This is a genomic window from Paenarthrobacter sp. TE3676 (genome assembly GCF_056279165.1).
Genome location: NZ_JBWBQU010000007.1, coordinates 1 through 223,296, shown reverse-complemented (window position 1 = coordinate 223,296; position 223,296 = coordinate 1). Strand labels below are relative to the sequence as shown.

At 61.8% G+C, this 223,296-nt stretch carries 222 protein-coding genes, 4 tRNA genes and 1 riboswitch (1 of these 227 only partly in view); of the genes, 134 read left to right on the top strand and 92 right to left on the bottom strand.

Features of this window, described 5'->3' with window-relative positions:
• On the bottom strand, window positions 1-434 hold the 5' portion of the coding sequence (locus tag ACZ881_RS17580; RefSeq protein WP_476117347.1) for a LamB/YcsF family protein. The gene continues 325 nt to the left of window position 1, outside the view; only the first 434 of its 759 coding nucleotides appear in the window; its start codon is at window positions 432-434; its stop codon lies off the left edge, out of view.
• A 109-nt stretch (window positions 435-543) separates the two neighbouring features.
• On the opposite strand from ACZ881_RS17580, the gene ACZ881_RS17575 reads away from it, so the two are divergent.
• A complete protein-coding gene (locus ACZ881_RS17575; protein ID WP_476117345.1) occupies window positions 544-1,242 on the top strand; it encodes a GntR family transcriptional regulator in 699 nt (232 codons plus the stop codon).
• Here ACZ881_RS17575 and ACZ881_RS17570 read toward each other — a convergent pair whose 3' ends face one another.
• Complete coding sequence (locus tag ACZ881_RS17570) at window positions 1,243-1,968, bottom strand: LysR family substrate-binding domain-containing protein (protein WP_179018038.1); 726 nt, start codon at window positions 1,966-1,968, stop codon at window positions 1,243-1,245. It abuts the gene before it with no gap.
• A 33-nt stretch (window positions 1,969-2,001) separates the two neighbouring features.
• Here ACZ881_RS17570 and ACZ881_RS17565 point away from each other — a divergent pair, with 33 nt between their 5' ends.
• Complete coding sequence (locus ACZ881_RS17565; protein WP_062072297.1) at window positions 2,002-2,451, top strand: DUF5997 family protein; 450 nt, start codon at window positions 2,002-2,004, stop codon at window positions 2,449-2,451.
• A gap of 68 nt (window positions 2,452-2,519) precedes the next feature.
• On the opposite strand, the gene ACZ881_RS17560 is transcribed toward ACZ881_RS17565, so the two are convergent.
• A complete protein-coding gene (locus ACZ881_RS17560) occupies window positions 2,520-2,903 on the bottom strand; it encodes a VOC family protein (RefSeq protein ID WP_026005658.1) in 384 nt (127 codons plus the stop codon).
• Window positions 2,904-3,070: 167 nt separating this feature from the next.
• On the opposite strand from ACZ881_RS17560, the gene ACZ881_RS17555 reads away from it, so the two are divergent.
• Window positions 3,071-3,634, top strand: coding sequence for a hypothetical protein (locus tag ACZ881_RS17555; RefSeq protein ID WP_476117342.1), 564 nt, complete (start codon window positions 3,071-3,073; stop codon window positions 3,632-3,634).
• Between the two features lie 69 nt (window positions 3,635-3,703).
• Here the strand turns inward: ACZ881_RS17555 and ACZ881_RS17550 are convergent, their stop codons facing one another.
• The 3 genes from ACZ881_RS17550 to ACZ881_RS17540 all read right to left on the bottom strand — a co-directional run bounded on the left by ACZ881_RS17550 (window position 3,704) and on the right by ACZ881_RS17540 (window position 7,605).
• A complete protein-coding gene (locus ACZ881_RS17550) occupies window positions 3,704-5,209 on the bottom strand; it encodes an APC family permease (protein WP_091464338.1) in 1,506 nt (501 codons plus the stop codon).
• 23 nt (window positions 5,210-5,232) lie between these two features.
• A complete protein-coding gene (locus ACZ881_RS17545; protein ID WP_476117340.1) occupies window positions 5,233-6,093 on the bottom strand; it encodes a universal stress protein in 861 nt (286 codons plus the stop codon).
• Window positions 6,094-6,177: 84 nt separating this feature from the next.
• Window positions 6,178-7,605 carry a flavin monoamine oxidase family protein gene (locus ACZ881_RS17540; protein ID WP_476117338.1) on the bottom strand — a complete coding sequence of 476 codons (1,428 nt, stop codon included), beginning with the start codon at window positions 7,603-7,605 and terminating at the stop codon, window positions 6,178-6,180.
• Window positions 7,606-7,660: 55 nt separating this feature from the next.
• Between ACZ881_RS17540 and ACZ881_RS17535 the strand changes: the two genes are divergently transcribed.
• Entirely contained in the window at window positions 7,661-8,389 is a 729-nt protein-coding gene (locus tag ACZ881_RS17535; protein WP_476117336.1) for a TetR/AcrR family transcriptional regulator, read from the top strand.
• A gap of 11 nt (window positions 8,390-8,400) precedes the next feature.
• Here the strand turns inward: ACZ881_RS17535 and ACZ881_RS17530 are convergent, their stop codons facing one another.
• Window positions 8,401-9,111: a hypothetical protein gene (locus ACZ881_RS17530; protein WP_476117334.1), complete on the bottom strand. Its 711-nt coding sequence runs from the start codon at window positions 9,109-9,111 to the stop codon at window positions 8,401-8,403.
• A 157-nt stretch (window positions 9,112-9,268) separates the two neighbouring features.
• Here ACZ881_RS17530 and ACZ881_RS17525 point away from each other — a divergent pair, with 157 nt between their 5' ends.
• Window positions 9,269-10,396, top strand: coding sequence for an L-talarate/galactarate dehydratase (locus ACZ881_RS17525; protein WP_476117332.1), 1,128 nt, complete (start codon window positions 9,269-9,271; stop codon window positions 10,394-10,396).
• A 10-nt stretch (window positions 10,397-10,406) separates the two neighbouring features.
• Entirely contained in the window at window positions 10,407-11,105 is a 699-nt protein-coding gene (locus ACZ881_RS17520; RefSeq protein WP_178994686.1) for a FadR/GntR family transcriptional regulator, read from the top strand.
• A 152-nt stretch (window positions 11,106-11,257) separates the two neighbouring features.
• On the opposite strand, the gene ACZ881_RS17515 is transcribed toward ACZ881_RS17520, so the two are convergent.
• Window positions 11,258-11,340 (bottom strand) — tRNA-Leu (locus ACZ881_RS17515).
• A 375-nt stretch (window positions 11,341-11,715) separates the two neighbouring features.
• On the opposite strand from ACZ881_RS17515, the gene ACZ881_RS17510 reads away from it, so the two are divergent.
• Genes ACZ881_RS17510 through pknB form a run of 7 tightly spaced genes read left to right on the top strand, consistent with a single transcriptional unit; the run spans window position 11,716 to window position 21,284 of the window.
• A complete protein-coding gene (locus ACZ881_RS17510) occupies window positions 11,716-12,465 on the top strand; it encodes an FhaA domain-containing protein (RefSeq protein ID WP_091464318.1) in 750 nt (249 codons plus the stop codon).
• A 5-nt stretch (window positions 12,466-12,470) separates the two neighbouring features.
• Window positions 12,471-12,950 carry an FHA domain-containing protein FhaB/FipA gene (locus ACZ881_RS17505; protein WP_024818875.1) on the top strand — a complete coding sequence of 160 codons (480 nt, stop codon included), beginning with the start codon at window positions 12,471-12,473 and terminating at the stop codon, window positions 12,948-12,950.
• A gap of 3 nt (window positions 12,951-12,953) precedes the next feature.
• Window positions 12,954-14,648 (top strand): PP2C family protein-serine/threonine phosphatase, encoded by a 1,695-nt coding sequence (locus tag ACZ881_RS17500; RefSeq protein ID WP_091464315.1) that lies wholly within the window; start codon window positions 12,954-12,956, stop codon window positions 14,646-14,648.
• The gene (locus ACZ881_RS17495) at window positions 14,645-16,075 is read left to right on the top strand and encodes an FtsW/RodA/SpoVE family cell cycle protein (protein WP_178994682.1); all 1,431 of its coding nucleotides are present in this window, start codon (window positions 14,645-14,647) and stop codon (window positions 16,073-16,075) included. Before ACZ881_RS17500 ends, ACZ881_RS17495 begins: the two co-directional genes overlap by 4 nt.
• On the top strand, window positions 16,072-17,529 hold the full coding sequence (locus ACZ881_RS17490; protein ID WP_091464309.1) for a penicillin-binding transpeptidase domain-containing protein: 1,458 nt from the start codon (window positions 16,072-16,074) through the stop codon (window positions 17,527-17,529). Before ACZ881_RS17495 ends, ACZ881_RS17490 begins: the two co-directional genes overlap by 4 nt.
• Window positions 17,526-19,367 carry a protein kinase domain-containing protein gene (locus ACZ881_RS17485; protein WP_476117328.1) on the top strand — a complete coding sequence of 614 codons (1,842 nt, stop codon included), beginning with the start codon at window positions 17,526-17,528 and terminating at the stop codon, window positions 19,365-19,367. The genes ACZ881_RS17490 and ACZ881_RS17485 overlap by 4 nt, the downstream gene beginning before the upstream one ends.
• A 9-nt stretch (window positions 19,368-19,376) precedes the next feature.
• Window positions 19,377-21,284, top strand: coding sequence for a Stk1 family PASTA domain-containing Ser/Thr kinase (pknB, locus tag ACZ881_RS17480; RefSeq protein ID WP_476117327.1), 1,908 nt, complete (start codon window positions 19,377-19,379; stop codon window positions 21,282-21,284).
• 106 nt (window positions 21,285-21,390) lie between these two features.
• Here pknB and ACZ881_RS17475 read toward each other — a convergent pair whose 3' ends face one another.
• From ACZ881_RS17475 to ACZ881_RS17465, 3 genes are read right to left on the bottom strand one after another with little or no spacing between them, the layout of a single operon-like run.
• Window positions 21,391-22,032 (bottom strand): aminodeoxychorismate/anthranilate synthase component II, encoded by a 642-nt coding sequence (locus ACZ881_RS17475; RefSeq protein ID WP_054808446.1) that lies wholly within the window; start codon window positions 22,030-22,032, stop codon window positions 21,391-21,393.
• Window positions 22,029-22,199: a hypothetical protein gene (locus ACZ881_RS17470; protein ID WP_178994679.1), complete on the bottom strand. Its 171-nt coding sequence runs from the start codon at window positions 22,197-22,199 to the stop codon at window positions 22,029-22,031. Before ACZ881_RS17470 ends, ACZ881_RS17475 begins: the two co-directional genes overlap by 4 nt.
• A 3-nt stretch (window positions 22,200-22,202) precedes the next feature.
• Window positions 22,203-23,030 carry a class E sortase gene (locus tag ACZ881_RS17465; RefSeq protein ID WP_091464303.1) on the bottom strand — a complete coding sequence of 276 codons (828 nt, stop codon included), beginning with the start codon at window positions 23,028-23,030 and terminating at the stop codon, window positions 22,203-22,205.
• 155 nt (window positions 23,031-23,185) lie between these two features.
• On the opposite strand from ACZ881_RS17465, the gene ACZ881_RS17460 reads away from it, so the two are divergent.
• From ACZ881_RS17460 to ACZ881_RS17430, 7 genes are all read left to right on the top strand, one after another.
• Window positions 23,186-23,440 (top strand): cell division protein CrgA, encoded by a 255-nt coding sequence (locus ACZ881_RS17460; protein ID WP_017199768.1) that lies wholly within the window; start codon window positions 23,186-23,188, stop codon window positions 23,438-23,440.
• A 45-nt stretch (window positions 23,441-23,485) separates the two neighbouring features.
• Window positions 23,486-23,995 (top strand): methylated-DNA--[protein]-cysteine S-methyltransferase, encoded by a 510-nt coding sequence (locus ACZ881_RS17455; protein ID WP_476117323.1) that lies wholly within the window; start codon window positions 23,486-23,488, stop codon window positions 23,993-23,995.
• Entirely contained in the window at window positions 23,995-24,522 is a 528-nt protein-coding gene (locus tag ACZ881_RS17450; protein WP_091464299.1) for an RNA polymerase sigma factor, read from the top strand. Before ACZ881_RS17455 ends, ACZ881_RS17450 begins: the two co-directional genes overlap by 1 nt.
• Entirely contained in the window at window positions 24,522-25,151 is a 630-nt protein-coding gene (locus tag ACZ881_RS17445) for a methylated-DNA--[protein]-cysteine S-methyltransferase (protein ID WP_476117321.1), read from the top strand. Before ACZ881_RS17450 ends, ACZ881_RS17445 begins: the two co-directional genes overlap by 1 nt.
• Window positions 25,148-25,864, top strand: a complete 717-nt coding sequence (locus ACZ881_RS17440; protein ID WP_476117319.1) for an alpha-ketoglutarate-dependent dioxygenase AlkB family protein — start codon at window positions 25,148-25,150, stop codon at window positions 25,862-25,864. The genes ACZ881_RS17445 and ACZ881_RS17440 overlap by 4 nt, the downstream gene beginning before the upstream one ends.
• Window positions 25,865-25,967: 103 nt before the next feature.
• Window positions 25,968-26,567 carry a DNA-3-methyladenine glycosylase I gene (locus ACZ881_RS17435; RefSeq protein ID WP_476117317.1) on the top strand — a complete coding sequence of 200 codons (600 nt, stop codon included), beginning with the start codon at window positions 25,968-25,970 and terminating at the stop codon, window positions 26,565-26,567.
• Between the two features lie 732 nt (window positions 26,568-27,299).
• A complete protein-coding gene (locus tag ACZ881_RS17430; RefSeq protein ID WP_476117315.1) occupies window positions 27,300-27,911 on the top strand; it encodes a GyrI-like domain-containing protein in 612 nt (203 codons plus the stop codon).
• A gap of 14 nt (window positions 27,912-27,925) precedes the next feature.
• Here the strand turns inward: ACZ881_RS17430 and ACZ881_RS17425 are convergent, their stop codons facing one another.
• Window positions 27,926-28,780 carry a rhomboid family intramembrane serine protease gene (locus ACZ881_RS17425; protein WP_476117313.1) on the bottom strand — a complete coding sequence of 285 codons (855 nt, stop codon included), beginning with the start codon at window positions 28,778-28,780 and terminating at the stop codon, window positions 27,926-27,928.
• A 21-nt stretch (window positions 28,781-28,801) separates the two neighbouring features.
• Window positions 28,802-29,344 (bottom strand): peptidylprolyl isomerase, encoded by a 543-nt coding sequence (locus tag ACZ881_RS17420; RefSeq protein WP_017199760.1) that lies wholly within the window; start codon window positions 29,342-29,344, stop codon window positions 28,802-28,804.
• Window positions 29,345-29,498: 154 nt separating this feature from the next.
• Here ACZ881_RS17420 and ACZ881_RS17415 point away from each other — a divergent pair, with 154 nt between their 5' ends.
• Window positions 29,499-30,473, top strand: a complete 975-nt coding sequence (locus ACZ881_RS17415; protein ID WP_476117310.1) for a hypothetical protein — start codon at window positions 29,499-29,501, stop codon at window positions 30,471-30,473.
• A 143-nt stretch (window positions 30,474-30,616) separates the two neighbouring features.
• Entirely contained in the window at window positions 30,617-31,492 is an 876-nt protein-coding gene (locus ACZ881_RS17410; protein WP_091464282.1) for a glycosyltransferase family 2 protein, read from the top strand.
• Between the two features lie 18 nt (window positions 31,493-31,510).
• Here ACZ881_RS17410 and ACZ881_RS17405 read toward each other — a convergent pair whose 3' ends face one another.
• The 12 genes from ACZ881_RS17405 to dnaA form a co-directional block, all read right to left on the bottom strand.
• A complete protein-coding gene (locus ACZ881_RS17405; protein WP_091464279.1) occupies window positions 31,511-32,419 on the bottom strand; it encodes a DMT family transporter in 909 nt (302 codons plus the stop codon).
• Window positions 32,420-32,553: 134 nt separating this feature from the next.
• Window positions 32,554-32,629: transfer RNA gene (locus ACZ881_RS17400), tRNA-Ala, on the bottom strand.
• A gap of 70 nt (window positions 32,630-32,699) precedes the next feature.
• Window positions 32,700-32,819: a DLW-39 family protein gene (locus ACZ881_RS17395; protein WP_217639245.1), complete on the bottom strand. Its 120-nt coding sequence runs from the start codon at window positions 32,817-32,819 to the stop codon at window positions 32,700-32,702.
• 47 nt (window positions 32,820-32,866) lie between these two features.
• Window positions 32,867-32,940 (bottom strand) — tRNA-Ile (locus ACZ881_RS17390).
• Window positions 32,941-33,053: 113 nt separating this feature from the next.
• Window positions 33,054-33,746: a DUF3566 domain-containing protein gene (locus ACZ881_RS17385; protein ID WP_179018021.1), complete on the bottom strand. Its 693-nt coding sequence runs from the start codon at window positions 33,744-33,746 to the stop codon at window positions 33,054-33,056.
• Window positions 33,743-36,412, bottom strand: a complete 2,670-nt coding sequence (gene gyrA / locus ACZ881_RS17380; protein ID WP_139025118.1) for a DNA gyrase subunit A — start codon at window positions 36,410-36,412, stop codon at window positions 33,743-33,745. The genes ACZ881_RS17385 and gyrA overlap by 4 nt, the downstream gene beginning before the upstream one ends.
• 63 nt (window positions 36,413-36,475) lie before the next feature.
• Window positions 36,476-38,554, bottom strand: coding sequence for a DNA topoisomerase (ATP-hydrolyzing) subunit B (gene gyrB, locus ACZ881_RS17375; protein WP_091464274.1), 2,079 nt, complete (start codon window positions 38,552-38,554; stop codon window positions 36,476-36,478).
• 336 nt (window positions 38,555-38,890) lie between these two features.
• Window positions 38,891-39,445 carry a DciA family protein gene (locus ACZ881_RS17370; RefSeq protein ID WP_054808852.1) on the bottom strand — a complete coding sequence of 185 codons (555 nt, stop codon included), beginning with the start codon at window positions 39,443-39,445 and terminating at the stop codon, window positions 38,891-38,893.
• Window positions 39,432-40,625 carry a DNA replication/repair protein RecF gene (recF, locus tag ACZ881_RS17365; protein ID WP_091464272.1) on the bottom strand — a complete coding sequence of 398 codons (1,194 nt, stop codon included), beginning with the start codon at window positions 40,623-40,625 and terminating at the stop codon, window positions 39,432-39,434. Before recF ends, ACZ881_RS17370 begins: the two co-directional genes overlap by 14 nt.
• Before the next feature lie 23 nt (window positions 40,626-40,648).
• Complete coding sequence (gene gnd / locus ACZ881_RS17360; RefSeq protein WP_091464270.1) at window positions 40,649-41,533, bottom strand: phosphogluconate dehydrogenase (NAD(+)-dependent, decarboxylating); 885 nt, start codon at window positions 41,531-41,533, stop codon at window positions 40,649-40,651.
• 65 nt (window positions 41,534-41,598) lie between these two features.
• Window positions 41,599-42,723 (bottom strand): DNA polymerase III subunit beta, encoded by a 1,125-nt coding sequence (gene dnaN, locus ACZ881_RS17355; protein WP_011772783.1) that lies wholly within the window; start codon window positions 42,721-42,723, stop codon window positions 41,599-41,601.
• Window positions 42,724-43,297: 574 nt separating this feature from the next.
• On the bottom strand, window positions 43,298-44,716 hold the full coding sequence (dnaA, locus tag ACZ881_RS17350; RefSeq protein WP_476117305.1) for a chromosomal replication initiator protein DnaA: 1,419 nt from the start codon (window positions 44,714-44,716) through the stop codon (window positions 43,298-43,300).
• Window positions 44,717-45,181: 465 nt separating this feature from the next.
• Here dnaA and rpmH point away from each other — a divergent pair, with 465 nt between their 5' ends.
• The 8 genes from rpmH to ACZ881_RS17310 all read left to right on the top strand — a co-directional run bounded on the left by rpmH (window position 45,182) and on the right by ACZ881_RS17310 (window position 50,822).
• Entirely contained in the window at window positions 45,182-45,319 is a 138-nt protein-coding gene (gene rpmH, locus ACZ881_RS17345; RefSeq protein ID WP_011776797.1) for a 50S ribosomal protein L34, read from the top strand.
• 41 nt (window positions 45,320-45,360) lie between these two features.
• A complete protein-coding gene (gene rnpA, locus ACZ881_RS17340; protein ID WP_091464267.1) occupies window positions 45,361-45,771 on the top strand; it encodes a ribonuclease P protein component in 411 nt (136 codons plus the stop codon).
• Entirely contained in the window at window positions 45,701-46,186 is a 486-nt protein-coding gene (yidD, locus tag ACZ881_RS17335; protein WP_091464264.1) for a membrane protein insertion efficiency factor YidD, read from the top strand. Before rnpA ends, yidD begins: the two co-directional genes overlap by 71 nt.
• A gap of 16 nt (window positions 46,187-46,202) precedes the next feature.
• Complete coding sequence (gene yidC, locus ACZ881_RS17330) at window positions 46,203-47,192, top strand: membrane protein insertase YidC (RefSeq protein WP_091464261.1); 990 nt, start codon at window positions 46,203-46,205, stop codon at window positions 47,190-47,192.
• On the top strand, window positions 47,192-47,743 hold the full coding sequence (locus ACZ881_RS17325) for a Jag family protein (protein ID WP_476117300.1): 552 nt from the start codon (window positions 47,192-47,194) through the stop codon (window positions 47,741-47,743). The genes yidC and ACZ881_RS17325 overlap by 1 nt, the downstream gene beginning before the upstream one ends.
• 6 nt (window positions 47,744-47,749) lie before the next feature.
• Entirely contained in the window at window positions 47,750-48,400 is a 651-nt protein-coding gene (gene rsmG / locus ACZ881_RS17320; RefSeq protein ID WP_090822133.1) for a 16S rRNA (guanine(527)-N(7))-methyltransferase RsmG, read from the top strand.
• A gap of 87 nt (window positions 48,401-48,487) precedes the next feature.
• Entirely contained in the window at window positions 48,488-49,543 is a 1,056-nt protein-coding gene (locus ACZ881_RS17315) for a ParA family protein (RefSeq protein ID WP_370628910.1), read from the top strand.
• Window positions 49,544-49,610: 67 nt separating this feature from the next.
• Complete coding sequence (locus tag ACZ881_RS17310; RefSeq protein ID WP_476117298.1) at window positions 49,611-50,822, top strand: ParB/RepB/Spo0J family partition protein; 1,212 nt, start codon at window positions 49,611-49,613, stop codon at window positions 50,820-50,822.
• Window positions 50,823-56,800: 5,978 nt separating this feature from the next.
• On the opposite strand, the gene trxA is transcribed toward ACZ881_RS17310, so the two are convergent.
• The 5 genes from trxA to ACZ881_RS17285 all read right to left on the bottom strand — a co-directional run bounded on the left by trxA (window position 56,801) and on the right by ACZ881_RS17285 (window position 62,732).
• On the bottom strand, window positions 56,801-57,127 hold the full coding sequence (gene trxA / locus ACZ881_RS17305; RefSeq protein WP_014923339.1) for a thioredoxin: 327 nt from the start codon (window positions 57,125-57,127) through the stop codon (window positions 56,801-56,803).
• 34 nt (window positions 57,128-57,161) lie between these two features.
• A complete protein-coding gene (trxB, locus tag ACZ881_RS17300; RefSeq protein WP_476117295.1) occupies window positions 57,162-58,118 on the bottom strand; it encodes a thioredoxin-disulfide reductase in 957 nt (318 codons plus the stop codon).
• Between the two features lie 228 nt (window positions 58,119-58,346).
• Window positions 58,347-60,044, bottom strand: coding sequence for an ABC transporter substrate-binding protein (locus ACZ881_RS17295; RefSeq protein WP_178994660.1), 1,698 nt, complete (start codon window positions 60,042-60,044; stop codon window positions 58,347-58,349).
• A gap of 139 nt (window positions 60,045-60,183) precedes the next feature.
• The gene (murJ, locus tag ACZ881_RS17290; protein WP_476117293.1) at window positions 60,184-62,202 is read right to left on the bottom strand and encodes a murein biosynthesis integral membrane protein MurJ; all 2,019 of its coding nucleotides are present in this window, start codon (window positions 62,200-62,202) and stop codon (window positions 60,184-60,186) included.
• A gap of 26 nt (window positions 62,203-62,228) precedes the next feature.
• Window positions 62,229-62,732, bottom strand: coding sequence for an NUDIX hydrolase (locus tag ACZ881_RS17285; protein WP_026005276.1), 504 nt, complete (start codon window positions 62,730-62,732; stop codon window positions 62,229-62,231).
• A gap of 196 nt (window positions 62,733-62,928) precedes the next feature.
• Between ACZ881_RS17285 and ACZ881_RS17280 the strand changes: the two genes are divergently transcribed.
• From ACZ881_RS17280 to ACZ881_RS17260, 5 genes are all read left to right on the top strand, one after another.
• On the top strand, window positions 62,929-64,398 hold the full coding sequence (locus ACZ881_RS17280) for a CCA tRNA nucleotidyltransferase (RefSeq protein ID WP_178994656.1): 1,470 nt from the start codon (window positions 62,929-62,931) through the stop codon (window positions 64,396-64,398).
• Window positions 64,395-64,976, top strand: a complete 582-nt coding sequence (locus tag ACZ881_RS17275) for a histidine phosphatase family protein (protein WP_091464242.1) — start codon at window positions 64,395-64,397, stop codon at window positions 64,974-64,976. Before ACZ881_RS17280 ends, ACZ881_RS17275 begins: the two co-directional genes overlap by 4 nt.
• A gap of 603 nt (window positions 64,977-65,579) precedes the next feature.
• Window positions 65,580-65,720 (top strand): hypothetical protein, encoded by a 141-nt coding sequence (locus tag ACZ881_RS17270; protein WP_017197242.1) that lies wholly within the window; start codon window positions 65,580-65,582, stop codon window positions 65,718-65,720.
• A gap of 146 nt (window positions 65,721-65,866) precedes the next feature.
• Window positions 65,867-67,384 carry a glycosyltransferase family 87 protein gene (locus ACZ881_RS17265; protein WP_476117290.1) on the top strand — a complete coding sequence of 506 codons (1,518 nt, stop codon included), beginning with the start codon at window positions 65,867-65,869 and terminating at the stop codon, window positions 67,382-67,384.
• Complete coding sequence (locus ACZ881_RS17260; protein WP_476117288.1) at window positions 67,377-68,822, top strand: phytoene desaturase family protein; 1,446 nt, start codon at window positions 67,377-67,379, stop codon at window positions 68,820-68,822. The genes ACZ881_RS17265 and ACZ881_RS17260 overlap by 8 nt, the downstream gene beginning before the upstream one ends.
• 7 nt (window positions 68,823-68,829) lie before the next feature.
• On the opposite strand, the gene ACZ881_RS17255 is transcribed toward ACZ881_RS17260, so the two are convergent.
• A complete protein-coding gene (locus tag ACZ881_RS17255; protein WP_091464236.1) occupies window positions 68,830-69,435 on the bottom strand; it encodes an NAD(P)-dependent oxidoreductase in 606 nt (201 codons plus the stop codon).
• Window positions 69,436-69,519: 84 nt separating this feature from the next.
• Here ACZ881_RS17255 and ACZ881_RS17250 point away from each other — a divergent pair, with 84 nt between their 5' ends.
• Complete coding sequence (locus ACZ881_RS17250; RefSeq protein WP_364308589.1) at window positions 69,520-69,918, top strand: winged helix-turn-helix transcriptional regulator; 399 nt, start codon at window positions 69,520-69,522, stop codon at window positions 69,916-69,918.
• A 48-nt stretch (window positions 69,919-69,966) separates the two neighbouring features.
• Here the strand turns inward: ACZ881_RS17250 and ACZ881_RS17245 are convergent, their stop codons facing one another.
• Window positions 69,967-70,668, bottom strand: a complete 702-nt coding sequence (locus tag ACZ881_RS17245) for an ABC transporter ATP-binding protein (protein ID WP_476117286.1) — start codon at window positions 70,666-70,668, stop codon at window positions 69,967-69,969.
• A gap of 24 nt (window positions 70,669-70,692) precedes the next feature.
• The gene (locus ACZ881_RS17240; RefSeq protein WP_476117285.1) at window positions 70,693-71,772 is read right to left on the bottom strand and encodes an ABC transporter permease; all 1,080 of its coding nucleotides are present in this window, start codon (window positions 71,770-71,772) and stop codon (window positions 70,693-70,695) included.
• A gap of 195 nt (window positions 71,773-71,967) precedes the next feature.
• On the opposite strand from ACZ881_RS17240, the gene ACZ881_RS17235 reads away from it, so the two are divergent.
• From ACZ881_RS17235 to ACZ881_RS17225, 3 genes are all read left to right on the top strand, one after another.
• Window positions 71,968-73,248 carry a sensor histidine kinase gene (locus tag ACZ881_RS17235; RefSeq protein ID WP_476117283.1) on the top strand — a complete coding sequence of 427 codons (1,281 nt, stop codon included), beginning with the start codon at window positions 71,968-71,970 and terminating at the stop codon, window positions 73,246-73,248.
• Complete coding sequence (locus ACZ881_RS17230) at window positions 73,245-73,901, top strand: response regulator (RefSeq protein WP_476117281.1); 657 nt, start codon at window positions 73,245-73,247, stop codon at window positions 73,899-73,901. Before ACZ881_RS17235 ends, ACZ881_RS17230 begins: the two co-directional genes overlap by 4 nt.
• A 166-nt stretch (window positions 73,902-74,067) precedes the next feature.
• Window positions 74,068-76,065 carry a penicillin-binding transpeptidase domain-containing protein gene (locus ACZ881_RS17225; protein WP_476117279.1) on the top strand — a complete coding sequence of 666 codons (1,998 nt, stop codon included), beginning with the start codon at window positions 74,068-74,070 and terminating at the stop codon, window positions 76,063-76,065.
• Here ACZ881_RS17225 and ACZ881_RS17220 read toward each other — a convergent pair.
• Complete coding sequence (locus tag ACZ881_RS17220; protein ID WP_476117277.1) at window positions 76,049-77,638, bottom strand: serine hydrolase domain-containing protein; 1,590 nt, start codon at window positions 77,636-77,638, stop codon at window positions 76,049-76,051. The genes ACZ881_RS17225 and ACZ881_RS17220 overlap by 17 nt on opposite strands.
• Window positions 77,639-77,800: 162 nt before the next feature.
• Here ACZ881_RS17220 and ACZ881_RS17215 point away from each other — a divergent pair, with 162 nt between their 5' ends.
• From ACZ881_RS17215 to ACZ881_RS17205, 3 genes are all read left to right on the top strand, one after another.
• Entirely contained in the window at window positions 77,801-79,483 is a 1,683-nt protein-coding gene (locus ACZ881_RS17215; protein ID WP_476117275.1) for an ABC-F family ATP-binding cassette domain-containing protein, read from the top strand.
• Between the two features lie 156 nt (window positions 79,484-79,639).
• A complete protein-coding gene (locus tag ACZ881_RS17210; protein WP_476117273.1) occupies window positions 79,640-80,407 on the top strand; it encodes a DeoR/GlpR family DNA-binding transcription regulator in 768 nt (255 codons plus the stop codon).
• Window positions 80,404-81,591 (top strand): MFS transporter, encoded by a 1,188-nt coding sequence (locus tag ACZ881_RS17205; RefSeq protein WP_476117271.1) that lies wholly within the window; start codon window positions 80,404-80,406, stop codon window positions 81,589-81,591. The genes ACZ881_RS17210 and ACZ881_RS17205 overlap by 4 nt, the downstream gene beginning before the upstream one ends.
• Here the strand turns inward: ACZ881_RS17205 and ACZ881_RS17200 are convergent.
• Window positions 81,536-82,240 carry a phosphatase PAP2 family protein gene (locus tag ACZ881_RS17200; RefSeq protein ID WP_476117269.1) on the bottom strand — a complete coding sequence of 235 codons (705 nt, stop codon included), beginning with the start codon at window positions 82,238-82,240 and terminating at the stop codon, window positions 81,536-81,538. The genes ACZ881_RS17205 and ACZ881_RS17200 overlap by 56 nt on opposite strands.
• A gap of 55 nt (window positions 82,241-82,295) precedes the next feature.
• Between ACZ881_RS17200 and ACZ881_RS17195 the strand changes: the two genes are divergently transcribed.
• From ACZ881_RS17195 to ACZ881_RS17155, 9 genes are all read left to right on the top strand, one after another.
• Complete coding sequence (locus tag ACZ881_RS17195) at window positions 82,296-83,798, top strand: phosphatase PAP2 family protein (RefSeq protein WP_476117267.1); 1,503 nt, start codon at window positions 82,296-82,298, stop codon at window positions 83,796-83,798.
• Between the two features lie 164 nt (window positions 83,799-83,962).
• Window positions 83,963-84,907, top strand: coding sequence for an ABC transporter ATP-binding protein (locus tag ACZ881_RS17190; protein ID WP_091464204.1), 945 nt, complete (start codon window positions 83,963-83,965; stop codon window positions 84,905-84,907).
• A 2-nt stretch (window positions 84,908-84,909) separates the two neighbouring features.
• Window positions 84,910-85,761, top strand: a complete 852-nt coding sequence (locus tag ACZ881_RS17185) for an ABC transporter permease (protein WP_476117265.1) — start codon at window positions 84,910-84,912, stop codon at window positions 85,759-85,761.
• Between the two features lie 26 nt (window positions 85,762-85,787).
• Window positions 85,788-87,077 (top strand): sensor histidine kinase, encoded by a 1,290-nt coding sequence (locus ACZ881_RS17180; RefSeq protein ID WP_476117263.1) that lies wholly within the window; start codon window positions 85,788-85,790, stop codon window positions 87,075-87,077.
• On the top strand, window positions 87,074-87,766 hold the full coding sequence (locus ACZ881_RS17175) for a response regulator (RefSeq protein ID WP_091464196.1): 693 nt from the start codon (window positions 87,074-87,076) through the stop codon (window positions 87,764-87,766). Before ACZ881_RS17180 ends, ACZ881_RS17175 begins: the two co-directional genes overlap by 4 nt.
• A gap of 97 nt (window positions 87,767-87,863) precedes the next feature.
• On the top strand, window positions 87,864-88,625 hold the full coding sequence (locus tag ACZ881_RS17170) for a hypothetical protein (protein WP_476117261.1): 762 nt from the start codon (window positions 87,864-87,866) through the stop codon (window positions 88,623-88,625).
• Window positions 88,622-89,161 (top strand): RNA polymerase sigma factor, encoded by a 540-nt coding sequence (locus ACZ881_RS17165; protein ID WP_179018003.1) that lies wholly within the window; start codon window positions 88,622-88,624, stop codon window positions 89,159-89,161. The genes ACZ881_RS17170 and ACZ881_RS17165 overlap by 4 nt, the downstream gene beginning before the upstream one ends.
• A gap of 164 nt (window positions 89,162-89,325) precedes the next feature.
• Entirely contained in the window at window positions 89,326-90,768 is a 1,443-nt protein-coding gene (locus ACZ881_RS17160; RefSeq protein WP_476117259.1) for an amino acid permease, read from the top strand.
• Window positions 90,769-90,906: 138 nt separating this feature from the next.
• Window positions 90,907-91,683, top strand: coding sequence for an IclR family transcriptional regulator (locus ACZ881_RS17155; RefSeq protein ID WP_476117257.1), 777 nt, complete (start codon window positions 90,907-90,909; stop codon window positions 91,681-91,683).
• On the opposite strand, the gene ACZ881_RS17150 is transcribed toward ACZ881_RS17155, so the two are convergent.
• The 3 genes from ACZ881_RS17150 to ACZ881_RS17140 are packed head-to-tail and all read right to left on the bottom strand — an operon-like array spanning window position 91,674 to window position 93,684.
• A complete protein-coding gene (locus ACZ881_RS17150; protein ID WP_476117255.1) occupies window positions 91,674-92,453 on the bottom strand; it encodes an IclR family transcriptional regulator in 780 nt (259 codons plus the stop codon). The genes ACZ881_RS17155 and ACZ881_RS17150 overlap by 10 nt on opposite strands.
• A gap of 50 nt (window positions 92,454-92,503) precedes the next feature.
• A complete protein-coding gene (locus ACZ881_RS17145) occupies window positions 92,504-93,244 on the bottom strand; it encodes a cyclase family protein (protein WP_476117253.1) in 741 nt (246 codons plus the stop codon).
• Complete coding sequence (locus ACZ881_RS17140) at window positions 93,241-93,684, bottom strand: hypothetical protein (RefSeq protein ID WP_364308573.1); 444 nt, start codon at window positions 93,682-93,684, stop codon at window positions 93,241-93,243. The genes ACZ881_RS17145 and ACZ881_RS17140 overlap by 4 nt, the downstream gene beginning before the upstream one ends.
• 163 nt (window positions 93,685-93,847) lie before the next feature.
• Between ACZ881_RS17140 and ACZ881_RS17135 the strand changes: the two genes are divergently transcribed.
• From ACZ881_RS17135 to ACZ881_RS17125, 3 genes are all read left to right on the top strand, one after another.
• Window positions 93,848-94,729, top strand: a complete 882-nt coding sequence (locus ACZ881_RS17135) for an intradiol ring-cleavage dioxygenase (RefSeq protein ID WP_476117250.1) — start codon at window positions 93,848-93,850, stop codon at window positions 94,727-94,729.
• A 37-nt stretch (window positions 94,730-94,766) separates the two neighbouring features.
• Window positions 94,767-96,074, top strand: coding sequence for a M18 family aminopeptidase (locus ACZ881_RS17130; protein WP_476117248.1), 1,308 nt, complete (start codon window positions 94,767-94,769; stop codon window positions 96,072-96,074).
• A 224-nt stretch (window positions 96,075-96,298) separates the two neighbouring features.
• On the top strand, window positions 96,299-97,705 hold the full coding sequence (locus tag ACZ881_RS17125; protein WP_017197270.1) for an amino acid permease: 1,407 nt from the start codon (window positions 96,299-96,301) through the stop codon (window positions 97,703-97,705).
• A 67-nt stretch (window positions 97,706-97,772) separates the two neighbouring features.
• Here ACZ881_RS17125 and ACZ881_RS17120 read toward each other — a convergent pair whose 3' ends face one another.
• On the bottom strand, window positions 97,773-97,919 hold the full coding sequence (locus ACZ881_RS17120) for a hypothetical protein (protein WP_476117246.1): 147 nt from the start codon (window positions 97,917-97,919) through the stop codon (window positions 97,773-97,775).
• Between the two features lie 117 nt (window positions 97,920-98,036).
• On the opposite strand from ACZ881_RS17120, the gene ACZ881_RS17115 reads away from it, so the two are divergent.
• Window positions 98,037-98,119, top strand: a tRNA-Leu gene (locus ACZ881_RS17115).
• Between the two features lie 63 nt (window positions 98,120-98,182).
• On the opposite strand, the gene ACZ881_RS17110 is transcribed toward ACZ881_RS17115, so the two are convergent.
• Window positions 98,183-98,521 carry a YnfA family protein gene (locus ACZ881_RS17110; protein WP_476117244.1) on the bottom strand — a complete coding sequence of 113 codons (339 nt, stop codon included), beginning with the start codon at window positions 98,519-98,521 and terminating at the stop codon, window positions 98,183-98,185.
• 233 nt (window positions 98,522-98,754) lie between these two features.
• Between ACZ881_RS17110 and rpsF the strand changes: the two genes are divergently transcribed.
• The 4 genes from rpsF (at window position 98,755) to rplI (ending at window position 100,531) form a co-directional block, all read left to right on the top strand.
• Window positions 98,755-99,060, top strand: a complete 306-nt coding sequence (gene rpsF, locus ACZ881_RS17105; RefSeq protein WP_011776755.1) for a 30S ribosomal protein S6 — start codon at window positions 98,755-98,757, stop codon at window positions 99,058-99,060.
• A gap of 50 nt (window positions 99,061-99,110) precedes the next feature.
• Window positions 99,111-99,692: a single-stranded DNA-binding protein gene (locus ACZ881_RS17100; RefSeq protein WP_011776754.1), complete on the top strand. Its 582-nt coding sequence runs from the start codon at window positions 99,111-99,113 to the stop codon at window positions 99,690-99,692.
• Window positions 99,693-99,820: 128 nt separating this feature from the next.
• Window positions 99,821-100,060 carry a 30S ribosomal protein S18 gene (gene rpsR, locus ACZ881_RS17095; RefSeq protein WP_003800144.1) on the top strand — a complete coding sequence of 80 codons (240 nt, stop codon included), beginning with the start codon at window positions 99,821-99,823 and terminating at the stop codon, window positions 100,058-100,060.
• Window positions 100,061-100,078: 18 nt separating this feature from the next.
• Complete coding sequence (gene rplI, locus ACZ881_RS17090) at window positions 100,079-100,531, top strand: 50S ribosomal protein L9 (protein WP_024818808.1); 453 nt, start codon at window positions 100,079-100,081, stop codon at window positions 100,529-100,531.
• 130 nt (window positions 100,532-100,661) lie between these two features.
• On the opposite strand, the gene ACZ881_RS17085 is transcribed toward rplI, so the two are convergent.
• From ACZ881_RS17085 to ACZ881_RS17075, 3 genes are all read right to left on the bottom strand, one after another.
• Window positions 100,662-101,084 carry a DUF1801 domain-containing protein gene (locus ACZ881_RS17085; protein WP_476117240.1) on the bottom strand — a complete coding sequence of 141 codons (423 nt, stop codon included), beginning with the start codon at window positions 101,082-101,084 and terminating at the stop codon, window positions 100,662-100,664.
• 170 nt (window positions 101,085-101,254) lie between these two features.
• Window positions 101,255-102,787 (bottom strand): DUF6297 family protein, encoded by a 1,533-nt coding sequence (locus ACZ881_RS17080; protein ID WP_476117238.1) that lies wholly within the window; start codon window positions 102,785-102,787, stop codon window positions 101,255-101,257.
• A gap of 1 nt (window position 102,788) precedes the next feature.
• The gene (locus tag ACZ881_RS17075) at window positions 102,789-103,466 is read right to left on the bottom strand and encodes an ABC transporter ATP-binding protein (protein ID WP_476117236.1); all 678 of its coding nucleotides are present in this window, start codon (window positions 103,464-103,466) and stop codon (window positions 102,789-102,791) included.
• Between the two features lie 58 nt (window positions 103,467-103,524).
• Between ACZ881_RS17075 and ACZ881_RS17070 the strand changes: the two genes are divergently transcribed.
• From ACZ881_RS17070 to ACZ881_RS17055, 4 genes are read left to right on the top strand one after another with little or no spacing between them, the layout of a single operon-like run.
• Complete coding sequence (locus ACZ881_RS17070) at window positions 103,525-104,316, top strand: IclR family transcriptional regulator (protein ID WP_476117234.1); 792 nt, start codon at window positions 103,525-103,527, stop codon at window positions 104,314-104,316.
• A gap of 26 nt (window positions 104,317-104,342) precedes the next feature.
• A complete protein-coding gene (locus ACZ881_RS17065) occupies window positions 104,343-104,702 on the top strand; it encodes an iron chaperone (RefSeq protein ID WP_476117232.1) in 360 nt (119 codons plus the stop codon).
• Complete coding sequence (locus ACZ881_RS17060) at window positions 104,702-105,457, top strand: class I SAM-dependent methyltransferase (protein ID WP_476117230.1); 756 nt, start codon at window positions 104,702-104,704, stop codon at window positions 105,455-105,457. The genes ACZ881_RS17065 and ACZ881_RS17060 overlap by 1 nt, the downstream gene beginning before the upstream one ends.
• A gap of 32 nt (window positions 105,458-105,489) precedes the next feature.
• On the top strand, window positions 105,490-106,389 hold the full coding sequence (locus ACZ881_RS17055; protein ID WP_364308563.1) for a diacylglycerol/lipid kinase family protein: 900 nt from the start codon (window positions 105,490-105,492) through the stop codon (window positions 106,387-106,389).
• 5 nt (window positions 106,390-106,394) lie between these two features.
• Here ACZ881_RS17055 and ACZ881_RS17050 read toward each other — a convergent pair whose 3' ends face one another.
• Window positions 106,395-107,276, bottom strand: a complete 882-nt coding sequence (locus ACZ881_RS17050; RefSeq protein ID WP_476117228.1) for a hypothetical protein — start codon at window positions 107,274-107,276, stop codon at window positions 106,395-106,397.
• Between the two features lie 152 nt (window positions 107,277-107,428).
• Between ACZ881_RS17050 and ACZ881_RS17045 the strand changes: the two genes are divergently transcribed.
• From ACZ881_RS17045 to ACZ881_RS17030, 4 genes are all read left to right on the top strand, one after another.
• On the top strand, window positions 107,429-107,986 hold the full coding sequence (locus ACZ881_RS17045) for a hypothetical protein (protein ID WP_476117226.1): 558 nt from the start codon (window positions 107,429-107,431) through the stop codon (window positions 107,984-107,986).
• The gene (locus tag ACZ881_RS17040; protein WP_476117224.1) at window positions 107,983-108,573 is read left to right on the top strand and encodes a hypothetical protein; all 591 of its coding nucleotides are present in this window, start codon (window positions 107,983-107,985) and stop codon (window positions 108,571-108,573) included. The genes ACZ881_RS17045 and ACZ881_RS17040 overlap by 4 nt, the downstream gene beginning before the upstream one ends.
• A complete protein-coding gene (locus tag ACZ881_RS17035) occupies window positions 108,573-108,866 on the top strand; it encodes a DUF4287 domain-containing protein (protein WP_054809004.1) in 294 nt (97 codons plus the stop codon). Before ACZ881_RS17040 ends, ACZ881_RS17035 begins: the two co-directional genes overlap by 1 nt.
• Window positions 108,867-108,945: 79 nt before the next feature.
• Entirely contained in the window at window positions 108,946-109,395 is a 450-nt protein-coding gene (locus tag ACZ881_RS17030; protein ID WP_178994601.1) for an SRPBCC family protein, read from the top strand.
• A gap of 105 nt (window positions 109,396-109,500) precedes the next feature.
• On the opposite strand, the gene ACZ881_RS17025 is transcribed toward ACZ881_RS17030, so the two are convergent.
• The 3 genes from ACZ881_RS17025 to ACZ881_RS17015 are packed head-to-tail and all read right to left on the bottom strand — an operon-like array spanning window position 109,501 to window position 113,214.
• On the bottom strand, window positions 109,501-110,484 hold the full coding sequence (locus tag ACZ881_RS17025) for a beta/alpha barrel domain-containing protein (RefSeq protein ID WP_476117221.1): 984 nt from the start codon (window positions 110,482-110,484) through the stop codon (window positions 109,501-109,503).
• A complete protein-coding gene (locus ACZ881_RS17020) occupies window positions 110,481-111,731 on the bottom strand; it encodes a CaiB/BaiF CoA transferase family protein (protein WP_178994595.1) in 1,251 nt (416 codons plus the stop codon). Before ACZ881_RS17020 ends, ACZ881_RS17025 begins: the two co-directional genes overlap by 4 nt.
• Before the next feature lie 43 nt (window positions 111,732-111,774).
• Complete coding sequence (locus ACZ881_RS17015) at window positions 111,775-113,214, bottom strand: GntP family permease (RefSeq protein ID WP_178994593.1); 1,440 nt, start codon at window positions 113,212-113,214, stop codon at window positions 111,775-111,777.
• A gap of 138 nt (window positions 113,215-113,352) precedes the next feature.
• On the opposite strand from ACZ881_RS17015, the gene ACZ881_RS17010 reads away from it, so the two are divergent.
• From ACZ881_RS17010 to ACZ881_RS16990, 5 genes are all read left to right on the top strand, one after another.
• Complete coding sequence (locus tag ACZ881_RS17010) at window positions 113,353-113,865, top strand: N-acetyltransferase family protein (RefSeq protein WP_476117219.1); 513 nt, start codon at window positions 113,353-113,355, stop codon at window positions 113,863-113,865.
• 188 nt (window positions 113,866-114,053) lie between these two features.
• A complete protein-coding gene (locus ACZ881_RS17005) occupies window positions 114,054-115,004 on the top strand; it encodes an alpha/beta hydrolase (RefSeq protein ID WP_476117217.1) in 951 nt (316 codons plus the stop codon).
• Window positions 115,005-115,158: 154 nt separating this feature from the next.
• Complete coding sequence (locus tag ACZ881_RS17000) at window positions 115,159-115,569, top strand: alpha/beta hydrolase (RefSeq protein WP_476117214.1); 411 nt, start codon at window positions 115,159-115,161, stop codon at window positions 115,567-115,569.
• Between the two features lie 100 nt (window positions 115,570-115,669).
• The gene (locus ACZ881_RS16995; protein WP_476117486.1) at window positions 115,670-116,296 is read left to right on the top strand and encodes an FMN reductase; all 627 of its coding nucleotides are present in this window, start codon (window positions 115,670-115,672) and stop codon (window positions 116,294-116,296) included.
• A 49-nt stretch (window positions 116,297-116,345) separates the two neighbouring features.
• On the top strand, window positions 116,346-116,702 hold the full coding sequence (locus ACZ881_RS16990; RefSeq protein WP_476117212.1) for a TFIIB-type zinc ribbon-containing protein: 357 nt from the start codon (window positions 116,346-116,348) through the stop codon (window positions 116,700-116,702).
• Between the two features lie 3 nt (window positions 116,703-116,705).
• Here the strand turns inward: ACZ881_RS16990 and ACZ881_RS16985 are convergent, their stop codons facing one another.
• Together ACZ881_RS16985 and ACZ881_RS16980 are read right to left on the bottom strand one after the other, a co-directional pair.
• Window positions 116,706-117,281: a hypothetical protein gene (locus ACZ881_RS16985; protein WP_091464140.1), complete on the bottom strand. Its 576-nt coding sequence runs from the start codon at window positions 117,279-117,281 to the stop codon at window positions 116,706-116,708.
• Window positions 117,282-117,288: 7 nt separating this feature from the next.
• Window positions 117,289-117,756 (bottom strand): hypothetical protein, encoded by a 468-nt coding sequence (locus ACZ881_RS16980; protein ID WP_476117484.1) that lies wholly within the window; start codon window positions 117,754-117,756, stop codon window positions 117,289-117,291.
• Between the two features lie 588 nt (window positions 117,757-118,344).
• Here ACZ881_RS16980 and dnaB point away from each other — a divergent pair.
• Entirely contained in the window at window positions 118,345-119,733 is a 1,389-nt protein-coding gene (dnaB, locus tag ACZ881_RS16975) for a replicative DNA helicase (protein ID WP_017197290.1), read from the top strand.
• A gap of 95 nt (window positions 119,734-119,828) precedes the next feature.
• The gene (locus ACZ881_RS16970) at window positions 119,829-120,548 is read left to right on the top strand and encodes a hypothetical protein (RefSeq protein ID WP_476117210.1); all 720 of its coding nucleotides are present in this window, start codon (window positions 119,829-119,831) and stop codon (window positions 120,546-120,548) included.
• Between the two features lie 61 nt (window positions 120,549-120,609).
• Here the strand turns inward: ACZ881_RS16970 and ACZ881_RS16965 are convergent, their stop codons facing one another.
• Both ACZ881_RS16965 and ACZ881_RS16960 read right to left on the bottom strand, forming a co-directional pair.
• Complete coding sequence (locus ACZ881_RS16965; RefSeq protein WP_476117208.1) at window positions 120,610-121,167, bottom strand: P-loop nucleotide/nucleoside kinase family protein; 558 nt, start codon at window positions 121,165-121,167, stop codon at window positions 120,610-120,612.
• 106 nt (window positions 121,168-121,273) lie between these two features.
• Window positions 121,274-121,732, bottom strand: a complete 459-nt coding sequence (locus ACZ881_RS16960) for a DUF1304 family protein (protein WP_476117206.1) — start codon at window positions 121,730-121,732, stop codon at window positions 121,274-121,276.
• 49 nt (window positions 121,733-121,781) lie between these two features.
• On the opposite strand from ACZ881_RS16960, the gene ACZ881_RS16955 reads away from it, so the two are divergent.
• Window positions 121,782-122,519 (top strand): VOC family protein, encoded by a 738-nt coding sequence (locus ACZ881_RS16955; protein ID WP_476117204.1) that lies wholly within the window; start codon window positions 121,782-121,784, stop codon window positions 122,517-122,519.
• A 37-nt stretch (window positions 122,520-122,556) separates the two neighbouring features.
• Here the strand turns inward: ACZ881_RS16955 and ACZ881_RS16950 are convergent, their stop codons facing one another.
• The 5 genes from ACZ881_RS16950 to ACZ881_RS16930 all read right to left on the bottom strand — a co-directional run bounded on the left by ACZ881_RS16950 (window position 122,557) and on the right by ACZ881_RS16930 (window position 125,765).
• The gene (locus tag ACZ881_RS16950) at window positions 122,557-123,531 is read right to left on the bottom strand and encodes an acyl-CoA thioesterase (protein ID WP_091464110.1); all 975 of its coding nucleotides are present in this window, start codon (window positions 123,529-123,531) and stop codon (window positions 122,557-122,559) included.
• Between the two features lie 48 nt (window positions 123,532-123,579).
• Window positions 123,580-124,143 carry a hypothetical protein gene (locus ACZ881_RS16945; RefSeq protein ID WP_476117202.1) on the bottom strand — a complete coding sequence of 188 codons (564 nt, stop codon included), beginning with the start codon at window positions 124,141-124,143 and terminating at the stop codon, window positions 123,580-123,582.
• A complete protein-coding gene (locus ACZ881_RS16940; RefSeq protein ID WP_476117200.1) occupies window positions 124,140-124,472 on the bottom strand; it encodes a PEP-utilizing enzyme in 333 nt (110 codons plus the stop codon). The genes ACZ881_RS16945 and ACZ881_RS16940 overlap by 4 nt, the downstream gene beginning before the upstream one ends.
• Before the next feature lie 202 nt (window positions 124,473-124,674).
• Entirely contained in the window at window positions 124,675-125,109 is a 435-nt protein-coding gene (locus ACZ881_RS16935) for a DoxX family protein (protein WP_178994563.1), read from the bottom strand.
• Window positions 125,110-125,186: 77 nt separating this feature from the next.
• Complete coding sequence (locus ACZ881_RS16930; protein ID WP_364308541.1) at window positions 125,187-125,765, bottom strand: antibiotic biosynthesis monooxygenase; 579 nt, start codon at window positions 125,763-125,765, stop codon at window positions 125,187-125,189.
• Window positions 125,766-125,806: 41 nt separating this feature from the next.
• On the opposite strand from ACZ881_RS16930, the gene ACZ881_RS16925 reads away from it, so the two are divergent.
• The 3 genes from ACZ881_RS16925 to ACZ881_RS16915 all read left to right on the top strand — a co-directional run bounded on the left by ACZ881_RS16925 (window position 125,807) and on the right by ACZ881_RS16915 (window position 128,154).
• Window positions 125,807-127,147: an MATE family efflux transporter gene (locus tag ACZ881_RS16925; RefSeq protein WP_476117198.1), complete on the top strand. Its 1,341-nt coding sequence runs from the start codon at window positions 125,807-125,809 to the stop codon at window positions 127,145-127,147.
• 9 nt (window positions 127,148-127,156) lie between these two features.
• On the top strand, window positions 127,157-127,741 hold the full coding sequence (locus ACZ881_RS16920; RefSeq protein ID WP_476117196.1) for a DUF308 domain-containing protein: 585 nt from the start codon (window positions 127,157-127,159) through the stop codon (window positions 127,739-127,741).
• 68 nt (window positions 127,742-127,809) lie between these two features.
• Window positions 127,810-128,154, top strand: coding sequence for a hypothetical protein (locus tag ACZ881_RS16915; protein ID WP_091464094.1), 345 nt, complete (start codon window positions 127,810-127,812; stop codon window positions 128,152-128,154).
• A gap of 57 nt (window positions 128,155-128,211) precedes the next feature.
• On the opposite strand, the gene ACZ881_RS16910 is transcribed toward ACZ881_RS16915, so the two are convergent.
• Window positions 128,212-129,717 carry a SpaH/EbpB family LPXTG-anchored major pilin gene (locus tag ACZ881_RS16910; protein ID WP_476117194.1) on the bottom strand — a complete coding sequence of 502 codons (1,506 nt, stop codon included), beginning with the start codon at window positions 129,715-129,717 and terminating at the stop codon, window positions 128,212-128,214.
• Between the two features lie 178 nt (window positions 129,718-129,895).
• Complete coding sequence (locus tag ACZ881_RS16905) at window positions 129,896-130,444, bottom strand: CGNR zinc finger domain-containing protein (RefSeq protein ID WP_476117192.1); 549 nt, start codon at window positions 130,442-130,444, stop codon at window positions 129,896-129,898.
• A 71-nt stretch (window positions 130,445-130,515) separates the two neighbouring features.
• Here ACZ881_RS16905 and ACZ881_RS16900 point away from each other — a divergent pair, with 71 nt between their 5' ends.
• Window positions 130,516-131,556 carry an EamA family transporter gene (locus ACZ881_RS16900; protein WP_476117190.1) on the top strand — a complete coding sequence of 347 codons (1,041 nt, stop codon included), beginning with the start codon at window positions 130,516-130,518 and terminating at the stop codon, window positions 131,554-131,556.
• Between the two features lie 128 nt (window positions 131,557-131,684).
• On the opposite strand, the gene ACZ881_RS16895 is transcribed toward ACZ881_RS16900, so the two are convergent.
• The gene (locus ACZ881_RS16895; RefSeq protein ID WP_011776688.1) at window positions 131,685-131,948 is read right to left on the bottom strand and encodes a WXG100 family type VII secretion target; all 264 of its coding nucleotides are present in this window, start codon (window positions 131,946-131,948) and stop codon (window positions 131,685-131,687) included.
• Window positions 131,949-132,105: 157 nt separating this feature from the next.
• On the opposite strand from ACZ881_RS16895, the gene ACZ881_RS16890 reads away from it, so the two are divergent.
• Complete coding sequence (locus ACZ881_RS16890) at window positions 132,106-132,378, top strand: DUF2277 domain-containing protein (protein ID WP_011776687.1); 273 nt, start codon at window positions 132,106-132,108, stop codon at window positions 132,376-132,378.
• A 29-nt stretch (window positions 132,379-132,407) separates the two neighbouring features.
• On the opposite strand, the gene ACZ881_RS16885 is transcribed toward ACZ881_RS16890, so the two are convergent.
• Genes ACZ881_RS16885 through ACZ881_RS16875 form a run of 3 tightly spaced genes read right to left on the bottom strand, consistent with a single transcriptional unit; the run spans window position 132,408 to window position 135,638 of the window.
• Window positions 132,408-134,981: a heavy metal translocating P-type ATPase gene (locus ACZ881_RS16885; protein ID WP_476117187.1), complete on the bottom strand. Its 2,574-nt coding sequence runs from the start codon at window positions 134,979-134,981 to the stop codon at window positions 132,408-132,410.
• 8 nt (window positions 134,982-134,989) lie between these two features.
• Entirely contained in the window at window positions 134,990-135,223 is a 234-nt protein-coding gene (locus tag ACZ881_RS16880) for a heavy-metal-associated domain-containing protein (RefSeq protein ID WP_043471595.1), read from the bottom strand.
• Between the two features lie 49 nt (window positions 135,224-135,272).
• A complete protein-coding gene (locus ACZ881_RS16875) occupies window positions 135,273-135,638 on the bottom strand; it encodes a metal-sensitive transcriptional regulator (RefSeq protein ID WP_014923270.1) in 366 nt (121 codons plus the stop codon).
• A gap of 166 nt (window positions 135,639-135,804) precedes the next feature.
• Between ACZ881_RS16875 and ACZ881_RS16870 the strand changes: the two genes are divergently transcribed.
• Window positions 135,805-136,470 (top strand): alpha/beta fold hydrolase, encoded by a 666-nt coding sequence (locus tag ACZ881_RS16870; RefSeq protein ID WP_476117184.1) that lies wholly within the window; start codon window positions 135,805-135,807, stop codon window positions 136,468-136,470.
• On the opposite strand, the gene ACZ881_RS16865 is transcribed toward ACZ881_RS16870, so the two are convergent.
• Together ACZ881_RS16865 and ACZ881_RS16860 are read right to left on the bottom strand one after the other, a co-directional pair.
• On the bottom strand, window positions 136,467-137,129 hold the full coding sequence (locus tag ACZ881_RS16865) for a hypothetical protein (protein WP_476117183.1): 663 nt from the start codon (window positions 137,127-137,129) through the stop codon (window positions 136,467-136,469). The genes ACZ881_RS16870 and ACZ881_RS16865 overlap by 4 nt on opposite strands.
• 199 nt (window positions 137,130-137,328) lie before the next feature.
• Window positions 137,329-139,371 carry a beta-galactosidase gene (locus tag ACZ881_RS16860; protein ID WP_476117181.1) on the bottom strand — a complete coding sequence of 681 codons (2,043 nt, stop codon included), beginning with the start codon at window positions 139,369-139,371 and terminating at the stop codon, window positions 137,329-137,331.
• 194 nt (window positions 139,372-139,565) lie between these two features.
• Between ACZ881_RS16860 and ACZ881_RS16855 the strand changes: the two genes are divergently transcribed.
• The 5 genes from ACZ881_RS16855 to ACZ881_RS16835 all read left to right on the top strand — a co-directional run bounded on the left by ACZ881_RS16855 (window position 139,566) and on the right by ACZ881_RS16835 (window position 144,980).
• Window positions 139,566-140,891 (top strand): ABC transporter substrate-binding protein, encoded by a 1,326-nt coding sequence (locus tag ACZ881_RS16855; protein WP_454812390.1) that lies wholly within the window; start codon window positions 139,566-139,568, stop codon window positions 140,889-140,891.
• A gap of 111 nt (window positions 140,892-141,002) precedes the next feature.
• Window positions 141,003-141,968, top strand: a complete 966-nt coding sequence (locus ACZ881_RS16850) for a carbohydrate ABC transporter permease (protein WP_476117482.1) — start codon at window positions 141,003-141,005, stop codon at window positions 141,966-141,968.
• 2 nt (window positions 141,969-141,970) lie between these two features.
• Window positions 141,971-142,888, top strand: coding sequence for a carbohydrate ABC transporter permease (locus tag ACZ881_RS16845; protein WP_179017974.1), 918 nt, complete (start codon window positions 141,971-141,973; stop codon window positions 142,886-142,888).
• A gap of 19 nt (window positions 142,889-142,907) precedes the next feature.
• On the top strand, window positions 142,908-143,924 hold the full coding sequence (locus ACZ881_RS16840; protein WP_476117178.1) for a LacI family DNA-binding transcriptional regulator: 1,017 nt from the start codon (window positions 142,908-142,910) through the stop codon (window positions 143,922-143,924).
• A gap of 45 nt (window positions 143,925-143,969) precedes the next feature.
• Window positions 143,970-144,980, top strand: a complete 1,011-nt coding sequence (locus ACZ881_RS16835) for a YdcF family protein (RefSeq protein WP_476117176.1) — start codon at window positions 143,970-143,972, stop codon at window positions 144,978-144,980.
• Window positions 144,981-144,986: 6 nt separating this feature from the next.
• On the opposite strand, the gene ACZ881_RS16830 is transcribed toward ACZ881_RS16835, so the two are convergent.
• Together ACZ881_RS16830 and ACZ881_RS16825 are read right to left on the bottom strand one after the other, a co-directional pair.
• Complete coding sequence (locus ACZ881_RS16830; protein ID WP_476117174.1) at window positions 144,987-147,029, bottom strand: glycoside hydrolase family 3 protein; 2,043 nt, start codon at window positions 147,027-147,029, stop codon at window positions 144,987-144,989.
• A gap of 54 nt (window positions 147,030-147,083) precedes the next feature.
• Window positions 147,084-148,376, bottom strand: coding sequence for an exo-beta-N-acetylmuramidase NamZ family protein (locus ACZ881_RS16825; RefSeq protein ID WP_476117173.1), 1,293 nt, complete (start codon window positions 148,374-148,376; stop codon window positions 147,084-147,086).
• Window positions 148,377-148,565: 189 nt separating this feature from the next.
• On the opposite strand from ACZ881_RS16825, the gene ACZ881_RS16820 reads away from it, so the two are divergent.
• Window positions 148,566-149,468, top strand: coding sequence for a MurR/RpiR family transcriptional regulator (locus ACZ881_RS16820; protein WP_476117171.1), 903 nt, complete (start codon window positions 148,566-148,568; stop codon window positions 149,466-149,468).
• A gap of 32 nt (window positions 149,469-149,500) precedes the next feature.
• On the opposite strand, the gene ACZ881_RS16815 is transcribed toward ACZ881_RS16820, so the two are convergent.
• The 4 genes from ACZ881_RS16815 to ACZ881_RS16800 form a co-directional block, all read right to left on the bottom strand.
• Window positions 149,501-150,724 (bottom strand): MFS transporter, encoded by a 1,224-nt coding sequence (locus tag ACZ881_RS16815; RefSeq protein WP_476117170.1) that lies wholly within the window; start codon window positions 150,722-150,724, stop codon window positions 149,501-149,503.
• Between the two features lies 1 nt (window position 150,725).
• Window positions 150,726-151,346, bottom strand: coding sequence for a hypothetical protein (locus ACZ881_RS16810; RefSeq protein ID WP_476117168.1), 621 nt, complete (start codon window positions 151,344-151,346; stop codon window positions 150,726-150,728).
• A gap of 190 nt (window positions 151,347-151,536) precedes the next feature.
• Complete coding sequence (locus ACZ881_RS16805; protein WP_476117167.1) at window positions 151,537-152,025, bottom strand: hypothetical protein; 489 nt, start codon at window positions 152,023-152,025, stop codon at window positions 151,537-151,539.
• Window positions 152,000-153,037: a TOMM precursor leader peptide-binding protein gene (locus ACZ881_RS16800; RefSeq protein WP_476117165.1), complete on the bottom strand. Its 1,038-nt coding sequence runs from the start codon at window positions 153,035-153,037 to the stop codon at window positions 152,000-152,002. The genes ACZ881_RS16805 and ACZ881_RS16800 overlap by 26 nt, the downstream gene beginning before the upstream one ends.
• Window positions 153,038-153,304: 267 nt before the next feature.
• Between ACZ881_RS16800 and ACZ881_RS16795 the strand changes: the two genes are divergently transcribed.
• The 4 genes from ACZ881_RS16795 to ppk2 all read left to right on the top strand — a co-directional run bounded on the left by ACZ881_RS16795 (window position 153,305) and on the right by ppk2 (window position 156,073).
• Window positions 153,305-153,862 carry a GNAT family N-acetyltransferase gene (locus ACZ881_RS16795; RefSeq protein ID WP_476117163.1) on the top strand — a complete coding sequence of 186 codons (558 nt, stop codon included), beginning with the start codon at window positions 153,305-153,307 and terminating at the stop codon, window positions 153,860-153,862.
• A 53-nt stretch (window positions 153,863-153,915) separates the two neighbouring features.
• On the top strand, window positions 153,916-154,374 hold the full coding sequence (locus ACZ881_RS16790) for a hypothetical protein (protein ID WP_476117161.1): 459 nt from the start codon (window positions 153,916-153,918) through the stop codon (window positions 154,372-154,374).
• A complete protein-coding gene (locus ACZ881_RS16785; RefSeq protein WP_476117159.1) occupies window positions 154,371-155,048 on the top strand; it encodes a hypothetical protein in 678 nt (225 codons plus the stop codon). The genes ACZ881_RS16790 and ACZ881_RS16785 overlap by 4 nt, the downstream gene beginning before the upstream one ends.
• 80 nt (window positions 155,049-155,128) lie before the next feature.
• On the top strand, window positions 155,129-156,073 hold the full coding sequence (ppk2, locus tag ACZ881_RS16780; protein WP_476117157.1) for a polyphosphate kinase 2: 945 nt from the start codon (window positions 155,129-155,131) through the stop codon (window positions 156,071-156,073).
• A gap of 147 nt (window positions 156,074-156,220) precedes the next feature.
• On the opposite strand, the gene treS is transcribed toward ppk2, so the two are convergent.
• Window positions 156,221-158,512, bottom strand: a complete 2,292-nt coding sequence (gene treS / locus ACZ881_RS16775; RefSeq protein ID WP_476117155.1) for a maltose alpha-D-glucosyltransferase — start codon at window positions 158,510-158,512, stop codon at window positions 156,221-156,223.
• A 259-nt stretch (window positions 158,513-158,771) separates the two neighbouring features.
• A complete protein-coding gene (locus ACZ881_RS16770; RefSeq protein WP_476117153.1) occupies window positions 158,772-159,017 on the bottom strand; it encodes a hypothetical protein in 246 nt (81 codons plus the stop codon).
• Window positions 159,018-159,128: 111 nt separating this feature from the next.
• Between ACZ881_RS16770 and ACZ881_RS16765 the strand changes: the two genes are divergently transcribed.
• The 3 genes from ACZ881_RS16765 (at window position 159,129) to ACZ881_RS16755 (ending at window position 162,539) form a co-directional block, all read left to right on the top strand.
• The gene (locus ACZ881_RS16765; protein WP_476117151.1) at window positions 159,129-160,097 is read left to right on the top strand and encodes an NAD-dependent epimerase/dehydratase family protein; all 969 of its coding nucleotides are present in this window, start codon (window positions 159,129-159,131) and stop codon (window positions 160,095-160,097) included.
• A 178-nt stretch (window positions 160,098-160,275) separates the two neighbouring features.
• Window positions 160,276-161,589 carry an LssY C-terminal domain-containing protein gene (locus tag ACZ881_RS16760; protein ID WP_476117149.1) on the top strand — a complete coding sequence of 438 codons (1,314 nt, stop codon included), beginning with the start codon at window positions 160,276-160,278 and terminating at the stop codon, window positions 161,587-161,589.
• Window positions 161,590-161,843: 254 nt separating this feature from the next.
• Complete coding sequence (locus ACZ881_RS16755) at window positions 161,844-162,539, top strand: polyprenol monophosphomannose synthase (RefSeq protein ID WP_476117147.1); 696 nt, start codon at window positions 161,844-161,846, stop codon at window positions 162,537-162,539.
• 364 nt (window positions 162,540-162,903) lie between these two features.
• On the opposite strand, the gene ACZ881_RS16750 is transcribed toward ACZ881_RS16755, so the two are convergent.
• Window positions 162,904-163,410 carry a universal stress protein gene (locus tag ACZ881_RS16750; protein ID WP_091464025.1) on the bottom strand — a complete coding sequence of 169 codons (507 nt, stop codon included), beginning with the start codon at window positions 163,408-163,410 and terminating at the stop codon, window positions 162,904-162,906.
• Window positions 163,411-163,538: 128 nt separating this feature from the next.
• On the opposite strand from ACZ881_RS16750, the gene ACZ881_RS16745 reads away from it, so the two are divergent.
• Window positions 163,539-163,739, top strand: a complete 201-nt coding sequence (locus ACZ881_RS16745; protein ID WP_011776649.1) for a hypothetical protein — start codon at window positions 163,539-163,541, stop codon at window positions 163,737-163,739.
• A gap of 42 nt (window positions 163,740-163,781) precedes the next feature.
• Here ACZ881_RS16745 and ACZ881_RS16740 read toward each other — a convergent pair whose 3' ends face one another.
• Window positions 163,782-164,126: a CBU_0592 family membrane protein gene (locus ACZ881_RS16740; RefSeq protein WP_476117145.1), complete on the bottom strand. Its 345-nt coding sequence runs from the start codon at window positions 164,124-164,126 to the stop codon at window positions 163,782-163,784.
• A gap of 181 nt (window positions 164,127-164,307) precedes the next feature.
• On the opposite strand from ACZ881_RS16740, the gene ACZ881_RS16735 reads away from it, so the two are divergent.
• The gene (locus ACZ881_RS16735; RefSeq protein WP_476117143.1) at window positions 164,308-165,231 is read left to right on the top strand and encodes a LysR family transcriptional regulator; all 924 of its coding nucleotides are present in this window, start codon (window positions 164,308-164,310) and stop codon (window positions 165,229-165,231) included.
• 38 nt (window positions 165,232-165,269) lie between these two features.
• Here the strand turns inward: ACZ881_RS16735 and ACZ881_RS16730 are convergent, their stop codons facing one another.
• The 3 genes from ACZ881_RS16730 to ACZ881_RS16720 form a co-directional block, all read right to left on the bottom strand.
• Complete coding sequence (locus ACZ881_RS16730; RefSeq protein WP_476117142.1) at window positions 165,270-166,049, bottom strand: isocitrate lyase/PEP mutase family protein; 780 nt, start codon at window positions 166,047-166,049, stop codon at window positions 165,270-165,272.
• Window positions 166,050-166,168: 119 nt separating this feature from the next.
• Window positions 166,169-166,351 (bottom strand): hypothetical protein, encoded by a 183-nt coding sequence (locus ACZ881_RS16725; RefSeq protein WP_476117493.1) that lies wholly within the window; start codon window positions 166,349-166,351, stop codon window positions 166,169-166,171.
• Between the two features lie 50 nt (window positions 166,352-166,401).
• On the bottom strand, window positions 166,402-167,607 hold the full coding sequence (locus ACZ881_RS16720; protein WP_476117140.1) for a GGDEF domain-containing protein: 1,206 nt from the start codon (window positions 167,605-167,607) through the stop codon (window positions 166,402-166,404).
• Window positions 167,608-167,913: 306 nt separating this feature from the next.
• Between ACZ881_RS16720 and ACZ881_RS16715 the strand changes: the two genes are divergently transcribed.
• On the top strand, window positions 167,914-169,062 hold the full coding sequence (locus ACZ881_RS16715) for a WD40/YVTN/BNR-like repeat-containing protein (protein WP_476117480.1): 1,149 nt from the start codon (window positions 167,914-167,916) through the stop codon (window positions 169,060-169,062).
• Window positions 169,063-169,069: 7 nt separating this feature from the next.
• Window positions 169,070-169,357, top strand: a complete 288-nt coding sequence (locus ACZ881_RS16710) for a MoaD/ThiS family protein (protein ID WP_476117138.1) — start codon at window positions 169,070-169,072, stop codon at window positions 169,355-169,357.
• 23 nt (window positions 169,358-169,380) lie between these two features.
• Here ACZ881_RS16710 and ACZ881_RS16705 read toward each other — a convergent pair whose 3' ends face one another.
• Complete coding sequence (locus tag ACZ881_RS16705; protein ID WP_017197342.1) at window positions 169,381-169,617, bottom strand: hypothetical protein; 237 nt, start codon at window positions 169,615-169,617, stop codon at window positions 169,381-169,383.
• Window positions 169,618-169,844: 227 nt separating this feature from the next.
• Between ACZ881_RS16705 and ACZ881_RS16700 the strand changes: the two genes are divergently transcribed.
• The 3 genes from ACZ881_RS16700 (at window position 169,845) to ACZ881_RS16690 (ending at window position 174,578) form a co-directional block, all read left to right on the top strand.
• Window positions 169,845-172,565 (top strand): FG-GAP-like repeat-containing protein, encoded by a 2,721-nt coding sequence (locus ACZ881_RS16700; RefSeq protein WP_476117136.1) that lies wholly within the window; start codon window positions 169,845-169,847, stop codon window positions 172,563-172,565.
• A 113-nt stretch (window positions 172,566-172,678) separates the two neighbouring features.
• The gene (locus ACZ881_RS16695; RefSeq protein WP_476117134.1) at window positions 172,679-174,160 is read left to right on the top strand and encodes a carboxypeptidase regulatory-like domain-containing protein; all 1,482 of its coding nucleotides are present in this window, start codon (window positions 172,679-172,681) and stop codon (window positions 174,158-174,160) included.
• A 4-nt stretch (window positions 174,161-174,164) separates the two neighbouring features.
• Entirely contained in the window at window positions 174,165-174,578 is a 414-nt protein-coding gene (locus ACZ881_RS16690) for an S-layer homology domain-containing protein (RefSeq protein WP_476117131.1), read from the top strand.
• Window positions 174,579-174,666: 88 nt separating this feature from the next.
• Here the strand turns inward: ACZ881_RS16690 and ACZ881_RS16685 are convergent, their stop codons facing one another.
• On the bottom strand, window positions 174,667-176,001 hold the full coding sequence (locus ACZ881_RS16685; protein ID WP_178994512.1) for an MFS transporter: 1,335 nt from the start codon (window positions 175,999-176,001) through the stop codon (window positions 174,667-174,669).
• Window positions 176,002-176,206: 205 nt separating this feature from the next.
• Between ACZ881_RS16685 and ACZ881_RS16680 the strand changes: the two genes are divergently transcribed.
• The 12 genes from ACZ881_RS16680 (at window position 176,207) to ACZ881_RS16625 (ending at window position 187,959) form a co-directional block, all read left to right on the top strand.
• Window positions 176,207-176,977, top strand: coding sequence for an IclR family transcriptional regulator (locus ACZ881_RS16680; protein ID WP_476117129.1), 771 nt, complete (start codon window positions 176,207-176,209; stop codon window positions 176,975-176,977).
• Between the two features lie 215 nt (window positions 176,978-177,192).
• On the top strand, window positions 177,193-178,107 hold the full coding sequence (locus tag ACZ881_RS16675) for a shikimate dehydrogenase (protein WP_476117127.1): 915 nt from the start codon (window positions 177,193-177,195) through the stop codon (window positions 178,105-178,107).
• The gene (locus tag ACZ881_RS16670) at window positions 178,107-179,984 is read left to right on the top strand and encodes a bifunctional sugar phosphate isomerase/epimerase/4-hydroxyphenylpyruvate dioxygenase family protein (protein WP_476117125.1); all 1,878 of its coding nucleotides are present in this window, start codon (window positions 178,107-178,109) and stop codon (window positions 179,982-179,984) included. The genes ACZ881_RS16675 and ACZ881_RS16670 overlap by 1 nt, the downstream gene beginning before the upstream one ends.
• Before the next feature lie 50 nt (window positions 179,985-180,034).
• Window positions 180,035-180,922: a protocatechuate 3,4-dioxygenase subunit beta gene (gene pcaH, locus ACZ881_RS16665; protein WP_476117123.1), complete on the top strand. Its 888-nt coding sequence runs from the start codon at window positions 180,035-180,037 to the stop codon at window positions 180,920-180,922.
• A gap of 4 nt (window positions 180,923-180,926) precedes the next feature.
• On the top strand, window positions 180,927-181,541 hold the full coding sequence (pcaG, locus tag ACZ881_RS16660) for a protocatechuate 3,4-dioxygenase subunit alpha (protein ID WP_476117121.1): 615 nt from the start codon (window positions 180,927-180,929) through the stop codon (window positions 181,539-181,541).
• Window positions 181,538-182,977 (top strand): lyase family protein, encoded by a 1,440-nt coding sequence (locus ACZ881_RS16655; protein ID WP_476117119.1) that lies wholly within the window; start codon window positions 181,538-181,540, stop codon window positions 182,975-182,977. The genes pcaG and ACZ881_RS16655 overlap by 4 nt, the downstream gene beginning before the upstream one ends.
• Window positions 182,970-183,773, top strand: a complete 804-nt coding sequence (locus tag ACZ881_RS16650; RefSeq protein WP_476117117.1) for an alpha/beta fold hydrolase — start codon at window positions 182,970-182,972, stop codon at window positions 183,771-183,773. Before ACZ881_RS16655 ends, ACZ881_RS16650 begins: the two co-directional genes overlap by 8 nt.
• Window positions 183,770-184,219, top strand: coding sequence for a 4-carboxymuconolactone decarboxylase (gene pcaC, locus ACZ881_RS16645; protein ID WP_476117115.1), 450 nt, complete (start codon window positions 183,770-183,772; stop codon window positions 184,217-184,219). The genes ACZ881_RS16650 and pcaC overlap by 4 nt, the downstream gene beginning before the upstream one ends.
• Before the next feature lie 100 nt (window positions 184,220-184,319).
• Window positions 184,320-185,543 (top strand): thiolase family protein, encoded by a 1,224-nt coding sequence (locus ACZ881_RS16640; RefSeq protein WP_476117113.1) that lies wholly within the window; start codon window positions 184,320-184,322, stop codon window positions 185,541-185,543.
• A 5-nt stretch (window positions 185,544-185,548) separates the two neighbouring features.
• Window positions 185,549-186,232: a 3-oxoacid CoA-transferase subunit A gene (locus tag ACZ881_RS16635; protein WP_476117111.1), complete on the top strand. Its 684-nt coding sequence runs from the start codon at window positions 185,549-185,551 to the stop codon at window positions 186,230-186,232.
• Window positions 186,233-186,234: 2 nt separating this feature from the next.
• A complete protein-coding gene (locus ACZ881_RS16630) occupies window positions 186,235-186,903 on the top strand; it encodes a 3-oxoacid CoA-transferase subunit B (protein ID WP_476117110.1) in 669 nt (222 codons plus the stop codon).
• A 252-nt stretch (window positions 186,904-187,155) separates the two neighbouring features.
• Window positions 187,156-187,959: an IclR family transcriptional regulator domain-containing protein gene (locus tag ACZ881_RS16625; RefSeq protein ID WP_476117108.1), complete on the top strand. Its 804-nt coding sequence runs from the start codon at window positions 187,156-187,158 to the stop codon at window positions 187,957-187,959.
• Window positions 187,960-188,040: 81 nt separating this feature from the next.
• Here the strand turns inward: ACZ881_RS16625 and ACZ881_RS16620 are convergent, their stop codons facing one another.
• Entirely contained in the window at window positions 188,041-188,385 is a 345-nt protein-coding gene (locus ACZ881_RS16620; RefSeq protein ID WP_476117106.1) for an iron chaperone, read from the bottom strand.
• A 40-nt stretch (window positions 188,386-188,425) separates the two neighbouring features.
• The gene (locus tag ACZ881_RS16615) at window positions 188,426-188,824 is read right to left on the bottom strand and encodes a RidA family protein (RefSeq protein WP_017197358.1); all 399 of its coding nucleotides are present in this window, start codon (window positions 188,822-188,824) and stop codon (window positions 188,426-188,428) included.
• Window positions 188,825-188,961: 137 nt separating this feature from the next.
• On the opposite strand from ACZ881_RS16615, the gene ACZ881_RS16610 reads away from it, so the two are divergent.
• The 7 genes from ACZ881_RS16610 to ACZ881_RS16580 are packed head-to-tail and all read left to right on the top strand — an operon-like array spanning window position 188,962 to window position 197,133.
• Window positions 188,962-189,825 (top strand): fumarylacetoacetate hydrolase family protein, encoded by an 864-nt coding sequence (locus ACZ881_RS16610; protein WP_476117104.1) that lies wholly within the window; start codon window positions 188,962-188,964, stop codon window positions 189,823-189,825.
• A 30-nt stretch (window positions 189,826-189,855) separates the two neighbouring features.
• A complete protein-coding gene (locus ACZ881_RS16605; RefSeq protein ID WP_476117102.1) occupies window positions 189,856-190,338 on the top strand; it encodes a cupin domain-containing protein in 483 nt (160 codons plus the stop codon).
• 3 nt (window positions 190,339-190,341) lie between these two features.
• Window positions 190,342-191,214, top strand: a complete 873-nt coding sequence (locus ACZ881_RS16600; RefSeq protein ID WP_476117100.1) for an acyl-CoA thioesterase — start codon at window positions 190,342-190,344, stop codon at window positions 191,212-191,214.
• Window positions 191,215-191,271: 57 nt separating this feature from the next.
• A complete protein-coding gene (locus ACZ881_RS16595; protein ID WP_476117098.1) occupies window positions 191,272-192,951 on the top strand; it encodes an AMP-binding protein in 1,680 nt (559 codons plus the stop codon).
• Between the two features lie 15 nt (window positions 192,952-192,966).
• Window positions 192,967-195,357 (top strand): bifunctional salicylyl-CoA 5-hydroxylase/oxidoreductase, encoded by a 2,391-nt coding sequence (locus ACZ881_RS16590; RefSeq protein WP_476117097.1) that lies wholly within the window; start codon window positions 192,967-192,969, stop codon window positions 195,355-195,357.
• A gap of 2 nt (window positions 195,358-195,359) precedes the next feature.
• Window positions 195,360-196,718, top strand: a complete 1,359-nt coding sequence (locus ACZ881_RS16585) for an MFS transporter (protein WP_476117095.1) — start codon at window positions 195,360-195,362, stop codon at window positions 196,716-196,718.
• 7 nt (window positions 196,719-196,725) lie between these two features.
• Window positions 196,726-197,133 carry an acyl-CoA thioesterase gene (locus ACZ881_RS16580; protein ID WP_476117093.1) on the top strand — a complete coding sequence of 136 codons (408 nt, stop codon included), beginning with the start codon at window positions 196,726-196,728 and terminating at the stop codon, window positions 197,131-197,133.
• A gap of 76 nt (window positions 197,134-197,209) precedes the next feature.
• Here ACZ881_RS16580 and ACZ881_RS16575 read toward each other — a convergent pair whose 3' ends face one another.
• A complete protein-coding gene (locus tag ACZ881_RS16575) occupies window positions 197,210-197,743 on the bottom strand; it encodes an ABC transporter permease family protein (RefSeq protein WP_091463952.1) in 534 nt (177 codons plus the stop codon).
• A gap of 136 nt (window positions 197,744-197,879) precedes the next feature.
• On the opposite strand from ACZ881_RS16575, the gene ACZ881_RS16570 reads away from it, so the two are divergent.
• Together ACZ881_RS16570 and ACZ881_RS16565 are read left to right on the top strand one after the other, a co-directional pair.
• On the top strand, window positions 197,880-198,260 hold the full coding sequence (locus ACZ881_RS16570; protein WP_476117090.1) for a hypothetical protein: 381 nt from the start codon (window positions 197,880-197,882) through the stop codon (window positions 198,258-198,260).
• 156 nt (window positions 198,261-198,416) lie between these two features.
• Window positions 198,417-199,301, top strand: coding sequence for a PaaX family transcriptional regulator (locus ACZ881_RS16565; RefSeq protein ID WP_476117088.1), 885 nt, complete (start codon window positions 198,417-198,419; stop codon window positions 199,299-199,301).
• A 46-nt stretch (window positions 199,302-199,347) separates the two neighbouring features.
• Here ACZ881_RS16565 and ACZ881_RS16560 read toward each other — a convergent pair whose 3' ends face one another.
• Window positions 199,348-200,130, bottom strand: a complete 783-nt coding sequence (locus tag ACZ881_RS16560; protein ID WP_476117086.1) for a VOC family protein — start codon at window positions 200,128-200,130, stop codon at window positions 199,348-199,350.
• A 225-nt stretch (window positions 200,131-200,355) separates the two neighbouring features.
• Window positions 200,356-200,997, bottom strand: coding sequence for an NADPH-dependent F420 reductase (locus ACZ881_RS16555; protein ID WP_178994464.1), 642 nt, complete (start codon window positions 200,995-200,997; stop codon window positions 200,356-200,358).
• An 82-nt stretch (window positions 200,998-201,079) separates the two neighbouring features.
• Between ACZ881_RS16555 and ACZ881_RS16550 the strand changes: the two genes are divergently transcribed.
• Window positions 201,080-201,403 carry a hypothetical protein gene (locus tag ACZ881_RS16550; RefSeq protein ID WP_256871494.1) on the top strand — a complete coding sequence of 108 codons (324 nt, stop codon included), beginning with the start codon at window positions 201,080-201,082 and terminating at the stop codon, window positions 201,401-201,403.
• On the top strand, window positions 201,393-202,097 hold the full coding sequence (locus tag ACZ881_RS16545) for an HAD family hydrolase (RefSeq protein ID WP_476117083.1): 705 nt from the start codon (window positions 201,393-201,395) through the stop codon (window positions 202,095-202,097). The genes ACZ881_RS16550 and ACZ881_RS16545 overlap by 11 nt, the downstream gene beginning before the upstream one ends.
• Before the next feature lie 18 nt (window positions 202,098-202,115).
• On the opposite strand, the gene ACZ881_RS16540 is transcribed toward ACZ881_RS16545, so the two are convergent.
• Both ACZ881_RS16540 and ACZ881_RS16535 read right to left on the bottom strand, forming a co-directional pair.
• Window positions 202,116-202,481 carry a hypothetical protein gene (locus ACZ881_RS16540; RefSeq protein WP_476117081.1) on the bottom strand — a complete coding sequence of 122 codons (366 nt, stop codon included), beginning with the start codon at window positions 202,479-202,481 and terminating at the stop codon, window positions 202,116-202,118.
• Between the two features lie 138 nt (window positions 202,482-202,619).
• Window positions 202,620-203,231: an NADPH-dependent FMN reductase gene (locus ACZ881_RS16535; RefSeq protein WP_091463944.1), complete on the bottom strand. Its 612-nt coding sequence runs from the start codon at window positions 203,229-203,231 to the stop codon at window positions 202,620-202,622.
• Window positions 203,232-203,417: 186 nt separating this feature from the next.
• On the opposite strand from ACZ881_RS16535, the gene ACZ881_RS16530 reads away from it, so the two are divergent.
• From ACZ881_RS16530 to ACZ881_RS16515, 4 genes are all read left to right on the top strand, one after another.
• Entirely contained in the window at window positions 203,418-204,638 is a 1,221-nt protein-coding gene (locus ACZ881_RS16530; protein WP_476117078.1) for a Re/Si-specific NAD(P)(+) transhydrogenase subunit alpha, read from the top strand.
• Window positions 204,638-205,012, top strand: a complete 375-nt coding sequence (locus ACZ881_RS16525) for an NAD(P) transhydrogenase subunit alpha part 2 (RefSeq protein WP_476117077.1) — start codon at window positions 204,638-204,640, stop codon at window positions 205,010-205,012. The genes ACZ881_RS16530 and ACZ881_RS16525 overlap by 1 nt, the downstream gene beginning before the upstream one ends.
• On the top strand, window positions 205,009-206,382 hold the full coding sequence (locus ACZ881_RS16520) for an NAD(P)(+) transhydrogenase (Re/Si-specific) subunit beta (RefSeq protein ID WP_476117075.1): 1,374 nt from the start codon (window positions 205,009-205,011) through the stop codon (window positions 206,380-206,382). Before ACZ881_RS16525 ends, ACZ881_RS16520 begins: the two co-directional genes overlap by 4 nt.
• Before the next feature lie 125 nt (window positions 206,383-206,507).
• Window positions 206,508-206,855: a hypothetical protein gene (locus ACZ881_RS16515; protein ID WP_178994456.1), complete on the top strand. Its 348-nt coding sequence runs from the start codon at window positions 206,508-206,510 to the stop codon at window positions 206,853-206,855.
• 130 nt (window positions 206,856-206,985) lie between these two features.
• Here the strand turns inward: ACZ881_RS16515 and ACZ881_RS16510 are convergent, their stop codons facing one another.
• From ACZ881_RS16510 to speB, 6 genes are all read right to left on the bottom strand, one after another.
• Window positions 206,986-207,876: an amino acid-binding protein gene (locus ACZ881_RS16510; protein ID WP_476117072.1), complete on the bottom strand. Its 891-nt coding sequence runs from the start codon at window positions 207,874-207,876 to the stop codon at window positions 206,986-206,988.
• A gap of 174 nt (window positions 207,877-208,050) precedes the next feature.
• A complete protein-coding gene (gene mscL, locus ACZ881_RS16505) occupies window positions 208,051-208,515 on the bottom strand; it encodes a large conductance mechanosensitive channel protein MscL (RefSeq protein WP_476117070.1) in 465 nt (154 codons plus the stop codon).
• 207 nt (window positions 208,516-208,722) lie between these two features.
• Complete coding sequence (locus ACZ881_RS16500) at window positions 208,723-210,015, bottom strand: D-arabinono-1,4-lactone oxidase (RefSeq protein ID WP_476117068.1); 1,293 nt, start codon at window positions 210,013-210,015, stop codon at window positions 208,723-208,725.
• 29 nt (window positions 210,016-210,044) lie between these two features.
• Complete coding sequence (locus tag ACZ881_RS16495) at window positions 210,045-211,547, bottom strand: aldehyde dehydrogenase family protein (RefSeq protein WP_476117066.1); 1,503 nt, start codon at window positions 211,545-211,547, stop codon at window positions 210,045-210,047.
• A 27-nt stretch (window positions 211,548-211,574) separates the two neighbouring features.
• Window positions 211,575-213,011 carry a purine-cytosine permease family protein gene (locus tag ACZ881_RS16490; RefSeq protein ID WP_476117064.1) on the bottom strand — a complete coding sequence of 479 codons (1,437 nt, stop codon included), beginning with the start codon at window positions 213,009-213,011 and terminating at the stop codon, window positions 211,575-211,577.
• Window positions 213,008-214,012 carry an agmatinase gene (gene speB / locus ACZ881_RS16485; RefSeq protein ID WP_476117062.1) on the bottom strand — a complete coding sequence of 335 codons (1,005 nt, stop codon included), beginning with the start codon at window positions 214,010-214,012 and terminating at the stop codon, window positions 213,008-213,010. Before speB ends, ACZ881_RS16490 begins: the two co-directional genes overlap by 4 nt.
• A gap of 187 nt (window positions 214,013-214,199) precedes the next feature.
• On the opposite strand from speB, the gene ACZ881_RS16480 reads away from it, so the two are divergent.
• From ACZ881_RS16480 to ACZ881_RS16455, 6 genes are all read left to right on the top strand, one after another.
• The gene (locus ACZ881_RS16480) at window positions 214,200-215,714 is read left to right on the top strand and encodes a PucR family transcriptional regulator (protein ID WP_476117060.1); all 1,515 of its coding nucleotides are present in this window, start codon (window positions 214,200-214,202) and stop codon (window positions 215,712-215,714) included.
• 74 nt (window positions 215,715-215,788) lie between these two features.
• A riboswitch (glycine riboswitch) is annotated at window positions 215,789-215,887 on the top strand.
• A gap of 137 nt (window positions 215,888-216,024) precedes the next feature.
• On the top strand, window positions 216,025-218,910 hold the full coding sequence (gene gcvP, locus ACZ881_RS16475; protein WP_476117058.1) for an aminomethyl-transferring glycine dehydrogenase: 2,886 nt from the start codon (window positions 216,025-216,027) through the stop codon (window positions 218,908-218,910).
• An 11-nt stretch (window positions 218,911-218,921) separates the two neighbouring features.
• The gene (gcvT, locus tag ACZ881_RS16470; protein ID WP_476117056.1) at window positions 218,922-220,058 is read left to right on the top strand and encodes a glycine cleavage system aminomethyltransferase GcvT; all 1,137 of its coding nucleotides are present in this window, start codon (window positions 218,922-218,924) and stop codon (window positions 220,056-220,058) included.
• A 390-nt stretch (window positions 220,059-220,448) separates the two neighbouring features.
• The gene (gene gcvH, locus ACZ881_RS16465; RefSeq protein ID WP_017197389.1) at window positions 220,449-220,832 is read left to right on the top strand and encodes a glycine cleavage system protein GcvH; all 384 of its coding nucleotides are present in this window, start codon (window positions 220,449-220,451) and stop codon (window positions 220,830-220,832) included.
• Window positions 220,829-222,148 carry a serine hydroxymethyltransferase gene (glyA, locus tag ACZ881_RS16460; protein WP_476117053.1) on the top strand — a complete coding sequence of 440 codons (1,320 nt, stop codon included), beginning with the start codon at window positions 220,829-220,831 and terminating at the stop codon, window positions 222,146-222,148. The genes gcvH and glyA overlap by 4 nt, the downstream gene beginning before the upstream one ends.
• A gap of 402 nt (window positions 222,149-222,550) precedes the next feature.
• Window positions 222,551-223,296 (top strand): serine dehydratase beta chain (locus ACZ881_RS16455; RefSeq protein ID WP_476117051.1); only part of this gene is annotated, 746 nt, incomplete at its 3' end.

Below are 223,296 nucleotides of genomic sequence, written 5' to 3'. Positions count from 1 at the left end.
AGGCCAAGAATCGGAAGGTTGGGGTCAACCGATTTCACGGCCTCCACCACAGCGCGGGCCTGGGCAGTGTGCTTGACGATCGCGTTGTAGAGGCCGCCATGCGGTTTCACGTACTGAACGCTGGCTCCCCTGGTGGCCGCCAACGCCTGCAGCGCGCCAATCTGATAAACCACGTCATCAGCCAGTTCCATGGGGTCGATGTCCATGAAGCGGCGGCCGAATCCCGCGAGGTCGCGGTAGCCGACATGGGCGCCAATAACGACGCCGGCCTTGGCCGCCTTTTCGCAGGTGCTGCGGATGACGCTGGGGTCGCCAGCATGGAATCCACACGCAACGTTGGCACTGGAGACTGACTCGAACATGGCTTCGTCATCGCCGAGTGTCCAGCGCCCGAAGGACTCGCCGACGTCGCTGTTCAAATCGATGATTGCCATGATGTGATCCCTGCCTCGTGATGTGCGTTACATCCAGCATGCACCATTTCGCCGGATTGTTCAACGATCCAGCGATCCTGGTTTTGGGCGATCGTGTATTTTTGGTGTCATGGCCAGTGCAGATCAGGGAAGAAACGAACATGTTGGCCTTGATAGCGCGCGGGCCCGGGTACGGATGAAAGTTCCGTCCGTTGCCGAGAGGGTCGCCGAGGAACTGCGCTACCAGCTGGCCGAAGGTTTTCTTGTCCCGGGCGCCAAGCTGACCGAAGCCACCATTGCTGAGGACCTGGGCGTCTCCCGGAACACGGTCCGCGAAGCATTCGCCGAGCTGGCCGGGGAGCGGTTACTTCTCCGCCAGCCCAATAAGGGCGTTTTTGTAGCCACCCTCGAAGCAGGCGACATCCACGACGTTTACACGGTTCGCCGCGCCATAGAGGTCAGTTCTATCCGAGCGGGTGGGTCCCCGGAGCGCATTGGCGCCGTCAGGTCCGCCGTCGAAGAAGGTAAGCGCGCGGCTGCAGCCAACGACAACGAGGGCCTGGGCAGCGCCAACCAGCATTTCCACGGGGCCATCGTCGCCTTGGCCGAGAGCAACCGGTTGAACACAATCATGGCGCAGATCCTGGCCGAAATGCGGCTCTACTTCCACAAGGCCACCATGAACGCCCACTTCTACAGCGATTGGCTGAAGGAAAATGAGCAGATCTGCTCAGCATTGGAAGCGGGCGAGCTGGAGCGTGCCGGGGACCTTCTCCTGGCCTACCTCAACCGTTCAGAGCAGCAACAAAGCGCCATCCACGGCGAGTAGTCAGCGTTTGCCCTTCTTGCGTGAACCCTTGCCGCGACCTTTGTCCGGGTTCGGGGCGTAGCGCTGCGCAACCGCGGGCTTTTTGGGGCCACCGCCACGACGATCAGGCTTGGGCTCCTTCTTGGGCTTTTCCTGCTGAGCCGAGGGTTGGCGCGAACTCTGGGCTGTCCGCCCGCGCACTATTCCTATGAACTCTTCGATCACCGGGCTGTCGGTTCCAACCAGCCAGGCCAGGCCGATCTGCGTCCCCGGAGCCCCTGTCAGACGACGCATGACCGTGTCCTTCACGTTCAGGTGCCGCGCAACGGACATCGGCAGGATCGCCAACCCGGCGCCGGATGCGACCACCTGGAGGGCCATGTCCGGCCCGCCCATTTCGTCAATATCCAGGAAGTTCTCCTCGGCGAGGTCGTCCAGTGCAACTTCCTCAAACACCGAAATCTCGTGTCCTTTGGGAGCGACCACCACGGGCTGCTCTTCATACAAAGGGATAACGTTCAGGCCTTCGCGGTCCACGGGCAACCGAACGAAGCTGAGGTCAGCGGAACCGTCACGCAACACCGAAACCTGAGCGGCGTCGTCGGACATGAATGAGTGCAACGGGAAGTTGGGCATCCGTTCTTCCCACCGTCGGATCCATTTCCCAGGAGTCACACCGGCAACATAGGCGAAGCGGAGGCCGGCAAGGGGTTCGGTTGTTTCGGCGGAATCTTCAGCGTCTGGCACACACTCACAGTACCGGCCAGATACCCTTGAAGCATGACGTCCTCGAACTCCCAGTCCATGAAGCCGGCAACAGTTGCCAAGAAACTCGGCATCTACCTGCCCGCAACACCCCAGGAGTTCCAGGATTCGTCCATCTCCCGCGAGGAATTCGCCGAACTTCAGGCCAACCCGCCGGAGTGGCTCGCCGAACTGCGCCGCAACGGCCCTCACCCGCGCCCGGTAGTCGCGCACAAGCTCAACATCTCCATCAGCGGCCTGGCCCGCGGCGGCGTAGAGGATGCGCTTACGACGGCGGAAATCACCGAGCTGCTGCAGGCTCCGCCGCAGTGGCTGGTCACCGAACGCGCCACACACGCTGCTGTCCGCTCCGAAGCGCAGCGCGTCAAGGACGAAGCTGCCAAGAAGGCCGCCACCAAGGAAGCAAGGGACAACGCTGCCGCAAAGCGTGATGCTCCGAAGACCTCCAAGCGCGATCACGCGTAGTTTTCACGAACTGTGGCCGGGACCTGCGTCCCGGCCACAGTTGTTTAAGGCCGGGTGCCTAAACCGGGCTAGTCCTGGTGCAGCTGAATGAAGTTGCCACAGCCGTCGTCGAAGACTGCGCTGACGCCTGAAGGGTCCTCGGAGGGTTCACCTTGGAACGTCACACCGGCGGCAAGCAAACGCTCATACTCGGCCTGGACATCGGGCACGCCGAAGGTGATGGCAGCCAGGCCGGACTCGTGCAGGGCGTTCATGTAATTCGAGGCGATGGGGTTGTCGCTGGGCTCCAGCAGCAGGCCGGGTGAACTGCTGTTGTCCGCGCCGGGATCCTTGATGATGAAAAGGTTGTACTCGGGCATGGCCATTAAGGTCTCGAAGCCGAGCGTCTCCGTGTAGAAGACGTGGGCTGCTGCGGGGTCCTTGACATGGATGCTGCACATTTTCAGTCTCATGCGCCCAAGGCTACGCCCGGGGTCCGACAGTGTCCCGGGCAGAGGACACCCGCATCCGGACAATTCACCTGTGCGCGCGGTGATGAATTGTCCCGTGGAAGGTGTCGCCCAAGCAGACACTGCCGCATACTGAATTCAAAGCAGCGAATTCGCCTGGAGGTGGTCCGATGCCCGCCATGATGCTCCTGTGGGGTGTAGCTCTGGTTCTTGCAACCGCAGCAACCACGTATGTCCTGCACAGGAAACTGACACGCGGCCGCGGCCCGGAGCCGGACGGGCTCTTTTGGGACGTGTTCGGCGGGTTCGTTGTCATAGCGCCCGCCATTCTGGTCCCTGCCGTGCAATGGGCACCGGCCGGGCTCATCATGGTTTTCGTCGGCATCGCCACTGCGGCAGGAACGCTGTTAAGCATCCGCAAAGTGGAACGCATCCACGCAGCTGAGCCCCGCCGTCGTGCTGGTTTCCCGGACGACGCAGCCCGCCACGAAAGGATCCTTGAGCAGTGGCGCCAGTACGAGCTCGATCCTGCGCGGACCATCGATTTTCCGGCCATGACCGACGTCAGGACTGCCGAAACAGCGGCTCTTACGCGGGCCATGCGCGAGGCGGATTACTGCAAGGTGACAGCAGGAACTGACTACCGTGCCGCCGTCGAGCGACTCGCGGAAGCCCTCACGGCAGCCGAACGGGCAGCGGGCGTCCCAACGGCCGCCCTCCCCTCGCCCAGATGACACTTAATAACCATCCCAGCGAGCAACATTGGCATTAAATGCCACCTCGGCGGGAGGTCGGGACAAAAACTACAGAACCTTGCCCTTGAAGAACTCAGGACGCAGGCGATACATCACCAACATGACCACCACGCCGAGCAAGATCACGCCCATTCCCAGCACGAACACCAGGCCCACACCGCCAACGGACGAGCCCGAGCCATACTCCGGGTCCATCGAGTCCATGGCGGTCTTCACGAACATGACCAGCAGGATCACGCCGCCCAACAAAGGTGCCAGGAACTTGAAGAAGAACGGACGGACGCCACTAAACGCTGATGCCCGGAAGAACCAGACGCAGGCCAGGGCGGTGATGCCGTAGTAGAAGCAGATCATCATTCCCAAGGCGGTGATGGTGTCCCACAGCGCGTTCTCCGACACGGTCCGGGTGATCACGTAGAAACCGGCGGCAGCGATCGCAGCCGCGATCGTCGCGAAGCTGGGCGACTTGTAGGTGGGGCTAATACGGCCAAAGCGCGGCGAGATGGCGCGGTAGTGACCCATGGCCAGCATGGTGCGCGCCGGTGAAACGAACGTCGACTGCAGGGAGGCCGCCGAGCTGCTCAGGATGGCGAGCGACATGAGGATGGCGAACGGACCCATCACGGGACCGGCAAGCACGGCGAAGATACTGGACTGGTTCTCCGGGTTGCCGGCACCCAATCCGGTCTCCCCCACGCCCGCGAAGGAGAGCGTAGCCAGTGCAATGGTCATGTAGATGATCACGATGACCAGCACAGTGATGGTCGCTGCCCGGCCTGGGGTCTTCTCGGGATTCTTCGTCTCCTCGTTCATGGTGAGGGTGACGTCCCACCCCCAGTAAATGAAGATCGAGAGCGACACACCCGCGGCGAACGAGGAGAAGGAGTCCACGGCAAACGGGTTGAACCAGTCGGGCGAAATGGCGGTGGCGTCGAAGGCCGTCCCGTTGGATACGTGCACGAACGCTGAGACGGCGAACCAGCCGAGGACCAGCAGTTGGAAGGCCACCAGCACGTACTGGACGCCTTTGGTGGTCTCCATGCCGCGATAGGAAATCCAGCAAGCCAAGGCAATGAACACCAGCGTGGTGGCGATGTTCAGCGGCAGGATCTTGCTGAGCTCCCCTAGCTCCGGGTTACTGAAAATCTGCGCGAGCATCAGGTAGAAGAAGTCCACGGCGACGGCGGCGAGGTTGGATAGCACGATGATGGTTGCCGCGATCAGCCCCCAGCCGCCCATCCAGCCGATCCATGGACCAAAGGCGCGCGTCGCCCACGTGAAGGAGGTGCCGGCGTCGGGCATTGCGTTGTTCAGTTCGCGGTACCCGAGCGCTACCAGCAGCATGGGGATGAAGCCCACCAGGAAGATGGCGGGCAGATGGACGCCAACCTCGGACACGGTGGGGCCCAAGGCAGCTGTAAGCGTGTAAGCGGGTGCGATGCAGGAAACACCAATCACGACGGCGCCGATCAGGCCCACCGATCCGGCTTTCAGCCCCTTTTCACTCAGGGATGGTGTTTCTTTCGACTGGACCGTCTTTGGTGCAGTTGACATGGGTTTTGCCTCTCAGGCGATTGCTAGGAGCTTTGTCGCGTGTAGTCGCGGGGGACCACGATCATGGGGACGGGGAGGGCACGCAGGATCCGGTTGGCGGTGCTGCCAAGGAATGTGGCCCGGTGCTGGGCCAGGCGGCTGGAGCCGATCAACAGGATTTCGCCGTCTTCCCAGTCGAGTCGGTCAACGGCTTCTTCGATGGTGCGGCCCTGCGCGACGACGATCTCAGGATCCGGCGTCTCCACAGCAGAACCTCCGACGGCGGCAAGCCGCTCTGCGGCATGCATCCAGGCCGCGTCGGCCAACCCAGGCGAGTTACCGCCGTCGAGCGCCAACAGCGAGACGAGCCGCAACGGAAGGCCACGGTCGCGCGCGGACTCGACCGCGACGTCGAGCAGTTCATCAGCGCCCGGACGCGTCCCAAAACCGCAGCTCAAACGGGTGATCGGCTCCGTCCGCTGGTAACCGTGGGGGGCCAAAACGACCGGAACCGGCGACGAATGGAGCAGCGAACCCGCAACGGAGCCGATGGTGAACCGCTTGAACAGGCCACCGTTGGTTGCGCCGATGACCAGGGCCGCGGCGTCCATCTCCACGGCAGCGTCGATCAACGCCTGCGCTTCGGAGTCGCCGCGCCTGATGTGGGCACGGGCGGTGACGTCGGCTGGAACCAGCGCAAGGCCTTCGTCCAACCAGCGCTGCGCCTGCTCGTTGAGGATGTCGTTGTAGCCGGCCTCAGGCGGGTAGACGGCATTGAAGGGGGAATCCTGCGGGATCACCAGGACCAGGTCCAGGCTGACATCGTGGTTCCTGGCCAGCGCAACGGCAAGATGAACGGCGTCGTGCCCCCTCGCGTTGGCGGTATAACCCACTACGTAGCGCATGGTGGTCCCTTTCTCGTCTTAAACAGTGGAGCCGGCAGGCCGGGGATGGTGCTCCCCCAGCCTGCCGGTTTAGTGCTGTATGCCTTAGGCGACAGGCACCGCGGCGAGCCTGTTGGCCTCGACGATGCGGGCGGCCGTTGCCTGGCCCATGCGGACGGCGCCATCCACGTGCTGGTAGCCCTCGGCTGCCAAGTCGGATGAGGACCAGTAAATCGGTCCGACGTTCGCGTGCTGGTCCTTGCCGTAGCGGTGCAGGCCACCGAGGTCGTAGCTGGAGGCGTACGCGCCGCGGGTCCACTCTTCGGAGCCCCAGTCGGACTCGTAGTAGACCTCGGGGGTGAGCGCCTTGTCGCCGAGGAAGCCGGCGATGGACTCGAGGATGGCCTTCTTGCGGTCTTCGGCGCTGAGCTCGAACACGGCGTCAGCCTTTTCGTCGGACACGAAGCCCACCAAGGTGCCGCGGGTGTCGCCGTGGTTGGTGTTGTCGTAGACCTCCTGGACCAGCGCGCCTGCGCTGAAGCCCGTGCCGGATAGCCCTTCTTCGCGCCAGAACGGTGTGTCGTACACGGCGTGGACCTTGATGACCAGGCCCAGCGACTGGTGCTGGTGCATCTGGTGCTGGCGGCGCGGCAGCGGCGGCTCAAACGAGACGCGGGAGTACAGATTCGGCGGCACTGCCATGATCACGAACCGCGCATTGACGGTTGCCTGTTCAGACACGACAGTCACGTTGTTGTCGTCCCACTTGATGGTGCGAACCGGGCTGTTAAGTACGACGTCGTCACCCAGCTCTGCTGCCTGCAGCAGCGAGACCTGCTGCATGCCCCCGATGACGCGCTTGTCCAGGATGAAGTCTTCGTCCGTCAGGTGGCTGAAGGACCCGGCTGAGGCTGCCATGAGGACTGCCTGCAGTGCGGAGAAAGCGTGAGCCGGCTTGGTCAGCATGCCGCCGGCGATGAAGAGGCCGATGTTGTTGCAGGCTTCCTCGTCGTTGGAGTTCTGGCGGAGCCAGTGGTGGAAGGAGATGGTGTCCAGCTCACGTGCCTTGGGGTGTGCCCAGGGCTCGGTGGGACCGATCTCGGCGGCGAGACCGTCCAAAATGGCAACAAGCTTGTCCATCTCGGCCTTGGTGGTTTCGTTCACGGGGAACGTGTCACCGGTGTACTGGGTGCGCTTGCCGTCTTCGCCGATGTAGACCGATTCACCGTCGCGGTAGCGCGAGTACATTTTCAGGCCGAGCTCGTCCAGCAGTTCCATGAGCACTGTCTGGTCGGGGGAAACCCACTGGCCGCCGATCTCCAGCATGGCGCCGTCGATGGTGTCGGTCCAGGTACGGCCGCCCACCCGGTCGCGTGCTTCGAGCACGGCAACGCTGAGTCCGGCCTTCTTCAATTCACGTGCCGCCGTCAGCCCTGACGGTCCGGCACCGACGATCACAACGTCGCGATCAAGATTTTGCATGATGTCCTCTCCGTGGCCGTCCGTGGTGGCTGACCAATAAATGAATGCCATTCATTTATCTCCATAGTAGCGTTGGAGACGCCCACTGTGAAGGCCCGATGGAATAATGCTGGGGAAACAGGCAGCAGAAAGGCCTCCGATGCCCGCACCAACGCCCGCCCCTTCCGCCCTCCCGGTCGGCTCTGTACGCCGCCGCGCCGGTCGACCGACGGCAGCGATCCTGGACCAAAACGGGATCACGACGGCCGCGCTTGAGTTGATCAGCAGCAAGGGTTACAACGGGCTCACTATGGCCGCCTTGGCACGCTCCCTTGGCGTCGCGCCGTCTGCGCTGTACAACCACGTGGGCTCCAAGGACGACGTATTACTGCTGGTGGAAGACCATTTGGCGGCGATGGTGGATGTCTCCGCTTTTGGCTCGGAACCATGGGATGTGGCAGTGCGTCGTTGGGCATGGTCCTACCGCGACGTGTTCTCGGAACATACGCCGCTGATACCCGTGATTGCAGTGCTTCCCGTGGCAAATGCCCCCAAAACCCTGGCGATGTACGAGGCCGTGACTGCGGGCTTCCGCGATGCCGGGTTCCCTGAAGAAAAGATCATCTCGGCGATTGTGGCTTTGGAGGCGTTCGTTTTCGGTGCCGCTTATGACGTCACCGCGCCGGAGGACATCTTCGACGCCGGCAGCCTCGCCGAGCAGGTCCCCAACTTCACCGCCGCCGTGGACCGGCTGGCTGCCGAGGAGCACGCTCGGCCGACCGACGTCGCATTCAACCTGGGACTTGAGGCTCTGATTACAGGGTTCGGGGCGCTGCGGGAAGCCGTTTCTGACTGACGCGGGGGTACTCAGCCGCCCAGAGGGCTGACGCGAATGCTTATGACTGATGGATCCGGGAACTCATAGGCGATGTCGTAGGTGACCGCCAAGCCGGTGGACGTGCCGGGACCCAGGCTGTGATTGAACAGATCGACTGAGCTGCTGGTCTTGTTGACGTTTTGGAGCCAATATTCTGCGTCGTCGGCGTCCAACCCGTAACGGGAAACCGCGTCACGAACGTCCTTTTCCAGGTCCTCCCATGTGTCGAACCGGTGGTAGAAAGTGACCTCCTTGAAATCGGAGCGCGCGGAGTCCGTTGCAAATTTGAGGGTGTCAGAGCTTCCAGTAACGGTTCCTTGGGGACCGGCGATGCTGATCTCAATCTCGCGGCCGTCCTGAGCAAAGATCAGGGGGCCTTTCGCAGCGTCCGCAGGTAGGCCCACGGCCTCCTTTTCGAGTTTCCCCTTTGTCATATCCAGCTTTGCTGTCCCCTGTGACGTTATACGTTCGGCCCCAGCGGACGTCAGGGTGTCGAACTCGCCGGCATCCGGTGCGGTCGTTTGATTGCCGGAGACGGCCCCCGAGCAGGCGGCCAGGGCAAGGGATAGCGCGAGAGCACCAATGGCTGCTTTCAGGCTCTTCCTGGCCTTGCCCATGGCGACCGCCTTGCCCGCTGGACGCCTGCCCCGCAAATCCTTGCGATACCCGGCCACTCTTTGTCCTGTTTTTCGTTCTGACACACAGGGAGTCTACGAGCACAGGCGCAGATCGCGCTCAACGTGAAGCGCACACTGCGGGTCTTTTAGCGGGTCTTTTGCCAGGCAACCCTCTTGTAGTACAAGTTTTAAACTTGTATTCTAAGTGGCAGGCAAGGATGCCGTCCCCACTAGGAGAACCATGAGCACCGTAGATCTCATTCGTCACGTCAAGCTATCCACCGCAAGGTTGCCCCTCACTGTGCCCATCAGCGATGCCAAAGTCTTCACCGGCCGGCAAAAGCCCATGACCGAGGTGGTGTTCCTGTTCGCCGAGATCACCACGGAACAGGGCCACAGCGGCATCGGATTCAGTTACTCCAAGCGCGCAGGCGGCCCGGCACAATATGCCCACGCCAAGGAGGTCGCAGAGGGCATCGTCGGCGAGGACCCCAACGACATCGGCAAGATCTACACCAAGCTTCTTTGGGCCGGCGCCTCCGTGGGGCGTTCCGGTGTGGCAACGCAAGCATTGGCCGCGATAGACATCGCCCTCTACGACCTCAAGGCGAAGCGCGTCGTGCTCCCCCTTGCCAAGTTCCTGGGCTCTTACCGCGACTCGGTCCAGACCTACAACACGTCCGGCGGCTTCCTCAACGCCACCTTGGATGAGGTCAAGGAGCGCGCCACACAGTCCATCGACGAGGGGATTGGCGGAATCAAAATCAAGGTCGGCCTGCCGGACTCCAAGGAAGATCTCCGCCGCGTCGCCGGAGTTCGCGAGCACATCGGTTGGGACGTCCCGCTCATGGTGGACGCGAATCAGCAATGGGACCGCGCCACCGCCTTGCGCATGGGCCGCCAACTCGAAGAATTCAATCTCATCTGGATCGAAGAACCACTGGACGCGTATGACTTCGAAGGCCACGCGCACCTTTCACAGGTCTTGGACACACCCATCGCAACCGGTGAAATGCTGGCGTCCGTTGCCGAGCACAAGGGCCTCATCAATGCGAACAGCTGCGACATCATTCAACCCGATGCTCCCCGCGTTGGCGGCATCACCCAGTTCCTGCGCCTCGCGGCGTTGGCTGATGAAAGAGGGCTGGGCCTCGCCCCGCACTTTGCCATGGAAATCCACCTGCACCTGGCTGCTGCCTACCCGCGTGAGCCTTGGGTGGAGCACTTCGACTGGCTTGACCCGCTGTTCGAGGAGCGCCTGGAAACCAAGAATGGCCGCATGATCGTTCCGGACCGCCCTGGATTGGGTGTTACCTTGAGCGCACAGGCGCGGGCATGGACCACCGAATCAGTGGAATTCGGCGCGTAATCTTGAACCCATGAGCCGAAACCTGACCGCGGATCTCGCCGCCGACCTTCGCAACCGCATCGTCGACGGTGTCATCCAGCCAGGTGAGAAGCTCCCCAGCGAAAACACCCTCATCAGTGAGTTCGGGGTGAGCCGGACCGTTGTCCGTTCCGCCCTCACCCGTTTGCAGGCCGAGGGGCTTGTAGAAACCGAACGTGGGCGGGGCAGCTTCGCGCTGACCCCGCCCGCGGACGGACCCACGCCTGCACCAGGAACGCGGGCCGTTGGCAGCATGGAAGAGCGGCTGCAGATGCTCGACTTCCGGATCGGCGTCGAGACAGAAGCCGCAGCACTTGCCGCCCGGAACCACACAGAACACCAGCTGAAGGCTACGCACGGCGCCTTGGAGCAGTTCGTTGCGAGCTCAGGCCACCCGGCCCATTCAATGAAGGCCGATTTCGAGTTCCACCGGGCAGTCGCGGCGGCCACCGGCAACCCCTTCTATACGGATTGCATCTCCGCCCTGGGCCAAACCATGATCACCATGCCCCGCCCACGCCTCGTTTCAAGCGATGAGCAAGATTCCCGAAGACGCTTCGAGCAAGTGGTCCACGAACACTCCTCTATATACGCAGCCATCGCGGAGGGCGACCCAGTAGCTGCCGCGGCCGCCATGCGCCTGCACCTGAGCAATTCACGACGCCGGTTCACGGGTTCCGCAGGCAACTGACCTTCCGCCCGCCCGGGACCCGCTTGGTCACCCAGTCCCTGTCTTGTTCGAATCCCCCGCCCTACCACGGTGAGCGGAGCGAACAAGGGCGGGAGTCGCGCCCAAGACAGCAAAAGAGCCCCGGTCCTAAGACCGGGGCTCTTTCAATTGCGTGCGCGAGGGGGGATTTGAACCCCCACACCCTTTCGGATACTGGCACCTGAAGCCAGCGCGTCTGCCGTTCCGCCACTCGCGCGCAACTTCTTTTTCCGGACTCTGGCTGGTCTCCCAGCTTCGTTTCCTTCAAAAGCAGCGAGATCAAGCATAACGGACATCCGGAGCAAAACACCAATCGGCCGGGAGGCAGAGCCCCCGTCGAGCCTGGCAGAACCCCAACAACAGCTGAATCGAACGAAAATTTCATTCCCCGCCTCCCGCGCCAACAAGGGCCGGGAACGAACTTTTCCGGGTCGCAAGGCGTTGTGGATTAAGGCCATTCCCAGTCAGTCCCAGTAGTATCGGGAAGTGGAAGGGCCGTCAGGCGCATACTTCGCCGTGTGCGCAGACGGAGGAATGGACGGACTATCGGACCAGGCACAACGGGTGCCGCGGCAAGGAAAGGAGAAGGACCATGGGTTTGCTGGACAAAGTCGAGCGCGGCATTGAAAAGGCCGTCCGCAACGTCTTCTCCACGGGGTCGCGGGCACGTGTTGAACCAGTGGAGATCGCAAGCAAGCTGAGGCGCGAGTTGGACAACAAGTCCATCACCATCGCAGCCGGGCGGACGCTCGCTCCCAATGTTTTCGATGTCCTGCTCAGCGACGAAGACTTCGCCCGGGCCCAGGAATGGGGAACACCCCTCGCCGAGGAACTGTGCGACGTCGTTATCCAGCACGTCCGCAGCCAGGGCTACACGCTCCAAGGCGCTGTCCGTATCTCGTTCCGTCGCAATGACGAAGAACGCGCAGGACATTTCGAAATAAACTCCCGGACCGAGAAATCGTCCGATGACGCTGCTCCTGCTCCACAAGCTCCACGTGCCCATGTTCCTGCTGCCCCGGCACGGCAACCCACCCGCCTCCAGCCCGTGCTGGACATTGGTGGCCAGCGGTATTCCCTCAACGCCCACTCCGTGGTGCTGGGCCGCTCATCCGAGGCCGACATCCTTGTAGATGACACAGGCGTTTCACGGAAACACCTCGAGGTCCGCACGGAGAACGGCGGCACTTGGGCCGTTGACCTCGGGTCCACTAATGGCAGTTACGTCAACGGGCATAAAGTGAACGGCAGCGTGGAGCTGACAGACGGCTCAACCATCACGATGGGACGTACCAAGATTATTTTCCGCCTACTCCCCCAAACTCCGGGTGGCCACGCGTGAACGACATCAGCGAACTGACCATCACAGCGCTTCGCTTCGGGTTCCTTCTTTTGTTGTGGGTCCTGATCTTCAGCATTGTGACCACCATGCGCCGCGACTTCCAGATTGGCCGCAAGGCCGTAACTGGTGTTCCCACCGCACGCGAAGTCCGGAAGCACCCTGAGCTGGCAGCTTCTCCGCCGCCGGCAATCCAGCATGCGCGCACACTGGTAGTCACGGAGGGCCCCCTCAAGGGCACCACGGTTCCCTTGGCCGCCAGCCCCATCCTGCTCGGCCGCGCACAGGAAGCCACGCTTGTCCTGGAAGATGATTACGCTTCCGGGCGGCATGCGCGCCTGTTCCCGCAGGGCAGCCGCTGGTTCATCGAAGACCTCGGATCCACCAACGGCACCTACCTGGCCGATCAACAGCTCACCCGCGCCTTGCCGGTTGAGCTTGGCGTCCCCGTGAGAATCGGCAAGACGGTCATTGAATTGAGGCCGTAGTCCATGGCCTTTTCCGAGACCCCCAAAGGCCAGGAAAAGCCTGCGGAGCGCCCGCTCATCATGCGCTACGCGGCGCGTTCCGACGTCGGACGGATCCGTTCCAAGAATGACGACTCCGCTTATGTGGGCCGCCATCTTGCAGTGGTGGCCGATGGCATGGGCGGGCACGCTGGCGGCGATGTCGCTTCCGCTTCAACGGTCTTGGACATGATCCACCTTGATCATGACGATTACCCGGAGGGCGCGGACACCGTCCTGGCTGACGAGATCCAGACCGCAAATTCCCTGCTCTCCGAGCTTGTCCACCAGAATCCCAAGCTCTCGGGCATGGGCACCACGGTCACGGCGTTGCTCTTGGAGGGACGCAAGCTCCACTTTGCCCACATTGGCGATTCCCGTGCCTACCGGTTGCGCAACAAGAAGTTTGAGCAGGTCAGCATTGACCACACCTTCGTGCAGCGCCTCATTGACGAAGGCCGCCTCCGCCCGGAGGAAGCGGAAACGCATCCGCACAAGAACGTCCTCATGCGCGTCCTCGGCGACGTCGATGCCAGCCCTGAGCTGGACTTGGATGTCCTGGACGTCGAACCGGGCGAACGCTGGCTGCTCTGCTCCGATGGGCTCAATTACGTAGCTGGCCACGTGGTGGAGCGCATGGTCCGCGAGACCAAGGACCTGCGTGAATGTGCTGAGATCCTGGTGGATCTGACGCTGGAAGCCGGCGCCCCGGACAACGTCACCGTGGTGATGCTGGAGATTGCGGAGGAGACCGACGACGACGTCAACACGGCCGCCGTCGACGTCGTTCCGGCAGCAGCGCTTGCCGCGGTTGACGAGCCCGAGGCAGTCACGGCTACCAAGTCAGCTGATGACCTGGCCGCGGACAAGGCGGAAAAGGACAGCAAGACCGAGTCCCATGCCAAAGCCGCGCGGAATGCCGACGCTGGATCTTCGTTCAGCGCAGGAGATCCGGACGACAAAGAGGACGAGGCTGGATCGTCAGAAGAGTCCACGGAGCCACCCACCACCACCGACCCCCATCTCGGTGAGCATTTGTCGGCTGAAGTACTGCGCGAGGAATTGGCCAGTCGCCCCCACGAACTTGTTGGCGCTGCCGCCACTGCTGCTGAAACGGGCTCCATTCCCACCGTCGCCGGCCGCACCGTCGCACGCAGGGCAGCAACGGTCCTCACGCATAAAGCAGAACAAGACCGTGTTGAGATCGAAGAGCCGGCCCGTCGCCGTGTGCGTTGGCTCATGCCTGCTGTCGCGGCCGTTGTGGTCCTGGGCGTCGTGGTGGGCCTGTGGCTTGGCTATGCCTGGACGCAGACACGCTATTACGTTGGCGAATACGACCAGCGGGTCGCTATCTTCAACGGGATCTCTCAGAGGCTCGGACCCATTCAGCTTTCCCGGCTTGAGGCCGTTACCGATATCAGGGTGGATTCATTGCCGGAATACGGCCAGCAGAGCGTACGCCAGACAGTTCCGGCGGGTGACCTCGACAGCGCACAGGGCATTGTGGAGAACCTGAGGAACACTGGCAGCGCTTCAGCCAACTGCCCGAGCACCCCCGCGGCCACAGCCTCGGGATCCGCTACGCCGACCCCGTCGGCCACTGTGCCCATACCCAGCACGGCTGCCGTTGCCAGCCCCACTCCTTCACCCGTCCCGACTCCCTGTGAGGCGGCCAAATGATGCAGACTGAGATAGCACCCAAACCCCGCCGCAATGTCGAGCTGGTTCTCATCGTCCTGGCCCTTGCCGTCGGCATTGGCGCTAGTGCGTTGGTCAGCATCAACTCGGAGGTCGGGTTGGACAGCGACTTCTGGTTCCAGTCGAGCCTCCTTGCGGTTGCAGCTTTCGCATTCCACGTGGTGCTCCGGCTCCGGGCGAAATATGCCGATCCAGTAATACTTCCGATCGTTGTAGCTCTCAACGGACTTGGGCTTGCCCTGATACATCGTATGGACGGTCCCGCGGACGATACGGGCAACAATCAGCTGCGGTGGACACTCATTGCCATGGCGGTCTCGATTGCCGTGATCTGGTTCCTCAAGGACCACCGCATCCTTCGCCGCTTTACATACATCTCCTTGGCGGCCAGTGCTTTCCTCCTGGTCCTTCCATTGATTCCGGGAATCTCCGCCGGCGAAATCCTGGGTGCGCGCGTGTGGATCCGAGTGGGTCCCATGACGTTCCAGCCCGGTGAAATCGCCAAGATCACTCTCGCCATATTCTTTGCCGGCTATCTGTCCTCCAACCGGGACCTGATTCTGTTGGCTGGCCGGAAGATCGGCCCTATGCAGTTCCCCCGCTTCAAGGACCTCGGCCCCATGATCACCGCGTGGCTGGTGAGCATCGGTGTTCTCGTCTTCCAGCGTGACCTTGGATCCTCCATCCTCTTCTTCGGCCTGTTCATCGTGATGATCTACGTGGCTACAAGCCGGATCTCGTGGGTGGTCATCGGCTTGCTGCTGATTCTGGGCGGCGGCTTCATTGCCTCCCAGATCTTCTCCCACGTGGCGTTCCGCATCGACAGCTGGATCAATGCGTTCACGCCTGAGGTCTTCGGCAGGTCTCCCGGTGGTAGCGGGCAAATCGTAGAGGGCTTGTTCGGGATGGCCGACGGCGGCCTGGTGGGCACCGGCCTTGGCCAAGGCAGGCCGGACCTGGTTCCGTTCGCCAACAGCGACATGATCGTTGCCCTTATCGGTGAGGAGCTTGGCTTGATTGGCCTCTTCGCCGTGGTGATGCTTTACCTGTTGCTGTTCACTCGAGGCTTCCGTGCAGCCTTGGGCACCCGGGATGCGTTCGGAAAGCTCCTGGCGTGCGGTTTGTCCTTTGCGATTGCCCTGCAGTGCTTCGTCGTCATCGGTGGAGTTACCCGGCTCATCCCATTGACCGGGCTCACGACTCCGTTCCTTGCCGCTGGCGGTTCCTCGCTTCTGGCCAACTGGATAATCGTTGGCCTGCTGCTCATGATTTCCAACACGGCCCGCGGCCCGGTGGACACCACTCCCATGGTCAACAAACCCCCCGCAAGCAGTAGCACCCCGGGAACACGCAAACCGGCCACAGGCCAGACACCTAGCGCACCAACAGAGGCGGTGAAGCAACAATGAACCAGGCTATTCGCAGCAGCTGGATGGCTGCCGTCGCCATGTTCGCGTTGATCTTCGGCGCCATCAGCTACGTTCAGGTCATTGGCGCTGATGACCTCAACGCCAATCCTTGGAACCAGCGCGCCGTTCTGGCGTCTTTTTGCAATGAGCGTGGCTCCATCATTGTGGGTGGAAAACCAGTAGCTGAATCAGTCACGGGAACCGAATCCTGCGCATTCCAGCGTCAGTACAACCAGCCGGAGCTTTACGCCGGCATCACCGGATACTTCTCCAAGTTCTTTGGTTCCACCGGCCTGGAACAATCCATGGGGGAAACCCTGGCCGGAAACTCCGACCAGTTGTTCCTGGATCGCATGAGCCAGATGTTCCTGGGCAAGGAGCCCAAGGGCGCATCTGTGGAACTGACCTTGGACCCTGCCATCCAGCAACTGGCCTTCGATCTCATTCCTGAGGGGCAGCGCGGTTCCATTGTGGTCACCAACCCCAAGACCGGCGCTATCCTCGCGATGGTTTCCAAGCCGTCGTACAACCCCAACTTGATTGCCTCGCATGACCGCACCACGGCTGAGGCCAACTACGCTCAGCTGAACCAGATTCCGGGCATCAACCTGAACCAAAACGTCAGCGGCCCTACGGGTAACCTGCTCTCGCCCGGATCGGTCTTCAAGCTCATTGATACCGCGGCTGCGTTGAACTCGGGCAAGTACAACAAGGACAGCGAACTGCCGAACCCCAGCAGCCTGCCTTTGCCTGGCAGCAGTGCCAGCCTCCCCAACTATGCCGGCGGTAACTGCAACGTTCGCGAAACAGCGTCCTTCGCGTTTGCCTTGGAGCAGTCGTGTAATACTCCGTTTGCCAGCATCGCATTGGACCTCGGCCAGGATGCCATCCGGGAGCAAGCGCAGAAGTTCGGCTTCGGCGAAAACTTTGGCGACCAGCTTAAGCTCCAGCAGGCCACCAGCGTCTTCCCGGAGGACCTAGACCAGGCCCAGTTGGCCCAGTCGTCGGTGGGTCAACGCGACGTGAAAGCCACACCGCTGCAGATCAACCTGATGACGGCGGCCATCGCCAACGGCGGCGTGCAGATGAAACCCAACCTGGTTGAGGCCATCCGTGCACCCGATCTTCGCGTTATCAACGAACCCAAGCCTGAGGCGCTCCGCACCAGCACCACGCAGCCCATCGCGACCCAGATCACCGAGTGGATGACCAGCGCCGTGGATAACGGTATCGCCAGGGGCGCAGCCGTTCCCGGTGTCAAGGTGGCCGGTAAGACCGGCACGGCCGAGCTCGGTGATTCAGGTTTGAACAACTCATGGTTTACCGGGTTCGCCCCGGCAAACGACCCGCAAGTAGCCGTCACCATTGTCATGGAGAGTGTTGACGTGCAAACCGGGGCCCAGCTAACCAGTCCGAACGCAAAGAAGATTTTTGAGGCGGTGTTGAATAAGTGAGGCCTACTTCGGGAATCACACTCGGCGGCAGGTTCCAGCTGACCAGTCGCATTGCGATTGGCGGCATGGGTGAGGTCTGGAAGGCCAAGGACCAGATCCTCGGCCGGATCGTTGCCATCAAGGTGCTCAAGGAGGAATACACGGGTGACCCCGGGTTCCTTCAGCGGTTCCGTGCCGAGGCGCGTCACACCGCCCTCCTCAACCACGTGGGCATCGCCAACGTCTTCGATTACGGCGAGGAAGCCGGTTCGGCCTACCTGGTCATGGAACTCGTTCCCGGACACCCCCTGAGCGGCATCCTCGAACGGGAGCAGGTGCTCTCGCCGGACATGACGCTCTCCATCATCTCGCAGACAGCGCGCGCCCTTGCCGTTGCGCACGCACAGGGCCTCGTCCACCGCGACATCAAGCCGGGCAACCTGCTGATCACGCCCGACAACCGCGTCAAGGTCACCGACTTCGGCATTGCCAGATTGGCTGACCAGGTGCCGCTCACACAGACCGGCCAGGTCATGGGCACCGCCCAGTATCTGGCGCCTGAGCAGGCAACCGGCCAGACCGCCACGGGTTCTTCGGACATTTATTCGCTCGGCGTCATCGGCTACGAGTGCCTCACCGGGCACCGTCCGTTCTCCGGCGAATCCCAGATTGCCATTGCCCTGGCCCAGGTGAATGACGCACCGCCGCCCCTTCCGGAGACGCTGCCCACCCCCGTGCGGGCACTGCTGATGTCCATGCTGGCCAAGGATCCGAAGAACCGTCCGGCCAACGCCATCAAGCTGGCCGAAGCCGCGGAAGCCATCCGCAACGGTGACATCGCCACCGCCCACGCCGCCGTGCCCGGCATGCTGTTGTTCGAATCCAATACCGGACCCATCACTGCGCCGGTGGACACCGCAACGGCACCCACCGGCGTCGTTACCTCGCCTTACGGCAAGGAACAGTCGACGACGGCGACGTCCGCACTGCCGGTGCTCGGCGCCGGGGCTGCAGGGGCTGCTCTTGGAGCCGCCGCCGCGTCTTCGGATAACCCCCTGATGCGTGCAAACGCGCTGGAGGCCGAACGTCAGCTCAACGACGACGAAGTGGTCTACACCGAAGAAGAGAACTTCGACGATGCTGAACCCGAGCGCAAGAAGCGCAGCCCCTGGACCTGGCCCCTTGTTGCCCTGATTCTGCTGGTCCTGTTTGCCTTGGTTGGTTTCCTGATTTCGCAGTCAGGTTTCTTCTCGCCGAGCCCCGCGCCCACCGAGTCAACCACCACGAGCACCAGCCGGAGCGCGAGTCCTACATCCACGTCAGCTACGCCTACGCCGCGGCCCACAGAGACCTCAGAGGCACCGCAGCCCACTCAGTCGGTTCCCCAGAAGATCAACATCATTCCCGAGCAGTATGTTGGCCAACCCTTCGAGACTGTCAGCGCGCAACTTCGAGCATTGGGCTTCGGAGTGAACGGCCAGGAGGTCTTCGACGACACAGCCGAGGCAGGAATCGTAACGACTCTCAATCCCACCGGACCTCGTGAACCTGGCGAAACCATCACCGTCACCTACTCCAAAGGCCCCGAATTGGTCGCTGTCCCCGCTATCGGAGTCGGTGTTGACGAATCGCAGATTCGCCAAGCCATCGAAGGAGCCGGTCTTTTGTGGGTTGCAGGAGAACCCGTGAACGGCGCCATCGGCCAGCAGCCGGGAACGTTCGTCCGTTCCTCACCGGCGGCTGGAACCCAGGTCCCCGCAGGCTCCACGGTCACCTATTACCTGTCCAAGGCACTGGTTCCGGTTGATCCCGGCTCGTCGAGTGCTACCCCCAGCGGCTCCGGCAGCCCGAGCGACTAAGTAAACGCCATGTCAACGTCACGTCCAGGTCCTGCGCATCGAGAGGAGAGCACACCTGTGTCCTCCCAGCGCATCCTCAATTCCCGCTATGAACTTGGCGAGCTGATCGGTCGTGGCGGTATGGCGGACGTCTACCGGGGAACGGACACCCTGCTGGGACGGACCATCGCCGTCAAGGTGCTGCGCGCGGACCTTGCGCGGGATCCCCAGTTCCAGGCCCGTTTCAAACGCGAAGCCCAGGCTGTAGCGGCGTTGAACCATCCCTCCATCGTGGCCATCTTCGATACCGGAGAATACTCGGTTCCGGGAGGTCCGGGCGAGGACGTGCGTGTCCCCTACATCGTCATGGAGTACGTGGCCGGACGCACCCTGCGGGACATGATCAAGGCCAACGAGCTTGGGGTGGAGGACTCCATCGGCTTCACCTTGGGGGTCCTTGGCGCTCTTGAGTACAGCCACCGGGCCGGCATCGTCCACCGGGATATCAAACCAGCCAATGTGATGGTGTGTGCCGACACCGGCGAGGTGAAGGTCATGGACTTCGGCATCGCGCGTGCCATGGCCGATTCCGCCGCCACCATGACGCAAACACAAGCCGTGGTGGGCACTGCGCAATACCTTTCGCCGGAGCAGGCCCGTGGTGAAACGGTGGATGCACGCAGTGACCTCTACTCGGCCGGTTGTCTTCTTTTCGAACTGCTGACCAGTCGGCCTCCGTTCATCGGCGACAGCCCCGTATCGGTTGCCTACCAGCACGTCCGCGAGACGCCGGACCTGCCCAGTGCCCACAACCCGGAAGTCACCGAAGCCCTGGACTCAGTCCTGGTAAAGGCACTGCAGAAGAGCCGGACAGATCGCTTCCAGGACGCTGCCGCCTTCCGCCGTGCGCTGCGCGCGGCCAGCAACGGCATTCCCGTGCCGGCAGTGGCGGCCAGTGAGGCCCCTACGGACCCCAACGACCTCGTGGAACCCGAAGACCCGGCCACAGAGCTTTTGAGCACCACGGCCGTGGGCTTCCTCGATGCGGGGCAGTTCAAGGACGAGCCAGTTGATCAGCCCCAGGAAGAGCCTCTTCCCTTGGGCCTCCCACCCGAACGGGAGCTGCCGGCGCGCCAGAAGTCCCGCCGTCGTGCCTGGGTTGCCACCTTGGTTATTTTCACCATTCTGGTGCTGGCAGGTGGTGGCTTCTGGCTCTACAGCCTCATGAACATGCAACCGCCGCCCCCGGCGAAAATAGCCGTACCGGTAGTGACCAACATGTCGGAAAGCCAAGCAATTCAAGAACTGTTCACGGCCAAACTGAAACCCAAGTCCGTGCGTGAGCCCAGCGACACCGTGGCCAAGGACATGACAATCGGAACGACGCCGATTGCCGGCGCAATGTTGGAACAGGATGCTGAAGTCATCCTCAAAATTTCCAGCGGTCCCAGCTCGGTGACCATCCCGGCGGACATCGTGGGGCGCACTGAATCCGACGCACGGGAAGCTTTGCGCAGGCTTGGCATCACCGGTGAAGTAGTGACCGCTTTGACTCACAGCCCCACTGTCCCCGCAGGCGTTGTGATCAGCACGGCTCCCGCCCCTGGCGGCGCCATAGCCGTAGATTCCAAGGTGGAGCTGCAGGTTTCAACGGGCAAGGTCCTCATGCCCCAGTTGATCGCATTGCCCTTGGCTGAAGCCGAAGCGGCGCTCAAAGCCAACGGACTCACCATGGCAGTGGTGGAGCAAGAGAACTCTCAAGTTGCGGCGGGAACAGTCACAGCTCAGAGCGACGCATTCAACACTGAGGTGGCCCAGGGCAAGGTGGTAACTGTCACGGTGGCCAAGGCCCCGGCACCACCGCCCACACCCACCCCGACGCCCACACCTACGGAAACCGAGAAGCCGTCGCCGAAGCCCACACCCACCAAGAAGTAAGGGGGCTTCTGCGTCGGTCGCGTCCGCCGACCTCTGCGTGCTGCTCCTTCGTCGCTTTGACGCACGCTTCCGGTCACCGGCCCGCGACAGACGGTCTTTGGGTTATTTACTGCTTGATCAGCGGGCTCAGCTTCGATGCACGTGCGGCTGCCCCGGTCATGCCCAGGGACTCCAACCAGTTGCCCAGCATCTGATACCCGCCTTCGGTGAGCACCGATTCCGGGTGGAACTGGACGCCGCATAGGGGCGCGGTCTTGTGCTGCAGGCCCATCACCACTCCGTTGGTGGTCTCGGCGGTGATTTCCAAGACGTCGGGGATGGAGTCCCGTACTGCTGCGAGTGAGTGGTAGCGCGTCGCTGTCACTGGCGAGGGCAGGCCGGCAAAAACGCTCTTCCCTTCGTGACGGACGGGCGAAGTCTTGCCGTGCATAAGCTCCGGCGCGTGAGTCACCACACCGCCATAGGCCTCGGCGAGGGCCTGGTGTCCCAGGCAAACACCGAACATGGGCTTGGCGGCCTCGCCACACCATTTGATGAGCTCAATGCAGACGCCCGCTTCTGCAGGGGTTCCCGGACCGGGGGAGACCAGCACACCGTCGCGGCTTGCTGCGAGCTCGGTGGCCTCGGCAAGTGTCACGTCGTCGTTGCGGACCACCGTTGTCTCGGCACCGAGTTCCTGGAGGTATCCCACCAGGGTGTAGACGAAGCTGTCGTAGTTATCCACTACAAGGATTTTTGTTGTGCTCATGGCTGCTGCACTAAACCAATCGTTGAGTCGGTCAATGTGGTGAATTGGGAGAACCACGGGAACAGGAACTCGACCATCAGTACCAGGGCTACGCCCACCAGCACCAAGGATGTCAGGATCCGCACCCACAGGGGGCCAGGCAAATGACGAAAGATCCACGCGTACATCCGTTACCCCTTTCCGTGAGCCCGGGCTACTTGGGCGGCGATTTCCGACGGCGGTCCGGCTGAGGCGGGTTGCCAACCATCCAGCATGGAGTAAGCAATGATGCGTTCCTGTGCCCCAAAGCGCGGGTTGCAACTCGTCATGGTGAGGATACTTTCCGTGGGCTGGACACCCGGTTCGGTGGGAACGGGCATCAAAACGTCCGTCCGGTCCGGGAGGACTATCTGGTTGTTACGGAAGACGTAGGTGTAGTAGCCGTCTGCGGTCTGGATGTAGATCTTGTCGCCGGGAACCAGGGTGTGGATGTTGTCCAGTACGGCACCGTGGGTTTGACGGTGTCCCGCCACAGCGAAGTTCCCGGGCGCGCCTGGCATGGAGGTGCTGCCGTAGTGTCCAAGTCCCAGGGTGTCCAGGACGTCCGAACCGGTGCCCTCAATGATGGGGCGAGTGTAGTCGGGGCCGAAGCGGGGGATGTACATAATCCCGATCATTCCGGCGTAGGCCGGTGCCGGTGCGACCACAGGCGGTCCATAATCCACAGGTGCGGCAGGTGCTGCCGGAGTTACGGGGCCGGAGAACTCCTGTGCGAAACTCTTGACCGCCTCAGTTTGCTTTGCGTCCGCTTGAACGTTGGTCCACCACAGTTCCCAACCCACAAAGAGCAGAAGAACAATGCCTGCAGTGATGAGCAGTTCGCCCAGGATCTGGCTGATTTTTCGGATGACGTCCGATGCCCGGAGACGCTTCCGCGGGCGCAGTTCCTGCCCTTGGCGGGCGGACGGCATGGCTGAAGCCGCCGTCTGCTGCTGATGCGCCACAGGGTCTCCTTGCATAGGGCGCGGGCGGCACGGGCGGACCCAGGTTGCGGCTAGACTTGACAGCTAGAACCAACCCGGAACGCCGTGTGGCCGTTAACCGCTGGAAATTTCCTTCCTGCAGGATATCAAGGCTGGCGGAACGGGGATTAACCGAACAGCCAGGAGGATCCGTGCCCGAGTCCAAGCCCCGCAAGCGGCCTGCCCGTCAGGCCCAGCAGACTTCCGCAGCGCAGCAGTACAAACCGAACCCGGTCTGGTACAAGGCTGTTATGTTCGGCCTGATGATTCTCGGCCTTATCTGGATCATCACGTTCTATATCACTGAAGGCCAGCTCCCAATCCGCGAGTGGGCCTCGTGGAACATCGTGGCAGGCTTCGGGATCGCCATCATCGGCTTCCTTATGACCACTCGCTGGCGCTCCTAGGAATTCAGCACCTCACATTTCCGTGCCCGTGAACGTCTACAGGATATGAACAGCCGGCACACCACCTTGGATTCCCCGTTGGGGCAGTTAACGCTGACTGCCCGCGGGGAATTTTTGACGGGCATCTTTTACGAAGGTCACTGGCATATGCCCCCGCCGGACTACTTCGGAGATCCCACAGGAATCGAGGACCCGGTTTTCGCGCGGGCCCAAACCGAGCTCGCCGAGTATTTGGATGGTCATCGGACAGTTTTCGACGTCCCTTTCGAAGCCTCGGGCAACCCCTTCCAGGAGAAGGTCTGGGATCGACTTAAACATATTCCCTTCGGCGAAACCGTCAGTTACGGGGAGTTGGCGTCAGAGTTGGGGGATCCTCATCTTGCCCAAGCTGTTGGGTCCGCCGTTGGACGCAACCCCATAAGCATCATCATTCCTTGTCATCGGGTGGTGGGACGCAACGGACAACTCACCGGCTACGCGGGTGGCCTTTGGAACAAGCGCTTCCTCTTGGAATTGGAAGAGCCGGCAGAAGTGCGGGAGGGCAAGCTTTTCTAATGAAGCCAGGGCAAATGGGCAACAAGAAGCCGTTCGAAGCAGTGGTCCGGGAACAAGGTGCCACCGTGCTTCGGGTGTGCCGTGCAGTTCTCGGTGTGCATGACGCCGATGACGCGTGGTCAGACACATTTCTGGCCGCCCTGCAGGCCTACCCCACCCTCCCTGCAGGGGCGAACGTTGAAGCCTGGCTGGTCACCATCGCCCATCGCAAGTGCATCGACCATGTGCGTGCCGGTACCCGCCGCGCCCTTCCGGTGGACCACCCACCCGAACAACATTCCAGCCTCGGCATTCCCGGTGACGGGCATGAGGAATTGCTCGACGCAATATCGAGCCTTCCGCCGAAGCAACGACAGGCCGTCGCTTATCACTACCTTGCCGGCCTTCCCTATAACGATGTTGCTGCCCTGTTGGGGGGCACCGCCGAGGCTGCCCGCCGTGCCGGCGCTGACGGTGTTAAATCACTCCGCTCCGCTCTTGCGGCACATCAGTCGCTGGCTCACACATCCTCGAAAGGCGATATCTGATGACCCTCGAACTCAGCCCCGATCACGCCGAGGTAGTTTCGCTCCTGCACCCCCTGGATGCAGGACTCGAACCAGCCATCGCCAGCCTCCACGCCCGGTTGGCCCGGGATGCTCAACTCACCCACACCCTGGACATCGCTTACAGGGTTGTGGACTCTCCTGTGGGGAAGCTGCTCCTGGCCGCGACAGATCGGGGAATCGTCCGCGTCGCGTACGAGCTTGAAGACCACGACTCCGTCCTGCAGCTCCTGGCCAACACTGTGAGCCCGCGGATCCTTCAGGCACCAGCCCGATTGGACGATGCCGCCCGGGAACTCGACGAGTATTTCAAAGGCACCAGGACGGAGTTCGATCTCACGCTGGATTTCCGTTCGTGCCGGGGTTTCCGCCTCAACGTCCTGCGCCACCTGCCTCGGATCCCTTACGGCAGCACAGCCAGCTATGCCCAGGTGGCCCAGGCAGCTGGCAGCCCCAACGCGGTCCGGGCAGTCGGAACCGCTTGCGCCACCAACCCTTTGCCCCTCATTGTGCCGTGCCACCGGGTAGTGAAGTCTGATGGCAGTTTCGGCGGTTACCTTGGTGGAAGCGAGGCCAAACGCGCACTGCTCCGCCTTGAGGCAGCGGCATGAGTGACGACGCTCTGTTTCCGCTGGAACTTCTGCAGCCGGAAGGGCACGACGCCGGTCCGCGCCTCGTCGCACCCGGCGCCGTCCATGTGCCTGGTTGGCTCACGCTTGAACAACAACGGTGGATCGTTGCGCGCTTTGGTGAGTGGACGCAAGGACCGGTTCCCCTGCGTGCCGCCACCCTCCCTGGCGGACACCAGATGTCGGTAAGGACTGTATGCCTTGGTTGGCACTGGCAGCCGTACCGGTACACAAGGGAAGCCACGGACGTCAACGGACGCCCCGTGCTCGATTTTCCGGACTGGATGGTGCGCTTGGGGCGGCAGGGAGTGGAAGCGGCCTACGCCTCCGGGCTTGAAGATGATGAAGCCCTGATCAAGCTGGCCAAGGATTACACACCCGATGCCGCGCTGGTGAACTTTTACGACGACGGTGCTGCCATGGGCATGCACCAGGACAAGGACGAGCGCTCCAACGAACCCGTGGTTTCGCTCAGCATCGGGGAGTCCTGCCTCTTTCGCTTTGGCAACACTCAGACACGGACCAAGCCATATACGGATGTTGAACTTCGCTCCGGAGACCTCTTCGTCTTTGGAGGACCATCACGTTTCGCGTATCACGGCATTCCCAAAGTTCTCCCCGGAACGGCACCGGATGGTTGTGGCCTCTCACAGGGACGGATCAACATCACCATGCGAGTTACGGGTATGTCCTGATGCCGCGGAGCCATCACAAGAATGTCAGAGGCACCGGGCACACTAGCCCTGAAGCTGAATTACCGTCCCACCGCCTTGGCGGTGCGGCTGCAGAGGAGCATGCATGAGCCCGGATAACGGCACCATCGTTGGTCAGGATGGGCTGGCGCGCCCCCTATGGGCCTCCTCGGATCCCCTCCTGCAGGCGTACTACGACCACGAGTGGGGAATGCCCGTCCGCGATGAGCAGGGCATGTATGAGCGCATCAGCCTCGAAGCCTTCCAAGCCGGTCTCTCCTGGGCCACCATTCTTCGGAAACGGGACGCTTTCAGGAAGGCCTTCCTGCACTTCCATCCGGAAAGTGTCGCCGCCTTCACCGAGACTGACGTGGAGCGCCTCATGCTTGACGCCGGGATTGTGCGCAACAGGCTAAAGATCAATGCCGCGATCACCAACGCCAAGGCCACCATTGCCCTGCGCGAAGAGGGGGGCCTGGTCGAATTCGTGTGGTCGTTCCAACCCGAGAGTACGCCGGCTCCCAGCTCCATGGCGGACATCCCCACCACATCCCCTGAATCGATCGCGTTATCCAAGGCACTCAGAAAGAAGGGCTTCGCTTTCGTGGGCCCAACCACCATGTATGCGCTCATGGAAGCCGTGGGCATCATCGACACTCATTTGGTGGATAGCCACCGTCGCGGCACCTCAGGAGTTTGGGCCTGAGCCTCCGCCTGCCTCCGAGGTGAACGTCTTGAGCTAGTCCACAGCTCTTGTCCACAGAAGTGCGAAACTTTATCCACAGGCGTGGATAACTTCTGTGGACATCCACGCACCTAAGGGATAAATCAGCGCCAACCCGCCAATCCGGGCCAAAAGCCTGAACGGTCATACTTTTACCCACTGTGCACGACGCTGTGGATAGTGCCCCAATCTTCACCCAGAGTTCAACGATCAGGGATTGCCCGATTTGCCGCGGATAGTTTGAGCGAGCGTTGAACCTGCCCCACCCGGGTCGGGAACTCCACAGTCCGAGCGTAGACGTTGAATAACTTACCCACTTAACAACAGCCCCGTACCCACAAGTTATCCACAGATGGGGATAAGGAGTGGGTATCCACTCTTGGATCGCTGGTTTGCCGGGCTTTAGAGCCCTTTCTGCAGTCTGAACTACAGCTGTGTAAGTTATTAACACTGTTGATAAGCCTGTTGATATTCGCCTCCCCACGAGCTCATTAACAGGTTTATCCACAGCCGTCACGAAAATGCCCAGTTTGTCCACATATCTTCACCCAACGGGGACAAAGTTATCCACAGGTGTGGAGAAATGCATGCCTTTCGGGGGATATCTACCGCTCTGGCGAGCGTGCGGACGATTAAAGGGGGTAACTACACTCATGTAAGTTACGCACAGTGTGGATAACAGCTGTGGATAACTGCTGGGAGTACCGTGAAGCCATGAAGAGCGACTTCAAGAAGCAGATCCCCAGCTACACGGCCAAGCACGGCCAGTTCTCGGTAGTCACAGTGCCCACATTGCAGTTTTTGATGATCGACGGTCACGGGGACCCCAACACGGCACAGTCTTATAGGGACAGCCTGGCTACGCTGTATCCCGTTGCCTACAAGCTCAAGTTCTTCAGCAAGAGTGAACTCGGTCGGGACTACACGGTGATGCCACTCGAGGCTCTGTGGTGGTCGGATGACATGGAGTCATTCACCAGTGCCAGGGATAAGTCACGCTGGGAGTGGACGCTGATGAACATGGTCCCCGACTGGATCACCCAGGAGCACCTGGACATGGCGCTGGAGCTGGTCGCCAAGAAGGGTGAGGCTCCGCTTCTGAACGCGCTTCGTCTGGAGCCGGTCCATGAAGGATTGAGCGTGCAAACGCTTCACATAGGCCCTTACGACGATGAGGGACCAGTGCTGGAGGAGATGCATAACAAATTCATACCCGAGAAATCGCTGACTATGATCGGCAGGCACCATGAAATCTACCTCGGCGATCCTCGCCGTACCGCACCGGAGAAACTTAGGACCATCCTGCGACAACCGGTCAAAGAATGACGGAAAAGGGCTCGCTAGCCAGCGGTGACGCGGAACCAGGTGGCCACGGCCAAGAAGCCTGCCACCAGAACCAGCCCGCCGGTCTGCAGCAGCGCCTGGTTCTTGCCACGAGGGGCGTAGGCAATGGCGGCGGCTGCGAGGCCGCCGGTGATCAGTCCGCCCAGGTGTGCTTGCCAGGCGATGCTGGGCACGAAGAAGCCGATGGCGCCATTAATGGCGATCAAGACCCACAGTTGCTTGGTCTCTCCACCTCGATGGCGCTGCACAACAAGCATGGCACCGAACAGGCCGAAGATGGCCCCGGAAGCACCAACGACCCCCACAAGGGGCCTGTCCGGAGTCAGCAACAGGAAGCCCACTGAGCCACCAATTGCGGAAATCAAGTAGACAGCCAGGAACCGGATCCGCCCGAGCAAAGGCTCAAGGGCTTGTCCGAAGATCCACAGCGTGTACATGTTCAGGACTATATGAAGCAAGAAGCCTTGGGAATGCAGGAACGCTGCCGTGACCATGCGCCAGGGCTCACTGACTGCAAAGATGTTGGCGAACGCGAAGTTTTCGAAGACCGCGTCGCCGGGCACCATCCACTGAAGGACATAAACCAGGGCGCATAGGCCAATGATCACGTACGTCACCAAAGGCCGGCCCACTGCCAAGGCTCCGCCATACGGGGAGCGGTATGTCGGCGTCGTACGTTTTTGTTCGCTGACGCAGTCAACGCATTGGAATCCGACGGCGGCCGCCCGCTGGCACTCGGGGCACGCAGGGCGCCCGCAGCGCTGGCACCGCACATAGGAGGGCCTGTCCGGGTGCCTGGGGCACACCGGAATATCAGCGGACGGCTCTGCCGACGGAATTCCGTAACTCATGGGCTCTGGTTCAGCGTGCGACTAGAGCTGTTCGATGTCGATGCTGTTGATGACAACGTCCTCAACTGGTCGGTCACCCATGCCGGTGCGGACGGACTCGATTGCATCCACAACCTTGCGGGATTCCTCATCCGAGACTTCGCCGAAGATGCTGTGCTTGCCGAACAGCCAGTCGGTGTTCACGGTGGTGATGAAGAACTGTGACCCGTTGGTGCCCTTGCCCATCTGAATGCCTGCGTTGGCCATAGCAAGCTTGTACGGAGCGTTGAAGGTCAGTTCAGGGTGGATTTCGTCGTCGAACTGGTAGCCCGGGCCACCCACGCCGCGTCCAAGGGGATCGCCGGCCTGAATCATGAAGTCCTTGATGATCCGGTGGAAAATGGTGCCGTTGTAAAGGGGCGTACCGGTCTTGTCCTCGCCGGTTTCCGGGTGGTTCCAGGACTTTTCGCCCGTGGCCAGGCCAACGAAGTTGGCGACCGTCTTGGGGGCGTGGTTGCCGAAGAGGTCAACCTTGATGTCGCCGAGGCTCGTGTGGATCGTTGCTTTTGCGGTTGCGATGGTCATGGGAACATTCTTCCATGCAGGGTCAACGCCCGTCGGGCTGTAAAGCCGGTTCCGCGCTCGGTGAAATCCGGGACGAACTCGAACAGATGAATAGCCGGTGTTCCACAAGCGACGTAGGCTAGCAACAAACGAGCATGTGTATCGGGAGGTAGTTGTGAAGAAATCAGACCGTATTGCCCGCGAACTCGAACAATCAGTCACGGCCGGTGTGGATAACGCCCGCGACTGGGCTGCACCGCGTGTGGAAGCAGCCGTCAATTGGGCTGTTCCGCGTATCCAGCACGGCATTGACACCGCTTCCCCCAAGATCCAAGAGGGGCTGAAGTCCGCTGCGCACAACCTCGCCGACGGCGTTGCAGTTGTTACGCCGCGGATCCAGGACGGGTTGGCGCACCTCGCGCCGAAGATCCATGACGTAGTTGAAGATGCGACACCCAGGATTCAGGAGACGCTCAACAAGGCCACCCCTGCTCTTGGTCATGCAAGGGACAAAGTGGTGGTGGAATATTTGCCCAAGCTCTCGGAGCAGTTGGGCCAAGCTTCCGTAGCTGTCCATCACGTTCTCGAGAACGCTCCCGCACAGGTTGACGCTGTGGCGCAGAAGCTGGTTGATTCCGGTGTTGTCCACAGCGTCCAGGAGCAGGCTCAGGCCACCGGCAAGCAGATCAAGGCAGTTACTGACCAGGCCAGCAAGGCGGTTTCCACCGCGCTAGCCAAGGAACAGCCCAAGCCCAAGAAGCGCGGATGGTTGATCGTCACGGTCATTGCTGCCGCGGCGGCCGCAGGCGTTGCTGCTTGGAAGGCTTCCAAGCCGGTTGAGGATCCGTGGAAGACGCCTTCACCGGTCACACCCACGCCCGCTCCTGTTCCTGCAACGAGCACCACCCCGGCCCCGGCCGATGCCTCTGCGTCGGTCACAGCCACAGTTGCTGAGCCCAAGGCTTCGGACATCACGCCGGAGGAAGCCAAAGCTGAAGTAGAGCAGGCAACCAAGGACGCTTTCAAGAACGTTGAGGATTCCACCGACAAGGTGGCAACCGATGCCAAGACTGCCGTCAAGAACATTGCGGCCAGCCTCCATAAGGACACTGATGGCAAGGACTCCGACGCCAAAGGTGCACAACACTAAAACCTGACCTACAGCCTCACACAGGGGCTTGCAAGTCAATCATCTGAAGGGATCCGGGCAGTTGCCGGGGTCCCTTCAGTGTTTGCCGGCTCGTAACCAAAGCCTCCATCGGACCTACCGCCCCGGGTGTTAGATTTGAGGTGATGTCAGCCGATAGACCCCTTGCGGGTGCCCTCCAGGATGTCCCGGAACCTCCGGGAGTGTCCATCGTCATCCCGGCGTATAACGAGGAAAGCGTCATTCGCCAGTGCCTCATCGCGGCCATCTACCAGTCAGTTCCAGCCGAAGAGATCATCGTGGTGGATAACCTCTCCACGGATCGCACGGCCAGGATCGTGCGCCAGATGCAGCAGGAATATCCCGAGAGCCCCATCATCCTCCTGCGGCAGGGAGACACCCAAGGCTTGATCCCGACACGTAACCATGGCCTGAACAACGCCACAGGTGACGTGGTGGGCCGCATCGACGCTGACTCCGTTCTTGAACCGGACTGGGTGGAACAGGTCCAGAAGGCTTTCATTGACCCGTCCGTCGCGGCAGCCACGGGGCCGGTGGTCTACTACGACATGCCCATGCGCCGTTTCGGGCTAAAAGCCGACGACAAGATGCGGCAGCTCATGCTCCGCTTGGCCAAACACCAATACCACTTCCTCTTTGGCTCCAACATGGCACTACGCCGCACCGCATGGGAAACCATCCGTGATGAGGCCTGTCTGGACCCCAAGGACGAGATGCACGAGGACATCGATCTTTCGCTGCACTTGTTCGAGCACGACCTCAAAGTGCAGTACCTTCCGCAGATGGTGTCCGGCATGTCTGCCCGGCGGCTTGAGGACTCGCCGCGGGACTACCGCTACTACGTCCAGCGTTTTGATCGGACGTACAAGGCCCACAACGTCAAGAAGATGGCTCTGAAGGCGCCTATGGTGGTGTTCTTCTCCGTGTACTTCCCAGCCAAGTTACTGCGTGCCATCCACACGGCCAACTCTGCGCAAGGGGCACGCCGCGGCGGTGCCTAAACGCCCGACGCCGGTACCTCAGTCTGTGCCAAGCCCGGCTAGGCGCTGGTCCGGTTCCGGCCGCCCCCGCCGCTGACCGGCAACCACTACGGCCAGTCCCACCAGGATCAGCGACAAACCCGCATACGTGCCGGCCGGCAGGGTCTCGTTCAGGAAGACGGCTGCCAGGAAGGCAGCACCTGGAATCTCCAACAGGATGATCATGGACACCAGTAACGGGCTCATGGTGGCCAGCAGGTGGTTGAACGCCGTGTGCCCCACCAGCTGCGCACATACGGTGATGGCAATAATGCCAAGCCAACCGCCGGCGTCGAATCCTGTGAGCGGCTGAGCGCTGAACAAAGCCAGCACGGCTACTATCCCCGCGCACATTCCGTAGCACAGGGTGGTGTACGTTCCCGTACCCATGGACTGGCGCGCCTTGCCGCCCGCCAGCGTGTAGAGACCGGCCAAGGCGCCGCCAGCGAGTGCCAGGAGGTCGCCCAGCAGCGCTTCCGGGGATGAACCCATGTCGAAGCCGGTAATGGCCACAACACCGCCGAAAGCGATGCCCAAGCCCACGAGGACCGGCCACCTGTGCCGCGTACCCCGGAACAACTGGAAAACGGCGATCCACCCCGACTGCAGGCACACCAACGCGGTGGCGGCGGCAACGGACGTCAACTGCAGCGCGGTAATGAAGCACGCAAAGTGGAACGCAAGAGCCACGGCCGCTACAGCCGACCAGCCGAATTCACGCCGCGTGATCTTCCCGAATGCTTTCGGCTCCCGGATGACAACCGGGCCCGCCATCACCACGGCACCGATAGCGTTGCGCCAGAACGCGATGGCCAAGGCTGTCACTGAAGTGGCACCGAGCGTGCCCGCTATGAGTGGTCCGGAGGACGCCACGCCAAGGACACCGAGCGCAGCAATGAGAAGGTTCACGGATCTACCCTAGTGCGGCGGGGAGGCTCGGCAGTTCCGGGAAGTCAGTGCATTTCCTGTTGGTGTATGACACTCATATGGGTACGGCGCTTAAATGCAAAGGTCCCGGTCATTTCTGACCGGGACCTTTCTTATGGTGGAGGCACGGGGACTCGAACCCCGAACCCCCTGCTTGCAAAGCAGGTGCGCTACCAATTGCGCCATGCCCCCATAAGAAGCAACCCGTCAATCATACCCCATGTCCGGACTGGTATTTACCAATCCGTAGCGGGCTCCTCGGCTAGTCCACCGTATCGGTCGACTTGCTCCAGACATCCTTCCGGGCTTCGGATTCCTGCGCCTTTTTATAGACCAGGACACCTGCGATTGCCGCTGCCACTACTACCAGCAACTTCTTCACAAGCACCTCATTCCGGTTCAGTTTTACCTGAACCTCTTTCGGTTCCGTGGGCGTACCAGGACTTGAACCTGGGACCTCTTCGTTATCAGCGAAGCGCTCTAACCGCCTGAGCTATACGCCCCGATGCCTCATCGGGCCGAGATATGACTGTACAGCACATCCCGGCCCGATCTCAAATCGAGGCATTTCCCCGGTTGATTTCCGCCATTTTCGGCGTATTTCCGGAGATTTTCGTTAGTCGTCGGTCAGGGTGACGCCAACGCCACCAACCAACGTTGCGGAAATGTTATACAGCACGGCCGAAAGCATGGACAGTGCAGTCAACAGGACCACGTTCACCACGGCGATGATGGTGGCAAACGATGCCACCTGGCCAAGCGAAGCAATCTTCTTCAGTTCGAACCCACTGCCTTCGGAGCCTGCCAAAGTGCCAAGAAGGCTATCCACCTGATTGAAGATGCCTGTGAGATCCAGCACAGTCCAGAGGACGATCGCTGCCACGACGGTAACGATGCCCAACGCAACTGACAGCAGGAATGCCATCTTCAGCACCGACCAGGGGTCAACCTTGCTGACAAGGAGGCGCGCGCGGCGGACCTTTGCCTTCGGGGCCGGCTTCACAAGTCCGGGACCACCCTGGGCAGGGCGCTGGGCAGGCGTGCCTGCAGGGCGCTGGCCGGGCGCATTGGCGGGACGCTGAGCCCCGGTGGCGGGACGCTGGCCGGAAGCATTGGGAGCACCGCTAGGCCGCTGGGTGGAGTTGGTGCCGCCTGCGGGACGTGCTCCGGCTGCGCCGGCGCCGGAAGAACCGGTTCCGGGACGCTGCTGGGGCCGTGCAGGTGTTCCTGCCTGTGCGCTGCCCGAGGGCTGCCGGAGTCCGCCGGGGACACCTGTGCTCGGCTTGGGATATGAGTCGGAATTACTCACTCGTTACCTCCGGTATTGTCTTCGTTCAGCTCCGCGCCCGTTTCGATTTCCGGGTCTGCGTCGTTTTCCGTTTCGTCCGTCACGGTCGCCTCGGAGGCGCCGTCGTTTGCAGCCAACGTTACGTCATCGTCGAGTCCGTCCTCTGACTCTTCTACTTCCAAGCCGCGTTCGCTGTTGCGCGCAACCTCGATAATGCGATCATTCTTGTCCGGCTTGGCAAAGATGACGCCCATGGTGTCACGGCCCTTGGCGGGGACGCCGGTCACGGCCGAGCGCACCACCTTGCCACCCTCCATGACCACCAGGACCTCGTCCTCTTCCTGCACGATCAGTGCGCCAACGAGGTCACCGCGGTCTTCAGCAAGCTTGGCCACTTTGATGCCCAAGCCACCACGGCCCTGCAGACGGTATTCGTCCACTGCGGTCCGCTTGGCGTAGCCGCCCTCGGTCACGATGAATACGAAGGATCCGTCCTGGACTACGTCTGCGGCGAGCAGTTCGTCGTCTTCACGGAACTTCATACCGGTCACACCGGACGTGGCGCGGCCCATGGGACGCAGAGCATCATCGGTGGCCGTGAAGCGGATGGACTGGCCCTTGCGTGACACCAGGAGCAGGTCATCGGTTTCGCTGACCAGCTGGGCCGAGACAAGTTCGTCCTCATCGCGCAGGTTAATGGCGATGACGCCGGCCGTACGGTTGGTGTCATAGTCCTCCAACCGTGTCTTCTTGACCAAACCGTTCTTGGTGGCCAGCACCAGGTAAGGAGCCTGCTGGTAGTCCCGCAGGTCAAGGACCTGGGCGATATGCTCATCCGGCTGGAACGCCAGCAAGTTGGCAACGTGCTGGCCCTTGGCATCGCGGCCGGCTTCTGCCAGTTCGTAAGCCTTTGCCCGGTACACGCGTCCAAGGTTGGTAAAGAACAGCAACCAGTGGTGCGTGGTGGTAACGAAGAAGTGCTCCACAACGTCGTCGCCACGCAACTGTGCACCCTTGATGCCCTTGCCGCCACGCTGCTGCGAACGGTAGTTGTCGCTGCGGGTGCGCTTTACGTAGCCGCCACGGGTGATGGTGACAACCATCTCCTCTTCGGGGATCAAGTCCTCCATGGACATGTCGCCGTCGAAACCCATCAGGATGTGGGTGCGGCGGTCGTCGCCGTGCTTGGCCACAATCTCTGCGAGTTCTTCACTGATGATCTGGCGCTGCCGCTCCTCGGAAGCAAGGATCGAGTTGTATTCCTCGATCATCGACTCGAGCTCGGAGTGGCGATCCTGGATCTTCTGGCGTTCCAGTGCGGCTAGACGACGCAGCTGCATGTCCAGGATGGCGCGGGCCTGGAGTTCGTCGATCTCCAAGAGTTCCATGAGGCCTTCACGGGCAGCCTCTGTGGTGTTGGACGCGCGGATGAGGGCAATGACCTCGTCCAGCATGTCCAGTGCCTTGAGGAGTGCGCGCAGGATGTGCGCCTCTTCCTCGGCCTTGCGCAGGCGGTAGCGGGTGCGGCGTGCAATGACGTCCATCTGGTGCGCAACCCAGTGCCGGATGAAGGCGTCAAGGCTCAAGGTGCGCGGAACGCCGTCGACAATTGCCAGCATGTTCGCCGAGAAGTTGTCCTGCAACTGCGTGTGCTTATAGAGGTTGTTGAGTACAACCTTGGCCACGGCATCGCGCTTGAGCACAATCACCAGGCGCTGGCCGGTACGGCCGGAGGTTTCATCGCGAAGGTCAGCAATGCCTGAAATCTTGCCGTCCTTGACCAGTTCGGCAATCTTGATGGCCAGGTTGTCCGGGTTGGCCTGGTACGGGAGCTCGGTTACCACCAGGCACGTGCGGCCTTGGAGTTCCTCCACGTTGACCACGGCCCGCATGGTGATGGAGCCTCGGCCGGTTCGGTACGCGTCTTCGATGCCCTTGTGGCCAAGAATGGTGGCGCCCGTGGGGAAGTCGGGGCCCTTTATCCGCAGCAGCAGTGCTTCGAGGAGCTCTTCGCGCGTGGCGGTGGGGTTATCAAGCGCCCACTGCACGCCTTCGGCAACCTCGCGAAGGTTATGCGGCGGAATGTTGGTGGCCATACCGACGGCGATACCTGAGGAGCCGTTGACCAACAGGTTGGGGAAACGCGCCGGCAGGATGGTTGGTTCCTGGTTCTTGCCGTCGTAGTTGTCCTGGAAGTCGACGGTTTCCTCGTCGATGTCGCGGACCATTTCCATCGCCAGCTGCGCCATCTTGGTTTCGGTGTAACGCGGTGCAGCAGCACCGTCGTTGCCGGGCGAACCAAAGTTGCCTTGGCCGAGTGCCAGCGGGTAGCGCATGGTCCAGTCCTGGATCAAGCGGACCAGGGCATCGTAGATCGCCATGTCGCCGTGCGGGTGGTACGTACCCATAACGTCGCCCACAACGCGGGCGCACTTGTTGAAAGAGCGGTCGGGGCGGTATCCGCCGTCGAACATTGCGTACAGTACGCGGCGGTGCACCGGCTTAAGGCCGTCACGGACATCCGGGAGGGCGCGGCCGACGATAACGGCCATGGCGTAGTCCAAGTAGGACCGCTGCATTTCCGTCTGCAGGTCCACCTGTTCCACGCGGTCGGTCAGCACATCGCCCTCGAGGATGACGTCGTCAGCGTTGGATTCCGCCGGGACTTCGGGAGTTTCGTCACTCATAATCTAAGTTTTCCGTTTCAGGTATATGTCAGTTCTGGAATATTCAGTTGCCCTTGTGGGCCCCTAGATATCGAGGAATCTGACGTCCTTGGCGTTCTGCTGAATGAAGTTACGGCGCGATTCGACGTCCTCGCCCATCAGGACGGAGAAGGTTTGATCGGCAGCCAGTGCGTCATCCATGGTGACCTGCAGCAGGGTGCGCCGATCCGGGTCCATGGTGGTGTCCCACAGCTCCGTGTAGTCCATCTCGCCCAGGCCCTTGTATCGCTGGATGCCGTTGTCCTTGGGCAGTCGCTTGTTCATGCTGGCACCCTTGCGGATGGTTTCATCGCGTTCGCGGTCGCTGTAGACGTAGTCGTGGGCGGCGTTGGACCACTTGATCCTGTACAGCGGCGGCTGGGCCAGGTACACGTAGCCGTTCTCGATGAGCGGACGCATGTAGCGGAACAGCAGCGTCATCAGCAGCGTGGTGATGTGCTGGCCATCTACGTCTGCATCTGCCATCAGGACGATCTTGTGATAGCGAAGCTTGGAGATGTCGAAGTCCTCGCCGATACCCGTTCCGAAGGCGGTGATCATTGACTGGACTTCAGCGTTGCCCAGGGCCTTGTCCAGGCGGGCACGCTCAACGTTCAGGATCTTGCCTCGCAGCGGCAGGATGGCCTGGGTCTCAGGGTTACGGCCACGCTTGGCAGAACCACCGGCCGAGTCACCCTCCACAAGGTAGACCTCGCAACGTGAGGGATCCTTGGAAGAGCAGTCAGAGAGCTTGCCGGGCATGCCGAAGGACTCCAGCGGGCTCTTCCGGCGGGCGTTATCACGGGCCTTGCGGGCAGCCATGCGTGCCTGGGCAGCCGAAATGGCCTTACGGATGACATCGCGGGCGGGTCCGGGATTCCGCTCCAGCCAATCACCCAGCTGGTCCGTGACAACGCGCTGTACAAAGCCCTTTACCTCGGAGTTGCCCAGTTTGGTCTTGGTCTGGCCTTCGAACTGCGGCTCGGAAAGCTTCACCGAGATAACGGCCGTCAAACCTTCACGGATGTCATCGCCGGTAAGGTTGTCTTCCTTTTCCTTGATGATGCTCTTCTCCCGCGCATAGCGGTTGATGAGCGAGGTCATCGCGGCGCGGAAGCCTTCTTCGTGCGTTCCACCCTCATGGGTGTTGATCGTGTTTGCGTAGGTATGGACACTTTCCGAGTAAGCGGTGGTCCACTGCATGGCAACCTCGACGGCGATGTGCCGCTCAGTGTCTTCGGTTTCGAAAGCGATAACGTCCTCGTGGACGATTTCAACCTTCTTGCTCGAGTTCAGGTGCTTGACGTAGTCCAACAGCCCGTCCGGGTATTGGTAAACGACTGTGCGGTGCTCGGCTGCGACTTCGCCTTCCGTTGCCACGGCATCCAGATCGAGATCGTCGTCCCCGTCACGATTAACCGGGCGCTCATCCGTCAGCGTGATCCGCAGGCCCTTGTTGAGGAAGGCCATCTGCTGGAAACGTGCACGCAGCGTCTCGAAGTCGAACTCGGTGGACTCGAAGATGGTGCCGTCCGGGTAGAACGTCTGGGACGTCCCCGTAACGTCAGTGGCCTCGCCCTTGACGAGTTCGCCCTGCGGCTTGCCGCCGTCGGCAAAGGTCATACGCCAAACGTGACCCTGGCGGCGGACTTCCGTGTCAACCCGGCGCGACAGGGCGTTGACCACGGAAATACCAACACCGTGAAGACCACCGGAAACGGCATAGCCGCCGCCCCCGAACTTGCCGCCGGCGTGCAGGATGGTCATGACCACTTCAACGGTGGGCTTGCCCTCGGTCGGGTGAATGTCCACGGGGATGCCGCGGCCATCGTCCACAACGCGGACTCCACCATCAGCACGGAGCGTGATTTCGATGTGACTGCAGTAACCAGCCAAGGCCTCGTCAACAGAGTTGTCCACCACTTCATAGACCAAGTGGTGCAGGCCGCGGGGACCGGTTGAGCCGATGTACATGCCGGGGCGTTTGCGCACGGCTTCGAGACCTTCCAGCACGGTGATATCGCTGGCACCGTACTCCCTGGGCGCCTCCGCGGGCGTGTCAGGCTTGGGAACAGTCTCCTCTTCGGGCTCTACTGCCAAGGTCTCTGCATTGTCGTTAGCCACAGGCGCTTTCGACTCCTCTGTACTCGATGTCGGCCGTTCCCGGAGCTGCCCACGGCGAACCGCGGCCGCCAACGGGCACGTGACTGATTGCGCCGATTAGTCCGACGAAGGGGTCCCCGATGCCACAGGAGTGGATTCAGGACCCGACGACGTTTCACCGGCGCTCAGTGATCTACGCCAATTCTATCGTGGAAACGCGTGAATCCTTGCAAATACGGGGGCAGCCGAGAGCTGAATATGGCCGTAGGAGACCGCTGGCCCTATCTTCAGTGGCCCTATGGTGGTCCCGACGGGGGCCTATACGACTCGGGGGCGTTGAAACGCCCTGCACGCCGTTTAGCCGTAGGTGTCCCTCGGTCCGCGACCGTTAACGCTGCGTCCGCCTTTTCGCCAACTTGGAGCTGAAGGTCCAAGCACCTGAATGCTCGTTACCACTCCTTCTCCCAGTTCATTGCGGAACATCTCCAGGAGGCTGGTGCTCAGCAGCCGCAGTTGTGTAGCCCAGGCCGTGGAGTCGCAACGAACGTGGAGCGTGGTGTCGGTGAAACTCTCGGGCGTGCAGTGAGCGGAGATGTCCGGCCCAACCAGAGTCTCCCACTCCGCCATGACCGAGCCGACGGCCACAGGAGATGTCCAACCGCGTTCGGCCACCAAACGACCTACTACTTTTCCAAGTCCCAAGGGATCACGGCCGCTGCCGTGGAATTGGGTGAAGCCCCTGGTATCCCGCAGCCCTTTGCGTTTCGGAGCGGATCCAGGCCTCGGCGCGCGTTGCCGTACTTCGCCGCGGGCAGCGGCGGCTTCGCGCATCCGGTTTAAGGCCGCTTGGGCAGCGTCAATCTCATCCGGCTCACGGCCGGGCTGAAGTCCGTCGTGGCTATCCTTCGCCATCGATGCCTCCCGGAACAACGGTTACGCGCCGTCCGGCCAGCTCCTCGGGGATATCGGCATCGACGGCGGCAGTCACCAGTACTTGCTCAGCACCGGCGACGATTGCTGCCAGTTTACGCCGCCGGTGGACATCGAGTTCGGCAAAAACATCGTCCAGGATGAGGATGGGCGCAGTGCCACCGGTCCGGGCGTCATCCAACATCACATAGTAGGAGGCCAGTCGCAGTGACAGGCACATGGACCACGTTTCACCATGAGACGCATAGCCCTTAGCGGGGGCCTGCCCCAGCACGAGTTCCAGTTCGTCGCGGTGCGGACCTACCAAGGAGATACCGCGTTCGAGTTCCTTTTTCCTGGAGGCTGCGAAGGCCTGGATGTAGCGCTCCGTAAGTTCATCAACGGACAGCAGCCGGAGGTCATCAACCGACGCCGAAGGCTCCGTTCCCTGCTCGGCCGGCCCGCCGTCGTCGTCAAGTACGCCCTGAATGGTTGAGCGGTAGACGGCTCCAGCGTCCTTGGAACCATCAGTAAGTTGGGCATAAGCGCTGTTCAGGTGGGGACGCAAGCGCTCCACAAGTTCCAGGCGTGCATGCAGGAGTTCCGCGCCGGCACGGGCCATGTGCTGATCCCAGACATCCAGGGTTGCCTCATGCCCGGCGGTGAACTTGCCGGCGCGGGCCGATTTCAGCAGCGCATTGCGTTGCTTCAACACACGGTCGTAGTCGCTGCGGGTTGCGGCGTGCCGCGGAACGAGGCTCACCAGCAGCTCGTCCAGAAAGCGTCTACGGTTCGAAGGATCGCCCTTGACCAGCGCCAAATCCTCGGGCGCGAACAACACTGTTTGGCAGATCCCCAAAATGTCCCTGGCACGGACCGGGTTGCTGCGGTTGATACGTCCCCGGTTCGCCCGCCCGGAGTTGATCTCAAGCTCGATGACCGTTGACTGCTCGCCACGGACTAGCCTCGCCCGGATCATGGCGCGCTCCGTGCCGAAACGAAGAAGCGGAGCGTCCGTGCTGACCCGGTGGGAACTCAACGTCGCCAGGTACCCGATTGCTTCCATGAGGTTGGTCTTGCCGATTCCGTTGGAACCCACCAAGACCGTCACGCCGGGGCCGAGTTTCAGGTCGACCTGTGCATAGCTTCGGAAATCCGTCAGCGAAAGATGTTCGAGGTACACGCCGTTTGCAGGACTCCTGCGGCCTAGTTGGCCGGACGGGTGGCGTGTCCGCCGAACTGGTGGCGTAGTGCGGAAACCATCTTCATGGCAGGTGAATTGTCTTCGCGGGAGGCAAAGCGGGCAAAGAGTGCGGCCGTGATTGCAGGTGCGGGCACTGCGTTGGCGATTGCTTCTTCCACGGTCCAACGGCCTTCGCCGGAGTCCTCAACATAGTCATCGATCGAGGCCAAGCCCGGATCTTCGTCGAGGGCCTTGACCATGAGGTCCAAGAGCCACGAACGGACAACCGTGCCCTTTTGCCACGCTCGGAAAGTCCCCGGAAGGTCCTTCACGATGTCTTTTGCAGCCAGCAATTCGTAGCCCTCGGCGTACGCCTGCATGAGGCCGTACTCGATGCCGTTGTGAACCATCTTGGCGTAGTGGCCGGCACCAACTCCACCAACGTGGACGAAGCTGTCTGCCCGTTCACCCTCGGGACGGAGTGCATCGAAGACCGGCATGGCCAGTTCAATGTCCTCGTCGGCGCCGCCGGCCATGAGGCCGTAACCGTTCTGGAGGCCCCAAACACCGCCCGATACACCGCAATCCGCGAAGCGGATGCTCTTTTCTGCGAGTGCAGCCGCGTGCTTCTGGTCTTCCGTGAATCGTGAGTTGCCGCCGTCGATGACCAGGTCTCCGGGGCTGAGTTTCTCGCCCAGCTCCGTTACGACGGCATCCGTGATGGCACCGGACGGAACCATTACCCACACCAACCGAGGAGTGGGTAATGCAGCGATGAGTTCATCAACTGACCCGACGTCCGTGACGTCGGGATTCCGATCAAAACCTGTGACCTCAATGCCACCGTTCCGCATGCGTTCCCGCATGTTGAAACCCATTTTTCCGAGGCCGATCAGTCCGATGTGCACAGTGTGAACTCTTTTCTGTGGAGGTGGCGGGAGACGGTACCGGGCTGGGGCCAATTGGCTCGCAGCTAGTTGGGAAGGCGGACCGGCATCACTAGGTAGCGGTAGTCATCCTGGTCTTCGCCGTCTGCTTCAGCCTGGGCCGTGATCATGGCCGGTTTCGGGGCGGTGGTGAAGGAGAATCGAACGTATTTGGTTTCGATGACGCTCAAGCCTTCAACCAAGTAGTGCGGGTTGAAGGCAACGGTGATGTCTTCACCGGAAAGCTGGGCTTCCAGCTCCTCGGAAGCCTGAGCATCTTCACCAGTACCGGCGTCGAGATTCAGTAGTCCTTGGGTGAAGGCAAGACGGACCGGGGTGTTTCGCTCTGCCACAAGTGAGACACGGCGAACCGCCTCGACGAGTTCCTGGGTCTGGACTGTCGCGTGGATCGGCGTGGAGTCCGGGAAGAGTGAACGGATCTTGGGGTAGTCGCCGTCAACCAGAAGTGAAGTGGTGGTCCGTCCACCACTTTCGAAGCCAATGAGGCGGCTGTCGTCGTCAGCAAGCGCGAGGTTGATGTCGCCGCTGCCACCGAGAGTTTTAGCCACTTCGTTCAGAGTCTTGGATTTCACCAGTGCGCTGGTGGAAATGCCAGGGGTAACAGGCTTCCACGGGACTTCGCGCATGGCCAGGCGGTAGCGGTCCGTGGCGAGGAGCGTGATGAGGTCATCCTCGATCTCCATGCGAACGCCTGTGAGGATCGGCAGGGTGTCATCCTTGCTTGCTGCAATGATCACCTGGGATACGGCTTGGGCGAAAGCGTCGCCCGGCAAGGTACCGCTGATCGCCGGAAGTGCCGGAAGTGCCGGGTACTCGGACTCGGGCATGGTGGCCAGGTGGAAGCTGCTTCGGCGGCAGGTGAGAGTGACTTTACTGCCATCTGTCTCAACTTCCACAGGAGCCGATGGAAGGCTGCGGCAGATGTCTGCTAACAAGCGCCCGGAAACCAAGATGGTGCCCTCAACAGCGATATCCGCGGGGATTTCCAAACGAGCTGAGGTCTCGTAGTCAAAGCTGGACAGGCTAACGGTTCCTGCCTCGGCTTTGAGGAGGAGGCCGGACAGCACGGGTACGGGCGGCCGCGGAGACAACGACCGCGCGGTCCACGTAACGGCTTCTGCCAGGACGTCGCGGTCGACTCTGAACTTCACGGAAGGGTGCCGCCTTTCATTGCTGCTGCCATGTAGTAGCTGCGGCTTCCTGCTTGGAGGCCGCTAAATCTTCGCAGTCCGGCACCGGAACCTGCATGGTCCGCACTTAGCGAACTACAAGCAGACCCGAGGATGGGAGCGCTGCTGACAGCTTAGCCGGAAGATCCGCGATTAACCCATCCCCGTCGGGCAGGCCCCCTCGTATGTGGACAGTGCAGGCCGGCCACGGCCTGGTTCTTGGTCTGTCGTTTCCTGGACGGGATGGGTGGCAGAACGAGATTGTTATTTGAGGGATTTCAATTTTTTGGGATTCGTAGTGTTAATAACTGCTGTGGAAACTGTGGATAACCCCATCTCGCCGCGTCGTTTCGCGGTTAAGCCCTGTTCACGGATTGTGCGTTAACTGGGTTTTAAACAGGGTGTGGATGGGGACAACTCCCAGGCCGGTTTTTAACGATCCACAGATGGCTTAAGGGTTTTAAGCCCATTAACCGCGCTTGTCCCCTTAAGTATCCACAGGCTTATCCACATGCACCTGTTAATAAGGTATGTGGTGCCGGGCGCGATGTGGATTTCAGGAGTCGCGCTGTTGCTGTTTGATCCGGTTGGTCAGCTCCGTGACCTGGTTGTAGATCACACGGCGCTCGGCCATCAGCTCGCGGATCTTGCGGTCTGCGTGGATAACGGTGGTGTGGTCACGACCACCGAGCTCCTGTCCGATCTTCGGCAAGGACATGTCCGTCAGCTCGCGGCACAGGTACATGGCAATCTGCCGGGCCGTCACCAGGGTGCGTGTACGGGACTTGCTGCAGAGCTCTTCCATGCTGAGCTTGAAGTAGTCAGCTGTCTGGTCCAGGATCTGCTTCGCCGTGATTTCCTGGGCACCGTCGTCGGTGATGAGGTCCTTCAGGACCATCTCAGCGAGGGCCACGTCCACAGGTTGGCGGTTGAGGCTCGCGAACGCCGTGACGCGGATCAGCGCGCCTTCAAGTTCGCGGATGTTGCTGGAGATCTTGGAAGCGATGTACTCCAAGGCATCGTCCGGCGCGGAGAGACCCTCGCTGAGGCCCTTCTTGCGAAGGATGGCGATACGGGTCTCCAGTTCAGGGGGCTGGATATCCGTCAGGAGGCCCCACTCGAAACGGGACGTCATGCGGTCTTCGAAGCCGGCGAGCATCTTGGGCGGCTGATCGGAGGTGATGACAACCTGCTTATTGGCGTTGTGCAGGGCATTGAACGTGTGGAAGAACTCTTCCTGGGTCCGGTCCTTGCCCGCCAGGAACTGGATGTCATCGATCAGGAGCACGTCCACGTTGCGGTACGTGGTCTTAAAGCTGGTGCCTTCGTCATCGCGGATGGAGTTGATGAAGTCGTTGGTGAACTCTTCCGAGTTCACGTAGCGGACCCGGATGCCGCTGTAGAGCCGGCGGGCATAGTGTCCGATTGCGTGAAGCAGGTGGGTCTTGCCCAAACCTGAATCGCCATAGATGAACAATGGGTTGTAAGCCTTCGCCGGAGCTTCAGCCACGGCCACTGCGGCCGCATGGGCAAAGCGGTTCGATGAACCGATCACGAAAGTATCGAAGATGTACTTCGGGTTCAGTCGGCCAAACTCATGCGAGGTACTCGGCGGCGTGGGCTGCGGCTTCGGTTCGGCGAAGTCGGATACTGCGGAAAGCTCGACGGCGGGTTCGGGCTCTGCGTGGACGGGCACCAGATCAGTGTCTACGTCGATTGCACAGCGGATGTCGTCCGAGAAGACATTGCGGAGGGCATCGTCCAAGGCGTCCTTGACCTGCGTCTGAAGGACCTCGCGGGTGAGTTCGTTGGGAACGGCCACCAGCAGGGTTGAACCGATGAGGCCCTGTGCCTGGGCGAGGATGACGAAACCGCGCTGACGGGGTGAGACCCGTTCGTCTTGTTCCATGAGGCTCAGCACCCTGCGCCAGGAACTTCCGACAGTGTTGGCGTGGTTGGCTTCGTCTACTGTCATCAATCAGTTCCTAAATACTTGCTTGCCGGCGTTGCTGGCAGCCGAAGTGTCTCCGGCGGCGCTGTTCTGGGCGATAATCCACAGAGTTATACACAGCGGGTGGACATTGGGCTACTGAGCCACTCTAGGGGATGGAATCGCTAGAAGATAGCTGGGAAGTTGCCTGTGGATAATTACACCGTTGTGGTTCTCAAAAGCGGCCTGTGAGCCACTTCATCCACAGGCTGCGAACTGCGGTTGGACACAGCTGTGGATACCTCCGCGGCAGGCTCCCGGTTTGACTGTGGGTGCCTTTTTGCCCTAACGTTGTGAAGTCCTTTGTGTCCGCTTTTGAGATCAGTTGTAACTCCGTACGTTCACCGTGCGGAAGGCAACGGCGGCAGGCACATACAAAACTTAGCGTCGGCCAGTTCTTCCCCTTTTTTGATCGGGTGGGCGCACCTTTGATCCACTGGAGTAACTAACGTGAGCAAGCGGACTTTTCAGCCGAATAACCGCCGTCGGGCCAAGAAGCACGGCTTCCGCCTTCGTATGCGCACCCGTGCCGGCCGTGCCATCCTGGCTGCCCGTCGCGGCAAGGGCCGCGTCGAACTGTCGGCGTAAATAACTGACTTGTCGGTCAGGGTCTTTTTGCAGGTTCGACGGTGCTAGCCACCCCTAACCGTCTGCGGACGTCTACCGACTTTTCAACAACTGTACGTTCCGGCGTCCGCAATGGACGCCGGAACTTAGTGTTATATACGGCCTCTATCGAGGCCGGGGAGCCGAGTCGAATCGGCTTCATTGTCTCCAAAGCCGTCGGGAACGCCGTGACCAGGAACCTCGTTAAGAGGAGACTGAGAGAAGCAGGCGCACTGTCCTTGCATACGCATGGAACGGGTCTGGCGGTAGTAGTCCGGGCGCTGCCCGCAGCTGCAACAGCCAGCTGGGAGCAGCTGCTCTCCGACTACAACGCCGCACTGGCAGTGACGACGAAGCGATTGGGTGGCTCAGCTCCACGCAACGCTTCGACCGAACACAACGGCACCACAACGGAAGGGACACCGCGTGCATGACATAAGCACCGCCGTCGTTCCTTCCTCAAGCGACCCCTCCGGGAAGGTTCCCCATGGGAGCCTTCCGGCGGCGGTAGGCACGTTCCTCTGGGAGCTGCCCCGCAACATCCTCATTCTCTTGCTGAAGGCGTACCGTAAGGTCGTCTCGCCCCTGTACGGCCAGGTTTGCCGTTTCTTCCCCTCCTGCTCGGCCTACGCCTTGGAAGCAGTGACGGTGCATGGCGCCGTGAAGGGCAGCTGGCTCGCAGCGAAAAGGCTCGCCAAATGTCACCCTTGGAACGCCGGTGGAGTGGACCATGTCCCCGCCGGTCACCGTCATTGGCCTGAAGGCCGGACGCCCACAATTGTTGTACTGAACAATCCGGACCAGTTCCTGGCTGCTCAGGCTGATGAAGAAGGCCGCTCGGCGGCCTAACGAATAGGGATATCGTATGGACTTCTTTGAAACAATCATGTTTCCGTTCAAGTGGCTGGTGTCAATCATCATGGTTGGCTTCCACGAGGGACTGAGCTTCATTGGGCTGCCCGCCGCGAACGGCTGGACGTGGACTTTGTCCATCATTGGCCTCGTGTTGGTGATCCGTGCCGCCCTGATTCCTGTATTCGTCAAGCAGATCAAAGCGCAGCGCGGCATGCAGCTGCTGCAGCCGGACCTGAAGAAACTTCAGACCAAGTACAAGGGCAAGACCGATCAGCTGTCCCGCCAGGCCATGGCGCAGGAACAGATGGCGCTGTACAAGAAGCACGGCACCAACCCGTTCTCGGCTTGTTTGCCGATGCTGATCCAGATGCCGTTCTTCTTCGCCCTGTTCCAGGTGTTGTCGGGCATCTCCACTAACGCCAAGCAGGGCCAGGGCGTCGGTGCCATGAGTCACGAGCAGGTAGTTCAGTTCGATTCGTCCAGCATCTTTGGTGCGCCTCTGTCCGCTTCGCTCCTTCACGGTGACCCCAGTGGTGGCAACAGTGCTGTGGCTGTTTGGGTTCTGAGCATCATCATGATCATCGCCATGACGGCGTCGCAGTTCATCACCCAGAAGCAGATCATGGCCAAGAACATGTCCGAAGAGGCCATGGCCAGCCCGTTCATGCGCCAGCAGAAGATGATGCTCTACATCCTGCCGCTCGTGTTCGGTATCGGTGGCATCAACTTCCCGATCGGTGTCCTCATCTACTGGACCACCACCAACCTCTGGACCATGGGCCAGCAGTTCTTCGTTATCCGCCGTATGCCTACGCCGGGATCCCCCGCAGCCAAGGCGCTGGAAGAGCGCCGTGCCGCCAAGGGCCTGCCCCCGCTGCTGGGTGGAAAGAAGAACGCCGCCGCGGACGCTGCCGCTGAAGCCGAAGCTGCCGCTGCTGCAGCCGCCGAAATCAGGGCCCAGCGCGTCCAGCCACAACGTAAGAACAGGAAGAAGAAGTAATGTCTGCCGAGAGCACCGAAGAAGCAATGACCGCTGTGACCGAAGAGCAAGAGGACTCGCAGGAAGAGACGCAGTCCAAGACGGCCAGCCGTTTGGAAGAGGAAGGCGACATCGCCGCCGACTACCTCGAAGAACTCCTGGATATCGCCGACATTGACGGCGACATCGACATCGAGGTCCGAAACGGGCGCACATACATCTCCATCGGTGCTGATGAAGAGTCAGCAGCGCTGGACAGCCTCGTAGGGCGGGATGGAGAAGTTCTGGAAGCCCTGCAGGAACTGGCCCGTCTTTCAGTCCTTTCGGCCACCGAAAGCCGTTCACGTCTTGTCCTGGACATCAATGGATACCGCAAGGAACGCGCCGGCGTACTGCAGCAGATCGCCGAGGATGCTGTGGCGAAGGTCAAGGCTGATGGCGGCACGGTTGCCCTTGAGCCGATGAGTGCTTATGAGCGCAAGATCGTCCACGACGCCGTTGCTGATCTCGGATTCGTCTCCGAGTCCGAGGGCGAAGGCGCTGGCCGCCACATCGTCGTTTCGGCTGACTAGCAGCTCATGGTTGAAATCACGGCAGCTGAACTGGAAGCAGCAGAGAAAATCTTTGGGGAGCGCTTGGATCTTGCCAAGCGCTACGTGGAACATCTGGCTACGTCAGGTACTGAACGCGGGCTGATAGGTCCCCGTGAGATTCCGCGCCTTTGGAGTCGTCACGTCCTGAACTGTGCAGTAATTGAGTCCGCCATTGCCATGGACAGCCATGTTGCCGACGTCGGGTCCGGCGCGGGCCTTCCGGGCCTTTGCTTGGCAATTGCCCGCCCTGATCTCGAGCTGACCTTGATTGAGCCACTGGAGCGACGCGTCATCTGGCTCCAGGAGGTTGTGGATGACCTCGGCCTGGACAACGTCACCATCATGAGGACCCGGGCTGAGCTCGCGGTCGGAATGGTGGATGCTGACGTCGTTACAGCACGGGCTGTTTCTGCCCTCACTAATCTGGCTGGTCTCACCATCCCTCTCCTGAATGGTCATGGCGAAGTAGTGGCCATCAAGGGACGCAGCGCCGCGGAAGAGATCGAGAAGGCAAAGAAGGTTATCCGCAAGCTTGGGGGCGTGGAAACGTCAGTTGTGGTTTGTGGACAGGAACTTTTGGAGGAACCCACCACCGTGGTGAGGATCATCGTCAACAAGCCCGGAAAGACGGCGTAGGTCCCGCTCGGTTTCCCGCGTGTCGGCGGTCGAGCGGTTAGGCTAGAGAACGGCAGCAAGCGCCGAATGAGAGTGAGAGTGTGACCAGTGGGTAGTAGTGAAACCTCCACGCAGCGAATTCCCCCGTTTATGTCTTTGGGGTCCGCGCGGGCCATGGCTACACCCTCTGCATCTCTCCAGTCCGCAATAGTGCGAACTGATTCGGTTGATAACGCTGCCGTTTCACGTGAAACCGTCTCAGATGGAGTGCGTAACGTCATGGATTCCATCGATGATTCCAGTCCCATCGCCCGCCAGCTGGCTAACGAAACCCGACGCCGCGAACGGCTGATCGGCCGTGAACTGCCTAAGCCTGACAAAACCCGCATCTTCACGGTTTCCAATCAAAAGGGCGGTGTGGGCAAGACCACCACTACCGTGAACATTGCTGCCGCCTTGGCGTCTGCCGGTCTCAACGTGTTGGTGATCGACATCGACCCCCAGGGCAACGCCTCTACAGCTTTGGGTATTGAGCACCACGCTGACGTAGACAGCATCTACGATGTGCTCATCAACGATCTTCCGCTCAAGGATGTTGTAGCTCCGTGCCCTGACATACCCAACCTGATCTGCGCGCCCGCCACCATTCACTTGGCCGGCGCCGAGATTGAGCTTGTTTCACTTGTTGCCCGTGAGCAGCGACTTCGCCGTGCCATTGACGTTTACGCCAAGGAGCGGGAGAACACTGGCGAGGGCCGGCTGGACTTCATCTTCATCGACTGCCCTCCCAGCCTGGGGCTGCTGACAGTGAACGCGTTCTGCGCCGCCAGCGAGGTGCTGATTCCCATCCAGTGCGAGTATTACGCCCTGGAAGGCCTGAGCCAATTGCTCAAGAACATCGAGATGATCCAGAAACACCTGAATGCAGACCTCGTTGTCTCCACCATTCTCTTGACCATGTACGATGGCCGCACGAACTTGGCTGCGCAGGTTGCATCCGAAGTACGCCAACACTTCCCCGAACAGGTTCTGGGTGCTGTAGTTCCTCGGTCGGTACGCATCTCTGAAGCTCCGAGCTATCAGCAGACGGTCATGACGTACGATCCTTCTTCGAGCGGCGCACTTTCCTACATGGAAGCCGCCGCCGAAATAGCTGAACGCTAGAATTCTTGAAACACTGCAACAGCTTGGGCCGGTCCGTGCTCGGCTATTCCATCGGAGGGATGAATCAATGAGCGAAAAGCGAAGGGGCCTCGGCAGGGGTCTTGGGGCTCTCATTCCTAGCTCGGCCGCGGCCCAAGGAAACGGTACCGCACCGTCCCGGCCCGTGGATCTATTTTTTCCCGAGGCCCGGAAAGCCGAGGAGCCTGCGACGGTAGAACCCGCGCTTGAGCAATCGGATGCTGTTGATCCAAAACCGTCTCCTGCAAAATCGCCTTCCAAGGCCTCGGCAACGAAGTCCTCGAGCACAAAGACATCGACGTCGGCAAGGTCGGCATCGAAACCCTCCGCTTCGCGTGCTGCCGCCGCTGGCAAGCCAGGTTCAGACGTAGCAGGTACGACGGCGGCCGCTGCGCCTGCCGCTGCATCCTCGAGTTCCGCAGCCGACGTGGAGCTGGTGGAAGTCCCTGGAGCGCGGTTTGCTGAGATCCCCGTCGGGGACATCCACCCTAACCGCAAGCAGCCTCGTTCGGTCTTCGATGAAGACGACATGGCCGAGCTGGTGCACTCCGTGCGGGAAATCGGGGTCCTCCAGCCAATTGTCGTACGTACTTCAACCGAAAAGGGTGGAGAACCGTATGAATTGGTCATGGGTGAACGTCGCTGGCGTGCAGTGCAAGCCGCGGGACTCGAAACGATCCCTGCGATTGTCCGTGATACCACCGACGATGACCTTCTCCGTGATGCCCTTCTGGAAAACCTGCATCGGAGCCAGCTGAATCCGCTGGAAGAAGCAGCAGCGTACCAGCAGCTCCTGGAGGATTTCGGCACCACGCACGAACAGCTCGCAGACAGGATCGGTCGGTCCCGTCCGCAGGTATCCAACACGCTGCGACTGCTTAAGCTTCCACCATTGGTTCAACGCCGAGTAGCCGCGGGTGTCTTGTCCGCCGGGCATGCTCGGGCCTTGCTTGCACTCCCCGATGCTGCGGCTATGGAACGAATGGCGCAGAAGATCGTGGCCGAGGGTATGTCCGTCCGTGCCACCGAAGAATCAGTTGCTCTCTACCAGGATCCCACTACGCCGGCTAAGAGCAGCATCCCGAAGCCCAACGCCCGGCACGAGCGGTTGGACTACCTCGCTTCATCTCTCTCGGACCGTTTGGACACAAACGTGAAAATCACTTTGGGTGCACGCAAGGGACGCGTCAGCATTGAGTTCGCCAGCGTTGAGGATCTCAACCGCATTATGGATGTCTTGGGCCCTGGCGCAGAGGACTAAATACAACTATCGATGAATGGGGCTCACATATGCCATGTGGGTCCCATTTGCTGTTAAGCTCATCAAGTCATGCACGGTTCTCGTCAAAATCCTGCCGACTTCCGTTAGGTTCCGTGTTTCACGTGAAACCACGTTGTCTGCTTGATGCAGTGCGGGAGCTGAGCCGAACGAGTGCCTAATTTCCGTGTATAGACGTGTTGCCGCTTGGTCGACCGAGGATGCAATTGGACAACCAGGTCAACACTGTCACGAATTTCCCCCGAGTGGCCCTAGCTTGGAGTTGGTACGCTGACTTCTCTCCACATTTGCGAGGTTTCGCCAGCAATACTCCGGTCTTCCCATCCGATCCGGGCAGCACGGGAGATCCGTGCCCCACTGCCGTTCTGCATCTGCCTCAGTGGCAAAACTAGTGTGGTGGAAAGGTTGAGGTCCCTATTCGCGCATTCGGGAGTTGGGTCGTCGTCTCGATGCACGGCGAATAAGTGGTTCCATCGGCTTCGGGTAGCCACGGACACTGGGCCGCGTGCGAGTACGCTGCCAGGACAAATCGAACGACGTAGCTGGAGACGAATCTTCGAGATTGTAAGAATAACGGTGTCCATAAGACCGCGAGTTTCACGTGAAACGTGCGGTCTGGTAGTCCCCAATGCGTTTGGCCTGCTTCGGTCGGGTCCTTGCGCGGTCTTCGGGCATATTCCAGGAAATTTGCTGTTTATGTGATCCTTTATAGCCGTGAGATCGGTATCAGATAGCAGTCAGGGCATAGTTCGCAGATTTCCGGGTCCCGTGTTCAGAGACAAGACACAGGATGCGGGCAATGACTGATGCCCTTGATTCTATAAAGATTTGCACTGGTTCCCTTCGACAACAGAGGGATGGCTGAGTGATGGTTCCTTCGTCGCTCGATGTGATTTGAAGTTATATGCGGGGTGATACCTTCCACGCAGAGATCCGCGATAATTGGGGCGGGCATCCCCTAGCGAACCAGCGTTGGTATTGTGCTGAGGCGGGCGACTAGCATTCGAAGTCACGGCGCCCTCTGGGATTTGTCATGTTTCACGTGAAACGCAGCTGTTAGACGGCAGGAGTGTGCGCCACGACCTGGGTAGCTTCGGTCATGCACGAGCGGCACATGCGTGGGTGGTCCTGCTACGGTCTTTGACGCAGCCGGCAGTGTGAATTCTCCTGATATCGGAACGCAAAGTGCTTATTCTGCGACCGTTTCACGTGAAACAGTGCTCTGTTACTCGACCTTTCTCCACATTGCTTCGGCTAGAGCTGAAAAACCAATGCGCACGTCGGATGCGTTCATGTAACAGCCAGGCGACGCAGCAGTTGCCGCCTCGCCATTGCGAAGCCTGAGGGTGGCTTCTGCGCAGCGCGCCCAGAAAGTCCCCATTCGCTGACGTGCGATGCCTGGCAGGTACCCGGCCGTGGAGGCGGCAACATTCGTGTTCACCTCGCCAAGGACAGGATGACTTCCGCCTCGTGTCGAGTTCCTTGGAATGTGGGCGCCAAACGCGTCATATGCGTAGGACCCCGAACCGGTCCCATGTCGGCGCGCACCCATCGCCTTGTGCCTGCCCTTCCGATGGACCTTCGGTTCAATGCGCACATTCCCCAATGGGTGAGTCGTTCTGGGAAGAACGCCTTGCTGCCGGGCTTGCAGCGTACCGAGACGCTTAAGGGCCGTACAGGCAGCCGAGAATCGTTCAGGAAGGGTTCGGGGGGATTACATGGCCGAGGACGCCATGTCTCGCCCGGACCCCCTTCTCGGGCTCGTCCTCGGAGATGCTGTGGGGCGGGCAGGTTGCCGAGGGCTGGCAGCGGAAGAGCAGTCTGCCAATGCTTTCCAGCAGCGGAGAATCTACTTCCGCTGAGCCGTTTTCCTACACCTACCTAGGACTTTACCTTCATTGGAACGGTCTGTCCGACTTCAGGAGTGGGTGCGCCCCCTGCCGCATTAGACAGCGGGGCCTTCCCCACCGGCAGCTCAAGGGGGTATTGGGCTCCTGGATGGCGGCTGGGCACGCCTGCGGGTGAAAGGTCCTCTTCGGCGTGGATTGGTCTTCGTAGTTCCGTCGAAGAGGTGCAGGGCACTCCGGATGTCGGCACGGACAGTGAGGCCCGAATCTAAGCCTGTCGAGATCCTGGGGAAACATGGGAAATGATGTCTAACGCTCACCTGGGGCGGCACGACCTAGCTTGGACCCATCGCGGGTCAAGCAACGCTATGACACTAGGGATAGTCCCTTACCGCGTTCCCTGCACCCGTTACAAAGGGCCGGGATGTTGACGCAGTTGGATCTGTGCAGCTTATGTAAAAACACTGCTGGTCACAGTGATGAAGCACACGATTGGTCAGATGTTGGAGAACTGACTTTATAGCCTGAGAGGCTCGTTCACCACTATCCAAGTCCAGAGCCTCCGGCCGGAAGCAGAGCCTATTGTTAGAGCCTGACACGCGGAGCCGGAAGCCCCCGCAACACACATAGGTGCCGCTGTCTTGTTTCACGTGAAACGGCGCTCTCTGGGTTCTGTTCGAGGCAGCGCGGGTGCCCTCGGAGGTCGGGAGGCTACGGTGGATAAGCTGGTGGATAACCATGTGGAAAACGTTGGGGATAACTCTGTGGATTCTCAATGGATTCGCATCGACCGCCCGCGTCCTCCTGCAGGTCCGGGGATCCAGCGGAGGGGCCTATTGATCGTGAGAGACTCGATATGTCGTGAGTGTGAACGGTCTGCGCACCTAGCGCGCTCGATTTTGTCCAGTGAGCCCAATTTGCATTGATTTAGCTGGTTGAGACCCGAGATGGGCGCTTCTAGATTGGCCAACCCCAGTATCTGCTCCTAGGGTCACCACGGTCTTCACCTAATCCACGAATCTGCGACTGCGATATCCACTTGTAAGTCAGATGTGGGCAGTGTCATGAGCGGTGGATAAGCCTGTGGATAACATTGTGCATAAGTCGGTGGATAATTACCGCTGTCGCCGCCTAACTCCTAAGCGCCCCCTGGCTGCTCTTGCTGCAGGAAGCACTTGATTGCACTTCTCCTGCATGGACCACGAGAGCTTATGACCTCCCTCCCTGCGGAAGGTGGGTTGAGTTGCGATCGTCACTTGAATAGGACATGCTCACGCGGAGCTTCGTCTCCTGTGCCTGCGCCACGCTCCATGACATTCAATGGGAGAACGGTATTCAGCTCGGCATATTCATCCGACGTCTACAGGCCTGTGCGCAGGGGTGCCCGAACTAAGTGGTCGATCGTATGCAAGCAGCAAGTTCCATCTCATGCGCCACGGTCCCCTGACAAGACGCAGTTGACCGCGCCCATTGTCTCCCCGGGCCCAAAGAATCTAGTAGCATCGACTCTTGTATCGGTCAGGCTTTGGCAACCGGCGTCGTTCATGTCAGTCATTATGAGACTTCCCTCTTTGCGACTCCACCTGCAATCACGCGCGACGACTCGAACCCCACACTGTTTCACGTGAAACGGTCCGCATTCTTCTTCGTTGTTTCACGTGAAACAGCGAAAGGTGGCCCAGGGAGCGCCAAGGCTCCGGTGGGGCATCTGGTGGTCCAGAACCCTGAATAGCGTGGACGGTGCCTTCAGAGGTGATCTGGTTGCGTCAGGCTCTAGCCGCTCAGCATCGATGTGGCGGGGGGCTTGCGTGCCGCCAACGTATGCTGGCCGCAGTCGGCAATGGCCTTTCGTGTTCAGTGGAGTGGAGATATACGAAACATTCCATGCTGAGGCGCCCGAAGCGATAGTTGGCATAGCACCAATGACAGTCCTGCTTGCATGGTGGTTGCCACACGAGGCCTCGATGGATGTCTCCTTCTGCATCGGGGCGAGCCACTACGGTGCGGGGCGGAGATGACTCTGCACGGGACGCGCTCGTGGGCGGCCTGCGTGCTGGCTGCGAGCTATGAACTCACCCATAGTGACGCCATTCCATCGCTGTGGCCCGGCGCAGCGAACTTCAGGGCGGCTCATCTTCCTGGCCACTACGGAGCGAGATGACTCAACGGATGCTACGGGGGCCTGACCATCCTTGATCCTTGCGAGCCAACAGCTGGTGCTCTATTGATTAGTAGGGAAACGACAAATAGTGCGAAAAGCCCGACAAGCCATGTCCTGTTTCACGTGAAACACCGCTTGCTTGAGCCAGGGGCCGGTCGCACGTCCCTAGGTGCCCGCGGTATATGCTGGCAAGTATCACTGCCGACGTGCTCAGATCACGAGGCAGGAAGAGAACTTCTTGTGCTTAGCTTCAATTGAGTCCTTCGCTGCCCCCTCCCGGGAGTTACGGGACTCTGTCGGAACTAAGGACTAGGCAAGAGGATCTCCAATGAACTCCCTGCACACTAATCCGACGCGGCAGGGCTGTACGCCGGCGGAATGCGGTTCTGCTGCAGAAGGAGCGCCAGCTGTCCCCCACTAAACGCTAGGTGGTGGCGAGCGGCGTGGGGCGGTGCTGCGCGTGGATGCAATCAGACGGGGGCGCTGGAGTGCGCTGACCTGTTCTTGGGGTGACGTCTGGGAGCGTCGACTTGATTCGACACTGTTTTTCCGCGCGCGCACCTGGGCTGGCTGGTGTTTGAGTAGCTAATTCGGCCTAGGTGCGCTCCTTCTTGATGAGACGTGGCCTGTCTGTAGCGGATTAGAGCAACTGGCAATGCCAGAAGTTGCCATGGAGACCCAACCGACGGAGACCATGGGGAAGATGACTGGACCATAGTGTGGCTGTCTATCGGCAGGAAGCGGCATTCCGCGGGTCCTCGTCGTGTAGCGGTGCCAGGACCCCCCCCGAGGGCTGTCGTCGTCCAAAGAGCGCGTCTGATGGCTATCGGGGTCGCCTGGAGGCGCCGTAGGAGGCGGTGCACCGCAGCGGAGCTTGCACAGTCCTGACTAGGCCCTTGGCCTTATAGGGTCGGCGGATGATTCGATTTCGAGGGAAATGGATTGAAGTTGGATGACACCACAACCTTCCAAAGGTTGTTATCGCGGCATAGGGAACTGCAACGAAACCAGACTTTGACAGTGACATCACTCAGCCCAAGTCTAAATTGTCCCAGTTGAGCGGACTTCCCGCGTAGTTCGTGCGATCCCCGCCGTCCGGTCATGGCGCAGCCAAAGGACGTCCCAACCACGCGCACGGAAACTTTCCGTGCCAACAGAAGCGCGCAATGGATTGCCTCCCAATTGTCGCTGTGGTGCGCTTAACAGCTTTTCTGCTGATTTAGCTGGTACGTCGAGCCATAAACTCAGTCGCAGCGGTGCGGACGAGGACGTTTCACGTGAAACTGGCAAAGATGGGTGACACAACGAGCAGACACCGTGAACGCGAACGCGCTGTTTCACGTGAAACAAGACTTGCCGTACGGACCAGCGTCTTTACCCCACGTCAAAGATCCCTCATGTCGTCGATACTGGTTCGCTGGAGATGCGACGGATTGAGACTACTCACGCGGTAGCGCCCCGTGTCATTACCAAACTCATTCCCCGACGGGCGGTAGGGGAGCTCCTATAGAACTTTCGAACAGGCCAGGTTGTAACTATTTCTTCGAGCAGCGCGAAGTTGAGTGGAAGCCAATACCGCCCACTAGCCCAATTAGCTAGCAGCGGTGGCCCGAGGCTAGGACTCGGAGGATCCGGAGTAGACGAGGGGAGATTCCGGGAGAGTGATCCTCAGCGGCGCAGCTCCTACTGGGAGAAGTCAATCTGCTCGGGCCAGGAATGAGAAACACGCGACCGGAAGATCTCAAGGGGTGTGTTGAGCTGACTTCTCCTTACCCCAGGTAGGCAGAAGTGAAATGACCAATTATGAGAAGGTGTGAGCCTGCCCAGAGCAAGAAAGTTGTGTAAGCGACCTATTCTGGTTTATGTCATTCTGAGCAGCAAGAAACCGGCGGTTCCCTCTCCCTCGGGAGTAGCAACCGCCGGTTTTTTACGGATTAGATCAGAAGTCAAGCCTAGGACAGGACGTCTGCAAATTCCTTTTCGAAGAACTGCTTCGGCTTGGCACCGATGACAGTGCTCTTCACTTCTCCCCCACTGAACAGGTAGACGGCCGGAATGGACGTGATGCCATATTCGGCGGCGATCGCGGGGTTGTCGTCGACGTTGAGCTTTACTACGTCAACCTTCTCGCTGTACTCAACGGAGATCTCGTCGAGGATGGGACCGAGCTTGCGGCACGGGCCGCACCACTCTGCCCAGAAGTCCACGATGACCGGCTTCTCGGAAGCCAAAACATCCGTGCTGAAGCTTGCGTCAGTTACGTCCTTTGCGTTGCTCATAACTTTTCCCTTCGTATGGTTGCTTGGATGCAGTCTAGGAGTGCAGGTCTGCGAGGTAGTGCTCTACGTCAAGGGCAGCCACACAACCGGAGCCCGAAGCCGTGATGGCCTGGCGGTACGTGGGGTCGATGACATCGCCCGCGGCGAAGACACCCTTGATGTTGGTCCGGGAGCTACGGCCTTCTACGGCGATGGTTCCCTCGGGGGTCAGATCGACCTTGCCCTTGATGAGATCCGTGCGGGGGTCGTTGCCGATGGCCACAAACACGCCGGTGACGGCGAGCTCGGACTCGATGCCGTCCACCAGATTCTTCAGCTTCAGGCCGGTGACCTTGTCTTCACCGAGAACATCTTCAACAGCGGTGTTCCAGACAAAGTTGATCTTCTCGTGAGCCTGGGCACGGTCACCCATGATCTTTGAAGCCTTGAGGGTATCGCGGCGGTGGACGACGGTAACGGACTTCGCGAACTTGGTGAGGAACAGTGCTTCCTCCATGGCGGAGTCGCCACCACCGATAACGGCGATGTCCTGATCCTTGAAGAAGAAGCCGTCACAGGTTGCACACCAGCTAACTCCGTGGCCGGAAAGGCGCTTTTCGTTGGCCAGGCCGAGCTCGCGGTATGCCGAACCTGTGGACAGGATGATGGCCTTCGCCTGGAAGGTCTCCCCCGTTCCGATGGTCACAGTCTTGATGTCGCCGTCGAGGTCCAGCTCGGTGACATCCTCGAACTGGATCTCGGTGCCGAAACGAGCGGCCTGCTTTTCGAAGTTCTCCATCAGGTCCGGGCCCATGATGCCCTCCGGGAAACCCGGGTAGTTTTCCACGTCCGTGGTGTTCATCAGTTCGCCACCAGCTGTGACGGAACCGGCAATGAGCAGAGGCTTCATGTTGGCGCGGGCGGTGTAAACGGCGGCGGTGTAGCCGGCAGGGCCTGAACCTACGATGATGACGTCACGCACCTGCGATGCGCTGTTTTCTGCAATGCTCACGTGGCGTGAACCTCTTCCTTAGTCGATGCTGCGGCTTTCGGGGCAGCCACCTGACTCAACCCCTGTTGCTTTCCAAATATTCCGTTGGAGTTGGGGACCCTAAAAGCCACCATCATTCAGGGTACCGTCTGCAGGCATGCCGAATCTAAGCGGTGACGCCAATGTAGGTAGCAGTAGAGGCCGTTCCGACGAGTCAAACGGCCTCTACTGTTACCTAGTTGGGTTTGGCTACTGGACCGTGACCTCGGCCAGGCGCAGTCCGAATCCGAATCGCGTCTTCGGTGCAGCCAGCTTCGGGAGTGCGCTGATGACTACGATGACGTACTGGGTCTGCGCCGGTGCTGCAAGCGGCATGGTCAGTTCCGGGGACGTGAAGCTGTTGGTGCCCACGAGTTTTGCGCCGTCCATCGCAGGACGATCGTTGGTGTAGACGCTGATGCTACCGCCGGAGCCACCCAACTGGTTGAGCACTACCGACTTGACCTCGGTGGGTTCCTTGAGCTTAACCACAAGGGGCATGTCTTCGAAGAGCCCACCCCAGTTTGCAGAGGCGAATTCCATGTCCGACCAGTAGCTGGCAGCGTTACCGTCAAAGGCCCTGGCAAGGTCCTTGTCATAGGTGGCGGCGAAGGGGAAGTCGCCGAGGCGCGTGATGCCTTCAATTTCCGGTGGTGTGGCCGGGGCCGGAGCTTCTGTGGGCGCGGGCTCCTCGGTTTCCGCGGCGGAAGATTGAGGGGCCGGCGTGCTTTGCGTCGCGGCAGGTGCACCACTGGGCAGGAGGCTACCCAGATTGGTCACCGCAAGCACGAGTCCGACCACCAAGACAGCTGCGAGAAGGCCGCCTACCAGCCAGCGCAGGGAACGCGGTTCCTTCTCAGGAGCCTCGTCTTCGTAAACTTCCTCGTCCTCGTAATCGTCCGTAACAGCTGACGACGCCGGGAAGCTGCTTGGCGCGCGATCGTAGCCGGAGTCGGTCCCTCGGCTTGCTACACCGGAACCACCAGCAGCTGCAGCGGCGCCTGAGCCGCTAAAGCCGTAGTCCTCTTCGGACCACAGGGAAACCTTTGGCTCCGCAGCAGACTCGCTGCTGGCCGGCCCGTGGCTGGTTGGCGGCGACGAGACGGGCGAAGTCGAAACGGGCTGCGATGAAACAGCCTGGGTGGGCGGCTGCGATGCAACAGCAGGCGACGCTCCGCCCCTGGAACCAGGGCCGGCAGAGGCAGCGCCAGCGTCGGCAGAACCAGTAGCGGCAGCTCCGGCGTCGTTGTTCTTGGAACCCGCATGCTTCAGGGCTGCAGCGGCAGCAACACCCGCTGCTCCGGCGCCGGCAGCGGCCGCAGCCAGCTTCCCCGCGATACCGCTCTTCGGTGAAGAGGGGCTGGACGAAGGCATAGGCGGTACGTGAGGCGCGGTGCGTGCTGGGGCAGCAGGCACCGAGTCAGGCTCATCGTTGGACTCTGACGGGATGGGGTAGCCGTTTTCGTCGTACTGGATGTACTCGGCGTCGTGCTCGTCATCCTCGTACAGGCCATCGTAAGTTTCAGGCTCATAGGTTCGCGGCTGGCCGAAGATCTCGCTTCCGAGCGTTTCGGTGAAGAAAGGCTCGATGTACGGCGGGTTGGTGGCCACCACAAGGTCCAACAGATCGGGGGCGGTGCTGTGGTTGGTGATCAGGTACGTGGTGTTTTCACTGATGCCCAAGTCCAGGATCTGAACGTGGCCCGGCCTCTCCCCAGTGGCTACTTCGCGGGCGCTCTGAGCAACCTGCTCGGCATTTCCGGGACCGGCAACGAGGATGCTCACGGGACGGTTGAGGACTTGGTCCACGCCGTCGAGCACCTGATCTTGGTCATGCGAGGTCAATACATTGGCCGTGACCTTGTAGCGGCCGCCAAGTACTGATCCGACGTCGATCGGGTGGGACACGTGTTCCTCCTAGGCTGTCCGGCAGCTGCGGTCCTGCACATGGCTCCCCCGGCGAGCCGGTTGAACCGCTTTTGCAACTACCTATATTCGTTTCTAGCCTAGCGGATTGACGCCCGCCGCCCATGTTGGCGCCACCGGCTTACTTCCTGTGGTTGCGCTTAGTGGGGAAGTACGGATTCTGTCCTGCGTCGCCTTGGTATGTCCGCCGACCCGGCAAGGGGACCTGCGGACGGAACCTGCCGCCGCGAGCCGTGCCGGGCGTGTCTTCCTCCGGCAGGTAGTTCTTGGGTGCGTCAGGTGAGATTCCGGCGGCGGGTTCGGCAGCCCGCTGTGGAGCGAGCGCAGGCCCGGCCCTGAAGGAGGCAGCATCGAACTCGCCGGAGATGCGCGGGATCAAACCTGTATCGTCCGAGACCGTGGCGCGTGCCGGCGTCGTGGGTTCCGGTGCTGCACCGGTGACAGGTGCGGGTACTCCTCGGCCCAGACGGCCCATGAGCGGACGCAGGAGGTCGCGCAGTTCGGTGACGTGGAAGACGCGCAGGAGGACCAGGTAGGCGAGCAGCATGACGGGCCCGACGACGACGACCGTCACCAAGGCGGCCGGTCGGCTGCTCCACGCGAAGCCGTCGGCGCGGTAGCTGCCCAAAAGCCACAAGGCCCCAGCGCCGGCTACCGCAGATCCCAGGCCCGCGTAACCCATGCGAATGTACGAATTGGCTATGCGGGGACCGTCCAGGTGACCCAGCAAGCGGCGAAGGAACACCACGCTGATCACCACAGAGAGGATGTTGCCCAGTGTGTAAAGGATGGCGATCGCGTAGATGATCTGGCCGACGGGGAGGAACTGGATGAAAAACGCGCCCACCACGTAGATCACGGCGAGCCACAACTGGACGTACAGCGGCGTACGGGCATCCTCGTTGGCGTAGAACACACGGGACATCATGAAGTTCGCACTCAGGAACGGCGTGCTCAGGGCGAGGATGGTGAGCGTTTGGGCCAGCATGACGCCGTCCTGCGGTTCGCCGCCGGAGAAGAACATGCCCAGGGGGCCGGCCAGCGCGAACAGCGCCAGGGCACCGAAAACCGTAGCGACGGCCATGGTGCGGAGACCGTGGGACAGGGCGTCACGCAGTTCGGCTTTGTTGCCGTCCTGCGACGCGCGCGTCATGCGGTTGAAGAGGACGGTAGCCAAGGACAACGCGATGATCGAGTGCGGCAGCAGGTACAGCTGGCTGGCGACTTCCAGGACGGCGTTACCTGGGAGGACGGCCGCAGCGGCTTTGTCCCCGGCGTTGTCCAAACGGAGGCGCTCGGCACCGGGAATCGTGGCGATCCTCATGACGTAAAGGAACGCCAACTGCCCGACGGCGGCAGTCGCCAGCGTCCACACACTCAGCTTTGCTGCCTGGCCGAGTCCAACTCCGCGCCAGCCAAAGCGAGGCCGGAGGCCAAGGCGCAAACGTAAGACCGGGATCAGCAGGATGGCAGTCTGCGCCACCACACCGAAAGTGGAGAAACCGGCAATCAGGAGTGTCTGGGTGGGTCCCCAATTGTCCAAAGTGTGGGGGTTGTAGACGTTCTCGCCAAGAATCCATATGAACATCCCCAGGCCGGCGATGGCCACCAGGTTGTTGAGGATGGGAGCCCACATGGCGGGGCCGAACGCTCCGTGGGCGTTCAGCACCTGCGTGAGGAGGGCGTAGAGCCCGTAGAAGAAGATCTGGGGCAGGCACCAGAAAGCGAAGGTGACCGCCAACGCCTTCTGTTGCTCGGAATAGCCCTGGGTGGTGAGGTCGATGACCAGGGGTGCCGCAAGTGTTACCAGCGCCGTCAGCGCCAGCAGCACCAGGACTGCGAGTGTCAGCAACCGGCTGATGTAGTCCGCGCCGCGGTCCGGGGCCTTGCTGGCCTTGATGATCTGAGGGACCAGGACGGCATTGAACACGCCGCCTGCTACCAACAGGAAGATCAGGTTCGGCAGGTTGTTCGCGTTAATGAACGTGTCATTGATCGTGGAGCCCAGGCCGAGGGCGGCACCGAGCATCCACGTTTTGGCGAAGCCAAGGAACCGGGAAACCAGCGTTCCTGCTGCCATGATGGCGCTGGAACGTGCTTCTCCGGATTGAACGGACTGGGTTGTTTTGGCTTCAGACATCGCCTTTATCGTCCCATGTACCCGGGTCAGAGGTGTTCGGGCAGCACTTCCCGTGCCAAATCGGCGATGCGGCGTTCATTCGGGAAGGACAATTTCCGGGCCAGTTCCTGGATGGGAACCCATGCGGCGTCAACGGCCTCCTGGTCCGGATCATTCTCGATGGTCAGCTCGCCGCCCGTGGCCCGGAGCAGAAAATGGTGCACGGTCTTGTGGACGCGGTGGCCGCTCACGGTGAACCAGTAGTCGATGCTGCCGAGGGGCGCCAGGATGCTGCCTTCGATGCCGGTTTCCTCGGCGATCTCACGTACGGCAGCTTCCTCGTTGTTCTCGCGACCTTCGGGATGGCCCTTCGGTAGGCACCACTCAAGCCGGCCACCCCTATTAAGGCGGGCGATAATTGCAACCCGGAGTTCGCCGTCGGACGTGTCTACTACAACGCCACCGGCTGACACTTCCTCCACAGTGGGAAGCGAGGCCTGCACCGGATGCTGCTGGGCGGGCGCGACATGTGCACCGATTGCCGACGGCAACGGTGCGTTTGTCCTCCTGCCAGGAGCGCTCGGGATCGGGTTGGCCATGAGGTCCACTCTAACGACTCTTGCCCTCGAGTGATGACCGGGACATGGCCACAAGATGGACTGCAGGAGATGCTCCGCGGACGCATGCCTGATTTCGCATGGAGCAGTGGCCCACTGCAGAGCAAAAATCTGCCAAGCTTAAGGAACTATGGCGCACGTATTGGACAGCTCTTCTGTTAACTTCACCATCGATCCGGTGGTGCTCGACCTCGGGCAGCGCTTTGTCGATGCCGGCTTCGAGTTGTCCTTGGTCGGTGGACCCGTGCGCGATCTCTTCCTGGGGAGGACATCCCCGGACCTCGACTTCACCACCGACGCCACGCCGGACCAGACCATCTCCGTCATCAAGAAGTGGGCGGACAACTTCTGGGAAATCGGGCGCGCCTTCGGCACCATCGGTATGAAGAAGAATGGCTTCCAGATCGAAGTCACCACGTATCGCGCGGAGGCTTACGACCCCGATTCGCGAAAGCCGGTGGTGGCGTTCGGCAACTCCTTGACCGACGACCTGCTGCGCCGCGACTTCACCATCAACGCCATGGCGCTGCGGCTGCCAAGCCTGGAACTCGTGGATCCGTTCGGCGGCGTCCGCGATCTTCACGCGTCCGAGCTCGCCACGCCAGGCGCCCCCGAGGCCTCTTTCTCCGACGATCCGCTGCGCATGATGCGCGCGGCCCGATTCGCCTCCCAACTGGGCGTCTCGGTTCACGACGACGTCCGGCTCGCCATGTCTCAGATGGCCGACCGCATCAAGATCATCTCCGCAGAGCGCGTCCGGGAAGAGCTGGTCAAGCTCATCAACGGAGCGCACCCGCGGGTAGGCATCGACCTCCTGGTGGACACGGGGCTCGCTGAGTTCGTGCTCCCTGAGGTTTCCGCCCTGCGCCTCGAAGCCGATGAACACCACCGGCATAAAGACGTGTACCAGCACTCGCTGCAGGTCCTTGAGCAGGCTGCCGCATTGGAAACAGGACCTGACGGCCCCGTGCCCGGCCCTGATTTTGTGCTGCGGTTCGCCGCGTTGATGCACGACGTCGGCAAGCCGGCTACGCGCCGCTTTGAACCGGGCGGCGCGGTGAGCTTCCGCCACCATGACGTTGTTGGTTCCAAGCTGACAGCCAAACGGATGAAAGCGTTGCGTTTCGACAACGAGTCGATCAAAGCTGTGTCCCGCCTGGTCGAACTGCACATGCGTTTCTACGGTTACGGCGATGCCGGCTGGAGCGATTCCGCTGTACGTCGCTACGTCACCGATGCAGGTCCTCTCCTGGAACGCCTGCACCGGCTTACCCGCTCCGACGTCACTACGCGTAACCAGCGCAAGGCCGACCGTCTGTCCTTCGCCTACGATGACCTTGAGCATCGCATTGCGGCGCTTCTGGAACAGGAATCACTGGCGGCCGTCCGGCCTGACCTTGATGGGGCGCAGATCATGGCGCTCCTGGGACTCAAGCCCGGCCCGGTAGTGGGGCGGGCTTATAAGTTCCTTCTGGAAGAACGGATGGAACACGGACCACTATCCCCCGAGGAAGCCGAGCAGAAACTCTTGGCTTGGTGGGAAGCGCAACCCGAGTCCGCCGTCGTCGAGCCTTTGACCGAAACTGAGGAGCCCTCATGAACGCAGCGACTTCCCCGCGTCCGCAACTCTGGATCCTTCGCCATGGTGAGACGGAATGGTCCAAGAGCGGGCAGTACACAGGTCTGACGGATCTTCCCCTCACTGTTGAGGGTGAACAGCAGGCTGTTGAAGCCCGCAAGGTCCTGGAAAGCATCGACTTCGACCTCGTCCTGACCTCACCGCTTCGCCGTGCACGCCGGACGGCAGAACTTGCAGGCTACCCGGAGGCTGTCCATGAGCCGCTGGCCGTCGAATGGAACTACGGCGACTATGAAGGCATCAGCTCGGACCTGATCCGCAAGGACAACCCCGACTACCTCATCTGGACCGATGGCGTGCCCAACGGGGAAACACTGGACGAAGTTGCTGCACGGGCCGACAAGATCATTGGACGCGTCCTGGAATCCGGAATGGACAACGTCCTGATAGTGGCCCACGGTCATTTCTCCAGGATCCTCACCGCCCGCTGGCTGGAAATGGATGCCCGCGAAGGCCGGCACTTCATCCTGGGAACGGCGAAGGTCTGCACCCTTGGTTGGGATAAGCGGACGCCCGCAATTGTGCGTTGGGGCCTCTAAAACAAGAATTTAGAAAAAGTTTTAGCGAATTAGCTAATTTCGCTGGTCAAACTCCTTCTTCATGAGGTAGCTTATATCTTGTTCCCAGAGCGACCCGCCCGGAACAAGGCGCGCATTCCCTGGTTCAGTCAGCCGGGACAATGCCACAGCAGGCTGCTTATCAGCCAGAAAAGGAGGTTGGGAAAAATGATTACTTTGACTAGCGGACGGAAGTTGACCGTCACTGCTACCCCGGCCTCTGCTGATGATCGACGCCATTTTTGCTCTCTGACCCACTCCTGAACCACCGGACCGGCTTGTTTGCCGGCGGTGTTCCTGACGGCCTCCTCTCTTTGGATGGCTGAGTAGTCAGTTGTAGGCGCGGACCCACGCAGCATGCCGCGGGTGCGCAGTTTCCCCATAGTTCGGAACCAGCTTCTTGTTGGGTCGACTGCTGGAAGCACGCGCTATTGCACGGCGATTCGGGCTTTCCCGATTCGGTCCGCAAATCCCCTTATTAGCCTCGGCTATTTATGCCCTTTGGCCCTTGATTTCTTTTGAATTCAATTGGCTTTAATTGTCGCGCCTAAATGCCGGTATTTCTTTGACGAAAGGAGGTGAACCATGCGCAAACGCCCCGAAGACATGCGTTTCTACAAGAGCACCGATGCTCCCAAGGACCGCACTTTGTTCAATGGCCAGCTGCTCGACCAGCGCCGTGAAGACGTCTACGTTGTCCTGCACCAGATGGGACTCATCCGCTGATTCCCTTCAGCCAGCAAGAAGGAGTTCAGGTGCCACACATTCATGCTGAACCTCAAGGAGCCCACGCGGCTACGCGTGGGCTCCTCCCCTTTTAATCCCATGAAGCTCTGACCCCGTGCACCTCGCAGGACTGTAAGCTCGATCGCATGCAGGAGACGAAGCCTCACCGGCTACAAAAACGTGCCCGCTTTGTGGTTCCCAGCCGCAGCGACGCCCTGCTTCGCAACTTCACGGAACTCGTGGGCGGACCCTTGGGCAAGCATTCGTCGCCAGGGAAGATTTCACCCGGCCCGTTCACTGTGGAACGGGTCCTGATAATCCTCACCGTTGTGGCTGCTCTGCTCGCCGTAATCGCAAAGGATTACTGCCGCGTCCGTGGCTGGGAGACTCCCGGCCAGTTCTACGCGACCTGCTATTCGGACTTCCCTGAGCTCTTCCGGAACCGCGGTCTCGGTGAGGGCATATTTCCCTTCTTCACCCAAGGCAGCCTGTTCGAGTATCCAGTGCTCATGGGCATCATCGCCGGCGTGACAGCTTTTCTGGTGCCCGGCCAAGGCATGGGGAACGAACGCATCCTGGGTTACTTCGATGTCAACGCAACACTGATCGTCGCGATTTGGATCGTTACCGTCCTCCTGACCGCCAGGATCAACAGGCGCCGCCCTTGGGACGCAGCCACGGTGGCCGTAGCACCCGGGATCATCCTGGCCGGGTTCATCAACTGGGACATGTGGGCTGTGGGGCTGCTGGCTCTGGGCATGTACCTGTTCTCCAGGGACAAGCTGATCCTGGCTGGAGTGGTCATCGGTCTGGGAGCTGCCACTAAGCTGTACCCTGCCCTCATACTCGGTGCCGTGTTGCTGTTGGCCCTCCGAACCGGGAAGTTGCGTGCCTTCTTCATCACAGCTGGTGCGGCCGCAGCATCCTGGCTGGCGGTGAACTTGCCCATCGCAGCGATGAACCTTTCGGGCTGGCGATACTTCTTTGAATTCAGCCAGGATCGCCCTGCCGGGTACAGCTCACCTTGGTTTGCGTACAACCTCGTGGCGGACAGGGTCCGTTGGGTGCAGATTGACGGCGCAGCCATCAATTCCATGGCACTGTTCCTGTTCGTCCTGGCGTGCGTACTTATCGGTGCTTTGGCCTTATGTGCTCCACGGCGACCCCGTCTGGCCCAACTGGTGTTCCTGATTGTTGCCGCATTCATCCTGACCAACAAGGTTTACTCGCCCCAGTTCGTCATCTGGCTCATACCGCTCCTCGCTCTGGCCCGGCCCCGCTGGCGCGACTTCCTCATCTGGCAAGCCGCAGAAGGGCTGCACTGGGCCGCCGTCTGGATGTATCTGGGCCAAACGACCAGTGGCGGATCCGTCCAGCACAATATTGATATGTCCTACTACGTGCTGGCCGTGGGTTTACATATGGTTGCAACGGCATATCTCATGGTGCGGGTGGCCATCGATATTTGGGACCCTGCCCAGGATCCACTACGCGCGTATGGCGAGGACGATCCCCATGGTGGACCATTCGACGGCGCCCGGGACTGGCTGAGGCTCGACGCGTTCCGCCCCTCCCGGTCAGTGCTGCCGTGGCGTCCTCGGGCCACGGTGGATGCTATCGACCCCAAAGCACCCCAGCGTACGGAGGTAAACAGCGATGGTTGATGTCGCCGTCGTCGGCGCCGGTCCTAATGGCCTGGCCGCCGCAGTGGTTATGGCCCGTGCGGGCCTGAGTGTCCATCTCTACGAAGCAGCCGATGCGATCGGTGGTGGGTCCCGGACCAGTGAGTTGATTGAACCCGGCTACCTCTACGACGTGTGCTCCGCCGTGCATCCGATGGCTGTTGCGTCGCCCTTTTTCCGCGCTTTCGAGCTGTCGCAGCGCGTGGACCTGAGGGTGCCGGAGGTCCAGCACGGTACGCCGTTGGACATCGGCGGTGCGGCCTTGGCCTACCAATCCCTGGATCGGACGGTGCAGGAGCTGGGTGTCGATGGACCCGCTTACCGACGCCTGATGCAGCCGTTGCTGGAGCGGGTGGACGGGGTTGTGGAATTTACGTCCAACCAACTCCTGCGCATTCCAAAGGACCCTTTGGCGGCAGTCAGGTTTGGGCTGGCGACCCTGGATCAGGGGACCCCGATCTGGATGCGCCGATTCCGCGAAGAAGCCGCCCCTGCGCTACTGACGGGTGTGATGTCGCATGCCCTTGGATCGCAGCCGTCCCTTAGCTCAACGGGTGCCGGGCTGTTGCTCAGCACTCTGGCCCACGCGGGCGGTTGGGTGATACCTGTTGGCGGCTCCATGTCCATTGCCCGTGCCATGGCTGACGATCTTACTGCTCACGGCGGCACCATCCATGTGGGCGAACGCGTGGGTTCGCTGGATCAGGTCCGGCCGGCGAAGGCCATCCTGCTGGATGTTGCCCCGCCAACTCTGGCGCGCTTGGGTGGCTCGGACGTTCCCGACCGTTACCGTCGCGCACTTGAAGCATTCCGCTTCGGGAATGCAGCGTGCAAGGTGGACTTCATCCTGTCCGGCCCTGTTCCTTGGCGTGATTCCGGATTGGCGAAGGCAGGGACTGTCCACGTTGGCGGTTCACGGCAGGCAATGGCAGAGTCCGAGAACCTGGTGGACATGGGCAAACATCCAACGGAACCCTATGTCCTGGTGTCCCAGCCATCCGTGGTGGATTCGACCCGGGCTCCGGACGGCCGTCACGTTTTGTGGTCTTATTGCCACGTCCCCGCCAATTCGACGGTGGACATGGCCGAAGCTGTCATAGCGCGCATCGAGCGGTACGCACCAGGTTTCCGGGATGTTGTGGTGGCGTCAAAGACCACGACGGCGGCGGAACTGTCCGCGTACAACGAGAACTATGTTGGTGGTGACTTCAGTGCAGGACTGTTGGACCTGCGTGGTCTGGTGCAACGGCCGGTTGTATCCAATGTGCCTTGGCGAACGCCAATGGAGGGCGTGTATCTGTGTTCCTCGTCAACGCCGCCTGGTCCGGGGGTTACGGGAATGCCCGGGTACCACGCGGCAAGGTATGCCCTGAAGGACATATTCAAGATGCGAGTACCCGGGCTCGGCGTCGGACTGTAGCGGCTCGTTAGTTGGCGGCGGTGAAGCGGGCGCGGCGGTGCGCCGGGCTCTCGATCTCGTCCAGCATGGCTACTGCGTAGTCCTGCGTGGAGATGCTGTTGCCGGCCGGTGAATCCTTGGCAACCGTGTATTCACCGGTGCGCTCACCCGGCTGGATGACGGGAGCGGGAGCCAGGACGGTCCAGTCGATGGTCTCCGGGGTCTGCTTCACGGCTTCGAAGGCCTTGGCTGCGGTGGTGGCCTCTGCCTTGTAGGCCTCGGGGAAGTCGGGGGAATCGAGAAGGCGGACGCCGTCGATCTCCAAGGTGCCGGCACCGCCGACAATCATGAGGCGGGTTCCCTCGGCATTGCTGTAGGCGGAAGCCATCGCGTCGAGCCACTCGCCGTGGTCGCCGCCGGTGCGGCTGGGACCCGTAGCCAGCACAACGACGTCGTGATCCTTGGCGTTGGAGACGAAGGCCTGGGCGTCAGCCAGATCAGCTGCCTGGGCAGCGGCACCGGGAACCTCTGCACCCTTGCGGGAGATGGCTGTGACCTCATGGCCGCGGGTGATGGATTCGTTGACGATCTGGCTGCCGACCATACCGGTTGCGCCGTAGACTGCGATTTTCATAGCTCTCCTTGAGGTTGGTATCCTTGCAATAACCCCAACGGTATCCATTGGATACTGATAGCTTCAAAGGAACTGAGTTACCTTTTGGATACTAATGATCTCCCCGCAAATATCCTCGACCCCAACTGTCCTTCGCGGGTGGTCTTCCAACGCATCGGCGATAAATGGGCTTCGTTGGTGATTCAAGTGCTCGGTGACGGGCCGGTCCGCTTTTCGGAACTGCGCAAAATGGTGAACGTAGTTACTCCCAAGGTCCTGACGCAAACCCTGCGCGCCCTGGAACGCGACGGCCTGATTACCCGTACCGTCTACGCGCAGGTTCCGCCACGGGTGGAGTATGAGCTGACAGCTTTAGGCGAGTCCCTGCTGCAGCCGCTCACCATGTTGCGCCACTGGGCGGAGAGTCATGTGCCCAGCATTCTCGAAGCCCGTGACGCCTACGACGAAGCGCAGGACGAGGCCCTCCTCGGCTCCCCCAACTGAGTAACAGCAAACGTCCCACTGAGCGCTCAAACCGACAGGTACTGTTACCTAGTTGGGCTGCGCGGACGGGACCAGCGCACGGCTGATTCGTCCATCACGCATCGTGGTCACGGCGTCAGTGAGAGGCAGGAACTCTGTGTCGTGAGTGACCATGACGGTGGCTGTCTGGAATTCATCCGTGACGTGCCGGAGTAGCCGGACGATCGACTCGCTGCGTTCGTGGTCCAGCGCGGCCGTTGGTTCATCGACGAGAAGAACCGTTGGGCTTCCCATGAGGGCCCTCGCAATGTTCACCCTTTGACGTTGGCCTCCGGACAGCTGGTGTGGCCTCTTGTGTGCCACCCCGGACAGCCCGACGACGTTCAGTAGTTCCGCCGCCTTCTCGCGTTCGTCGCGTACAGGCTTTCCCCGCAGATGTTCGCGGATCAGCAACTGCTCGACGGCGGTCAGTGAGGGCAGCAAGTTGGCCTGCTGGAAGATGATGCCCACCTTGTCCCGGCGAAGGGCTGTGCATTCGGCCTCCGAAAGGGCCGACACATCCTGTCCGTCGATGATGACCAGCCCCGCCGTAGGTTTGATGAGAGTCGCGGCGACGGCCAGCAAGGAGGATTTTCCGGATCCGGAAGGACCCACGAGGGAGAGGAATTCACCCCTGCGGACGCTGAGGTTGACGGCGTCCAATGCCTTAAGGGTGGAACTGCCGTCAGGGTATTCGAGGGAGACGTTGTTCAGGTTCAGTGCCGGAGTCATGATGCATGCCTTTCTGGGAATGTATTAGTTGCCGCCGAGGGCCAGCAGTGGATCGACCTTGGTGACGTTTCTGACGGCCAGGACAGCCCCTGCCAAACCCAGGAGGACGATCCCTGCGATGGGAACCAGCGTGGTCATAGGCGTGATGAGGAAGGGTGCCACTTGAGCCGCGAAGAATCCGCCTGCCACGCCAATCAGTCCGCCCACGCAGGCGCCGATCAGCAGGACCAGGGCGGCTTGGGCAAGGGCATCCCGCAGCACGTAGCCGGATGAAGCTCCCATCGCTTTGAGTACGGCTATGTCTCGTGTGCGTTGCACGGTCCATACGGTCAGGAAGGCGACGATCACCAAGGCTGAGATCCCGTAGAGGAATGCCTGCATGAGCATGAGTGACCCGTTTTCACTCTTGTAGGAGGCCAAAGCTTGGAAGGAGCCCACGGGATCCGAGCTGACGGTGCCAGCCGCGGCGTTGGCGGCGTCGAGGTCCACGGAAGATCCGGCGTCGTAAGTTGCGGTGATAACAGTCGCTGTCCCGGGGGCCGCGTGGGCGATGGTCCGCCACGTGTCGAGCGTCGTCCAGACCACTCCGGTGTGGGAGTACCACTGGTCCTCCACAACCTCGGCCACGGTAAGGTCTGTCCGGCCCACCCGGACCCGGCCGCCGGCCTCCAGCGAGAGCTCCTTTGCCAGTGTTTCGCCAATCACCACCGTCCCGTCCTCCACAGCTGCCGGAGCCCCTGCCCCACCAAAGACGGCGGTGTTCGCTGTACCGCTCGGTGCGCCACCGTCCCCTAGCGACAGCACACGGCTTTGGCTGATTCCGAGTGCCTGCGCCGAAGTAACGCCGGGCTGGTCCCTCCACGTTTCCAGCTGAGCGGAGGAAACTTCCGATTCTGTGAAGGACGCCTTTGGCTCCCCGCCGGTAGGTGCGCCGAAGACGACCTGCTGAACGGGCAGGGCCCCAATGGCCGACGTCGACTGGTTGCCCAAGCCCGCCGTAAGCCCGGAAAGCATGACGAGCAACAAGGTGATCAGGGCGACGACGCTGGCCATGAGCGCAAAACGGCCCTTGGCGAAACGAATGTCGCGGATGGCAAGAAACATCGGATTCCTTCGATTCATTGCGGGGTTGGTCCCGTCCATATCAACTCTTCCGGCGACGCGTGGAAGGGACATCGGGAGCCGGATGGATTGGCTGGCATCGTGGGGTTGAGCTGACGATCAACCGAATGGTTGATTCCGGCTTCAGGGGACGGAAACGCGGGTTTTCCGAGGAATGTCGGGGATACGCTGGGATGCATGCAGTCTCCCGCTGGCGCCGCCACAATACTCCGCGTGCTGCGTGTGAGCCTGCATGTCGGTTTCGCGGTTCTGTTACTTGTGGCCGTTGTCCGTTTGGTGACGGGAATGGGAACCAGCGGCGCACCGTCGGTTCTGGCTGTGGCCGCTGGACTGGGGCTTTCGGCCCTGCTGGCGCTGGTGTACCTCAGTGGCACGCTTCTGGAAAAGCGTCATGCAAGCGACGCAACGCGCTTCAATCCCACGCCTTACGCACGCTGGTGGCTGGGCGCGGTGATGCTTGTGTGGCTGCTGCTCCTCCTGGTCAGCAGCGACTTCGCATGGGTGGCCTTCCCTCTGTTCTTCCTGCAACTGCACCTGCTCCCCCGCGGACTCGCCTTGCCCGCGATTGGTCTGAGCACTGCCCTTCTGGTGGGCACGCTGTGGTTCCACAGCCGGGGAGCATCCGACGGCGGCCTGCAGCTTGCGATGATCCTGGGACCGGTGTTCGGGGCCGTGTTCGCGGTGGTCACGGGGCTGGCGTACCGGGCCCTGTTCCTCGAAGCCGAAAACCAGCGCACTGTTGCTGACGAACTCCGCAGAACACGAGCGGAACTTGCCCGAACCCAGCACGACGCCGGAATGCTGGCTGAACGTGAAAGGCTCGCCCGGGAAATCCACGACACCCTGGCCCAGGGTTTCTCCAGCATCGTCTTGATGGGAAGATCCGCAGAGAGAGCCTTGGACGATGGCGACGCCACTGCTGCCAAGGAGCGGTTGCGGACAGTACAGGACACGGCGTCGGCCAATTTGGCTGAAGCGCGCAGCTTTGTTCGCGGCCTGCGTTCGCCGGACCTTGAGGAGTCAGGACTCGTCGACACCCTCCGCCGACTCTGTGGGAAAACGGAAACGGAGGCCGCTGCGCGGGGTTCCGCGCTGCGCTGCCGCTTCGAGCTGGTGGGTACGCCTGTGGAACTGCTGAACACGTACCAGACCACCCTGCTCAGGGCCGCCCAGGCTTCCCTCGCGAACGTATGGGCTCACGCCCACGCGCGGGCCGCCGTCGTGACCCTGTCCTTCCTTGGCGATGAGGTGACCTTGGACGTTTTCGACGACGGCGTTGGTTTCGAACCGTCGACGGCGGTGGGTCCAGCGCGTGGCGATGGGACCGGCGTCGGGCTTCAAAGTTTGCGGGAACGGCTGGCCGCGCTGGACGGCCGCTTGGAAATCGAGTCGGCACCCGGTGAAGGAACAGTGGTTGCGATTCGCGTGCCGCTGCCGGCGGATGAAGGTGCTGCGTGAGTGATATCCGTGTCTTGCTAGTGGATGACCACCCGGTGGTTCGGGCGGGGCTGCGGGCCATGCTCGCCGACTTTCCGGGTGTCACGGTGGTGGCCGAAGCGGCGGATGGTGACGCCGCCCTGGTGGAACTCATCAAGCTGCACACCCTTGGCGAGCCCGTAGACCTGGTGCTCATGGACCTGCAAATGGGCAGCGGCATGGACGGTGTGACAGCCACGGAAAAAATCAAGGCCGGCGAGGCTGGGACTCCCCCGCCGCCTGTGCTGATTCTGACGACTTACGACACCGACGCCGACATCCTCGCCGCGGTGGAGGCCGGTGCCAGCGGCTACATGTTGAAAGACGCCCCGCCGGATCAGATTAGACAAGCCGTTTTGTCCGCTGCTGCCGGGCAAACCGCGCTGGCACCCGAAGTTGCGGCGCGGCTCATGGGCCGCATCCGGAATCCTTCGCCCGCCCTGAGTGCCCGGGAAGTCCAGCTGTTGGAGCTCCTGGCGACGGGCATGAGCAACCGTGCCATGGCCAAGCAGCTCTTCATTTCCGAGGCCACGGTGAAGACGCACTTGGTGCACATCTACTCGAAGCTTGGCGTCGACAACCGAACCGCGGCCATTGCCGTAGCGACGCAGCGCAGGGTCATCCGCGGGCGCTAACTCCCAACTAAGTAGCAGTTAATGCCGTTTTGAGCGCTCAAAACGGCATTAACTGCGACTCAGTTGGGTACGGGGTGCCGGGTTTACGTGAGCTCCTTGGCCTGGGCTTCGTCCGTCTGCTGGCCGGGACAAGAAACTGTCAGGGGAACGGGGCATAATGTCGCAAATGGGGAAATTGAAAAAACACAGCCTTGTACTTGGTCTCGTATCGCTGGTCACGGCTGGTTCATTGACCGCCTGCGATGACGGCCGCGCCGGTGCGGAAGGAGCAGCCAAGCAGCTCGCGTCCTCGCTGGCAGCGCTCGACGTCGGCCAACTGGCCGTCGAGGGCAAGGACGCTGCCGCGGCCAACGATCAACTCAAAGCCGTGTTCGAGGGACTCGACGCCAAGCCGGCGGTCGCATCCGGCGACGTAAAACTCGACGGCGACACCGCAACATTTCCCCTTAACTACACCTGGAACATCGGGTCGGCCAAGTGGGAGTACAGTTCCGAGGCCACGCTGAAGAAGTCCGGCGACAAGTGGGCTGTCCAATGGACCCCCGCACTTCTGGCTCCCGAACTCTCCGAGGGTGAAACCCTGTCGGTCAAAACAGTTCCCGCCCAACGTGGTCAGATCCTCGGCGCCGGGGATGCGCCGATCGTTGAGGACCGTCCGGTCTTCCGTGTGGGCATCGACAAAACCAAGGTTCCGGCAGAGCAAGCCGATGCTTCTGCCCGTGCCATGGCGACGCTGCTCGGGCTCGATGCAGAAGAATACGCCAAGCAGGTTGCCGCCTCAGGTCCGCAGGCTTTCGTCGAGGGCATCGTGCTGCGTGCCTACACGGCGGAGATCACTGAGGCGAAAATCGAGGCCATTCCGGGCGGTTCGAGCATCCTGGACTCCATGGCTTTGGCTCCCACCCGGACCTTTGCCCGCGCCTTGTTGGGCAGCGTTGGCCAAGCCAGTGCCGAACAGATTGAAAACTCCAACGGTGCGCTGCGTGCCGGCGACACCACGGGTACCGGCGGCCTGCAGCAGAAGTACGACTCCTTACTGCGAGGCAAAGACGGCGTGGAAGTTCTCGCCACGCCCGAGGTGAAGTCTGAAGGCGAGACGCTCGGCACTAAGGTGTTCTTCTCGTCGCTCCCGTCCCCCGGCACTACGCTCAAAACCACCCTTGACCTGAAACTCCAGCAGTTGGCCGAAGAGACGTTGGCTGGTGTTGGACCAGCGTCGGCCATTGTTGCCCTCAAGCCGTCCACCGGAGCTGTCCTTGCTGCCGCGTCCGGACCCGGCAGCAACGGGTACAACACGGCTCTGCTTGGTCAGTATGCGCCCGGGTCCACGTTCAAGATCGTCGATTCACTGGCGATGTTCCGCAACGGCGCCACACCGGACTCGAAGGTTGAATGCCCCTCAACGCTGACTGTGGACGGCCGCACGTTCAAAAATGCCGAAGGCTACCCCGAAAGCTCCCTTGGCTCGGTGCCCCTGCGTGACGCGTTCGCACACTCCTGCAACACTGCCTTCATCAACGCCCGTGATGCCGTCAGCCAGGACCAGCTCGAATCCGCAGCCCAGGCCCTCGGCGTAGCGGTTGAAGCTCCCAAGCTTGGCGCTGACGCGTTCCTGGGTTCGGTTCCTGGCGCTGCCGAGGGTACCGAGCACGCCGCTTCCATGATTGGCCAGGGCAAGGTGCTCTTTTCCCCGCTCTCGGCCGCGGTCATGGCTGCTTCCGTCGCCAACGGCGCTCCCGTTTCTCCGCAACTCGTGTTGAACGCCGATGGCGCCCAGAACGCTGACGCTGCCCAGAACTCCAGCGCCAGTGCCGCGCCCACCGAAAGTGGCGGCGCGTCGCCGTCGTCCGCTTCAGCAAGCGCCGCTCCCGTGTCACCGGCGTCCACCAAACCGATCACCAAGGAAGAAGCCGCTGCGCTCTCAGACATGATGCGGGCGGTGGTGACCTCCGGGCACGCTGGATTCCTCGCGGAAGTCCCCGGGACGCCGGTAGGGGCAAAGACCGGTACCGCGGAGTTCGGGAATGACAACCCGCCCAAGACGCATGCGTGGATCGTCGCAACGCACGGGGACCTGGCAGTTGCCGTGTTTGTGGAAGAAGGCGGCCTCGGCGCCACCACCAGCGGACCCCTGCTGAAGTCCTTCCTTACTGCGGCTGGCTGACACCGCTTGGATGCGGAGCCACCCGCACCTTCCAGAGCAAGAGAGCTGTTCGCGGGATGGGCCAGAGAAGGGCCAATGCCAGGACCGGCACCAGGAAAAGTCCGACGTCGGGAAACTGGCGGACGATGACGGTGAGGTTCGTGTCAAACCTGGCGGGTGCATAAACGAAGCACAACCATAGTGCGAACGCGTCCAAGGCAAGCGCGCTGAAAACCAAGGTGAGTGGCTTCCACTTTGGGGGTGATGTGCGGCTCCTGAGTAGGATGGAAAGTGCCGGCCACAAACTGAGCAACTCTGCGAGCAGCAATGCCAGTGCGACGACCCAGCTGTAGCGCTGCAGCCAGTCCTCCTGCACAACTGTTGGTGCAGGGGGCTGACCGTGGAGGATCCGCAGGACATTGCTATCCACGGCCTTCAATCTTGAGGGTGCGGAGGTGTCATTGGCGTTGATAACCAACGCGACACCAATTCCGGAAGCGGGAATCATCGCCAGATACGTGTGCGAGTTGCCCCACTCGCCCTGATGTTCCAGCAGCAGCGGCAATTCTCCGTCAAGTGGTTGCCTGGAAGCATCCGCGGACTCCACAAGTGGACGGGTGAACCACCCCATGCCGTACCCCTTGGAGCCGTCCACCTGTACGCGGGGCTCGAACATCGCGTTCACGCTGTGCGGCTGGAGGACGCGGGCTTCGCCGTACCGCCCCTGCCCCAGCAGTGCCGTTAACTCGTGACCCAAGTCCTCGGCGGAGGAATACATGGTGGTGGACGGCATGCCAGTGGCTGGCGCAGGTGCATCCGTCTGACCCCAGAACGAGCCAAACCATAACGAATACCCGGCAGCCACATTGTCAGCGCGGGCAGCCGCCTGCGTCGGGTGGCTGTGGATCATGTCCAAGGGTTCGAAGACGTGCTGCCTCACGTAATCGCCGAAAGGCTGGCCTGAGACTGTTTGAACCAGGAGGCCCAGAATGTTGTAGTTTGCGTTGGCATACCCAAACGCTTCGCCAGGTGACCTGGCCAGAGGAGCGCCTGACAGTGCACGGACACCTTCTTCCAGGGCTTCGGGACCTTGGGTGTCGCTGCCTTCAAACGCCGTACCTGCTGAAGCCATTCCGCTGGTTTGGTGCAGCAGATGGCGGACTGTGATCGCGGACGCGCGGCTATCCTTCAATGCAAACCACGGCAGGTACGTCTGGACAGGCTCATCCAACTCCAGCCTGCCCGCCTCAACCTGCTGCATCACGGCAATTGCTGTGAGTGACTTGGTGGTGGACGCCAGGAGCACCGGCGTCTGAGCGGTCATGGGCCTTCCCGAGTTGTCGGCGCGGCCAAACGCAACTGAATGCACCTGGACGCCGTGCTGGACAACCACGACGGCGGCACCGGGAACCCCGAGCGTCTCAAGCTGGTCCTGGAGGAAGGTGTCCAAGGCCTCGTAGGCCGATCCAGTGATCTCCGCATTCTCTGCCGGGATGGCGGCGTTCCCGGCTGCCGGCGGGCCAAGGCCTCCCACCATAGTGGCGGCCAGCAAACAAGCGAGAAGGCTTCGCGATGACCGGGAACCAATTTGCATGCCATCACCTGCCCTGGGCTGACTGTCCCTTCACGGTAGCTCTTCACGGCAGAGGGGGACAGAAGGAAAACCATGCACCGCCACCGGGGCGTAAGTCAGCCCGGGCACCCAAGCCGGCTGCCGCCGTCGAGCGCTATTACGCCGCCGTGGGAGGATTGAAACGTGGCCCATATTGACGTTTCCGGCATCGACTACTTCCTCTCCGACGGCACCCAGCTGCTCAACGGGGTGACTTTCAAGGTCCCCGACGGCACCAAGACGGCGCTCATCGGACCCAATGGAACGGGCAAGACCACCCTGTTTAAGATCATTTCCGGCGATCTCACCCCTGACGAAGGTGTGGTGGGCCGTTCCGGAAACATGGGCATCATGCGGCAGTTCGTTGGGCAGGTCCGTGATGAATCGACCGTCCGGGACCTCCTGGTTTCCACGGCACAAGCCGGCCTCGCCGCTGCTGCGAAGGCCGTGGAGGACGCCGAACTGGCCATGATGGAGCACGATGACGAGCCCACGCAGATGAAGTACGCGCAGGTGATCGTGGACTGGGGAGACGCCGGCGGGTACGACGTCGAAACCGTCTGGGACGAAGTGTGCATGGCAGCACTCGGAATTTCCTTCGACAAGGCGCAGTTCCGCCGCGCCTCCACGTTGTCCGGTGGCGAGCAGAAGCGCTTGGTGCTCGAAGCCCTGTTTGCGGGTCCGGATGAGCTCCTGCTCCTGGACGAGCCGGACAACTATCTGGACGTCCCTGGCAAGCGTTGGCTGGAGGGGAAACTCAACGAGTCCAAGAAGACTGTGCTGTTCATCAGTCACGACCGTGAGCTGCTTAACAACGCCGCCGGCCGCATCGTCACGCTCGAGCCCGGCATCAACGGTGCCGGGGCGTGGATTCATGGCGGTGGCTTCGGATCCTACGTTGAGGCACGCGCTGACCGGAATGCCCGGTTCGAGGAACTCCGCAAGCGCTGGGACGAGGAGCACATCAAGCTCAAGGAACTCGTCAATATGTACAAGAACAAGGCCGCGTTCCGCTCCGACATGGCTAACAGGTACCAGGCAGCGCAGACCCGCCTCGCCAAGTTCCTGGAAGCAGGCCCGCCCGAGGCATTGCCGATCGAGCAGAACGTCAAAATGCGCCTCAAAGGTGGTCGAACGGCCAAGCGTGCTGTGGTGGCCGAGAAGCTCGAACTGACCGGGCTGATGAAGCCGTTCTCCACCGAGATCTGGTTTGGCGATCGCGTTGGTGTGCTCGGTTCCAACGGTTCCGGCAAGAGCCATTTCCTGCGCCTCCTCGCCACCGGCGGCACAGACCCCGAGCGCGAGCACCTGCCGGTGTCCGACGTAGTGATCGCTGAAGTGCCCCACGAGGGCACTGTGAAGCTGGGAGCCCGCATCCGGCCCGGCTTCTTTGCCCAGACACACGTCCGCCCTGATCTGTTGGGCAGGACCTTGTTGGAGATCCTGCACCGTGGAGACGAACACCGCTCCGGCCTTCCCCGCGAGGCGGCAGCTGGAGCCTTGGATTCGTACGGCCTGGCCGGTCAGTCCGAGCAGAAGTACGAGTCCTTGTCCGGCGGCCAGCAGGCTCGTTTCCAAATCCTGCTCCTGCAACTCTCCGGCGCCACCCTGCTGCTGCTCGACGAGCCCACGGACAACCTGGACCTTCACTCGGGCGAGGCTCTGGAGCGGGCCATCGATGCTTTCGAAGGGACCGTCCTGGCAGTCACGCACGACCGCTGGTTCGCCAAGTCCTTCGACCGCTTCATGATCTTCGGCTCGGATGGCAAGGTCTACGAGTCCGAGGAACCTGTTTGGGACGAGAAGAGGGTGGAGCGCGCCCGCTAAACCCCGGACGCTCTCTCACATTCCAGCGGTATTCCGCGAACGCTCTTGCACCTGCTGCGAGAGCGGTTCGCTTTAGGCCATGGGATGTGAGAGAGCGTCGGTGCGCAAATGATCACACCGGATGATTAACTGAGCAAACATTGTTACGGTTGAAGCATGGGAACTGCTGACCGCCACCGACTCATTGGCGAGTTGTTGCGCACCCGCGAAGAAGCCACGGTGGATGAACTCGTCCAAGCGACGGGAGCCTCCGGGGCCACCATCCGCCGTGACCTCGAGAGCCTCGCTGCCAACGGTGTGCTGAAACGGGTCCACGGGGGCGCCCGCAGCCTGGTGGCCCGAGGCGACAACCCCGGCTACGGGCAACGCGAGTTGGAAGACCACGGCGCCAAAATGCGCATCGCAGCAGCCGTGGACGCGCTCCTCAAAGACCGCGAGCACGTGTGGCTGGACAGTGGATCCACCGCCACGGAGATCGCACGCATGCTCAGCAGGCGCGAACTCACCGTGATGCCCATGTCTTTGCACGGCGTGGAGGCACTGACGCGTACCAAGGATGGCCGCACACCCGAGCTCATCCTCCCAGGTGGCAGCCTCATCCCAGGTGAGCAATCCTTCGGGGGACCCATGACGCAAGCCAACATCCGCTCGCTAAGGTTCGACACCGCCGTCGTAACTCCCTGTGCCCTCAATCTGAAAGACGGCCTGCTGGCCCACGACCTCGAGGACGCCGCAGTCAAGCGCGCCGGTCTGGAATCGGCAAGCCGGGTGATAGTGGCGGCTTCAGGAAGCAAATGGAATGCCAACGCGCTAGCACTCGTTGCAGCCATGGACACCGTGGCCGTCATCGTGACAGACCAGGAACCACCCCCCGAAGATCTTGCCCGGCTCAACAAACTCTCCGTGGAAGTTGTGATTGCATGACCACCAACACCAGAAGCACCACCAACGTCAACGCCGCTGCGGTGGCGACGTTCCTGATCTTCGGCATGAACGGTTTGGTCTTCGCCAGCTGGGCTGCCCGCATCCCCGCCGTGACCGAGGCACTCAGCCTGACGTCCGGCCAGATGGGCACTCTGTTGCTCTGCACCGCCGTCGGGTCCTTGCTGGCGCTTCCATCAGCCGGATGGGTGGTGGGCAGGATCGGTACAGCCAATACGGTCCGGGTGGCCGGCATCGTGGCTGGGGCTGCCGGCGCGGCAATCGCCTTCTCACTGATGGCCGCGTCCGTTCCGGGCACAGCCGTTGCCCTGTTCTTCTTCGGCATTGGCATCGGCCTGTGGGACGTGGCGCAGAACATTGAAGGCGCCGACGTCGAGCACCGGCTCAAGCGCACCATCATGCCGCAGTTCCATGCTGCCTTCAGCGGTGGCGCGTTCCTGGGCGCACTGATCGGTGCCGGCCTCTCCCAACTGGGTGTCGGCTTGCCGGAGCACTTGTTGGTCATCGCGGCCATCGCCGTCGCTTTGGCGCTGACGGTCCCTAAGTACTTCCTGCCGCACGCGGTTGAAGAAATTCACGACGGCGGCGTGGCGGCTGAGAAGGGCCCCGCGGCTTGGCGGGACGGCAGGACGCTGCTCATCGGCGTCGTAGTCCTCGGCGCCACCCTCACCGAAGGGGCAGGCAACGACTGGATCGCGAAGGCTGCCGTGGACGGGCTTGGCGCCTCGGAATCCACAGGCGCGTTGCTGTTCGCGCTCTTTGTTCTCGCTATGACCATCATGCGGTTCTTCGGCGGCAAGGCGATCGACAAGTTTGGACGAGTGAACGTCCTCCGGGCCAGCATGGCCGCGGCCGCCGTTGGCCTTGCATTGTTCGTCTTCGCCGGCAATGTAATCCTGGCAGGCGTTGGAGCAGCCCTCTGGGGCATCGGCGCGGCGTTGGCTTTCCCTATGGGAATGTCGGCCGCAGCGGACGATCCGAAGCACGCAGCTGCACGCGTTTCAGTGGTTTCCACCATCGGCTACGTAGCGTTCCTGGCTGGCCCGCCACTGCTGGGCTACTTGGGTGACCACACCGGAATCCACTTGGCCTTGCTGGCCATCGGAGCGCCTATTTTGCTTGCCCTGCTGCTTGCCGGCGTTGCGAAGCCCTTGCCGCCCAAATAGTCTGTCCGTCCGCTTGCGCATTCTCCTTGATGCATATATCGCGGAAACGCCACCACATCAGCAGGACAATGCCGGCGGCGAGGCACGCACCACCCAGTACGTCGCTTAGCCAATGGGCCGAAAGGTAGGTGCGGCTGATCATCATGGCGATAACACCAATGACTGCCATCAGTGCCATCCACCAACGTCCCACCAGTATGGAAAGCACCAGCAGGAAGGCAGTCGTCGCAGAGACATGCCCCGATGGGTATGAACCTGTATCAGAAAAAACCCTGGCGCCCTCCGGCCTATCTCTACCCACCACGGCTTTGGCAAGCTGCGTCAGCGCCAGCACGACGATGCCGCTCAACGCGGCGAAGACCGCCGCCATGGGTCGCTGCCATATGACGAGCGAAATCGCGAGCACCACATGGAAGACGAGCATCCCCGCGTAGCCGGCCCAGTTGAGGACGACGTTGACTCCATCCCAGAAGGGTGAGTGCAGGCTGAAGGCGTAGGCCTGCCATATAGTGTCCACGCCGTTGAATGCCGGTTCCCCTTGCCCTGCCATAAGCAGCACCCCGGGAATTGCGAACGCACAGAGCAGGAGCACTCCGGGGGTGACCAACTGCCAGCTGGGAGGTTGACGCGGATGGAGTACACGAATCATCCATTCATCGTAGCGACGGCAGCTTGGCGACACCGGCAGGCGTTAGTGTGATGGGATGCGAGGCTTCTTGGGCAAAGGCCCCAAACGGGTTGCGAGATTCGATCATTTCCTGGTCCGGGCTGTGTCCCGGCAACCCCAGGGTGATCACGACGTGTTCTTTCGCGAACTCTCTGCTGCGGCCACCAAAGGCAAACTTTGGTTCGGTATTGCAGGGATCATGGCTACTTTCCCCGGAAAGCCCCGGAGGGCAGCCCTGCACGGCCTCCTTGCCTTGGGTGTTGCCTCCGGGGTTACAAATCTGGTCTTCAAAACGGCGCTGCCCCGGACCCGCCCGCTGCCCGAGCATTTGCCCATCTTTCGTTTCGTGCACCCCCAGCCGATCAGTTCTTCCATGCCGTCCGGTCATTCCGCGTCGGCGGTGGCCTTTGCAGTAGGCGCCGGTATTGTTTCCCCGACGCTGGGCGCCTTGTTGGCTCCCATCGCTGCCGGCGTCGCCTACTCGCGCGTGCACACGGGTGCCCATTGGCCTTCCGATGTGGTGTTCGGTTCCGCCCTGGGGGCGGGAGCGGCCTTACTGACCCGCAAGTGGTGGCCAGCGCGACCGCCCGAACCGGCTCCCCGGCGGACCCCTGCGGAGGCACCGGCAATTTCCGACGGCGAAGGGCTGAGTATCGCTGTCAACGTCCTAGGTGGTTCTTACTCCCCCGAGACTGCGGAATTGTTGAAAGTTATATTCCCTAAGGCTTATATACGGGAAATTTCTGAGGGTGAGGACGTCGCGGCCGAGATAGATGCGGCGGCAACCCGGCCAGGCACCGTTGCGCTCGGTGTCTGGGGCGGTGACGGAACGGTTGGCACTGCCGCGGCTGCCGCCGTCGAGCATTCACTGCCCCTCCTGGTGCTTCCGGGCGGAACCCTCAACCACTTCGCCCGCGACCTCGGCACCAGCTCGATTGACGACGCGATCGATGCTGTGACTAAAGGACATGCAGCGTCCGTCGACCTGGGACACGTGGTGGTGCAGCGGGGCCTCCCCGAGACGCCGGAGACAACGAATCTGGCCATGCTGAACACTGCCAGCGTCGGCGTGTATCCCAACTTGGTGAGGCGGCGGGAGCGGCTCCAGCCGGCCATGGGCAAACCGCTGGCCGGCTTGGTGGCGTCCCTGCGTACGTTCGGCGTGAACTCCCCCACCACCCTCCTGGTGGATGGGGTGAAACACAAGCTGTGGATCCTCTACATGGGCAGGGGCCGGTTCTATCCCAGCGATCATGCGCCGCTTCGCAGGCCGGTGTTGGACGACGGTGTTTTCGATCTGCGCATGATCACAGCCGATGAGCCGTTCGCCCGGGCGCGACTACTGTGGGCGGTAGTGACCGGCACCGTTGCCGCGTCCAAAGTCACCCACTTGACCGAGGCCACCACAATCACGGTGGAGGCTATTGGGCAACCATTGGTCCTGGCGGTTGACGGGGAGCCGAAGCCCGGAGTCCGGAGTGCGACGTTCACTGTGAAACCGCGCGAGCTCACCGTGTACTCGCCGCTGCCGGCGGACTGAGTTGGCCTACGGGATTGACCGGACCGGGTCATCCGCGAGGACTACCCTGACTGAACCCTGAATCATCCCTGAGACAGGCGATTTACCGCCCCTCCGTGAGTAGCGTTGTAGGTACATTCAAAACTCACTTGCACACATATGTGCTCCGAGGAGGGAACGCTTCCATGATCGAAGCAAAAGGCCTGACCAAGGTCTACGGCGAGAAGACCGCCGTTGGCGGCGTCAATTTCACTGTCCAAGCCGGACGGGTGACGGGCTTCCTGGGCCCGAACGGTGCCGGCAAGTCAACAACAATGCGCATGATCATGGGACTGGACGCTCCTACGTCGGGTTCTGTAACCGTGAACGGTGAGCCCTTCGCCCAGCACAAGGCGCCGCTGCGCGAGATTGGTGCCCTTCTGGACGCCAAGGCTGTCCACACGAGCCGCACTGCCTACAACCACCTTCTTGCCATGGCGGCGACGCACAGCATCCCCAAGAGCCGGGTTCGTGAAGTCATCGAGATGACCGGCCTGGGTGACGTTGCCAAGAAGAAGGTCAAGGGATTCTCGCTCGGTATGGGTCAGCGCCTCGGCATAGCCGCCGCGCTGCTGGGCGATCCACAGACCATCATCCTGGACGAGCCGGTCAACGGCCTCGATCCTGAAGGCGTGGTTTGGGTTCGCAACCTCGTCAAGTACCTGGCCTCCGAAGGACGCACAGTTTTCCTGTCCAGCCACCTCATGAGTGAGATGGCGCTGACGGCAGACCACCTGATTGTGATCGGTCGAGGCAGGATCATCGCCGACGCACCCATCGCCGAAATCATCACCGGCAAGGGCCAGGCACGCACCCGAGTCCGCACTGATCAGCCGGAACGCCTCATGCAGCTCCTTGCCGGAACCGGTGTCTCCGTGGAGGTCCACGAACGCGAACTGCTGGAGGTTTCAGGGCTGGATCCCCGAGGCATCGCACGCACCGCCTTGGAGAACCAGGTCATGGTCTACGAGCTGACCCCGCTCCAGGCAAGCCTTGAAGAGGCTTACATGGAGCTCACCAAGGACGAGGTCGAATACCACTCGCACATCACCACCGGGGCCTCGGTTCCCGCTCAGGTCGGAGGGAAATAAACATGAGCACCACTACCTTGGACCGCAAGTCCATCCGTAACTCCGTCGGTCCCGGACCGGCGTTCCACCGCGTACTCAACTCGGAATTCATCAAGTTCCGCACCTTGATGTCCACTCTGATCCTCCTGGCCTCCACGGCACTGGTCATGGTGGGCTTCGCAGCTCTCTCGGCCTGGGGAACAGGGCAGTTTGCGGAGCAGGCCGCCGCCGATCCCGAAGTGGCAGCCGCCATGGCCGCACAAGGCGGAGACCTCGCAGTCACCATCCCCACGTCAGGTATTTCGTTCGCCCAGCTCATCCTCGGTTCCTTGGGCGTCCTGCTCATGAGCTCCGAGTTCACCACCGGCATGGCACGCTCAACGTTTGCCGCCGTTCCCAAGCGGCTCACGCCATTCCTGGCCAAGCTCATTGTGGTCATGGTCAGCGCCTTCCTGCTGACAGCGGTGTCCATTTACATCGCCGGCCTGGTGTCGCTACCAATCGTCGATACCTACGACCTCAAGCTGGATCTCGGCAGTTCACAGTCCATCAAGCTCCTCCTGGTCAACAGCCTCTACGTTGCAGCTGTGGCGGCCATTGGCATGGCCTTGGGAACAATCGTCCGTAACTCGGCCGGTGGCATCATGAGCCTGGTGGGACTCCTGTTCGTTGCACCCATAGCTTTCCAGCTCATCCCCGGCGACTTCTTCAAGGAAGCCAACAAGTACCTGCCCACCAGCACCATCACTCCGATGACCGCCGTCGAGCACGTCCCGGACACGCTGGAAGCGTGGCAGGCTGCGCTGGTTCTTGGTGCTTGGGTGGTTGTGCCGGTAGCCCTGGCCATGGTTTTACTCAAGAAGCGGGACGTCTAGGACGGGTTGCCGTCTAGGCTCAATCCATGACTGAAGTTTCGCAGATGAAGGACGCGTCGGGCACCACGGCCGACGCGTCCTTCGCTGAAATTACCCAGCGCCGCAGGGGCAGGATCCGGCGCTACTTCTACAAGCGCCCACGGGCCATGGATGCCGTGGTGATCCTTTGCTACCTTCTGTTGGCGTTGCCCACCATCATTACCTCGATCATCGATGGCAAGTGGCTCGTGGTGGCAATCCTGCTGTTGATCGCCATCGCGTTGATTTTCAGGCGGCAATTCCCGCTTCAGGTGGTGCTCGCCGTCGCGCTTCTGGAAATCGCGGCCACCATCCTGAACCCGTGGGGCTCGAACGTTTCTGCGGGTCTTTGGTTTGCGCTCTATGCCGTGGCGTCCCTGAGGAAGCGTGCACTGGCACTGGTGGTTTTTGCTGCAGCCAGCCTGCCGCTGAGCCTTCTCTACTTGTTCATGTGGACGAGCCCCAGCCAGATGGACAACTTGCAGGACGTCCCGGAGAACTTCCACCTCATCAACAACATCGCCACTGCGGCATCCATCATGCTGTCCAACCTCCTGGCTACTGGCATCGGCATCTCGGTACGGCAGCGCAGGGAGCACGAAGCGGAAATCGCGGCGTGGGCCGCGAGGACCACGCAGCTCGGCAAGGTCACCGAGCGCAACAGGATCGCCCGCGAAATGCACGACGTCGTGGCCCACTCGCTGACAGTCATGATCAGCCTCTCAGACGGGGCCGCCGTGGTGGTCAAGAAGGATCCGGATCGAGCCGGTGAGGTCCTCGGCGAACTATCACGCACCGGAAGGGCCGCACTGGCCGATATGCGCAGGGTCCTCGGGGTTCTGCGGGATGACTCCGGGCGACCGGCACCGCTGACGCCCCTTGAATCCGGTCAGAACCTGGCGAAACTCCTGGACGGTTTCCGCACCGCCGGACTGCCGCTGCACTACGCCCATTCGGGGCCGGGCCTCCCGGCCGACCCCGCTTTTGAACTGACCGTCTACAGGATCGTGCAGGAGTCGCTGACCAACGTCCTGCGGTACGGTCGGTCGCTGAGCCGAGTTGACGTGCACGTGGCCCGCGACGGCGATTTGGTCACCATTGACGTGCTCGACGACGGCCGCGGAACCCGCGAGGGCAGCAGCGACTCCGTGGGCAGCCTGGGGACCGGACAAGGCATTGCGGGAATGAATGAACGTGCCGGAATCTATGCTGGAATCGTTACTGCCGGTCCAGGAAAAAGGGGAGGCTGGGCGGTCCATGCCGAGCTCCGCTGGAACGGCGAAAAGGGGGAATCATGACCGAAGACAACATCAAAGTGCTGCTGGTGGACGATCAGCCACTGCTGCGGATGGGCTTCCGGCTCATTCTTGAAGGGCAAGAGGACTTCCACGTTGTGGGCGAGGCTTCCGATGGGATTGAGGCCGTGCGCCAGGTTGAGGCCCTGCAACCGGACGTAGTGCTGATGGACGTACGCATGCCCGGCATGGACGGCATTGAAGCCACGCGTCGGATCTCGGATTCAGGCTCCGATGCACGGGTCATCATCCTGACCACGTTCGACCTTGATGAGTACGCCTTCACCGGACTACAAGCCGGGGCCTCCGCATTCCTGCTCAAGGATGTTGCTCCCTCTGAGCTGGTCCACGCAGTGCGCCTGGTTGCCAGTGGCGATGCTGTGGTGGCGCCACGTGTTACGCAACGGCTGCTGGAAACTTACGTTCGCGGGGGCGTCGTGCCCGGTCACGCGCCGAGTCCGCATCGGGACCCGCTCCTGGATGAACTCACACCGCGGGAAACGGAAATCCTCACCACCATCGCGGAGGGCCTCTCCAACGCTGAGATCGCCCACAAGTTCTTCCTATCCGAGGCCACGGTGAAGACCCACGTCCGCCGAATCCTGAGCAAGCTGCAGCTCCGGGACCGGGTGCAGGTTGTGGTCTACGCCTACGAAACCGGGCTCGTGGTGCCGAGCAACCCGGACTACTGACACTCAGCCTGCCCTCGAAATAGCTTGCTGCCACGTTTGCTGCGCGTCCGGACATGTACAGGTTGTTAGGACACGGTACGCAAGCTTTGGGGGAACGATGAACGATGAGCAACTGGATGCGCAACTTCAGCGGGCAGATCCGGCAAAGAAGTGGGCCTTCGAGCCTGATGCTGCTCACAACGTCGTCAAGGAACTGCGGGCGGGAGCATCCCGCAAGCCAACTCCCCGGAAACGGCGTAGTTGGATTTCGCTGTTGGTCGCAAGCGCGGTGGGAGCGGCCGGCGTCGGGGTGGCTTCCCCGGCGGTAGCGCAGTTCATGGGATTCCTGACCGAGGAGGTCGAAAACCCGTTACCTGTTCCAACATCAACCGGGGAGGGCAACATCCGGAACCTGGACGTACCGGGTTCGGAATGGATCAATCCGCTTGCCTCCGACTACGCAGAGTTCGCCAAGTCCAAATACAGTTCGCTGCCGTTGCCCCCGAGGTATGACGAAGCGCGACTCAAGAACGCCTCCTCCCTGAAGGAAGCGAAGGTGTATCAGGACAATGATCAGGGCAGTGGCACCGTCACTCAGGACATCGCACCTACCGTCCGGTACGAAGGGTTGGTTCGGTGCCTATGGGAAGCAGAATGGCTGGACCGGCACTCTGCAGGCGACCGGGAAGGGCAAGCGAAGGCGGTCTCTGTCCTCAAGCAGTCCCTTGCATGGCCAGCCACGATTGCCACGGACGGGGGTGGCGTGGTGGACCGCATGACGGCGTCCGTTGCCGCAGCCGAAGCAGGTAACGCTGAGACTGTGGAAGCTGATCACCGATCCTTGGGTTGCAGGGACATGATCAAAGGTCTGGAGCAGTGACTCCGACCCCTGCCGGCGCTGACTTCTCATGGACGACCATCCTCGAAGACCGGTTCGAGGAAAATGTCCGGGAGCTGACACCTGCGCTCATGGCATACTTCGTGCGCCGAGTTGATCCCGTAGAGGATGCGGCCGACTGTGTGTCCGAGGCGCTCCTGGTCCTGTGGCGACAGCGCGACCGACTGCCAGAGGGCCAAGCGGAGGTCCGCGCGTGGAGTTTCGGCGTTGCCAAAGGAGTGTTGGCAAACCACCGCCGGGGAAAGGTCCGCAGGGGAGCGTTATCGGAAAAGCTGCGTCAAGGGCTCGTACATGAACCGCAAGCACCATACGAATCCGATGGGGAGGTTCACAGAGCCCTTTCCCTTCTTCGGCTGAAGGACAGGGAATTGGTCATGTTGATTGTCTGGGACGGATTCGGAGTCGCTGAGGCAGGGGCGATCCTGGGACTCTCTGCAACTGCGTCGAGGACCCGCTACTCGCGCGCGCGAAAGCAGTTGAAGGACACTCTGGAACGTAATCCTGAGTCGAAGGAGTAGCTTCACCGGTGGACGTAACGTGCGTTATATACATTCACAAATGCATTTAACGCTCATTAGGGCTTGGTTATGTGTTACCTTCGTCACTACAAGCGCCGCTTCGGCTCCCCACACCGAGAGTTCCCGGCGTGCCGTTCGCATCTGTCAGTTAACGGAGACAAGACATGGAATCTTCTACACCCCTGAAGCTGGACCATCCATCCGCCGCCCTTCCGGCCCCGGTGGAAACCGGCCTGCGCCGGTCAATGGGGCCGCGGCACTTGATCATGATCGCAATGGGAGGTGTCATCGGTTCAGGCCTGTTCCTGAGTTCCGGTTACACCATCTCCCAGGCAGGTCCCCTCGGTGCCGTCATTGCCTATCTGGTGGGAGCCTTCGTGGTCTACCTGGTGATGGCCTGCCTCGGAGAGTTGGCCATTGCTTACCCGGTCTCCGGCGCCTTTCACATCTACGCTTCCCGTTCCATCGGTCCGGCAACAGGCTTCGCCACCGCCTGGCTTTACTGGCTCTGCTGGGCTGTGGCAATCGGATCTGAGTTCACAGCCTCAGGATTGCTCATGCAGCGGTGGTTCCCGGATATTGAGGTCTGGGTGTGGTGCCTCGTCTTCGCCGCCATGCTGTTTGGGTTCAACGCCTTTTCCTCCAAGTTCTTTGGAGAATCCGAATTCTGGTTCTCAATCGTCAAGGTGGGGGCCATCATTGCCCTGATCGTCTTCGGCGGGGCTGCCCTGTTCGGCTTCCACCCACTGTCGGAGTCCAACAACCATCCGTTCCTCTTGGAGAACTTCAACACTTCGGGTGGTCTATTCCCCAACGGCTTTACCGGCGTCCTGATTACTGCGCTGGCCGTCTTCTATGCCTTTTCCGGCTCGGAACTCATTGGCGTAGCGGCCGGGGAAACCAAGGATCCGGCCAAGAACATCCCCAAAGCCATGCGCAGCACCGTCATCCGCCTCCTGATCTTCTTTGTGGGTGCCATTGCAGTCATCGCGGCTACTGTGCCCTTCGACCAGGTGGGGCTGGACGAGAGCCCCTTCGTCACGGTCTTTTCCTCCGTCGGTATCCCCTTCGCGGCGGACATCATGAACTTCGTCATCATCACCGCGCTTTTGTCCGCCGGGAACAGCGGACTGTTCTCCTGCGCACGTATGCTCTATTCGCTGGCAGATGAAGGGCATGCCCCCAGAGCGCTCAAGCGCCTGACCCGGCGTGGAATACCCCTTATTGCCCTTTCCGTCAGCATGGTGGGTGGGCTGGCATCGCTGGTCAGCAGTGTGGCTGCGCCAGAGACCGTCTACCTTGCCCTTGTTTCCATCGCAGGCTTCGCCGTTGTGGGCGTATGGATGTCCATTACCGCATCCCATTTCTTCCACCGCAGGGCTTTCGTCCGCAATGGTGGGCGCGTGGCGGATCTGGCTTACAAGGCGCCTCTTTTTCCCTTGGTGCCTATCTTGGCCTTTGCGCTCTGTCTGGTGTCCCTGGTGGGTATAGCTTTTGACCCTTCCCAGATTGCCGCCCTGTACTTCGGTGTTCCCTTCGTGGCCGCCTGCTACCTGTTCTTCCACTTCCGGTATGGCCGGAAGTCCAGGGCAAAGCGTCCTGCTTGATCTGACCCTTGCACCAAGCTTCGCGGCCGGCCGAATTGTCCGGTCGCGAAGCCTGTTTTGCCAGCAAGCCGCAATGACCGTGCGCTAACGCCCGCGTGTGAGAATTGCGTGAACGGCTTGATGGAAGGAGCAGTTTTCGTGGATGTGTCACCAGAAGCGTCGTCATTGGCGCAGGGCCTTCGTCTTGTTCGCTTGGTAACGGACCGCGAGAAGCAGGGCCGCCAACTCCTGGGAGTGTCGCAGTTGGCGGCAGAGCTGGACATGGAGCAAAGCCGGGTGTCCCGGTTGGCTCAGGAGCTGTGTGACCTGGGACTGCTCGAACGCGTAGACCGCGGTCCCTTTCGGACAGGACCGCGGTTCTTCAGTCTCGCTGCCGCCCTCAATGCCGGGTGGGTTCATCAGTCACGGGCTGAGCTGGAGGAGCTGGTGTCTGCTCTCGATTTGAGGTCCCGACTCTCGGTGCGCGACGGCGTCAGGGTTCTCTTGTTGCGTTCGTCCACTAATAACTCGGTGCTGGGTGGGTTCGCCAAGCCCGGCATGGTCACCCCGGTATGGTGCACGGGTTCGGGGCGGGCATTGCTGTGGGATCACTCAGTCACTGAGTTGGAGTCCCTGCTCGCCGAGGTCAATTTCATCGGCGTCGGCGGCCCGGCGGCAGCGCATTCTGCAGCGGAGGTCGCAGGACTCATGGAACGCGACCGAACCCAGGGTTTTGTGCTGGCCGCCGAAGAGTTTGAACACGGAGTATGGGAGTTGGCTGTCCCTGTCCGCGAAAGCGGAGGCCGAATTGCGGCTGCCCTCAGCGTTCTGGGTAGCCGGTCAAGCCTGGAGGCGGCTGCCTCGGAGATTGCTGCGGTACTTCAGCCCGCTTCAACGCGGCTGGGTGCCAGGGCGGAGCTCGCTGTTCAAGGTTGAATGAGGGACCACCTGCGTCCGCCCACCTGGACCTCAAGCCAATCACGCCATGAGCCGAGTGCTATGGCGAATGCCTCCCGCTGGGGTCCGATGCGTGACTTGGGCCCAACGACCTGCAGCGCCGCTGCGACTTCCCCCTTGAAGTCCCTGATCGGGGCGGCCAGTGAGTAGAGCCCGGGCTCGGCTTCCTCATCGACTATGGAGTAGCCACGGGTGCGCGCCTCGTTGAGCCGTTTCAGGAAGTCGTCGACGGACACCGGCGTATTGGGCCCGTGTTTGACGAACTCCACACCATCAAAGATCTTCCGTATCTCATCCTCTTCGGCATCCCAAAGGAGTGCTTGGCCGGCGTCACTGCAGTAGGCGGGGTAGGGGCGGCCAAGCCATGAACCCACCAGATTGGCACTGTCCGGAACTTGCTCGCCGATGGTGACCGTACTGTTTCCGCTGAGCACGCCCAGAAAGCAGGCCTCGTTGGTTTCGGAAGCCAGGCCTTCCAAGGCAGTGAAGCCGTCAGTCTTCAGCCGCTGCTCAGTTACCAATTGGGCGTCTGTCAGGATGGACCAGTCCAAGCTGTATTCACGCTGCCCAGTACGCCTGAGGAAGCCTTCCTGCTGTGCACCTTTAAGGCTACGCGACACTTGACTACGGTCCTTGTCCAGGCGGGCTGCGATGTCAGCCACCGTGCCGCCATCGAATCCCTCGGCATGACGTGCCCCCACTGCAAGGAGGGCCATCATTCCACGGCCCATGCTGGAGGTCTTTGACATGGATCGATTCTAGCCACCCGGCCGAGACACGCGTGTATGGGATGGAAGTTCTAGTGGATGGAGAAGACGCGAGCCGGGAAGCCACTTCCCTCGAGCGGCTTTGCCCACGTTGCGATCAGGGCGGCCCCCGCCTCAGGAACGTGATCCAGGTTGGCCATCAGTTCGATCTGCCATTTGTCCTGGGCGAGGACATAGGTTTCCAAGCTGAAGTCCTTGCGGGAGGTAGCCATGCCAGGGTCGGTGTCAGTTTGTTCGTGGCCGACGGCGGTGACGTGGCACTTTTCGATGAGGTACTCCAGGACGTCCCGAGACCACCCGGGAGTGTGGCTTATTCCGGCGTCGTCGACGTTCGCCATTGCTGCGGTGTCAGGCCAGCGGCGGCTCCATCCAGTGCGCAGGGCCACGAATGCACCTGCCGGGATTTTCCCGTTACGCGATTCCCATTGCAGGACATCCTCCACACTGGGCGTGGCATCCGGGTCGGCCAGGACCCGGTTGCTGATGTCCAGGACAACCAATGGCAACACCATGTCCTCGACGGGAAGCTGATCGACCGTCCGCCCGCCACGGACAAAATGCGACGGCGGATCCACGTGGGTGCCCCACTGGCCCACTATTGAATACCTGTGGGCAGTGAAACCGTCACCCTTCTCCAGATCGAAGAGGGTTTCCCTGGCCTCGTCCGGGAATGCCGGAAAGTGGGGCTGGCCCGGATGAAAGGCATGGGTCAGGTCGGTGAAAGTTCTGTTGAGGAGAAGTGGCGCCAAGTCCTGCCATAGGGGGGAGCTCATGATGCCAGCCTCGTTTCGACCTGAGCGGCGCTGCTGGAGACACTGAGAGGTCCCGAGACTTCGATGACGGGAACTTCCCACGGGTGGATGTCGACTATTCGTTGAACGAGTGCTTGGACGGCGGACTGATCCAGGGCGTCGTCAAAGTAGGTGGTGAACACGAACGTGGGTGAGATTGTTCGCTGGCCTACGGTGCCCAGCGTGGGGTTGGCGCCCTCGGCCACGGTGAAGCCTTCGAAGCCTGCGGAAGACTCGAAGACATGGTGATAGTTACCGAAGCCGCCGAGTTCCGGAGTGGCTTGCAGTTCCTCGAGCAGGGATGTGATGCCCGCATCCGCGTTCAATGCCTGGAGGTTGCCCCCCGCCAGTTGCGTCATTGTCTCCACGGGAATGGGCCAATGGATGCGAAGCTTGCGCACCGCTTTGAGTTCGATGTTCATGGGGGACCCTTCCGTCAGTATGTCTTCGAGATATCGTGCCACGACGTGACGAGCATTACAAGCATATGAAAATGTTTATACTGCACACCGATGGGTCGATCTTCACAGCCGCGGCACAGTTTCCCCATGTACAACCCATAGGCGCGGCGCGTTTCATGGATGCATGACAACTCCTCACCCCGACCACGATCGTGGCCTTGAATTCGACCTCTCCACGCTCTTGAGCCGGCGTCGCAGCTTGGGGGTGCTCCTCGGTGCCGGAACGGCAGCAGCCCTGGCCGCCTGTACGCCGGGTACGGGAGGCGGCAGCGCATCGCCGTCGAGCGCTGCCACAGCTACCGCCACCGTTACTGAAGGCGCGACGGCGGCCGCGTCGCCAACCGCTACGAGCACCGTGACCCGTGCCTTCGCAGAATGCGGAGTGGAGATCCCGGAGGAGACTCTTGGGCCCTACCCGGGCGACGGTTCCAACGGACCCAACGTGCTGGAGGCGTCCGGGGTGGTCCGTCGCGACATCAGGTCCAGCTTTGGAACTTCCACCACCAAGGCCGAGGGCGTGCCGCTGACAGTGACCCTGACGCTCCTGGACAACGCCAACGGTTGCGCTCCTTTGGCCGGTGCCGCCGTGTACGCCTGGCACTGCGACAAAGACGGGAAGTACTCGCTTTACGATTCAGGCATTGAGAATGAGAACTACCTTCGCGGCGTCCAGGAAGCCGACGCCAACGGGCAACTCACCTTCAGTACTATTTACCCCGGTGCCTACAACGGCCGTTGGCCTCATATTCACTTCGAGGTATTTGAGTCCATGAGCAACACCTCGGCCGCCGGACAGGTGCTCGCCGTCTCGCAGATAGCGCTCACTGAGACTGCCTGTAAGGAGGTTTACGCAACTTCCGGTTATGAGTCCAGCGCCCGAAACTTCCCGAACACTACTTTGACCTCGGACAACGTCTTTGGTGACGATGGAGGAATATACCAGCTGGCGACTATGTCCGGTTCCGTGGCGGGTGGTTACACGGCCGCGCTGAACGTCACCGTTTAGGCCGTTCAGCTGCGAAAGCAGGGCTAGACTCGGGGGCATGCCTTCGAATGCCAGCGCAGCAGTTGACCACATCAAGGACCTGGGCGAGTACGTTTCGGCGTCTCCGTCGAGCTTCCACGCGGTGCATGAGGCTGCTCGGCGGCTGGACGCCGCAGGCTTCACCGCGTTGGATGAATTTCAGCCCTGGGACGACGAAGCCGGCAAGTTCTACATCATCCGTGACGGGGCGCTCATCGCTTGGGTGACCCCCGAAAGCGCCGGCCCCACCACTGGTTTCAACATCCTCGGTGCACACACAGATTCGCCCTCGTTCAAACTCAAGCCGAAGCCGACCACCGGAAAATTCGGCTGGCTGCAGGCCGGGGTGGAGGTCTATGGCGGGCCTTTGCTTAACTCCTGGCTGGACCGTGAATTGCAGCTGGCAGGCCGATTGGTGCTTCGTGACGGCACTCAGCACCTGACCGCGACGGGTCCACTCCTTCGCTTCCCGCAGCTTGCCATTCATTTGGACCGCGGCGTCAACGACAACGGGCTCCACCTGTCCAAGCAACAGCATATGAACCCTATCTTCGGCCAGGGCGACCCCGCCGGAGAGGACCTCTTGGGACTGCTCGCCTCACGTGTGGAAGGCATCACCGTTGATGCTGCGGACATCGGTGGTTACGACGTCGTAGTGGCGGACACGCAGGCACCGGCAGTTTTCGGGGCCAAGGGTGAGTTCTTCGCCTCAGGCCGCTTGGACAACCTTTCATCCACGCACGCGGGTCTGGTGGCGCTGATAGCGCATGCGTCCTCTCTACCGACAACGGGTCCCATCGCGGTCCTGGCCGCGTTCGATCATGAGGAGATCGGCTCCAACTCGCGCTCCGGTGCCTGTGGACCCATCCTCGAGGACGTTATGGTGCGCATCTCCGACGGCCTGGGTGCGTCGGTGAGTCAAAGGCGGCAGGCCATGGCGGCGTCGTTCTGTGTTTCTGCGGACGCCGGCCACGCCGTCCACCCGAACTATGTGGAGAAGCACGATCCCGCGAACAGGCCGGTGCTGAACGGGGGGCCGCTGCTCAAAATCAATGCCAACCAGCGTTACGCGACCGACGCTACGGGTGCGGCTTTGTGGGCCCGTCTCTGCGATGAGTCCGGCGTTCCGTATCAAGAGTACGTTTCCAACAACGACCTCCCATGTGGTTCCACCATCGGGCCCCTGACTGCTACCCGCCTCGGCATCCGAACGGTGGACGTGGGTATCCCGCTGCTGTCTATGCACTCTGCGCGGGAGCTGTGCGGCGTGGAGGACGCGAAGAGTCTGGCGACGGTAGCTGAGCAGTTCTTCCGAGCAGCGGTCTAGGCAGAAGCCTAGAGTAGTCATTTCAGGGGTATTACAAAAGTTTCCTACAGGAAACTTTGGATTCCTCAAGGTTTACATTTTGTGCGCCCATCTCTTTTCGTCACGCGCAATTTGTTCAGCTGCACAGGATGCGCGTCGGTGTAGGAGGTTAACGTGAATTAGTCATGTGGCCCGTGGCACACCACTGCGGCCAACCTCAAAACCTCAAAGGACGGCGCCGATCCATGCACGCTGACCAACAGCTTTCAAAGTCCCTAAAACCAAGACACTTGTCCATGATCGCCATCGCCGGCGTCATCGGGGCAGGCCTGTTCGTTGGGTCCGGGGCCGCTATCCAGCAGGCGGGACCGGGCATCCTGGTGGCCTACCTTGCTGCCGGCCTCGTGGTCATCCTCGTCATGCGAATGCTTGGTGAAATGGCCGCAGCCAACCCTGAGACCGGTTCGTTCTCCACCTATGCTGACAAAGCGTTGGGCCGTTGGGCCGGATTCAGCATTGGCTGGCTCTACGCTTGGTTCTGGATTATCGTGCTCGGCATCGAAGCCACTGCCGGTGCGGCCATCATGCATCGCTGGGTGCCGGGTGTTGACCAATGGGTCTGGGCACTCATTCTCATGGTGCTCCTCACGCTGACCAACCTCGGCTCGGTGAAGTCCTACGGCGAGTTCGAATTCTGGTTCGCATCCATCAAGGTAGCGGCAATCGTCATCTTCCTGCTGGCCGGAATCGTGGCCATCCTCGGCTTCATGCCGGGCGTCTCAGCGCCGGGCGTAGCCAATCTGCTGGAGCAGGGCGGCTTCATGCCCAACGGTCCCGGCGCAGTCCTCGCGGGCATCCTCGTGGTGGTGTTCTCCTTCTTCGGCGCGGAGATCGCAACCATTGCTGCCGGTGAATCCGAGAACCCGGTGGACGCCGTCAAGAAGGCTGTGAAGTCCACTGTGTGGCGCATCCTGATCTTCTACATCGGCTCCATTGCCATCGTGGTGACCTTGCTGCCTTGGAATGACGCCTCCGTCGCCAAGAGCCCGTACGTTGCTGTCATCGAGCTCTACGGAATCCCGGGCGCCGGCACCATCATGGACATTGTTGTCCTCACGTCGGTGCTCTCCTGCCTGAACTCGGGCCTGTACACCGCCAGCCGCATGCTGTTCTCGCTCTCGCAGCGCGGCGACGCTCCCAAGTCCTGGATGAAGATCTCCAAGCGTGGCGTGCCTGCCGCGGCAGTGCTCGCTTCCACCGTGGTTGGATTCCTCACCGTCGGAGCGAACTACATTGCCCCGAACTCGGTGTTCCTGTTCCTCGTGAACACGTCAGGTGCCATCGCGTTGTTCGTCTGGCTGGTCATCGCGACCTCGCAGCTTATTCTACGCAGGCGAATGGGCGCGGCAGCCAAGGATCTCGACCTCAAGATGTGGTTCTTCCCGTACCTCACGTGGATAGCGATTGGCGCCATCGTGGCACTCATCATCGGTATGGTCATCATAGAATCCACCCGTGAATCGCTGTTCCTATCGCTGGCCCTGGCTGCCGTTGTGGTGGGCATCGGCGTGCTTCGCTACCGCAATAAGGGCAACACGCCCGCCACTCCGGTGCTTGGCGGGGAAGCCGAGCGCGCCAAGATCGGTTCCTGACCGCCGTCGCCTTTTCTGCAGCGGGACAGCCGCCGTCAATGCTCGACGGCGGCTGTCCCGTTTCGCTTTATGGTTCGGCTTGGTCGTTGCGTTTCTTGTCGGCCTGCAGGATGCCGTCGCGTACGCCCGCACGGATCACAAAGTACAAGAAATAGAGGGCGATCGCGGAGAAGACGACCGTCAGGACCAGGGTGTTCAGGGGTGTGGCATCCATGGCCCCACCCTAGTGGGACTCTTTCCGGGCAACAGGAATCCACGGATTGCCGTTCTTCGTGTTAGTGTTTTTGACGCTGTCAAGGAGAATATCGAAACACGTTCTCCTGATCACCTTGCGCGGGTGGCGGAATGGCAGACGCGCTAGCTTGAGGTGCTAGTCCTCGAAAGGGGGTGGGGGTTCAAGTCCCCCTCCGCGCACAAAGAAACCCCCGGAAGTTGATCTTCCGGGGGTTTTGTCGTTCGTGGGCCTGCTTCCGGGCCTCAGCCGCCGGTCCGCGGTGCAAACATTATGACGCCCACCCCAAAAAGGCAGATGGCGGCGCCGATGACGTCCCAACGGTCCGGCCTGAAGCCATCCATGAGCATTCCCCATGCAAGCGAGCCGGCGATGAATACGCCGCCGTAGGCCGCGAGCACGCGGCCAAAGTGAGCGTCCGATTGGAACGCCGCGAAAAAGCCGTAGATGCCCAATGCGACGACGCCGAGTCCTGCCCACCACCAGGCTTTGCCTTCGCGCACAGACTGCCAGATCAGCCAGGCGCCGCCGATCTCTGCGACGGCGGCCAAAACGAACAGAATGATGGACTTCAGGACGGTCATAACCCCAGTATTCCGTGCTGCGATGCCAGGTTATCCACATACGTAACCTGACCGGTTCCGGCCGACTACCCCGCCGAATAGCTTTGAGTGCAGGAGATGCACTAAGATATTGAAGTCTGTGTTACGCCCTCTTGCCGTGTTTTGCGGCCGGGGAGCGCCAACGCAGCATCGCAAATGAACCTCCTGTTACGGAAATACCGTAACCGCTTAGCCCAAAGGAGGTGGGTTCACATATGCGTCCTTACGAATTGATGGTAATCATCGACCCCGAGGTCGAAGAGCGTACCGTAGAGTCGTCGCTTCAGAAGTTCCTCAATGTCATCACCACCGATGGTGGAACCATCGAAAAGGTAGACATCTGGGGCCGTCGCCGTCTGGCGTACGACATCAAGAAGAAGTCCGAAGGTATCTACGCCGTGGTGAACTTCACCGCAGCACCGGCTACCGCCAAGGAACTTGATCGCCAGCTGTCTCTCAACGAGACGATCATGCGCACCAAGATCATCCGCCCTGAAGACCAGAAGGTCGTTGCTGAGTAATCAGCCCCTTCCAGATCTTTACCCCGAAGGAACGAACAAGGAGGCAGTAGGTGGCAGGCGAAACCACTATTACGGTCATCGGTAATCTCACCAATGACCCCGAGCTGCGGTTTACCCCGTCTGGCTCAGCAGTAGCGAACTTCACCATCGCTTCTACTCCCCGGACCTTTGACCGCCAGTCCAATGAGTGGAAGGACGGGGAAACCCTGTTCCTCCGCGCATCGGTATGGCGCGAAGCAGCCGAGAACGTGGCCGAGTCCCTCACCAAGGGTATGCGCGTCATCGTTTCAGGCCGTTTGAAGAGCCGTTCTTACGAAACTAAAGAAGGCGAGAAGCGCACCGTAATCGAGCTTGAGGTCGATGAAATCGGCCCGAGCCTGCGTTACGCAAACGCCAAGGTCAACCGTACCCAGCGCTCCGGCGGTGGCCAGGGTGGCTTCGGTGGCGGTAACGCCGGTAATTCCGGTGGCTTCGGAGGTGGCGCTCCTGGTGGAAACCAGGGCGGCGGCAATTCCGGTGGAACCTGGGGCGGCAACCAGCCCGCACAACAGCAGGATGACCCTTGGGCTACGCCCGGTGTCAGCAACGCTGGCGGCTGGGGCAACGGCCCGGATTCCGAACCTCCCTTCTAAACACCAAATAAACGTCCGACGCCGGACGCTCGCCGGAAGAGCCGAAAGGCACCATGGCGACAACCGCCGTCGAACACCACCATCCCGTGGATCAATATCCACGGGCTCCATAGAATAGGAGCTCCACGATGGCTAAGGCTGAACTCCGTAAGCCCAAACCAAAGTCCAACCCCTTGAAGGCCGCTGACATCACTGTCATCGACTACAAGGACGTAGCATTGCTGCGCAAGTTCATCTCTGACCGCGGAAAGATCCGCGCTCGTCGCGTCACTGGCGTTACCGTTCAGGAACAGCGCAAGATCGCCCAGGCAATCAAGAACGCCCGCGAAGTTGCTCTGCTGCCTTACTCCGGCGCTGGCCGCGGCTAAGGGAAGGGATTAACTAACATGGCAAAGCTCATTCTGACCCACGAAGTAACCGGTCTCGGTGCTGCTGGCGATGTCGTCGAGGTGAAGGACGGTTACGCACGTAACTTCCTGCTGCCCCGCGGCTTCGCTCTGACCTGGAGCAAGGGTGGCGAGAAGCAGGTTGAGTCCATCAAGGCTGCTCGCGCCGCTCGTGCGCACGCTTCTGTTGAAGCTGCACAGGCACAGGCCCAGGCTCTGTCCTCCAAGAAGGTCAAGCTCGAGGTGAAGGCCGGCGAGTCCGGTCGTCTCTTCGGCACCGTCAAGCCTGCTGATGTCGCTGCTGCTGTTGAGGCCGCTGGCCTCGGCGCCATCGACAAGCGCAACGTTGAACTGCCGAACCACATCAAGTCTGTCGGTTCGTACACGGCTAACGTTCGCCTGCACGAGGATGTTTCTGCTGTCATCGACCTCGAGGTCGTAGCCAGCAAGTAGTCTCTGACTGCATCTGAAGGCCCCCGCTACCGGATTCCGGCGGCGGGGGTCTTTTTTCTTTGCGCCGAGTTGGCACTTAACACCAATGTTGGCGCTCAACATCGGTGTGAAATGCCATCTCGGCGCGAGATTATGGCGTGTGGAACTCCTCCATCACGTGCTTATACCGGGCGCGGATCATCTCGGCCAGGGTGTCGCGGTCCACGTCGTCCAGCTTGTTCACGTAAAGGCACGCGGCACTGGCCTTGTGCTTGCCAAGTTCCGGGAGCAGACGGTCTGCGTCGGGACCTTCGGTGAGGCCGTAGAGCACCAGGCTGGCCTTGCGCGGTGAAAATCCGACGGCGGCGGCGTCGCCTTCGCGGCCGCTGTCGTACTTGTAGTGATAGCTGCCGAAGCCGACGATCGACGGCCCCCACATGACGGCTTCCTTGCCGGTGATGTCGCGCATCATTTCCAGCAGTTCAAAGCCGTCCTCGCGCCGCTTCGGGTTCTCCACGGCGGCCAGGAATTCTTCCACGGAGACGTCCGTGGGCTGGGTCTTGTTCTCTGCCATAGGGGTAGTTTGGCAGACGCGGGACGGGTGCGTCAGCAGAAAAATCGGCCAGCATTCCGGGCGACGCCATGGTGGAGGACCCGGTGAGGGGCAGCTTCAATGCCGGAGCGGCTCAGTGGCTGATCGGCCAGCGGCCGGAACGAGGCCCTCCGAGCAGCCGCAATTGCCAGTCAGATGCGTTTCGCTCGCGACAGGACCACCACCAGGAAGATGCCGGCGCTGAAGACCGCCTGAATAATGATGACGGACGTCGGCACGTGGCCGAGGTACAAGGCGAGCAGCACGGGGACCATGGCCAGGATGGTCACGTCCAGCCCGCGCATCAGTGAGCCCAGCTGAGCACGTGGAACCGGACCGAACGGCGTCTCAACCGGAGGCGCGGTCCAGTCCGGCGGGGTCCTGGTGGCTGCCCGGAGCGTCCCCGCACCCATGCCCACACCTGCGAGGGCGCCGACGCCTATCAACCAGGGATTCGCCGCACCCAAGAGAACCAAAAGTCCGCTCAGCACGCCCATCCACACAGCCATTGCCAAGCACGGCATGAGCGCGCGACTGGTCCTCACCAGGGCGGGATGCAGCGGCAATAGCGCGTCGAGCTCAGGAACGAGCGCCGTCTTGCGGGCCACACTCCCCATGCCGGAAGCCGTTGCGCATCCGGAGATCACGATCACCGCCAACTGTGCGAACTCGGGCAGCCCGCCTTCCACGAGCAGTATCGCGGTACAGGCAACGAGCCACAGAATTGGCGGCACCAGTCGGGGATTGAGCCTCAGAAAAGCGACCACATCAGCGCGGATCAGCGCCCGAAGCGCGCCGCGCGAAGGCCGGGCGTAGAACCTGGCTGCCCTGCCGCCGTCGACACTGTTACGGTTCACACCAAGTGCTCGAAGCAACTCGTTGGGATCCATCATGAACAAAGACGCACCCGCGTGGCCGGCGACGGCGCCGCCGCGAACCAGCTCTTCACCCCGCACCTGACCGGCGCGTGGCACCACCACGGCACAGAGTCCGACGGCGGCGACTGACACCAGCGCTGTTGGCCACGGGGAGGAAGGCAACGCTGGAAGGACGGAGCACGCAAGAAGTACAGTGGCCGCAATCGCCTTGCCTAGCCGGGGGCCCAGTAAACCAAGCTGCTGTACGGCTGCCAGAACAACCGCGATAGCGCCGGCCGCGCCGAAGGTGAGGGAAGTAAGAACGTGTTCGAGGGGCGCGCGGCCATCGGCAGTCACCATGCTGAAGGGCAGGTAGATGGTGGCCGAGCCAGCTGCAGTTAGTGCGACTTTGCGGACGAAGGGCGGCAGGACCATGGGGCGGCGGTCAACGGGAAGCGTCAGCCACCAGGTGCTCTCTGCGCCGTTGACGGTCATCGGTCCAAGCTTCCGTGCAAGGTTGCTGATGACGAGAAGGGCCGCGAAAGTGATGGATGTCCACAGCAGGGATTCCGGCAGGACGAGCCATGGTGCCCGGATGATGCTGTTGGCCGTTGATGCCCGGTCCGCGATTTCGTTGCGCAACGCAAGAACGAAGGAGGCGGCAATAGTCAGTGCCACACCAATGCCGAGTCCCCAGCTGTAGGCATCGACGACGAGGTCTCCCCACGAGGTTCGGCTGCGTTTGTAGCGTCTGGCGGACCGGCGGGTGAATCGGACAATCTCAGAGGCCAGCTCCCGATTCTGCGGGGAACGTTCGAGGGCGAGCATGTCAGGACCCTGCAATGATCGAGGCCCCCTGCTCCGGATCGAACTCCCGGACTTCCTCGTCAATGACCAAACAGGTGGAAGCCGTGGCGAGCAGCAGTTGGGGATCATGGGTGACCAGCACTACCGCTCCGCCGTCCTTTGCATGGTCTGCGATCCTTTCGCCAATGGCTACGCGCATCCGGGGATCAAGCCGCTGTTCCGGCTCGTCCAGGATCAGCAGCGATGACGGCCGGATAAGTCCAGCGGCTAGCAGCAACCTGCGGCGTTGGCCGGAAGACAAGGCATCGGGGATGGCGTGGGCCCTGCCCTGGAGCCCGAATAATTCCAGTTCTTCCTCAACGCGCGCTTCGGGGTCATCCAGGGAGTGCCCGCGGGCGATGAGGAGCAAGTGCTCGCGGACGGTAAGGGACGGGAAGAAGAGGTCGTCGTCGAAAACGGCGGAGACTTGCCGGCGGAACGGCACGGCGTCCGGATCGATGAGGAGGCCGTGGACCTTCACATCGCCGGACAGGGACGCCTGTCGCCCCGCGATGGTCCGGGCTACCGTGGACTTTCCTGCGCCGTTGACGCCGACGATTCCCAAGACTTCGCCCGCGTCCACCGATGCGGAAACTTCCCCGCAAACCGGAGCTCCGGCATAGCCGACCAACAGGCCTTCGGCCTCCAAAACTGTCCCCATGGTGCAACCCTACCCGCGGGATTGGCGCGACCCCGCTGCACCGTTTAGCGTGAGTCATATGTCAGCATCCGATGCTTCCGCGAGGGCCAACGGCAACCCTTTGCTTGTCCTGGGCAAGATCACGTCCATCCTGGATGCCTTTTCCTTGTCCAAGCCGGTGCTTCAGTTGGCTGACATCCGTGAGTTCACCGGCATGCCCACGTCCACGGTGCAGCGACTGGTCACGAATTTGACCTCCCAGGGCTTCCTTGACCGCGAGGGGGACGCCTACCGCATCGGAATGCGGATGGCGTACTGGGCCGCGCCCGCAACCCGGGGGATGGAGGTTGTGGACATCCTGAGTCCGCTGCTCAAGACCCTGCGCGACACCACCGGCGAGACCGCATGCTTCTTCAAAGCCGAGCAGCACTACCGGGTTTGTGTCGCCATGGCCGATACCCATCACGCTCTGCGCCGCGAAATGCACTTGGGCAAGATTGTCCCGCTTCATGCAGGTTCTGCAGGCAGGGTTCTGCTCGCATGGTCTCCTGAACTGATGGAGGCTGTCCTGCGGGATCCCTTGGAGTCCATCACCGACTACACCATCACCAGCTCCGAGGAACTGGAAGCCGCGGTGAAGAAGACCCATGCGGACGGGTTCGCGATCACTGTGGGCGAGAGGGAAGACGGCGCGTCAGGCCTTTCTGCGCCTGTTTTCGATTCAGCCGCTGGCTTGGTGGGAGCCTTAACCATCAGCGGACCGACTCTTCGGATGCCGCTGGAGACGTGCGAGGCCTGGGTGGAACCCCTTCTCGCTACAGCCGAGCACATGACCAGGCTCATCGGTGGCCGGTTCCCCGGCGAGAGCTGAATCCTCAAACCCTAGGGAGAATGACGATGCCTGAGAAGTCCTCAACAGTGGACGCGTATATCTCCGTCCAGCCGGTGGCCACTCAGCAGGTCCTCCATGAAATCCGCCGAACCATCCACGCCGCCGTGCCGGATGCCGGGGAGATGATCAGTTACGGCATCCCCACCATCACCATTGGCGGGCACTACGTGGTGTATTTCGCTGCTTGGGCGCACCACATCTCTGTCTATCCGGTCCCTCGGGGTGATGAAGGCCTAGCCACGGAACTGGGCCCGTACCTGTCAGGCAAGGGGACCTTGAAATTTCCGCTGGCCAAGGCAATTCCTTTCGATTTGATAGCTAAAGTTGCTGCCCAGCTCGCGGCAGAGAAAAAGATGGGGCACTGATGAGGGACTTCGAAACCCTGGTGAACGAGGCTGACGAAGCGGATGTGACCGGGTGGGGGTTCCATTGGCTGGAGGGGCGGGCCACCGAAGAAAGGCCGCCTTGGGGGTTCGCGAAGCTGCTTGCCGGGCGTCTTGCCTCCGTCCGGAGTGCATTGGATCTTGATACCGGTGGGGGAGAGGTGCTTTCGGAGGCAGGAAAGTTTCCCGAACGGATGGTGGCCACCGAGGGATGGCCGCCCAACGCCCGGCGGGCTGCTGAAAGGCTCGGTCCACGCGGCGTGGAAGTCGTGGAAGCAACCACCGATGCACCGTTGCCGTTCCCTGACCACTCCTTTGAATTGGTCACAGCCCGGCACCCCGTTCGGCCGGACTGGAATGAAATCCACCGCGTGTTGGCCCCCGGTGGCCACTATTTCGCCCAACATGTTGGCCCGGCGTCGGCGTTTGAACTCATTGAGCACTTCCTCGGTCCGCTGCCGGTACAGCGAAAGGGCCGCGACCCGCAGGCGGAGTCAGCTGCCGCGGAAGCTGCCGGTCTGACCGTAAGGGACCTCCGGACTGCCCGCTGCCGTATGGAGTTCTTCGACGTCGGCGCGGTGGTGTGGATCCTGCGTAAGTGCGTGTGGTGGGTCCCCGACTTCTCCGTTGAGGGCTATCGTGACAAACTCAAGGAGCTGGACGAACAAATGAGAGCTGGCCGCCCCTTCATCGCTCACTCCACCCGGCACCTGATTGACGCCCAGCGCATTGGGTAGAACTTAAGCGGGCGCAACTAGGAGGAGCACGCATGGATTCTGCACGGACCTTTGAGTCGATTGTCATCATCTTCAATCCCAACAGCACCGGGGACGCGCCTGAGCTGGCGCAGCAACTGCACGACAGGCTGAAGGAGATGCTGACGTATCAGCCCGAAATCACCCTTCAGCCCACGGAGCACGCCGGGCATGCGGTGGACTTGGCACGCGAAGCGGCCTCAAAGGGCGGCGACGTCCTGGTGGTCTCGGTGAGCGGCGATGGCGGCTACAACGAGGTGGTCAACGGTGTGATGCAGGCCGGCAACCCGAGGGCCGTCTGCGCGGTCAGGGCCGCCGGCAATGCGAACGACCATAGCCGGATCATCGCGACTAAACCTTTGGAAGAGGCCATCGCAGAGGGGCATGTCCATAACATTGACCTTCTCCGGATTCACACGGGCCAAAAAGAGAATGAGCCTCTTGAATACGCCCACTCTTATATCGGCTTCGGCCTCACCCCGGTGGTTGCCACTGAACTCGAAAAGGGCAGCAAAGGTGCTCTCAAGGAAATGGTCACTGTTATTCAGACCTTCTCCAAGTTCGAGCCTTTTGGCATCCGCTTGGCTGACGGGAAGCGCCGAAAGTTCGACAGTCTTGTCTTCGCCAACATCAATGAAATGGCCAAGTACGCCACGTTGAGCGAAGCGGAGGACCACCCCTCTGATGGGAAATTCGAGGTGATCGTCTTCCCGCACATGCCTAAATGGCGCACTCTCCTGACTGCATTGAAAGCCACCACCCAAGGCCTGGGTGATCAGCCGAGTGTGAGTAGCTACGAATTCACCACGCTCAAACCGTTGCCGTACCAAATGGACGGCGAAGTGAAGTCCGTTGAAGCCAACGTCAAGGTCACAGTGGAGTGCGCTCCCCGTGCCTTGGCTACCCTCGGTTAGGCCCGTTAGCTGGCGCAGGACGTGGTGACGAAGTCGTAGATCCGGCCTCGCAGTTCGTCCGGCGCCGCGATCTTCAGCAGACCCTGCCGTTCTCCCACCTTGATTCTCAAAGGCAGGAGGGTCCCCACCTTGTCTTCCGCTACAGCATGCGGATCACAACGGGCGGGCCGGATGGTCAGTGGCAGCTCTTGCTTGGCCGTGCCCAGGAGGACGTTCCTGGGCCAGGGGGCAGCGGGGGATTGGGCCAGTAACGTGGTTTCGTCGATCGCCTCAATAGTGAGGCTTTGCGCGTCAGTTCCCGGCGTGGCTGGCGTGATGATCAGGCGTACGACGGCGGTGCGACCGTCCGCAGCCACCTCAAGTCGGGGGTCTAAGACTATGGTTGCGACCTCGGATGCTTCCGCTGCAATGCATAGCTCGCCGGCGTTCCTGGCCAGGATGCCGAAGGGATCTGAGGCGCTGGTGTTCTCCTTCACAGGATCCTTGCCCGGCGCCGCGTAGCCGACCGTGGCCTCAAGTTCCAGTGACTCTCCCTCTGATCTTCCGCAGGAGGCCGTAGGCAAGTCAGCAGGAAGGCTCTTGGGCTGACGGGGTGGTAACTCAAGGCTGCCCGCCGACGGCTGCCAGGATATGTCTCCTTCGAATAGGGGAGAGTGGAGCCGGGCGCTGGTCACTGTGAGGGTCGAATCCGTGGTGTTGGTGAGCTGTATTTCGATGGCTTGCTTGCCGTATTGGTCCCTTGATTGGTTGACCTCCACGGTGATGGGCTGTGCAGTTGCGGTGGTGGGTTGCGTGCCGGCTTCGCCGGAGTCGCATGCGCCCACAAACGGCATGGCCATGGCGAGGGCAAAACCCGCCGCAAGCGAACGCCACGTCCGGGTCATCATGCCATCAGTGTAGGGGCGCCGCTAAGTTGCGCGGTACAAACGACGCCGGCAGTGTTTCATTCCCTGGTTTGTTGGAGCGCCTGTCATATGTGCTCCGGACGCAGTTCTGGCATTCCCCGTTGGTTTGGCATGGCTGTGCAAGAATTCGAGGCATGAATGATCCACGAAGCAGAATTCTTCCGGTTCTCCGCGAGGGCGAGCAATTGTTCTGGGTTGGGCAGCCTGATCCGCGGGTCCACTTCACGAGGGCTGATGCATTCCTCATTCCGTTCAGCGTCCTTTGGGGAGGGTTCGCCGTCGTTTGGGAAGTACTTGCCATTACGGCAGTTAGGCAACCACTGTTCATGATCTGGGGTATACCTTTTGTTCTCGTGGGACTCTATTTTATTTTTGGGCGTTTCGTTATCAAAAAACGCCGGAAAATTTCCACGGTTTATGCGCTGACAAGTTCGCGAGCGATAGTCCGCACGGGAGAGAGGTCCGTAGCGGATTCTCCTGTCATGGGTATGCCAACCAAGGTGGACCGGTCCAGGAACGGCAGGCACATCAGCGTGACTTTTGGATACCAGGGCCTGGCGGGCCTTATGGGTATGTACCAAAACACCGGGCTGGACATCTTCAGCCTTGGGATGGGCCAAACGGTGGCCTTCTACGACGTTAGCGATACTGACGGACTCATGGCTGCTCTGGACCGGGCGCGGGTCGGATGAGCCCTGGCAATGAACGCCGCCTCGATGGAAGGTCAGGCATGAGGAAGTGGGTTCGGCAGCATCCGTATCTGGCGCTGGCGTTTGGTTACTTCATCTTCCTGGTGTTCACGACTGCTACCTGGTTCCTCATCGGCTCCAAAGACCTGATGGATGCCCTGCTCATAGCATTCATCAACACGGTGGTTTACGTCCTGCTGGCGCTGTTCCAGATTCGGAATGTACTTAAGACCAAACAGCGTCTGGAGAAAGACGGCCAATTCAGGGCCTTTATTCGTTACCCCGACTCTCTTCCAGGTTCGCTCAGCGGCATCTGGAACCAAGGCATCGCAGCTCCCGCCGCTGGCACCATCCGATTCCAGCCTGCCGTTTACGACAGTTTGGAGCCGTCGGGACGCCCGACGGAGTTCAGTGTAAAGGAACTTATCCCGGAGCGCCGGAAAATCAGCGGGAAGGACCGCAAGTACATGCCGGCCTACGGGTTTCGAGCCATTACCCTGCTGGCGGACGGAAGCAAGGTGGAACTCGCCGCGAGCCCTGAGTCTTTGGATAGGCTCGTCGATATCGTTAAAAACGAAAGGCGACACTGATGTCATTCCAGGCTTACCTCGACGCTATTGAAGACAAAACCGGGCTCACACCGCGGCAACTGGTTGAAATTGCGGAAACCAAGGGATTCAACGACCCTTCGGTTAAAGCCGGGACCATCCTTGAATGGCTCAAGGCTGACTACGATCTTGGCCGTGGTCACGGCATGGCTTTGGTGCACGTCATCAAGAAAGGGCCAAAGATCGACAGCAAACACGTGGGATCGGACGGGACCCACCGAGACGATTCCGATACGCTCTGGCTGGATGGCAAGGCCAGCAAACCAACTCCCTGAAACGTGCTGGCGAGCCAACACTAAGCATGCTTAGCTTAGTGTCAAGCCATTTTATGATGTGCACGCAGAGAGGATCGCCATGTCTACCGTGACGCAGCTGTTCAAATCCCCTGCCGCTGACGTTTGGAAGGTCATCGAGGATGGTTGGCTCTATTCCGGCTGGGTTGTGGGTGCCTCAAGAATCCGCGCCGTGGATGAGCAGTGGCCGCAGGTTGGCGCAAAGTTGCACCATTCCGTGGGCTCTTGGCCTTTTCTCATAGATGACAGTACCCGGGTGACAAGCATGGAACCTGGCCAAAAGTTGGAGCTTCTCGCCAGGGGGTGGCCCTTGGGCGAGGCAAAGGTGCTGATCACCCTCGAGGACCTCGGAGGCCATCAATGCCGCGTCTCCATTGCCGAGGATGCCGTGCGTGGGCCAGGAAAAGTGGTGCCCAAAGCCCTGCGGGATCCCATGATTTCCGTACGAAACCGTGAGACCCTCAGGCGCCTTGAACTCATGGCTGCGGGCGGGGCTGGCCGGAAGAACTAAAGGCGGAAGCGAGAGCCCTGCCGACAGCCCACTCGCCGGCGTCGGACAGCAACTGGAGGCCGGGTCCGGGGATGGCCGTGGTGACCAGAAAATGGTGCCCCATGGTCAGTTGCCTCCAGCGGAGGCTGGCTGATTAGCGGAAACTGGCATGACCCAGTCAAAGGCCTCAGCTTTGGAACGAGCTCCCTGGGCTGCCTTGGAGCGGTTCGGTTCGCCCAGTTCGGCCAGCAGCTTTTCCGAAAGCGCCACCAGCTTGCCGAAGACGTCCGGACTGAGCCACCCAGGACGGGTCGCGAACAAGATGTCTTCGCTGGAAGTGTTGCCACTGGCACCCGGCGCGAATGGGCAACCGCCCAAGCCACCGAGGGCGCCGTCCACCATGGCAGCACCCGCTTGGATGGCGGCGAGCGTGTTTGCCACGCCCAGGCCCCAAGTGTCGTGTCCGTGGTACACGATCCGCCGGGCAGGGGACTCGTCGCGCACGCGGGAGATGAGCCGCGCTACCTGCGCAGGCACGGCTTGCCCCAGGGTGTCGCAGATGACGATGTCCGTGGTGCCTTCGGCGCGGGGATCGTTGGCGATGGAGAGTATGCGCTCCTCCGGAACGTAACCCTCGAACGGGCAGGTGAAGGACGTGGCAATGCACAGTTGGATCTGGCCATCAACAGCTCGCGCGTACTCGACGGCCTCAGGCAAGGCAGCCAAGCTCTCGTCCGTAGTCCGCCCGATGTTCGCTCTGTTGTGCGAATCCGAGGCAGACAAACAGTACTGGAAGTTCCGCGCTCCGGCGGCGGATGCCTTGGCAACGTGGCCCGGTGTCGCCACCCAAATCCAGCATTTTTCCAGTTCCTCAGGGGTGAGGGCTTGGACCACTTCCAGCGTGTTGGCCATGGTGGGGACCAGGTCTGCGCGGGCCATGGAACCCAGCTCGATCGCGGGCACTCCCAGTCGCAGCAGTTCCCGTACGGTCTCGATCTTCTGCTCCGCAGGTAGGAGCTTGCCGGTGAGCTGGAGTCCGTCGCGCAGGGTGACGTCCCGCAAGAGAACGTTGCCCAGCGTTGAGGCAAGGGGGCTTTCAAAGCGGTTCATGGTCGGAGGGCCTCCTCGCGGCCGGAAGCCGCATCAATCTGTGCGGCATCCATGTTCAGGAGTCCGCCAAGGATTTCTTGCGTGTTTTCGCCCAGGTCCGGGCCCAGGTTCCGAATGGGCAGGGACTGGTCCCCGATCACCGGAACAATGCCCGGGAATCCGACGCCGGGGAGGACTTCCTCGCCTGTGGAAACGTCGAATTTCTGGATCATGTTGCGCGCGGCGTACTGGGTGTCTGTGCTGATATCGGCCGCGGTGTAAATGGGGCCGGCGGGGACACCGGCGGCTTCGAGAGCTGCCAGGGCTTCAGCTCCTGAAAGTGTCGCTGCCCACTCGCCGATTGCCTGATCCAGTTCTTCGCGTTTCGCCCAGCGCCCGGCATTCGTTTGCAGGGAAGGGTCCTCTGCGAGGTCCGGGCGGCCGATTGTCTGCATGTAGCGCTGGTAAATCGAGTCACCGTTGCCGGCGACCACGATGCTCGCACCGTCCTTGCACACGTACGCGTTGGAAGGTGCGATGCCTTCCATCCGGCCACCAACACGCTGCCGGTCCACGCCGTAGGCCTGATAGTCCGGGATCAGCGATTCCATCATGGAAAACATGGCCTCATTCAGCGCGACGTCGATGATGCGCTCGGTGAGCGGCACCGCGCCGGCCGAGTCCCGGCGTCGCGCTTCACGCTGGTACAGGCTCATCATGGAGCCGAAGGCGGCGTACAGGCCCGCGATCGAGTCCCCGATGGAGACGCCCACACGCACCGGCGCTCGGTCGGGGTCGCCCACGAGGTTGCGGAACCCGCCATAAGCTTCGGCAACGGCGGCGAAACCTGGCCGCTCGGACAATGGCCCGGTCTGCCCGAAGGCAGAAATGCGGGTGACGATCAGGTCCGGATTGGCTTTATTGAGGACCTCCGGGCCCAAGCCCCACTTTTCCAAAGTGCCGGGGCGGAAGTTCTCCAGCAGGATGTCGCACTTGGCCACCAGTTCCAGCACAGCCTGCTTGCCTGCCTCCGTGCGCAGATCCAGGACCACGGACTTTTTGTTGCGGTTCAGCGTGCGGTAGAGCATGGACGTGTTGCCCTTGTGCAGGCGCCAGTTACGCAGTTCGTCGCCGGTACCGGGCCGCTCCACTTTGATGACCTCAGCTCCGAAGTCGGCCAGCAGCCTGCCGGCCGTGGGCGCGGCGATGTAGTTACCGAGTTCCAGGACCCGGACGCCGTCCAGAGGGGCGATTGTTTGGTGTGTCATGGTCTTCTTTCGTGCGTGGTGGGTAGGCGGTAAGCGGGGCCGGTCAGAACAGCAGGCTCATGGGCAGGATCAGGAGGATCGCCACCACGGAGGCTACGGACACTCCCACCGTGACCGATTTGAGTGCACCCCTCACACTCTGGCCCAAAAGTGACTGCAGGAGCCAGAACGTGTTGCTGGTGACGTGAACCATGAAGAGCGATCCCGCACCTGCCGCCAGGGCCAGCAGTACAGGGTCAAGTCCAATGGCTGGAGCGATGGGCGCAAGCAGACCGGCCGCCGTGATGGCAGACAAAGTAACGGACCCGACGGCGATGTGCAGCACTGCAGCGATTGCCCAGACCACCAGCAGCGGGGCCACCGTGCTCGCGGAGAAGAATCCGCCCAGAATGTCACCCAGACCAGCAGCCGCGACCGTTGCGGCCAGCGATCCGCCCACACCGGTGAGGATCAGGATCTGACCGCTTTCCTTGAAACCGACCGCGATGGCCTCCTCAACTTTTTTCTGTCCTATAGCCGCGCGGGTCACCAAACAGGTGCCGATAAGGCCGATCAGCAGGGCAATCACGGGCTCACCGAGGAGCTGCAGCCAAGGGAGCTGAATCTCGAAGATCTCCAGGATGGCCCCGGCACCAATGAGGAGCAGGGACGTCAGCAGCGGCGCGAACAGCAGGAGCAGCGGGGCTTCTTTGCGCTCGCGTTCGACGACGGCGACACTTGCGCCGGCAGGCTGGGCGCTTGATGCCGTGGTGCCACGTTCGCTGTTGGTGGTCGGCGTCGATGCCAGGCCATTGTCCGCGGGTTCCTCGCCTTCGCTGTCCTCCTCAGCCACGAACGTGTGGTCCTCGTCCTTGGCCTCATTCCAGAATCCGCGACGGAACAGGAACGTCATGATGGCAATCGAGATGATGATCGTGGGGATCACAAGGAGCAAGCCGAAGAGCAGCATCTTGCCGAGCGGCACATTCAGGAGGCCGGCCAGCGCGAGAGAGGCGACGCCGGGAACGGTGAAAACGATGCCGCATTCCAGCGCAATAGCCATGGCCGTAGCCATTCGTGCCGTGCCGAGCTTGCCGATTTTCGGTGCCAACTTGCGGGCAAGCGGAGCCGAAATGACCAGTAACACGTCGAGGAAGATCGACTGCAGAACCGTTCCGATGGCCAGGCCCATGGTGTAGGGGAGGCGCTTGGGGCCGAACGTTTTGAGGAGGTGTTCCACGAGCCTGCGGATCGCGCCGCTCTGATTGAGGATGGAGCCCATCAGGACGCCGAAAGCGATGAGCAGGCCGACGTCCACCATAATTTCGCCGAAACCGCCGGTGATGGTTTTGACGGTTTCCTCTACGCCGAGGCCCACAGCCAGGCCAAGGTAAACGGACGCGAGGATCAGGGAAATCACCGGGTTGACCCGGAAGCGGACGATCAACAGGACAGCGGCCAGGACCGCCACAGCTGTGTTGATCAGAACAGCAATGTCTGACATGGGGAAATCCGATCGTTGGGCCTTCCACTTTGAAGGCTGAATCTGATGCGGGCATCGTGAGGCAGGCCACATCTCTAATCCCATATTATGAGTTTGAACTCATAATGCAAGCCTTTTTCGGAAACTAGACTCAAGGACATGACCTTTGTGATCCGGCCCGCCCGCCCCGTCGACGCACCTGGCATCCTCGCTGCGGATCTGGATGCCGGGCGCACGGCACCCGCTGACGCCGCGCGATTCGCCGCGAGTATCGGTGCCGCGGTCGCGGACCCCGCACGTCTCGTCGTCGTCGCCGAAGCGCAAGGTGACGCGAATGCGGGAGGAGGGGTCGGCGTCGTGGGTTGGGCCAAAACCCACCACTGGGACTGTGACGACGGCCTTGCGTTGGCCGGGCACTATTTGGGCGGTGTCACCGTGCGGCCGGATTTTCGACGCCTTGGAGTAGCCGCGGAACTGACGGGCGCCCGTATGGCGTGGATTTGGGAGCGGGCTGACCGCGCTTGGTTTGTGGTCAACGCGCAAAACGCGGCGTCGCTTGCTTTGCACCGGAAGTGGGGATTTCGCGAGGTAGCCCGGGGACCTGGATTTCACACGGTAACGTTCGACGGCGGCGAAGGGGTCCTGCTGCAGGCGGCGCGGCCGCTGTCCTGACCCTCGGGGACGCTCTTCAGCCTTAGCATGGTCCTCAGATGCGCCGACCGGGGGAGTGTGTGATGGGGCCGTTGGAATCAATTCAAGCGAGCACGAGGCAGAGTGGGCCGGCCCGAAAGGGATTGCCCTCGAAGACCCACAGGAAGCGGTCTACGCGGCAACGCAAACTCGAGTTGGCGATTTTGCTGGTGCTGATCGTCGCCCTGGCGCTTTCGGCAACGCCATGGCCTTCGGCCATGCTGATCCGAAGTGTTTTTGAGCGCGGGGCGCAGGCAACCATCGACGAAATGACGCCGTACGTTCCGGATACACCACTCCAAACCCAACCTGGCGTCGTGTACAAACCCGGTTCCACCTTCGATGTCTTCAGTCCGGCAGGCACTACTGCGCCACTTCCTACCGTGGTGTGGATTCATGGCGGAGCTTGGATTTCCGGGGCACAGCGAGATGTGAATCCCTATCTCCAGATCATTGCGGCCGAGGGCTACACCACCATTGGCATGAGTTATCCAATTGCCCCCGAGGCCACCTATCCCACGGCTGTGGGCGACATCAATGAAGCCCTTGCCTATATCAAGGCCCATGCCGCCGAGCTGAACGTGGACACCGGCCGCATCGTCCTGGCTGGCGACTCTGCCGGTGCGCAGCTTGCCAGCCAGATGACCACGCTCACCGTTAATCCGGAGTACGCCAACCTGATGGGAATCCAGCCTGCCCTACAGAAGTCGGAGCTGGCGGCCACCATCCTGCATTGCGGTGTCTACGACCTTCGGGCCATGGCGGACCTCAGCGGAATCGTCGCCTGGGGTTTCAAGACGTCCTTGTGGGCATACACGGGCACGAAGGATTGGTCCGCTACGTACGCTGGCGCGACCATGTCAACCATCGATTTCGTGACCGACGACTTCCCGCCGACGTTCATCAGCGGCGGCAACGGCGACGGTCTCACCTGGCTTCAGTCCGTTCCCTACAGCAACCGGCTGAAGGACGCGGGAGTCCCGGTGACCGAGCTCTTCTGGCCGGCTACGCACGAGCCTGAACTGCCGCACGAGTACCAGTTCCACCTGAACTTCGACGAGGCGCGCGAGGCGCGAGACAAGACATTCGACTTCCTCTCCACGCACGCCCCGAGGCAGTAATTGCCGGGAGCAAGGCAGGGTAATTCAAAGTATCTCCATGATGGAACTATTATTGATGTATGACTTCCTCCCCTGAGGCCCTTCCTGCCGCGCGCCAGTCCGTTGTCTTCTGGGCTTCGGCCCTATGCGCCGGGGTTTTGGTCCTTGTTCCGGCGTGGATGCTGATCGGCAATCCTGCGGTGCTGCGTGGTCATCCGCTCCTGCCTGCACTGTTGGAGGTCATTCGCTCGGCGGAGTCAGCGCGAGCACCTTCGCGTTGGGCAATCCGGACGTGGACGGTTTGCTCCTCTACGCCTCCTACCCGTTGGACTCGATGCGCGACCGCGCGGGGCTGCAGGTCCTTTCCATCTCGGGTTCCGAAGACGGACTGAGTCCGCCAGCTAAGATCGACGCCTCCCGCGACTTGCTGCCATTGAATGCCACGTTCGTCGAGATCCAAGGTGGCAATCATTCGTTTTTCGGGAACTATGGACCGCAGCCCGGCGACGGTGAACCCACTGTCGGCCGTGACGTGGCTCAAGGGCAGATCGCCGCAGCCACGGCGTCCTTCCTGGTTCGGGTCTAGGGGCGCCAGGGCCTTCCGGGAATACTTCGGAGCGCGGCCCTGTTCATTGATTTAGATGCAAACGCATGTAAGCTGGATGAACGAGCAACAGGAGAATGCCATGGAAACCCGCCGCATCACCGTACTTTCCGCCGGACTCGGCGTCCCGTCGTCGAGCCGCTTGCTGGCCGACCAGCTGGCCGCCTCCGCTGAGCGGCAACTGCGCGCGGCAGGGTACGACGCGAAGATTGACGTTGTTGAACTGCGCGATCTCGCGGTGGACATCGCCAACAACTTCGTCACCGGCTATGCCGCACCGCGCCTTGCGGGCGTGATTGCCGGCGTCGAGGATTCCGACGCGATCATCGCGGTCAGCCCAGTATTCAGTGCGTCCTACAGTGGTCTGTTCAAGTCCTTCATCGACGTCCTGGACCCGAAGTCGTTGGAAGGCAAAGCTGTGGTGCTTGGGGCTACGGGCGGCACCGACCGCCACCAGATGGTCCTCGACTACGCGTTGCGTCCCCTGTTCAGCTACTTGCGCACCAGGATCGCGGCTACCGGTGTCTTCGCGGGGCCACAGGACTGGGGAAATACCGACGACGGTGCCTCGCCCCTCTCGGTGCGCGTAGACCGGGCCGCGGGTGAACTCGTGCAGCTGTTGAGCGGGCCGCAGCCACGCCGCAAGAACGACTCGCTCGAGTCGCTGCCGTTCGAACAGCTGCTTGCCGGGATCTCAGCAGGCAGATAGGGCGAACTTATTACCCGGTCCGATCGTTGGGGCAAACATGAAGTGTCCTGTGGATTCCATTGACCTGGTGATGAGCGAACGAAGCGGCGTGGAGATCGACTACTGCCCGCAGTGCAGGGGTGTGTGGCTGGATCGTGGGGAGCTGGACAAGATCATTGATCGCGTCGCGGCGGAAACCATCCCAGCTCCGGCCCGGCCCGCCGCCGCGCCGTCCCAGCCTCCTATCGCGCCGCCACCCATCTACAATCCCTTTGAGTCGCGGCCCCAACAGCCGCGGTACGACGAGAGGGACAGGCGGGACTACGACCGGAGGGACAACGATCGTCGCGACGGCTACGATCGCGACCAGTACGGCCGCAAGCGCAAGAAGAAGGAAGGCTTCCTGGGCGACTTGTTTGACTTCTAGTATTTAGTCGTCCAAGAGCTCGATGAACTCGCGGGCCTGCTTGATGTTGATGTCTGAGTGGCGCGTCAAAGCAAGAGCCGCGCCCTCAACGTCACCGCTTTTTGCCAGCGTCCGGATTCGTCCGTAGATCTCGTCGTTGAGCATGTTGCTGCTCACTTCCCGGGTGACATCGCCTTTGCTGACGATCGCCCTGTACCTGTAGGGGAAGCGCTCGGGTTCGTCGTCGTCATCGGCAAGCAAGTCTTTGGGCGTGGCCTCTGGCGTGAACGGCTGGGGGTGCGCCGCGAGAGCGCCGACGGCGTTGCGCGAGGCCCGTAGGCCCTCTCCAGTCGCCTGGAGGTAAAGCTTGATCGCCGCCATGCCCTGTCCTTGGGCAATGAGCGAGTAAAGCTGTCGGTGCTGCTCCTGGTTGAGTTTGGCCGCGGACTCCTGTGCCAGCTCCAGTGGGTCCTTGGGTGCATTCGCCGCTGCGATGCTGGCCTTGCTTTCAGTCGAGCGCTTGGTGAAGGAGCGAATAAGCAGGAGCACGCCCGCAATGACCGCAATGAGGATCAGGAGCGGGATGAGGATGGAATCCATGGCGTTGTCAGAGCCGATCTACGTAGTTCTTGGCGGTAAGTAAATCTGAGTGGGTGGCTTGGCGCAGGACTTTGATGGCCTCGATCTTTTTCCCGCTCCGGACCAGGTTCTGTAGCTCGAAGGCGAGTTGCGGGTTCAGCTGACCATTGGGAAGTACGGCGGGCTGATGTCCCGTTTGGCCGCCTGGGCGCCCTGTCTGGGCTTGGATGGGGGTCCTGGCGTTCTCGGCCTGTTCCCTTTGGCTGGCCACGTTCTGGCTCGGCTTGGTAGTGGCTTCGATTCGAGCGCGGAGGGCCAGCGCTTCCTGCACTTGGGACGCTTGGTGCGCAGCGGAACGTGCCGCTAGTTCCCGCTGATACTTCTCGGCGTCCGAGAGGCCTGTGTCGCGTGGTTTGAAGGCCGCGGTGAGTGCCCACAGCAGGCCCACCAGGACAAGAAGCGGAAGGACAATCGTCAGTACGTCACTAATGTTCATCCCCATGCTTAGAGCTTATGCCAGAAGTTGGTTATCCACAGCACATTCCACTTCCGGCATAGGCTTCTGAGAGAGATGTGTCAAATTAAGGCCCCATCTGTAAGATGCATCACAATTTCGGCATGTTTAGCATGATTTTCCTCGTGCGGATGACCCAGCGGGATGCGGCCTCTGTGGATTAGTTCCGCCCAAATCTTTCTTGGGTCCACAGCTTGTGAAGAGTGTTTCCGCAGGTCAGAGGCTATTTTCCCGTAAAAGAATTTCTCTATCCACAGGGTAACGCACAGTCTGTGCACAACGTGGAGCTTGTGTTCCACAGGTTTTCCACAGGGGGTATCCGGCGCCTGCTGTAACGTGTCTGAAGTGTCCATTTTGGGCATGAATATCCCGCGCTGGGTTTCTCGGACTCCCATAAAGTCACTGCTTGTGACGGGTCCACGGAACCGACTGTGGATAACTTGTGGATATGGCTATTCTGTCGGACCTGCCTGACATCGTGGGATGCACCAGGCGGACCTTATAGCCACACTGCGCTTTACGGGCCGCCAGGAAGTACACCCTGCAGCGGTACACAAATGGAGGACGGCTTTGTCAGTTACGCACTTGGACTCAATCGAGGGCTCACGCGCTTCGGACTCGAGCCGGAAACCTCCGCAGGACATCCCTGCTGAACAGTCGGTGCTCGGCGGCATGATGCTCTCCAAGGACGCCATCGCCGACGTAGTCGAAATCGTCCGTGGGCACGACTTCTACCGTCCAGCACACGAGACCATCTACGAGTCCATTATTGATCTCTACGGCCGTGGCGAACCTGCCGACGCCGTCACCGTCTCAGATGAACTGACCAAACGTGGTGAGATCAACCGGATCGGCGGTCCGGCCTACCTCCACGAGCTCATCCAGACTGTCCCCACCGCGGCCAACGCCGGCTACTATGCCGAGATCGTTGCGGAACGCGCAGTGCTGCGCCGCTTGGTCAATGCCGGCACCAAGATCGTCCAGATGGGCTACGGGCAGGACGGCGAAGTGGAAGACCTCGTCAACCAGGCCCAGGCCGAGGTGTACGCGGTAGCTGAGAAGCGGACTGCCGAGGACTACGTGGCGTTGAAGGACGTCATGGAATCCACTGTGGATGAGATTGAAGCGTCTGGTCACCGCGGCGAAGGCATGACGGGCGTTCCTACCGGCTTCTACGAGCTGGACGAGTTGACGCACGGACTCCACCCCGGCCAGATGATTGTTATCGCGGCCCGTCCTGCCGTGGGTAAGTCCACGTTCGCACTGGACTTTGCCCGATCCGCGGCCATCAAGAACAACCTGGCCACGGTTATGTTCTCCCTGGAAATGGGCCGGAACGAGATCGCCATGCGTCTTCTCTCCGCAGAAGCGACCATTGGACTGCAGGATCTGCGCAAGGGCACCATCAAGGACGAGCAGTGGTCCAAAATCGCCACCACCATGGGCCGCATGAACGATGCTCCGCTGTTTATTGACGACAGCCCCAACATGTCCCTCATGGAAATCCGTGCCAAGTGCCGCCGCTTGAAGCAGCAGCACGACCTCAAACTCGTGATCCTCGACTACCTCCAGCTCATGAGCTCCGGTAAAAAAGTTGAATCCCGCCAGCAGGAAGTCTCCGAGTTCTCCCGCGCCCTGAAGCTGCTTGCCAAGGAGCTGCAGGTTCCCGTCATCGCACTGTCACAGCTGAACCGTGGTTCCGAGCAGCGCCAGGACAAGCGCCCCATGGTGTCGGACCTCCGTGAATCCGGCTCCATCGAGCAGGACGCCGACATGGTCATCCTGCTCCATCGCGAAGATGTCTACGACAAGGAATCGCCCCGCGCCGGGGAGGCAGACATTCTCATCGCCAAGCACCGTAACGGTCCCACCAAGGACATAGTGGTTGCCTTCCAGGGCCACTACTCACGCTTTGCCAACATGGCTGGCGAAACAGGTGCCGGTGGTGGCGGCTTCTAGCCGACTGCGTGGCCTGGCCTGGATAGAGGAACCGGGACAGTAGGGTTGTTTGGTCCGCATCCGCGGGCGCATCACGGAGATTATTGGGGGAATAAGTGAAGAAGAATTTGTTGCTCGGATTTGCGGGATCGGCGCTGGTAGCCATGGCTCTGACGGCATGCGGTGGCGGTACCGCGGCACCAGCATCGGCCCCGCCGAGCGAGACTGCGATAGCAACGCCGACCCCCGCTAAGCAGTACACCAATGAAGAGCTCGTGGAATTTGCCAAACAGATCAAGGCTGCCGATGGCAGCACCCGTGCTGCAGTTTCCGGTCAAGAGTTGGTAGCTCAGTACGATCCCCTCCGGGAGCTGACTCAAGCGGCCATTGAACCGACAACTTGCAAGGATCTGGGCACGCTCGGCGTGTACCAGCCCATCGTGGGGTCGACGTCTGCAGGCACCGTCCGGGCCAAAACCGGCGATTTCATGACCGCTGTGGCATTGACCTCCGGCGTGGAACGCGATGTCCTGCAGGCGAGCTTGGACACAAGCAAGTCCCAGGTAGAGGCATGCGGGAGAATGACAATCTCTGCCGAGGGGCAATCGATAACCGCTACCACCGAGAAGGTGGAAGGCATAGGCTCCGTACCCGGAACGGTGAGTTTCAAGACCGTTATGGCCTTCCCTGACGGAAGAACAGGGACGCTATTCACTGCACATGCGATCAAGGACGGTGTGCTGATCTCCGCCACAGCATCCGGCAATAACGGCGAAGCAGGTGGGCCGGAAGCAGCCGGTGCACTCTTGGATCAAGCCGCAGCGCTCATCAAGTAGTTACAAGCAAAGGGCTCTACTGGCGCTGACTCGTCCGCCGGTAGAGCCCTCTTTGGTTTCCCTATTGAGCGGCCAGATCCAGGGCCTCCGCCAGGCTCTCGTAGGTCTCCTCAATTTCACCTCTACGGCTGGTAATTGTGGTGGCAGTTGAACGGGCATCAAGGCCGATGGTGAGGTCCTCATACATCGACTCCAACAGGCGCGAACCTCCACCTTGTTCCACAATGGCGGTTACGCGGGCGTGCCAGGGATCGTGGCCGTCCGCGCGTGCGTAGAACCTTGCAACTGAGGCCTCGCGGCTGTCCATCAGGACGATTTCCCTAAACCCGGCGCCCGCCTCTTCCGCAACACTACGGAACAACAACACTTCATCTCCGGAGTCGAGATACTGCGGCATGATCACGGTGTGCCCAGCCGTCAGATGCGTAGTGGCCATGCTGAGCGCTATGGGACGCACCAGGTTCCCGGCAGCTTGGAAGTCCTCCTCCCAGCCTCCGATCATGCAGCGAACCTTATCGACGTCCAGGTTGAGGACACCGGGATGGCCATCCGCGTACATTCCGGCGAGGGTCGATTTTCCGATTCCGGGCGGGCCGTTCAGCAGGATCAGTTCAGCCATCGAGTGTCCTGTCGCTTGAAGCGCATGGTGATAAACATGCCTGACACTCTAGGCCAACCCGAGGGCTGGGCGTTCGGTTTCGACTGGCTGGTACGGCTGGGCTGGTTCAGCCGAGCAACAGGTAGAAAATCACGGCAAGGCCTGGGAAGAGTGCCTGCCCTAAAGCGCTGAGCAGCAGGCGCTTTTCCGTAACCCACAGCCAGAAACCCAAAAAAACGTGGCTCGCACAGCAAAAAAGGACGATAGCTGCCCCGCTGGCTGGGTTACCGGAGTTCACCATCCACAATCCCACGGCCGTGCCGACCCCGAAGGTTACGTTGTAGGCGCCAACGTTCATTGCCCACATGCGAACGGCGCGGACATCATCAGGTTCGATCAGAAATATCCGGTGCAGACGCTGATCACCGTGCCGGAAGATCTCCATCAGGCCGACGCTGATCAGTGCCAGAGCCGTAGCGCCGGCCAAAACCTGACTCAGTAGATTCATGAGCGCGTCCTCCAGGCGGAAGCCAGAACACCCAAATGCCTGTTCGTGGAGAATACGCCGCAGGTGCAACGCCTTCAAGAGGTGCACTCGGCACGTCGTTGCGGGTCTGGGTATAGGGTAAGTCGTCATGGCGTTGAGACTTGTTCAGGTGAATTTCAAAGCACGGGATAACTCAGCTCTCGGGCAGTTTTGGGCGGAAGCCCTCGGGTGGAGTGTTTCCAGTGAGGGACCCGGTGTGACCAACGTTGAACCCCTGGGTTTCACATGGCCGGACCCCTCAGCTGTCTGCGTTGACGTTGTGACAGTTCCGGATCCGGAGACGGTGAAATATCGCGCGCACCTCGATCTCGCTACCACTTCCGCAGCTCATCAAAAGGAGCTGGTGGCGCGGCTCAAAGAGCTCGGCGCTACACCGGCCGATGTAGGCCAGGGAGATGTGCCCTGGACGGTCTTGGCGGATCCCGAGGGGAACCTGTTTTGCGTTCTGGAACCCCGGCCGATCTACCAGGACACAGGACCCATCGCCACTGTGGTGGTCAACTGCACCGATCCGCGGGCCATGGCCGACTTCTGGAGTGAGGCGATGGATTGGACTCTGCACGAAGTGAACGATGACCATGCGAGGCTGCGTTCGTCCGAGGGGGTCGGGCCATATCTGGAGTTGCTGCGCACGTCAGACCCCGACACGCTGCCGAACCGTATCCACCTCGACCTGATGCCGTACCCCGGTGATGATCAAGACGCTGAAGTGGTCCGGCTACATACACTGGGCGCGGCTAACATCGACATCGGCCAGGGCGATGTGCCGTGGCGTTGCCTCACAGACCCCGAAGGCAACGAGTTCTGCGTCCTGACGCCGGGCTGACAACATGGCTCGTAACCACGTCCGCACCAAGCGGCTGTTAGCTGCCTGATGCCTTCAACAGGTGATCCGGGAGCCGGTTTCCCGGTGCCCGCCCACGGATTTCCAAGAGTTCACGGGCGTGGGCGTGCAGCTTCTTGTCCTCCTCGGATACTGGAACCCAGGAAGGAATCGGTACAGCAGTCCCTGTTTCGTCGCGCGCCACCATCACCGTGAGGCAGTACGTGGTCAGGTTCATTTCGCGGGTCTTGGGATCGCCGGAGCGTACGTGGACCGCAATGTGCATGCCCTTGGCGCCGGTGTAGACGAGACGCGCCTCTACCTCGACGACGTGGCCAATCAGCAGGGGCCGGTAGAAACGGACGCCCCCGGAGAACACAGCCACGGTGTCCTTGCCGCAGTATCGGGAGGCGCAAACGTACGCTGCTTCGTCGATCCACTTCATCACGATGCCACCGTGGACCTTGCCGCCCCAGTTGACGTCAGTGGGGGACGCCATAAACCGCAGCACAACACGCTCGGCGGTTCCGGCGTCGGTGTAGTCCTGGGCGTTCATCGCGTTGACGATCTGCTCGCGGACCTCGATGCGGGCCAAGGCGTGGTCGCGCTGCTCGACCTCTTGGGGCGTGGACGGCTCAAACTGGGGGACAGGAATTGGCTTGCCGTCGGGTCCCACCGCTACGAAAATCACCATGCACTGGCTATGCATTGTCTCCGGCCCGCCCTTGGGATCGCGGGAGCTGACCACCGTGTGGATGTGCATCGAGGAGCGGCCGGTGTAGACGATGGTGGAGGTCACTTCCACCATGTCGCCGCTGTTCACGGGATCCGTGAAGTGGATGTTGCCCACGTACGCCGTGACGCAGTACGACTTAGACCAGCCAACTGCTGCTGCGTACGCGGCCTTATCCACCCACTCAAGGACGGTGCCGGCGTCGACTGACCCGCTGTGGCCTACGTCCATGGGAGCAGCGAGGAAACGGAGAGTCACTGAATTGGCGGCGTCATCGCTCATGCTTGGAATCTTACTGTCGCCAGGTTTCTGTTACGTGACTAAGTCCGACTACCCGCGCTGAATGCCGAGGGTGGCAATCAGGTCCTCATGGAGTTCGAACCAAACCCGGTGGAAGGAATCCCGGTCGGTAGCTGTCAGCCAGGCTGTGTCCTGGACAGCGTGCTTGAGTGCTCCCAACAGGCGCCCGGAGTAGCCCTCGAACCGAGGCAGCAAAACGCTCAGCTGTGGTTCGAGTAGACGCCAGGACGCCAAGGCGCCTATCAGGACGTCCACGGCGCCTTCATCCGCCGGAGATTGCAACTGGATGGCACTGCACGCGCCCACGACGCCGGTGTTGACCTCGGCGAAATTGTCGTGCACCGCCAACACCGCGTCTCGTGCACCGGCGTGGTCCAGTTCATCGGCCAGCAGCCGCTCGTTCTCAATTCTCCCGAGACTCGACAGCGACCAGCCGCTGGCCCCCGCGAAGGTGCTGTGCGAAACAAAGCCGTTCACGCCGGCGTCGATGAGCTGCGACTCCACCAAATCGGGGTCTTGCGAGAATCGAGCCGCTACCGCCTGGGTCTCAGCGAAACCGAGGAGGCGGACCGCATGCAGGGTGAGGAGTGTCATTCGGTATCCATCAGGGTGATTGTTCCCTGGGACCCGTCAATGGCCAGGGGGCCGCCGTCGGCGAGAAGGTGCAGCGCATCCCGTACACCCAGTACGGCAGGGATCCCGAACTCCCGTGCAACGATCGCGGCGTGCGACAACATTCCACCGGTTTCCGTGACCACCGCCGATGCCATTCCGAACAGAGGCGTCCACGCGGGGTCGGTGGTACGGCAGACCAAAACATCCCCGGACTGGAAGCGCGTGAACTCGTCGGGGCCGTGAATAAGCCGGGCAGTGCCGCGGGCTGTACCAGTGCTGGCGCCGACGCCGGTGAGGATGGTCGTCATCAGGCTATTTCTACTACAGATAACCCTGCCCCGGCACCAATTACTGAAGCGGCAGCCGAGCTGGCTGAGGCGCCGCAGTCCTGCACGCTCTCTCACATCCCGGCCCTTAAAGACCGATGCTCTCTCACTTTCTTGAAGGAAGTGAGAGAGCCATCGGCTGAAGGGCTTGTTATCCGCGAGAGCGTCGGGGGGTGGTGGGGCGCTACGCGAGGACGCGGAGTTTCGATCCCGAACGGCCGAACAGTGCGGCGTCGGCAGAAAGCCTGCCCGCACCCGCCAGTGCCAGGGCCAGAGCTGCGCCTGCGAAGAGCAGTACAAGCTCGTATCCGCCGTTGCCGACGAAAACCCCGGCCGGCGCGTGCACCAGGAACAGCGCGCCGAGCATGTTGACGGCCAGCAAGGCTGCGAAGACGCGGGTCAGGAGGCCGATGATCAGGGCAATGCCACCCACGAGTTCGAGGGTTGCGACGATCGGTGCTACTGCCGATGCGGCCGGGACTCCCATCTGCGTGAAGGAGGCCTGGGTTCCGGCGATAGTGAATTCGTTGAACTTCTGCCAACCGTGCGCGGCGAAGAGAAATCCCGCGATGACGCGCAGGATGGTCAGGGCTGTGGTGGTCAAGCTGGACTTGTTCATACCTTCAACCATTCCCGAGGAAACTTGAAGTGTCAACCAAATATGGCTCTTTATGACCTAAATCCCAGCTACCGGGCTTACGTCCGGCGTCTGCTGCGCGGCTTCGCCTGAAGCCAAGGCTGCAGCAGTCGGGTAGTGATCGGCAGGAAGATGTAGGTCATCAGCGGGGTCAGGATCACGATGTTCAGCAGCACCGCGAACACCAGCGGCCAGTCCTGAGTCAACGGGTGCAACAGGAAATTGGCCAACAGGCTGAGCGGGAAGAACGGCAGGAAGATGCTGATGGCCTGCTTCCAGCGGGGCGGCACAACTGTCTCGGGCACAACCACCGAAACGTCTCCGGGCCGGGAGAACCATCCTTCGATCCCCGTGTGGCGCTCCACCCGGGTGGTCTCCATCATGTCCCTGGCACTATCGATCCACCAGCGACGCTCCTCGGAGTCCTCCCACTCCTGCAGCGAATCGGCGTCTGCGAAGCGGTAAAGCATGTGCCATTCAGTGGAATTCACCCCATTGCGTACCCATCCGGATCCCAGATATCCAGGCCATTCGCGGGCGAGTTCCTGTCCGGCGTGGGCCCAGGCATTGGCCTGCCGGGTATAGCCGGGAAGGATAGTGCGGGCGACGGAAACGGTGACGGGATGCTCATGTGACACGGCCCAAATGTACCCGGCCCGCGGCGGACTAGGCTTGTTTAGTGCCCCAAACCACAACTGCCCCCGCCCGCTCCAACGCCCGCGAGATCCTGCGGCTGGCCGTCCCGGCCTTCGGTGCGCTCATCGCCGAGCCACTGTTCCTGCTGGCTGACTCGGCCATTGTGGGGCACCTGGGCGTCGACCAGCTTGCCGGTGTGGGACTCGCGTCCACCATCCTGCACACCGCCGTGGGGCTGATGGTCTTCCTGGCATATTCGACGACGCCGGCGGTCGCCCGAGCGATTGGCGACGGTAAGTTGGGGAAGGCTTTGGCAGCAGGGCGCGACGGCGTCTGGCTGGCTCTGCTGCTTGGGCTGGCGCTCGCTGTGGTTGGTTTTGTAGCGGCCGAACCGTTGGTTGGCTTCATGGGGGCTACCGGAGACGTCCAGCAATTCGCCGTCGACTATCTGCGATGGTCCATGCCTGGCTTGGCCGCCATGCTCCTCATCTTCGCCGGCACGGGTGTCCTTCGGGGGCTCCAGGACACCCGGACGCCGCTTGTTGTGGCAACCGGGGGCTTTGCCGTGAACATCGTCCTCAACCTGTTCTTCGTCTATGGGTTGAACATGTCCGTGGCGGGTTCCGCCATCGGCACAAGCATCGCGCAGTGGGCCATGGCTGCCGTGTACTTGGTAATGGTCAGCCGGAATGCGCGGCAACACGGGGTGTCCTTGAAGCCCGACTGGCACGGTATCCGGGCCATGACCAAGGTGGGTTCGTGGCTCATGCTGCGTACGCTGAGCCTCCGCCTCGCCATCCTTGCGACTGTTTTGGTGGTGACTGCGCAGGGTGCCGTAAATCTGGCCGCGCACCAGTTGGCCATGACCATCTTCTCTTTCCTTGCCTTTGCCCTGGATGCGCTGGCGATTGCCGCGCAAGCCCTGATCGGCAAGGAACTTGGCGCCCGGAACGCCCAACGCGCCCGTGAATTGACCCGCACTATGATTCGCTGGGGCCTCGGATTCGGCGTGATCACCGGCGTTCTCCTGGCGATCGTGGCCCCGTGGGCCGGCTACCTCTTCACGTCCGACTCCGGTGTCCGATCAGCCCTGACCATCGCGCTCTGGGTCCTCGCCGTGGGACAGCCACTCGCCGGTTATGTCTTCGTCCTGGACGGTGTCCTTATCGGTGCAGGCGACGCACGCTACCTGGCGATTGCCGGCGTCGTAAATTTGGTGGTCTACTTGCCGTTGCTGGTGGCAATCCACCAGACAAGGCCCGACGGCGAGGCGGGGCTGCTGTGGTTGTGGGCCGCGTTTGCGCTGGGCTACATGCTGGCCCGAGGTGTGACTTTGGGGCTGCGCGCGCGGACCGATCGGTGGATGGTGCTGGGTTCGCACTAAACTGGACGGGTGACTCTCCCAGCGATTCCTGCCCAGACTCCTTCTGCTCCCGCGGACGTACTCTGGAAACCCGTGCTGATCCGTGCCACGGTTGCACTGCTGTTCGGCGCGGTCACCATCTTCTGGGCTTCGCCGTCCGTGCACGTCCTGGCGTGGGCTGTGGGGCTGTATTTGCTCGCGACTGCAGGTGCTGTGTGGATGTCCCGGGCTTTGCCTGTGGCGGTTCCGCTGGTTGTTGCGCTCGGAGGCATCGGCGCGTTGGTCACGCAGTCTGACGCGGGTGTTGCCCTCTCGGCCATGTTTGCACTGCTGGTGCTGGGCCTCCTTGAGTTCGTCCACGGTCTCCGGAAGCGGGACGAGTTGGCGCGTGATTGGCTCATTTCGGGCGTTATCGCCGTGGGCACTGCTGTGATGCTGCCGTTCTTCACTTCGCTGGGCGCACATGCGCTGCTGGGCGTGGCCGGTGGTGGGGCCATCATTTCCGGCGTGCTGTGGATCCTCTCAGGGTTGACGCTGAGGCACGATGCCAAGTCCGGGGCCGGCGGCCCTTCCCGAACCGCTGCGCCCGGCGCTTCGCCCGAGGCCGTAAACTAGTAGCTGGACGTTCTACTCTTTGTAGAACTTTTGCTGACCGGCGGATACGAACCGCCATCATTGGAGGAATGACCGTGGCAGACCAGACACCAGGAGAACCGCGCAAGATGCGGACCTCGGTCAAGGGACCCCTCATGTTCTCCGCGTTCTTCGCAGTACTGGCCTTCGTTGCCGTGCTCATTTTCGCCTCCGGCGGCAGCGCACGCGCGCCACGTTTCGACCTCGCCTTCACGGGAGCCGGCATCGCATTCATCGTGAGCCTCGTTGTGGCGGCCATGCTGTCCATGAGCCACAAGGAGAATGCTGACCACCTCGGCAAAGGCTCCGGCGTCAACCTCAGCTCCAAGCGGCCCGGCCACGGCGGCCCGGGTGCCCCGGATTCTGAGACTGAAACGCCCGACGCCGGCCACTGACCTCCAGGGTTCAACGCTCCACTTCCGTAGAGCTGGCCTCGAGCGGACGGATGCCGACTAGTTCCTGGTGTTGCGACGGTTCCGTACGAACAGGAGTCCTGCGCCGACGACCAGGAGTGCTCCGGCTGCGTAGAGCAGGCCGGTTCCGACGCCACCGGTGAGGGGCAGTTCGAAACCGCCGTTGGACGGGATGTTCTTGACGCTCAGGTCAACACCGACTGTGGTGCTGGCGGAGTTGATCAGGAAGGAAATCGGCTCGGCGAGCAGTTCGTATCCTGCCGGGGCGGTGGTCTCGACCAGGTAGTAGGTGCGGTAGTCAGCCGAGCCCGGTGCAACAGCTGCGCCATCTGCCCAGTCCGAGTAGCGCAGACCGGAGATGGTCAGGGTGCCGTCGGCGGCGACGGTGAAGACGCTTTGGCCGTTCAGTGCGACCGGGTTGGTGCCGGCAAGGGCGTCGGCTTCGTTGGTGTAGACCGAGAAGGAAGCGCCGGCAAGGGCTGTGCCGTTCTCGTTGACCTTCTGCAGGGTCATTTCGCCCCACTTGGTCACGACCGGAGGCGTCACGATCGGGCCGCCGGGCTGGCCCGGGGTGATGGTGAAGCTGGAAAGGTTCGGGTAAACGAGAGCTTCGTTTTCGATTTCACCGATGGTGTTGACCGTGGTGCTAACAACGACCTGAACGCGGGTGGCGTTGCGTGCGGCAAGAACGTCACGGCCGGCCTCCGTGAAGACGATGGAGACCGTGTTCGTCGCGGCGTCGAAGACGACGTTGTAGTGGGTGCCTTCGGTGATGACGGTGCCATCGACCAGGGTGGCGGTGGCGCCGACGTAGCTCAACTTGGGATCGAGTGCGTCCACGATCTTGTAACCATCGATGACGGCTTCGTTGGGGATGTCACCTGTGATGGTGAAGTCGATCTGGTCGCCCAGCTTCACGTCGGGGGCATCCGTGACGGTCTTTTCTGCACCGGCAATGGAGTTCTTCGGGTAGACGTGAACGTCGTAGATCCAGTTGTCCTGGTTGTCCGGGTCGGTCAACGGAACCGATACCAGGAACGGAGCTGCAGGAGTAACACCGGCGGGGTAGTTGGTCTCGGTGACCAGGTACAGGCCCACGGGAAGGTTGGCGAACGCTGCGGTGCCGTCAGCGGCGGTGGTCTGAGCCTGCCCCGCACCCAAGGTGTACCCGGCGCCGGTGATGGAACCTTCCGGATCGGCGGGGGCGAAGACACTGCTCAGGTTATGCGCTGCGTCCCAACCGGCGTTGGTCGACAGGTCAATGGTGTTGACCTGCTGAATCGTGAACTCGATGCCACCCAACGGCGTCAACCCGGAAGTGTCGGGTGCTGCCATGGCGACAGCGTCCCCGGCCCCAAAGTTGTTCCCGCCGCCATTGATCGGGGGTCGCGGTGGTTTCTCAAATTTGTGGATAGTAATGGAACCCGTCTGGCCCGCGTCAACCACGGGGGCGGCAGACGCCGGGGCAACGGAGAAAGACATTGCCAAGACCGCTCCGGCAATCGCTGTGGTGACGGTGCGTGTACGCTCGAACTTTTTCCGCATGGAATTCCTATCCCTGACGCGCTGGCGGGCCGCCCTCGTCGAGGGTTGCCCGAATGTCCTTGCTTAGGGATAGGTGACGTCAATACGGGATTCGTGATGCAAAACGAGGCGTGAATCTAGTCACACTGGGATTGAGCGTGCGACGTTGCCGCCAGAGTAAGCGGCGCGCCGGCCTTTATCACTCGCCCTCGGCGGCCTTCCGCGCGCGATACGCAGCAACGTGGGCGCGGTTAGCGCAGTTCCCTGTATCGCAGTAGAGCTTGGAGCGGTTGCGGCTGAGGTCCAGCACGACGGCGTCGCAGTCGTCCGCCGCGCACACGCGCATGCGGTCCATTTCCTTGCTGCGGATGACGTCGATGATGGCCATGGCAGCTTCGGTTCTCATTCGGACTGCCAGCGGTGCTTCCGGGGTGGTGGCGTGGAGGTGCCAGTCCCAGTGGTCGTGTTTCACCAGTTGCGGGAGTGCCTTTGCATCGGCAAGCAGTTTGTTGACGGACTTGGCTGCCGTGTCCTCGTCAGCGCTCCAAAGAGCCGCCAGTTCGCTCCGGAGGCGCTTGATGCTGCTCAGTTCCGCAGGGGTGTTCACCCGTGATCCGGTGAACTCTTCAGCTTCCAGGAAGGAATCGAGGTCTTCCATTGTGACCAGCGATTCCGCGCCGTTGGCGGCCGTATTGATCAGATTGACGACGCTACGAAGGGCTACCTCGGTGTCAGGCGCAAAAAGCACTTTGACTCCTTACATGTTTCGAGAGTACTGTCATGACCATAAGCCCACTTTACTCCTGACAGGAGGCTGCTGTGTCAGCTCCAACGACGAAGGCTGATGCAAAGAGTTTCCTGGCATCAGGACTCGGCATCGCACTCTTTTCTTCCGCCGTTTTCGGCACGTCCGGCTCGTTTGCCAAGTCGATGCTTGAAACCGGCTGGTCACCCGGCGCCGCTGTTGCCGTGCGCCTCACTGGTGCTGCACTGATATTGGTGATCCCCGCCGTCGTGGTTCTCCGCGGCCGGTGGCATCAACTCAAGGACAACTGGCTCACCATCCTGCTGTTCGGACTCATCGGAGTTGCGGGGTGCCAGCTCTTTTACTTCAATGCCGTGGCCCGATTGTCCGTGGGCGTCGCGCTGCTGCTTGAGTATCTGGCTCCGGTGATGATTGTCCTCTGGCTCTGGATCGCCAGCCGACGGCGGCCCCGTGCGCTCACTGCTTCCGGCGCCCTGTTGTCCCTGGGCGGACTGGTCCTGGTGCTTGATCTGACAGGTGCCGTGAAGGTGGACTTCATTGGTGTCCTTTGGGGTATGGCCGCCGCCGTCTGCCTGGTGATCTACTTCTTCATCACAGCCAAGGAGAATGACAGCCTCCCTCCGCTGGTGCTCGCTTCCGGGGGTCTCTTAGTGGGCGCGCTGGTCATGTGGCTCGTCGGGTTGCTGGGACTGCTGCCCATGACTTTCAGTGTCGAGGACACAACGTTGGGGCCGTGGACCACTCCATGGTGGGTTTCCGTCGTCGGACTCATCATCCTGGCCACAGTGCTCGCGTACGTTTCCGGCATCATGGCTGCCCGCAGCCTGGGCTCGAAGGTAGCGTCCTTCGTGTCTCTCACCGAAGTGCTGTTCGCCGTGATCTGGGCATGGCTGCTCCTGGGGGAACTCCCCGGCCCCATTCAGCTGCTGGGCGGCCTCCTCATTGTGGGCGGCGTGGTCCTGGTCCGGGTCGATGAGCTGCGGGGAGATCGCAGGGCGGCCGTTACTGCCCAAGAAGCGGCCCGCGTTCTTGATCACCCGAACGACGTGGAACCCGTCCCCTCCGGACATGTCACCAAGGCGCCCCGCAGCTAAGCCACGGAACTCCCGGGTTTATTCGAAGTCCCTGCCATACAACGGTGGTACGGGCGAACAACACCGGGAGCCATGCCCTTAACAGCGAAACCCCGGACGCTGATGCGTCCGGGGTTTTCCCAACTGTCTTAGTTGGAAGCCTGCTGCTGCTGCTCAGCGTTCTTCTGAGCGCGATCGCCGGCTTCGCGAAGTGCGTCGGCAACCTTCTTCAGGTTGGAAGCGTGCTGGCTGTCCCACTCGCCGCGGAACTTGTCAGCGTCCGGGCCCTTCCAGTCGGTGCCGTCAAGTGCGCCCTTGAGCTGTGAACGCTGCTGCTCGATGTTCTCAGCACCGGCCTTCAGCTTGTTACCGAGCTGACGAAGCTGATCAACATCTGCACCCCAAATAGCCATGAGATTCTCCTTCATTTTTCGGACCCGAGCTCTTCGGCATCCCCAACGGCCTCCGGCTCATCCGGAAGATCCAATAACTAAAACCTATCCCGGGAATCCAAAAACCGTCGATGGGCACCCCTCCCCATGTAGCACTGCCCATAGTTAGCATGGGGTTATGTGCCGCAATATCAGGACCCTGCATAACTTCGAACCGCACGCTACGAGCGCCGAAGTGGAGGCCGCTGCCCTGCAATATGTGCGCAAAATCAGCGGATCCACCAAGCCCTCCAAAGCCAACGAGGAAGCCTTCGCGGAGGCAGTCCACGAGATCGCGCACATTACGCAGCATCTCTTGGACTCCTTGGTGAGCCACGGCCCAGCGAAGAACCGAGACGAGGAAGCTGCGAAAGCGAAGGCCCGGGCTGCGGTCCGCTTCGGAACCGCGTAGCCCAGGCCACAACTGCCAGTCAGTTGGGTCTACTTCCCGAACGAGCGCAGCCTCAGCGAGTTCGCAACTACCAGCACGGAGCTGGCTGCCATGGCTGCGCCGGCGATCATCGGGTTCAGGAATCCAAGTGCTGCCACCGGGATGCCGATCGCGTTGTAGAAGAACGCCCAGAACAGGTTGGTCTTGATGGTGGACAGTGTCTTGCGGGACAGCTCAATTGCCTGCACCAGCTGACCCAGATCACTGCCCATCACGGTCAGGTCAGAAGCTTCGATGGCAACGTCCGTTCCCGAACCCATCGCGATACCAAGGTCCGACTGCGCCAAAGCCGCGGCGTCGTTGACGCCATCACCTGCCATGGCCACCGTGGCGCCGGACGCTTGGAGCTTCCTGACCGCCTCAACTTTCCCCTCCGGCAGTACGCCGGCGAACACGTCGTCCGGTGAAATCCCGACGGCGGCAGCCACTTGGGCGGCTACTGCAGCGTTATCGCCGGTCAGGAGGATGGGGCGGATTCCCATGTCCTTCAATTTTTGTATCGCCGCTGCGGAACCGGGCTTGATGGTGTCCCTCAGGCTGACGATTCCTGCAGCCTGACCGTCCACTGCAACCCAGATAGCTGTAGCGCCGCCGTTTTCTTCTGACGCCAAGGCTTCCCGTTGGCTTGAATCGAGCGCGATGCCGTTCTCCTCGAGCCAGCCCGAGCGTCCGACAACCAAAGTCCTTGAGGCGCCGTCTACTGCAACGGTTCCCCTCACGCCGCCGCCGGGAGCGGAACTGAAACCGGCAACACCAGGCAGGGTGCCGGCGTCGGACATGGCATCCTTTGCCGCGGCAGCAATCGCGTGGGCGATCGGATGCTCAGAGGCCGATTCAACAGCTCCCGCCAGTGTTAGGACGGCGGCCGGGGCGTAGCCGTTGAGGCCCACAGTGTGGTCCACAGCGAGCTTGCCGCTGGTGACGGTGCCCGTCTTGTCCAGCAGGATGGTGTCCACATGGCGGGTGTCCTCAAGAACCTGGGGGCCTTTGATGAGGATGCCCAGTTGAGCTCCGCGGCCCGTCCCTGTCAGCAGCCCGACGGGAGTTGCCAGGCCCAAGGCGCAGGGGCAGGCGATCACCAGCACGGCAACGGCTGCCGTGAAGGCCGCGTTGAGGTCGCCCGAGATAAACAGCCAAAGGATAAACGTGAGCACGGCAATCACCAGCACGATCGGAACGAAGACGGAGCTGATCCTGTCCGCGAGCCTCGCAATGGGTGCCTTGCCCGTCTGTGCCTGGCTGACCAAGCGCCCCATCTGAGCGAGCGTCGTGTCGGAGCCCACGCGGGTGGCCCGGACCAGCAGGCGACCGGAGGTGTTGATCGTAGCGCCCGTCACCAGGCTGCCCGGTCCAACCTCCACCGGCACCGATTCGCCGGTGACCAGTGAGGCGTCGACGGCGGAAGCACCGTCCGTGACTACGCCGTCAGTGGCAATTTTCTCCCCCGGGCGGACAACAATGACGTCATCTACGAGGAGTTGATCGGCAGGAATCTTCTGCTCCACGCCCTCCACGAGGATCGTTGCATCCTTGGCACCCAGGTTGAGCAGCGCCTTGAGCGCGTTGCCGGCTTTGGCCTTCGCGTTCGCTTCAAGGTAGCGGCCCAGAAGCAGGAACGTTGTGACCACTGCAGCAACCTCGAAGTACAGGCCGCCCCCGGACATGTTTTCCATGCCGGGGTGTTCAGTCATGCGTGGATCCACAAAGAGTTGCCAGGCCGAGTAGAGGTAAGCAGCGATGACGCCAAGGGAAACGAGCGTGTCCATGGTGGAGGCGAAGTGCCGGGCATTGATGGCGGCTGCCCTGTGGAAGGGCCAGGCCGCCCAGCTCACCACCGGTAGGGCCATCGCGCCCACAACCCATCCCCAGTTGGCGAACTGCAGGGCCGGGATCATCGAGATCGCGAACACCGGAATGGTTAGCAGTGCTGCGACGATCAGGCGTGGGCGCAGGGTTGATGCTGCCGGACCGTGAGCCATGTGATCTGTGTGTCCGTGGTCGTCTGTCCCGGCGTCGCCGGTGCCGTGCGCGGCGCCACTGGTGCCATGCTCTGCATGCTCGGTCGTGCCACCCCACGAGCTCCCTAACCTCGCAAGCTCGGCCAGGGAACCCTGCTCGCGTGGGCCCACCTTAGACGCATGCTGCCGCATGTCACCGGCGGCGCCGCGCGGGGCGGTTTCCGGCTCCAGTACAGCGTCGCCATGCTCATGGGGTTTTTTAGTAGGAGCGTGTCCGTGGCCCTCGTGAGCCTGAAGGTCATTGGTGTGTTCGTGGTTGGTTTGGGGTTCGGGGGAGTGGGGCTTGCGGGTGTGCGGCGCGGGGGCTTGGCGGACGGTGGCTTTGTATCCCGTCGCGTTGACGGTGTCTACAATCTGCTGATCTGTCACGGTTGCCGGGACGGTGACGTGGGCTGATTCGAGGGGCAGGTTGACGCTGGCCTCCACGCCCTCGAGCTTGCCCAGTTTTCGTTCCACTCGATTGACGCACGAGGCGCAGGTCATGCCCTCGATGTCCAGCTCGATGACCCTGTGTGCGGGTTGGTTGAAAGTCTCCTGGCTACTCAAGAGGACTCCTAAGCTTCGTTGGCTACCACCAGGTAGCCGGCTTCTGCCACGGCCTCGCCGATTTCAGACGGCGAGAGCTCCTTGGTTGATGTGATGGTCACAGTGGACAGGCCACCTGGGTTGAGGTCCACGGCCACGTTTTCGACGCCGCTGAGTGACTCAATTTCTTCGCTGACACTGGAGACGCAGTGGCCGCAGGTCATGCCCGAAACGTTGACGTTGGTCTGGATGGTCTGGCTCATGGCGCTCTCCTTGGTGATGAGTTGAATGGTGTGGTGGTTGTTGGCGGAATTACCGCAGCAGGCGCCCGATGGCATCGGTGGCCTCCTTTACTTTGGCGTCGATCTGTTCGGCGCGGGCTTCGGGGTTGGGCTCGGAGGCGGCACCCACGACGCAGTGGCCGATGTGCTCCTCTACGAGTCCCAGACTGACTGCATGGAGGGCCTTAGTGGCAGCTGCTACCTGGGTGAGGATGTCGATGCAGTACTTGTCATCCTCCACCATCCGCGCGATACCTCGGACTTGCCCTTCAATCCGTTTCAAGCGTTTGAGGTAGGCATCCTTGTTGCTGGTGTACCCGTGGGGTGCGGCGTGCTCCAGATCCACCTCGATGATGGGTGCATCCGGATGGCTCATGCTCAGGTCTGGCGTGCTCATAAGTCGAAAGTATACCCATGGCGGGTATCCCGTCAAGTACCCCCAGGGGGTATGGGTGTCGCTCGGGGTGGATCACGCGCGTGCCAAGCCGAGTGCCCGTGGCTACGATGAGTTCCTCACCCGGATTCACAGGTGACAGCACCCACGTCCTGAATTGAAACGGGGAATGATGGCGGTTTTCGTACTGATTCACGGTGGTGGTTCCACCGCATGGGACTGGCATCTGGTCAGCCCGCTGCTTGAAGCATCCGGCCATGGCGTCGTGGCAGTTGACCTGCCCATCGAAGACAACGACGCCGGACTTGAGGACTATACCTACGCGGTGACGCAAGCAGTTGGCGATGCTGAGCACACCATCGTGGTGGGGCACTCGCTGGGTGGCTTCACGGCACCGTTGGTGTGCGACGAACTCCACTCCGACGGCCTGGTGTATCTCTCAGCCATGATTCCGATGCCGGGCGAGACCTTTGGCGACTGGTGGATCAACACCGGGCATGACCGGGAGACGATCCCCGATGACGCTTTCTTCAATCTTGTGCCTGCTGAGTTGGCTCGTGAAGCCACCGAGAGGGAACGGGACCAGCAAGGCGCTTGGATGTCAGGGCCGTGGCCCGGCCGTCATCCCGAAGTTCCCACCTTGGCGATTTTGTGCCGGGATGACCAGTTTTTCCCAGCGCCCTTCATGAGGAGACAGGTACAACAGCGGCTTGGAATTGAACCCGTCGAGATCCCAGGGGGCCACTACGTTACCCTGAGCCATCCGGACGCTGTGGCGGCAGTCCTCACCGATTTTGCTGAACGGACCGCCAGGGAACGCCGAGGAACCGGTTAGGCAGGATCGATGTCGGTTCGCTTTGCCCGGACAACGTCCTTTGCGTCGGTGACATCCGACGGCTGGGGAGCAGGCACGAAAAATGCAAGGGGCGGTGCGGCGGCACTGCAGTCCAGATCCGGAAGTGTAACGACGCTGCTGATCCGTTGCTGCCCTCCCTGGAGTTGTTCCATCCGGAACATCACGCCGGAGGCACTCAGTTCATCCGGCACGTCACCAGTTTCGGATGCCCAACGCACCAAGCAACCGTGCACCTCGGCAGTGCCGGGAACCGGGCCCGGCTGGACCTTCAGAGGGAGGAAAGGATCAGGTCCCGGGCGGATGTCCGGGCGACGTTTCTGTGCGATGTCGTTCAACGGAGGCCTGGAAATGCGGACGCGGACTTCCAGGCCAGTGGTCTCCACCAGCTCGGGCAGGGTGAAGTCCGTAATATTCTGTGCCACAGCCTGCGCCTCGAGGGATTTGCGGGCCGCCATGACCCACGGGTCAGCCTCTATGGGCCCGCTCGGCGCAGTTCCTTGCCATTCAACGGCCGGATAAGGAGGTGCGGGTCTCTTTTCCTCCCGGCATGCCGAGAGTCCGCCGGATACGGTCACCAGCAACAGCGATGCAGCAACAGCCTTGAAATACCGCGGCCGGGATGTCCTCGCGTCGCCCATGGTCAACCACCTTTGTTTGCGTTTTTTCGCCTGTCGAATCTATCACGGGCGCTTCAAGGCACAGGCAGTGGCCGCGGGTGCCAGCACGACGGCGGGTGGTTGGCTGACCTGTTCAGCCCGGGGGGCGGTGGGTTGCCAGCCCGAACCGTAGTCGGTCCGGGCCGGCGGTCTGGTTTCAACGGCAGCCTGGTTCAGTGGGTCAGTGCTGGTCCGCCGGGGTGTGGACGACGCAGATGGTACCGGCGGGAACGTGCGCGGTTCCGCTGACCTTCTCACCGGAGAGCAGGTTGAGCCCGGTAGCGGGGTATTCGGCGTCGGCGTCCGTGTGGTTGATGAGGAAGGTGAACGTGCCTTCCTCGGCGCCGCGTGAAGCTACCTCCAGCCCGGCGACCGGTTGAACTCCAAGCTCAATTCCTGCAGCCCCCACTGCGTCCAGTACAACGTCGGCGAGGTGGCCGCCGTCGAGCTTTGTGGAAACGTACCAAGCGGTGCCGTTGCCGAACTCGTTCCGGGTGATGGCCGGGCCGGAGGCCGCGGGACCGGACGTGTAGCGGCTCAACACGCTGGCAGTGACGGGATGGATTTCCTCGGACCACACTGTGCCGGTGGCGCCGTTGCCCAGTGTGATGATCTCGTCCTCGCGCAAGGGCAGGAATTCGTGGATCTCCAAGCCGAGAACGTCGCGGAGGCCGCCCGGGGAGGCACCTGCGGGAACGGTGTCGTTGACGTCCACGATGCCGGAGAAATAGGACACCATCAGATGCCCGCCGGCGTGGACATAGCGGCTGATGTTCGCCGCTGCCTTGTCGCCCACCAGATAGAGGGCCGGGGCGAGAACCAGGTCGTACCCGGAGAGGTCGGCCTCGGGGTGGGCGAAGTCCACGCTGATGCCGTGGTTCCAGAGGACGGAGTAGAAGGACTCGATCCGTTCGCGATGGTCAAGGTCGCTGCTGGGCCGCCATTCCAGATCCTGCGCCCAGAACGACTCCACATCCCAGAGGATGGCCACCCGCGACTGTACGGTTGAGCCCTTCACCGGGGCGAGCTTCCTGAGGTCGTCACCCAAGTCCAGGACCTCCCGCCAGATGCGCGTGCCGGTGCCGGCGTGGGGGAGCATTGCGGAGTGAAACTTTTCCGCGCCGTAGCGGGAGGCCCGGAACTGGAAGAACATGATGGCATCGGCCCCGCGTGCCAGGTGTGACAGGCTGTTGCGGGCCAGCTCGCCGGGTCGCTTGGCGATGTTCCGGCCCTGCCAGTTCACGGCGCCCGTGGAGTGTTCCATCAGCATCCAAGGGCGGTTGCCTGCCAAGGACCGCGTGAGGTCGGCGTCCATGGAGAGCAGAACGTGGTTGTCGGTGCGCTGGGCAACCAGATAGTGGTCGTTGGCCACGATGTCCACCTCCTTGGCCCATGCCCAGTAGTCAGCAGAAAGGCAGTTTGTTGCCATGAAATTAGTGGTCACCGGAAGGTGGGGCGTGTACTTCTTGATGACGTCGCGTTCGGCAATGAAACACTGCAGCATGGCGTCCGAGGTGAACCGCCGGAAGTCGAGCCGCTGGGCTTGGTTGCTGACGCTGGCCGAAAGCCTGGGTGCGTCGATCTCGTCCCATTCGCCGTACTTCTGGCCCCAGAAGAGGGTGCCCCAGGCCTGGTTAAGGGCGTCCAGGGTGCCATAGCGTGATCGAAGCCAGTCGCGGAACGCCACCACGGAATTCCGGTCGTAGGACTCACTGACCGGAGCGCCGTATTCATTGTGGACATGCCAAAGAACCAGCGCGGGGTGGGTGCCGTAGCGGCGTGCGAGCTGCTCCGTGATGTTGGTGGCGGCCCGTCGGTATTCCGGCGAGCTGGGGCTGACCATACCACGCGATCCGTTGCCCAGAGTGACGCCCTCGCGGGTCACGGGACACGCTTGGGGGTACTTCTTCCAGAACCAGGCAGGTGGTGCCGCGGTAGGTGTTCCGAGGTCCACACTGATGCCGGCATCGGCGAGCAGGTCCATCAAGGCATCAAGCCATTCGAAGTCGTATTCACCTTCGCGCGGTTCGAGCAACACCCAGGAGAAGATGCCGATGCTGACCAGGTTGATCCCGGCCTCCTTCATCAGCGCGATGTCTTCCACCCAGACCTCGCGGGGCCATTGCTCGGGGTTGTAGTCCCCGCCATAGCAAAGGCCGGCCGGTCGCTGTACCCAAGGCGCGGGTGCGCGTTGGGTGGCGGGGGCCTGCAGGACGTCTGTCATCGAATGATCTCCTTAGAACTGTGTGCGCTCCCAGTATTATCACAGCAATAGTTACGCTGCCTAGGTCAAATTGAGTGTTGACATGGATCACGCGGCTGTGACTAACTGGAACCGCTCACAGTCATACCGACTTCCGCTCGGATGAGCGATGAATCCCAGACAGCACCATTCAGCTTTTCGACAAGGAGGACGAAATGCGAAAGTCATTTCGTGCAGGCGCCGTAGCCATGCTCGCCGCGGCCACAATGCTCGCCGCAGGTTGTTCAGGAGGATCCACGGCAGGCAGCCAAAGCGCGGCCACCAGTGATCCCAACCAAAAAGTGGAACTGACCTACTGGGCTTGGGCCCCCAACCTGGAGAAGGTGGTGGAACTCTGGAACGAGAAAAATCCCACCATCCACGTCACCGTCAACAAGCAGGACGGTGGAGACCCGGCCGTGACAAAGCTGCTCACCGCAGTCAAAGCCGGCAGCGGCGCCCCGGACCTGATCCAAGCCGAGTACCAGAAGATCCCAACACTCGTTGCAGCCGATGCGCTCGCCGACCTCTCCGGCACCGTGGCCAACGAAACCAAGAGCCACTTTCCCGATGGCGTCTGGAACGATGTGACGCTGGGCGGCGACGCACTGTACTCCGTTCCCCAGGACACCGGCCCCATGGTCTTCTACTACCGTGCCGACATCTTCGAGAAACTGGGCATCGCTGTTCCGAAAACCTGGGAAGAGTATGCGGCCGCAGCAAAGACTGTTCACGCAGCAGACCCCGAGGCCTACCTCGGAACGTTCTCCTCCAACGATGCCGGATGGTTTACAGGCATGGCCCAGCAGGCCGGAGCTTCCTGGTGGGGCGTTGATGGCGACGCCTGGAATGTGAAGATCGCAGAAGAGCCAACGGACAAGGTGGCTGGATTCTGGGGCGGCCTCGTAGAAGAGGGCGTCATCGACAACAAGCCCATGTACACCCCGGAGTGGAACACTGCACTGAACACCGGTAAGCAGGTTGGCTGGCTCAGCGCAGCTTGGGGCCCGGGCGTTCTCGAGGGTAACGCCGGAGCCACAGCCGGCATGTGGAAAGTGGCACCCATGCCGCAGTGGGATGCTTCCAAGCCCTCCACCGGCAACTGGGGCGGATCTTCCACTGCAGTGACGTCTCAGTCCAAGAACCTCGACGCCGCAGCCAAGTTCGCCACATGGCTGAACACCGACCCTGAAGCAGTCAAGGCCCTGGTCAAGGAAGCAGGCATCTACCCCGCAGACACCGCAGGTGCGGAATCGTCCCTGACTGAGGCTCCTGCCTTCTTCTCAAACCAGCCCGATTTCTACAAGGTTGTTGGTGAGGCTGCGCAGAACGTGGGCTCCTTCACCTACGGCCCCAACGTCAACGTGGCTTACAACGCCTACAACGATCAGTTCGCGAAGGCCGCGCAGTCCAAGCAGAAGAGTGCCTTCCTGGACGCAGTCAGCAACATGCAGCAGGTCACCGTAGATGACCTGAAGAAGACCGGTTTCACGGTCAAGTAGCCGATCCAACTAAGTGCTTCAGCTGCGGGAGGCTGGTACCCCATCCTCCCGCAGCGTTTCCCACCCAGAGTCTTACCTTCGACCCACCACAAGGAAGTGCACCCCGTGGCAATGACCGTAACCAGGCCCTGTCCGGCGGCCGGAAGAACAGCCGATGCCCCGAGGCGGGCCAAGAACTTCAAATCCCGGGTGCTCATTCCCTATGTGATGCTTGCGCCCGGCATCATCCTTTTCCTCGTCTTCATGGCAGCGCCCATCATCTATACGTTGGTGCTCAGCTTCCAGAAGAAGAAGGTCAGCGGACTGGGCCTCGGCAAAGGCTCAGAGAGCACTGCGTTCGCCGGTTTGGATAACTACGTCAGCGCGCTGACGGACCCGGAATTCCTGGGTAGCGTCCTGCGTGTCCTGACCTACGGACTCATTCTCATCCCGCTGATGCTCGGCTTCGCCCTGTTGTTTGCACTCCTGCTGGATTCCCGGCGTACCCGGGCCGGTGCTTTCTCCCGCACTGCCATCTTCCTGCCGTACGCGGTGCCGGCAGTGATCAGCTCGCTCCTGTGGGGTTTCCTGTACCTGCCCGGCGTTAGCCCGTTCCACTTCCTGGCCCGGCAGTTCGGCATGGAACTGCCCTCGCTCCTGGATCCCAACCTGGTGACGTTCGCCATCTGCAACATCGCGCTGTGGGGTGGGGTGGGCTTCAACATGATCGTCATGTACACCTCGCTGAAAGCCGTTCCCAGTGAAATCTACGAGGCCGCCAAGCTGGATGGCTGCTCCGAGATCCAAACGGCCATCAGGATCAAGATCCCCATCATCGCCCCGTCGCTGGTGATGACCGCCCTCTTCTCCATGATCGCCACGCTGCAGGTCTTCGCCGAACCCACCACCCTGCGCCCCTTGGCCAACAGCCTTTCCACCAGCTGGTCCCCGCTCATGCTGGTGTACCGCGACGCTTTCACACGCAACGACGTCTACTCCGCGGCCGCCACCAGCATCGTGATTGCCTTGGCAACCTTCATCATCTCGTTCCTGTTCCTGCGCATCGTGCAGAAGCGGGCCTTCGGACAGGAGAACTGACCGTGACTGCCCTCGCCACGCCCCCGAAAAACCGCCGTGAAAACCCCAAGGCAACCAAGACCGGCCGGGCAAGCAAAGCCGAGTACGTCAAGGAGAAGCCCAGCTACCTCTCCACCGGAATCCTGATCCTCGGTGCGCTCTATTGCCTCTTCCCAGTGATCTGGGTTGTGGCTGCCGCGAGCAAGGACGGCACTGAGCTGTTTTCCACCTTTACCTTGGCTCCCAGCACGCATCTCTGGGACAACATCGTGGAGCTCACGGAATATCGCGATGGCCTGTTCTGGCGTTGGATGCTTAACACTGCCCTGTACGCGGGGGTCGGAGCCATTGTGTCCACCTGGGTATCCGCCCTCTCCGGCTATGTTCTGGCGAAGTTTGATTTTCCGGGCAAGTCCGGTGTCTTCAAGGTCCTGCTGATGGGCGTCCTGGTTCCCGGCGTTATTCTCGCCATCCCGCAGTACTTGATGCTCGCCCAGGCTGGTCTCACCAACACCTACTGGTCAGTCCTGTTGCCCCAGATCATCAGCCCCTATGGCATTTACCTGGCCCGCATTTACGCTGCTGCGTCCGTTCCTGGCGACGTTATTGAGGCTGCCCGCACCGAGGGCGCCAAGGAGATGTACATCTTCAACCGCATCGCCGCTCCCATGATGCTGCCGGGCCTGGTGACCATCTTCCTCTTCCAGTTCGTGGCCATCTGGAATAACTTCATGCTCCCGTACATCATGCTCGGCGACGACCAGCTGTTCCCCATTACCGTGGGCCTCAACGGTCTGCTCAACCAGGGTGCCTCAGCGCCGGCACTTTACACATTGGTCCTCGCGGGCGCGCTGCTCTCCATCGTTCCGTTGGTCATCATGTTCCTCCTGCTGCAGCGCTACTGGCGGGTCGATCTGGCTGCCGGCGCCGTGAAGGCATAGTCCTAGGTAGGCTTTGGTCATGACTCAACCCACCCCCCGGCCAAGGCCCAAAATCGACGATGTTGCCGCGGAAGCCGGCGTATCGCGAGGTACGGTCTCGCGGGTTCTCAATGGGGGCCACTGGGTTAGCCCGTCCGCGCTGGCCGCTGTTAACGCGGCCATCAAGAAGACCGGCTATCGCGTCAACCCGCACGCAAGGAACCTGGCCACCAACCGGGCCAACTCTGTGGCGTTCCTGCTCACGGAGACGCAGGAAAGGTTGTTCGAGGACCCCAACTTTGCTGTCCTCATGCGCGGGGCAGCGGATGCCCTGGCCGTGCACGACATCCCATTGGTCTTGATCATGGCCGGGACCGATGATGAACAACGGCGTGCCACGGACTTCCTCACTGCGGGCCATGTTGACGGTGTCCTTCTTATCTCCTCCCATGGGAGTCGGAAGGGCATCATCGCGGACATTATTGCTGCGGGCGTCCCTGCCATTGCGTGTGGTGTCCCCTTGGGCTTCGAAAAGAAGATGGGCTACGTTGCGGCCGACGATTACGAGGGCGCGCGTGACGTTTTGCGGTACATGCGCGACGGCGGACGGCAGCGGATTGCCCACATCGCCGGCCCTGCGGACACCTCGGGCGGCACGCGCCGACTCGAAGCGTACCGGGACGATCAGGGCGCGGACATCGATGAGGAACTCATTGCCCACGGCGATTACAGCCGCGACAGCGGGGCCAAAGCAATGCGCGAACTCCTCAACCGAAGCAGGAACATCGACGCCGTATTCGCCGCGAACGACCTCATGGCGCTCGGTGCCATGGACGTGTTGCGGGAGGCAGGCCTGGCAACGCCAGGTGACGTCGCCGTCGTCGGCTTCGACGACATCAAGGTCTCCCAGGAGGCGACGCCGCCGCTCACCACGGTCCGGCAGCCGTTCGATCGAATCAGCGAGGAGATGGTACGCCTGCTTTTGGACGTCATCAGCGGCAAGCGCCCGGCGGCCGTCACCATCCCCACCGAGTTGGTCATCCGCGAATCGGCCTGACCGGCGCAGCGCGAGGGCACCAGTCCCAGCGCATAGGCTTGGATCATGCTGAACCTGGTCCTTGGACTTCTCTTTGCGGGGCTCTTCCTGGCCTCGTTCCAGTCCGACCGGCGTCGGCTCCGAAACGGCGTGTTCCTGCTGGTGGCGGCATGGTTCCTCCTGCAGGCCCTTCTGGAGTTCTTGGTAGACCTGAACCCGTGGTTCGAATGGTTGAACCTGGTGGTCTTGGTAGTCCCGGTAGTGAGCATTTTCGTGTTCGCCGGTTTCCTGATAGCCAACGGCATCACGATGGTCCGCAGGGAAGGCCCCGGCATCACCAGCTTCTTGCCGATCGTGGTGGGACTCGCAGTGTTCCTCGCCCCGGTAGTCGCCTTCCTTTTTGTGCTGAGCGGGCAGCCGGTGTTGGCCGGAATTGCTGCTTTGGCCTTCTTCCTCTGCTCGTACCTCGGCTGCGCATTCGTGGTGTTCCTGGGATACGCGGTGGTGTATTCGCGGATGCATTTCAGCCCGAACCCGGCGGCCGTCATCGTCCTCGGCTCCGGCCTGATCAACGGCAAGGTCCCGCCGTTGCTCGCCGCCCGCTTGAACAAGGCCCTGGAAATTTACGACGGCGACACCCCGGCCAAGCCTGTCCTGGTACCTTCCGGGGGCCAAGGCCCGGATGAACCCCGGCCGGAGTCCACAGCGATGAAGGAGTACCTGGTGGCCAAAGGCGCGGCTGCCACGGACGTGTTGGAGGAGAACCAGGCCACCACCACCCGCGAGAACCTTGCGTACTCGGTTGCCCTGTTGGCAGATAGGGGCATTCATGGGCCCTTGCTTGTGTGCACCAACAACTACCACGTACTGCGTGCGGCGCTCCTGTCCCGGCGCCAGAGGATCAACGCCGAGGTTGTGGGCGCTCCCACGGCCAGATACTTCGTGCCCAGTGCCTTCCTCCGGGAGTTCGTGGCCGTGATGAGGGACAACCGCCTCACCAACATCATTCTTTGCCTGCCGATGTTCGGGATTGCCCTGCTCATCACGGTTGCACTGATGAACTCTCCGGTGGTGTAACTCTTCCTAGGACTTGGGTAGCCCGGTGGTGAACGCGTGGCTCCACTCGGTGACGGAGCCAGCGGTGAAGACGTATCCCGGCTTGGGTTCCGCTGTGACGGTCACCGTGCCGGCAGGTTTCCTGTAGCTCCCGGCCGCGACTACCTTCCCGTCAACCAGGTACGACACACCCGCGACGGAGGGGATGGTGTAGTCATCCTGCCCATGACCGGGTCGGTCGGTAAAGGTGACGGCCGCCGGCGTCGCCGTTTCGTAGCTCAGGCCGAAGCCCAGCGGCAACAGGACGCCGTCGCCGTCGGCTTCGGGAATGTTGACCGGCACTTTGCCGCTCGGGTTGATGGCGCCCGAAATGGCGCGGACGGCGCCGTGAAAGTTAACCTCCTTGACCCCGTAACTGTTGAGCACGGCGTCGGCACCGGGGAAGACACTGATGTCGTAGGGATTTCGCGTGGCCACAACGATGACCGGCGTCCCCGTGGCTGCGAGTTCCGCTACCATCTGTTGCTGCGCAGCGTTGCTGGTCGCGTTGTAAGAAGCGAAGACGACGGCGTCGACGTTGCCGGCGGCGGCTACGGCACGCGCGCGGTAGGCCGCGGACGGTGAGGCCCCATCCTCGTAGTCTTCCGTCACCGCGAATCCCTGATCCTTAAGCATTGGACCGACGAGCTCCGGCCATGCTGAACCGGCGCCCACCATGAGGACCGAGCTGCCCGAAGCGAGCGGCAAAACCTGGCCTTCGTTGCGGAGCAGCGTGACGGCACGCTCGGAGATCAGCTTGGCCGTGGCCAGGTTCTCTGCGCTGCCCACGAGGGTGTCCACAGCGGCGGGGTCGGCCAAGGGTTGCTCGAAGACCCCGCGCTTGACCTTCCATTCAAGGATCCTTCGGACTGACTCGTCCAGGCGGGCCTCGGTGATCTCGCCGGACCCGACGGCGGCGCGAACCCCAGCGAACGACGCATCCACATCCGGGGAGTTGAGGAGGATGTCGGAGCCGGCCTGGATCGCCTTCACTGCGATCTCTTCCTGAGGCCATTCGGCAGCCATTGCCGCCATATCCAGGGCATCGGTTGTCACCAAACCCTTGAAGCCCATTTCATCCCGAAGCAAGCCCGTGAGTACCTTGTGGGACAGGGTGCCTGGCATCTCCGGGTCAATTGCCTCCACAATGATGTGTGCCGTCATGACCATGTCCACGCCGCCATCGATTGCGGCTTTGAATGGCTTCAGATGCTGGTTGAGGGTCTCGCGATCGTAGGTAACGGTGGGCAGGCCGTAGTGGGAATCCACTGAGGTGTCGCCGTGGCCGGGGAAGTGCTTGGCGGCCGCACCTACGTTGTGCGCCTGAATGCCCGCTATCTGGGCGACCCCGAGTGCACTGACCAGTGCAGGGTCCTCACCCATGGAACGGATGCCAATGACGGGGTTGTCCGGGTTGGAGTTGAGATCCAGGACCGGTGCGAAGTCTACGTTGATACCCATGGCACGCATTTCGGAGCCCAGGATTTCACCTTGCGCCTTGGCAAGATTCGCGTCAGCGGTGGCGCCGAGGGCCATATTGCCCGGGAGAACCGTGGCGGGTGGCCCGATGCGGGCAACCAAACCACCTTCCTGGTCGATGGTGACCGCCAGCGGGATGCCGTTTCCGTCCTTCCGCATTGCCGTTTGCTGCAGGCCGTTGGAGAGGCCGGCAACCTGCTGGGGGTTGGCGGTGTTTCCGGACCATGCGAAGTAGAGGACGCCTCCGAGGTTGTACTTTTCCACCACCTCCGCGGGTGTGTTGACGCCGTACCGCTCTTGATTTTTTGCTGCCATGGAGGTGTCGTCCGCTGATGATCCGTAGACGTGCGTCCAGGTCATCTGGCCGATCTTTTCGTCCAGCGTCATGCCGGCGATCATCGCCTCGATGTCAGGCGAGGCGGAGACCGTCGTCGTGTTTTCCGTGGTGGGTACGGCCGCACGTGCAGTGCCCGTGCCAGCCAACACCCCTGCGCCCGTCATTAACAGCGCGGTGGCCGCCGCCGTCATGAGTGAAGTTCGTTGTCTTTGCATGTGAATCCCAATCCCATCGTCCTTGTTGCGGTTGAGGTTTGTGTGTCTGTAGGACTAGCGCTTGCCGTTGTAGAGGAGGTACGCGCGGGTGTCGCGCACGAATTGGTCCAGTTCGGACCGCCAGCTGTCCATGATCGTCTTGGCGCCAGCACCGGCGTCGAGCTGTTCAGCAAAGCGGGCCGAGCCGCTGAGCAGGCCCATCCACCGTCCGCCGTCGCCACGCCAACCGAAACCGGGATACAGGCGCTTGGCTTCGACTAGCATGTGGGTGCCCACTTCCAGGGCTTCAACGCGGGCGGCGTCGGTGATGTGAACTTGGACGCCACCACAAATGAGGCCCTGGTTCTTGGAAAGTGTCGGCTGGAAGTACGCCTCGCGGAAGGTGACACCCGCAAGGCCCTTGCTGTTCAGGGCCTCCGCCCACCGATAGTCCACGTAGGGTGCGCCGATGAGTTCGAACGGCCGGGTGGTTCCGCGACCTTCTGACATGTTGGTGGCCTCGAACAAGGCCGTGCCGGGGTACAGGGTGGCGGTTTCGGGTGTTGGCATGTTGGGGCTCGGCAGGATCCACGCTGCCCGGTTGTCCGGTCCCGTCATGTCGCGGCGCCATCCCTGGACCTCCACCACCTGAAGGTCCTGGATGGACTTGAGGCCGGCGGCCGGAAGGTGAACTGCGTTGAAGTATTTGGCGAGCTCGCCCACCGTCATCCCATGCTGGAGCGCAATGCCCAGTTGGCCGACGCCGGATTCGAACCCCTTCTGCAGGACCGGTCCGCGTGCCTGGCCGCCGATGGGGTTCGGGCGATCCAGGACAACAAACGTGGCACCGGTCCTGGATGCCGCCTGCATGGCTCCCCACATGGTCCAGATGTAGGTGTAGAAGCGTGCGCCGACATCCTGAATGTCGAAGCAGATGGTGTCCACCCCGGAGGCTTCGAAGAAGCCCACATAGTCGGCGACGGTGGCCCCGTAGGAGTCGTAGACCGTGATGCCGGTCCGAGGGTCCACGGATGTTCCTTCGCTGGCGCCATCCTGGGCGGTCCCCCTGAAGCCGTGCTCGGGTCCGAAGACCGCTCCGACCTCCACACCTTTGGCCGCCATGTCATCCACAATTGAGCGGAAGTTCGCCAAGACGCCGGTGGGGTTGGTAATAACTCCCACTTTGCGGCCGGCGAAGATGCTCCAGCCGTTGGCGGCGGCTATATCGGCGCCGCTGACTGGAGATGACGGCTTCCCCGGCCGGGTCTGGTTCGTGCTGGCGGTTGCGCTGGGGGCAAAGGGCGCGACGACGGCGGCAGCGGCCGCCAGCCCCGAAGCATGGAGCAGTTTTCTACGGTCGAGAGCCATGAAGAAGCCTTTCGAAGGAGAGCGAGGAGCATGACAAGTTTTGTGACTTTCCTTACGCCGACCGTATTCGCTTGCCGGTAGGGCGTCAATGACTTACCTTTCCGACGATGTCTGTGTAACTTAATGACAAAGCTCGGGTGAAACCCTGGACTGGACCGCGGATCCGGTTTGACCCTTCGGAAGGAAACCATGCTGGAAGCGTCGGCAAACGCACAGTTGTCCCGCACTGTTTTGGTGCGGATTCGCTCTGTCCTGCCAGCGCTACGTCCATCGGAGCGTGCCGTGGCTGAGTTGGTCCTGTCGGACCCGTCGCGGGCTGCCACCATGTCCATCGGCGATTTGGCTGAGGAGTGCGGGACGTCCACCACCTCGGTGGTCCGGTTCTACAAAAAGGTGGGCTACGGCGGCTACTCGGATCTCCGCCTGGATCTTGCGCGTGAAACTGCCCGTGAGAGTGTGGCCCATGGCGTTCCGGCCGAGGTCTACGAGGACATCAACACTGCCGACTCGCTGCAAGACATCGTCTCTAAAATCGCATTCAACGAGACCATGTCCATCGCCGATACTGCCCAAGTGCTGGATGTCGAACAGCTGGCTCGAGCCATTGACGTGGTGGCCAGCTCCCGGAAGATCGACATCTTCGGCGTGGGAGCGGGAGGATTGGTGGGTCAGGACCTGCAGCAAAAGCTGCATAGGATTGGCCTGGTCTCCTTCGTCTGGCCAGAAGTGCATGCCGCCCTCACCTCAGCGGTACTGCTCGACGCCGAATGTGTCGCCGTTGCCATCTCGCACTCAGGCGCGACCGACGACACTGTCGATTACCTGAAAGCGGGCAAAGCGGCCGGAGCCGTTACCATCGCCATCACCAACCATGCAGACTCACCCCTGGGGCTGGCAGCGGACATTGTATTGACCACGGCAGCACGGGAGACCCCATTCCGCCCTGGGGCCATGGGTAGCCGGATAGCGCAGATGATGCTCGTTGACTGCCTGTTCGTGGGCGTCGCCCAGCAGTCATATGAGGCTTCCATTGATGCGCTGCGCAAAACGCATGCAGTTGTCCAAAGCCGGAAGTTGCGCCGGGGCAACTGACAAACGCAGCTGCCTGTCCGGGACAGCGTGAACTACTGGACAGGTTCCGCCTGCTTGATCTCTCCTTTCACTTCACTTGGCTTCAGCATGGAGTCTGAATTGATCGCAAGCACCCCCGAAAGCAGGGCTGCCAGGAGGATGGAGCCAAAGGCCATGAATGACGAGACGCCCATAAGAAACGTGGCAACTGCAAGGCTGAGGGGACTGGATACAGTTTCAAGAAACTGGACTGCCGTCATGGTCTTGCCCAGGTCAGACGAGGGAATCTGTTGATGGATGAGGGATGTACGTCCCACCGTCCATGCAATGCCGCCCGTACAGACGACGAAAAGGGCACTAGCCACGGCAATCCACGACGGGATGAAGAAGAGCAACGCCCCCGCTGCCATAAGCCATGAGGAGCGTTGCATCAGCACGTTTGGGCGCCAATCGGAGAACAATCCTGACAGAATCGAACCGCAGAAGAGACCCGCAGCTGCCGCTGCGCCCACGATTCCTACTTCCGTGGTGGAACCCTTGAGGCCAACGGAGGTCTGGAAGATCGCCAGAGTGGACAATGGGGCTGACAGGAAGCCGACGAGGACAACTGTCCCGGCAAAACGCCACCAACCATGGATTTGGGTAAGTCTCCGGTACCCGGCAGACAGTTCCTTGAAGAAACCTGGCCGGTCCGGCAGGCTGCTGGGGCGCTCCGGCCACGGCAGGAAATTCATGATCAAGGCAATGACCGTAAACGACACTGCGTCAACGGCCAGCAACCACCACGGACCCCAGACGGCGCTCAAGGCTCCACCAATTGCCGGCCCCACGATGGAAGCTGAGGTCCACGCGGTGGAAACTGCGGCGTTGAATTTCGCCGTGCCGTCACCGTACATCTTCGGGATGGCCACGAAGGTGGCTGTCCGGGCGAACATGTCGAGGCTGCCGCGTAGGAAGGCGCCTAGTACGAGGACCCAAAAGGGAGTGTGCCAAGGGCCTATCAGCAGCGCCATTGCAGCAACAACCAGTGCTTGACCCCAATAGCCGATGTGGGTCATGGCGCGGGGGGACATACGATCTGCGAGTCCTCCGATGAGCACTCCGGGGAAAGCCTTCGGAAGTTGTGATGCCACGGCAACGATGGACATCTGGGCAAGGCTGCCGCTTGTCTGCAGAACTATGAGCGGCAGGGCGATGTTGTAGGCACCGCCACCCAACGAATTCACCCACATGCCCGTGAGGTGCAAACGTCGCTGCCATGGCTTTGCTAATGACACGTCATTTACCTCGGGATGATTGGAGAATGGTGACAAGGTCGGGCTGCTTTTCCACTGAAGTGAGAAGCCATTGCATTACGGGAGCCTGCCAAAAGCTGATATTCCACGTGCGGGCAATGACCATGTGAAAGATGGTGGTGCAGCAGGGAACTGCAATCCGCCACTTGCCGGGAAGAATGAGCGCAAGGGGGAGTGCGACTAATTCAAGAAAGGGAATTGTGCGGGTCAGGGCACGAACCGGCACTCTGTATCGCTCTTGGGCAAACGGGTGAGTATCCGAAGCCAACAGGTGCGAGTGATAAATATGGTTGGCATCGCCGCGCCTGACCCAAGCGTCATAGCCGTGGAGAAGTTTGGACAAACCGGCCTGCGTGTAGGGCAGGTATAGCGCAACACGTGAGACCGAAAGCGGCAGGTTCGGGGACTGGCCACTGCCCGGCTTGGACATCTGACTGATGACGAGTACCGCTTCAATGAATGTGTCATACGGCCAGCGGCCCGGTAGGGAGCGGGCATCCAAAGCCCGTGTTCCCAAAAACAATCCCAGCGCGGCCCGCCGAATCCAAGAAGAGGGCTTTGCCCCGGGGTCTCCACAAACCTCGCTGGCCGCCGCGGCGGCCATCAGCAGTCCGGCTGCCGCGCGTCGGCTCTTCCAGGCGATCCCGTCATCAGGCCTGCGATCGGCCGCTGACTCCTGTGCAGAAACTGCAGCTCGATAGTCCCGGGCTGTAGCCGGGCCGGGGCGGAGCGTCAGCGCCAGGGCGGCAACAGCCCACACTGCCGCATTGCGTACCCGACGGAGTTGGACTGGTTTACTGCGAAGTTGTCGGAACATAGCTGTACACAATTTCCTTTTCCTCAGGCATTCCCCGAACAGTAGTTGCCACCAGGATGTCCATCCTCAAGGGAGGGGCGGGCAGGTGAGCGGGGGCGCGAACCTCGTCAAACGGTCGCCATGCGTTGCTGCGAAGCCTCCGGACGATTCTCTGGCAGAGGACGTTCTTCGGGTGCTCATCCTCACCCATGAAGATGCTGGCGAACACTGCTCCGGCCCGGAAGAACTGGGTTGGAAGGCAGTTCGCCGGGCCGCAGGCAACCGTAGTTCCATCAGGCATGTGGAATTCAACTGCGAATCTTGAGACGCGGTCCCTGAACTTGGCATTGAACATATTGTTTGACGCGATGGGCCAGAAATTTCTGTTGGCCACCGTTGCGGCCATCGAGCCAACTACGTAGGCTCCCGTCAAAGCAACGAGCACCGTGCCCTTGTTGCAGTCAGGCGCACGCAGCACAGTGGCCATTCCTGGCGAAATCCTCGAACTCCGACGCCAACTCCACGGAGTCAAACACCAATCGCCTGCCGTCAAGGTTGGTGGATCCGGTCAGCAGGTAGCGGAACACTTCCATGGCTGCAATGGATGCCACGATGGAGTTGAGGGGTCCAAAGCTTGGAGCCTGGTACGAGCTATTGAGGTTTGTGGTGGAGAGCGATGCCTTTGATTTGGTCCTGCCGTCGTTATCTGTCGCTGCACATTGCAGGCAAGGGGTGACGCCTGGCCGTACTACCGGGCCTACCACTCCACGCGTGTCTTGATACCCGGCGCAAGTGAAAGGCGTGCCGGTGGCGATGGACGCCTGGTTAGACCACTCGAGCACTTCCTGGGGCGTGTCGGCCGAGACCACAACGAAGTCTGAGTCCTGAAAAACAGGCAGGAGATCTTCCACTCCGGAGATCATGGAGGCGACTTCCATCGTGTTGATGTCGGGGGCCCTGAGGTGAAGGTTCCGTGCAGCGGCTTGGATTTTGGGGGTACCAATATCTTGCGCCGTGAAGAGGTACTGCCGGGTCAGGTTGCTTTCTTCTACAGTGTCCCCGTCGACCAGGACAATGGAACCCACGCCGGCTGTTGCGAGCTGCATGGCTACGTTCGTCCCGATCCCGCCCACACCGATCAGCGTGACCTTTCGGCTGCGCAGCAGATCGCTGGCTCCGGGCCCGGTGCTGTGCGCAAGTTCAAAGTACAGGTCATGACGGCTGTACCGGCCGGAGAGGTCGAACCTGTACGGCACCAGAATCTCGGCGTCGATGAGTTCCTCGACGATCTCTCCGGAGCCTTCACCCAGCAGGAGTTCGGCCTTGCCTCCCAGATCGTCGAGTGTCCGTGGCTGTGAAGCGAAGCTGAGTAGTTCAGCCAGCCCGTCTGGAGCGTCCTCGATTTCGATTGCGTTGGGCGGTGCCAATCCGATCTGCACGGCCGTTTCCGTGGTGATGACCGGTAGCGACTGCTTGAGGGAGTAGGTTACGGCTGCCAATTCTTGCCTCCAATGATGAGTGGGGACCACGCGGTGCGTGGCCCCCACTATTTATTCTTGGTTTAGTTGAACACGAAGTTCAGCTTGGAACGGCGCTTGGCCAGTCGCTTGAGCTTAAGCACTTGAATCACTCCTTTGTGTTTATAAACTTGTTGGACGGAATGAATCTACGACACATGTCATGGATATGACAAGTTTGTCGATAACTTTTCTGCGTGTCGCTTTATCGGGTCCCCGTCAAGGCGTGTGCGGTATAGAGTCGAGGGCATGTTTGAACTCGTACCACCGAACGCCGCCTTCCACAGGTCCTTCCTCGAGTCCCACCGTGAGTGGGCCGGCGTCCATCAGGATGGCGCCGCCGTCTTCATGGCGGAAGACGTCACCAGCCCCGAGGGCTTCGCTGATTGGGTTGGCAAGTTGCTGGACGCTGAAAGCGCGACGGAGAAGGACGGCATTGTTCCGTGCACCTACCTCTGGATCACGGAAGGTCCACGCTACGTGGGGGCGATTGCGTTCCGGCACCATCTGACCCAGGCTCTCCTGAACTCGGGCGGGCACATCGGCTACGGGATTCGACCCTCGGATCGCAGGAGGGGGGCGGCAACCTGGGCGCTGAGTGAACTGCTGGCCCGCTTGGCTGCTGCGCAGGGGGAGCCGGGTGGGGTTCTGCCCGATCGCGTTCTACTGACCTGTGATGACGACAATTCGGCGTCAATCAGGACTATCGAGCGCTGCGATGGGCGGCTCGAAGATGTGCGCACGGGTGAAGACGGGCGGCTTTTCCGCCGGTACTGGATTGACTTGGGAAAACCTGCCGCAGACTAGATTTGTCACCCGGGGGTTGACGCCGCAGCCATGGGCGGCACACTATGGACGACATGAGCAGTCAACCCCGGGGTGACATCCTCGCGTCCAGCCCCTGGGATTCACGGTGGCAGCAGGTCCTTACCCACCGTCCTGTGGACGACGGAACCAGGGAAACCGCAGCCGCAAGGTTCGCTGAACGCGGCATCACCCCGGAACAGCTCAAGGCTGTCCTCGCCGATGGTGGGGATGCCCTTTATGCGGCTGCCGCCGGGGGCCAGCCAGGCTGGGCAGATCCATTCGGCGGCCCCCTCGCCGTTGCACTCCTCTCAGCCGAGGTGAGCATCTTCGCTGCGCATTTGAACTCGAGGGCGTCCGGAGTCAGGTCGGCAGCTGTTGCCGAACTGCTGGACGAATACAGTGCGGTGACCGTAGCTGCTGAGCTCGGTGTGGCGCGCCAGAAGGTATACGAAATCGCCAGAGCGGGTCTGCGCCCGCCCTACATCGAGCAGGTCCCTTGGAGGACGTCATGAATCCCATCGAAGAAAAGGTCCAACTACCGGACCCGGAAACCCAGTTCCTGGTCCATCCTGTTGACCTCCCCGGAGCCCGCAAGGAATTCCTGACAGGCTGGTGGTTGGGAATCATTGCCACCCCTCAGGTTTACACGGCGCTTTTGGCTTTCTTTTGGGCTGTCAGCAACAACTACGTGACGCCCGTGCTGGTCCCGCTGGCCCTGGTGCTTGTTGCCGGATGGATCAGCTCCAAGCTCACCCGAGGCGCATGGGACTACATTCCACGGAAGCGCCACGACAAGGAGCGGAGGATTCCGGTCTTGCTCATTGGTGGGGCGCTCATCAAGTCCTCGGCGCTCTTGGTGGGCTTGATTGTCTTTATGGTGTGGAGCACCAGCCAGGACTTCGTCCCCGGCTTCAGCGCCTACCCGCTGGGAATGGGAGCAGCCATCGTGGTGATCATGCTTGGGGAGTTGGTGGCTAAGCTGCTCCGACGCAGGACTTTGGACCTGGTTCCAGAGGCACTGAGCATCGTTGTGGTGGTCGTGGCTGTGTGGATGGGCTTTGCGCTTCTCCCCGCAGGACGCGAACTTGCTCCCGTTTACCTGCTTCCTGGCGTTGCGATCCTTGTGGGTGTCTGGTTGACCTGGCTGCTTTTCACGCAGATAGAGGCCCGCCGAAACCACGGCTGACCGCTGAATTGCCCGTTCACGTTCCGGTCACCAAGCACTGCTAAGCTGCCGCGCACTACCCGGCAGACCAGGAGGACCGTATGACGGAGGCAACCCTACCCACCGCGCAAGCCACATCTTTGGACGATTGGTGGGTCAGGGACAACCTGCGTGAAACCATCGACCACCTGGTGGAGCTCGGCTACACCATCAGCGGAGGGCAGGGCGAAGACCCGGACCTCATCGATCCCGGTGGATCAGCGGTGGAAACGTGGAACGAAGATTATCCGTACGAACAGCGGATGACCCGCGACGAGTACGAGATCGAGAAGTACCGCCTGCAGATCGAGCTGTTGAAGTTCCAGTACTGGGGGCAGGACCTCGGACTGAAGCACGTCATTGTCTTCGAGGGACGCGACGCCGCCGGCAAGGGTGGCACCATCAAGCGTTTTACCGAGCATCTGGATCCCCGCTCTGCCCGGACGGTAGCGCTCGCCAAGCCCTCTGACCGTGAGCAAGGCCAGTGGTATTTCCAGCGCTACATTCAGCACCTTCCCACTGCGGGTGAAATCGTCATGTTCGACCGCTCCTGGTACAACCGCGCCAATGTGGAACGCGTCATGGGGTTCTGCACGGACGACGAATACGACACCTTCATGGGCCAGGCGCCGGTCTTCGAGAAGATGCTGGTTGACGCCGGCATCCACGTCACCAAGTTCTGGTTCTCCGTGACCCGGCAGGAGCAGCGCACCCGCTTCGCCATCCGTCAGATCGACCCCGTCCGCCGTTGGAAGCTCTCGCCCATGGACCTGGCGTCGCTGGATCGCTGGGACGAATACACGGACGCGAAAGAACGAACATTCCTGCATACGGACTCCGACCACGCACCGTGGATCACCATCAAGTCCAACGACAAGAAGCGCGCCCGGATCAATGCCATGCGCTACTTCCTCAACCAGTTCGACTATGAGGACAAGGACACCTCAGTGGTTTACGACGCCGATCCGCTCATCCTCCGCCGCGGCCGCGACGCCGTCGGCGACTAACCCTCCGCGAGTTGGCATTTAATGCCGATGTTTCCCAAAAACTTCGGCATTAAATGCCAACTCGCGGGAATGTTAGGGGTTATGAGGGTGCGGACGGAACAGGAGCCTCGACGTCGGCACCCACCGTAAGTGCCGACGTCGAACTCTCTATTCGGTAACGTCGTCCTCGATGACCGGGTCCTTCAGCAGAAGTGCCGTGCCTTGGAAGGCTGGCAGTTCCAGGAAGAAGCTGTGGAGGTCATCCACTTGGCTGACGTCTTCGCCGCTGAACAGATCGTGGACGGTGGAGCCCGGCACAAGGTGCGACGACTGGATGCTGCCCGCAATGTCCTGGTCCGTGAAGTTCAGGACCGTGACCTGTAGTGCTCCGTCGGCGAGCTGGTTGACCAGAACCAGTAGCCCTCGGTGGGAAACGTCGGGCACGTCCAGGAGCGTGCTGGTGGCGATTCCCGACTCTTCCCGCACGGTCAGGATCTGCTGGAGTCGTCGGGCGTAAGAGTTCGGATCCTTCAGCTGATCGGGCAGCGGACCGTAGAGGCTCCGGGCGCGGGGCATTCCGGCAAGGGAGGTTTTCGCGTCCGGGCTGGTGCCCATGAGATCGTGTGCGCCACGGTTGATCCAGCGGGTGTCACCCTGCGAGGTGAGCTCGCGGACCGTCTCGCGGTCAAGCGCTGTGATGCCCGTGAGGTCCCAGCCGGAAAGCGCGAAAACCCCAGGCTGCAAAGCGTTGTACATGGACAGCAGCACATGGGCATCCAGGACCTGCGCTTCCTGCTCCTCGGTGATGGCGTCCTGATCCTTGATGCCAAGGGCCGCCATGATGAAGCTGACCGTGGTGCAGGCGATGCCATTGGTGGTGAAGACTGCGTTGTAGGGCCCGTTCTCACCCGTAAGCCGTTCCCGCATGGTGTTCTGGACCTTCTCCGCCACCTCTGCGCCGGTGAGCTCCTCACCGGCAAGTTCGAAGACGTCATCCCTGTGCCCGGCGGCAAAATGGAGCAACTCGTAGGTCAGTTCATCGTGGTTCTGGAGGGCATGTACCAGCGATGCCTGGTCCACGCCGATCTCCATGGAAAGCCGCAAGGTCAGGCGCAGGAACTCGGTATCTCCGATGACCAAAGCGTAGTGATAAGCGGGCCGGGTGATGAAGTCGTAGGAGAGATCCGGGCCGGACTCGGACTGCGTCTTGATGTCATCGATGGTGAGGTTGAGCTCCTGGAAGGAGAACCCGCCCACCTTGCGGATCATGGAACCAATCAGCTGGTTGGCGGCCTCGGACAGTGGGTGGCCCTCCGACCAGCCCGGTTCTTCTTCAGCACTCTTCTCGACGCCCAGGAACCCGTTGGCATCAAGCCGGAGGGCGCCGGTCCCCAAATCCAGCAATGAGTGCAGGGCGTCGCCAACCACCAGGCGCATCCCGGCGAACGTTGGGTCCAGCCAGTTGATGGAAGGCTGGCCCGATTTGAAGTAGTGGAGATAGACCCACCGGCGGGTCTTGCCCGTGGTGTCGATGATGGGCTTGGTGGCGCTCCAGTTGGTTTCCTTGACGCCGGGTTCGTAGAAAATCACCCGTTGGAGCCGACCAATAATGTAACCGGCCTGCTGCAGAGCTTCCTCGGCCGCCGGGCTGATGTTCACCGAGTCTTCGCCCTCGGGAACGTCCGGCAGCAGGTGCCAGTCCTCTTCGGGGATGTCCACCATGTGATAGATGCCGGGGTAGTCCCGGAAGTTCATTTCGGCGAGTCGGAAGTCCGCTCCCTTGCCTGTGTGCCCGGGAACGATGTCGTCAATGACGGTGCCGCCATGGTCATTGGCCACCTCGCACATCTGGCGGAACTCTTCCTCGGTGCCGAAGGCGGGGTCGATCGCCATGCTGATCCGGTCAAAGTGGCCGTCCACGCTGGGTGTTTGGGACCAGCCGCGGATACCACCGGCCAGCTTGACCGGTCCAGTGTGCAGTCCCCGGATCCCGATCTCGCTGAACGCGTCCCAGAGTGCGGGATCGCCCAACGCGGAAAGGAAGGACTGCCCGTCCTTGGTGATGAAGGACAGGGGGTAGGCCGTGAACCAGACGGGTGAACGCTCAACGGCTGCGCGCGGATTCGGCCTGGCGTACGAGTTCTGCCACATGCTGGCCTGCCCGGACAATTGCCGGGCCATGGTGTTGGCGTCACCCAGCATGGACTGGTTCCTGAGCCAGTCCACGTAGGTGGAGTTCAGGCCGTCGAATTCCAAGGAGGGCCGGGCGGCGAAGAACTGCCGCCTCCGGGCGATCGGCCGCAGCGCCTTGGGCCGAGCTGGATAAAACTGTTCGTCAAAGGTGATTTCCGCCGGTTCGCTTGCGGTTTCATCGGGCGTTTCCTGTGGCGTCTCCTCCGGATTTTCTTCCGGAGCTTCGCTGATTTCTGACACGCTCTCGTTGACTGCAGGCTCCCGCACAGTTTTCTCCTTTACGTGGTCGCCGCGTCAACGCCGACCGTCCGAGGGGGTCGTTCAAGAGGTCACGTACCCGGGCTTACCCGGACTATTCATGCTAGTCGGGGGAGCCCGCCGTTTGTCTAACCCGGGAACAAGTAAGTCTCGTTATTATGTGGTGGGTTGACGTTGGCGGCTGCGGTGGCCACGATAAAGCCCGACGTCGGCACTCAGGTGGGTGCCGACGTCGGGCTTGGAATTGTGCGGGCTGGGTGTGGGGCCGTCAGTACCGCCACACCACCGTGTAGGCGTAGCCGTTGCCGTTCCGGACACACCCCTCGACCAGGCGCACGTAGGAACCGAATCCGGGCCTGGCGGCATCCAGGTTCGACTCGCACGTCGCCTTCGTATGAAACCAATAGACGTAGGTGCTGGCCGCCTCGGCCGGGGCAGCCAGCGCAATTCCACCGCCGGCAAGAATGGCGGTAGCCGCAAAGACGGATGCAATCTTCTTTTTGAATTTATTCATTTCGATAGACTAAGCAGTGGGGTGGAGGCAGTCAACGGTTCCCGGAACGCCAAGGACCCTACCGATCAACAGCCGGGAGCCGGTACCGTGACTCGTGGAGATCGGAGAACAATGAAAATCGTCGTGATCGGCGGCAGCGGCCATATCGGGTCCTTCCTTGTCCCCAGGCTCGTGCGGGGCGGACACGACGTCATCAATATCAGCCGCGGGACCAGCGCGGCATACGTTGATGCGCCCGAGTGGCAGCAGGTCCGGCAGGTTACTGCGGACCGCCACCTCGAAGATCGGGAGGGCACCTTCGGTGACCGGGTCGCCGGACTGGGAGCCGACGTCGTAATTGACCTGGTGTGCTTCACGCTCGACTCCGCCACGGCGCTAGTGAACCGGCTGCGCGGCGAGACGGGGCATCTGCTGCATTGCGGGTCGATCTGGCGATATGGTGCCAGTCGGAAGTTGCCCATCTCAGAGGGGTCGGACTCCACCGCGGAGCCGCTGGATGAATACGGCATCCAGAAGCGCGATATTGCCGGGATGCTGAAGGATGAGACGGCCTCCGGAGGGCTCATCACTACGTCACTGCACCCCGGACACATTGTCGGTCCGGGATGGCATCCCGTGGGTCCGCTCGGAAATTTCGATCCCTCCGTGTGGCAAAAGATCGCGGCCGGACAGCCACTTCAGATTCCGGGAGGTGGCACCGAACTGATGCATCACGTCCATGCGGACGACCTCGCGCAGGCCTTCGAGAAAGCAATGCAGAGCCGGCAATCGGCCGCCGGCGAGGACTTCAACATTGTTGCTCCGTCCGCCCTGACAGTTCGTGGCTACCTGGAAATCGCGGCATCGTGGTTCGGGCGGGAGCCACACTCGGAGATGGTCAGCTGGGAGGACTTTCGCGAAACCACCACGCCCGAACACGCCGACACGAGCTGGGCCCACCTCTCCCGAAACCACTGCCTCACCATCGAAAAAGCCAGGTCCCTCCTGGGCTACGCCCCCCGCTACGAGCCGGAACAGGCCGTTCGTGAGGCGCTGCAGTGGCTTATCGGGAACAACAAGCTTCAGGTTCAGATCACTTGATACCAAGGCGTAACGCCCGACACCGGGACTCGCCTCAGTGCTGAAGGACACTAAACCTCGGCCTTCAGTGCCTCCCTGCGTTCGGTGACGAAGGTGTTGGGTTCCGGCGCCGTATGTATTGGCGTCTGTACAACAGCCGCCCCAACGCCGAAGCTTAAGGAGCGGAGGGGGAGCATCCATGTTCAAAGCGGCCAACAAAGGAGTGACAGACACCCGGATCGACCACGCCTTCTTCGTCCTGGGCGGAGTCGCCGCAGTATGGCTTGCCTTCTTGTTGGTGGGCGAGAGCTTCCAGCTGGGGTGGGGGCAGGTGTGGTTCTACGTACTGTTCTGGGCGTTCCTCGCCTATTTGCTGCTCCCACGGCTCCACCGGATCCTGACCACCATCTATGTGCCGGGCTATTTCATTGGCCGGGCAAGGACCAGCGACGGGCTCTTGGGCGACCCGGTCAACGTTGCCTTGCTGGGCGCCGAGCCCCAGATCCACGCCATCATGGAGTCTGCTGGATGGACCAAGGCCGACGACGTCACTTTCGACAGCAGCCGGCGCATCATCAGCTCAACTATTTTCCGGCGTAGCTACTCCGAGGCGCCCGTCAGTCCGCTGTATCTCTTTGATCGGCAGCAAGACTTCGCCTACCAGCAGGAAGTGGACAACAACCCGGGCAAACGCCACCACGTCCGCTTCTGGCGTTGCCCCGAAGGCTGGCTCCTACCGGGTGGACACAAAGTGGATTGGCTTGCCGCCGGAACCTACGACCGCAGCGTTGGCTTCTCCCTGTTCACCCTGCAGATCACGCACAAGATTGAGCAAAACACGGATGTGGAGCGGGACCATATCGTTTCAACCGTTTCGGCTGCGGAACCAGCTGTCTCAGTCCAAGTCATCAAGGACTTCTCCACCGGTTACCACTCACGCAACGGCGGCGGGGATTCAATCTCTACTGACGGCGACTTGCCGATCGTCGACGCACGCGGCGTCCTGGTTCCCTCGGATCAGCCGCCCAGCCGCACCGATAGCAGGGACAGGCGGCCCGCCCCCATCTTGATGGGGGCTGCTTTGGTGGTGGCCAGGGCGGTGGCGGCTTTGGTTCTGGCGATCACGTTGTTCACCTCCGGCGGTGAAATTTCCGGGCTCACCTTCGACGACGACTCGTCAGACCCGCAAAGCACGACGGCGGCAATCGCCTTGATAGCAGCTGTGGTCCTGGTGTTCGGGCTGGGTGAAGTTTTCCTTGCCTGGCGCATCTTCCTTGGCAGCAATGGTGCCCGCGTGATTGCCATGGGCTTGAGCTCCATCTCGATCCTGGTCCAGGCAATCGACTACTCCACGGGCAGCGCAAACATCACCCTCGAAGCTGGCCTCTCCGGTTTGGCCACTGACATTCTGGTGCTCCTGGCCCTGTCCAGCCAACGTGCCCGTGTGTACGCAAAGCGGCAGCGCATTCCGGCGGTTCCGGCGTCGGTAGTTGGCCGGCGGGTACCTTCCTGACCCACTTTGAGGGCGACTGGGTCCGACGCGCCGTCCTTCGCGGCGCGTCGGGGTAGTTTCAGATTCAAAGTGGGTGGTGACGGTACACGCCTGATCAGCGCCGCTACTCCCCGGGAGACCTTTTAGCTTGTTGGGGCCGGATCAATAGACTGACTGGGCCGACCATGTGTGCAAACCAGCACCACGCTTTGGCTAGATCCGAAAACGAATTGGGGACCCACGTTTTGACTGAAAATGCGAAAATCACCGTTGTTGTGCCTACGTACAATGAGCGGGAAAACCTACCTCTTCTCATTGACCAGCTCGGCTCACTGGGAATGCAGGATCTCAAGGTGCTGATAGTGGATGACAATTCGCCGGATGGGACAGGCGTAGTTGCTGACAAGTTGGCTGCGGAATCCGGCGGAACGGTGTCTGTCCTGCACAGGAAAGAGAAGGATGGGCTCGGCCGGGCATATGTCGCAGGCATGACCCGCGCTCTCGCCGAGGATTCCGACGTGGTCATCCAAATGGACGCAGACCTTTCCCACCCCGTCTCGGCCATCCCCACCATGCTTGACCGGATTCGCACTTGCAACGCCGCACTGGTCATTGGTTCGCGATATGTTGCCGGTGGATCTACAGCGACAGAATGGCCTTGGCACCGCAAGGCACTCTCTGCGTGGGCAAATTTCTACGTGGGTGTAATTCTGGGTTTGAAAGTGAAAGATTCCACCGCGGGATTCAAGGCCTGGACAGCCACCGCTCTCCACCAAGTTGATGTGGCATCGATTCGAAGTGATGGCTACTCATTCCAGGTTGAGATGAATTACCGGGCGGCCAGGCGGAGCCTGAAAATCGCCGAGGTACCCATTCACTTTGAAGAACGCGTGGAGGGCGCTTCCAAGATGAATCTCCGTGAACAGCTGGAGTCCGCGCTGACGCCGTGGAAGCTTCGGTTTCAAAAGTAGGGTGCGCCTCCACCACCAACTTTGAACCCGGGGAGACCTGGACACGCCCGGGAACGTGGCGTGTTGCCTCGTTTGGGAAATCAAAGTGGGTGGTGGCGGCGAAGAGCCGAACCGTCACCACCCACTTTGAAATTAAAACGGCTCCGACACGCCTAAGGAAGGGAGCGTCGGGGTCTCTTTCGCGGCGAAGAAGGTGGTGGCCGCACGCGGTGTAATCCGTCGCTTAAACAAAGAGCTCCGGAGTGCGTTATTGGGGGATACGCACTCCGGAGCGGTCTTTGAGCAGGGGCTCTCGCCGTCCTGCAGTAATTACTCTACGTGCCGTGCGACGCCTTCGCCACCACCTCGAATAAGTACTTTCGCTTTAGTTTTTATGGGCAGCTTCATGCCTCTTCTTTTGCGGCACAATCAGCACCGGCCGCCGTTGGTGATGACTCAGCCAGGCTGCCACCGAGCCATTCAGGGCTTCGGAAATCCGGTGCCCCAATCCAGGTTCAGGGGTCCCTACGATGATCATCGACGCATCAATATCCGAGGCCAAGCGGCCCAGGGCACGGGCAGGATCCCCGGCGAGCAAGCGCAAAGTCCAATCCGCCGTGCCGCCGTCCATGGCCTCCGCGATGGCCTTTCCCAGATCACCACGGACGGCCGCGACGTCCTCGTCATCCTTTTCGGGATGCAGCGACATCCGGTGTGTCTCGCGCGAGGGGTCCCACTCCACCAGGTAGCTGGCCTCATCCACATAAGCGCAAACCAGCGGCACGCCCATTTGCTCGGCGAGGGTCCTGGCAGTTTGGAGGACTTCCACATGCTGATCCGGCAGCACTCCGACCACCAAGGGGATCCGTCCGCTGAAACCTTCCGCAGCCATACCCTTATTGTTGCGCTGCGGCGCGTGCTTGAACAGCTACTTGGCCTCACACGCACCCTTGTAGACGTTCCTGACGGGGCCTACGGTTAATTCGGGTCCACGGCTCATCCGAAGGAAGGCGGTCCGCGATGGAAATCTACATGTGGTGGCTCGATCTGCACTTGGACAGCAAGGAATGGCTGCGCGAAAACCTGCGCGCCGAAGAACTGCCGCTGCAGGTGCTGCAGCACATTGCCGAGGCCGGCGGGCCTCATCCGGACAAGGTCAGTGGTGTGTTGACCGTTGCGGATTGGGACTTCATCGAGACCCAGTCGGAATTCGTGGACTGACGGAGCCTGTCCCCAGCGGGGCGGCCGTTCCCTGCGAACCCGCTATGCGCAGCTGGCGGCTGGCCGAGCGGCCGTGACGATGACCTGGGCGGCAGTGTCCGGACCAAGCGAGGGGCTCTCTTGAGCTCGGGCCGCCGCCCGCGCAGGCCTCTCCTTGGCCCTCATGCGGAGAAGCGCCACCGCTGAAATCAAGAACCAAGCCACGTTGGTTACCACGGAGGGCCAGGCTCCGTGGAGCGTGCCATTGACGATAAAGGCGCACGAACCGAAAAGATTTACGGTCTGGAAGGTGCTGCCCGCCTGCAACCAACCCATGGACACCGCCATATAGCCGCCGAGCATCGCCACTGCGCCGGCCCAACCGGCAATTTCGAACAGCAGTTCCATGGGAGTCCTTTCAGGATTTGGGCATCCGAATGAAGCCGACGGGCGGCGTTCGATCCGGGATGGGGGCTTGATTCGGTAGTCGGTATTGGGCGACTGAATCGTGCTTTTGAGTCAATATTGAGTGAGGAAGCCATTTAGTTCAATTGCAATATTCTGAAGCCGGTGTTTAGGAGTACTTAACATGGAGATGGATCCGCGCCGGTTGCTCGTGCTTCTTGCGGTCGCGCGCACTGGAGGCGTCCTTGCGGCAGCTGATGAATTGCGGATTACGGCGTCAGCAGTGTCGCAGCAGCTGAGCAAACTCGAGAACGAGGCAGGGCAGGCGCTACTCCTCCGCACCCCCAAAGGTTCAGTGCTTACACCTGCAGGTTTGGCCATGGCGGAGGCAGGGGAAGAGATAGAACGGGCACTCAACGTGGCCCGGGCCCGGATGCAAAGCGAAGTCAATATTGCGGGGGTGGTGCGGGTTGGCGGATTCACCAGCTTTATGCGCACCGTGGTGATCCCGCGCCTTCCCGAATGGCGCAGCCAATACCCCCAGTTGCAGATTCAGATCGTTGAGGACGGCTTTCCGGCTCTGATGCGGCTGCTCCGGCAGCGACAGCTCGATGCAGTGGTGATCGAACAGGATTCGACGGCGGCAGAGCAGCGTCCGATGGCGGCCGGAATGGTCCAGGAACCCCTGCTTGACGAGCCGTGGAAGCTCGTGGTGCCCGCAGGAACCTTGCTGGGAACGGACAACATTGACCTGAGCCGGTTGCACTTGCCGTGGCTGGGAGTCGAGCCATCAGCGGCCAACACTGCAGTACTTGGGCGCCTCCGTCACTCGACGGGTGCCCGGATTGAGACTGTTCATCAGTATCACGACACACTTACCGCGCTGGCACTCGTCGCTGCTGGTGAGGGGGTTGCGATTGTTCCCACTCTGGCGCTGTCTGGAGTTGTCCATGACCAAGTGGACATCCTGGATGTTCCGGGCCTGGGAACCCGGCACATCGCCTTGCGGAGGTTCGACCGGAGAAAGGCCGCCAGCCTGCCCTTGGACACGGTGGCCCGACTGCTTCGGGAATCGGCGGCCGCGTTCGACACCCGTTCAGGGTCCTGACCTGTCCCGCCACGAAAGGCGGGACAGGCAGGCGTCAGTTAGTTCAGCGCAGGCGTGTCAGTAGGGACCACGCCCGAACCATAGAGGTCCGTGGCCAGGTCCCGAAGCGCCCGCAGAGCCACCCGCTGGGTAAAGGGACCATAGGAAACACGGGCCACACCAAGTTCCTGAAGCTCTGCTGCCGGGAGGGCGCCGGGTGCGCCAATCACGGAGAGCTTCCCGTGTCCGAGGCCTTCAACCAGAGGCTCGATGACCTCGCGGGTCATGGCGCCGGGCACGAAGACCAGCGAAGCACCGGCGTCGAGGAAGGCGCGGCCCCTGGCAATGGCGTCCTCGATGCTGTCGTTGATAGGACGATCCCCACCCCGGGCGATAGCGTCAGTGCGTGCGTTCAGCTGGAACGCGACGCCTTCGTCCGCGGCGGCCGAAATGATGGCCTGCACACGGGCAACGGCTTCGTCGAAGGGCCGCAATCGGTCCTCAACATTCGCCCCAACCACGCCGATGCCAATCGCCCGGCGGACGGTCTCGGCAGGGTTCTCGTACCCATCGTCCAAGTCGGCAGTGACCGGGAGGTCCACGGCGTCGACAATTCGCTTGACCCCATCCAGCGCGACGTCCAACGGCATGGTTCCGTCGGCATAGCCGAAGGCTGCAGCTATGGAATGCCCTGCAGTGGCGATGGCCTTGGTTTCAGGAAGTTCTGCAACAGTGCGGGCACTGACGGCGTCCCACACATTAACCACGCTCAGGATTTCCGGTGCCTCGTGCAGGGCTTTCAGCTGTTGTGCACGTGCGTTGGTGTTTGCTTCAGTCATCGTTGATCTCCATCATCGTTGTTCTCAGTCATCCACGGGTGGGAACTCTCGCTTGCCACCCACAGCCTAGGCATAACGTCGCACAACGCGATACCAGACGCTTGCGGACCCTGAACGCCCTACCCTTGACTCGTGACTTTCTCCAACCTCTGCAGCGCCGTCGCGACTTCCTTCGCCGCCGCTGGTCTCCTCATGACACTCGCGAAATAGGCGTCATGGATGTCTCCAATGACGTCAGGGCGGGTGTCGTTGAGGATCTCGCTGCAGCCTTCGAGTCCCTGGAAGTCTGCAAAACGGGCCATGGAAACTGCCTACGGGTGAGGCCCGACACTATGCGCCGTATGTCCATGCACTACGGCCCTTGGAGAAACTCGGGCAGCGAAATTTCCACTGGGTCTGCGCCCACGACTCTGTTACGTCCCTGGGCCTTGGCGCTATATAGCGCGGCGTCTGCCACCTTGATCATGAAATCCAGGTCGGGAGCCTCAGTACCAGTGGACGTGACGCCATAGCTGACCGTGGGAAACGGCAAACCATCCGGATCTTCCATTGCGGAGAGGCGATGGCTGATCTCTGAGGCGATGGCTTCGGCCCGCTGTTGCGTCGCTCCCGGCAGGAACAGGATGAATTCTTCTCCGCCATACCGTCCAACAAGGTCGGTTGACCGAACCGAAGCGGTGCAGGCCTCGGCGAAGGCACACAAGGCTGCGTCCCCGGCCGCATGTCCGTGTTCATCGTTGACGGCTTTAAAGTAGTCGAGGTCCGCCAGGATCAAGGCCCCTCCTCGTTGGGAGGCCGGACCGGCCAGTTCCTTGGCAGCCAGGCCAAGGAAGGCGCCCCTGTTTAGCAGGCCGGTGAGATGGTCCCGTTCGGCGCGTTCCCTGAGTTTTGTGATCAGGTGGTTGTTGCTGAGCGCGTTCATGGTGAAGGACAGCGATACCAGGAGGATCAGGTGCACAACGGCCGCCGGCGCGTAGCCGAAGTAGGTCCGGAACGAATTCCCGTCGGGCCCTTCCAGCACAAACGTGATTGCCCGGCCCAGATAGTACAGGGAGGTAAGTGCTGCGGTGAGGGCCAGGAACTTGGTCACCCGGGAATGGGTTGATTTCGCGAACCACAATTCTGCCCCGGACATGCCAAGGCCTGCCGCCGTCAGGCCCAGATAGACCAAACCACCGGACCAGATACTGGATTCCGCTGTGTCCGTTATCGACGCAACGTAGGTGATCAGTGGTGCCGGGGCCAAGTGCCAAGCGCTGACTTTACGGTCTCGAAGTTTTCGTGCTCCTGCCCAGACGCTGAAAGCTCCGGCGACAACCAGCGCTTTGCCGGGCGGACTGGCCCACGCCAGTAAGGAGGTTCCGTTGAGCAGGAAGGCGCAATTTCCGGCAAAGAAAAGGCACAGGGAAACCCGCCACCAAACGGTGAACGGCGGCCGGAGACGTCGGGAGGAGACGCAGGAGAGAACTATCAGGGTCAGGATGACGGCCCCGAGGACCATTCTTACGGAGAACGGGTCCAGGACTACCGCTCCCTCTTGCATAGAGACTGCAATCATGGCTCGATCCCGCTACCGGCCGACCACCGCGGATTTCCTTTTTGTTGGTCTCATGGCTCTTTGACCTCGCAAAACATGTTTTCCCCCAGTAAGTTGCTGCGGCCTCTTGACCGCGAACCACAGTCAAGCACGTTTTTTCCAATCAGTGGACAACGGCCGCCACATCACGGGAAAAAGTTTTTCTCGATTTTCGCGTCACGATTCGGAGGCTGGCCACACTGTAACCGTAAGGAGGGTTTTGTCCGGAAACCGGGCTATCCACATAGGAGCAAAAAACCGTTGCCACCCATACGCCCTGATGGTTCGATGGGGACCATGGCTACTGCAGAGAGTTACGTCATCGCGATCGGGACCAAGAAAGGCCTGTGGCTGGCAACCAGCCCGGACCGCAAAGAATGGTCCCTCTCCGGCCCGCACTTCCTGATGAGTGAGATACCCAGCATCGGGATAGACACGCGGAACGGCACTACACGAATCATGGTTGGCGTACGATCCGAGCACTGGGGTCCCACAGTGGCCCACTCCGACGACCTTGGCGCCACGTGGACCGAGCCCGAGCAGGGCGCCATTAGATTTCCGGACGGCACAGACGCCGCGCTGGAACGCATCTGGCAGATATACCCCGACGCCGACTCCCGACCAGGCGTGGTCTGGGCGGGTTGTGAGCCCATTTCGGTGTGGAAATCAACCGACGGCGGCGAACACTTTGAGCTGAACCGCGGACTCTGGGACCATCCCCACCGCAGCGAGTGGGGCGCCGGTTACGGAGGAGCGGCTGCGCACTCCATTGTGGTTGATCCGTCAGGCGAGAAGGTCCACATCGCCATGAGCACGGGCGGCGTTTACAGATCGCTCGACGGCGGTGCCTCCTGGGAGCCCCGCAACAAGGGAATTTCGGCCTACTTCATGCCTGATCCCAACCCCGAGTTCGGCCAGTGCGTTCACAAGATCGCGGCGGATGCCGCCGTCGAGAATCGTTTGTACGCGCAGAACCACCACGGGGTGTACCGCACGGACGACGGCGGCGAGAACTGGGACTCAATCGCGGACGGGCTGCCGGCGGATTTTGGGTTCGTCATGCTGACCCATCCGCGCCGCGAGGGCACGGCGTGGGTGATCCCTTTGAAAGCGGACGGCGAACGCATCCCGCCGGACAGTAAGCTCAGCGTCCACCGCACAGACGATGCCGGCGGAACGTGGAAAGAACTGCACACAGGCCTCCCGGACCACGAATACAACGCCGTGCTCAGGGACGCCGCTTTCGTGGACACCGCTGAACCTACCGGCGTGTACTTTGGAACCCGCGGGGGCGCTGTGTATGCCAGTGCTGACGAAGGCGAAACATTTACTGAAGTGGCGTCGCACTTGCCGGACGTGCTCTGCGTGCGTGCCGCCGTCGTGGTGGGCACATCTGCCATACCCGAAGCAAAAGCCAACGCATCGGTGTCTGGGTAGGCCGGTCGTGGCTGACTTTACGGTCCTGCTGCCTGGCGTCCTGCAGCCCCTCGTAGGCGGACAGTCCTATCTGACTGCGTCCGCCGACGGGGCTGTGACCGTTGGACAGTTGCTGGACTCGGTAACCGGAGATTATCCAGTACTGGCCAGGCGTTTACGTGATGAAACCGGGGCGCTGCGCCGCTACGTGAATATTTACGTGAACGGTGATGAGGTCCGGCGTGTGAAAGGTCTTGATACGGAGGTTGCGGCTGGCCAAGAGGTTTTGATCATCCAATCCGTGGCCGGCGGCTGAGAGGGGTTTGGGGTCAAGCCGGATCAGGCGACGCGCCAAACGCTGCATTCGTCAGTATTGATGGCTTTCCGCATCCCGGAGGCGTGGTCCATGATCCACACAACGCCGATTCCCGGCGCCGTTTCCTGGACGCGTCCGCGGCGGATCACTACGTCGTCGTAAGCGGGCCCTACGGACAGGCGGGCTTCGATCTCGTCTCCGCGGTGGAGCTGGCTGATAGCACGTATGCGTGTTGTGTGAGTGGTGGCTTCCTTCAGCATGGTTTCCTCCTGGCTGGAGCTGGTGCCTGCACTTGCCGGCTATTCCAGTGTGGCGCGGCAATGTTGCCACGGTATTTCGGCCTGGTTAGGGTCCCGTTAGCATTCCGGGATGGTTGGGTTTCCACGTGGCCAGCCCCGCCTGCCGGGCTCGCCGCCTACTCGGTTGTAGCCTGAACTCGGTTGTTGAGTCTCACAGCAACCACAGGCTCCGTCCCCGGGGAGATCGAATGGGTGCGCTACGGCGAACAATCGCGTTGTCTACAGGCTTGGTGGTGTTTGCTACCGGCCTGTTTTTTGTACAAACCCCCGCGACTGCGGTGCCGTTGCCGGGGCCTGACAACCCAAATGTCCAGTTCGTGGAGGGAACCCCGCACTCGGAGCATACGTTCGAGGTTCCCCCCGAGCTCGCCACGCCGTTCAACACGTCGCCCGACGCCGGTCCGGCAGCGGCGGGACCCAGCGGCGACATCCGGGTTCGGCTGGTCACCGCCAAACTGGCGGACAACACCAATACGGTGTCCATGACGGGCGCTGAACAGGCTGTTGCCGCGTCCAGCAACTACTGGAAAGCGATGACAGCCAACAAGCTGTCCCTGACGGTGAACACCAAGGTTGCCGGCCACCAATCCAAGGCGAAGTCCACGGATAGCTACAGCACCATCATTTCCATCATCACCAGCGAACTGAATTGGTCGGCCAGTCCGTATACGGCGCTGGTAATTTTCATTCCTACCTCCACTCTGTCCGGAAACGCCCTCGGAGCCGGATACAGCAGCGGAAGCTACAGTGGCCGCGTCCTCCTGCCGCAGATCAGCGGGTTCACGAACAACGTGATGAGCCACGAGTTCGGGCACGTCATCGGCCTCATGCATGCGGACGCGTTGCAGTGCGGCAGTGGCGCGTCCGACGTCGGAGTTGACGGTAGCGGACGGTTCACGGATCCTTCCTGCTACATCCGGGAGTACGGCGACACCACGGACATCATGGGCGCAGCCCAATTTGAATCACCCGTGGTCAGCAGCTCGCTGTGGGACTACGCAGGATTTGGCCGTGGTGATGAAATCCGTGATGTTGGCGTGGCAACGGGAGCCAAGACCTACACGCTCAAACCGTGGGGCGGGACCGAAGCACAGCGTGCCATCAAGTTCACCGATCCCATCAGCAAAGAGGTCTATTACCTGGAGTTGCGGCAGGCCGCAGGCTATGACAGTTACCTTGACGACTCGGGAAGGCCGGCCGGAAACAGGGGCGTTAAGATCGTCCAGCGCGGCGGAGCCACCATCGCTTCGTCCCTGATCCTCATGCCGTCCACCAAGCCGTTCCCGGAAGCCTGGTACGCCAGCAACCACGCATGGCAGGCGGGCAGCACTTTCACCACCTATACCGGCACTCAGGTGACTATCAATTCGGTGTCCAGCACATCGGCGTCGGTCACTATCTTTGCCGATCCCAAGCTCACGGCGAAAATCCGCTTCTCGGCGGGAGACTTCGACGGCGACAGGCTCGCCGATGTCCTCTCCCGCGAGGCTGACGGCTCCCTGATGCTCTACGCCGGACTGCCCGGCAACAGGCTTGATAATCCCCGAAAGATCGGCTCGGGGTGGAACATCTTTGACGCCATCACCGGCATCGCGGACTTCAACGGCGATCGTCGGGGCGACATCCTGGCGCGAACCAGCGACGGTGTCCTATGGCTGTATCCGGGTGACGGAAATGGCGGTTTCCTGGCGAAACGGCAGGTCGGATCCGGTTGGCAGGGCTTCTCGAACCTCATTGGGATGGGGGATTTTGACGGCGACGCCCGGCCCGATGTCATGGCGACCAAGCCGGACGGCACGCTCTGGCTCTACCCAAGCGACGGTCAGGGGGGTTTCCGTGCATGGTCGCAGGTCGGCTCGGGCTGGAACGGCTTCACCAGCATCACTTCCGACGGTTCCTTCGGCGGTGCCGGAGCGGGACTGCTCGCACGGGCCAGCGACGGCACTCTCTACCTGTACCCCGGCAATGGTTGGGGTGGTTTCGTGCCGCGCATCGCCGTCGGAAGTGGCTGGAATGCCGTGGGCGACATCGTGGGCGGGCAAGACTTCACGGGTGACACGCGCTCCGACGTCCTGACGGTGACATCGGCGGGAACCATGCGCCTCTACCCGGGCAGCGGCTCAGGTTTTGCCGAACGCCTGGCCATTGGGGCCGGATGGAACCAGTTCAGCCAGGTGTGGGAGGCGGGAGACTTCGACGGCGATGCTGTCGCCGACATTCTGGCGCGCGGCACCGATGGCATCCTGTGGCTTTACCCAGGCAATGGTTCCGGCGCTTTCCTGCCGCGGGTCCAGGTGGGGTCGGGCTGGGGTGCGTTTAATGCGGTCCTCACCGCAGGGGATTTCGACGGCGATGGCCACCCGGACCTTGTGGCGCGGACTTCCGACGGCGTGTTGTGGCTGTATCCGACGGATGGTCGCGGGCAGTTCCTGGCCCGCCAGCAAATCGGAACGGGGTGGCAAGGGTTCACGCAGATGCTCGCACCGGGTGATTTCTCCGGTGACGGCAAAGCGGACCTTGTGGCGCGGGCTGCCGATGGGAGCTTGTGGCTCTACCCAGGTAATGGCGTTGGAGGTTTCCAGCCGTGGCGGCAGGTCGGCACGGGTTGGAACATCTTCAATTCGGTGATGCAGGGCGGCGACTTCAACGGGGATGGCCGCGAAGACATCATGGCCCGTGGAACCGATGGCTCGCTCTGGCTTTATCCGGGCAATGGCAACGGAGGCTTCCTGGCCCGGGTGGCCATGGGGGCTGGATGGAACATGTTCACTTCCTTCGCAGCCTTGGGTAATGCCTTTACCGGGGCGGGCAATCCTTCCGTGGTTGGCGTGGCCGGCGACGGGACACTCTTCCTATACGTCGGTACCGGCCGGGGAGCGTTCCAAACGGTGGTTATGGACCCTCGATAGGGTCTTTGCCGTAGGTGAGATCCGGATTCCATTTTTGTCGTGGCGAGGCGCTAGCATTGGCCCTATTCGTCGTGACTGCCACGGCAATCCACTCTTAATCTTGGGGGAATTCCGTGTCTTTTTTGAGGATCCGGCATTGGCGTGCGGCCGCTCCGGCGATGATCGCAACACTGACGGCATCACTGGTGTTGGGGATGGTTCCGGCGCAGGCCTTGACTGTGGGCCGAGCGACGGTTCCAGCCGAGACCGCAACGGCCGGCGGCTCGACGGGCGGTTCGATCAGCGGAACCGTTACTGTCCGTTCAAATGTGGACCTGGGGTCGGTCTCCGTCTTTGCGATTAATCTCTATAGTCCGTCCTCGAACGCTCCGTCAGGGACGGTGAACCCCGACGGTACCTATACGCTTCCCAGCCTGCCGGCCGCAGAATACAAGGTCTATTTCCATTCCAGCGACCCCGGGTGGACGAGCATGGAGGTCTATGGCGGCTCGGACCTGAGCACCTCCACTCCGGTGCTGGTCAACGAGGGACAGGACGTTACGGGAATCGACCAAAACATGGGCGGCGGCAGGATCCAAGGCAGGGTCCTGATGCCCTACTACGTGGACACGACCACCGTGGTTGTCGAGGCGTTGGACTCCTCCGGAACCGTTGTCGCTTCAGAGTTTCCAAGCAGCGGTGGCTACTATGATCTCCGTGGAATCCCTGATGGCCTCTATCGGATCCGGGCCAGCGGTGGCGTCATTACTTCCTGGCATGGAGGAGGAGCTTCGTTCGCTGAAGCCTCCACTATCTCCATCGCGGGTGAGCAGGATGTCTACAATGCAGATCTGGCCGGTGATCCGGGCTCCAGCATCAGTGGTTGGGTGTCCAGTGCTTGGCCGGCAACGGGTGCAGGCGAGCACAGGGTCTCTGTCCATGACCTCACTGGCAAAGTAGTGAAGGACGTCCCGGTTAATAGCAGTTTTTACACTGTCAGCGGGCTTCAGCCCGGCCAATACAAGCTTGCGTTGGATATGGTGACCGTCAGCAGCGCCCACCGGGCGAAGAGCTCTTATGAGGGGCAGTACTACAGCGGTGTGAGTGAGGACAAGGGTCCCGGTCCTGCGCAGACCATCACACTCACGGCGAATGAGCAGAAAACCCGTTTCGATTTCTCGGGCACGGATGGCGGGAGCATGAAGGGATACCTGCGCGATGGCAGCGGCCATCCTTTGCCGTTCGCGGTAGTCGAGGCCTACACCCGCGACGATGCGCTCGTGACGAGGAAAGCCGTCACGGATGCCCAAGGCAGGTTCGAAATCACTGGCCTGACCACCGGGTCCTATCGCCTCCGCGGCAACACGACGAATGTGCGCTTCGCTGGTCTCACCTATTCAGGAAGCGTCGCGGAGCAATCCGAGGCCAAAGAAATCGCGGTCAGCAGCGGCACCAAGACCGACGTCGGAACGGTGGGCTATTGGTCCCGCGCCGACTTCACCGACGTCTTCGAAGGCCAACAGTTCGACCACCAGATCAGTTGGATGAAGTCCACCGGCATCTCCACGGGCTGGCCTGACGCCACGTTCCGGTCCCTTGCTGTCCGTGAACCGTGACGCCATGGCTGCGTTCCTGTACCGGTTGGCGGGGCAACCCGCGTTCACGCCGCCAGCTACGTCGCCGTTCGTGGACGTCCCCACGACCAGCCAGTTCTACAAGGAAATCGCGTGGCTCGCGTCCACCAAGATTTCGGGTGGATGGCCGGACAAAACCTTCCGACCCGTGGAGCCAGTGAACCGCGACGCGATGGCTGCGTTCTTGTACCGCTTCTCCAAGGTCACAGACTTTGAGCCGCCGGCCACCTCGCCGTTTACCGACGTTCCGGCCAATGGCCAGTTCTACAAGGAAATTGCTTGGTTGGCTTCCGCAGAAATCAGCACTGGCTGGGATGACCACACTTACCGGCCCGTCACACCCGTCAAGCGGGATGCCATGGCTGCTTTCATGTACAGGTTCAACGCATTGGATAAGTAGGGACAACGAAATGCCCGGCATGTCAGGATGACGTGCCGGGCATTTCCGCGCTCCAGGACGGGTAACCCGGAAGGAGCGCTGGGCTTGTTTAGTGCTGGGCTTGCTTGTGCAGGCCGAGTTCCGTGGTGGGAGTTTTGGCGGATTCACGGGCTGTCATGGCCGAGACAGCTGCGATCACACAGATCACCGCGGTGAAGATGGAGATTTGGACCCATCCGCCGGGCTTGGTGCCACCCAAAGCCGTGACGATGGCCGGTGCGAAGCCTGCCATGAGGAATCCGAGCTGGGTGCCAATAGCCAAGCCGGAGAAACGGACCTTGGTGCTGAACATTTCGCCGTAGAAGGACGGCCATACGGCGTTGGCGGCGGCGTATCCGAAGGAGAAGAACACCACGGAGACCAGGAACATCAGCGGCACGTTGCCGCCTTCGAGGGTCAGCAGGAACACCGGCGTCATGATCGCGCTGGAAAGGGCTCCATAGATAAACACGGGCTTGCGGCCGATCTTGTCCGAGAGCATGCCGAACAGCGGCTGCGTTCCCAAAGCAACAACGTTGGCCGCAACCACCAGCCAGAGCGTGATGGTGCTGTTGACGCCTGCAACATCCTGGGCGTATTTGATGGCCAGTGTTCCAAAGACCGTACTCACTGCGGCGATGAAGGCGCAGCAGACGACGCGGAGAACGTCGCGCCAGTGCAGTCTCAGGAGATCGGCAACGGGGAGTTTGGAGATCTCATTGTTCTTCTTGGCTTCCGCGAAGGCCGGCGGCTCGTGGAGGGTGCGGCGGATAAAGAAGGCCACCAGAACAACCACGGCGCTCAGCCAGAACGGAATGCGCCAACCGATGCCGTATTTGATGTCGTCGGGCAGTGCCACCACCGGGATGAAGACCAACGCAGCGAGGATCTGGCCGCCCTGGGTGCCGGTGAGGGTCCAAGAGGTGAAGAAGGAGCGGCGGTTGTCCGGGGCGTGCTCCAAAGTCATGGAGGAAGCACCGGCCTGCTCACCAGCGGCAGAAAGTCCCTGGCATAGGCGGGCAACTACCAGCAGGACGGGAGCCCACCAGCCAATGGTCTTGAAGTCCGGGAGGCAGCCAATCACGAAAGTGGCGGCACCCATGAGGACCAGCGTGAACATGAGGACCTTTTGCCGGCCAATCCGATCACCGAAGTGACCCAGGATCACGGCACCCACGGGACGGGCGATGTAGGCGAAACCGAAGGTTGCGAAGGACATGATGGCCGCGTTGGCATCGGCGGAGGGGAAGAAGACGTGGGGGAAGATCAGCGCCGCGGCAGAGCCGAAGATGAAGAAGTCGTAGTACTCGACGGCGCTGCCCAGGAAGCTGGCAAGCGCAGCTTTCTTTGGGGTTCCGGCGGTGGTTTCAGTGCCTGGCGTCGCTGACGGCATTGTTTGGCTCATGGGTGTTCCTTCTGTGACGACGATGTCGCGGATCTGGCTTCTTTGGGGAGACCCAAGCGAGGTGCGGCCGGTCGATCCCTGCACTAGTAACCGCATGGTGAGAGCTACTTGTGCAATACAGCAATACTGACTGTGAGTAGGGTCACTTGTCAAGAGAAGTCGCCACCATCTAGAAATAGCTCTCACTATATGAGAGCATCGAGCTATGAGTGTGAAAGAGGACACAAAGACCGACATGGTCGGCAAGGCCTTGAGCCTGTTGGTATTGCTGGGCAATGAACCCCGGGGCGCAAGTGCTGCGGACTTGGCGAGGAGTGCGAATCTGCCGTTCAGTACTACCTACAGGCTGTTGGGCTCGCTGACCCGTGACGGCTTTGTGGATTACGAGCCCGATGGGCGCCGCTACCACCTGGGGCTGCGCGTCTTCCAGCTGGGTCAGCGCGTCTCGAATCATCATGGCTTTGCTGCCACCGCGCTGCCGGTCCTCCAGCGAGTCACCGAGAGCACGCATGAGGCCACGATCTTGTCCGTTCGTGATGGCAACCATCACCTCACCGTGAACAAGGTGGATGGCCCCAAGACCTTTCGCGTCACCAGTGACCCCGGCCACCTGGGGGCGCTTCACACCACCTCGGTAGGCAAGGCCATTGTGGCCTTCGAGGAAGAGATTGAGCGCAAGCGGCTGCTGGAAGAACTTCCCCTTGACCCGCTGACGGAGCATTCCATCACCGACCGTGAGGCGTTCCGCGCGGAAATCGAACAGGTTCGTCGCCAGGGATATGCCGTGATGGACGAGGAAAACGAGATCGGCATGCGCGCAGTTGCGGTGCCGGTCCTCAACTCCCAGGGGCACGCATTCGCATCGCTGGCCACCGCCGTGCCGGTGTTCCGCATGTCCATGGAAGAACTCATCGCGCACGTACCCACCCTCCAGGAGGCCGCGGCTGAACTCGCGGCCCGCCTACCCCAGCGATGACCTCGGCCACCTTCGTTGCGAGGCCCGCTCTGCGCGCCAAATGGGCGACGAAGGGTGTAAAGCAGGCCCCGCAACGCACCGCCTGGTTCGATTGTTCGCGATAAGAACAAGCGTGCGGAATATGAACACTTGTAGTAATCTAAAAAACACCCGGTCAGGCGGCGCCCTCAGAAAGCGCTTAGAGTCCGAGGTGCTGAAGTCAAAGGAGCTTTAGGATGAGCAACCGAGCCGAGTCCGTTCTGGTGGGCCTCATAGGCGAAGGCGTCATGCCCTCGCTCACGCCGCCCATGCACGAACGCGAAGCCGATGTGCAGGGCCTTCGCTTGCTGTACCGCCCCCTGGACCTGCTGGAACTCGCATTGCCGGCCACCGCCGTCGGGGACCTCCTCACCGCAGCCCAGCGGATGGGCTTCAACGGCCTGAACATCACGCACCCGTGCAAGCAGCTGGTGCTTGAGCACCTGGATGAAATTTCCGACGACGCCCGCAGGCTGGGTGCCGTGAATACGGTCCTCATTCAGGACGGCCGGTTCATCGGCCACAACACAGACTTCTCCGGCTTCGGTGCGGCACTCACCTCTGGGCTGCCGAGCGCAAAGCTCGACCGCGTGGTCCAGCTTGGTGCCGGCGGTGCCGGTTCGGCCGTCGCGTATGCGCTCCTCAAAGCAGGGGTCGCCACGCTGGACCTCGTTGACATGGACCCATCCCGCGCCGCTGAACGCGCCGCGGAACTCGGCGGACTCTTCCCTGCGGCCACAGTCACGCCGCGCACTACCGCAGAGCTAAGCGGGATCATGCCCCTCGCCGACGGCCTGGTGCACTGCACACCGATCGGCATGGCCGCGCACCCGGGCCTGCCCCTCGACATCGATCTCCTGGAACCGCGGCACTGGGTCGCGGACATCGTCTACCGCCCGATCGAAACGCAACTGGTCCGCGAGGCACGTGGCAAGGGCTGCGACGTGCTCGACGGAGGCCGGATGGCAGTCGGCCAGGCGGCTGACGCCTTCCAACTCATCACCGGACGCGAAGCTGATCGTGAACGGATGCGGGCGCACTTCCTGGAGCTGATCGCAGTGGAAGACGCTGCGGCTGCGCTGACCCCCGAGCTGACGAAGGCGGGCAACTGATGCGCACCGGAATCGCCACGGTTTGCCTGTCCGGCACGTTGAAGGAGAAGATGCAGGCCTGCGCCATCGCGGGCTTCGACGGCATCGAAATCTTCGAGCAGGACCTCGTCACGTCCCCACACAGTCCTGAAGACGTCCGGAAAATGGCCGCGGACCTCGGCCTGGGATTGGACCTCTACCAACCGTTCCGGGATTTCGACGGCGTCACTCCGGACCTGCTCAAAGCCAACCTTCGCCGGGCCGAGGCCAAGTTCAAGCTCATGTCCCGCTTGGGAATGGACACCATCCTGGTCTGCTCCAACGTGGCCACGGCCACCATTGATGACGACGAACTCCGCGCCGCGCAGTTGACCGAGCTCGCAGAATTGGCCGGGGACCACGGTGTCAAGGTTGCCTACGAGGCCCTCGCCTGGGGTAAGTACGTCAACGACTATGAGCACGCGTACCGTCTGGTTGAAATGGTTGACCACCCCAACCTCGGCACCTGCCTGGACTCGTTCCACATCCTTTCCCGCGACTGGGACACCGCGCCGATCGAGAACATCAACGCGGACAAGATCTTCTTCGTCCAAGTCGCCGACGCCCCTAAACTGTCCATGGATGTGCTCTCCTGGAGCCGCCACTACCGCGTTTTCCCGGGTGAGGGCCAGTTTGAGCTCGCCAAGTTCATGGGCCATGTAGTCCGCGCAGGATACACAGGTCCGGTCTCCCTCGAAGTCTTCAACGACGTCTTCCGTCAGTCGGACACCGAGCGCACGGCCGTCGACGCCATGCGCTCCTTGATCTGGCTCGAGGAGCAGAGCGCCAAGTGGCTCGCGAGTAGCCCCACGGAAACTGAAACCGCGGCCGGCAACGGCAGTGCGTCCCGCCGTCGTTATCCCATGGAACTGGCCACGCTGCCCAAGGTGAACGAGCCCGCCGGCTTCAACTTCGCCGAGGTCAAGGCCGACGACACCGCGCAGCTTGAGAAGCTCCTGGGCCAGCTCGGCTTCGAATTCGAAGGCCGCCACCGCACTAAGGACGTCCAGCTCTGGACCATGGGACAGGCCCGCGTGATCATCAACGAGCAAGCGGCATCGCACTCGGAACCGGCTATCGCAGCATTGGGGTTCGACGTCGACTCTCCGGTGATTGCCTCCGCTCGCGCCCAGCAACTCAAGGCGCCGGTAGTGGCTCGCAAGGTCCAAGCCGACGAGGAAGTCTTCCAAGGCATCTCAGCTCCGGACTCCACCGAGATTTTCTTGTGCCAGGGCAGCGCCGATGGCACCGCTGCGTGGACGCATGAATTCGGCGAAGGGCTGGAGCACTCCGCAGCGCAGCAGAATGCCGTCATTGACCACGTGAACCTCGCCCAGCCCTGGCAGCACTTTGACGAAGCTGTCCTCTTCTACACCAGCGCCCTTGCCCTTGAACCGCAGCCTTTCGCCGAGGTCCCCAGCCCCAGTGGGCTGGTTCGCTCGCAGGTCATGGAGACCAGCAACGGAGCGGTCAGGCTGGTCTTGAACCTGGCACCCGCGCAGCAGGCACAGGCAGCCCGCAAAACGTACCAGGAACACATCGCCTTCGCCGTGGACGACCTCGTGGCTACGGCCCGGGCCGCCCGCGATCGTGGCCTTGAGTTCCTGCAGATTCCGGCCAACTACTACGAGGACCTGGACGCCCGGTTCGATCTCGACCCTGGATTCCTGGCCACCCTCAAGGAGCTCAACCTCCTGTATGACCGGGACGCCAACGGCGAATTCCTCCACTTCTACACCGCCACCGTGGGCAGTGTGTTCTTCGAAATGGTGGAGCGTCGAGGCAACTACGACGGCTACGGGGCGCCCAATGCTCCCGTACGCCACGCCGTCCAATACGACTCGCTCCACCGGGTTTAGGCCCGCCGCCCAGCAAACCAAGAGAACCAATAAACCGAAAGGAGCCGGCCGTGCCGCAAGAACAGACCGCACAAGTCACTACCGCAGAAGCGCTCGAATCCGAGGAACTCGTACCGCCCGCAGAGGCGCACGCCGCGCACGTTTCCCCCAAGAAGGTGGAAACCCAAGCGGACCTCAGTGCTGAGATGAAGGGCATCAGCGACCGCTACGCGGAGGCCCTGAAGAACGGCCGGGGGCCGGAGACCATGCCGCGTCTGGACTACGCGCCGTACCGCAGCAGCATCTTGCGCCACCCCACCAAGAGCCTGCACCACGCGGACCCGGAGACGATCGAACTTTACTCGCCCGCTTTCGGCCACCAGGACGTGCACGCGCTGGAATCCGACCTGACCATCCAGCACAACGGCGAGCCGCAGGGTGAGCGCATCATCGTTGCAGGCCGTGTACTTGATGGCGACGGTCGCCCTGTTGCCGGCCAACTCGTGGAGATCTGGCAGGCCAACGCCGCCGGACGTTACATCCACAAGCGCGATCAGCACCCCGCCCCGCTGGACCCGAACTTCACCGGCGTCGGCCGTTGCATCACCGGTGACGACGGCTCCTACAGCTTCACCACCATCAAACCCGGCGCGTACCCGTGGAAGAACCACCTGAACGCCTGGCGTCCGGCGCACATCCACTTCTCCATGTTCGGATCAGAATTCACGCAGCGCATCGTCACCCAGATGTACTTCCCGGGTGACCAACTGTTCCCGCTGGACCCCATTTACCAGTCGATCGTGGACCAGGACGCCCGCGACCGCCTCGTGGCTGAGTATGATCACGAGCTCACCAGCCCCGAATGGGCGCTCGGCTACAAGTGGGACATCATCCTGACCGGTTCCAAGCGGACCTGGACAGAGAACGAAGCATACGGCGACGCCGGGGACGAGGAGTAAGCACATGGGCAAGCTGACACCCACACCGGGCCAGACCGTAGGCCCCTTCTACGGCTACGCACTTCCCTTCAACAAGGACAACGAACTGCTGGCACCAGGCAGCCCAGGCAGCATTCGCCTGCAAGGCACGGTATACGACGGCTCGGGCAGCACCATCCCGGACGCCATCCTGGAGATCTGGCAGCCGGATTCCGACGGTAACATCGTCCAGCGCACCGGCTCCCTGGTCCGCGACGGCTACACGTTCACCGGCTGGGGCCGCGGCTCTGTTGGCAACTCCGGGGTGTACACGTTCACCACGGTCAACCCCGGACCCACGGCTCCCGGAGCGGCGGCGTTCATCTCCGTGGCCGTCTTCGCCCGCGGACTCATGAACCGTCTCTTCACCCGCGTTTACTTGCCGGAAAACGAGGAAGCGCTGGCCAACGATCCGCTGCTGCGCTCCTTGGAACCCGAACGCCGTAAGACGCTCATCGCCCGCCGCGACCCCGACGGAGGCCTCACTTGGGACATCCGCCTGCAGGGCGGCGATGAGACCGTCTTCCTGGACTTCCAACAGGACGGCTCGCTGGAAACCAGCGTCAACGCCGATCATTCTGCAGGGAAAAACAAGGCATGATCCACGGCGACTTCGGCCTCCTCAGCCCCGTCTCGGCGTCGTCCGCTGTGGCGGCACTGACGGGCGACCATGCCGTCATTGCGGCAATCCTCGACGTCGAAGCCTCCTGGGCTGGTGTCCTCGAGGAAGCGGGGCTGGTCCCTGCCGGCTCCGCCGCTGTGGTGGCCGAAGCCGCCGACGCCGGCTCATATCACGCAGCCGAAATCGCCGAACGCGCCCAAGGTGGCGGCAACCCGGTGATTCCGCTGCTCGGCGACCTGCGTGCCCGGGTCAAGTCCTTGGACACCTCCGGCATCGGCGCGGCCAAAGCTGTCCACACCTCGCTGACCAGCCAGGACGTCCTCGACTCCGCCCTGATGCTGCTCGCCAGCCGGACCGTTTCTGCTTTGCTGGTTGACCTAAGAAGCGCGACGACGGCGCTCGCCACCTTGGTAGGGGAACATGCGGAAACGCTGTGCGTGGGAAGGAGCCTGACGCAGCATGCGCTGCCGTACACGTTCGGGCTCAAGGCTGCCCAGTGGTTCCAGGGTGTCGCGGCTGCGGCTGCCCGGCTGGAGTTGCTTCAGTTGCCGGTTCAGTTTGGCGGGGCCGGTGGAACGCTGGCTTCGGGGACCAGGTTGACTGCGGGATCTGCTTCCACGCCGTTCGATCTGGCCGATTCCTTGGCGTCCCGGCTTGGCCTCGCACCAGCTCCTGCTCCCTGGCACACCAACCGCCTCCCTGTCACGGCGCTGGGGGATGGCCTCGCTGCCCTCCTCGATTCCTTCGGGAAGATCGCCGCGGACTTGCTGTTCCTGAGCCGTCCTGAAGTGGGCGAGCTCGGCGAACCGTTGGCCGCCGGACGCGGGGTATCCTCGGCCATGCCGCAGAAGCAGAACCCGGTGCTGTCGGTTTTAATTCGCAGCGCGGCGTTGCAGGCTCCGGGGCTGGCATCACAGTTGCACCTGGCCGCTGCGACCTTCAACGACGAGCGACCAGACGGCGCCTGGCACAGCGAGTGGCCTGCCCTCCGTCAGTTGCTCGCGTTGGCCTTGGGCGCAGCCGGGCACCTTCGCGAACTCACAAAGGGCCTCCGTGTCTTCCCCGATGCGATGCGCCGGAACCTGGAGATCTCGGGACCGCTGCTGCTCAGCGAAGGTGTGGCGGCCGCCGTCGCCCCGCTCCTGGGTGAGGACGGAAAGCAGAAGCTGCAGGCCGTCGTCGACGAAACCCTCAAGGCACCTGCCGCAGAGCAGGGCCGGATTTACACCAAACTCCTGCGCGAAACCGTCCCCGCGGACAAGCTTTCTGATGCCGAACTTAAGGCGCTCCTGGACCCCGCCAGCTACCTCGGTGAAGCATCCAGGATCGCACGGCGCGTGCTGGCCGCCTACCCCGACTTCGTGGCGCCAGCCGAAAACACCGGAACCCCAACGAAGGGAGCCACTCGTGGCTAAGCCAACTGTCAAGGCCGTGCTGCTTTCCCCGCAGCGCGAACTGGGAACCAATCCGCTCCTGGTGGTGGGTCCGTCGTTGGGTACGTCCACCGTTCTCTGGACGGAAACCGCGGCACTCCTGGGCGACGACTTTGACGTCATCGGCTGGGACCTCCCCGGCCACGGCATCTCGCCGACCGTCACCGAAGGTTTCGATGTGGCGGAACTGGCTGACGCCGTCGTCGACCTTGTCGACTCTGTTTCGCCGGGCGCAAGGTTCCACTACGCGGGTGTCTCGCTGGGTGGGGCCACCGGCCTGCAGCTCGGCATCAAGCACGGCGACCGACTGCTCAGCCTGTCCGTCCAGTGCAGTGGCGCCAAGCTCGGCACGCCGGAAGGCTGGTTGGAGCGTGCGGAAACCGTCCGCAAACTGGGAACTCCCGTGATGATCCAAGGTTCCGCGGAGCGTTGGTTCGGCCCGGGGTTCATGGACCGCCAGCCTGAGATCAGCAGCCGCCTCCTGCATGCCCTCCGCGATGCCGACCGCTTCGGCTACGCCTTCTGCTGCGAGGCCCTCGCCGTGTTCGATGTCCGCGAGCAGCTCGGCAGCATCGCCGTCCCCACACAGGTGATTGCCGGCGTCGAGGATTCAGTAGCGCCGCCGTCGGTCGCTGAAGAGACGGCAGCAGGCATTCGGGCGGGCGGTGGATTCGCCGCGGTGGAAACGCTCGACGGCGTAGGTCACCTCGCCCCCGCAGAGGCACCGGCCGCTGTGGCAGGGCTGATGCGCACTTTCATGAAGGAGAACGGACGATGAGCACTGCTTCCGAAGACAACGGCGCAGTACGGAATGGTGCCGTGCAGGCGGATGCCACCGCCCAGGACATTTACGACGCCGGCATGGTGGTCCGCCGCGAAGTGCTCGGCGACGCACACGTGGATCGGGCCAACGCCGCCAAGGATTCCTTTACCGAGGACTACCAGGACATGATCACCAGGATTGCCTGGGGTGGCATCTGGACGCGGCCCGGCCTGAGCCGGCAGATGCGCTCCGCCGTCACCCTCACGGCACTGGTGGCGCACGGTCACTGGGAGGAGCTCGCCATGCACGTCCGGGCGGCCCTCAACAACGGCCTGAGCAGGGATGAAATCAAGGAAATCCTGCTGCAGACCGCCATCTATTGCAGTGTGCCGTCGGCCAATTCGGCCTTCAAGACGGCCCAAAAAGTATTCGCCGACATCGACGCCAACGAACCCAACTAGCCCCCCACCGCCACCCAACTGAGTAACAGCAAACGTCCCACTGAGGGCCCATAGCGACGTTTGCTGTTACGCAGTTGGGAAAGAGAACGAAGGAAAACCCATGAACCAGGCTTTCGTGTACGACGCCGTGCGCACGCCCTTTGGCAAGTTCGGCTCCGGTCTTGCTGCTGTCCGTCCTGACGACCTTGCTGCCCACGTGGTCCGCGAGTCCGTTCGCCGCGCGCCGGGGTTGGATGTTGAGCGGATCGACGAGGTGGTGTTCGGCAACGCCAACGGCGCAGGAGAGGAAAACCGCAACGTTGCCCGCATGGCCACCTTGCTGGCCGGCCTTCCGGTCTCGATTCCGGGCACCTCGGTGAACCGGCTGTGCGGCTCGTCGCTTGACGCGGCCATCATCGCTTCGCGGCAGATCAACGCCGGCGACGCCGACCTCATGCTGGTGGGTGGCGCTGAGTCAATGTCCCGTGCTCCGTGGGTGCTGCCGAAGACGTCCAAGCCGTACCCGGCCGGTGACATGACACTCGCGTCCACCACTTTGGGTTGGCGCCTGGTGAACCCGGCCATGAACAAGGACTGGACCATTTCCTTGGGTGAAGCCACCGAACGCCTCCGTGAGAAGTACGGGATCACGCGTGAGCGGCAGGATGCCTTTGCGGCTGATTCGCACAATCTGGCCGACGCTGCGTGGAACGAAGGCTTCTACGATTCGTTGGTCTCGCAGGTTCCCGGCACTGACCTGGTCCGTGATGAAGGCATCCGTGCCGGATCATCGGCGGAGAAGCTGGCTGGGCTGAAGACCGTTTTCCGGCCTGAGTCTGACGGGCTCGACGGCGGTACGGTCACCGCCGGGAATGCCTCACCTCTGTCTGACGGTGCTTCGGCCGCATGGATCGGTTCCGAGGCCGCTGCCGGGATTCTTGGTTTGGAGCCCCTGGCCCGCATCGCTGGCCGTGGCGCGCACGGCAACGACCCCCAGTTCTTCGGCTTCGCACCCGTGGAGGCCGCGAACAAGGCCCTCGCGAAGGCGGGCATCGGCTGGGACCAAGTTGGCGCCGTCGAACTTAACGAAGCGTTCGCCGCGCAATCGCTGGCGTGCGTTGACGCGTGGGGGATCGACCCCTCAATCGTGAACCAGCACGGCGGGGCGATCGCGATGGGCCACCCGCTCGGTGCTTCCGGTACGCGCATCCTGGGAACGCTCGCCCGTTCCTTGCAGGCTTCCGGGCAGCGCTGGGGCGTCGCAGCGATCTGCATCGGCGTGGGCCAAGGCCTGGCCGTGGTGCTCGAAAACGTTACTGCCGGCGCATCGGCACAGGAGGGTTAAGGATCATGCTGAATTTCATTGACACTGTGGGCGATGCTGTCGCCGGCATCAAGGACGGCTCCACGGTAATGATCGGTGGGTTCGGCAACGCCGGGCAGCCGTTCGAACTGATCGACGCGCTGATGGATTGCGGCGCGAAAGACCTGACCGTGGTGAACAACAACGCCGGTCAGGGAGATCAGGGCCTGGCGTTGCTGATCAAGGAAGGCCGGGTCCGCAAGATGATCTGCTCCTTCCCGCGGCAGTCCGATTCCTGGCACTTCGATGCCAAGTTCCACGCCGGTGAGATCGAGCTGGAGTTGGTCCCGCAGGGCAACCTGGCCGAGCGCATCCGGGCTGCGGGCGCTGGAATTGGCGGTTTCTTCACGCCCACCGGATACGGCACCACGCTGGCCGAAGGCAAGGAAACCCGGTTGCTGGACGGGAAATGGCAGGTGTTCGAAACGCCGATCCACGCCGACGTCGCCCTGATCAAAGCACTCAAAGCCGACGGCAAGGGCAACCTCGTTTACCGCAAGACCGCACGGAACTTCGGCCCCATCATGGCTTCCGCTGCCAAGCACACCATCGTGCAGGTCTCGGAAATCGTGCCCACCGGTTCCCTGGATCCGGAAAACGTGGTGACACCGGGGATCTACGTCAACAGCGTGGTCCGCGTCGGCGGTTCCAGCGCAGAACAGGTGGCCTGATCATGAGCACACAAACCAGCATCCAGACCTCGGAGAAGCCGCTGGGCCGCGACGAACTCGCCCAATTGGTGGCCCGCGACATCGTCCCAGGTTCGTTCGTGAACCTGGGTATCGGACAGCCGACACTCGTGTCCAATTACCTCACCGAGGAACAGAACATCACGCTCCACACGGAGAACGGGATGCTCGGCATGGGCCCGGCCGCTCTTGGGGATGACGTCGATGGCGATCTAATTAACGCCGGCAAGATCCCCGTCACCGAACTGCCCGGAGCCTCGTACTTCCACCATGCCGACTCGTTCGCGATCATGCGCGGCGGGCACCTGGACATCTGCGTGCTCGGTGCGTTCCAGGTTTCCGCAACGGGTGACCTCGCCAACTGGCACACCGGCGCCCCGGACGCCATCCCCGCCGTGGGCGGTGCAATGGACCTGGCTACAGGCGCCAAGGACGTCTTCGTGATGATGACGCTGCTGACGCGCGAGGGCGTGTCCAAACTCGTGGAACAGTGCACCTATCCGCTCACTGGCGTCGGCTGCGTCACCCGCGTGTACACGGACAAAGCAGTGTTCCTGACAGGTCCCGATGGCGTCACCGTGCGCGAGACCTTCGGCTGCACCTTCGAGGAAATCCAGGAGCTCGTACCGCTGCCCCTGAAGAATGCAGAGTAGGCCCCGCAAGTTGCACGCTCCCCGTTGTGAGGCCCGCTCTGCTGGGTATTTCGGGAACTTAGCCTGCAGAGTAGGCCCCGCAAGTTGCGCGCTCCCCGTTGTGGGGCCCGCTCTGCTGGGTATTTCGGGAACTTAGCCTGCAGAGTAGGCCCCGCAAGTTGCACGCTCCCCGTTGTGGGGCCCGCTCTGCTGGGTATTTCGGGAACTTAGCCTGCAGAGTAGGCCCCGCAACGCACCCTAGGATTGGTAACCATGACCGATTCCCCAGTAACCCCGCAGGCCAGCGACCAGTATGTTCAGTCGTTGGCACGGGGTCTGGCCGTGATCCGGGCGTTCGACGCAAATAACCCGGTGATGACCCTCAGCGAAGTCGCAGCCCGCACGGACCTGACGCGCGCCACCGCCCGGAGGTTCCTGCATACCCTGGTTGAACTCGGCTACGTCCGCACCGACGGCAAGACCTTCGCGCTCACGGCCAAAGTGCTGCAGCTTGGTTACTCGTACTTGTCGGCGTTGTCCCTGCCGCAGTTGGCCCAGCCGCACTTGGAACAGTTGAGCCTGAAGCTGGGGGAGTCGACGTCCGCCGCGGTCCTGGACGGTCCGGACATCTTCTACGTGGCCCGCGTCGCCACGCGCCGGATCATGAATGTGGGGATCACCGTGGGCACGCGATTCCCGGCTTACGCCACATCCATGGGTCGCGTCCTGCTGGCCGGTTTGCCGCAGGCCAAGTTCGAGGCCTACCTCTCGACGGCGGAACTTACGCCGATCACGCCGCGAACCGTCGCCAGCGTTCCCGACTTGAGGGCCGCCGTCGAGCATGTCCGTTCGCAAGGGTGGTGCCTTCTGGATCAGGAGCTGGAGATCGGGCTGATGTCCATTGCAGCGCCGGTGTGGAACCACAACAATGGCGACAACGTGGCCGCGATCAACGTGTCCCTGCAAGCTCAGGCAGTCGCGTCCCAGCCGAACCCGGTGAAGTACCTCGACGCCGTGCGCCAGGAAGTGGTCGCGACGGCCAAGGCCATCTCGCAGGATGTTTCCGCCAAGCACTAACCCACCAATGTAGGTCGCAGATCATGCCGTTATGAGGGCTCAAAACGGCATGAACTGCGACTCAGTTGGGTCCGGACGGGACTATTTCCGGATCGCTGCCAACCGCGTCTCCAGGATCCGGCGCACCATGGAGTCCGGCACGGGATTATCCGCAGAAAACCGCAGCGTTCCCGGCGACCACGAATAACCCCCAAGCTCCTCCGACATCTCCGGGAGGATCTGCCCGCTGAACGGGTACAGGGCCAGGTGCTTTGTGGTTTCCTGCACGCTCAGGAAGCCCTTGCCATCAACCAGCAGCGCGGGCATTCCGTAGCTGATGCCTTCTTCGGCGTCGGGGGCCAACTCGCGGGCGATCCCCACAATCCGCTCCAGAATCGAGCGGTTGGCCTCGCTGACGCCCTCAAGATATTCGGTGACGGTTCCCATAGGGACATGCTTCACCACGGGCACCGCAAGGGCCAGAGGTTTAGCGTTCCGGAATCACCGCGATGCCCTGGATTTCGATCAGGGCCTCCTTCTGCCAGAGGCGCGTGACGCCGATACCGGCCATTGCGGGGTACTGCGAGCCCGCCATTTCCCGCCAGATTCGTCCGATTTCGCGGCCGTTCGCCATGTAGTCGTCCACGTCGGTGAGGTAGATGGTCACGTTGACCAGGTCTTCGGGCTCTCCGCCGGCCTCCCGCAGCGTGGTGATCACGTTGGAGAACGCCTGCGTGAACTGCTCCACAATCCCGCCGGGAACGATGTTCATGTTCTTGTCCAAGGCAGTCTGCCCGCCCAGGAAGACGGTGTTGCCGGCCAGGATGCCGTGTGCGTAGCCGGATGGTTTGGCCAGCGATTCCGGGTTGATCGTTGTGTGGCTCATGCTGTTCCTCCTCGTTGTGGCAACTGCAAAAACTTTTGGAAAGCCTCTGTGCAGATCATTTCCGCCGTGCTACGTTGAGCATATGTGACGATCGTAAAAAAGTCGACACATCATAAAATCTCGAAGGGAACCCCGCAATGAAACTAGCCACCTTGCGCACGGCCGGCGGAAGTACGACGGCGGCACTCGCCACGGGTGCCGGCTCTTACATCGCGTTGCCCGCCACTGACGTCGGGGCACTCCTGGCGCAGCCGGAGTGGCGGTTGGTCGTCGAGAAGGCAGCAGGGGCTGCCGCGTCCAAGGAGCAGAAAGTCATCGCGGCAGGCGAAGGAGACCTCGCACCGCTCCTTCCCCGCGCCGGCAAAGTCATCTGCTGCGGTCTGAACTACGGGGACCACATCCAGGAAATGGGACGCGAGCTTCCCGAGTACCCCACCCTCTTCGCCAAGTACGCGGACACCCTGATCGGAGCAAACGACGCTGTGGAAGTCCACGGCAGCGGCCGCGTCGACTGGGAAGCCGAGCTCGCCGTCGTCGTGGGTTCTGAACTGTTCCGCGCGGACGAAGACCAAGCCCGTGAAGCAATCGCCGGTTACACAGTGGCCAACGACGTTTCCATGCGCGACTGGCAAAACCGGACCCTGCAATGGTTCCAAGGCAAAGCCTGGGACGGCACCACCCCTGTAGGCCCGGTCATGGTCACGGCAGATGAAGCCGGCGAACATTTCGACGTCCGCGGTTACGTCAACGGCGAGCTTGTGCAGCAGGGGAACACCAGCACATTGGTGTTCGGCCCGGCACAGCTCCTGTCCTACATTTCGCAATTCACCACCCTGCGCCCGGGCGACCTCGTCCTCACCGGCACGCCCGGGGGAGTGGGGATGGGAATGACCCCGCCGCGCTTCCTCAAAGACGGCGACATCCTCACCACCGAAATCGACGGGATCGGCCGGCTGGAGAACCAGTTCCGGATCCACGCACCAGTCCCGGCAAACGCCTAAAAGCCTCACACCTCAACAAAGGAGAGACCCATGAGCCAGACCACCACCGAATACCGTCTCGAAGGCGACAACTCCATCTACGCGCAGGCTGACGGCAAGGTTGTCCCCGTTGTCACCCGCGCCGGTGCCGAAAACACCAACACGGCTCAATCCGGCGATTGCATCCGCGTCTCCGGCGTGAGCATCCAGCACACCCCGGCAACCAAGATCTGGTTCGGCCAGGTGTCCAACACCCCCGGCTACCGCTCACTCCCGCACCACCACGGTGAGGCAGAGACCGGTGGCTACGTGCTCCGCGGCCACGGCCGGATCTACTTCGGCGAGAACTACTCAGAGTTCATCGACATGAAGGCCGGCGACTGGGTATTCGTTCCGCCGTTCATGCCCCATGTCGAGGCCAACATGTCCATCACGGAGGAGCTCGTCTGGCTCACCGCGCGCACACCGGAGAACCTCGTGGTCAACCTCGAAGATGTCGCAGACGAAACTCTCGCCGACTACCGCCGGGCCTAAGCCATGATCACTGGAACTCTGACGTCCGAGACCTTCCTCAAGGCCGTTGAACTTACGCCCGCAACGGCCGAGGTTTTCGACGAAGCCTATGAAGCAACCACCCAGTACGTGCCGTGGCCCAAAGCCTATGGTGGAGACATGGTGGCACAGGCTGCGGCCGCAATGATGCGGTCCGTTGATGCTGACAGGACTTTGCACTCGATGCACAGCTACTTCATGCGTCCCGTGGATATCGGTTCCAGTGTCCGCTACGAAGTGGAGCGTCTCCGGGACGGCCGCGGGTATTCCACCCGCACCGTCAGGGGCTTTCAGAACGGCAAGCCCGTCTATGCGGCCATGGGCTCGTTCCAGGTTCCCGAGAACGGGCCGGACTTCCAGCCCGAGGCTCCTGCCGCCGTCGAGCCTGAATCGCTGCGGACCGCTGCCGAAGCGTTGGACGCAACGGATGGTCCGGCGGCGGACTACTGGTCCACGGGCCGCAGCTTCGATATGCGTCATATTCCAGGACCGGTATATATAGAACTGGAAGGCGGCTCAGTGCCGCAGCAGGCGATATGGGTCAAGGCCTTTGATGCCCTGCCTGACGACGCCGACCTGCACCGCACAGCGTTGGCTTACGTCTGCGATTACACAATTTTGGAGCCGCTGCTCCGGGTGAACGGACTCAATTGGTCCAGCCCGGGACTCGCCACCGCCAGCTTGGACCACTCGATGTGGTTCCACCGCGACGGTCGCGCTGACGACTGGGTGCTCTACGCCCAGGAAGCTATCTCCGGTCAAAGCAACAGGGGCCTCGCCATGGGCCGCTTCTTTGATCGGCAAGGAAGACTGCTGGCCACGGTGGCCCAAGAGGGCATGATCCGGGCCGGCTCCTAAGCAGTTTTGCCCCCAACCCCACTCCGCTTCAACGACGCACCACTGAAAGGAACGGCCATGAGCATGATGCCATCGGCCCACGTGGACACGTTCACCCGCGACCACTTGCCACCCGCCGATACCTGGCCTGCGCTTGAATTCACCCTTCCCGAACTCCACTACCCGGAACGGCTCAATGCTGCTGCCGTACTGATCGACGATGGCGTCGAACAGTACGGCGCGGACAGCCCGGCCCTGCGGACCCCGGACGGCGTTGTCTGGACCTACGGCCAGCTTCAGCAGCGTTCCAACCAGGTGGCCCAGGTCCTCACTGAAGACCTCGGTGTTGTGCCGGGCAACCGCGTGTTGCTGCGCGGGCCCAACAACCCCTGGATCGTGGCTGCCTGGCTCGGCGTGCTGAAGGCAGGCGCCGTGGTGGTCACCACCATGCCCATGCTGCGCTCCAACGAAGTCTCCACCCTCATCGGTCTCACCAAGCCGGTGGTGGCCATCTCTGATCACCGCTTCGTGGACGAGCTCAGGGTCGCGGCGGGGGACCAGGTTAAGGTCCTGACGTACGGGTCCGACGACGACGACCTCACCTCCCGCTGTGGGCAAAAGAGCGGAGTGTTCACGGCTGTGGACACTTCAGCGGACGACGTTGCGCTGCTGGGTCCGACGTCGGGCACCACCGGTGTGCCGAAGGTGACCATGCACTTCCACCGGGACATCCTGGCCAACGCGGACACCTTCGCCCGCTTCATCCTTGAGCCAACCGCCGATGACGTCTTCGCCGGTTCCCCGCCTTTGGCTTTCACCTTCGGGCTGGGCGGCCTTGTGGTCTTCCCCCTCCGTTTCGGCGCGTCTTCGCTCCTGACTGAGAAAGCCGGACCCGTGGAACTGGCAGAGCACGCCGCAGCGGCTGGTGCCACGATCCTCTTCACGGCTCCCACTGCGTACCGGGCCATCCTGAAGGAGAAACGGGGGGACCTCCTCCGCGGCCTCCGAGTTGCCGTCTCTGCTGGAGAGCACTTGTCCAAGGAGACCTGGGAAGCTGTCCGCGAGGCTACCGGCCTGCGCCTGGTCAACGGAATCGGCGCTACTGAGCTGCTCCATGTGTTTATTTCCGCCGCCGGCGATGACATCCGCCCAGGAACCACCGGGCGCGCTGTTCCGGGGTTCCGGGCCACCATCCTGGACGACGACGGCAACGAACTCGGCCCGGGCAGCATCGGCCGCCTCGCCGTGATCGGCCCTACCGGGTGCCGCTACCTCGACGATGCCAGGCAGGCAAACTACGTGGTCCGGGGGTGGAACGTCACCGGCGACACGTTCGCCATGGACGCCGACGGGTACTTCACGTACCAGGCGCGCTCGGACAACATGATCGTCTCCTCCGGTTACAACATCGGCGCACCCGAGGTTGAAACGGCCATCGACCAGCACCCCGATGTGGTGGAAAACGCCGTCATCGGAGTTCCGGACGAAGAGCGAGGCAGCATAGTCTGCGCTTTCATCGTGCTGCGCGAAGGTGTCACCGGCGATGCCTCAAAGCGCAAGGACATCCAGGACTTCGTGAAGCAGGCCATCGCCCCGTACAAGTACCCCCGGGACGTCCGCTTCGTCAACGAACTGCCACGCAATCCCAGCGGCAAACTCCAGCACTTCAAGCTCCGCGACAGCCTTCTCGCCGAGGGCGTTATAGCGAACGCGAACCAGACCGAACAACTTACCCCCGCCGGCCAGAGCCAGGCCTGAGAAGGAGCAACACCCATGAAAATCGCAATCGTTGGAGGCGGCCCCGGTGGCCTGTACTTCGCAGCACTGATGAAGCAGCTGGACCCGTCGCACGACATCACTCTCTGGGAACGCAACGCTGCCAGCGACACCTTTGGCTTCGGCGTCGTATTTTCCGATGAGACGCTCGGTGGCATCGGCAACGCCGATCCCGTGGTGGCTGAATACATGAGCCGCCGCTTCGCCCGCTGGTCCGACATCGACATCCATTTCCGCGGCGAGATGATGACAGTCGGCGGCCAGGGCTTCGCTGCCATGAGCCGCAAGGAATTGCTGGAGCTGCTGCAACGTCGCTGCATCGAACTGAACGTTGACGTGCGGTTCAGCACCTTGGCCCCCGCCGTAGAGGAACTTGAAGCCAACTACGATCTGGTTCTTGCCGCGGACGGCATCAATTCGCAGATCCGTGCCAAGTACGCTGACTCGTTCAAGCCGAACCTGGACGCGCGGACCAACAAGTTCATGTGGCTGGGTACGGATCAGGTGTTCGAGGCCTTCAAATTCTTCGTGAAGGAAACCGAGTGGGGTGTCATGCAAATCCACGGGTACCCCTACTCGGATGAGGGTTCCACGTTCATCGTGGAAATGCACCAGGACGTGTGGCACGCGGCAGGTTTCGATGAGACGGCCAACGACGTCTTCCCTCCCGGCGTCTCGGATGAGAAGGCCATCGCCAAGATCCGCGAGATCTTCGCCGAGGAACTCAACGGCTACGAGGTCCTCACCAACAACTCCAAGTGGATCAACTTCACCACCGTCCGCAACGAAAACTGGCGCCACAACAACGTGGTGCTGTTGGGCGACGCCGCCCACACGGCCCACTTCTCCATCGGTTCCGGCACCAAGCTGGCCATGGAGGACTCGTTGGCACTGGCCGCTTGCCTGCACGAACACGCGGATGTGGAGTCCGCGCTGGCGGCGTATGAGGCTGAGCGCCGGCCCGTGGTCGCCTCCACCCAGCGCGCAGCCCAGGCTTCCCTTGAGTGGTTTGAGCGCATCGGCCAGTACAAGGACCAGGACCCCACCCAGTTCGCGTTCAACCTGCTGACCCGTAGCCGCCGCATCACACAGGAAAACCTGCGCCTCCGCGATCCTGAATTCGCAGACGCTGTGGACCGCGGCTTTGCCGAATCCCAGGGCCTCAACGAGGTGGCACCTGCCATGTTCCAGCCCTTCCGTATCGGCGAGCTGGAGCTGAAGAACCGCATTGTGGTCTCGCCGATGGACATGTACTCAGCTACGGACGGCGTTCCGGGCGACTTCCATAAGGTTCACCTGGGCTCCAAAGCACTCGGTGGCGCCGGTTTGGTCATGACCGAAATGGTCTGTGTTTCCGAAGCAGGCCGCATCACCCCCGGTTGCAGCGGCCTGTACACGGACGATCAGCGGGACAGCTGGAAGGAAATCGTGGACTTCGTGCACAGCCGTTCCACTGCCAGGATCGGCGCGCAGCTGGGCCACTCGGGTCGCAAGGGCTCTACCAAGCTCATGTGGGAAGGCATCGATCAGCCGCTCGAGTCAGGCAACTGGACCGCCGTCGGCCCTTCTGCCCTTCCCTACAGCCCGGAGAACCAGACCCCCGTGGAGTTGGATCGAGCCGGTATGGATGCCATCAAGGCGGAGTTCGTCGCTTCCACGGTCCGTGCCGATGAGGCCGGTTTCGACCTCCTGGAAATCCACGCCGCCCACGGCTACCTGCTGTCGTCCTTCCTTTCGCCGGTATCCAACAAGCGGACCGACGAATACGGCGGCAGCCTGGAGAACCGGTTGCGGTTCCCGCTGGAAGTGTTCGACGCCGTTCGCGCGGCATGGCCCGTCCACAAACCGGTGACGGTGCGCATCTCCGCAACGGACTGGATCGAGGGTGGCAACACCTCCGACGATTCGGTGTCCATCGCCAAGGCGTTCGTCGAGCACGGCGCTGCAGGCTTGGACGTTTCCACAGGCCAAGTGGCCAAGGAAGAGAAGCCCGCCTTCGGCCGCAGCTACCAGACCCCGTTCGCCGACCGCATCCGCCAGGAAGTTGCCGCACCGGCAGGCGTGGCCGTGATCGCCGTCGGTGCCATCTCCACTTACGACGACGTGAACTCCATCCTCCTCGCAGGCCGCGCGGACCTGATCGCCCTGGGCCGTACGCACCTTTACGACCCCCAGTGGACGCTGCACGCTGCAGCTGAACAGGAATACCAGGGCCCGGGCGCCCAGTGGATCCCGCAGTTCCGTGCCGGCCGCCGCAAGCCGCCGAGCTCGCGCACTGACGCCGTTCGCCCCCGCTTGTCTTTGCTCAAGGAAGCCGATATCCAAGAGGCCAACACCCACCTTCGCTGGACTCCTGAGTCCGCCGCCGCATCGGTTCTGGTGAAGTAGCCATGGCGACCGCACCCCTCAACACATGGAATGTGCCCAGGAAGACCACCGGACTGGTGTTGTTCTGCTGCTGGCTCGCGATCCTCGCCGAAGGCTATGACGTGGGCGTCCTCGGGGCCATCCTTCCTGCCCTTGCTGAGTACAAGGAATGGAACCTTAGCCCGTTGGCGCTCGGTGGACTCGGCTCATATGCCTTGATCGGCATGCTTATCGGCGCCCTGTTCATCGGCACCCTCAGCGACCTCGTGGGACGCAAGAAGATGCTCCTGGCTTCCATGGCAATCTTCACGCTCACCCAGGCTGGCGCCGCGTGGGCCCCGACGCCGGAGCTCTTCGGCCTGTTCAGGCTAATCGGTGGCCTGGGAATGGGCGGTGTCATCCCGGTGGCGGCGGCCCTGACCATTGAATACTCGGCACCGAACAAGCGTTCCTACAACTACGGCCTCATGTACTCCGGCTACTCGTTGGGCATTGTCGCCGCCGCTCTTGCCGCCCTGTTCGTCCTGCCCATGGGCGGTTGGCGTGCGGTCATCGCCATTGGTGCTGCGCCGGTAGTGCTGATTCCGATCATCTGGAAGTTCCTCCCGGAGTCCTTGGAATTCCTGGAATCAAAGGGCCGGAAGTCCGAAGCCAAGGCACTGGCCACCAAGCTGAACATCTCCAACTACACGCCGGTTGTTGCCGTGGCTCCCAAAGCAGGTGTGCAGGCTGATCCTTGGTGGAAGACCATCACCACCATGTCCTCGCGGAAGTACCTGCGCTCCACGGTGTTCTTCTGGATCTCGCTTTTCTGCGGCCTGGTCCTCGTCTATGGCCTGAACACGTGGCTGCCGAGCATCATGAAGAAGGCCGGCTACGACCTCGGCTCATCCTTGACCTTCCTCCTGGTCTTCAGCCTTGCTTCCGCGATCGGTGGCCTGCTCCTGGGCCGCGCCGCAGACAAGTACGGCAAGAAGCTCATCCTGGTGGTGTTCTACATCCTGGGCGGGCTGGGCATCATGCTGCTCGTCTTCCCCAACACCATGGTGGTCAACTTGCTGTTCGTGGCCTTCGCGGGTGTCGGATCCATCTCTACGTCCCTGGTCCTGACCGGCTACATCGCCGACTACTATCCGGCGAAGGTTCGTGGCACGGCAACGGGCTGGGCCCTGAGCTTCGCCCGCCTTGGTGCCATCTCCGGGCCCTTGATTGGTGGCTGGATCGCAGGCTCGAAGCTTCCCTTCGAGGCAAACTTTGCGATCTTCGCCGGCATCGCAGTACTGGCGGCCGGTGCTGTGGCGATGATTCCCAAGCCACAACCTGAGGTGCCGGTTGCCGCCGTCGACGTTGATCCTGACGACGTCGCCGTCAGCGCCCGCTAGGAGAATCGTGGATAGGTTTCCGGAGGCGTGCGTTGAGCGAACGGTGGAGTGGGTAGACACCGATGCCTCCGGACACCAGCACAACTCGGCGATCCTGCGCTGGGTTGAGGCTGCGGAAGCTGAGCTTTTCCGCTCGCTGGAGTTGCCGGATTACTTCCCCAGCGCTCCGCGGGTGCAGCAAGTTATCAATTACAAGGCGAAGCTGTGGTTCGGCCAGCGCATCACCGCCATGGTGAGGATTCACGCGCTCGGCCGGACCTCGCTGACCATGGCTTTCGATGTAACGTCCGACGCCGGTGAGGTCGCCGCGTACGGGACGGTCACCACGGTGCACGTCCCTAACGGCAGCACCGCTGCGCAGCCGTGGCCGGAACATCTGGTCCGCGCCGTAAAGGGTGTGCCGGCAGCCGAATAGCTCCGCCGAGATGGCAGTTGACACCAATGTTGAAGCCTGGGATTGGTGTCTACTGCCATCTCGGCGAGGAGTTTGTCTAGCGCAGGCCCTTAAGGATGTTCTTGGGTCGCTGCATCTCACCGTGCTTGGCACCCAGGATGATCACCCAGGCAGCGAACGCAGGAATGGCCCACTGGAGTGCTTTCAGCTGGGTTTGGGCGGCCTTCAACTCGTCCGATGCGCCGGCCTTCGGTTCCGTGGCGCCCACGGCGCCTTCGTCGGAGAGCTCATCCACCTTCTTGCCCACTACACCTGCATACAGGGTGACGGCTGCACCGGCCAAAGTCACCACTGTTTTGTAGATGGTGTTGGCGGCGACGCTGTCCTGCTTGGCGATCCGGCCTTTGTTTTCCCAAGCGATGGCCAGGTCGGCGGCCAGGTGTCCGGCGAAGGCTGCCGTCTGGACCGGGGCCCACTTACCCCAGCCTTTGCTTGAGAGGCGGGTTCGCTCGGTGGGGTCTTTGGCTTCCGCTGCGGCGCCGTTGAGTCCGATGGCCCCCATCAGCGAGCCGCCGAACCATGCTGCGGCGGTGAGGTCGTGAATGGACCGGGCTACAAGATTTCCTGCCATGATGTGGTTCCTATCGTTGATACGGAAAGGACTTTCTGAGGCCGTGTTAGCCTCGAAACAGCATGGTCCTATACTAAGCATGCTTACTAAGGTGCGGCCAGTCGGTGGAGCGATGCCTTGCGTTTACGCTTAGACCGTGGAGCAGCTCTGGGCGATTCTCGCGTGCACAATTCTCGGTTGTTTGGCCGTTTTCCAGGCTGCGTTGGCGGCTGGCGCGCCCCTAGGGCGGTTAGCTTGGGGTGGGCAGCATGACGTCCTGCCGCGGAAGTTGCGGGTGGGCAGCGTGGTCTCCGTCGTGCTCTACGCCTTGTTCGGCTACACGGCGTTGGCAAAAGCGGGTTTTGTGCCGCTCCTGGTCAGTGAAACCTTCACCGACATTTTCATGTGGGTACTTACCGCCTACTTCATTTTGGGCGTTGCCATGAATGCGATCTCCCGCAGTAAGCCCGAGCGGTTCGTGATGAGCCCGGTGGCGCTGGTTCTTGCAGTCCTCTTCTTGCTTCTTTCGCTTGGTTGATCCCGGACCCGGGAGCACGCGGCCCGCGACACTGCAGTTAACCCCGATGTTGCGCCCGAGCATGGGGGTTACCTGGCAACTCGGCGGGGACCAACACCGCACCTATGATGAACTGGACTGGCGCCGGAACTGCGGCGCGGAAATGAGGGCCTTTAGATGTTCGCCGTCCCGGCACCTCCGGTGCGCCACCAGCAACTGCTCGTCACGATTTTCGGTCTTTACGGCCGCAACGCGGGCGATGCGTTGCCGGTCTCTGCGCTGATTTCCATGCTGGGCTCGCTCGGTTACGACGCTCCGGGTGTGAGGTCGTCCGTCTCCAGGCTTAAGGCCAAGGGCGTACTGAAGAGTGTCCGCGAGGGCGGAATCGCCAAGTACAAGATCTCCGAGTCCGTCAGCGACGTGTTCCGTGAAGGTGACCGGCGGATCTTCGCACCGGAGCAGCCTGCGCCGGTGGATACCTGGGTGCTGGCCGTCTTCTCAGTGCCCGAATCCATGCGCAACCGCAGGCACCAGCTGCGGTCCGCGCTGCTGGGACTTGGGTTTGGTTCCGTGGCCAACGGTGTGTGGATCGCCCCCGCACACAAACTGGAGCAAGCCCGGGAACGCCTTACCGCGAGCGGGTTGATCGAGTTCGTTGATCTTTTCCGGAGCGACTACGTGTTCGACGGGCCCATGCGGCCCAAAATATCTGAGTGGTGGGACCTCAAGGAACTCGATCAGCAGTTCACCGAGTTCCTCGAGATATACAAGGGTGCTGAGCAGCAATGGACCGAGCAGGTGGGCGATGATCCGGAAGCTGCCCTGGCTGCGTCCACCGAAGAGCTGCGACGCGACGCATTCCGCTTTTACATTCCCATGCTCACCATGTGGCGTAAGTTCCCCTACCGGGACCCGAACCTCCCCACCGACTACCTTCCGCCCGAATGGCACGGACCAGCAGTGCGCAAGACCTTCCTGGCCGTACACCGCTTGGCGGCACCCCTTGCAGCGGCCCACGCACATGAGGTCATTGCTGAGGCCTTGAACCCGGCCGCAGCCTGAACCCTGAGGTCTTGCACGCGGCGGACTGGGCCTTGGGGTGGTTCTCTTACTCGTTGATGCGGGGGGCGTCGATGATGCCGAACACTTCCCCCTGTGGCGCTTGAATGATGGCCATACGCCCCAGGGGACTCTCCGTTACGGGCAGTAGAAGGGTGGAGCCGAGCTCCACTGCCCGTTCCGCAGTGCCTTGGACGTAGTCGCTGGCAAACCAGGTCAACCAATAGTTAGGGGAGGCATCGGGGATGTCGTCGTCATGCTGGATTCCTCCCACTTCCCGGCCGTCCAGCGGCCTGCGCAGCGTGGAGTAGACAAAGCCGTCCTCGCTGGCGTCCTGGTAGCTGACGTCGAAGACCTCAGAGTAGAAGGACCTGGCAGCGGTGAAGTCGCGGGTGTGGAGCTCGTTCCAGCACAAGGAGCCGTGTTCATTGACGCGTTCCGCCCCGATATGGGTGCCGGCCTGCCAGATACCGAAGGCCGTGCCCGCGGTGTCGACGGCCAAGGCCATGCGGCCGGATTCCATGACATCGAACGGAGGTGCGATCATTTCTCCGCCGGCCGCGCTGATTTTCCTGGCAGTAAGGTCGACATTGTCTGACGCCAGGAACGTGGTCCACACGGTGGGCATGCCCGGTGCCTGCTTCGGCCCCACACCAGCGACGGCGCGCCCGCCAAGGTGTGCCAGCAGGTACTCCCCGGCGTCCTGGCCGCCGGCTACGAATTCCCAGCCGAAGAGATCCGCGTAAAAGGCTTTCGCGGTTGCGAGGTTGTCCACGCCCAAGTCCACCCACATGGGCGTCGCTGCCGGCCAGCTCGAGATTTTGGTGGACATGGGACTCCTCGGGGTAGGGCTCTTAGGGGGTGGCTGACTCCCCGAATGCCCGATGCGCCAGGCGTCCGGAGAGACAGCCACTATAAAGTGCGCCGACGTCCCGATTCGTGACACGATTTCGACCCCGGAATTTGAGCAAGCCCTAAACCGCTGACCCCAAAGACGGCAGCCCCGCATGGGCGGCGGGAAAGCGAAAGCCGCCCTCCCGCCGTCGTGCGTTTCCCGTTAGACCGTGCGCGTTGCCTTGGCGAGGTTCTCGCGGAGTTCGTCCGCGTTCTGCCGGATGACGTAGGCCGGGCGGTCGCGTTCAACGCGCCAGCTGTCCTCCAGCGGGCCGACGTTGACGGTGTCGAAGCCGAACTCGTCGTAGAGCTTGGTGACAAGCCCGGCTGCTTCCGGGAAATCACTCGAGGTGGCCAGGGCGCGACGGTTGGCGCTGCCTGCGGGGGCGCCGTCCGTGGTGATGTCCTTGGCAAAGATGTGATTGAAACCTTTGGCCACTTTGGAGGTTGGGAGGTGCTTCTGGAGCAAGCCGGAGGTGGTGGCTTCTCCGTTATCCAGCTCGGGAATGCGGCCGTCGCGCTCCCAGTAGTAGTTGTTGGTGTCGATGACGATCTTGCCCTCGAGCGGCTCCGTCGGGATGTCCCTGTAGTTCTTGAGGGGAACGGTCACGACGGCGAAATCACCCGCCGCTGCTGCTTCGGCTGCCGTCGCAGCCCGGGCGCGCGGCCCCAGCTCCGCCACCAGCCCGCTCAGGGTCTCGGGGCCCCGTGAGTTGCTGATGACGACGTCATAGCCAAGTTCCACTGCTTTGCGGGCGACTTGGCTGCCAATGTGTCCTGCACCGATGATTCCGATTGTTGTCATGATCTTGCAAACGACAAGTTGCAGACGCCTCATTCCCGCGTTACGCAATATTTCTGAGAGGTTTATACTAAGTAGTCTTACTATGCTGGTTGGCATCGAAGACGAGGAGGTAGGGATGGCCGGGCATTTGGAACTGGTTGAAACGCCTGACGGGGAATTTCGGATTTTGATGGTGGACGGCGACGACGTGTTGATGGGTCTCTCCAAGCGGTTTGCCTCAGTGGATGAGGCCGTGGAGGGAGTTGCTGCCATCAGGGAGGTGGCGGGGACGGGACTCCTTCGCACCTCGACGGCGGAGCGATATGCCGTGCTGATGTTGGAGGAACCTGTGATTGATTCTGCGCTGGCAGCGCAGGGTGTGCACGGTGCACAAGCCCGGACGAAGGTGGTCAACTGTGGCAGCTGATAAGACGACTCAGAAGAAGCGCGGTGTTCTTTTCGATGTTGATGGAACGCTGATCGATTCGAGCTACTTCCACGCCATGGCTTGGTGGCAGGCGTTCCGACGCGAAGGGTTGGACATCGAGATGTCCGCCATTCATCGTCGAGTAGGCATGGGTGGGGACCGGCTCATCCAGAGCCTTGTACCGGACTGCTCAGCGGATATGCAGGAAAATCTGAAGTCTGCGCATGGTGCTGTCTTCTCAACGTTTTGGCCGACTCTGCGTACCTTCGAGTCGGTTCGGGACCTTCTGGCCGCGTGCTCCGACGCTGGATTGGCGGTGGGCTTGGCCTCCTCGGCCCAGGAGCGCGACCTGGAAGTGAGCAGGCACCTCCTGGACGCCGGATCTTCCATCGATGCGTGGACCAGTTCCAATGACGCCAAGGAGAGCAAGCCCGCGCCGGACATTCTTGAGGCGTGCTTGGAGAAGCTTGGGCTTAGCCCGGAGGATGTGGTGTTTGTTGGGGACGCGGTATGGGACGTGAAGGCCGGCAGTGCCATTGGCATTCCCGTCATCGCGCTGACCTGCGGTGGAATCAGTGAAGCCGAACTGCGGGACGCAGGTGCCGCGGAAGTCTATGACAATCCACGGCACCTGCTGGAGAACCTGGAGAGCAGCATGATCGGCAAGTTGATGGCTGGTTCGCGGGACGCCTAATGGCTGCTATCGGTGCATCTAGCGCGGCTCGTCGCTGATTCCTTTGTCCCGTCCGCGCCGGTTCCGCAGGGTCCAAATGATCAAAGCGATGATGATGGCTGCCGCAACGCCCGCCAGAATCCATGGAACGACGTCGGTGCGGGTTTGCTCCTGTTGTTCGGTCTCGCTGGTGCCCGGATTGGCAGGTCCGGTGCCGGCGGGATTCGAGACGTCAGTGGTCGGCTCCGCGGTGGGCGTGGCCGTGGAAGGCCCGGAGGGATTGCTGGGTTCCGGCGATGGAGTGGTGGTGGCAGCTACGCTGCCCTGCGCGCCGCCTGCTGCGTTGGCTACAACGGCAGTGGAAAGCATGGACCCGGCGAAGAGGGTCAAAGCAAGGGTGGTCATGGCTAATCTGCGAAGCATCATTCCTCCTGGGTTACTAGCATGATTCCTCATATAGTAAGCATACTGACTAAGCCCTGGTTGTGGATGCTTTTAGCGGGCGCCGCCGGCAGTGGATCCGGAGCGGCACCCGCGGGCGCCTTAACGCGTGAGCTTGGCGGAATCCGGTTCCTGGTCGCCGATGTGGCCCGGCGCGTTGGCAGCGAGGACGCGCTGGACGAACGCACTGTACTCCTCCATGTAGTGTCGCAACAGCCCGGCCGTTCCTTCGTCCTTAACTGAACCGTCGTCGTCGTACGCGTCTGCGACGAAGCGGATATACGCCTCAGGTGCGTTCAACTGCGGCGCGTCCAGGAAGCTCAAAACGCTGCGCATGGACGACTGCATCACCGCTGTCCCGATACCGCCCGGCGATGCGCCGATGATTCCGGTGGGCTTGCGCGCGAACGAGTTGCTGCCCCACGGGCGCGAACCCCAGTCGATGGCATTTTTCAGGGCGCCTGGAATGGAGCGGTTGTACTCGGGGGAGACGAAAAGGATGCCGTCAGATGCGGCGATGGCATCCTTCAATTCGCGGCCTGCAGGCGGGAAGTCAGCGTCGTAGTCCGCGCTGTACAGAGGGAGGTCCTTGATGGCGATTTCATGGAACTCGAGTTCCGGCGGTGCGACGCTGATGAGGGCCTTGGAGAGGACCCGATTGATGGAATTGCTTGCCAGGCTTCCGACGAAATAACCGATTTTGAAGGTGTCCATAGCGGCTTTCCTTTCCGACGGCACGGCCGGAACCGGCTCGTCGACGGTGTGGTGGCTGGTTGCCCCCAGCTTCCACCGACCCTAGTTGACTTATGCACATAGCGCAGCCCCTACTCCCGCCGGGACCTTTGCGGTCATAGACTCATGCCAACTGAGTTCTGGAGAGTTCCGGAAGAGGGGTGACGGGTGAAAGCAGGCATAGCGCGTGAGACGCTCGATGGCGAGCGACGTGTTGCCGCAACGCCGGAAACGGTGAAGCAACTGGTGGCTTTGGGCCTTGAGGTCGACATCGAGTCCGGCGCGGGGATGGCGTCCGGCCATAGCGACGACGACTACCGGGCGGCCGGCGCCGCTGTGGTGCAGTCATTGGTTCTCGGATCGCTGGATGTTTACTGCCACGTGCGTCCCATGGAACCGTCGACGGCGGGAGCTCTCCGCCGCGGTACGGTCACCGCCGGTTTGGGGTCACCGTCCTCGGAGTTGCCCACTGTGCGGGCGCTCGCCGCTGGAGGAATCACCTCCTTTGCACTGGAACTGGTTCCGCGTATATCGCGTGCCCAGTCCATGGATGCGCTCACCTCGCAGGCACTGGTGGCCGGCTATCGCTGTGTCCTCGAGGCGGCCATGCGGCTCCCACGCTTCTTCCCGCTGTATATGACGGCAGCAGGGACCATTCCGCCCGCCCGCGTGTTGGTGCTCGGCGCTGGAGTGGCTGGTTTGCAGGCAATCGGAACCGCCAAGAGGCTCGGGGCCCGGGTTTCCGCCAACGATATCCGTCCGGCCTCGGCTGACGAAGTGGCATCCATGGGAGGAACGTTCATCAGGCTGGACCTGGAGACCGCCGAGGCATCCGGCGGGTACGCGCGGGAACTTAGCGCGGACCGGGGTGCCCTGCAGCGAGCCCTTTTGACGCCACACGTGGCCCAGGCCGATGTCCTGATCACCACCGCCGCGGTACCCGGGAGGCGCGCTCCGCTTCTGGTAACCCGCGAGATGGTGCAAGGGATGCGCCCGGGATCCGTGGTGGTGGACCTGGCTGCCGAATCCGGCGGCAACGTGGAGGGCAGCATCCCCGGCCAGGACATCCCCATCCCTACCGGCGACGGTCAGGGTGTGGTGACACTGGTGGGAATCAAGGACCCTGCCTCGGCGATGCCCGCTGACGCCTCGCGCTTGTACGCCAAGAATGTGTCCAACCTTTTGGCCCTGATGACGCAGGACGGCGTTGTTGCTCCGGACTTTGAGGATGAAGTTGTTGCCGGCACGTGCCTCACCCACGACGGCCAAGTCCGGCACGCACCAACTGCGGAAGCATTGGCGTCGCTCTCAGGGGAGACTGCCCCCTTTGGCAGCGGTCATGCCGGCACTTTCCCAACAGGAAATTCCGGCAGTGAAGGAGTGCGCTGATGGACGGCATGAGCCTGCTGACGATTACTGTCTTGGCGGTGTTTGTGGGTTTTGAGGTGGTTTCCAAGGTCTCCAGCACCCTGCACACGCCGCTCATGTCAGGGGCCAACGCCATCCACGGCATCATCCTGGTGGGCGCCATCATCGTGGCCGGACAGGCCGCTGACCCGTGGGTGTTGGCGGTCGCCCTGCTGGCTGTCGTCCTTGCCACGGCCAACCTCGTGGGCGGGTTTGTGGTGACCGACCGCATGCTGGAGATGTTCCGCGGAAGGCAACGGCCGCCGTCGAACGCTGGCTCCGGCGGTTCCGTCGCTCCCGGTGGCTCTGGAGGTCATGCCGCCGTGGAGCCGTTCGATAAGGAGCGCCGGCAATGACGTTGCTCAATCCCACCTGGACGGCACTCCTGTACCTGGCCGCCGCGGCCTGTTTCATCCTCGCCCTGAAGGGATTGAATTCGCCAAAGACTGCACGGCGCGGCAACCTGATCGGAGCATTAGGCGCCCTGCTGGGTGTGGCGACGGTGTTCGTATCGGTGAAGCTGGACAACATTCCCTGGATTCTTGGAGCCATAGCTGTGGGCTCGGGTGTTGCTGCGCCTGTGGCCCGTCGCGTGCAAATGACTCAGATGCCGCAGCTCGTCGCACTCTTCAACGGTGTGGGTGGTGGCGCTGCGGCGCTGGTTGCTCTGCTGGAACTCTCCCACGCGGACGATCCGTGGGTTCGGCTGGCAATTGTCTTCACATTGCTGGTGGGTGCGGTGTCCTTCGCCGGCTCCGGTGTCACCTTCGCCAAACTTCAGGGGCTCATGACCACCCGGCCCGTGACCTTCCCTGGCTTGCCCGCACTGATGGCAGTAGTGCTGCTGGCCGCCGTGGGAGCGGGCGTCGTGGTGATCCTGAATGGCTCGTTGGTGTTGGCGCTGCTGCTGCTGCTGTTGGGATTGGTTGCCGGAGTCCTGTTGGTGCTTCCTGTGGGTGGGGCTGACGTGCCGATTGTCATTTCGCTTCTGAATGCCTTCACAGGGCTGGCCGTCGCGGCGTCTGGATTGGTATTGGGCAATGTCCTCCTTGTCGTGGCCGGCACGCTGGTGGGAGCTTCCGGCACCATCCTCACCCGTGCCATGGCTGCCGCGATGGGACGCAGCGTTGCTGGCATCATGTTCGGGGCCTTCAAGGGTGGGTCCACGGCCGGATCCACTGCCGTGAGCGAGCGGCCAGTGCGTTCCTCCAGTGCGGAGGACGTGGCAGTACTTCTCGGGTACGCGCAGCGGGTGATCATCGTCCCCGGCTATGGCCTTGCAGTCGCCCAGGGCCAGCACACCGCCGCAGAGCTTGCCCTTGCCTTGGAAGCCCGCGGTATTGACGTGGACTTCGCCATCCATCCTGTGGCTGGGCGCATGCCCGGCCATATGAACGTGCTGCTCGCGGAGGCCAATGTACCGTACGAGTCGCTGAAGGAAATGAGTGACATCAACTCAGAGTTCAAGACCACCGATGTGGCCTTGGTGGTGGGCGCCAACGATGTTGTGAATCCCGCAGCAAAGACCACCTCGGGATCGCCCATCTACGGAATGCCTATCCTGGAGGTCGCCGACGCCCGGCAAGTGGTGTTCCTCAAACGCTCCATGCGTCCCGGGTTCGCCGGGATTGAGAATGAACTGTTGTACGAACCGCAGACCACCCTGTTGTTCGGCGATGCGAAGGATTCGCTGACCAAGGTTCTGGGGGCCGTCAAAGCGCTCTAAGACCGACGACTCGGCCGGATACTTGCTGGCGTCAAAGACCTTTCGAACAATCAGGTGGGGTCCTATGCTGAACCGTATGAGCTGCCCTGCCCATGCCGAACCGCCACATTCAACGAGGTTGCGCCATGACCGTGAAACTCAACAAGAAGGCTTTTGACCACGCGAAGCATCTGATCCGCGACGGCAAGGTGGTCAAGGACACCCGCGATGACTGGAGCGAGCACGCCCCCAGCGCCAAGGATGAGAGTGCATTTTTGGACAAACATGGGCACTCGGAGTACTCCAAGTGGTTCCTCGGAGTGGACGACGATCACCCGGACGACCAAAAGGGCCACTACAAATTCCCCATCGGTGACTTCAAGAAGATCCACCGATGCGGTGTGATCTCCGCCGAGAGCAGGGCCGGACAGTACGACTACGACGACATTCGTGATGCCTTGGGGAAGCTGCTCGAAAAGATCGACGAGGACTAAACCCCCTCGCCAGCTCATCTATTCGGCCGTCATATCTTTGGACGGCTAACATCGCGGACCCCGAGCGCACCTTGGCAATGACGCCATCTTCTTGAGGCACCGCGTGCTGAACTGAAGTTGCCGGCCGCCCTCAGTTGGTGGATGGCTGGTGTGCGGGACTGTGCGCCAGGATTTCCGCGAGCTCGGCCAACCTATGCGCGCGCGCCGATTCTGCGGGCGAAAATGGCTCGCCGGGTCGGGAAAAGACCAGCGGCCCGTGCCACGCCGTCGGGATTTTGAGGATGTCAGGTGAAGGCCCGACGACGGCAGTCGCCTCGTGTCCGTGGCGATCAGGATTCATCGGAACTACTTTTGCGGACAGGAGTTCGGCTACCGCATGCGGAAGTTCCTTGGGGTTCCCGGCGATGCGGGTGGCGAGGCTCAGGGCCTTGGTTTGGCCGTCGGCCATGGCCAAAGCCGTGGTGGGCCAAACGTGGGACTCATGCCCACCGCCGTCGTGCAGTGCTTTCAGCAGTTCCGGCTCGGTGACGTCGCCGGGCGTGGAGAGAACGAACTCATCCATCACGCGCTCACTGTGGCCGGTGGCGGCGGAACTGGTTACGGTCATCGGGTGAACGTGGAGGCTAAGGATGTTGGCGTCCAACTTAGCGAGGGACTGGGTCAGCTTCTGCAAGGACCCTGATTGGTCCAGCAGCACTGTTCGCGCACGCCAGAGGGCAGGAGCGAGGTGCAGTTTGTGCCGCTGGCGGAGAGCCGGAGCATGCAACCAGCGCCGCAGAACCTTGGCGGCTGACGGTTCGGTCACCCAAATGACCAGCACCGTGGCGGTGACGGCCAGTAGCAGGACCTTGGCCACGTACGGCAGATGGGTTCCGACCACTGCTGCATGAACCAGCAATTCAATGGGAAGCATGACCGCGATGTTCGCGAGGGTAAGCCGGGCCTTGGGGGCTTCGGGCAACTGGCCGCAGACATCACAGAGTAGATCCGCGGTGACGGGAGTGCTCGGATTGGGCTTCATGGTTTCATGCTGCCCTGCCACTGTTTCGAGCCCGTTGCCTTCGCGTCACGTTCCGGGGACGTGCCGGTGAACGTGAATGAACCCGGCGTTCCCGCGGAGAGAACGCCGGGCTCAGGCCAAGCAACTGGGACAGCGCTCGCGACGAGCGGTCGGTCCTAACGGGTGCGGTCGGTCCTAACGGGTGCGGTCGGAATCGAAGTCCGCGTCCAGCTCGGAAGTGTTGCCGGCGTGGCGGGCGGCGGCCGCGTCCTTGAGGAGATCGCGGATTTCGGCCAGCAGGGCGGTATCGGCCGGGAGCGGCTCTTCCTCGGGTTCCTCGGTGGAGAGGCGGTTCTTGACCAGGGAATTGATCTTGTTCATGGGCGCTACGAAAATGAAATAGACCACGGCGGCAGTGATCACGAAGGTAACGAGTGCCGTCAGAACAGCGCCGATGTTCACAAGCGTGGCGGGATTGTTTTCCCAGATCTTGAAGCCGAGGCCGTCAGCATTCATGCCGCCGGCGGCGGCGATCACGGGGTTGATGATGTTGGTGGTGAAAGCCGTAACAAGAGCGGTGAACGCACTACCGATGACCACGGCAATGGCCAACTCGATCACGTTGCCGCGAAGTATGAAGTCCTTGAAGCCCTTGAACATGGATGGTCCTCCGATTGGGTGCGGGTGTCTGGCTCAGCAGAGATCAAACTACCACTCCGAGGTTTCAGGGGGTTGTCACAGGGATGTGAGCGAGCGATGGGCGGAAGGGCGCGGGATGTGAGCGAGCGATGGGCGGAAGGGCCCGGGATGTGAGCGAGCGATGGGTCTCTCACATCCCGGTGCGGCCCCCGGACAAAGCAGTACTCGTTAGGCGAGCAGGGACCTTGTGTGGTCGTTGAGGAACATTCCGCGGGGATCAAACTCGCGGCGGACCTGGATGAACGTGTCCAGCTCCGGGTAGAGGCGTTCCAGCCGGCCCCGGGTCATGAAGTGGATCTTCCCCCAATGCGCTCGTGGCTCGAATTCCTGGAGCACGGCATCGGCGTCGCGGAAGAACTGCCAGTAGTCGGTCCCGGGCTCGGTGGTCAGGGTGATGACAGTGCTGTCGCGGCCTTGGAACTGGGACATGTACGCGTCATCGGACTTTACCCAGCGGACCTCCACGGGGTACTTCTGCTCGGGATACTTGCTGCGGATCAGGTCCTGGATGGCTTCGACGGCCACCAAACCGTCCTCGCTGCGGACAAAGTACTCGAGTTCATGGAACTGAGTGGTGAAGCCGCCGGGGTAGATCCGGTAGGAACGGTCCAGCCGGGCACCTTCGACGGCGGAGAGCTGGCTTTCGTCCTGGACGGAAGCTACGTTGTACCGCTTGGTGTAGCTGCGGCCACCCATGCTGTGATCGGGTGAACCGGGGAGGTCCAACAGTTCGCAAGAGTCGTCCTCCGGGCACCACAGGAAAGAATAGTGCCGGTTGTCATCGATGTCGGCCTGCCATGTGGACGTGGTCTCAGCCCACGTGGGATAGGTGATCTGTTCCTGAAGGTAGTAGCTGTCCTCTACGTCCAGCTCCACTTCCAGGAAGATCCCCAAGGTACCCAAGGCCGTCTGTGCGGCGCGAAGTTCGCGCAGTTGGCCCTCGCCGATCTCCACGATTTCGCCGTAGCCGTTGATCAGCTTCACCCAGCGCAACTTCGAGGAGAAGCTGCCCAGGTCCTTCCCGGATCCATGGGTGCTGGTGGCCAGTGCGCCTGCGATCTGCTGCTTGTCGATGTCGCCCTGATTGCTGAGCGCCAGTCCTTTCTCCCACAAGGCATCGCCGAAAGCGTTGATGGTTGTGCCGGCCAAGGCCCGGGCACGGCGCCCCAACTGGTCAGTTCCGGTGATGGCAGAAAGGCCAGCCATGTCCATCAGCACGCCGCCGGTTTGAACCAAGGGCGACGACGAGTGTCCTGAGCCGACTGCCCGAACAGGCAGGCCTTCGCGAATGGCGAAACGGACGGCCTCGAGCGCTTCTTGTTCATTCCTGGGCCGAACGGTAAAGGCGGGCGTCGCGCTTTGGTTACCACCCCAGTTGGTCCAGGTGGCGTCCGTGGCAAAAGGGGCCGACGGGGTAGCGGCATCTGGCAAGGAAGCCGGTCGGGAAACATTAGTGGTCATGGTGAAAGCTCCGTTGCTTGTCTGAACGCTCACGCGCCGTGGTTGATCATGACGTGCTTGGTGCGCGAGTAATCATCCAGGGCATAGAGCGAGAGGTCGCGGCCGTAACCGGAACCTTTGAATCCGCCCCACGGTACCTCGCACGCCAGGACCAGGTGGGCATTGACCCACACGGTGCCGAAATCCAGCTGCTTGGGAATGCGGAGGGAGAGGCTGGAATCGCGCGTCCACACTGAAGCTGACAAACCATAGGGGCTCTCGTTCGCGCGGGTCACAGCTTCCTCAGTGGTGCCGAAAGTTTCCACAGTGACCACTGGGCCGAAGATCTCGTGCGTGGCGATGTGTGCGCCCGCGGGAACGTTGCTGATGACCGTGGGCTCGATGAAGTAGCCGGGACCTTCCATGGCGGATCCTCCAACAGCCACGGTGAGGCCTGCCTCACGGGCTTCGGCCAGCGATTCCTTGACCCGCTCGAAGTGCGGGAGGGAGATCATGGGGCCGATTTCGACGTCGTCGCCGGCCTCGGGTGCGCCGACCACCAGGGTGCTGACCTCGCGTACCAAGTGTTCGGTGAACTCTTCGGCCACGGACTCGTGCACCAGCACGCGGCAGGCGGCGCCGCAGTCCTGGCCGGCGTTCCAGAAGCCGGCGTTGCGTACGCCGGCAGCGGCGGCGCGGAGGTCGGCGTCGGGGAAGACAACAACGGGAGCCTTGCCGCCGAGTTCCAAGTGGACGCGCTTGACGGACTTCGCGGCGGTTTCGGCCACCGCCTGGCCACTGACGACGCTGCCGGTGAGGGCGACCAAGGCAATGTCAGGGTGTTCGGACAGTCGCTGGCCTACAGTCCGGCCGCGTCCTGTCACCACGTTGAGGATCCCGTCAGGAATTCGTCCGGCCAGCACTTCCACCAGCTTCAGCGTGGACAACGGAGTCTGTTCGGAGGGCTTGATGACGATGCTGTTGCCGGCAGCGAGGATGGGCGCGATCTTCCAGGCGGCCATCAGTAGTGGGTAATTCCAGGGAGTAATGACGCCCACCACGCCGACGGGTTCGCGGAGGATCACGGACGTGTGGTCCGTGGCGTAGTCGCCTCCCGCCATGGAAGTCAGGGTACGGGAGGCGCCGGCCATGAACCGAAAGGTATCGATGGTGCTGGAGACATCGTCGTCGGACACTGCCTGTGGCTTGCCGGTGTTGGCAGACTCGATTGCCTGGAACGATTGCCGGTTCTCTTCGATGATGTTCGCAATGAGGTTCAGGACATCCGCGCGTTCCTTCGGGGTGGTGGCACCCCAGGTCCTTTGGGCCACGACGGCGGCGGCAACAGCGACGTCGACATCATCGGCCGTGCCGGCCTGCACCGAGGCGATGACGGCCTCCGTGGTGGGATCCACGACGTCGATGGTCTGGCCTGAGGAGCCGGGGACGAAGGAGCCGTTGATGAAGTGTCCTGCGGGTGGCAGAGGCAGGTTGTCGGAGTGGTCGGCGGAGGAGCGTCGGACAGTAAACTGTTCGGTCCGGGTGGTAGTCATGATGATTCTCTTTCAGATGGGGGCAGGTCAGATGAGGTCTGGGGTGAGTGCAGTTGCGGGAAAGGGGGCGGCTTCCGTCTTTTTGTCGAACAACCGGGCCGCGAAGTAATACAGGGGAGCGACGACGACCAGGCCGACGATCCAGGAAATGTCCACGCCACCCATCGCGGCAGCCAGTGGGCCCGTGTAGATGGCGGTTGCCGAGAAGGGAACCTGGATCAGGGCACCTGCCAGGTAGGAGCCGATGGCGACCCAATTGAACCGCCCGTACACGCCGCCGTCGCGCTTGAAGAAGTCTTCAACCCGGTACTCGCCGTGCCGCAGGAGGTAGTAGTCCACCAGGTTGATGGCCGTCCACGGAACCAGGACGTACATCAGGAAGGACAGGAAGTTGGTGTAGAAGAGGATGAAGTTGTCACGGGCAAACAGGGCGATGGAGACGGCGACGACGAAGAGGATGATTGCCGCGATGCTGCGGGTCTTGGCGCGCGGCAACCAGCTTGGCTTGAACGTTTGCCCGATAGTGAGGGTGCACAGGACGCCACAGTAAAGGTTCATGGCGTTCGACGCCGCGACGCCCAGGCAGAAGATGCCCACGATGATCAGGGTCCAGGGCTGAAGCAATGCGCCAAGGCTGCCCACGATTTCGACGTCCCCGGTGCTCATGGAGACGGCCAGCGTGCCTACCAAGGCGCCCAGGATCATGGGGAAGAGCGTTCCCAAGACACAGCCCGAGTAGGATGCCCAGAATGCCGGAGCGGATCCTGTTCCTTGCGGCATGTAGCGCGAATAGTCGGAGACGTACGGTGCGTAGGCCAGCTGCCACAATGCGGAGACGGAGATGGTGCCCATGAAGCCCACCCAGTTGAAGTTACCCGTCTCGAGGAAGCTGGCCGGCAGTCCGTGGACCATCAGGATCCACCCGAAAGCCAGCAGCAGTGCCAGCCCGGCGGCCACGCTGAGGACGCGTGCATAGGCGTGGATGAGCCGGTAGCCGAAGATCGTGGCGATAACGCTGACCACGCCGATGATAATAATGCCGGCGTCAACGCTGATGCCCGGACTCACCGCTGCCATTGCCTCGCCGCCGAACACAAGGTTGGCCGCGAAGAACCCCACGTACATGACCACCACGATGACCACGATCAACAAAGCCCCGAAAGAACCGAACTGGCCGCGGGTCTGGATCATCTGCGCCACACCCAATTGCGGGCCTTGCGCGGAGTGCAGCGCCATGAAGATGCCGCCCACCACGTTGCCGATGATGATGGCCACGATCGCCGGCACGAAGCCCAGGCCGAACACCGTGGTGGCGAGCCCGCCGGTCACGATGGTCATGATCATGATGTTCGAGCCGAACCAGATGGTGAAGAGGTCCCGGGCCTTGCCGTGGCGCTCGTTGACCGGGATGGGCTGGATGGTCTTGTCCTCGAGCCGGGGTACCTCAGTTGCCGGCGCACTCATGACGTAGCCCGGGATGCCGAAGCCAATTCACGGCCAACTGTGCTGTTTGCTTTGCTGCGGTTCACCATCAGCCCGAGAAGGTCGAAGACCAGCGTGGCGGCGGCGACGGTGGTGATGTCCGCGTGGTCATACGCCGGGGCGACTTCCACGACGTCGGCGCCCACGATGTTGATGCCGTTCAGCCCGCGGAGCAGGGCCAGGAGCTCGCGGGAGTGGAGCCCGCCCATCTCAGGAGTGCCGGTGCCGGGTGCGAAGGCCGGGTCAAGGACATCGATGTCGATGGAGACATAGACCGGGGTATCGCCGAGCCTGTCCTTGACGCGCTGGATAGCTGCGGGGACGCCGATGACGTCCAGGTCCGAGCAGCGGATGATCTGGAACCCGAATTCGTGGTCGCGGAGGAAGTCGTTGCGGTCGTAGACCGGCCCGCGGATACCCACGTGCATGGACTTGTCCTCCATAAGAAGGCCTTCTTCGAACGCCCGCCGGAAGATGGTGCCGTGCGTGATCGGCTGGTCGAAATAGGTGTCCCAAGTATCCAGGTGGGCGTCGAAATGCAGCAGGGCTACCGGACCATGGACCTTGTTCAGGGCCCGCAGCATGGGCAGGGCGATGGTGTGGTCGCCGCCGATGGAGATGAGCCGCTTGTCCTCGCTGATCAGGGGCAAGGCCTGCTCCTCGATTTCACGGACGGCCCGGGTGATGTCGTAGGGGGTGCAGGCGATGTCGCCGGCGTCCACTACCTGGGCTTCGTACACCGGTTCAACGTCGAGCTCCGGGTGGTACCCCGGGCGGAGGAGGCGGGAGGCTTCGCGGACTGCGGCGGGTCCGAAGCGGGCGCCGGGCCGGAAGGAGGTTCCGCCGTCGAACGGGACGCCGACGATCGCAATGTCGTAGTCCGGGACGCGGTCGATTTGGGGGAGACGGGCGAAAGTACCGAGGCCTGCATACCGGGGGACTTTGGTGGCGTCGACAGGGCCGATGGGCTTGTGCGTTGTCATTGACGGATCCTTGGGTTGAGGGGTGCTCGCCGTTGAGCGGGAAGTAAGTAATTCCATTCTTGGTGACGCGGATCACTCCGGATAGCGCTACATTGACTACAAATAGTTGAGGCGTTTAGACGAATGTCTAAGTGCCCCGGAACGTGGCGGCAAGACCGCCGGAAACGCAAGGGAACCGGAGCGCACAATGGCAATCACCGTGGGCGAACTCGTGGCTGAACCGCAGCTGGGACTCACCCTCCTGGCAGGAGCGGCAGGCCTCGAAAACCGCATTACCTGGGCTCACACGTCGGACCTTCCCAGGCTGTGGGAGTGGGTCACGGGCGGCGAACTCATGATGACCAACGGCCTGTCGATTCCCGCCGACGCCGAGGGCCAAGTGGCGCTCGCAGAGGCCTTGATGGACAGCGGCGCCAGCGCCTTGGCGATCGGCGAGAAAATGCATGCACCGCCGCTCACCGCGGAATTCATGGAAGCGTGCGAGCAACTCCCGTTGCCCCTGATCAACATCCCGTACCCGCTGCCGTTCATCGCGATCGCCCGGTCGGTGGCCGAGTCCTCCTTGCTCGAAGAATCCCGTCGGCTGCGGCAGACTGCCCGCGTCTACGATCTGCTCCGCACCGCCGGAGCCTCCGAAGACCACTGGCAGAGCCTGGTCCAGCGGCTGGCGACCGAGCTCGACGCGGACCTGTTCGTGGTGGACCGCCGCTGCCTCCATCCCTGGCACCCGGACGGTCAGGCGCTCCCGGTGTTCCTCTCCGAGGAGTGGGCGCCGCTGTCGGGGCAAGTGTCCCTCGCGGGAAAGAACTTCCAGTGGCATCGCATCCGCGGCAGGCACGTCCTCACCATGGACATTCCTACCCATGCCAACGCGCTCCTGGTGGTGCTGCCCAACAGCGAACCGCACCCGGACGCCGTCGTGCTTCTCCACGCCGCAACCGTGCTGGGACTGCAGCTTTCGCGCATCGTTTTGTCGCTGGAAGGCCGCCACCGGCTGGCCGGCGAGTTCCTCCTGCAGGCAATGGACGGACGCTTGGGCGTGGCCGAAATGGAGAGCCGGCTGGCAGCTTTCGAGGTTTCGCCCCAGGATTTCCTGCTCGCCTCACTGACGGCGGACGCCGCGGACAAAGCGGCGGACGACGGCGGCAGGCTGGCGAACGTGCACATCGAACTGTGGCGGCACGGGGTTGCGTCCGCGTCCTTGAAGCGGAACAACAGGCTCCATGTGGTGGTCCCGGCAGACGTGCCTGACGATGTCCTGATGCACTGTGCCGGCGTGGAAACCACGATCGGGATCAGCGCGCCGGCGGCCGTTGCGAACATCCAACGGGCGCTGCAGGAGTCCCTCTGGGCGCTCGGTTCCGCCCGCGCCAACAACCAAGGGCTGGCCCGCTATGCGGAGGGGCCCTCATGGCTGGGACTCACCGGTTTTGAGGAAGGAACCGCCCTGGTCCGGCGTCTTTTGGGTCCGATTTTCGACTACGAGCAGAGCCAGGAAGGTGATCTCATTGTCACCTTGAGGACGTATTTGGACTCGCAGCGGTCGTGGCAGAAGACTGCTTCAGCATTGTTCGCGCACCGACAAACCATCATCTACCGGATGCGGAAAATCGGCGAACTGACAGGGCTGGACATGGGTGAAACGTCCACCGTCGCCCAACTGTGGTTCGCTCTGCAGATCCATGAAGCGATGCATCAGTAGCCACACCTTGCTTGCGCTCCTTCAAAACAACCAGCTATGGTGTGAAGCGTGTCACTCACGTGATGCAACGCTTTTGATCTGCGGCGGGAGAGTCCTGCCGGTACATCCAGTCAGGCGCCGTAGGAGCAAATCCTCCCCAGGAATCTCTCAGGCCCATGTACCGCCGCGGTTAGGCAACTCTGGAAAGCAGTCCGGGTAACCGGGCTCACCGACGGTGCAAGCAGGCAACCATTCCTGCGGAATCTCTCAGGTCCAATACAGAGCGGGGAGGAACCCCACATCATCGTGGCGCTCACTGGGCGCCTGAATCATGGAGTTCCTCTTGACTGTTCAATCAACCCCCACCGCCTTCGCGGACCGGCACATCGGCGCCCGCCGCCAAGCCGACGTTGACACCATGCTCAAGGCCATCGGCTACGACTCTGTCGACGGCTTGGTAGACGTCGCCGTTCCCGATTCCATTCGCCAGGACACTGCCCTGAAGCTGCAGGACGCCCTCACCGAGGTGCAGGTCCTCGCCGAGCTCCGCAAGCTCGCTTCCAAGAACAAGACCGCTGTGCAGATGATCGGCCAGGGCTACTACGACACCGTCACACCCCCGGTCATTCGCCGCAACATCCTTGAAGCTCCCGCTTGGTACACGGCCTACACGCCGTACCAGCCGGAAATTTCCCAGGGCCGCCTGGAGGCACTGCTGAACTTCCAGACCATGGTGCAGGACCTCACCGGGCTTCCCGTGGCCAACGCCTCGCTGCTGGACGAAGCCACCGCCGTTGCCGAGGCCGTGCTGCTGATGCGCCGCGCCAACAAGTCCAAGACCGCCAAGGACGGCAAGACGGTCCTCGACGCCGACCTCCTCCCGCAGACCATCGCCATTGTGAAGGGACGCGCCGAGGCGTTGGGCTTCGAGGTTGAGATCGCTGATCTTTCGGCTGGACTTCCCGACGGCGACATCAACGGCATCGTCCTGCAGCAACCCGGCGTTTCCGGGCGCGTGTTCGATCACTCCGGCGTCATCGCTGACGCCAAGGAGCGCGGCGCGCTGGTCACGGTGGCCGCGGATTTGCTGGCGCTCACCCTCATCACGCCCCCGGGCGAGCAAGGTGCGGACCTCGCCGTCGGAACTGCGCAGCGCTTCGGCGTCCCGCTGTTCTTCGGCGGCCCGCACGCCGCGTACATGGCCGTCCGCGAAGGCATGGAACGCACCCTCCCGGGCCGCATCGTTGGGGTCTCCAAGGACAACGCCGGCGTCCCTGCTTACCGCCTGGCACTGCAGACCCGCGAGCAGCACATCCGTCGCGAGAAGGCGACGTCCAACATCTGCACCGCGCAGGCACTGCTCGCGATCGTAGCCTCGATGTACGCCGTCTACCACGGCCCGGAAGGCCTGAAAGCAATCGCCGAAACCGTCCACGGCCACGCCCGTGTTTTGGCTGCGACCCTGCAGAAGGCCGGCCGCGAACTCGTCTCCGAGGCTTTCTTCGACACCCTCACCGTCCGCGTCCCCGGCAAGGCAGACAAGGTCATCGCCGCCGCTGAAGCCCGCGGCATCAACCTGCGCCTCATCGATGCGGACATCGTTGGCGTCTCCATTGATGAAACCACGACGCCGGAGATCCTCTCCGCGGTAGCCGTCGCCTTCGGTGCCGGTCCGGTAGGGGACGTTACCGGATTCGAATTGCCCGCTGACGTAGTCCGGACATCCGATTTCCTGCAGCACCCGGTGTTCAACACGCACCGTTCCGAGACGCAGCTGTTGCGCTATATCCGCAAGCTGTCGGACCGTGACCTCGCACTGGACCGCACCATGATCCCGCTGGGTTCGTGCACCATGAAGCTGAACGCCACCGCTGAGATGGAGGCGATTTCCTGGCCGGAGTTCGCCTCCATCCACCCGTTCGCTCCGGACCACCAGACCGCGGGTTGGCGCGAGCTGATCGAGGACCTGGAAGCCGACCTCACCGAGATCACCGGCTACGACCAAGTCTCTATCCAGCCGAATGCCGGTTCCCAGGGCGAGCTCGCAGGCTTGCTTGCGATCCGCGGTTACCACCTGTCCCGCGGCGATGAGCAGCGCACTGTTTGCTTGATCCCGGCATCAGCCCACGGCACCAACGCGGCCTCGGCTGTGCTGGCGGGCATGAAGGTGGTTGTGGTGGCGACGGCTGCCGACGGCACGATCGATCACGCGGATCTCGCTGCGAAAATCGAGGCCCACCGCGAGGTTTTGTCGGCCATCATGATCACCTACCCGTCCACGCACGGTGTGTACGACGCCGACGTCCGCGAGGTCTGCGACGCGATCCACGCTGCCGGCGGCCAGGTGTACGTTGACGGTGCCAACTTGAATGCGCTGGTTGGTTTGGCCCAGCCGGGCAAGTTCGGCGGCGACGTGTCCCACCTGAACCTGCACAAAACCTTCTGCATCCCTCACGGCGGCGGTGGACCGGGCGTTGGCCCGGTTGCTGCGAAAGCCCACTTGGCTCCGTTCATGCCTGGCGACGCGAACAAAGCGGCGCATGAGGAGGGGCACGGCGTTGCGATCTCGGCTTCGCGTTATGGCTCGGCCGGTGTGCTGCCGATTTCGTGGGCATATGTGAAGCTCATGGGCGGCCAAGGACTGACGGAAGCCACCAAATCGGCTTTGTTGGCAGCCAATTACGTTGCTTCCCGCCTGGATGAGCACTTCCCGGTTTTGTACACGGGCGAGGGCGGACTCGTGGCCCACGAGTGCATCCTGGACCTACGTGAGCTGACCGCTCGCACAGGTGTCACCGCCGAGGATGTTGCCAAGCGCCTCATCGACTTCGGCTTCCACGCCCCCACGTTGGCGTTCCCGGTCGCCGGCACCTTGATGGTGGAACCCACCGAGTCCGAGGACCTGGCCGAGATTGACCGTTTCATCGAAGCCATGATCACCATCCGTGCGGAGATCGAGCAGGTGGCCAGCGGTGATTTCACTGTTGAGAAGTCGCCGCTGCGCAACGCACCGCACACGGCTGCCGCCGTCGTAAGTTCCGGCTGGGACCGCGACTACCCGCGGGAGCAGGCAGCGTTCCCCGTCCACCACCTGAAGCAGGACAAGTACTTCCCGCCGGTCGGCCGAATCGACGGCGCCGCAGGCGACCGCAACCTGGTGTGCTCCTGCCCTCCCCTCGAAGCGTTCGAGGACAACACTGCTGACTTCGAAAACTAAGGACTCCCGTCATGTCTGAGAATTACACAGCTCTTTACGAGCAGCACAAAAAGGCCGGTGCATCGTTTACGGACTTCGGCGGCTGGCAGATGCCCCTGAAGTACGAGTCCGAGCTCGCTGAGCATCATGCCGTCCGCAAGTCCGCTGGCTTGTTCGACCTCTCCCACATGGGTGAAGTCTGGGTCACCGGCCCGGACGCTGCGTCCTTCCTGGATTACGCACTCGTGGGCAAGCTGTCCGCTGTCGCCGTGGGCAAGGCCAAGTACTCGTTGATCTGCAATGCCGACGGCGGCATCATCGACGACCTCATTTCTTACCGCCACCCCGCTCCCGAAGAAGGCATCGACAAGTATCTGGTGGTCCCCAACGCGGGCAACGCGAAGGTGGTTGCTGCGGCACTGCTGGAGCGGGCGGCCGGCTTCGACGTCGTGGTGGAGGACGCTTCCGCTGAGACTTCACTCATCGCCGTGCAGGGCCCGAACGCCGAAGCCATCCTGCTGAAGCTGGTCCCCGCGGAGCAGCACGCGCTGGTCACGGAGCTGAAGTACTACGCGGCGGTTGAGGTCTCCATCAACGGGCAGGACCTGCTGCTGGCCCGCACCGGATACACCGGCGAGGACGGCTTCGAGATCTACATCCCCAACGTCGACGCCGCCGGTCTCTGGGAAGCACTGCTCGAAGCCGGCGAAGGACACGGACTCATCCCCGCCGGCCTCGCAGCCCGCGACTCACTGCGCTTGGAAGCCGGAATGCCCCTGTACGGCAACGAGCTCTCACGCCACGTCAACGCCTACGCGGCGGGACTGGGCCCGGTAGTTTCCCTGGCCAAGGAAAGCGACTTCATCGGCCGCGATGCGCTCACCGCCATCAAGGCCGCCGGCGTCGGCTCCGCTCTTGGACAGAAGCTCGTGGGCCTCAAAGGAACCGGACGCCGCGCCGCCCGCGCCCACTACTCGGTGCTGAAAGACGGTTCGCTCATCGGCGAAGTCACGTCCGGCCAGCCAAGCCCGACGCTCGGCTACCCAATCGCCTTGGCGTACGTCGACGTCGAGCATTCCGAGCCGGGCACCATCGTGGACGTCGACCTCCGCGGCAAGGCGGAACCCTTCGAAGTGGTAGGCCTGCCGTTCTACAAGCGGGTCAAGTAAGTCCCGGTGAGAGTGACATCCTCCGCGGGCTCGGTCGCAGAAGCGCCCGTTGGGCGGACGCGATGCTCCCTTGGACGCCCGCTTCCGGATGTCACTCGCACAGGGGCCTGTGCGGCTCACCTTGCGCACGGAACCAGGAGACCGAGGCAACCTGCTAAAAGGCGGGTTCCAATGCCTTGGTTCGCTGCTCCTCAAAAGGCGAGCGGCACAACGGTGACGGCCGGCCGGCGGCGAAACGGACTCCGGAAGCGTGCGTCTAAGGAAGCGGCACGTCCGCTCAGCGGGCGTCTTCGCGACCGAGCACGCGGAGGAGTTCGGGTCTCCGCCACACGAACCGGCCACGATGTGCGACACAACAGTTTTCAAATACACGAGAAGTGAGGAATTGGAATGAGCAAAGTAGTTGCCGAGCTGAAGTACTCGGCTGAGCACGAGTGGGTTGCCGTTGATGGGGACGGGCCCGTAGGTATTGGGATTTCCGCCGTCGCCGCTGACGCCCTGGGTGACATTGTGTACGTGGACCTCCCTGAGGTTGGTTCCACTGTGACCGCCGGCGAGACGTGTGGCGAGGTGGAATCGACCAAGTCGGTCTCTGACCTGTACTCGCCTGTTACCGGTGAGGTGACCGAGATCAACGACGCCGTTGTCAGCGATCCGGCACTCATCAACAACGATCCTTATGGCGCAGGCTGGCTGTTTAAGGTGGCCGCCACCGAAGAAGGACCGCTCATGTCGGCCGAAGAATACGCTGCAACAAACGGAGGAGAACTGTGAACCCGGTATCTGTAACTGACTTTCAGCAGGTCGTGTCGGCTTCGTTGGACGCGCAGCTGTCCGAGCTGGATCCAGAGATCGCTGCAAAGATCGACGACGAACTGGGTCGCCAGCGCGACGGCCTGGAAATGATCGCCTCGGAGAACCACACGGCCGTTGCAGTCATGCAGGCTCAGGGCTCGGTGCTGACCAACAAGTACGCCGAGGGTTACCCGGGCAAGCGTTACTACGGCGGCTGCGAGCACGTTGATGTGATCGAGCAGCTCGCGATTGATCGCATCAAGGCACTGTTCGGCGCGGAGTTCGCCAACGTCCAGCCGCACTCCGGCGCACAGGCCAACGCCTCAGTGATGCACGCCCTCATCAAGCCGGGCGACACCATCATGGGCCTCAACCTGGCCCACGGCGGCCACTTGACCCACGGCATGCGGATCAACTTCTCCGGCAAGCTCTACAACGTGGTCCCCTACGGCGTCCGCGAAGACACCCACACGGTGGATATGGCCGAGGTTGAGCGCCTGGCGCAGGAACACAAACCGGCACTCATCGTCGCCGGCTGGTCCGCATACGCGCGGCAGCTGGACTTCGCCGAGTTCCGCCGGATCGCCGACTCCGTGGGTGCCTACCTCATGGTGGACATGGCCCACTTCGCCGGTCTGGTGGCTGCAGGCCTTCACCCGTCACCGGTCCCGCACGCCCACGTCACCACGTCCACCACACACAAGACCCTCGCCGGTCCTCGTGGCGGCATCATTCTCTCCAACGACGCCGACATCGCCAAGAAGATCAACTCGGCCGTGTTCCCGGGCCAGCAAGGCGGACCGCTCGAGCACGTCATCGCCGGGAAGGCTGTCGCGTTCAAAATTGCTGCCTCCGAGGAGTTCCGGGAGCGTCAGGAGCGTGTCCTTGCCGGTGCGCGGATCCTCGCCGAGCGACTAATCCAGCCCGACGTTGCTGCCAAGGGCATCAGCGTGGTCTCCGGCGGCACGGATGTACATCTGGTCCTCGTCGACCTCCGCAACTGCGAACTCGACGGCCAGCAAGCCGAAGACCGCCTCGCCGAGATCGACATCACCGTCAACCGCAACGCCGTCCCCTTCGACCCCCGCCCGCCCATGGTCACCTCCGGCCTGCGCATCGGCACCCCGGCCCTGGCTACCCGCGGGTTCGGCGAAGAAGCATTCCGCGAAGTTGCCGACATCATCGCCGAAGTACTGATTGCCGACGCCGATGCGGACCTTTCCGGGCTGCGGCACCGTGTTGATGTGCTTGCGAAGGCGCATCCGCTGTACCCGGGTGTTTCGAACCTCTCGTAAGTCGCCTCGGGGCTCGGTTCGCCCGTCGGGTTCGGTTCCCGTCGGGTTCGGTTCGCCCGTCGGGTTCGGTTCCCGTCGGGTTCGGTTCGCCCGTCGAGTCCGGCCTCCTCTGCATGCTCGGTCGCGTAGACGCCCGCTGGGCGGACGTGACGCTCCCTTAGACGCATGCTGCCGGAGCCCGGACCCGGAGGGGCAGCTCTCGGGTTGCCGGGTTGGGGCCGCATTGCTGGCCGATTCGGGGGTTCCCTGTGAGATGTGCCGTGCGCACGGCACGTTGGGCAGTGAACCCCCGGAATGGCGCGGGAAGCGGAGCCGCTGGTTTGTTGATCTGGGTTTGAGGGTCCGCTCCGTTTCTTGGGGGCGGTGCGGGTTCTTTTTCGTTTTACTTAGTTAGGAAAAACCATGGCCGTTGGGGTCTTTGATCTATTCTCTGTGGGTATTGGCCCGTCGAGCTCTCACACTGTTGGGCCGATGCGCGCCGGGGCGGTGTTTGCCCGGGAGTTGCGTGAGTCCGGAGTGCTCGAATCCGTTGCCGGGTTGCGGGTTGACCTCTACGGTTCCCTGGCTGCCACGGGCAGGGGACACGGGACTTTCACGGCCGTCTTGCTTGGACTCGAGGGGTTCGACCCTGAGGAGATCCTTCCTGACGAGGTGGAGGAGCGGCTGGCTTCCATTGCTGAGACGGGAAAGCTCAACCTTTCCGGCGATACGCTCCTCGACTACGCGGTGGAGGACATGATCCTGCATCCGTTGACGGTGTTGCCGCGGCATACGAATGGGATGAAGTTTGCTGTCTCTGATGCTGGTGGGAAGGTGCTGCGGGAGGCGACGTTCTTTTCGGTCGGTGGTGGGTTCATTGTCCGGGAGGGTGAGGAAGATGCGGCCCGGGAGGAACTCGAGGAGTCGAAGAAGGAGTTGCCGTTGCCGTTCAGGACGGCGGCGGAGTTGCTGGGCCGGTGCTCCTCCAAGGGGTTGGGGATCAGCGACATCATGTTCATCAATGAGCGGGCGTCCCGATCCGAGGAGGAGATCCGGGAGGGTTTGCTGCATATCTGGTCCGTGATGGAGGCCTGTGTTGAAACGAGTCTGAAGCGTGAGGGTGTGTTGCCCGGGGGTTTGAAGGTTCGTCGTCGTTCTCCTGATTGGTT

What these genes read in the sequence shown, in the direction of transcription:
- ACZ881_RS17575 (WP_476117345.1), top strand. Translation starts at nt 544, where the DNA reads ATGGCCAGTGCAGATCAGGGAAGAAACGAACATGTTGGCCTTGATAGC.
- ACZ881_RS17565 (WP_062072297.1), top strand. Translation starts at nt 2,002, where the DNA reads ATGACGTCCTCGAACTCCCAGTCCATGAAGCCGGCAACAGTTGCCAAG.
- ACZ881_RS17560 (WP_026005658.1), bottom strand. Translation starts at nt 2,903, where the DNA reads ATGAGACTGAAAATGTGCAGCATCCATGTCAAGGACCCCGCAGCAGCC.
- ACZ881_RS17555 (WP_476117342.1), top strand. Translation starts at nt 3,071, where the DNA reads ATGCCCGCCATGATGCTCCTGTGGGGTGTAGCTCTGGTTCTTGCAACC.
- ACZ881_RS17550 (WP_091464338.1), bottom strand. Translation starts at nt 5,209, where the DNA reads ATGTCAACTGCACCAAAGACGGTCCAGTCGAAAGAAACACCATCCCTG.
- ACZ881_RS17545 (WP_476117340.1), bottom strand. Translation starts at nt 6,093, where the DNA reads ATGCGCTACGTAGTGGGTTATACCGCCAACGCGAGGGGGCACGACGCC.
- ACZ881_RS17540 (WP_476117338.1), bottom strand. Translation starts at nt 7,605, where the DNA reads ATGGCATTCATTTATTGGTCAGCCACCACGGACGGCCACGGAGAGGAC.
- ACZ881_RS17535 (WP_476117336.1), top strand. Translation starts at nt 7,661, where the DNA reads ATGCTGGGGAAACAGGCAGCAGAAAGGCCTCCGATGCCCGCACCAACG.
- ACZ881_RS17525 (WP_476117332.1), top strand. Translation starts at nt 9,269, where the DNA reads ATGAGCACCGTAGATCTCATTCGTCACGTCAAGCTATCCACCGCAAGG.
- ACZ881_RS17520 (WP_178994686.1), top strand. Translation starts at nt 10,407, where the DNA reads ATGAGCCGAAACCTGACCGCGGATCTCGCCGCCGACCTTCGCAACCGC.
- ACZ881_RS17510 (WP_091464318.1), top strand. Translation starts at nt 11,716, where the DNA reads ATGGGTTTGCTGGACAAAGTCGAGCGCGGCATTGAAAAGGCCGTCCGC.
- ACZ881_RS17500 (WP_091464315.1), top strand. Translation starts at nt 12,954, where the DNA reads ATGGCCTTTTCCGAGACCCCCAAAGGCCAGGAAAAGCCTGCGGAGCGC.
- ACZ881_RS17495 (WP_178994682.1), top strand. Translation starts at nt 14,645, where the DNA reads ATGATGCAGACTGAGATAGCACCCAAACCCCGCCGCAATGTCGAGCTG.
- ACZ881_RS17490 (WP_091464309.1), top strand. Translation starts at nt 16,072, where the DNA reads ATGAACCAGGCTATTCGCAGCAGCTGGATGGCTGCCGTCGCCATGTTC.
- pknB (WP_476117327.1), top strand. Translation starts at nt 19,377, where the DNA reads ATGTCAACGTCACGTCCAGGTCCTGCGCATCGAGAGGAGAGCACACCT.
- ACZ881_RS17475 (WP_054808446.1), bottom strand. Translation starts at nt 22,032, where the DNA reads ATGAGCACAACAAAAATCCTTGTAGTGGATAACTACGACAGCTTCGTC.
- ACZ881_RS17470 (WP_178994679.1), bottom strand. Translation starts at nt 22,199, where the DNA reads ATGTACGCGTGGATCTTTCGTCATTTGCCTGGCCCCCTGTGGGTGCGG.
- ACZ881_RS17465 (WP_091464303.1), bottom strand. Translation starts at nt 23,030, where the DNA reads ATGCAAGGAGACCCTGTGGCGCATCAGCAGCAGACGGCGGCTTCAGCC.
- ACZ881_RS17455 (WP_476117323.1), top strand. Translation starts at nt 23,486, where the DNA reads ATGAACAGCCGGCACACCACCTTGGATTCCCCGTTGGGGCAGTTAACG.
- ACZ881_RS17450 (WP_091464299.1), top strand. Translation starts at nt 23,995, where the DNA reads ATGAAGCCAGGGCAAATGGGCAACAAGAAGCCGTTCGAAGCAGTGGTC.
- ACZ881_RS17445 (WP_476117321.1), top strand. Translation starts at nt 24,522, where the DNA reads ATGACCCTCGAACTCAGCCCCGATCACGCCGAGGTAGTTTCGCTCCTG.
- ACZ881_RS17440 (WP_476117319.1), top strand. Translation starts at nt 25,148, where the DNA reads ATGAGTGACGACGCTCTGTTTCCGCTGGAACTTCTGCAGCCGGAAGGG.
- ACZ881_RS17435 (WP_476117317.1), top strand. Translation starts at nt 25,968, where the DNA reads ATGAGCCCGGATAACGGCACCATCGTTGGTCAGGATGGGCTGGCGCGC.
- ACZ881_RS17430 (WP_476117315.1), top strand. Translation starts at nt 27,300, where the DNA reads ATGAAGAGCGACTTCAAGAAGCAGATCCCCAGCTACACGGCCAAGCAC.
- ACZ881_RS17425 (WP_476117313.1), bottom strand. Translation starts at nt 28,780, where the DNA reads ATGAGTTACGGAATTCCGTCGGCAGAGCCGTCCGCTGATATTCCGGTG.
- ACZ881_RS17420 (WP_017199760.1), bottom strand. Translation starts at nt 29,344, where the DNA reads ATGACCATCGCAACCGCAAAAGCAACGATCCACACGAGCCTCGGCGAC.
- ACZ881_RS17410 (WP_091464282.1), top strand. Translation starts at nt 30,617, where the DNA reads ATGTCAGCCGATAGACCCCTTGCGGGTGCCCTCCAGGATGTCCCGGAA.
- gyrA (WP_139025118.1), bottom strand. Translation starts at nt 36,412, where the DNA reads ATGAGTGACGAAACTCCCGAAGTCCCGGCGGAATCCAACGCTGACGAC.
- ACZ881_RS17370 (WP_054808852.1), bottom strand. Translation starts at nt 39,445, where the DNA reads ATGGCGAAGGATAGCCACGACGGACTTCAGCCCGGCCGTGAGCCGGAT.
- dnaA (WP_476117305.1), bottom strand. Translation starts at nt 44,716, where the DNA reads ATGACAGTAGACGAAGCCAACCACGCCAACACTGTCGGAAGTTCCTGG.
- yidC (WP_091464261.1), top strand. Translation starts at nt 46,203, where the DNA reads ATGGACTTCTTTGAAACAATCATGTTTCCGTTCAAGTGGCTGGTGTCA.
- ACZ881_RS17325 (WP_476117300.1), top strand. Translation starts at nt 47,192, where the DNA reads ATGTCTGCCGAGAGCACCGAAGAAGCAATGACCGCTGTGACCGAAGAG.
- rsmG (WP_090822133.1), top strand. Translation starts at nt 47,750, where the DNA reads ATGGTTGAAATCACGGCAGCTGAACTGGAAGCAGCAGAGAAAATCTTT.
- ACZ881_RS17310 (WP_476117298.1), top strand. Translation starts at nt 49,611, where the DNA reads ATGAGCGAAAAGCGAAGGGGCCTCGGCAGGGGTCTTGGGGCTCTCATT.
- trxA (WP_014923339.1), bottom strand. Translation starts at nt 57,127, where the DNA reads ATGAGCAACGCAAAGGACGTAACTGACGCAAGCTTCAGCACGGATGTT.
- murJ (WP_476117293.1), bottom strand. Translation starts at nt 62,202, where the DNA reads ATGTCTGAAGCCAAAACAACCCAGTCCGTTCAATCCGGAGAAGCACGT.
- ACZ881_RS17280 (WP_178994656.1), top strand. Translation starts at nt 62,929, where the DNA reads ATGGCGCACGTATTGGACAGCTCTTCTGTTAACTTCACCATCGATCCG.
- ACZ881_RS17275 (WP_091464242.1), top strand. Translation starts at nt 64,395, where the DNA reads ATGAACGCAGCGACTTCCCCGCGTCCGCAACTCTGGATCCTTCGCCAT.
- ACZ881_RS17270 (WP_017197242.1), top strand. Translation starts at nt 65,580, where the DNA reads ATGCGCAAACGCCCCGAAGACATGCGTTTCTACAAGAGCACCGATGCT.
- ACZ881_RS17265 (WP_476117290.1), top strand. Translation starts at nt 65,867, where the DNA reads ATGCAGGAGACGAAGCCTCACCGGCTACAAAAACGTGCCCGCTTTGTG.
- ACZ881_RS17260 (WP_476117288.1), top strand. Translation starts at nt 67,377, where the DNA reads ATGGTTGATGTCGCCGTCGTCGGCGCCGGTCCTAATGGCCTGGCCGCC.
- ACZ881_RS17255 (WP_091464236.1), bottom strand. Translation starts at nt 69,435, where the DNA reads ATGAAAATCGCAGTCTACGGCGCAACCGGTATGGTCGGCAGCCAGATC.
- ACZ881_RS17245 (WP_476117286.1), bottom strand. Translation starts at nt 70,668, where the DNA reads ATGACTCCGGCACTGAACCTGAACAACGTCTCCCTCGAATACCCTGAC.
- ACZ881_RS17240 (WP_476117285.1), bottom strand. Translation starts at nt 71,772, where the DNA reads ATGTTTCTTGCCATCCGCGACATTCGTTTCGCCAAGGGCCGTTTTGCG.
- ACZ881_RS17235 (WP_476117283.1), top strand. Translation starts at nt 71,968, where the DNA reads ATGCAGTCTCCCGCTGGCGCCGCCACAATACTCCGCGTGCTGCGTGTG.
- ACZ881_RS17225 (WP_476117279.1), top strand. Translation starts at nt 74,068, where the DNA reads ATGGGGAAATTGAAAAAACACAGCCTTGTACTTGGTCTCGTATCGCTG.
- ACZ881_RS17220 (WP_476117277.1), bottom strand. Translation starts at nt 77,638, where the DNA reads ATGCAAATTGGTTCCCGGTCATCGCGAAGCCTTCTCGCTTGTTTGCTG.
- ACZ881_RS17210 (WP_476117273.1), top strand. Translation starts at nt 79,640, where the DNA reads ATGGGAACTGCTGACCGCCACCGACTCATTGGCGAGTTGTTGCGCACC.
- ACZ881_RS17205 (WP_476117271.1), top strand. Translation starts at nt 80,404, where the DNA reads ATGACCACCAACACCAGAAGCACCACCAACGTCAACGCCGCTGCGGTG.
- ACZ881_RS17200 (WP_476117269.1), bottom strand. Translation starts at nt 82,240, where the DNA reads ATGATTCGTGTACTCCATCCGCGTCAACCTCCCAGCTGGCAGTTGGTC.
- ACZ881_RS17195 (WP_476117267.1), top strand. Translation starts at nt 82,296, where the DNA reads ATGCGAGGCTTCTTGGGCAAAGGCCCCAAACGGGTTGCGAGATTCGAT.
- ACZ881_RS17190 (WP_091464204.1), top strand. Translation starts at nt 83,963, where the DNA reads ATGATCGAAGCAAAAGGCCTGACCAAGGTCTACGGCGAGAAGACCGCC.
- ACZ881_RS17185 (WP_476117265.1), top strand. Translation starts at nt 84,910, where the DNA reads ATGAGCACCACTACCTTGGACCGCAAGTCCATCCGTAACTCCGTCGGT.
- ACZ881_RS17180 (WP_476117263.1), top strand. Translation starts at nt 85,788, where the DNA reads ATGACTGAAGTTTCGCAGATGAAGGACGCGTCGGGCACCACGGCCGAC.
- ACZ881_RS17175 (WP_091464196.1), top strand. Translation starts at nt 87,074, where the DNA reads ATGACCGAAGACAACATCAAAGTGCTGCTGGTGGACGATCAGCCACTG.
- ACZ881_RS17170 (WP_476117261.1), top strand. Translation starts at nt 87,864, where the DNA reads ATGAACGATGAGCAACTGGATGCGCAACTTCAGCGGGCAGATCCGGCA.
- ACZ881_RS17160 (WP_476117259.1), top strand. Translation starts at nt 89,326, where the DNA reads ATGGAATCTTCTACACCCCTGAAGCTGGACCATCCATCCGCCGCCCTT.
- ACZ881_RS17150 (WP_476117255.1), bottom strand. Translation starts at nt 92,453, where the DNA reads ATGTCAAAGACCTCCAGCATGGGCCGTGGAATGATGGCCCTCCTTGCA.
- ACZ881_RS17145 (WP_476117253.1), bottom strand. Translation starts at nt 93,244, where the DNA reads ATGAGCTCCCCCCTATGGCAGGACTTGGCGCCACTTCTCCTCAACAGA.
- ACZ881_RS17140 (WP_364308573.1), bottom strand. Translation starts at nt 93,684, where the DNA reads ATGAACATCGAACTCAAAGCGGTGCGCAAGCTTCGCATCCATTGGCCC.
- ACZ881_RS17135 (WP_476117250.1), top strand. Translation starts at nt 93,848, where the DNA reads ATGACAACTCCTCACCCCGACCACGATCGTGGCCTTGAATTCGACCTC.
- ACZ881_RS17130 (WP_476117248.1), top strand. Translation starts at nt 94,767, where the DNA reads ATGCCTTCGAATGCCAGCGCAGCAGTTGACCACATCAAGGACCTGGGC.
- ACZ881_RS17125 (WP_017197270.1), top strand. Translation starts at nt 96,299, where the DNA reads ATGCACGCTGACCAACAGCTTTCAAAGTCCCTAAAACCAAGACACTTG.
- ACZ881_RS17120 (WP_476117246.1), bottom strand. Translation starts at nt 97,919, where the DNA reads ATGGATGCCACACCCCTGAACACCCTGGTCCTGACGGTCGTCTTCTCC.
- ACZ881_RS17110 (WP_476117244.1), bottom strand. Translation starts at nt 98,521, where the DNA reads ATGACCGTCCTGAAGTCCATCATTCTGTTCGTTTTGGCCGCCGTCGCA.
- rpsF (WP_011776755.1), top strand. Translation starts at nt 98,755, where the DNA reads ATGCGTCCTTACGAATTGATGGTAATCATCGACCCCGAGGTCGAAGAG.
- rpsR (WP_003800144.1), top strand. Translation starts at nt 99,821, where the DNA reads ATGGCTAAGGCTGAACTCCGTAAGCCCAAACCAAAGTCCAACCCCTTG.
- rplI (WP_024818808.1), top strand. Translation starts at nt 100,079, where the DNA reads ATGGCAAAGCTCATTCTGACCCACGAAGTAACCGGTCTCGGTGCTGCT.
- ACZ881_RS17085 (WP_476117240.1), bottom strand. Translation starts at nt 101,084, where the DNA reads ATGGCAGAGAACAAGACCCAGCCCACGGACGTCTCCGTGGAAGAATTC.
- ACZ881_RS17080 (WP_476117238.1), bottom strand. Translation starts at nt 102,787, where the DNA reads ATGCTCGCCCTCGAACGTTCCCCGCAGAATCGGGAGCTGGCCTCTGAG.
- ACZ881_RS17075 (WP_476117236.1), bottom strand. Translation starts at nt 103,466, where the DNA reads ATGGGGACAGTTTTGGAGGCCGAAGGCCTGTTGGTCGGCTATGCCGGA.
- ACZ881_RS17070 (WP_476117234.1), top strand. Translation starts at nt 103,525, where the DNA reads ATGTCAGCATCCGATGCTTCCGCGAGGGCCAACGGCAACCCTTTGCTT.
- ACZ881_RS17065 (WP_476117232.1), top strand. Translation starts at nt 104,343, where the DNA reads ATGCCTGAGAAGTCCTCAACAGTGGACGCGTATATCTCCGTCCAGCCG.
- ACZ881_RS17060 (WP_476117230.1), top strand. Translation starts at nt 104,702, where the DNA reads ATGAGGGACTTCGAAACCCTGGTGAACGAGGCTGACGAAGCGGATGTG.
- ACZ881_RS17055 (WP_364308563.1), top strand. Translation starts at nt 105,490, where the DNA reads ATGGATTCTGCACGGACCTTTGAGTCGATTGTCATCATCTTCAATCCC.
- ACZ881_RS17050 (WP_476117228.1), bottom strand. Translation starts at nt 107,276, where the DNA reads ATGATGACCCGGACGTGGCGTTCGCTTGCGGCGGGTTTTGCCCTCGCC.
- ACZ881_RS17045 (WP_476117226.1), top strand. Translation starts at nt 107,429, where the DNA reads ATGAATGATCCACGAAGCAGAATTCTTCCGGTTCTCCGCGAGGGCGAG.
- ACZ881_RS17040 (WP_476117224.1), top strand. Translation starts at nt 107,983, where the DNA reads ATGAGCCCTGGCAATGAACGCCGCCTCGATGGAAGGTCAGGCATGAGG.
- ACZ881_RS17035 (WP_054809004.1), top strand. Translation starts at nt 108,573, where the DNA reads ATGTCATTCCAGGCTTACCTCGACGCTATTGAAGACAAAACCGGGCTC.
- ACZ881_RS17030 (WP_178994601.1), top strand. Translation starts at nt 108,946, where the DNA reads ATGTCTACCGTGACGCAGCTGTTCAAATCCCCTGCCGCTGACGTTTGG.
- ACZ881_RS17025 (WP_476117221.1), bottom strand. Translation starts at nt 110,484, where the DNA reads ATGAACCGCTTTGAAAGCCCCCTTGCCTCAACGCTGGGCAACGTTCTC.
- ACZ881_RS17020 (WP_178994595.1), bottom strand. Translation starts at nt 111,731, where the DNA reads ATGACACACCAAACAATCGCCCCTCTGGACGGCGTCCGGGTCCTGGAA.
- ACZ881_RS17015 (WP_178994593.1), bottom strand. Translation starts at nt 113,214, where the DNA reads ATGTCAGACATTGCTGTTCTGATCAACACAGCTGTGGCGGTCCTGGCC.
- ACZ881_RS17010 (WP_476117219.1), top strand. Translation starts at nt 113,353, where the DNA reads ATGACCTTTGTGATCCGGCCCGCCCGCCCCGTCGACGCACCTGGCATC.
- ACZ881_RS16995 (WP_476117486.1), top strand. Translation starts at nt 115,670, where the DNA reads ATGGAAACCCGCCGCATCACCGTACTTTCCGCCGGACTCGGCGTCCCG.
- ACZ881_RS16985 (WP_091464140.1), bottom strand. Translation starts at nt 117,281, where the DNA reads ATGGATTCCATCCTCATCCCGCTCCTGATCCTCATTGCGGTCATTGCG.
- ACZ881_RS16980 (WP_476117484.1), bottom strand. Translation starts at nt 117,756, where the DNA reads ATGAACATTAGTGACGTACTGACGATTGTCCTTCCGCTTCTTGTCCTG.
- ACZ881_RS16965 (WP_476117208.1), bottom strand. Translation starts at nt 121,167, where the DNA reads ATGGCTGAACTGATCCTGCTGAACGGCCCGCCCGGAATCGGAAAATCG.
- ACZ881_RS16955 (WP_476117204.1), top strand. Translation starts at nt 121,782, where the DNA reads ATGGCGTTGAGACTTGTTCAGGTGAATTTCAAAGCACGGGATAACTCA.
- ACZ881_RS16950 (WP_091464110.1), bottom strand. Translation starts at nt 123,531, where the DNA reads ATGAGCGATGACGCCGCCAATTCAGTGACTCTCCGTTTCCTCGCTGCT.
- ACZ881_RS16945 (WP_476117202.1), bottom strand. Translation starts at nt 124,143, where the DNA reads ATGACACTCCTCACCCTGCATGCGGTCCGCCTCCTCGGTTTCGCTGAG.
- ACZ881_RS16940 (WP_476117200.1), bottom strand. Translation starts at nt 124,472, where the DNA reads ATGACGACCATCCTCACCGGCGTCGGCGCCAGCACTGGTACAGCCCGC.
- ACZ881_RS16935 (WP_178994563.1), bottom strand. Translation starts at nt 125,109, where the DNA reads ATGAACAAGTCCAGCTTGACCACCACAGCCCTGACCATCCTGCGCGTC.
- ACZ881_RS16915 (WP_091464094.1), top strand. Translation starts at nt 127,810, where the DNA reads ATGACCGTGGCAGACCAGACACCAGGAGAACCGCGCAAGATGCGGACC.
- ACZ881_RS16910 (WP_476117194.1), bottom strand. Translation starts at nt 129,717, where the DNA reads ATGCGGAAAAAGTTCGAGCGTACACGCACCGTCACCACAGCGATTGCC.
- ACZ881_RS16895 (WP_011776688.1), bottom strand. Translation starts at nt 131,948, where the DNA reads ATGGCTATTTGGGGTGCAGATGTTGATCAGCTTCGTCAGCTCGGTAAC.
- ACZ881_RS16890 (WP_011776687.1), top strand. Translation starts at nt 132,106, where the DNA reads ATGTGCCGCAATATCAGGACCCTGCATAACTTCGAACCGCACGCTACG.
- ACZ881_RS16880 (WP_043471595.1), bottom strand. Translation starts at nt 135,223, where the DNA reads ATGAGCCAGACCATCCAGACCAACGTCAACGTTTCGGGCATGACCTGC.
- ACZ881_RS16875 (WP_014923270.1), bottom strand. Translation starts at nt 135,638, where the DNA reads ATGAGCACGCCAGACCTGAGCATGAGCCATCCGGATGCACCCATCATC.
- ACZ881_RS16870 (WP_476117184.1), top strand. Translation starts at nt 135,805, where the DNA reads ATGATGGCGGTTTTCGTACTGATTCACGGTGGTGGTTCCACCGCATGG.
- ACZ881_RS16865 (WP_476117183.1), bottom strand. Translation starts at nt 137,129, where the DNA reads ATGGGCGACGCGAGGACATCCCGGCCGCGGTATTTCAAGGCTGTTGCT.
- ACZ881_RS16860 (WP_476117181.1), bottom strand. Translation starts at nt 139,371, where the DNA reads ATGACAGACGTCCTGCAGGCCCCCGCCACCCAACGCGCACCCGCGCCT.
- ACZ881_RS16855 (WP_454812390.1), top strand. Translation starts at nt 139,566, where the DNA reads ATGCGAAAGTCATTTCGTGCAGGCGCCGTAGCCATGCTCGCCGCGGCC.
- ACZ881_RS16850 (WP_476117482.1), top strand. Translation starts at nt 141,003, where the DNA reads ATGACCGTAACCAGGCCCTGTCCGGCGGCCGGAAGAACAGCCGATGCC.
- ACZ881_RS16840 (WP_476117178.1), top strand. Translation starts at nt 142,908, where the DNA reads ATGACTCAACCCACCCCCCGGCCAAGGCCCAAAATCGACGATGTTGCC.
- ACZ881_RS16835 (WP_476117176.1), top strand. Translation starts at nt 143,970, where the DNA reads ATGCTGAACCTGGTCCTTGGACTTCTCTTTGCGGGGCTCTTCCTGGCC.
- ACZ881_RS16830 (WP_476117174.1), bottom strand. Translation starts at nt 147,029, where the DNA reads ATGCAAAGACAACGAACTTCACTCATGACGGCGGCGGCCACCGCGCTG.
- ACZ881_RS16825 (WP_476117173.1), bottom strand. Translation starts at nt 148,376, where the DNA reads ATGGCTCTCGACCGTAGAAAACTGCTCCATGCTTCGGGGCTGGCGGCC.
- ACZ881_RS16820 (WP_476117171.1), top strand. Translation starts at nt 148,566, where the DNA reads ATGCTGGAAGCGTCGGCAAACGCACAGTTGTCCCGCACTGTTTTGGTG.
- ACZ881_RS16810 (WP_476117168.1), bottom strand. Translation starts at nt 151,346, where the DNA reads ATGGCCGCCGCGGCGGCCAGCGAGGTTTGTGGAGACCCCGGGGCAAAG.
- ACZ881_RS16805 (WP_476117167.1), bottom strand. Translation starts at nt 152,025, where the DNA reads ATGGCCACTGTGCTGCGTGCGCCTGACTGCAACAAGGGCACGGTGCTC.
- ACZ881_RS16795 (WP_476117163.1), top strand. Translation starts at nt 153,305, where the DNA reads ATGTTTGAACTCGTACCACCGAACGCCGCCTTCCACAGGTCCTTCCTC.
- ACZ881_RS16790 (WP_476117161.1), top strand. Translation starts at nt 153,916, where the DNA reads ATGAGCAGTCAACCCCGGGGTGACATCCTCGCGTCCAGCCCCTGGGAT.
- ACZ881_RS16785 (WP_476117159.1), top strand. Translation starts at nt 154,371, where the DNA reads ATGAATCCCATCGAAGAAAAGGTCCAACTACCGGACCCGGAAACCCAG.
- ppk2 (WP_476117157.1), top strand. Translation starts at nt 155,129, where the DNA reads ATGACGGAGGCAACCCTACCCACCGCGCAAGCCACATCTTTGGACGAT.
- ACZ881_RS16770 (WP_476117153.1), bottom strand. Translation starts at nt 159,017, where the DNA reads ATGAATAAATTCAAAAAGAAGATTGCATCCGTCTTTGCGGCTACCGCC.
- ACZ881_RS16765 (WP_476117151.1), top strand. Translation starts at nt 159,129, where the DNA reads ATGAAAATCGTCGTGATCGGCGGCAGCGGCCATATCGGGTCCTTCCTT.
- ACZ881_RS16760 (WP_476117149.1), top strand. Translation starts at nt 160,276, where the DNA reads ATGTTCAAAGCGGCCAACAAAGGAGTGACAGACACCCGGATCGACCAC.
- ACZ881_RS16750 (WP_091464025.1), bottom strand. Translation starts at nt 163,410, where the DNA reads ATGGCTGCGGAAGGTTTCAGCGGACGGATCCCCTTGGTGGTCGGAGTG.
- ACZ881_RS16745 (WP_011776649.1), top strand. Translation starts at nt 163,539, where the DNA reads ATGGAAATCTACATGTGGTGGCTCGATCTGCACTTGGACAGCAAGGAA.
- ACZ881_RS16740 (WP_476117145.1), bottom strand. Translation starts at nt 164,126, where the DNA reads ATGGAACTGCTGTTCGAAATTGCCGGTTGGGCCGGCGCAGTGGCGATG.
- ACZ881_RS16735 (WP_476117143.1), top strand. Translation starts at nt 164,308, where the DNA reads ATGGAGATGGATCCGCGCCGGTTGCTCGTGCTTCTTGCGGTCGCGCGC.
- ACZ881_RS16730 (WP_476117142.1), bottom strand. Translation starts at nt 166,049, where the DNA reads ATGACTGAAGCAAACACCAACGCACGTGCACAACAGCTGAAAGCCCTG.
- ACZ881_RS16725 (WP_476117493.1), bottom strand. Translation starts at nt 166,351, where the DNA reads ATGGCCCGTTTTGCAGACTTCCAGGGACTCGAAGGCTGCAGCGAGATC.
- ACZ881_RS16720 (WP_476117140.1), bottom strand. Translation starts at nt 167,607, where the DNA reads ATGATTGCAGTCTCTATGCAAGAGGGAGCGGTAGTCCTGGACCCGTTC.
- ACZ881_RS16715 (WP_476117480.1), top strand. Translation starts at nt 167,914, where the DNA reads ATGGGGACCATGGCTACTGCAGAGAGTTACGTCATCGCGATCGGGACC.
- ACZ881_RS16705 (WP_017197342.1), bottom strand. Translation starts at nt 169,617, where the DNA reads ATGCTGAAGGAAGCCACCACTCACACAACACGCATACGTGCTATCAGC.
- ACZ881_RS16700 (WP_476117136.1), top strand. Translation starts at nt 169,845, where the DNA reads ATGGGTGCGCTACGGCGAACAATCGCGTTGTCTACAGGCTTGGTGGTG.
- ACZ881_RS16690 (WP_476117131.1), top strand. Translation starts at nt 174,165, where the DNA reads ATGGCTGCGTTCCTGTACCGGTTGGCGGGGCAACCCGCGTTCACGCCG.
- ACZ881_RS16685 (WP_178994512.1), bottom strand. Translation starts at nt 176,001, where the DNA reads ATGAGCCAAACAATGCCGTCAGCGACGCCAGGCACTGAAACCACCGCC.
- ACZ881_RS16680 (WP_476117129.1), top strand. Translation starts at nt 176,207, where the DNA reads ATGAGTGTGAAAGAGGACACAAAGACCGACATGGTCGGCAAGGCCTTG.
- ACZ881_RS16675 (WP_476117127.1), top strand. Translation starts at nt 177,193, where the DNA reads ATGAGCAACCGAGCCGAGTCCGTTCTGGTGGGCCTCATAGGCGAAGGC.
- ACZ881_RS16670 (WP_476117125.1), top strand. Translation starts at nt 178,107, where the DNA reads ATGCGCACCGGAATCGCCACGGTTTGCCTGTCCGGCACGTTGAAGGAG.
- pcaG (WP_476117121.1), top strand. Translation starts at nt 180,927, where the DNA reads ATGGGCAAGCTGACACCCACACCGGGCCAGACCGTAGGCCCCTTCTAC.
- ACZ881_RS16655 (WP_476117119.1), top strand. Translation starts at nt 181,538, where the DNA reads ATGATCCACGGCGACTTCGGCCTCCTCAGCCCCGTCTCGGCGTCGTCC.
- pcaC (WP_476117115.1), top strand. Translation starts at nt 183,770, where the DNA reads ATGAGCACTGCTTCCGAAGACAACGGCGCAGTACGGAATGGTGCCGTG.
- ACZ881_RS16640 (WP_476117113.1), top strand. Translation starts at nt 184,320, where the DNA reads ATGAACCAGGCTTTCGTGTACGACGCCGTGCGCACGCCCTTTGGCAAG.
- ACZ881_RS16635 (WP_476117111.1), top strand. Translation starts at nt 185,549, where the DNA reads ATGCTGAATTTCATTGACACTGTGGGCGATGCTGTCGCCGGCATCAAG.
- ACZ881_RS16630 (WP_476117110.1), top strand. Translation starts at nt 186,235, where the DNA reads ATGAGCACACAAACCAGCATCCAGACCTCGGAGAAGCCGCTGGGCCGC.
- ACZ881_RS16625 (WP_476117108.1), top strand. Translation starts at nt 187,156, where the DNA reads ATGACCGATTCCCCAGTAACCCCGCAGGCCAGCGACCAGTATGTTCAG.
- ACZ881_RS16620 (WP_476117106.1), bottom strand. Translation starts at nt 188,385, where the DNA reads ATGGGAACCGTCACCGAATATCTTGAGGGCGTCAGCGAGGCCAACCGC.
- ACZ881_RS16615 (WP_017197358.1), bottom strand. Translation starts at nt 188,824, where the DNA reads ATGAGCCACACAACGATCAACCCGGAATCGCTGGCCAAACCATCCGGC.
- ACZ881_RS16610 (WP_476117104.1), top strand. Translation starts at nt 188,962, where the DNA reads ATGAAACTAGCCACCTTGCGCACGGCCGGCGGAAGTACGACGGCGGCA.
- ACZ881_RS16605 (WP_476117102.1), top strand. Translation starts at nt 189,856, where the DNA reads ATGAGCCAGACCACCACCGAATACCGTCTCGAAGGCGACAACTCCATC.
- ACZ881_RS16600 (WP_476117100.1), top strand. Translation starts at nt 190,342, where the DNA reads ATGATCACTGGAACTCTGACGTCCGAGACCTTCCTCAAGGCCGTTGAA.
- ACZ881_RS16595 (WP_476117098.1), top strand. Translation starts at nt 191,272, where the DNA reads ATGAGCATGATGCCATCGGCCCACGTGGACACGTTCACCCGCGACCAC.
- ACZ881_RS16590 (WP_476117097.1), top strand. Translation starts at nt 192,967, where the DNA reads ATGAAAATCGCAATCGTTGGAGGCGGCCCCGGTGGCCTGTACTTCGCA.
- ACZ881_RS16585 (WP_476117095.1), top strand. Translation starts at nt 195,360, where the DNA reads ATGGCGACCGCACCCCTCAACACATGGAATGTGCCCAGGAAGACCACC.
- ACZ881_RS16575 (WP_091463952.1), bottom strand. Translation starts at nt 197,743, where the DNA reads ATGGCAGGAAATCTTGTAGCCCGGTCCATTCACGACCTCACCGCCGCA.
- ACZ881_RS16565 (WP_476117088.1), top strand. Translation starts at nt 198,417, where the DNA reads ATGTTCGCCGTCCCGGCACCTCCGGTGCGCCACCAGCAACTGCTCGTC.
- ACZ881_RS16560 (WP_476117086.1), bottom strand. Translation starts at nt 200,130, where the DNA reads ATGTCCACCAAAATCTCGAGCTGGCCGGCAGCGACGCCCATGTGGGTG.
- ACZ881_RS16555 (WP_178994464.1), bottom strand. Translation starts at nt 200,997, where the DNA reads ATGACAACAATCGGAATCATCGGTGCAGGACACATTGGCAGCCAAGTC.
- ACZ881_RS16550 (WP_256871494.1), top strand. Translation starts at nt 201,080, where the DNA reads ATGCTGGTTGGCATCGAAGACGAGGAGGTAGGGATGGCCGGGCATTTG.
- ACZ881_RS16540 (WP_476117081.1), bottom strand. Translation starts at nt 202,481, where the DNA reads ATGACCACCCTTGCTTTGACCCTCTTCGCCGGGTCCATGCTTTCCACT.
- ACZ881_RS16535 (WP_091463944.1), bottom strand. Translation starts at nt 203,231, where the DNA reads ATGGACACCTTCAAAATCGGTTATTTCGTCGGAAGCCTGGCAAGCAAT.
- ACZ881_RS16525 (WP_476117077.1), top strand. Translation starts at nt 204,638, where the DNA reads ATGGACGGCATGAGCCTGCTGACGATTACTGTCTTGGCGGTGTTTGTG.
- ACZ881_RS16520 (WP_476117075.1), top strand. Translation starts at nt 205,009, where the DNA reads ATGACGTTGCTCAATCCCACCTGGACGGCACTCCTGTACCTGGCCGCC.
- ACZ881_RS16515 (WP_178994456.1), top strand. Translation starts at nt 206,508, where the DNA reads ATGACCGTGAAACTCAACAAGAAGGCTTTTGACCACGCGAAGCATCTG.
- ACZ881_RS16510 (WP_476117072.1), bottom strand. Translation starts at nt 207,876, where the DNA reads ATGAAGCCCAATCCGAGCACTCCCGTCACCGCGGATCTACTCTGTGAT.
- mscL (WP_476117070.1), bottom strand. Translation starts at nt 208,515, where the DNA reads ATGTTCAAGGGCTTCAAGGACTTCATACTTCGCGGCAACGTGATCGAG.
- ACZ881_RS16500 (WP_476117068.1), bottom strand. Translation starts at nt 210,015, where the DNA reads ATGACCACTAATGTTTCCCGACCGGCTTCCTTGCCAGATGCCGCTACC.
- ACZ881_RS16495 (WP_476117066.1), bottom strand. Translation starts at nt 211,547, where the DNA reads ATGACTACCACCCGGACCGAACAGTTTACTGTCCGACGCTCCTCCGCC.
- ACZ881_RS16490 (WP_476117064.1), bottom strand. Translation starts at nt 213,011, where the DNA reads ATGAGTGCGCCGGCAACTGAGGTACCCCGGCTCGAGGACAAGACCATC.
- speB (WP_476117062.1), bottom strand. Translation starts at nt 214,012, where the DNA reads ATGACAACGCACAAGCCCATCGGCCCTGTCGACGCCACCAAAGTCCCC.
- ACZ881_RS16480 (WP_476117060.1), top strand. Translation starts at nt 214,200, where the DNA reads ATGGCAATCACCGTGGGCGAACTCGTGGCTGAACCGCAGCTGGGACTC.
- gcvP (WP_476117058.1), top strand. Translation starts at nt 216,025, where the DNA reads ATGGAGTTCCTCTTGACTGTTCAATCAACCCCCACCGCCTTCGCGGAC.
- gcvT (WP_476117056.1), top strand. Translation starts at nt 218,922, where the DNA reads ATGTCTGAGAATTACACAGCTCTTTACGAGCAGCACAAAAAGGCCGGT.
- gcvH (WP_017197389.1), top strand. Translation starts at nt 220,449, where the DNA reads ATGAGCAAAGTAGTTGCCGAGCTGAAGTACTCGGCTGAGCACGAGTGG.